The organism is Mesorhizobium sp. M1088 (genome assembly GCF_040318575.1).
Taxonomy (GTDB): Bacteria; Pseudomonadota; Alphaproteobacteria; order Rhizobiales; family Rhizobiaceae; genus Mesorhizobium.
The window spans coordinates 1-182,943 of record NZ_JAMYMO010000011.1; the positions used below are offsets into that span (position 1 = coordinate 1).

179 protein-coding genes, 1 tRNA gene, 2 other RNA genes and 3 pseudogenes are annotated in these 182,943 nt (G+C 63.0%); 126 read left to right on the forward strand and 59 right to left on the reverse strand.

Annotated elements, in window-relative coordinates; all coding sequences use genetic code 11:
• Nucleotides 1–119 (reverse strand): annotated as a pseudogene (locus tag NKH49_RS15810) (IS110 family transposase); the annotation flags it as partial.
• 396 nt (nucleotides 120–515) lie between these two features.
• Here NKH49_RS15810 and NKH49_RS15815 point away from each other — a divergent pair.
• The 4 genes from NKH49_RS15815 to NKH49_RS15830 all read left to right on the forward strand — a co-directional run bounded on the left by NKH49_RS15815 (nucleotide 516) and on the right by NKH49_RS15830 (nucleotide 4,130).
• The gene (locus NKH49_RS15815; protein ID WP_352926592.1) at nucleotides 516–1,394 is read left to right on the forward strand and encodes an ABC transporter permease; all 879 of its coding nucleotides are present in this window, start codon (nucleotides 516–518) and stop codon (nucleotides 1,392–1,394) included.
• Nucleotides 1,391–2,527 (forward strand): ABC transporter permease, encoded by a 1,137-nt coding sequence (locus NKH49_RS15820; protein ID WP_352926595.1) that lies wholly within the window; start codon nucleotides 1,391–1,393, stop codon nucleotides 2,525–2,527. The genes NKH49_RS15815 and NKH49_RS15820 overlap by 4 nt, the downstream gene beginning before the upstream one ends.
• A 40-nt stretch (nucleotides 2,528–2,567) precedes the next feature.
• Nucleotides 2,568–3,539: an ABC transporter substrate-binding protein gene (locus tag NKH49_RS15825; protein WP_352501092.1), complete on the forward strand. Its 972-nt coding sequence runs from the start codon at nucleotides 2,568–2,570 to the stop codon at nucleotides 3,537–3,539.
• Nucleotides 3,540–3,686: 147 nt separating this feature from the next.
• Nucleotides 3,687–4,130, forward strand: coding sequence for a CHRD domain-containing protein (locus NKH49_RS15830; protein ID WP_352926598.1), 444 nt, complete (start codon nucleotides 3,687–3,689; stop codon nucleotides 4,128–4,130).
• Between the two features lie 40 nt (nucleotides 4,131–4,170).
• Here the strand turns inward: NKH49_RS15830 and NKH49_RS15835 are convergent, their stop codons facing one another.
• The 3 genes from NKH49_RS15835 to NKH49_RS15845 all read right to left on the reverse strand — a co-directional run bounded on the left by NKH49_RS15835 (nucleotide 4,171) and on the right by NKH49_RS15845 (nucleotide 8,006).
• Nucleotides 4,171–5,820: a thiamine pyrophosphate-binding protein gene (locus tag NKH49_RS15835; RefSeq protein ID WP_352926601.1), complete on the reverse strand. Its 1,650-nt coding sequence runs from the start codon at nucleotides 5,818–5,820 to the stop codon at nucleotides 4,171–4,173.
• The gene (locus tag NKH49_RS15840) at nucleotides 5,817–6,992 is read right to left on the reverse strand and encodes a CaiB/BaiF CoA transferase family protein (RefSeq protein WP_352571797.1); all 1,176 of its coding nucleotides are present in this window, start codon (nucleotides 6,990–6,992) and stop codon (nucleotides 5,817–5,819) included. Before NKH49_RS15840 ends, NKH49_RS15835 begins: the two co-directional genes overlap by 4 nt.
• Nucleotides 6,993–7,070: 78 nt before the next feature.
• Complete coding sequence (locus tag NKH49_RS15845) at nucleotides 7,071–8,006, reverse strand: alpha/beta fold hydrolase (protein WP_352926604.1); 936 nt, start codon at nucleotides 8,004–8,006, stop codon at nucleotides 7,071–7,073.
• 279 nt (nucleotides 8,007–8,285) lie between these two features.
• Between NKH49_RS15845 and NKH49_RS15850 the strand changes: the two genes are divergently transcribed.
• The 4 genes from NKH49_RS15850 to NKH49_RS15865 all read left to right on the forward strand — a co-directional run bounded on the left by NKH49_RS15850 (nucleotide 8,286) and on the right by NKH49_RS15865 (nucleotide 11,339).
• Nucleotides 8,286–9,071: an alpha/beta fold hydrolase gene (locus tag NKH49_RS15850; RefSeq protein WP_352926607.1), complete on the forward strand. Its 786-nt coding sequence runs from the start codon at nucleotides 8,286–8,288 to the stop codon at nucleotides 9,069–9,071.
• A complete protein-coding gene (locus NKH49_RS15855; RefSeq protein ID WP_352471518.1) occupies nucleotides 9,068–9,517 on the forward strand; it encodes a MarR family winged helix-turn-helix transcriptional regulator in 450 nt (149 codons plus the stop codon). The genes NKH49_RS15850 and NKH49_RS15855 overlap by 4 nt, the downstream gene beginning before the upstream one ends.
• Nucleotides 9,518–9,637: 120 nt before the next feature.
• Nucleotides 9,638–10,651: a ribonuclease T2 family protein gene (locus NKH49_RS15860; protein WP_352539494.1), complete on the forward strand. Its 1,014-nt coding sequence runs from the start codon at nucleotides 9,638–9,640 to the stop codon at nucleotides 10,649–10,651.
• Nucleotides 10,652–10,724: 73 nt separating this feature from the next.
• Nucleotides 10,725–11,339 carry a hypothetical protein gene (locus tag NKH49_RS15865; protein ID WP_352820350.1) on the forward strand — a complete coding sequence of 205 codons (615 nt, stop codon included), beginning with the start codon at nucleotides 10,725–10,727 and terminating at the stop codon, nucleotides 11,337–11,339.
• Nucleotides 11,340–11,366: 27 nt separating this feature from the next.
• Here NKH49_RS15865 and NKH49_RS15870 read toward each other — a convergent pair whose 3' ends face one another.
• The gene (locus NKH49_RS15870) at nucleotides 11,367–12,662 is read right to left on the reverse strand and encodes a GGDEF domain-containing protein (protein WP_352747548.1); all 1,296 of its coding nucleotides are present in this window, start codon (nucleotides 12,660–12,662) and stop codon (nucleotides 11,367–11,369) included.
• Nucleotides 12,663–13,007: 345 nt separating this feature from the next.
• Between NKH49_RS15870 and ettA the strand changes: the two genes are divergently transcribed.
• The 6 genes from ettA (at nucleotide 13,008) to NKH49_RS15900 (ending at nucleotide 17,700) form a co-directional block, all read left to right on the forward strand.
• Nucleotides 13,008–14,657, forward strand: a complete 1,650-nt coding sequence (ettA, locus tag NKH49_RS15875; protein WP_352501084.1) for an energy-dependent translational throttle protein EttA — start codon at nucleotides 13,008–13,010, stop codon at nucleotides 14,655–14,657.
• Nucleotides 14,658–14,718: 61 nt separating this feature from the next.
• Nucleotides 14,719–14,952, forward strand: coding sequence for a type II toxin-antitoxin system RelB family antitoxin (gene relB, locus NKH49_RS15880; RefSeq protein ID WP_352471524.1), 234 nt, complete (start codon nucleotides 14,719–14,721; stop codon nucleotides 14,950–14,952).
• Between the two features lie 2 nt (nucleotides 14,953–14,954).
• Entirely contained in the window at nucleotides 14,955–15,218 is a 264-nt protein-coding gene (locus NKH49_RS15885) for a type II toxin-antitoxin system RelE family toxin (protein WP_352926786.1), read from the forward strand.
• Nucleotides 15,215–16,006, forward strand: coding sequence for a trans-aconitate 2-methyltransferase (gene tam, locus NKH49_RS15890; RefSeq protein ID WP_352926612.1), 792 nt, complete (start codon nucleotides 15,215–15,217; stop codon nucleotides 16,004–16,006). Before NKH49_RS15885 ends, tam begins: the two co-directional genes overlap by 4 nt.
• Before the next feature lie 115 nt (nucleotides 16,007–16,121).
• Nucleotides 16,122–16,457 carry a hypothetical protein gene (locus NKH49_RS15895; protein WP_352926615.1) on the forward strand — a complete coding sequence of 112 codons (336 nt, stop codon included), beginning with the start codon at nucleotides 16,122–16,124 and terminating at the stop codon, nucleotides 16,455–16,457.
• Between the two features lie 121 nt (nucleotides 16,458–16,578).
• Nucleotides 16,579–17,700 carry a beta-ketoacyl-ACP synthase III gene (locus NKH49_RS15900; RefSeq protein ID WP_352492730.1) on the forward strand — a complete coding sequence of 374 codons (1,122 nt, stop codon included), beginning with the start codon at nucleotides 16,579–16,581 and terminating at the stop codon, nucleotides 17,698–17,700.
• A gap of 84 nt (nucleotides 17,701–17,784) precedes the next feature.
• Here the strand turns inward: NKH49_RS15900 and NKH49_RS15905 are convergent, their stop codons facing one another.
• Nucleotides 17,785–18,351: a methyltransferase family protein gene (locus NKH49_RS15905; RefSeq protein ID WP_352471529.1), complete on the reverse strand. Its 567-nt coding sequence runs from the start codon at nucleotides 18,349–18,351 to the stop codon at nucleotides 17,785–17,787.
• A 207-nt stretch (nucleotides 18,352–18,558) separates the two neighbouring features.
• Between NKH49_RS15905 and NKH49_RS15910 the strand changes: the two genes are divergently transcribed.
• Nucleotides 18,559–19,176: an MOSC domain-containing protein gene (locus NKH49_RS15910; RefSeq protein ID WP_352926618.1), complete on the forward strand. Its 618-nt coding sequence runs from the start codon at nucleotides 18,559–18,561 to the stop codon at nucleotides 19,174–19,176.
• Nucleotides 19,177–19,469: 293 nt separating this feature from the next.
• On the opposite strand, the gene NKH49_RS15915 is transcribed toward NKH49_RS15910, so the two are convergent.
• The gene (locus NKH49_RS15915; RefSeq protein ID WP_352456194.1) at nucleotides 19,470–19,781 is read right to left on the reverse strand and encodes a DUF2293 domain-containing protein; all 312 of its coding nucleotides are present in this window, start codon (nucleotides 19,779–19,781) and stop codon (nucleotides 19,470–19,472) included.
• Nucleotides 19,781–20,299, reverse strand: a complete 519-nt coding sequence (tsaA, locus tag NKH49_RS15920) for a tRNA (N6-threonylcarbamoyladenosine(37)-N6)-methyltransferase TrmO (RefSeq protein WP_352501079.1) — start codon at nucleotides 20,297–20,299, stop codon at nucleotides 19,781–19,783. Before tsaA ends, NKH49_RS15915 begins: the two co-directional genes overlap by 1 nt.
• Before the next feature lie 142 nt (nucleotides 20,300–20,441).
• Here tsaA and NKH49_RS15925 point away from each other — a divergent pair, with 142 nt between their 5' ends.
• From NKH49_RS15925 to NKH49_RS15940, 4 genes are all read left to right on the forward strand, one after another.
• Nucleotides 20,442–21,464 (forward strand): ArsR/SmtB family transcription factor, encoded by a 1,023-nt coding sequence (locus tag NKH49_RS15925; protein WP_023676796.1) that lies wholly within the window; start codon nucleotides 20,442–20,444, stop codon nucleotides 21,462–21,464.
• Nucleotides 21,464–22,381: a methylenetetrahydrofolate reductase [NAD(P)H] gene (gene metF, locus NKH49_RS15930; protein ID WP_023676795.1), complete on the forward strand. Its 918-nt coding sequence runs from the start codon at nucleotides 21,464–21,466 to the stop codon at nucleotides 22,379–22,381. Before NKH49_RS15925 ends, metF begins: the two co-directional genes overlap by 1 nt.
• A 607-nt stretch (nucleotides 22,382–22,988) precedes the next feature.
• Nucleotides 22,989–23,426 (forward strand): antitoxin Xre/MbcA/ParS toxin-binding domain-containing protein, encoded by a 438-nt coding sequence (locus tag NKH49_RS15935; RefSeq protein ID WP_352501077.1) that lies wholly within the window; start codon nucleotides 22,989–22,991, stop codon nucleotides 23,424–23,426.
• Nucleotides 23,427–24,116 carry an RES family NAD+ phosphorylase gene (locus tag NKH49_RS15940; RefSeq protein WP_352570502.1) on the forward strand — a complete coding sequence of 230 codons (690 nt, stop codon included), beginning with the start codon at nucleotides 23,427–23,429 and terminating at the stop codon, nucleotides 24,114–24,116.
• 111 nt (nucleotides 24,117–24,227) lie between these two features.
• Here the strand turns inward: NKH49_RS15940 and NKH49_RS15945 are convergent, their stop codons facing one another.
• A complete protein-coding gene (locus tag NKH49_RS15945) occupies nucleotides 24,228–25,145 on the reverse strand; it encodes a DMT family transporter (protein ID WP_352501075.1) in 918 nt (305 codons plus the stop codon).
• Nucleotides 25,146–25,370: 225 nt separating this feature from the next.
• Here NKH49_RS15945 and NKH49_RS15950 point away from each other — a divergent pair, with 225 nt between their 5' ends.
• Complete coding sequence (locus tag NKH49_RS15950) at nucleotides 25,371–26,591, forward strand: alanine racemase (RefSeq protein WP_352820359.1); 1,221 nt, start codon at nucleotides 25,371–25,373, stop codon at nucleotides 26,589–26,591.
• A gap of 129 nt (nucleotides 26,592–26,720) precedes the next feature.
• Here NKH49_RS15950 and NKH49_RS15955 read toward each other — a convergent pair whose 3' ends face one another.
• On the reverse strand, nucleotides 26,721–27,893 hold the full coding sequence (locus NKH49_RS15955; protein ID WP_352501074.1) for a lytic murein transglycosylase: 1,173 nt from the start codon (nucleotides 27,891–27,893) through the stop codon (nucleotides 26,721–26,723).
• Nucleotides 27,894–27,973: 80 nt separating this feature from the next.
• Nucleotides 27,974–28,771 (reverse strand): glycoside hydrolase family 25 protein, encoded by a 798-nt coding sequence (locus tag NKH49_RS15960; protein WP_502893719.1) that lies wholly within the window; start codon nucleotides 28,769–28,771, stop codon nucleotides 27,974–27,976.
• A gap of 406 nt (nucleotides 28,772–29,177) precedes the next feature.
• Here NKH49_RS15960 and NKH49_RS15965 point away from each other — a divergent pair, with 406 nt between their 5' ends.
• On the forward strand, nucleotides 29,178–30,557 hold the full coding sequence (locus NKH49_RS15965; RefSeq protein ID WP_352501073.1) for a serine hydrolase domain-containing protein: 1,380 nt from the start codon (nucleotides 29,178–29,180) through the stop codon (nucleotides 30,555–30,557).
• A gap of 24 nt (nucleotides 30,558–30,581) precedes the next feature.
• On the opposite strand, the gene NKH49_RS15970 is transcribed toward NKH49_RS15965, so the two are convergent.
• From NKH49_RS15970 to NKH49_RS15990, 5 genes are all read right to left on the reverse strand, one after another.
• Nucleotides 30,582–30,890: a HigA family addiction module antitoxin gene (locus tag NKH49_RS15970; protein ID WP_352453138.1), complete on the reverse strand. Its 309-nt coding sequence runs from the start codon at nucleotides 30,888–30,890 to the stop codon at nucleotides 30,582–30,584.
• 12 nt (nucleotides 30,891–30,902) lie between these two features.
• Nucleotides 30,903–31,199, reverse strand: a complete 297-nt coding sequence (locus NKH49_RS15975; protein ID WP_352456184.1) for a type II toxin-antitoxin system RelE/ParE family toxin — start codon at nucleotides 31,197–31,199, stop codon at nucleotides 30,903–30,905.
• A gap of 136 nt (nucleotides 31,200–31,335) precedes the next feature.
• A complete protein-coding gene (locus NKH49_RS15980; protein ID WP_352926625.1) occupies nucleotides 31,336–32,001 on the reverse strand; it encodes a class I SAM-dependent methyltransferase in 666 nt (221 codons plus the stop codon).
• The gene (locus NKH49_RS15985; RefSeq protein ID WP_352926628.1) at nucleotides 31,998–33,245 is read right to left on the reverse strand and encodes a BtaA family protein; all 1,248 of its coding nucleotides are present in this window, start codon (nucleotides 33,243–33,245) and stop codon (nucleotides 31,998–32,000) included. Before NKH49_RS15985 ends, NKH49_RS15980 begins: the two co-directional genes overlap by 4 nt.
• Nucleotides 33,246–33,327: 82 nt before the next feature.
• Nucleotides 33,328–37,242, reverse strand: coding sequence for a hydantoinase B/oxoprolinase family protein (locus NKH49_RS15990; RefSeq protein WP_352926631.1), 3,915 nt, complete (start codon nucleotides 37,240–37,242; stop codon nucleotides 33,328–33,330).
• Between the two features lie 182 nt (nucleotides 37,243–37,424).
• Here NKH49_RS15990 and NKH49_RS15995 point away from each other — a divergent pair, with 182 nt between their 5' ends.
• From NKH49_RS15995 to NKH49_RS16025, 7 genes are all read left to right on the forward strand, one after another.
• The gene (locus tag NKH49_RS15995; RefSeq protein WP_352778751.1) at nucleotides 37,425–37,631 is read left to right on the forward strand and encodes a hypothetical protein; all 207 of its coding nucleotides are present in this window, start codon (nucleotides 37,425–37,427) and stop codon (nucleotides 37,629–37,631) included.
• 197 nt (nucleotides 37,632–37,828) lie between these two features.
• Complete coding sequence (locus NKH49_RS16000) at nucleotides 37,829–38,548, forward strand: TerB family tellurite resistance protein (protein WP_352926634.1); 720 nt, start codon at nucleotides 37,829–37,831, stop codon at nucleotides 38,546–38,548.
• Nucleotides 38,545–39,312: an N-acetylmuramoyl-L-alanine amidase gene (locus tag NKH49_RS16005; protein ID WP_352471548.1), complete on the forward strand. Its 768-nt coding sequence runs from the start codon at nucleotides 38,545–38,547 to the stop codon at nucleotides 39,310–39,312. The genes NKH49_RS16000 and NKH49_RS16005 overlap by 4 nt, the downstream gene beginning before the upstream one ends.
• 184 nt (nucleotides 39,313–39,496) lie before the next feature.
• Entirely contained in the window at nucleotides 39,497–40,246 is a 750-nt protein-coding gene (locus NKH49_RS16010; protein WP_352926637.1) for a lytic transglycosylase domain-containing protein, read from the forward strand.
• A 59-nt stretch (nucleotides 40,247–40,305) separates the two neighbouring features.
• An RNA gene (rnpB, locus tag NKH49_RS16015) (RNase P RNA component class A) lies at nucleotides 40,306–40,704 on the forward strand.
• 153 nt (nucleotides 40,705–40,857) lie between these two features.
• A complete protein-coding gene (locus NKH49_RS16020) occupies nucleotides 40,858–41,142 on the forward strand; it encodes a type II toxin-antitoxin system ParD family antitoxin (RefSeq protein ID WP_352501068.1) in 285 nt (94 codons plus the stop codon).
• Nucleotides 41,143–41,259: 117 nt separating this feature from the next.
• Nucleotides 41,260–41,433: a type II toxin-antitoxin system RelE/ParE family toxin gene (locus NKH49_RS16025; RefSeq protein ID WP_352926640.1), complete on the forward strand. Its 174-nt coding sequence runs from the start codon at nucleotides 41,260–41,262 to the stop codon at nucleotides 41,431–41,433.
• A gap of 8 nt (nucleotides 41,434–41,441) precedes the next feature.
• On the opposite strand, the gene NKH49_RS16030 is transcribed toward NKH49_RS16025, so the two are convergent.
• The gene (locus NKH49_RS16030; protein ID WP_352680270.1) at nucleotides 41,442–42,557 is read right to left on the reverse strand and encodes a cystathionine gamma-lyase; all 1,116 of its coding nucleotides are present in this window, start codon (nucleotides 42,555–42,557) and stop codon (nucleotides 41,442–41,444) included.
• 406 nt (nucleotides 42,558–42,963) lie between these two features.
• Between NKH49_RS16030 and mraZ the strand changes: the two genes are divergently transcribed.
• The 24 genes from mraZ (at nucleotide 42,964) to NKH49_RS16150 (ending at nucleotide 71,368) form a co-directional block, all read left to right on the forward strand.
• Nucleotides 42,964–43,422 (forward strand): division/cell wall cluster transcriptional repressor MraZ, encoded by a 459-nt coding sequence (mraZ, locus tag NKH49_RS16035; protein WP_352926644.1) that lies wholly within the window; start codon nucleotides 42,964–42,966, stop codon nucleotides 43,420–43,422.
• Entirely contained in the window at nucleotides 43,419–44,450 is a 1,032-nt protein-coding gene (gene rsmH / locus NKH49_RS16040; protein WP_352589451.1) for a 16S rRNA (cytosine(1402)-N(4))-methyltransferase RsmH, read from the forward strand. The genes mraZ and rsmH overlap by 4 nt, the downstream gene beginning before the upstream one ends.
• Before the next feature lie 4 nt (nucleotides 44,451–44,454).
• Complete coding sequence (gene ftsL / locus NKH49_RS16045; protein ID WP_023676771.1) at nucleotides 44,455–44,832, forward strand: cell division protein FtsL; 378 nt, start codon at nucleotides 44,455–44,457, stop codon at nucleotides 44,830–44,832.
• Between the two features lie 14 nt (nucleotides 44,833–44,846).
• Complete coding sequence (locus NKH49_RS16050; RefSeq protein ID WP_352926647.1) at nucleotides 44,847–46,574, forward strand: peptidoglycan D,D-transpeptidase FtsI family protein; 1,728 nt, start codon at nucleotides 44,847–44,849, stop codon at nucleotides 46,572–46,574.
• 54 nt (nucleotides 46,575–46,628) lie between these two features.
• On the forward strand, nucleotides 46,629–48,083 hold the full coding sequence (locus tag NKH49_RS16055) for a UDP-N-acetylmuramoyl-L-alanyl-D-glutamate--2,6-diaminopimelate ligase (RefSeq protein ID WP_352767742.1): 1,455 nt from the start codon (nucleotides 46,629–46,631) through the stop codon (nucleotides 48,081–48,083).
• Nucleotides 48,080–49,513 carry a UDP-N-acetylmuramoylalanyl-D-glutamyl-2,6-diaminopimelate--D-alanyl-D-alanine ligase gene (locus NKH49_RS16060; RefSeq protein WP_352926651.1) on the forward strand — a complete coding sequence of 478 codons (1,434 nt, stop codon included), beginning with the start codon at nucleotides 48,080–48,082 and terminating at the stop codon, nucleotides 49,511–49,513. Before NKH49_RS16055 ends, NKH49_RS16060 begins: the two co-directional genes overlap by 4 nt.
• A 24-nt stretch (nucleotides 49,514–49,537) precedes the next feature.
• Nucleotides 49,538–50,620, forward strand: coding sequence for a phospho-N-acetylmuramoyl-pentapeptide-transferase (gene mraY, locus NKH49_RS16065; RefSeq protein WP_023676767.1), 1,083 nt, complete (start codon nucleotides 49,538–49,540; stop codon nucleotides 50,618–50,620).
• Between the two features lie 8 nt (nucleotides 50,621–50,628).
• On the forward strand, nucleotides 50,629–52,029 hold the full coding sequence (gene murD / locus NKH49_RS16070) for a UDP-N-acetylmuramoyl-L-alanine--D-glutamate ligase (protein ID WP_352589460.1): 1,401 nt from the start codon (nucleotides 50,629–50,631) through the stop codon (nucleotides 52,027–52,029).
• Nucleotides 52,029–53,180, forward strand: a complete 1,152-nt coding sequence (ftsW, locus tag NKH49_RS16075) for a putative lipid II flippase FtsW (RefSeq protein ID WP_352456168.1) — start codon at nucleotides 52,029–52,031, stop codon at nucleotides 53,178–53,180. Before murD ends, ftsW begins: the two co-directional genes overlap by 1 nt.
• Before the next feature lies 1 nt (nucleotide 53,181).
• Nucleotides 53,182–54,309 (forward strand): undecaprenyldiphospho-muramoylpentapeptide beta-N-acetylglucosaminyltransferase, encoded by a 1,128-nt coding sequence (murG, locus tag NKH49_RS16080; RefSeq protein ID WP_352926654.1) that lies wholly within the window; start codon nucleotides 53,182–53,184, stop codon nucleotides 54,307–54,309.
• Entirely contained in the window at nucleotides 54,306–55,712 is a 1,407-nt protein-coding gene (murC, locus tag NKH49_RS16085) for a UDP-N-acetylmuramate--L-alanine ligase (RefSeq protein WP_352926657.1), read from the forward strand. Before murG ends, murC begins: the two co-directional genes overlap by 4 nt.
• Complete coding sequence (gene murB, locus NKH49_RS16090; RefSeq protein WP_031211769.1) at nucleotides 55,709–56,674, forward strand: UDP-N-acetylmuramate dehydrogenase; 966 nt, start codon at nucleotides 55,709–55,711, stop codon at nucleotides 56,672–56,674. Before murC ends, murB begins: the two co-directional genes overlap by 4 nt.
• 314 nt (nucleotides 56,675–56,988) lie before the next feature.
• Nucleotides 56,989–57,915, forward strand: coding sequence for a D-alanine--D-alanine ligase (locus tag NKH49_RS16095; protein WP_352471563.1), 927 nt, complete (start codon nucleotides 56,989–56,991; stop codon nucleotides 57,913–57,915).
• Nucleotides 57,903–58,844: a cell division protein FtsQ/DivIB gene (locus NKH49_RS16100; RefSeq protein WP_352471564.1), complete on the forward strand. Its 942-nt coding sequence runs from the start codon at nucleotides 57,903–57,905 to the stop codon at nucleotides 58,842–58,844. The genes NKH49_RS16095 and NKH49_RS16100 overlap by 13 nt, the downstream gene beginning before the upstream one ends.
• Nucleotides 58,841–60,148, forward strand: coding sequence for a cell division protein FtsA (ftsA, locus tag NKH49_RS16105; protein WP_352820376.1), 1,308 nt, complete (start codon nucleotides 58,841–58,843; stop codon nucleotides 60,146–60,148). The genes NKH49_RS16100 and ftsA overlap by 4 nt, the downstream gene beginning before the upstream one ends.
• Before the next feature lie 68 nt (nucleotides 60,149–60,216).
• Nucleotides 60,217–61,887, forward strand: coding sequence for a cell division protein FtsZ (ftsZ, locus tag NKH49_RS16110; protein ID WP_254818983.1), 1,671 nt, complete (start codon nucleotides 60,217–60,219; stop codon nucleotides 61,885–61,887).
• Between the two features lie 279 nt (nucleotides 61,888–62,166).
• Complete coding sequence (gene lpxC / locus NKH49_RS16115) at nucleotides 62,167–63,114, forward strand: UDP-3-O-acyl-N-acetylglucosamine deacetylase (protein WP_352501058.1); 948 nt, start codon at nucleotides 62,167–62,169, stop codon at nucleotides 63,112–63,114.
• Nucleotides 63,115–63,318: 204 nt separating this feature from the next.
• Nucleotides 63,319–64,188, forward strand: coding sequence for an outer membrane protein assembly factor BamD (locus NKH49_RS16120; RefSeq protein ID WP_352501057.1), 870 nt, complete (start codon nucleotides 63,319–63,321; stop codon nucleotides 64,186–64,188).
• 13 nt (nucleotides 64,189–64,201) lie between these two features.
• The gene (recN, locus tag NKH49_RS16125) at nucleotides 64,202–65,875 is read left to right on the forward strand and encodes a DNA repair protein RecN (RefSeq protein WP_352769030.1); all 1,674 of its coding nucleotides are present in this window, start codon (nucleotides 64,202–64,204) and stop codon (nucleotides 65,873–65,875) included.
• A 242-nt stretch (nucleotides 65,876–66,117) separates the two neighbouring features.
• Nucleotides 66,118–68,325: an NAD-dependent DNA ligase LigA gene (gene ligA / locus NKH49_RS16130; protein ID WP_352926662.1), complete on the forward strand. Its 2,208-nt coding sequence runs from the start codon at nucleotides 66,118–66,120 to the stop codon at nucleotides 68,323–68,325.
• On the forward strand, nucleotides 68,325–69,017 hold the full coding sequence (locus tag NKH49_RS16135; RefSeq protein ID WP_352815445.1) for a DUF2461 domain-containing protein: 693 nt from the start codon (nucleotides 68,325–68,327) through the stop codon (nucleotides 69,015–69,017). Before ligA ends, NKH49_RS16135 begins: the two co-directional genes overlap by 1 nt.
• 122 nt (nucleotides 69,018–69,139) lie before the next feature.
• Nucleotides 69,140–69,868 (forward strand): AzlC family ABC transporter permease, encoded by a 729-nt coding sequence (locus NKH49_RS16140; protein ID WP_352769021.1) that lies wholly within the window; start codon nucleotides 69,140–69,142, stop codon nucleotides 69,866–69,868.
• Nucleotides 69,865–70,161: an AzlD family protein gene (locus NKH49_RS16145; protein ID WP_352767756.1), complete on the forward strand. Its 297-nt coding sequence runs from the start codon at nucleotides 69,865–69,867 to the stop codon at nucleotides 70,159–70,161. The genes NKH49_RS16140 and NKH49_RS16145 overlap by 4 nt, the downstream gene beginning before the upstream one ends.
• A gap of 316 nt (nucleotides 70,162–70,477) precedes the next feature.
• Nucleotides 70,478–71,368 carry a LysR family transcriptional regulator gene (locus NKH49_RS16150; protein ID WP_352539528.1) on the forward strand — a complete coding sequence of 297 codons (891 nt, stop codon included), beginning with the start codon at nucleotides 70,478–70,480 and terminating at the stop codon, nucleotides 71,366–71,368.
• On the opposite strand, the gene NKH49_RS16155 is transcribed toward NKH49_RS16150, so the two are convergent.
• Complete coding sequence (locus tag NKH49_RS16155) at nucleotides 71,358–73,202, reverse strand: aminopeptidase P family protein (RefSeq protein WP_352926667.1); 1,845 nt, start codon at nucleotides 73,200–73,202, stop codon at nucleotides 71,358–71,360. The genes NKH49_RS16150 and NKH49_RS16155 overlap by 11 nt on opposite strands.
• Nucleotides 73,203–73,402: 200 nt before the next feature.
• On the opposite strand from NKH49_RS16155, the gene NKH49_RS16160 reads away from it, so the two are divergent.
• Complete coding sequence (locus tag NKH49_RS16160) at nucleotides 73,403–73,582, forward strand: hypothetical protein (protein WP_352450114.1); 180 nt, start codon at nucleotides 73,403–73,405, stop codon at nucleotides 73,580–73,582.
• 39 nt (nucleotides 73,583–73,621) lie between these two features.
• Here NKH49_RS16160 and NKH49_RS16165 read toward each other — a convergent pair whose 3' ends face one another.
• Together NKH49_RS16165 and NKH49_RS16170 are read right to left on the reverse strand one after the other, a co-directional pair.
• Nucleotides 73,622–74,494, reverse strand: coding sequence for a 50S ribosomal protein L11 methyltransferase (locus tag NKH49_RS16165; protein WP_352926670.1), 873 nt, complete (start codon nucleotides 74,492–74,494; stop codon nucleotides 73,622–73,624).
• Nucleotides 74,495–74,505: 11 nt separating this feature from the next.
• Nucleotides 74,506–75,084 carry an SCO family protein gene (locus NKH49_RS16170; protein ID WP_352815438.1) on the reverse strand — a complete coding sequence of 193 codons (579 nt, stop codon included), beginning with the start codon at nucleotides 75,082–75,084 and terminating at the stop codon, nucleotides 74,506–74,508.
• A 205-nt stretch (nucleotides 75,085–75,289) separates the two neighbouring features.
• Here NKH49_RS16170 and NKH49_RS16175 point away from each other — a divergent pair, with 205 nt between their 5' ends.
• From NKH49_RS16175 to NKH49_RS16185, 3 genes are all read left to right on the forward strand, one after another.
• Entirely contained in the window at nucleotides 75,290–75,778 is a 489-nt protein-coding gene (locus tag NKH49_RS16175; RefSeq protein ID WP_502898861.1) for a CreA family protein, read from the forward strand.
• Nucleotides 75,779–75,874: 96 nt separating this feature from the next.
• Nucleotides 75,875–76,516 carry a DapH/DapD/GlmU-related protein gene (locus NKH49_RS16180; RefSeq protein ID WP_352815436.1) on the forward strand — a complete coding sequence of 214 codons (642 nt, stop codon included), beginning with the start codon at nucleotides 75,875–75,877 and terminating at the stop codon, nucleotides 76,514–76,516.
• Nucleotides 76,517–76,684: 168 nt separating this feature from the next.
• The gene (locus tag NKH49_RS16185; protein WP_031211766.1) at nucleotides 76,685–77,116 is read left to right on the forward strand and encodes a low affinity iron permease family protein; all 432 of its coding nucleotides are present in this window, start codon (nucleotides 76,685–76,687) and stop codon (nucleotides 77,114–77,116) included.
• 69 nt (nucleotides 77,117–77,185) lie between these two features.
• On the opposite strand, the gene NKH49_RS16190 is transcribed toward NKH49_RS16185, so the two are convergent.
• The gene (locus tag NKH49_RS16190) at nucleotides 77,186–78,058 is read right to left on the reverse strand and encodes an SDR family NAD(P)-dependent oxidoreductase (RefSeq protein ID WP_352815434.1); all 873 of its coding nucleotides are present in this window, start codon (nucleotides 78,056–78,058) and stop codon (nucleotides 77,186–77,188) included.
• A gap of 129 nt (nucleotides 78,059–78,187) precedes the next feature.
• On the opposite strand from NKH49_RS16190, the gene NKH49_RS16195 reads away from it, so the two are divergent.
• The gene (locus NKH49_RS16195; protein ID WP_029351415.1) at nucleotides 78,188–78,469 is read left to right on the forward strand and encodes a hypothetical protein; all 282 of its coding nucleotides are present in this window, start codon (nucleotides 78,188–78,190) and stop codon (nucleotides 78,467–78,469) included.
• Nucleotides 78,470–78,476: 7 nt separating this feature from the next.
• On the opposite strand, the gene NKH49_RS16200 is transcribed toward NKH49_RS16195, so the two are convergent.
• On the reverse strand, nucleotides 78,477–79,052 hold the full coding sequence (locus NKH49_RS16200; RefSeq protein WP_023676740.1) for a TMEM175 family protein: 576 nt from the start codon (nucleotides 79,050–79,052) through the stop codon (nucleotides 78,477–78,479).
• Between the two features lie 156 nt (nucleotides 79,053–79,208).
• On the opposite strand from NKH49_RS16200, the gene NKH49_RS16205 reads away from it, so the two are divergent.
• On the forward strand, nucleotides 79,209–80,417 hold the full coding sequence (locus tag NKH49_RS16205) for an MFS transporter (protein ID WP_352926675.1): 1,209 nt from the start codon (nucleotides 79,209–79,211) through the stop codon (nucleotides 80,415–80,417).
• 9 nt (nucleotides 80,418–80,426) lie between these two features.
• On the opposite strand, the gene NKH49_RS16210 is transcribed toward NKH49_RS16205, so the two are convergent.
• Nucleotides 80,427–81,899, reverse strand: a complete 1,473-nt coding sequence (locus tag NKH49_RS16210; protein WP_352767769.1) for an MATE family efflux transporter — start codon at nucleotides 81,897–81,899, stop codon at nucleotides 80,427–80,429.
• A gap of 191 nt (nucleotides 81,900–82,090) precedes the next feature.
• Here NKH49_RS16210 and NKH49_RS16215 point away from each other — a divergent pair, with 191 nt between their 5' ends.
• Nucleotides 82,091–82,876: a L,D-transpeptidase gene (locus NKH49_RS16215; protein WP_352471581.1), complete on the forward strand. Its 786-nt coding sequence runs from the start codon at nucleotides 82,091–82,093 to the stop codon at nucleotides 82,874–82,876.
• 146 nt (nucleotides 82,877–83,022) lie between these two features.
• On the opposite strand, the gene NKH49_RS16220 is transcribed toward NKH49_RS16215, so the two are convergent.
• Nucleotides 83,023–84,501, reverse strand: a complete 1,479-nt coding sequence (locus NKH49_RS16220) for an esterase-like activity of phytase family protein (protein WP_352926678.1) — start codon at nucleotides 84,499–84,501, stop codon at nucleotides 83,023–83,025.
• Nucleotides 84,502–84,749: 248 nt separating this feature from the next.
• Between NKH49_RS16220 and NKH49_RS16225 the strand changes: the two genes are divergently transcribed.
• Genes NKH49_RS16225 through NKH49_RS16250 form a run of 6 tightly spaced genes read left to right on the forward strand, consistent with a single transcriptional unit; the run spans nucleotide 84,750 to nucleotide 91,237 of the window.
• Entirely contained in the window at nucleotides 84,750–85,739 is a 990-nt protein-coding gene (locus NKH49_RS16225; RefSeq protein WP_352926681.1) for a TIM barrel protein, read from the forward strand.
• Between the two features lie 41 nt (nucleotides 85,740–85,780).
• Nucleotides 85,781–86,839, forward strand: a complete 1,059-nt coding sequence (locus tag NKH49_RS16230) for a sugar ABC transporter substrate-binding protein (protein WP_352926684.1) — start codon at nucleotides 85,781–85,783, stop codon at nucleotides 86,837–86,839.
• 56 nt (nucleotides 86,840–86,895) lie between these two features.
• Nucleotides 86,896–88,422, forward strand: coding sequence for a sugar ABC transporter ATP-binding protein (locus NKH49_RS16235; protein ID WP_352926687.1), 1,527 nt, complete (start codon nucleotides 86,896–86,898; stop codon nucleotides 88,420–88,422).
• Nucleotides 88,423–88,438: 16 nt separating this feature from the next.
• Nucleotides 88,439–89,416, forward strand: coding sequence for an ABC transporter permease (locus NKH49_RS16240; RefSeq protein ID WP_352456543.1), 978 nt, complete (start codon nucleotides 88,439–88,441; stop codon nucleotides 89,414–89,416).
• A complete protein-coding gene (locus NKH49_RS16245; protein ID WP_352926690.1) occupies nucleotides 89,413–90,288 on the forward strand; it encodes a MurR/RpiR family transcriptional regulator in 876 nt (291 codons plus the stop codon). Before NKH49_RS16240 ends, NKH49_RS16245 begins: the two co-directional genes overlap by 4 nt.
• A gap of 31 nt (nucleotides 90,289–90,319) precedes the next feature.
• On the forward strand, nucleotides 90,320–91,237 hold the full coding sequence (locus NKH49_RS16250) for a ribokinase (RefSeq protein WP_352926693.1): 918 nt from the start codon (nucleotides 90,320–90,322) through the stop codon (nucleotides 91,235–91,237).
• Between the two features lie 10 nt (nucleotides 91,238–91,247).
• Here NKH49_RS16250 and NKH49_RS16255 read toward each other — a convergent pair whose 3' ends face one another.
• A complete protein-coding gene (locus NKH49_RS16255; RefSeq protein ID WP_352501039.1) occupies nucleotides 91,248–92,273 on the reverse strand; it encodes a LacI family DNA-binding transcriptional regulator in 1,026 nt (341 codons plus the stop codon).
• A gap of 196 nt (nucleotides 92,274–92,469) precedes the next feature.
• Here NKH49_RS16255 and NKH49_RS16260 point away from each other — a divergent pair, with 196 nt between their 5' ends.
• The 5 genes from NKH49_RS16260 to NKH49_RS16280 all read left to right on the forward strand — a co-directional run bounded on the left by NKH49_RS16260 (nucleotide 92,470) and on the right by NKH49_RS16280 (nucleotide 97,518).
• Entirely contained in the window at nucleotides 92,470–93,504 is a 1,035-nt protein-coding gene (locus NKH49_RS16260; protein ID WP_352926697.1) for a Gfo/Idh/MocA family protein, read from the forward strand.
• Nucleotides 93,504–94,409 carry a sugar phosphate isomerase/epimerase family protein gene (locus tag NKH49_RS16265; protein ID WP_502907894.1) on the forward strand — a complete coding sequence of 302 codons (906 nt, stop codon included), beginning with the start codon at nucleotides 93,504–93,506 and terminating at the stop codon, nucleotides 94,407–94,409. The genes NKH49_RS16260 and NKH49_RS16265 overlap by 1 nt, the downstream gene beginning before the upstream one ends.
• A gap of 165 nt (nucleotides 94,410–94,574) precedes the next feature.
• On the forward strand, nucleotides 94,575–95,588 hold the full coding sequence (locus NKH49_RS16270) for a substrate-binding domain-containing protein (protein ID WP_023676725.1): 1,014 nt from the start codon (nucleotides 94,575–94,577) through the stop codon (nucleotides 95,586–95,588).
• A gap of 86 nt (nucleotides 95,589–95,674) precedes the next feature.
• Nucleotides 95,675–96,472, forward strand: a complete 798-nt coding sequence (locus tag NKH49_RS16275) for an ATP-binding cassette domain-containing protein (RefSeq protein ID WP_352768980.1) — start codon at nucleotides 95,675–95,677, stop codon at nucleotides 96,470–96,472.
• Nucleotides 96,469–97,518, forward strand: a complete 1,050-nt coding sequence (locus NKH49_RS16280) for an ABC transporter permease (protein WP_352450091.1) — start codon at nucleotides 96,469–96,471, stop codon at nucleotides 97,516–97,518. The genes NKH49_RS16275 and NKH49_RS16280 overlap by 4 nt, the downstream gene beginning before the upstream one ends.
• A 12-nt stretch (nucleotides 97,519–97,530) precedes the next feature.
• Here the strand turns inward: NKH49_RS16280 and NKH49_RS16285 are convergent, their stop codons facing one another.
• Nucleotides 97,531–100,254 carry an ATP-dependent helicase gene (locus NKH49_RS16285; RefSeq protein WP_352501036.1) on the reverse strand — a complete coding sequence of 908 codons (2,724 nt, stop codon included), beginning with the start codon at nucleotides 100,252–100,254 and terminating at the stop codon, nucleotides 97,531–97,533.
• A 252-nt stretch (nucleotides 100,255–100,506) separates the two neighbouring features.
• Between NKH49_RS16285 and NKH49_RS16290 the strand changes: the two genes are divergently transcribed.
• Nucleotides 100,507–102,819: a glucose/quinate/shikimate family membrane-bound PQQ-dependent dehydrogenase gene (locus NKH49_RS16290; RefSeq protein WP_352926702.1), complete on the forward strand. Its 2,313-nt coding sequence runs from the start codon at nucleotides 100,507–100,509 to the stop codon at nucleotides 102,817–102,819.
• Nucleotides 102,820–102,829: 10 nt separating this feature from the next.
• Here the strand turns inward: NKH49_RS16290 and NKH49_RS16295 are convergent, their stop codons facing one another.
• The gene (locus NKH49_RS16295; protein WP_023676720.1) at nucleotides 102,830–103,261 is read right to left on the reverse strand and encodes a hypothetical protein; all 432 of its coding nucleotides are present in this window, start codon (nucleotides 103,259–103,261) and stop codon (nucleotides 102,830–102,832) included.
• A gap of 431 nt (nucleotides 103,262–103,692) precedes the next feature.
• Here NKH49_RS16295 and NKH49_RS16300 point away from each other — a divergent pair, with 431 nt between their 5' ends.
• On the forward strand, nucleotides 103,693–104,592 hold the full coding sequence (locus NKH49_RS16300; RefSeq protein ID WP_352926705.1) for a dienelactone hydrolase family protein: 900 nt from the start codon (nucleotides 103,693–103,695) through the stop codon (nucleotides 104,590–104,592).
• On the opposite strand, the gene NKH49_RS16305 is transcribed toward NKH49_RS16300, so the two are convergent.
• Complete coding sequence (locus tag NKH49_RS16305; protein WP_352926708.1) at nucleotides 104,593–105,501, reverse strand: EamA family transporter; 909 nt, start codon at nucleotides 105,499–105,501, stop codon at nucleotides 104,593–104,595.
• A 90-nt stretch (nucleotides 105,502–105,591) separates the two neighbouring features.
• Here NKH49_RS16305 and NKH49_RS16310 point away from each other — a divergent pair, with 90 nt between their 5' ends.
• Nucleotides 105,592–106,071 (forward strand): Lrp/AsnC family transcriptional regulator, encoded by a 480-nt coding sequence (locus NKH49_RS16310; RefSeq protein ID WP_352926790.1) that lies wholly within the window; start codon nucleotides 105,592–105,594, stop codon nucleotides 106,069–106,071.
• Between the two features lie 72 nt (nucleotides 106,072–106,143).
• Here the strand turns inward: NKH49_RS16310 and NKH49_RS16315 are convergent, their stop codons facing one another.
• Complete coding sequence (locus tag NKH49_RS16315) at nucleotides 106,144–106,341, reverse strand: hypothetical protein (protein ID WP_023676715.1); 198 nt, start codon at nucleotides 106,339–106,341, stop codon at nucleotides 106,144–106,146.
• 147 nt (nucleotides 106,342–106,488) lie between these two features.
• The gene (locus NKH49_RS16320) at nucleotides 106,489–106,974 is read right to left on the reverse strand and encodes a thioesterase family protein (RefSeq protein ID WP_352471602.1); all 486 of its coding nucleotides are present in this window, start codon (nucleotides 106,972–106,974) and stop codon (nucleotides 106,489–106,491) included.
• Nucleotides 106,975–107,093: 119 nt separating this feature from the next.
• Here NKH49_RS16320 and NKH49_RS16325 point away from each other — a divergent pair, with 119 nt between their 5' ends.
• The 4 genes and pseudogenes from NKH49_RS16325 (at nucleotide 107,094) to NKH49_RS16340 (ending at nucleotide 113,957) form a co-directional block, all read left to right on the forward strand.
• A complete protein-coding gene (locus tag NKH49_RS16325; protein WP_352926710.1) occupies nucleotides 107,094–108,512 on the forward strand; it encodes an FAD-binding oxidoreductase in 1,419 nt (472 codons plus the stop codon).
• 5 nt (nucleotides 108,513–108,517) lie between these two features.
• Complete coding sequence (locus NKH49_RS16330) at nucleotides 108,518–109,075, forward strand: hypothetical protein (RefSeq protein WP_352926713.1); 558 nt, start codon at nucleotides 108,518–108,520, stop codon at nucleotides 109,073–109,075.
• Nucleotides 109,076–109,178: 103 nt separating this feature from the next.
• A pseudogene (locus NKH49_RS16335) lies at nucleotides 109,179–109,697 on the forward strand (hypothetical protein).
• Between the two features lie 114 nt (nucleotides 109,698–109,811).
• Nucleotides 109,812–113,957, forward strand: coding sequence for an AsmA family protein (locus NKH49_RS16340; protein ID WP_352926716.1), 4,146 nt, complete (start codon nucleotides 109,812–109,814; stop codon nucleotides 113,955–113,957).
• Between the two features lie 11 nt (nucleotides 113,958–113,968).
• Here the strand turns inward: NKH49_RS16340 and NKH49_RS16345 are convergent.
• A pseudogene (locus tag NKH49_RS16345) lies at nucleotides 113,969–114,274 on the reverse strand (MarR family winged helix-turn-helix transcriptional regulator); the annotation flags it as partial.
• A gap of 86 nt (nucleotides 114,275–114,360) precedes the next feature.
• Between NKH49_RS16345 and NKH49_RS34925 the strand changes: the two are divergent.
• Nucleotides 114,361–114,684 (forward strand): hypothetical protein, encoded by a 324-nt coding sequence (locus NKH49_RS34925; protein WP_502895654.1) that lies wholly within the window; start codon nucleotides 114,361–114,363, stop codon nucleotides 114,682–114,684.
• On the opposite strand, the gene NKH49_RS16355 is transcribed toward NKH49_RS34925, so the two are convergent.
• The 4 genes from NKH49_RS16355 to NKH49_RS16370 form a co-directional block, all read right to left on the reverse strand.
• Nucleotides 114,648–114,869: a ribbon-helix-helix domain-containing protein gene (locus NKH49_RS16355; RefSeq protein WP_352450079.1), complete on the reverse strand. Its 222-nt coding sequence runs from the start codon at nucleotides 114,867–114,869 to the stop codon at nucleotides 114,648–114,650. The two genes, NKH49_RS34925 and NKH49_RS16355, sit on opposite strands and share 37 nt — an antisense overlap.
• Nucleotides 114,870–114,889: 20 nt before the next feature.
• Nucleotides 114,890–115,093 (reverse strand): DUF4169 family protein, encoded by a 204-nt coding sequence (locus tag NKH49_RS16360; RefSeq protein ID WP_023676708.1) that lies wholly within the window; start codon nucleotides 115,091–115,093, stop codon nucleotides 114,890–114,892.
• 18 nt (nucleotides 115,094–115,111) lie between these two features.
• Entirely contained in the window at nucleotides 115,112–115,648 is a 537-nt protein-coding gene (locus NKH49_RS16365; protein WP_352539556.1) for an SspB family protein, read from the reverse strand.
• Nucleotides 115,649–115,782: 134 nt separating this feature from the next.
• Nucleotides 115,783–116,472, reverse strand: coding sequence for a TetR/AcrR family transcriptional regulator (locus tag NKH49_RS16370; protein ID WP_352456524.1), 690 nt, complete (start codon nucleotides 116,470–116,472; stop codon nucleotides 115,783–115,785).
• Nucleotides 116,473–116,641: 169 nt separating this feature from the next.
• Between NKH49_RS16370 and NKH49_RS16375 the strand changes: the two genes are divergently transcribed.
• A complete protein-coding gene (locus NKH49_RS16375; protein ID WP_023676705.1) occupies nucleotides 116,642–117,847 on the forward strand; it encodes a multidrug effflux MFS transporter in 1,206 nt (401 codons plus the stop codon).
• Between the two features lie 101 nt (nucleotides 117,848–117,948).
• Nucleotides 117,949–118,884 carry a LysR family transcriptional regulator gene (locus NKH49_RS16380; protein WP_352471607.1) on the forward strand — a complete coding sequence of 312 codons (936 nt, stop codon included), beginning with the start codon at nucleotides 117,949–117,951 and terminating at the stop codon, nucleotides 118,882–118,884.
• On the opposite strand, the gene NKH49_RS16385 is transcribed toward NKH49_RS16380, so the two are convergent.
• The gene (locus NKH49_RS16385) at nucleotides 118,838–119,578 is read right to left on the reverse strand and encodes an SDR family oxidoreductase (protein ID WP_352471608.1); all 741 of its coding nucleotides are present in this window, start codon (nucleotides 119,576–119,578) and stop codon (nucleotides 118,838–118,840) included. The two genes, NKH49_RS16380 and NKH49_RS16385, sit on opposite strands and share 47 nt — an antisense overlap.
• A gap of 405 nt (nucleotides 119,579–119,983) precedes the next feature.
• On the opposite strand from NKH49_RS16385, the gene NKH49_RS16390 reads away from it, so the two are divergent.
• On the forward strand, nucleotides 119,984–121,774 hold the full coding sequence (locus tag NKH49_RS16390; protein WP_352926720.1) for an acetolactate synthase 3 large subunit: 1,791 nt from the start codon (nucleotides 119,984–119,986) through the stop codon (nucleotides 121,772–121,774).
• 98 nt (nucleotides 121,775–121,872) lie between these two features.
• On the opposite strand, the gene ssrA is transcribed toward NKH49_RS16390, so the two are convergent.
• Nucleotides 121,873–122,228, reverse strand: a transfer-messenger RNA (tmRNA) gene (gene ssrA / locus NKH49_RS16395).
• A 161-nt stretch (nucleotides 122,229–122,389) separates the two neighbouring features.
• On the opposite strand from ssrA, the gene NKH49_RS16400 reads away from it, so the two are divergent.
• The 6 genes from NKH49_RS16400 to NKH49_RS16425 all read left to right on the forward strand — a co-directional run bounded on the left by NKH49_RS16400 (nucleotide 122,390) and on the right by NKH49_RS16425 (nucleotide 126,939).
• Complete coding sequence (locus NKH49_RS16400) at nucleotides 122,390–122,701, forward strand: DUF2853 family protein (RefSeq protein ID WP_023676702.1); 312 nt, start codon at nucleotides 122,390–122,392, stop codon at nucleotides 122,699–122,701.
• Between the two features lie 113 nt (nucleotides 122,702–122,814).
• Nucleotides 122,815–123,609: a thymidylate synthase gene (locus tag NKH49_RS16405; protein ID WP_023676701.1), complete on the forward strand. Its 795-nt coding sequence runs from the start codon at nucleotides 122,815–122,817 to the stop codon at nucleotides 123,607–123,609.
• Between the two features lie 286 nt (nucleotides 123,610–123,895).
• Complete coding sequence (gene modA / locus NKH49_RS16410; protein ID WP_352926723.1) at nucleotides 123,896–124,687, forward strand: molybdate ABC transporter substrate-binding protein; 792 nt, start codon at nucleotides 123,896–123,898, stop codon at nucleotides 124,685–124,687.
• Nucleotides 124,688–124,702: 15 nt separating this feature from the next.
• Nucleotides 124,703–125,407, forward strand: a complete 705-nt coding sequence (gene modB, locus NKH49_RS16415) for a molybdate ABC transporter permease subunit (protein ID WP_352539561.1) — start codon at nucleotides 124,703–124,705, stop codon at nucleotides 125,405–125,407.
• Nucleotides 125,404–126,516 (forward strand): molybdenum ABC transporter ATP-binding protein, encoded by a 1,113-nt coding sequence (gene modC / locus NKH49_RS16420; RefSeq protein ID WP_352926726.1) that lies wholly within the window; start codon nucleotides 125,404–125,406, stop codon nucleotides 126,514–126,516. Before modB ends, modC begins: the two co-directional genes overlap by 4 nt.
• 81 nt (nucleotides 126,517–126,597) lie before the next feature.
• Nucleotides 126,598–126,939 carry a winged helix-turn-helix domain-containing protein gene (locus NKH49_RS16425; RefSeq protein ID WP_023676697.1) on the forward strand — a complete coding sequence of 114 codons (342 nt, stop codon included), beginning with the start codon at nucleotides 126,598–126,600 and terminating at the stop codon, nucleotides 126,937–126,939.
• Nucleotides 126,940–126,971: 32 nt separating this feature from the next.
• On the opposite strand, the gene cobF is transcribed toward NKH49_RS16425, so the two are convergent.
• A complete protein-coding gene (gene cobF, locus NKH49_RS16430; RefSeq protein ID WP_352926729.1) occupies nucleotides 126,972–127,745 on the reverse strand; it encodes a precorrin-6A synthase (deacetylating) in 774 nt (257 codons plus the stop codon).
• Nucleotides 127,746–127,886: 141 nt separating this feature from the next.
• Between cobF and NKH49_RS16435 the strand changes: the two genes are divergently transcribed.
• The 5 genes from NKH49_RS16435 (at nucleotide 127,887) to NKH49_RS16455 (ending at nucleotide 133,306) form a co-directional block, all read left to right on the forward strand.
• Nucleotides 127,887–128,897 carry a DUF4424 domain-containing protein gene (locus NKH49_RS16435; RefSeq protein ID WP_352539564.1) on the forward strand — a complete coding sequence of 337 codons (1,011 nt, stop codon included), beginning with the start codon at nucleotides 127,887–127,889 and terminating at the stop codon, nucleotides 128,895–128,897.
• A complete protein-coding gene (locus NKH49_RS16440) occupies nucleotides 128,897–129,415 on the forward strand; it encodes a dihydrofolate reductase (protein WP_352471618.1) in 519 nt (172 codons plus the stop codon). Before NKH49_RS16435 ends, NKH49_RS16440 begins: the two co-directional genes overlap by 1 nt.
• A 161-nt stretch (nucleotides 129,416–129,576) precedes the next feature.
• On the forward strand, nucleotides 129,577–130,671 hold the full coding sequence (hflK, locus tag NKH49_RS16445) for an FtsH protease activity modulator HflK (protein WP_352471619.1): 1,095 nt from the start codon (nucleotides 129,577–129,579) through the stop codon (nucleotides 130,669–130,671).
• On the forward strand, nucleotides 130,671–131,642 hold the full coding sequence (gene hflC, locus NKH49_RS16450) for a protease modulator HflC (RefSeq protein ID WP_352926732.1): 972 nt from the start codon (nucleotides 130,671–130,673) through the stop codon (nucleotides 131,640–131,642). Before hflK ends, hflC begins: the two co-directional genes overlap by 1 nt.
• Nucleotides 131,643–131,788: 146 nt before the next feature.
• Nucleotides 131,789–133,306: a DegQ family serine endoprotease gene (locus NKH49_RS16455; protein ID WP_352926735.1), complete on the forward strand. Its 1,518-nt coding sequence runs from the start codon at nucleotides 131,789–131,791 to the stop codon at nucleotides 133,304–133,306.
• A gap of 46 nt (nucleotides 133,307–133,352) precedes the next feature.
• Here the strand turns inward: NKH49_RS16455 and NKH49_RS16460 are convergent, their stop codons facing one another.
• Nucleotides 133,353–133,925 carry a GNAT family N-acetyltransferase gene (locus NKH49_RS16460; RefSeq protein ID WP_352831160.1) on the reverse strand — a complete coding sequence of 191 codons (573 nt, stop codon included), beginning with the start codon at nucleotides 133,923–133,925 and terminating at the stop codon, nucleotides 133,353–133,355.
• The gene (gene serB, locus NKH49_RS16465) at nucleotides 133,922–134,809 is read right to left on the reverse strand and encodes a phosphoserine phosphatase SerB (RefSeq protein ID WP_352926738.1); all 888 of its coding nucleotides are present in this window, start codon (nucleotides 134,807–134,809) and stop codon (nucleotides 133,922–133,924) included. Before serB ends, NKH49_RS16460 begins: the two co-directional genes overlap by 4 nt.
• On the opposite strand from serB, the gene miaA reads away from it, so the two are divergent.
• From miaA to NKH49_RS16480, 3 genes are all read left to right on the forward strand, one after another.
• Nucleotides 134,799–135,767 carry a tRNA (adenosine(37)-N6)-dimethylallyltransferase MiaA gene (gene miaA, locus NKH49_RS16470; RefSeq protein ID WP_352820466.1) on the forward strand — a complete coding sequence of 323 codons (969 nt, stop codon included), beginning with the start codon at nucleotides 134,799–134,801 and terminating at the stop codon, nucleotides 135,765–135,767. The two genes, serB and miaA, sit on opposite strands and share 11 nt — an antisense overlap.
• A gap of 104 nt (nucleotides 135,768–135,871) precedes the next feature.
• The gene (locus NKH49_RS16475) at nucleotides 135,872–136,666 is read left to right on the forward strand and encodes a GGDEF domain-containing protein (RefSeq protein WP_352501016.1); all 795 of its coding nucleotides are present in this window, start codon (nucleotides 135,872–135,874) and stop codon (nucleotides 136,664–136,666) included.
• A gap of 131 nt (nucleotides 136,667–136,797) precedes the next feature.
• Nucleotides 136,798–137,184, forward strand: coding sequence for an ester cyclase (locus tag NKH49_RS16480; RefSeq protein ID WP_352926740.1), 387 nt, complete (start codon nucleotides 136,798–136,800; stop codon nucleotides 137,182–137,184).
• A 36-nt stretch (nucleotides 137,185–137,220) separates the two neighbouring features.
• Here the strand turns inward: NKH49_RS16480 and NKH49_RS16485 are convergent, their stop codons facing one another.
• A complete protein-coding gene (locus NKH49_RS16485) occupies nucleotides 137,221–139,047 on the reverse strand; it encodes an ATP-binding protein (protein ID WP_352926743.1) in 1,827 nt (608 codons plus the stop codon).
• A 151-nt stretch (nucleotides 139,048–139,198) separates the two neighbouring features.
• Here NKH49_RS16485 and NKH49_RS16490 point away from each other — a divergent pair, with 151 nt between their 5' ends.
• The 8 genes from NKH49_RS16490 to NKH49_RS16525 all read left to right on the forward strand — a co-directional run bounded on the left by NKH49_RS16490 (nucleotide 139,199) and on the right by NKH49_RS16525 (nucleotide 145,442).
• Nucleotides 139,199–139,765, forward strand: coding sequence for a helix-turn-helix domain-containing protein (locus NKH49_RS16490; protein WP_352539571.1), 567 nt, complete (start codon nucleotides 139,199–139,201; stop codon nucleotides 139,763–139,765).
• A 1-nt stretch (nucleotide 139,766) separates the two neighbouring features.
• Nucleotides 139,767–140,078, forward strand: coding sequence for a hypothetical protein (locus NKH49_RS16495; RefSeq protein WP_352767809.1), 312 nt, complete (start codon nucleotides 139,767–139,769; stop codon nucleotides 140,076–140,078).
• 22 nt (nucleotides 140,079–140,100) lie between these two features.
• A complete protein-coding gene (locus tag NKH49_RS16500) occupies nucleotides 140,101–140,628 on the forward strand; it encodes a GNAT family N-acetyltransferase (RefSeq protein ID WP_352926746.1) in 528 nt (175 codons plus the stop codon).
• 219 nt (nucleotides 140,629–140,847) lie between these two features.
• On the forward strand, nucleotides 140,848–142,008 hold the full coding sequence (locus NKH49_RS16505) for a PcfJ domain-containing protein (protein ID WP_352539572.1): 1,161 nt from the start codon (nucleotides 140,848–140,850) through the stop codon (nucleotides 142,006–142,008).
• A 352-nt stretch (nucleotides 142,009–142,360) separates the two neighbouring features.
• Nucleotides 142,361–144,112: an acetolactate synthase 3 large subunit gene (locus tag NKH49_RS16510; RefSeq protein ID WP_352471629.1), complete on the forward strand. Its 1,752-nt coding sequence runs from the start codon at nucleotides 142,361–142,363 to the stop codon at nucleotides 144,110–144,112.
• A gap of 66 nt (nucleotides 144,113–144,178) precedes the next feature.
• On the forward strand, nucleotides 144,179–144,751 hold the full coding sequence (gene ilvN / locus NKH49_RS16515; protein ID WP_023676680.1) for an acetolactate synthase small subunit: 573 nt from the start codon (nucleotides 144,179–144,181) through the stop codon (nucleotides 144,749–144,751).
• 2 nt (nucleotides 144,752–144,753) lie between these two features.
• Nucleotides 144,754–145,260, forward strand: coding sequence for a hypothetical protein (locus tag NKH49_RS16520; RefSeq protein WP_352926749.1), 507 nt, complete (start codon nucleotides 144,754–144,756; stop codon nucleotides 145,258–145,260).
• Nucleotides 145,261–145,292: 32 nt separating this feature from the next.
• The gene (locus tag NKH49_RS16525; RefSeq protein ID WP_352539573.1) at nucleotides 145,293–145,442 is read left to right on the forward strand and encodes a hypothetical protein; all 150 of its coding nucleotides are present in this window, start codon (nucleotides 145,293–145,295) and stop codon (nucleotides 145,440–145,442) included.
• Here the strand turns inward: NKH49_RS16525 and NKH49_RS16530 are convergent.
• Complete coding sequence (locus tag NKH49_RS16530; protein WP_352539574.1) at nucleotides 145,439–145,843, reverse strand: metalloregulator ArsR/SmtB family transcription factor; 405 nt, start codon at nucleotides 145,841–145,843, stop codon at nucleotides 145,439–145,441. The two genes, NKH49_RS16525 and NKH49_RS16530, sit on opposite strands and share 4 nt — an antisense overlap.
• A gap of 186 nt (nucleotides 145,844–146,029) precedes the next feature.
• Between NKH49_RS16530 and NKH49_RS16535 the strand changes: the two genes are divergently transcribed.
• From NKH49_RS16535 to NKH49_RS16570, 8 genes are all read left to right on the forward strand, one after another.
• Nucleotides 146,030–146,986: an acyl-CoA desaturase gene (locus NKH49_RS16535; protein ID WP_352767816.1), complete on the forward strand. Its 957-nt coding sequence runs from the start codon at nucleotides 146,030–146,032 to the stop codon at nucleotides 146,984–146,986.
• 131 nt (nucleotides 146,987–147,117) lie between these two features.
• Nucleotides 147,118–147,714 carry a LysE family translocator gene (locus NKH49_RS16540; RefSeq protein ID WP_352589601.1) on the forward strand — a complete coding sequence of 199 codons (597 nt, stop codon included), beginning with the start codon at nucleotides 147,118–147,120 and terminating at the stop codon, nucleotides 147,712–147,714.
• A 168-nt stretch (nucleotides 147,715–147,882) separates the two neighbouring features.
• Entirely contained in the window at nucleotides 147,883–149,130 is a 1,248-nt protein-coding gene (locus tag NKH49_RS16545) for an efflux RND transporter periplasmic adaptor subunit (RefSeq protein ID WP_352926752.1), read from the forward strand.
• On the forward strand, nucleotides 149,127–152,282 hold the full coding sequence (locus tag NKH49_RS16550; protein WP_352926755.1) for an efflux RND transporter permease subunit: 3,156 nt from the start codon (nucleotides 149,127–149,129) through the stop codon (nucleotides 152,280–152,282). The genes NKH49_RS16545 and NKH49_RS16550 overlap by 4 nt, the downstream gene beginning before the upstream one ends.
• Before the next feature lie 56 nt (nucleotides 152,283–152,338).
• A complete protein-coding gene (gene nthA / locus NKH49_RS16555; protein WP_352768924.1) occupies nucleotides 152,339–152,944 on the forward strand; it encodes a nitrile hydratase subunit alpha in 606 nt (201 codons plus the stop codon).
• A complete protein-coding gene (gene nthB / locus NKH49_RS16560) occupies nucleotides 152,941–153,600 on the forward strand; it encodes a nitrile hydratase subunit beta (protein WP_352767821.1) in 660 nt (219 codons plus the stop codon). The genes nthA and nthB overlap by 4 nt, the downstream gene beginning before the upstream one ends.
• Nucleotides 153,601–153,619: 19 nt before the next feature.
• Nucleotides 153,620–153,952 carry a nitrile hydratase accessory protein gene (locus tag NKH49_RS16565; protein WP_352926792.1) on the forward strand — a complete coding sequence of 111 codons (333 nt, stop codon included), beginning with the start codon at nucleotides 153,620–153,622 and terminating at the stop codon, nucleotides 153,950–153,952.
• 148 nt (nucleotides 153,953–154,100) lie between these two features.
• Nucleotides 154,101–155,228 carry an ATP-dependent DNA helicase gene (locus tag NKH49_RS16570; RefSeq protein ID WP_023720791.1) on the forward strand — a complete coding sequence of 376 codons (1,128 nt, stop codon included), beginning with the start codon at nucleotides 154,101–154,103 and terminating at the stop codon, nucleotides 155,226–155,228.
• A gap of 19 nt (nucleotides 155,229–155,247) precedes the next feature.
• On the opposite strand, the gene NKH49_RS16575 is transcribed toward NKH49_RS16570, so the two are convergent.
• Nucleotides 155,248–155,652: a SpoIIAA family protein gene (locus NKH49_RS16575; protein ID WP_352926758.1), complete on the reverse strand. Its 405-nt coding sequence runs from the start codon at nucleotides 155,650–155,652 to the stop codon at nucleotides 155,248–155,250.
• A gap of 115 nt (nucleotides 155,653–155,767) precedes the next feature.
• On the opposite strand from NKH49_RS16575, the gene NKH49_RS16580 reads away from it, so the two are divergent.
• The 3 genes from NKH49_RS16580 to NKH49_RS16590 all read left to right on the forward strand — a co-directional run bounded on the left by NKH49_RS16580 (nucleotide 155,768) and on the right by NKH49_RS16590 (nucleotide 160,596).
• Complete coding sequence (locus NKH49_RS16580; RefSeq protein WP_352471639.1) at nucleotides 155,768–156,508, forward strand: pyridoxine 5'-phosphate synthase; 741 nt, start codon at nucleotides 155,768–155,770, stop codon at nucleotides 156,506–156,508.
• 96 nt (nucleotides 156,509–156,604) lie between these two features.
• A complete protein-coding gene (locus NKH49_RS16585) occupies nucleotides 156,605–158,518 on the forward strand; it encodes a potassium transporter Kup (protein ID WP_352539580.1) in 1,914 nt (637 codons plus the stop codon).
• Between the two features lie 158 nt (nucleotides 158,519–158,676).
• Nucleotides 158,677–160,596: a potassium transporter Kup gene (locus NKH49_RS16590; protein WP_352539581.1), complete on the forward strand. Its 1,920-nt coding sequence runs from the start codon at nucleotides 158,677–158,679 to the stop codon at nucleotides 160,594–160,596.
• A 43-nt stretch (nucleotides 160,597–160,639) separates the two neighbouring features.
• On the opposite strand, the gene NKH49_RS16595 is transcribed toward NKH49_RS16590, so the two are convergent.
• Complete coding sequence (locus tag NKH49_RS16595; protein ID WP_352926761.1) at nucleotides 160,640–161,530, reverse strand: SDR family oxidoreductase; 891 nt, start codon at nucleotides 161,528–161,530, stop codon at nucleotides 160,640–160,642.
• Between the two features lie 136 nt (nucleotides 161,531–161,666).
• Between NKH49_RS16595 and NKH49_RS16600 the strand changes: the two genes are divergently transcribed.
• Both NKH49_RS16600 and NKH49_RS16605 read left to right on the forward strand, forming a co-directional pair.
• Nucleotides 161,667–162,077 carry a winged helix-turn-helix transcriptional regulator gene (locus NKH49_RS16600; protein ID WP_352466906.1) on the forward strand — a complete coding sequence of 137 codons (411 nt, stop codon included), beginning with the start codon at nucleotides 161,667–161,669 and terminating at the stop codon, nucleotides 162,075–162,077.
• Nucleotides 162,078–162,151: 74 nt separating this feature from the next.
• Nucleotides 162,152–163,390 carry an FAD-dependent oxidoreductase gene (locus NKH49_RS16605; protein ID WP_352926764.1) on the forward strand — a complete coding sequence of 413 codons (1,239 nt, stop codon included), beginning with the start codon at nucleotides 162,152–162,154 and terminating at the stop codon, nucleotides 163,388–163,390.
• On the opposite strand, the gene NKH49_RS16610 is transcribed toward NKH49_RS16605, so the two are convergent.
• Together NKH49_RS16610 and NKH49_RS16615 are read right to left on the reverse strand one after the other, a co-directional pair.
• Entirely contained in the window at nucleotides 163,338–164,063 is a 726-nt protein-coding gene (locus tag NKH49_RS16610) for a glutathione S-transferase family protein (RefSeq protein WP_352539583.1), read from the reverse strand. The two genes, NKH49_RS16605 and NKH49_RS16610, sit on opposite strands and share 53 nt — an antisense overlap.
• A gap of 1 nt (nucleotide 164,064) precedes the next feature.
• Complete coding sequence (locus tag NKH49_RS16615) at nucleotides 164,065–164,370, reverse strand: Rieske (2Fe-2S) protein (protein ID WP_352470198.1); 306 nt, start codon at nucleotides 164,368–164,370, stop codon at nucleotides 164,065–164,067.
• 100 nt (nucleotides 164,371–164,470) lie between these two features.
• Here NKH49_RS16615 and NKH49_RS16620 point away from each other — a divergent pair, with 100 nt between their 5' ends.
• Nucleotides 164,471–164,923, forward strand: coding sequence for a MarR family winged helix-turn-helix transcriptional regulator (locus NKH49_RS16620; RefSeq protein WP_352539585.1), 453 nt, complete (start codon nucleotides 164,471–164,473; stop codon nucleotides 164,921–164,923).
• A gap of 38 nt (nucleotides 164,924–164,961) precedes the next feature.
• Here the strand turns inward: NKH49_RS16620 and NKH49_RS16625 are convergent, their stop codons facing one another.
• Complete coding sequence (locus NKH49_RS16625; protein WP_352539586.1) at nucleotides 164,962–165,390, reverse strand: anthrone oxygenase family protein; 429 nt, start codon at nucleotides 165,388–165,390, stop codon at nucleotides 164,962–164,964.
• Nucleotides 165,391–165,544: 154 nt separating this feature from the next.
• Between NKH49_RS16625 and NKH49_RS16630 the strand changes: the two genes are divergently transcribed.
• The 5 genes from NKH49_RS16630 (at nucleotide 165,545) to NKH49_RS16650 (ending at nucleotide 170,108) form a co-directional block, all read left to right on the forward strand.
• On the forward strand, nucleotides 165,545–166,198 hold the full coding sequence (locus NKH49_RS16630; RefSeq protein WP_352539587.1) for a TetR/AcrR family transcriptional regulator: 654 nt from the start codon (nucleotides 165,545–165,547) through the stop codon (nucleotides 166,196–166,198).
• Between the two features lie 23 nt (nucleotides 166,199–166,221).
• Complete coding sequence (ilvC, locus tag NKH49_RS16635; RefSeq protein WP_023676662.1) at nucleotides 166,222–167,241, forward strand: ketol-acid reductoisomerase; 1,020 nt, start codon at nucleotides 166,222–166,224, stop codon at nucleotides 167,239–167,241.
• Nucleotides 167,242–167,498: 257 nt separating this feature from the next.
• Nucleotides 167,499–168,476, forward strand: a complete 978-nt coding sequence (locus tag NKH49_RS16640; protein WP_352539588.1) for a DUF3592 domain-containing protein — start codon at nucleotides 167,499–167,501, stop codon at nucleotides 168,474–168,476.
• A 494-nt stretch (nucleotides 168,477–168,970) separates the two neighbouring features.
• Nucleotides 168,971–169,492 carry a hypothetical protein gene (locus NKH49_RS16645; protein WP_352539589.1) on the forward strand — a complete coding sequence of 174 codons (522 nt, stop codon included), beginning with the start codon at nucleotides 168,971–168,973 and terminating at the stop codon, nucleotides 169,490–169,492.
• Nucleotides 169,485–170,108, forward strand: a complete 624-nt coding sequence (locus NKH49_RS16650) for a hypothetical protein (RefSeq protein WP_352539590.1) — start codon at nucleotides 169,485–169,487, stop codon at nucleotides 170,106–170,108. The genes NKH49_RS16645 and NKH49_RS16650 overlap by 8 nt, the downstream gene beginning before the upstream one ends.
• Nucleotides 170,109–170,118: 10 nt before the next feature.
• Here the strand turns inward: NKH49_RS16650 and NKH49_RS16655 are convergent, their stop codons facing one another.
• The 3 genes from NKH49_RS16655 to NKH49_RS16665 form a co-directional block, all read right to left on the reverse strand.
• Entirely contained in the window at nucleotides 170,119–170,403 is a 285-nt protein-coding gene (locus NKH49_RS16655) for a PilZ domain-containing protein (protein ID WP_352470452.1), read from the reverse strand.
• 175 nt (nucleotides 170,404–170,578) lie between these two features.
• On the reverse strand, nucleotides 170,579–171,163 hold the full coding sequence (locus NKH49_RS16660; protein ID WP_352539591.1) for a BA14K family protein: 585 nt from the start codon (nucleotides 171,161–171,163) through the stop codon (nucleotides 170,579–170,581).
• Between the two features lie 49 nt (nucleotides 171,164–171,212).
• On the reverse strand, nucleotides 171,213–171,350 hold the full coding sequence (locus NKH49_RS16665; RefSeq protein WP_352470206.1) for a hypothetical protein: 138 nt from the start codon (nucleotides 171,348–171,350) through the stop codon (nucleotides 171,213–171,215).
• Between NKH49_RS16665 and NKH49_RS16670 the strand changes: the two genes are divergently transcribed.
• Nucleotides 171,349–172,461: an endonuclease/exonuclease/phosphatase family protein gene (locus tag NKH49_RS16670; protein WP_352539592.1), complete on the forward strand. Its 1,113-nt coding sequence runs from the start codon at nucleotides 171,349–171,351 to the stop codon at nucleotides 172,459–172,461. The two genes, NKH49_RS16665 and NKH49_RS16670, sit on opposite strands and share 2 nt — an antisense overlap.
• A 7-nt stretch (nucleotides 172,462–172,468) precedes the next feature.
• Nucleotides 172,469–173,197 (forward strand): hypothetical protein, encoded by a 729-nt coding sequence (locus NKH49_RS16675; protein ID WP_352539593.1) that lies wholly within the window; start codon nucleotides 172,469–172,471, stop codon nucleotides 173,195–173,197.
• Here the strand turns inward: NKH49_RS16675 and NKH49_RS16680 are convergent.
• From NKH49_RS16680 to NKH49_RS16695, 4 genes are all read right to left on the reverse strand, one after another.
• Nucleotides 173,194–173,436, reverse strand: a complete 243-nt coding sequence (locus NKH49_RS16680) for a hypothetical protein (RefSeq protein WP_023720771.1) — start codon at nucleotides 173,434–173,436, stop codon at nucleotides 173,194–173,196. The two genes, NKH49_RS16675 and NKH49_RS16680, sit on opposite strands and share 4 nt — an antisense overlap.
• 114 nt (nucleotides 173,437–173,550) lie before the next feature.
• Nucleotides 173,551–174,768, reverse strand: coding sequence for an ABC transporter permease (locus NKH49_RS16685; RefSeq protein WP_352926769.1), 1,218 nt, complete (start codon nucleotides 174,766–174,768; stop codon nucleotides 173,551–173,553).
• Between the two features lie 2 nt (nucleotides 174,769–174,770).
• A complete protein-coding gene (locus NKH49_RS16690; protein ID WP_352539595.1) occupies nucleotides 174,771–175,481 on the reverse strand; it encodes an ABC transporter ATP-binding protein in 711 nt (236 codons plus the stop codon).
• Between the two features lie 2 nt (nucleotides 175,482–175,483).
• A complete protein-coding gene (locus tag NKH49_RS16695) occupies nucleotides 175,484–176,776 on the reverse strand; it encodes an efflux RND transporter periplasmic adaptor subunit (protein ID WP_352539596.1) in 1,293 nt (430 codons plus the stop codon).
• Nucleotides 176,777–176,887: 111 nt separating this feature from the next.
• Between NKH49_RS16695 and NKH49_RS16700 the strand changes: the two genes are divergently transcribed.
• Together NKH49_RS16700 and NKH49_RS16705 are read left to right on the forward strand one after the other, a co-directional pair.
• Entirely contained in the window at nucleotides 176,888–177,793 is a 906-nt protein-coding gene (locus NKH49_RS16700; RefSeq protein WP_352681705.1) for a PhzF family phenazine biosynthesis protein, read from the forward strand.
• A 105-nt stretch (nucleotides 177,794–177,898) separates the two neighbouring features.
• Nucleotides 177,899–177,974 (forward strand) — tRNA-Lys (locus tag NKH49_RS16705).
• Nucleotides 177,975–178,152: 178 nt separating this feature from the next.
• On the opposite strand, the gene NKH49_RS16710 is transcribed toward NKH49_RS16705, so the two are convergent.
• The 5 genes from NKH49_RS16710 to cobA are packed head-to-tail and all read right to left on the reverse strand — an operon-like array spanning nucleotide 178,153 to nucleotide 182,807.
• Nucleotides 178,153–178,794: a hypothetical protein gene (locus NKH49_RS16710; RefSeq protein ID WP_352926772.1), complete on the reverse strand. Its 642-nt coding sequence runs from the start codon at nucleotides 178,792–178,794 to the stop codon at nucleotides 178,153–178,155.
• A gap of 26 nt (nucleotides 178,795–178,820) precedes the next feature.
• The gene (cobT, locus tag NKH49_RS16715) at nucleotides 178,821–179,831 is read right to left on the reverse strand and encodes a nicotinate-nucleotide--dimethylbenzimidazole phosphoribosyltransferase (protein ID WP_352926775.1); all 1,011 of its coding nucleotides are present in this window, start codon (nucleotides 179,829–179,831) and stop codon (nucleotides 178,821–178,823) included.
• Between the two features lie 24 nt (nucleotides 179,832–179,855).
• Entirely contained in the window at nucleotides 179,856–180,629 is a 774-nt protein-coding gene (locus tag NKH49_RS16720) for an adenosylcobinamide-GDP ribazoletransferase (protein ID WP_352926778.1), read from the reverse strand.
• Nucleotides 180,630–180,633: 4 nt separating this feature from the next.
• On the reverse strand, nucleotides 180,634–182,004 hold the full coding sequence (locus NKH49_RS16725; protein ID WP_352926780.1) for a cobyrinic acid a,c-diamide synthase CobB: 1,371 nt from the start codon (nucleotides 182,002–182,004) through the stop codon (nucleotides 180,634–180,636).
• Complete coding sequence (cobA, locus tag NKH49_RS16730) at nucleotides 182,001–182,807, reverse strand: uroporphyrinogen-III C-methyltransferase (protein ID WP_352926783.1); 807 nt, start codon at nucleotides 182,805–182,807, stop codon at nucleotides 182,001–182,003. The genes NKH49_RS16725 and cobA overlap by 4 nt, the downstream gene beginning before the upstream one ends.
• Nucleotides 182,808–182,943 lie beyond the last annotated feature (136 nt).

Consider the following 182,943-nt stretch of genomic DNA (forward strand, 5'->3'; position numbering starts at 1 on the left):
GGGACTACCGCCCGCCGTTGCAATTTACGCACCAGCACCGAACGCTCCGCAGCGTCGACACCATGCAGCTGAAAAACACTCTTGGACGTATCCATGCCAATACGGATAAGGTGTTCCACGGACGGCTCCCTTGTTTGAGATCTCAACGAACTCATTCTGGCACATCCGATGCCGTCGGGCGCCGTCCACCCCATCATGCCGTGACATTAGCCGAAAGGCGCAAGCGGTTCAGAATATTCGCCGGGCAGAGCGGTGTGGAGGGAGCCATTTTCAGCACCGTTGCGGAGCGGGGAGATAATGGCATGGATCCTAGGGTCTGCGCCGCGTCGCTTCGCTCCTTGCTTCGCCCTAGGATGACGAAAGCGTGGTGGGGCGCTCCCGATACGCACGCCGCTTCGCGGCGGTTCCGCCCTAGGATGACAAAAGCGCGGTCACCCTCACCCGGCCTCCGCTTCGCTCCAGTCACCCTCTCCCCGTTGGGAAGAGGAGGGCGCTTACCCGGCGAGGCCTGCTAGATGGACTCGTTTCGCGACAAGATCGTTCCGGTGACCTCGATCCTCCTGGGCGTGGTCGTCGTCTGGTACGTCATGGCCGTTGTCCTCAACGCACCGTTCCAGCGCGATCTCGACCGCCGCGCCAATCAGACACCGGGTATTGTGGAATTCATCGGCAAGACGCTGGCGCAGCCGAAGCCGACGCTGCCGGCGCCGCATCAGGTGGCGGTGAATTTTTTCGAAAACACCTTTCTGCGCAGCATCACCTCGAACCGCAGCCTTGTCTACAATGCCTGGGTGACGCTGTCGTCGACGCTGCTCGGCTTTGCTTTCGGCACGGCGCTCGGCATCGTCATCGCCGTCGGCATCGTGCATGTGGCGACGCTCGACCGCAGTCTGATGCCGTGGATCATCGCCTCGCAGACCATTCCGATCCTGGCGGTGGCGCCGATGATCATAGTCGTGCTGGCGGCGATCGGCATCACCGGGCTTATCCCGAAGGCGCTGATCTCGACCTATCTGTCGTTCTTTCCGGTGGCAGTCGGCATGGTGAAGGGACTGCGCTCGCCCGAGCTTACCCATCTCGACCTGATGCACACCTATAATGCCAGTGCCTCGCAGACCTTCTGGAAATTGCGGGTGCCGGCTTCGGTGCCGTTCCTGTTTACCTCGATGAAGGTGGCGGTGGCCGCCAGCCTGGTCGGCGCCATCGTCGGCGAGTTGCCGACCGGCGCCGTCGCCGGCATCGGCGCCAAATTGCTCGCCGGCGCCTACTACAGCCAGACCATCGACATCTGGTCGGCTCTGGTTGCCGGGTCGGTGGTCGCGGCGCTGCTGGTGATGGTCGTCGGCATCGCCGGGCGCCTTGTCGACCGCGCCATGGGCGGGAGGCCGGCATGAGCTCCATCCTGAGCCTTTCCTCAATCACGCCTCGATCCTGGCAGGGGTATGCAGCGCTTGTCCTGCTTGCCGGCGCGCTGCTTCTTTGGCCGCTCGTCAGCGCTACGCCCGGTTACGGCATGGCAACTGCGGTTTTGATTTTCATTTTGCTGCTCGTGGCAATCGAGGCCGACAACTTTCCACCGATGATCGGGGTGTTGTTGCTGTTCCTTGGCGCGCATGGCGCAGCGTGGATGCTGCTCGCCGGCATAACCGGCAATGAGGGCAGCGCTCGCGCATCCTTCTATCTGCTGCTCGTCGCGGCGTGGTTTTTGGCCTGGCGCTGCGTAACGGTCTTGTCGTCGTTTCGCCCGACGTCGCGCTGGGCGTCAACCGCCCTGCGCCTGATCATTCCGGCCATCTTCGGCGCCTGGATCCTGATCATCTGGGAGGCGGTGACGCGTGGTGCCGGCATTCCCTTCATCCTGTTGCCGCCGCCAAGCGCCATCGGTGCACGCATCGTCGGCTCGCTGCCGGTGCTGGGGGCCGATGTCAGGCAGACCATCTTCAAGGCTGTTATCTTCGGCTATGTGGTGGGGAGCAGCGCCGGCTTCCTCGTTGCCATCGCCGCCGACCGCGTGCCGTTTCTGCGGCGCGGGCTTTTGCCGATCGGCAATATGGTGTCGGCGCTGCCGATCATCGGCGTCGCGCCGATCATGGTCATGTGGTTCGGCTTCGACTGGCAGTCGAAGGCAGCGGTGGTCATCATCATGACCTTCTTCCCGATGCTGGTGAACACCGTCGCCGGGCTTGCCGCCTCCGGCCATATGGAGCGCGACCTGATGCGCACCTATGCCTCGAGCTACTGGCAGACGCTGTTCAAGCTGCGGCTGCCGGCGGCGGCACCCTTCATCTTCAATGCGTTGAAGATCAATTCGACGCTGGCGCTGATCGGCGCCATCGTCGCCGAGTTCTTCGGCACGCCGGTGGTCGGCATGGGATTCCGCATTTCGACGGAAGTCGGGCGGATGAACATCGACATGGTGTGGGCGGAAATCGCAGTTGCAGCACTTGCGGGTTCGGTCTTTTATGGCGTGGTCGCTCTTTTCGAGAGAGCAGTCACGTTTTGGCATCCCTCTGTCCGTGGTGGATAGGGGCGGTGGGTTTAGGGCGCTAACTTCAGAGGGTAAAAACATGAAAAGACTTGTTGTTTCGATGCTGGCCGGCGCGATGTCGCTTGCCGCGTTCCAGGCGATGGCCGCGGACAAGGTGACGCTGCAGCTGAAATGGGTCACCCAGGCACAGTTCGCCGGCTATTATGTCGCCAAGGCCAAGGGCTTCTATGACGCCGAGGGCCTCGACGTCGACATCAAGCCCGGCGGACCGGACATTGCACCGGAGCAGGTTATTGCCGGCGGCGGCGCCGACGTCATCGTCGACTGGATGGGCGGCGCGCTGGCTGCGCGCGAGAAGGGCGTGCCGCTGGTCAATATCGCCCAGCCGTTCAAGAAGGCCGGCATGGAGCTGGTCTGCCCGAAGGACGGGCCGGTCAAGACAGAAGCCGACTTCAAGGGCCACACGCTCGGCGTCTGGTTCTTCGGCAACGAGTATCCGTTCTATGCCTGGATGAACAAGCTTGGCCTCAAGACCGATGGCGGGCCGGACGGCGTCACCGTGCTCAAGCAGAGCTTCGATGTGCAGCCGCTGATCCAGAAGCAGGCGGATTGCATTTCGGTCATGACCTATAACGAGTACTGGCAGCTCATCGACGCCGGCTACAAGCCGGAAGAGCTGACCGTCTTCAACTATTCCGCCATGGGCAACGATCTGCTCGAAGACGGGCTCTATGCCCTGGAGGACAAGCTCAAGGATCCGGCCTTCGAGGACAAGATGGTGCGTTTCGTGCGCGCTTCGATGAAGGGTTGGAAATACGCCGTCGACCATTCCGACGAAGCGGCCGGCATCGTCATGGACAATGGCGGCCAGGACGAGAATCACCAGAAGCGCATGATGGGCGAAGTCGCCAAGCTGATCGACAATGCCGATGGCAAGCTCGATCCGGCGACCTACGAGCGCACCGCCAAGGCGCTGCTCGACCAGAAGATCATCAGCAAGGAGCCTACCGGCGCCTACACGACGGCGATCACCGACAAGGCCATCAAATAGGGCTGTCAAACTGGCTTGTAGCGGAAAAGGGGCGGGCGACCGCCCCTTTTTAGTGGGAGGTAAAATAAACGTTACCGGCGGAAACATCCGCTCGCAAAATCGTTGTGCCGGTGCATCCGCCTCAAGGGTGTCACAACGGAGGTTTCCATGCGCATCCAGTCCTTCACGCCGATGCTTTCGGCGCTGGCCATTTCTGCAGCCATCTTCTCTGCTTCACCGGCCTTGGCCGAAACCATAAAGATGACGGCGACGCTCGATGGTGCTCAGCAGAACCCGCCCGTCACCACGAAGGGCAAGGGCACCGCCACGCTCAGGTTCAACACCGCCACCAAGAAACTCGGCTGGACCGTGAGATATTCCGGCCTCAGCGGGCCGGCGAAGGCCGCACACATTCACGGCCCGGCGGCAAAGGGTCAAAACGCCGATCCGGTGGTGCCGTTCGAAGGCAAGCTGAAGACCCCGATCAAGGGTTCGGCGACATTGACTGATGCCCAGGCCACCGATCTTGAGGCAGGCAAATATTACGTCAACATCCACACCGCGGCCCACGCGGACGGCGAGATCCGCGGCCAGATCGAGAAGGCCAAATAGGCAGATCACGACGACAAAACAGGGCAATCATCCTGTTTTGTCAGGCCTTGTCGCGAATCTGGGTCATTGTGCGGGTCGGCGTGATGGCTTCAGGGTCGAGCCTGATCTCTACGATCGACGGCTTGTCGCTGGCCCGCGCTCGCTCGAAGGCCGCGGCGAAGTCGGCGGTCTTTTCCACCGTCTCGCCATGGCCGCCATAGGCACGGGCCAAAGCAGCAAAGTCTGGATTCTTCAAGTCCGTGGCGACGACACGGCCGGGATATTCGCGCTCCTGATGCATGCGGATGGTGCCGTAGATGCCATTGTTGACGACGATGACGATGATCGGCAGCCCGTATTGCACGGCGGTGGCGAATTCCTGGCCGTTCATCAGGAAACAGCCGTCGCCGGCGAAAGCAATCACGTCGCGGTCGGGGAAAAGCTGCTTGGCGGCGACCGCCGCCGGCGTGCCGTAGCCCATCGAGCCGGATGTGGGTGCTGCCTGCGTGCCGAAACGCCGGAAGCGATGGTAGCGATGCACCCAGGTGGCGTAGTTGCCGGCGCCGTTGGTGAGGATGGCGTCGTCCGGCAGCATCGTTTCGAGATAATTCATGATCGGCCCCATCTGGACGGCGCCGGGGCCGCTCTCCGGAGGCGTCGACCAGTCGAGATAGGCGGCGTGCAGCTTCGCTGCCTCAGCCGCCCAGACCGGCGTTGCGGCCGGCTTGCGTCCGGCAAAGGCTTCGACGAAAGCGGCAGGCGAGGCATTGATCGCCAGCGCCGGCCGGTAGACGCGGCCGAGTTCGCCGGCGTCGGCATGGATATGGACCAGCGTCTGGTCGGGGTAGGGACTCTTCAGCAGCGTGTAGTCGGATGACGGCATCTCGCCCATACGGCCGCCGATCAGCAGCACGAGGTCGGCCTGCTTGATGGCGGTTGCTACCTTGGGATTGATGCCGATGCCGACATCGCCGGCATAGTTCGGGTGGAGATGGTCGAACAGCATCTGGCGGCGGAAGGAGCAGCCGACCGGCAGCGACCAGGCTTCGGCTATCGTCCGCATCCGTGCAACGGCCTGCGCGTCCCAGCGCGTACCGCCGAGGATGACGAAGGGCCGCTTTGCCTGGTTGAGCAACAGTTCCAGTGCGTCGAGCTCGACTTCGCCAGGCCGCGTCTCGACAGGGGTATAATGCCGGGCGTCCGGTGCCTCCGCGAGGCTGGTCAGCATGTCTTCGGGCAGCGAGATGACGACCGGGCCCGGGCGACCGGACGTCGCCACCGCAAAGGCGCGTGTGACGAATTCGGGTATGCGTGCGGCGTCGTCAATCTCGACCACCCATTTGGCAATATCGCCGAAGAACCTGACGTAGTCGACCTCCTGGAAGGCCTCGCGCCCTTTGGCGTGGCTGGCGACCTGGCCGATGAACAGGATGAGAGGGATTGAATCCTGCATCGCGATGTGGATGCCGGCAGAGGCATTGGTGGCGCCTGGGCCGCGGGTGACAAAGCAGATGCCGGGCCTGCCGGTCAGGCGGCCGTGGCAGTCGGCCATCATTGCGGCACCGCCCTCCTGGCGGCAGACGATTGTGCGGATCGGTGAATCATGCAGCGCGTCGAGCACCGCCAGATAGGATTCGCCAGGTACGCAATAGATACGGTCCGTTCCGTTGGCTTCGAGCGCATCGACGATGAGTTGTCCGCCGGTCTTCATTTTCCTGACCTCTCCAGTTCGGCAAGGATTTCTTCGGTGTGTTCGCCGAGACGCGGTGACGGACGTTCATAGACCAGCGGCGTGCCGGACATGACCATCGGCGCCCGCACCGAGGGCAACAGATTGCCATGGCCGTCATCGAGGTCGAGCCGCATGCCGCGCGCGATGGTCTGCGGGTCGGCAAACATCTGGCCGATGTTGTTGATCGGGCTGGCCGGCACTCCGGCAGTCTCAAGTCTGGCCAGCAACGGGTCGCGATCGAAGGCTTTCAGCGCCTCGATCATATGCTCGCGCAGCTTTGCCCGGTTGGCGACGCGGGCGGGATTGGTGGCGAAGTCAGGGTTCGACGCCAGCTCGTCGAGGCCGACGGCAGCGCAGAACTTTGCGAACTGGCCGTCATTGCCGACCGCCAGGATGATGTGGCCATTCTTCACCGGCACCACTTCGTAGGGCGCGATGTTCATATGCGCATTGCCCATCTGCACCGGCGACTGTCCGGAGACGAGATAGTTGAGGTTCTGGTTGCCGAGCGTCGAGATCTGGGTGTCGTAGAGCGCCATGTCGATATGCTGGCCTTCGCCGGTCTTCTCGGCATGGCGAAGCGCCGCCTGAATGGCGATGACCGAATAAAGCCCGGTGAAAACATCTGAAATGGCGACGCCCGCCTTTTGCGGTTCGCGGCCGGCTTCGCCGGTAATCGACATCATGCCGGCCATGCCCTGGATAATGAAATCATAGCCGGCACGCGGCGCATACGGTCCCGACTGGCCAAAACCGGTGATCGAGCAATAGATCAGCCGCGAGTTGATTTTCCTCAGGCTGTCATAGTCGAGGCCGTATTTCTTCAGTCCGCCGACTTTGAAGTTTTCGATCAGCACATCCGATGTCGCGACCAGCCGGCGCACCGTCTCGGCACCCTCGGGCGTCGAGAAGTCGATGGCAATGGAGCGCTTGCCGCGGTTGCAGGAATGGTAATAAGCGGCCGAAAGGTTCTCGCCGTCATGGCCGATGACGAAGGGCGGTCCCCATTTGCGGGTGTCGTCGCCGCCGTCCGGGCTCTCGACCTTGATCACGTCGGCGCCGAGGTCGGCAAGCAGCTGTCCGGCCCATGGCCCGGCGAGGATGCGTGCGAGTTCGATGACGCGGATGCCTTTGAGCGGAGGCTCAGTCATGGATCACCGTGGTTGATCGAAAGCGCAGCCTCTATCAATCCCGCGCGCCGCTGTCACGGCCCTTGCAATGGGCCAGTATCACTGTGCCCTCAGCACGCGGTCGGCCCAGGCGGCAAAATCCTCCATGATGATGTCTCGGTTGACCTCGTTCAGGCTTTCGTGGCGGGTTTTGGCGTAAACCTTTGAAACGAGATTCGAAAAACCCATCATGTGCATCCGGCCGGCAAGATGGCTGACCGCCTTGCCGCCGTCCGAGGCCGGATCTTGCTCGCCTCCGACCAGATTGACGAACAGGTCGCGCCGCACGCCGGAAAAATTGCGGTCGCTGCCGCAATGCAGCGTCATCATGACGATGTCCTGCCACATCGACACCGATGCGTCCCAGCCGCAAAGCGGGTCGGCGATGTATTTCTCGACTTCAACGGCATCGCACGACAGCCAGTCGAACGGCGTCCGGTGATTGGGCACCGCCTTGCCCCAGGCCCGGAACGTCAGCCGGGACAGCAGGCGCGACGGCACGTCTGAGCCAAGCCGGAACTTTTCCCAACCAAGCATGGCCAGCGCGATTTGGCTGAGCAGTCCGGCCGAGAAATTGCCGTTCCAGATCGCGGCGGCATGGATGCGCGCCGAGTGGCGGAGGACAAAATTCAGCGCGACCGACGCGCCCAAGGAGTGACCGAAGACGATGACCGGCAGGCCCGGCTGTTCCCTGGCGATGAGATCATGGACGGCGGCGACATCGGCGATGATCTTGGCACCGCCATCCGCATCGGCGAACCTGCCAGGTGGCGCGTCGGGCGCCTTGGTGGCGCCGTGGCCACGGTGGTCGTGCGCGTAGACCTGGTAGCCGCGCTCGCCAAGGAAATCGGCGAAACGGGCATAGCGCGCCGCGTGCTCGGCCAACCCGTGATTGACCTGGACAATGGCGCGCGGTTGGCCGATGGCGTGTTTCACATAAAGGTTGAGCTCGGCGCCGGTCGGCGATGCCAGCATCCTCTGCTTGTCAAATGGCATGTCTCGCTCCCGTCGGCGACTGTTGGGCGACGCAGCGATCGACGTCAAGGGACAGGGTACCCATTCGACGGTAGTTGACAGCATGCTGTCAATGTGATTACATGACAGCATGCTGTCAAATGGTCGGCGGCAGATTGGGGGTATGACATTGGGGGTATGACTATGAAAACCACCGGGGCCATTTCGCGGCGTGCAATCTTGCTGGCGGGCTTCGCCTTCACGACGGCCACCCTGTTGTCAGGGATTGCTGCGTTCAGTCAGGAAACCAGGGAGATGACCATGATGACGTCCACTGTTCCAGGCCCGCAAGGCCAGCTTGCCACTTATAGGATCAACGCCGGCAATGGCCTGCCGATCATGTTCCTGCATGGAGATTGCAGCCGCGCTTCCCACTGGGACCGGGTGATGCAGCTCTCCGTCGAAGGCCGCGAGGCGGTAGCCTTCGATTTTCGCGGTCATGGCGCCTCCGCGCCGGCGCAGGACGGTGACTATGGTTATGACGGTCGTGCAATGGATGTCGGTGCCGTGGCCGACGCGTTTGGCCTGAAGCGGTTTCTCATTGTCGCGCACAGCGGCGGCGGTGGCGTGGCGCTCGCTTATGCCGCCAACCATGCCGACCGGGTCGCCGGTGTCTTGCTCGTCGACCCGGCGACCGATCCTCGTGCGCTGCCGCAGGCGATTCGTGACGGCTTTGTCCGCGATCTGGCCGGTCCGCAAGGCCGTGATGTCCTGAACGCCTATTACACGTCGATTGCCGGCCCTAACGCGGCTGTTCGCCAGCGTGTTCTGGCCGATGCGGCAGTGGTCGATCCGGCGGCGAGGGCAGGTGTCGGCAAGGCACTGGCCGAATGGAACCCGGAGCCGGCACTCGATGCGTATCGCGGACCTATGTTCGTATTGGCTACCGAGGCCAGTGACACTCCAGCCGCGCTCTACCGGCTGCGCACGGACATTCCGCGCCAGATCGTGGCGGGCAGCGGCCATTGGGTGATGCTTGACAAGCCCGAGGTCGTAGCCGAAGCCGTTAATAATTTCGTCGCGACCATCGAGGCCGGCCAGAAATGACGACCAGGACCGAAGCGGCAAATGTGCTCACCGAACTGGTGCTTGCCGTGTTCAGGATGAACGGCAGTTTTCTGGATGCGGCCGACCGGCTGGCCGCTCCAATCGGGCTGACGGCAGCGCGCTGGCAGGTTTTGGGTGCAGTTTTGAAGGAGCCGAAATCTGTGGCCGACATCGCCCGCGACATGGGTCTCGCCCGTCAGAGTGTACAGCGGCTGGCCGACATACTGGCTGCGGAGGGGCTTGCCGCCTACGCCGACAACCCGGCGCATCGCCGCGCCAAGCTGTTGTCGATAACCGATGCCGGCCGGGCAGCGGTCAAGAATATCGGCACACGCCAGCATGTTTGGGCGAACCGCGTTTCGGAGGGTATGGACGCCGACGTGCTGAAAGCCTCGCTTGATCTGCTGCGCACCCTGACGGAACGGGTGGAGGCGGGCGGATCCTGATCGACCACGCGCGAGCCGTCTCAATGCGCTGGCGATTGTTTTTACGGCCGGCGAAAGAAATCGTAATTCTGACATGTCGCAAGTTTCTAGCTTGCGGCGTGAATCACGAGGAGTGCCGGAATGCGGATTTGGGCGATATGGGGGGCAGTGTTTGTTGCGTTTGCTGGCGCAAGCGCGGCGCGGGCCGATGTGAAGATGACCGGCTCTTTCGTCGCCGATGCCGCCTGTCCGGCAACGCAGGCGATCAAGAGCGGCAAGAATCCCGGCAATGTCTCGACCGCGGCTGGTCAGAGTTATGATCTGCTGGCCGGCAACAAGGACGCGCCCACGCACTACCTCATTCGCGTGCCGGGCGCCGATCCGGAGCGCCGCTGGGTCAAGATCAGCTGCGGTCACGTTTCGGGCGGCAGCGCGTCGACGATGCCGGCTGCACCGGCGCCTGCCGAGCCGAACAAGCCATCGGCGTCCGGAAAGCCGGAATATGTCTTCGCGCTGAGCTGGCAGCCGGCTTTTTGTGAGACCAAATCCGGCAAAACCGAATGCCGTGCGCAGACCGCCGCCGGGTTCGAAGCGACCCACTTCACCTTGCATGGGTTGTGGCCGCAGCCGAACGGAAATTTCTATTGCCAGGTCGCGGCAAGCGACAAGGCGAACGACGATCCGGCACACTGGCGGGATTTGCCGCCGGTCACCCTTGACCCGAAAACGCGAGCGGAACTCGACCAGGTGATGCCGGGCACCGCGTCCGCCCTCGAAAGGCATGAGTGGATCAAGCACGGCACCTGCTACGGCAAGAGCCAGCAGGAGTATTTCGCCGACGCCTTGAACCTGATGCGCGCGATGAATGCGTCGCCGGTGCGCGATCTCTTCATCAAGAACATCGGCAAGCAACTGACATCCGATCAGATCCGCAGCACCTTCGACAGTGCCTTCGGCAAAGGCGCGGGCGACCGGGTCCGCGTGTCCTGCGTGGTCGATCCTTCGAACGGCAGGCGGCTGATCGGCGAACTGACGCTCGGCCTGACCGGCCCGATCGCTTCGAACGCTTCGCTCGGTGCCCTGCTGCTTGCCTCGGCGCCGACAGCCAAGGCCGGCTGCCCGAAGGGCGCGGTCGATGCCGTCGGGTTCCAGTAAACAGGCCGTACGCGACTGTCGCTTTGCACCGGGGATGGTATGATCCCGGGCGCATCATTCATAGGGGGTGGCGATGAGTGGTATGACGAGCGGCGCGCTGGCGCGGCTGGCGTTCTGGGCCAAGGGCATGACGGCGATCCGCGACGGCCATATGGAGTGGCCGGGCTTTTCCTACACCGAAGTGGAGTGGGCTCGCATGACCACGCTCGCCAAACCCGTCGGCGGCGGCACCTACCAATTGTTTACGCTGGTCAACGCGGCGATCTTCATCGCCATCGCCGCGCTCGGGATGTTCTGTGTCTTCCTGCCGCTGGCGGCGCTGCTGTTCCCGGTACCGGCCGAAACCAGTGCGCTCAAGTTTTCGCTGCTCTTGGCGGCATGCGCCTTCCTGATCATCGGCATCGGCCTGCCGATTTCGCTGCGTCTTTCGACCACGCTCGTGGCGCCGAAGGCAATGCGGGCCGCGCTTGTCGCCGTGCCCGGCGACCAGGCGCTTGCGGCAAAAGTGTCATGGCAGATCAATCGGATCACGCTCGTGCTCTGCGGCCTGCTGGTACCGGGCATTCTTCTGTTCATTGCCTACGATATCGAAGCCGGCCCGATTATTACCGCGTTGAAATGGCTGGCGATCGCGCTGATGGCGGTTTCGGTTGCGATCGGCGGATGGCAGCGGCGCAAACAATCCTGATTGAGCCAATCGCAGGCCTGGGCAGCGTTACGCGCCGGCGCTGCGCTCCGGCCTGGTCCATGTGTTGCGGGCGTCTGCTTCGTTGCCGCCCGGTTCGCCGACAACGCGATCGCGTCCCGTGGATTTGGCCTTGTAGAGACGCTGGTCGGCCAGCGCAAAGAGATCGGCAAGGCAACGGGTCGTCTCGCTGACCGTCGAGATGCCGGCGCTGACGGTAATGTCGAACCGGCTGGTGCTCGCGGACGTCTTGACCGCTTGCCTGACGGTTTCGCCCAGCAGCCTGGCGAGCGGCTGCGGACGCCAGCCGAGGATGGCGAATTCCTCACCGCCGATCCTGAACAATTGATCTTCGGTCCCGACAAGTTCGCCAAGCAAAATCGCCAGGGCTTTCAGCACCTTGTCTCCCTCGGCGTGGCCGAAGCGGTCGTTGATCGATTTGAAGTGGTCGACATCGATGATCAGCAGGCTGAGCGGCCTGGCGGTCCGCAGGCTGGCGGCGACGGCGGCCTCGCCATCGCTGTCGAAGCGCCCCCTGTGCAGGAGGCCGGTGAGGCCGTCGCGACCAACATGCTCGACCAGCGCCTCATAGCGCTCGCGATAGGTCAGCGTGTCGAAAATGTCGGAAAGCCCGCGCGGCGCCGGCACCTGCCGCGCCTCGAACCACCTGATATAGGCGACCAGCATGGTGCTGTAGACCAGGGCCGCTGCCATCTTGGCGAACCAGCCGCCGAAGAACACCGCGACCGGCGCACCGGTGACGAAATGCAGCGCCGTGAAAAAGCCTGCCTGGTCGAAGGTGAGCACGCAGGCGACGGAGACCAGGATGCGGGTGAAAAGCGCCTTGCGCAGATATTTGCCGAGCTTTTCATAGAGCAGAATGATCAGGATGGCGTCGACGAACAGCAGCGTCGTGCCCCACACCATCAGCCAGCCCATCTCGTCGATGAAGCCGATGTCGGGAAGCTTGCCGTCGGGCAGCGGTGCGATGTCGTGCAGGCGCAGGATCAGCACGAGCCCGACCATCAGGGCATTGCCGAGCAGCAGGCCGTAAATCGGCTGCCGGACAGTTGCCGCGTCCTCCTTGATGTAGAGCAGGAGAAGCATCACCAGCTTGCCGGAAAACAGCACGGCCGAACCCGGCGATACCATGCCGAACGGCAGCGCGACGTAGAAGACGCTGGCGAGATAGGTTTCCAAGAAATGCATGACGCCAAGGGCGCAAACAAAGACGCCGAGGCCGATGCGGCCCCTGAACCGGAAAAGCGTGACCATGATGCCGAAATAGAGAACCGCTTCGGCAAAAAGCAGGAAACTGTTCAACACGGCCCGATCTCTCTCCCCGAAATCGCGGCTGCCAGCGATTTCCCATCCAACATTGTTTGACGCGGAATGATTAACCGGAGCTTTCGCCTGGGCGCCGGCACGAAATGAAGCGGCTAAGCGTTTGCGGCTGCGACCAAATCCGCCTGGAGCGGGTCATCGTTTCACGGAACCGCTGAACCGCTCCATCTTTTTTGTTTTGACGCAATTCCGGACGGAAAACCGTTTCACGGTTTTTCCTGGAATTGCTTTAGGGCCAAAACTGTTTGCCGTTCGCGGCCGCATCGCTTACATAGCCCCCAACTTCCATCCAATCCGACATCAGTCGACTTTTCAGGGAAAGCGCGCGTGGCACGCCAGTTCATCTATCACATGGCCGGCCTCAACAAGGCCTACGGCACCAAGAAGGTGCTCGAGAACATCCATCTGTCCTTCTACCCGGACGCCAAGATCGGCATCCTCGGCCCCAACGGCGCCGGCAAGTCGACGATCCTCAAGATCATGGCCGGCATCGACAAGGAGTGGAGCGGCGAGGCCTGGCTGGCCGAGGGTGCTACCGTCGGTTACCTGGCGCAGGAGCCGGCGCTCGATCCGAACAAGAACGTGTTCGAAAACGTCATGGAAGGCGTCACCGCCAAGACCGCCATCATCGAGCGCTACAACGAATTGATGATGAACTATTCCGACGAGACGGCGGACGAGTCGGCCAAGCTGCAGGACGAGATGGACCGGCTCAACCTGTGGGATCTCGAACAGCAGGTCGAGATGGCGATGGAGGCACTCGGCTGCCCGCCCAAGGAGGCCGATGTCACCAAGCTGTCGGGCGGCGAACGCCGTCGCGTCGCGCTTTGCCAGCTCTTGCTGCGCCAGCCCGACCTTCTGCTGCTTGACGAGCCGACCAACCATCTCGACGCCGAGACGACGGCGTGGCTGGAAAAGCATCTGCGGGCCTATCCGGGCGCGGTGATGATCATCACCCACGATCGCTACTTCCTCGACAATGTCACCGGCTGGATCCTCGAGCTCGATCGCGGCCGCGGTATCCCCTACGAAGGCAACTACACCAAATATCTCGAAGCCAAGGCCAAGCGGCTCAAGCAGGAAGGCCGCGAGGACGATGCGCGCCAGCGGGCGATCGGCCGCGAGCGCGAGTGGATCCAGTCCAGCCCGAAAGCCCGGCAGACCAAGTCGAAAGCCCGTATCCAGGCCTTCCAGGATCTGCTGGATGCAGCCGACAAGCGGCGTCCGAGCGACACCCAGATCGTCATTCCGCATGGCGAGCGGCTCGGCAATGTGGTGATCGAGGTCGAGGGCCTGTCGAAGGGCTTTGGCGACACGCTTTTGATCGACGATCTCGAATTCAAGCTGCCGCCGGGCGGCATCGTCGGCGTCATCGGCCCGAACGGCGCCGGCAAGACGACGCTGTTCCGCATGATCACCGGCCAGGAAAAGCCCGATGCCGGCACCATTCGCGTCGGCGAGACGGTCAAGCTCGGTTATGTCGACCAGAGCCGCGACGCGCTCGACCCGACCAAGACGGTCTGGGAAGAGATCTCGGGCGGCGCCGAAGTGGTCAAGCTCGGCAAGTTCGAAGCCAACACCCGCGCCTATTGCGCGTCGTTCAATTTCCGCGGCGGCGACCAGCAGCAGAAGGTCGGCAACCTGTCCGGCGGCCAGCGCAACCGCGTGCATCTGGCCAAGATGCTGAAGACCGGCGGCAATGTGCTGCTGCTCGACGAACCGACCAACGATCTCGATACCGAAACGCTGGCCGCACTCGAAGACGCGCTCGAGAGCTTCGCCGGCTGCGCCGTCATCATCTCGCACGATCGCATGTTCCTCGATCGTCTGGCGACGCACATCCTCGCCTTCGAGGGCGACAGCCACGTCGAATGGTTCGAAGGCAATTTCGAGGATTACGAGCAGGACAAGATCCGCCGGCTTGGGCCTGAGGCGGTCAATCCGCACAGGATGACGTATAAGCGGCTGACTCGGTAACAACGGATTGGTTGCAAGCGCCCCAGGCTGCTCGTAGAATTACTACCGGAAGGAGATAAACATGCTTAATGTCGAGCTTCCTACCGCGCTGGAAAAACGCCTCGAGATCGTCGCAAGGAAAACTGGCCGGACAAAACATGACGTAGTCGTTGAGGCCATTGTCGAGCAAATTCAGGATCTGGAAGACGGACTAATCGCCCTCGAGCGCCTTAACGATGGTGAAGGTGAATGGCTTTCTCTGGCCGAAGCTAAGGAACGACTGGGATTGGACGCAAGCGACCGCAGTGACGGTTGATCGTGTGGACAATTCGTGTCGAGAAGCGTGCACTGAAGGATATCTCCAGATTGCAAAGGTCCGATCTGCGTCGGATTGTGGACTTCCTGGAAAACAGGCTCGCCTCGCGCGATAATCCACGCGAACTTGGCGAAGCGCTAACAGGACCACTGGCAGGTCTCTGGAAATATCGTGTGGGCTCATTCCGAATTCTGCCAAGGATCGATGATAGCGCTGTCGCGATTTGGGTGGTTCAAGCAGGCGACCGTCGCGAGGTCTATCGATGAATACAGTCGCGAAGGTGAGACCCGACTGGTCCGCCGCCCTCTACCTGAAGTTCGAGGACGAGCGCACCCGGCCGGCGCGCGATCTCGTCGCGCAGGTGCCGGTGCCGGAACCGCGCCGGGTGGTCGACATCGGCTGCGGGCCGGGCAATTCGACCGAATTGCTGGTCGAGCGCTGGCCGCGGGCGCAGATCAGCGGCTTCGATACCTCGCCCGACATGATCGAGAAGGCGAAGGCGCGCCTGCCCGGTGTCAGCTTTGCCTTGGCGGATGCGGCGGCGTGGCAGCCGAACGAACCGGTCGACGTGATCTTTGCCAATGCGGTGTTTCAATGGCTGCCGGAGCATCCGGCGGTCTTCCAGCGGTTGATGGGATTTTTGGCGCCCGGCGGCGCGCTTGCCGTGCAGATGCCGGACAATATGGCCGAACCTTCGCACCGGCTGATGCGGGAGACCGCGGCCGAGATGCCGTTTGCCGAAAAGCTCGAGCGCGCGGCCCGCGCGCCGCTGCCGCCGGTCGCGTTCTATTACGGCCTTTTGTCGCCATTCTCGGATCGGCTCGATATCTGGCACACGATCTACAACCATCCGCTGGCCGATGCCGAGGCGATCGTCGAGTGGGTGAAGTCGACGGGGCTGAAGCCGTTCCTCGATCCTCTCGACGAAAACGAGCGGCAGCTTTTTCTGAAGCGCTACACGGCCCGGATCAGCGAAGCCTATCCGAAAACGGCAAGCGGCAAGGTATTGCTGCGCTTTCCCCGTCTCTTCATCGTGGCGCGGCGTTCCGCTTAGAAACTCTTAGCTACACCCAAAAACAGTGCATGGCGGATGCTTGACCGGCTTTCGCCGTCATGCGCATCTCGCCGGGGCAGGGATAACGTCCCTTCATGGGCCATGGGGATGGATGATGACACTGAAAAAGCTCGTTTTCGGCGGCAGCATTTGTGCGGCCGCTGTGCTTGCCTTGTCTCTATCGGCGGAGGCCAAGCGAGCGCGCTGCTTCACCAGCGACGACGGCTATTTCTCGTGCAGCTATCGGGCGCTGGACGATGCGGGCAGCTTTCGCATCTCGGCGCCGGGTTATCCGACCTACGTCCTGGAAATCGACGGACCGGGTTTTGCCTATGGCTATGTCAATCTCGGCCGCCGCAACGTGCCGCTGCCCGGGCAATTCGTGCGCAGCCGCGATGACGGTGCCTGCTGGAACAACCCGCAGACCAATACCAAGCTCTGCGCCTGGTAAAGACCCGTCCCAGGGACTTGATTTAAGCCGGCATAAACTGGCTAGGTGCAAAAGAGGTTGCGCCGAGCTTTTTGCGGTGTCGACATGAAGCCGCAACGCCTGCGCACGGGACGAACTGGAAATGCATCGCGTCATCATCAGCGGCATCGGCGTTGAAATCCCCGAAGCTTCGATCACCAACGAGGAGCTCGTCGCCAGCTTCAACGCCTGGGTGGACATGGAGAACGTCCGCCGCGAGGTGTCGGGCGAGCCGCTGGTACAGAAATCGGACAGTGCCTTCATCGTCCATGCCTCGGGCGTCCAGACCCGCCATGTCATCGAACGGGAAGGCATCCTCGATCCGACCCGCATGGCGCCGCGTTTCGCGGCGCGGCCCGACGATGCGCTGTCGCTGGAAGCCGAGTTCGGCATCGCTTCGGCCCGCAAGGCGCTCGATCATGCCGGGCTGAAGCCTGGCGACATCGACCTGGTGATCTGCTCGGCCTCGCACCATCAGCGGCCCTATCCGGCGATCGCCATCGAAATGCAGCAGGCGCTGGGCACGAAAGGCGCCGGCTTCGATATGGGGCTTGGCTGCTCTTCGGCAGCGGCGGCGTTGCACATCGCCGTCAATCTGGTGCGGGCAGGGGCGCATAAACGCGTGCTGGTGACGACGCCGGAGATCATCACCGGGCATCTCAATTTTCGCGACCGGCAGACGCATTTCATCTTCGGCGACGCTTCCGTGTCGATGATCGTCGAAGGGCTCGCCCAGGGCGAGAAGCGGCCGGGCCGCTTCGAGGTGCTGGATACGCGCGCCTGGACGCAGATGTCGAACAGCATCCGCACCAATCTCGGTTACTATACCCGCGCCACCCAGGACGATCCGTACATGATCGATCTGGAAGGCAATCTGATCAAGCAGATCGGCAACAAGGTGTTCAAGGAAGTCACCGTTGCCGGCCACAAATTCATCGTCGAGTTCCTGGCCGAGCACGGGCTGACGCCGCAAGCGATCCGGCGCTTCTGGCTGCATCAGGCCAATGCGCGGATGAACGCCATGATCCTGAAACTGTCGTTCGGCCATGACGTCGACCACGACCGCGCGCCGATGGTGCTGGAGCGCCTCGGCAACACCGCCGCCGCCGGCGCCATCATCGCCCTGTCGGAGAACCATGCCGACATGAAGGCCGGCGACTACGGCCTGCTCTGCGCCTTCGGCGCCGGCTACTCGATCGGCGGCGCGCTATTGCGCATGCTTTAGATTTTTTGTTTTACGCATGTCGTGTCCCAAAACCACTGCACACCCTCGGTTCAAGCCCGAGGGCATGCTTTTGGGCGACATGCATTAGCCCGGCGCGAACGGCACCAGCATCGGAACGCGCCTGGCATAGTCGTCGTAAGCGCTACCCAGTTCACCGCGCAGAAAACGCTCCTCCAGCCTTGCCTTCATGACGATGCCGACGGTGATGAGGATGGCGCCGGCAACGCCCCAGACAGTGCCTTTCGCCGCCATGGTGGCGAGGATCGCCAGAAGCAGGCCGGTATAGATCGGGTGGCGCACCAGCCGGTAAGGGCCGGTGTCGACGACGCGATGCGCGGCCTTGGCGGTGACCGTGGCCGACCACAGGCGGCCAAGATGCAGCCGCGCCCACCAGGCAAATGCCAGACCGGCGGCAATCAGCGCCACGCAGATCCACGCTTCGGCAAGGTTCGGCGTCCAAAGCCTCAGCGGGCCGGCATAACCGTGCGCCGGGATGAAGAGCAGGATCGTACCGAGCACCATGACGGCGCGGGATGGAAGCTCCACCCCGAAGCCGGCGCGTTTTTCGGCCCGGTCGGCCCAGAAGGCGGCCGCGGCCCATGAAACCACCCAGAGCAGCCAGAGCTGTGCGATTGCCGATGCGGGATGCATGATAAACCTCAGCGGGCTTGACCTGACCGATATTATCAACCGATGCAGCGCGGCAGCAATGCGGCACGCTTTTGCATGAGGCTGGTTCAACCATGACGCTGGTGGTGCCGACCCGTATCAGCCGTCTTGATTGGAGCATCAACGCTTTCGACTGGACCCTATGAATCGACTTCGGCTAACTGCATCCGGCAGCTAGGAATGAAACCAATGCCGGATATGTTTCCCGAAGCCGAAACTCCGGTCGAGATCGTCCCGTCGCGAAAACTCGCCGCCAGGGTGGCGGCGCTCTATCTCGCATCATTCGATCGTTTTGAGACACGAGCGGTGGATACGCTGCAACTCGGTTTCGACGGCATCGACGGCGATTTCCACGCCGGCACGACGCGGCGCTCCGGCGGGCGGGAACCCTGGTATCCGCGCGGCACTGAGATGCGCAACGAACGGCAATTGTCGATCGTGGCTGCGGACGAACTGGCAATCGTCGCCGAACGGATGGGCATCGCCGAGATCAAGCCGGAATGGATCGGCGCCAATCTCCTGATCGACGGCCTGCCGTGCCTCTCCATGCTGCCGTCCGGCACGCTGCTGTTCTTCAAAGGCGGCGCGACCGTCAAGATCGACGCGCAGAACGGGCCTTGCCGGATCGCCGGGCGATCGGTCGCCGAAAATGCCGGGATGGCCGACCATGAGGCCGGCGCGCTGCTGTTCCCGAAGGCGGCGAAGCGGTTGCGCGGGCTCGTCGCCTGGGTCGAGAAGCCCGGCACGATCGCGGCCGGCGAGGAGATTTCGGTGCGCGTGCCCGAGCAGTGGATTTACCGGGCCTAGTCCAGGCAAGGCGACCTCTAGTCACGGCGTATTTTGTTCTTGCTTTGTGCCGGCAGCTATGCTACTAATTTGGGTATGGTGCCAATTGGGCTCCAACGACCCGCCCGCGAGGCGGGTTTTTTATTTCAGGCTTTGAAAGTTCCGATGCTGCCGACCTGAGGTCGGCGGGACAGCGCCCCCCTCTGTCCTGCCGGACATCTCCCCCACGAGGGGGGAGATTGGCCGTCACCTCTCGATTTCGCTAATCACAACAGTGAAGAGCGCAGAACTCGACGCGTGTGCCTGCCGTCGCTCTACGCCTCATCCTCATCGTCGAGCAGACGGGTGGCGCGCCAGCGGGTGAGCACATTGTTGGTCTGTTCGATGACGAAGAAGCGCGCGGAATCGCGGTCATAGCCTTCGGCCAGCAGCTTTTCGTAGTCGGTGTGGGCGTGGCGAATATGCGCTATCGTCGCCAGCCACACGGCAATGCTCGGCGGCAAGGTCTTCATGTGCACGGCGCCGGCATCGGCCCGGATCTTTTCCATGTCGGCATAGGGCGCCAGCGGCAGCAGCGCTGTCAGTGCCTTGGCGATGGCGCGGCGGCGGCCGGTCGGCGCGCTCATCACTCCACCGGCCCTGGCTCGTCCCGCCCGGCGATGGTCGCATCGGCAAAGGCATCGGTCGAGGCGAAATAGGGCTTGATGTCGATGACCGGCGTGCCGTCGAGCACGTCGATGGCGTCGAGATCGATGCGGCCGGTGTCGATGTCGAGGGCAACCAGCTTGGCGACATGCAGTCCGACAGGATTCGGCCGGGCAGGGGAGCGCAGTGAAAAGACGCCTTTCGGCCCTGTGGCATGGCGGGGTTTCTGGACAATCAGTTGCCGCGGCGCATGGTGCAGCCAGGACAGGACGATCACGTGGCTGGCGCGTTCCAGCCCAAGCAGGCCATCCCGATAAAGCGGGTCGATGACCAAGTGCGCCGGCTGTTCCGTCTCCCGCGCCGCCTTCATGTTTTTGGGGCAAGTCTCCCGCGTGATCCAAGGCGAAGCGATGCGGCCGATGAAGACGACATGGCCATCCGGCGGCATCGTTGCCGGGTCGGTTTCCAGGAGCTTTTCGCCGCTGCGCGTTTCGAACATGGTTCTCGCCCCGATCATGCGTCCGTTTTTGCGCGATCCGCCACGCATGCGTCATTTTCTTGTCCGGAAGCGACATAGCGCTTGCAAGCCTATCCAAACCGACATAAACATATGTTTATATCTTTTCAAAGAGAATGCTCGCATGCATGTCGCTCTCGACACGATGGTAGATACATTGAAGGCGGCGGCGGAATCCAGCCGGCTGCGCATATTGGCGCTGCTGTCGCGCGGCGATCTGACCGTGTCCGATCTCACCGAAATCCTCGGCCAGTCGCAGCCGCGCGTCTCGCGCCATTTGAAATTGCTGCTGGAGGCCGGGCTGATCGGCCGCTACCAGGAGGGCTCGTGGGCGTTCTTCCGGCTATCGGATTCCGATGCGTCGCGCGATTTCGTGCTCAGGCTGGTCTCCGGCATCCGCGGCGCCGATCCGCAGGTCGAGCGTGATCTCGAACGGCTGGCCGCAGTCAAGCGCAAGCGGCAGGACCGGGCTGCCGAATATTTCTCGGTAAACGCCGCAAGCTGGGACCATATCCGCTCGCTGCATGTGCCGGATCGCGCCGTCGAAGCAGCTCTCATCAAGCTCGTCGGCAAACGGCCGTTCCAGTCGATGCTCGATCTCGGCACCGGCACCGGACGGCTGCTCGAGATCTTTTCGCCGCTCTATCGGCGCGGTGTCGGCATCGACATGTCGCGCGAGATGCTGACGGTGGCGCGCGCCAATCTCGACAAGGCCGGCGTTTCGAATGCGCAGGTGCGCCAGGGCGACATTTTCGCGCCGCCGGTCGAACGCGACGCCTTCGATCTCGTTACCATCCATCAGGTGCTGCACTATCTCGACGATCCCGCCCGCGCCATCCGCGAGGCGGCGCGTCTGCTGCGCCCGGCCGGCCGGCTGGTGATCGTCGATTTCGCGCCGCACGCGCTGGAGTTCTTGCGCGAGGAGCACGCGCATATGCGTCTCGGCTTTTCCGACCGGCAGATTGGCGACTGGTTTTCCGAGGCCGGCCTCGACCTCGAGGACAGCCAGGAATTCGAGCCGCGCGGCGGCAACGAGGCCAAGCTCACCGTCAAACTCTGGCTCGGCCGCGATCGGCGCATGCTGATTGCCGAGCCTTCCAACGACAGACAACCGGCCAATGCGTATCCGATAGGGGAAACCGCCTGATGAACCAGTTCCGCTTCTCCCGCCGCCCCGACATCGGCGACAAGGTCAGGGTTTCGTTCGAGTTCTTTCCGCCGAAAAACGATGAGATGGAAGCAAGGCTGTGGGACACGGTCACCCGGCTTGAGCCGCTTAAGCCGAAATTCGTCTCGGTCACCTATGGCGCCGGTGGTTCGACCCGCGAGCGGACGGCCCGCACCGTCAAGCGCATCCTCAATGAAACGACGCTGACGCCGGCGGCGCACATGACTTGCGTCGATGCGGCGCGTCACGAGGTCGATGCGGTGATCCGGGAGTTCGCCGATATGGGCGTCAAGCGTTTCGTCGCCCTGCGCGGCGATCCGGCCGAGGGCGTCGGCGCGGCCTACCGGCCGCATCCGGAAGGCTATGCCAATGGCGCCGAACTGGTTGATGCGCTGAAGGGCGCCGGCGATTTCGACATATCGGTCTCGGCATATCCGGAAAAGCATCCGGAAAGCCCGGATTTCGCCACCGACTTCGACATGCTGAAGCGCAAGGCCGACAACGGAGCGACGCGGGCGATCACCCAGTTCTTCTTCGACAACGATCTCTATGAGCGCTATGTCGAGCGGGCACGGCGGGCCGGCATCTACATACCGATCGTGCCGGGCATATTGCCGGTGCACAATTTCACCCAGGTCGCCAACTTCTCGGCGCGGTGCGGCGCCTTGGTGCCAGCATGGCTGGCCGAGCGTTTCGATGGGCTGCAGAACGATCCGCAAACGCATGCGCTGGTGGCATCTGCCGTGGCCGCCGAGCAGGTGCTGGACCTTGTCGAGCGCGGCGTCGGCGATTTCCACTTCTACACGATGAACCGAGCCGATCTGGTCTTCGCCATCTGCCACATGATCGGCATCAGGTCGCACGAAGTCGAGGCGGCGGGATCAGCCGCGGCGTAAGGCGGCAAGCTCCTTTTTGAAATGTCAAAGATCGGGGGAATGCAAAAGGCCGGGCAAAATGCCCGGCCTTTTCAAATGGTTTGGAGTATTCGGTGCTGGTCTTCCCCCGCTCAGCGGCCTTATGGAAGGACGCCCATAATGAGGGCGCCGATGAATGCAAACGCAGCACAAATCATCAATGCGTTGATCGGCCTCGTCAGTCCCATGTCATAGCCTCCTCTTAAAGAGCTATGGCGAGAGTCTAGGGTCATTTGTGCCACAGGCAAGCAGAAACTTTGCTGCAATGCGACGAGATTGTGGAATTTGCGACCTGCCGTTTGCCGTTAGGCATTGAAACTCTTTGTCAAAAGCCGGCCCGGGACCTGTGAATAATTTGTGGCAAAGCCGTGGCAGCAGCGAGAATGGCAGCGCTACCGCGGCGGAAAATCGGAATCGATTTTCGGACCGACTGAAGATTCGACGCATCCTTTGCGCATCCAACCGGGATGCTGCACGCTATACGCACGCTATACGAATGCGGTGGGCAACCGGCAGCGTTGTGAGATAGCCAGGACTTGAATTTTCTGCCAATTGGCAGTATATTGTCTGCCAAGTGATGGAGGCCGGAATGAGTGTCGGTTATGCGGTTCGCGATCCTGCAAATCAGGCTTTGCCGGCAAATCTGGCGGATGCCTCGGCACGGGCGCGGCTCACGCCAGCGGCTGTTGCCGGCATCGTCAGGCTCGCAGACATCTGGCATCTGACCAGCACCGAGATCTGTACCTTGATCGGCGACGTGTCGGAGAGAACCTGGTTCCGCATGAAGAAAGGCGAGTGGGAGGGCGTTCTCTCCCAGGATTCGCTGACACGCATCAGCGCCCTGATCGGCATCTTCAAGGGACTGCGGCTTCTGTTCTCCGAAGCGCTTGCCGATGAATGGGTGCGGTTGCCGAACAAAGGGCCGCTTTATGGTGGCCGGCGCCCCCTGGACGTGATGATCGAGGGCGGCATTCCGAAGCTGCTGCAGGTTCGCCAACACATCGACGCTTTGCGCGGTGGACTTTGAATGCAGATCCCGCCGCGCGCTGACATTTCCCAGCGCGACACGATCCGGCTCATTTCGACAGGCAGGCTCAAGGAACCGGTCCTGATGCCGTTGGCCAGGAATCATGGAGATTTGGAGGACCTTGCGGAGCTCGAAGGGGCCACCAGCGGCCGTCTTCAGGCGCAGCAAGGGGGATTGCCCGACCTCGATCCGCGCGAACTGGTTTTCGGGAGGCCGGGCTACACCTTCATCAATGCGGCTTTCGCTTACACCCGTCCGGGCGGCAATCGTTTCAACGATGATGCCAGGGGCGTCTGGTACTGTGGGTTCGATGCGGAAACCGCGCTCGGCGAGGTCTCTTTTCATCTGACGCGCGAGCTTGCCGCAATCGAACGGTTTGAAAACGTCACCGACTACGCGGAGCTCGTTGCCGACTTCATAGGCTCGTTTCACGATCTGCGCGGTGCTGAGTTCAGCAAGGATCCGGTGCTCGATCCGGATACCGCCTTAGCCTATCCCGCCGGTCAGGCGCTGGCGAAGCAACTCCGCAAACAAGACGCCGCGACCGGTTTTGTGTATCCTTCCGTGAGACATGTCGGCGGGACCTGTCTTGCCGCCTTCCTTCCCGATCTCGTTCAGAATCTCCGGCAAGGCGGTATCTGGCGTCTGGAATGGCAGGGTTCATCTGTTCCCGCGATCACGCCCATATAGCGCCATCTCTAAAGCGCGTCGCGTTCGACCGGCCTCGTGCGACGCGCTTTAGGTTCTTTTTCTATGCATGTCGTTATCGCAAAACCGCTGCACACCTTTGCGCGACATGCATTAGCGCCGCCCGAACAGGCGACCGTCGATGGTGACGAGGCCGAGGGCGATCAGCGCCATGCCGCCGAGTTCGAACAGTTCGAGCCGCTCGCCCAGGAACAGGAAACCGAGCAGGATGGCACTGGCCGGCACGATCAGCGTGACCAGCGAGGCGTTGGTGGCGCCGGCCGAGGCGACGAGATTGAAATAGAGGATGTAGGCGAAGGCCGTCGACAGCAGCGCCAGTGCCAGCACCGCCGCCCAGACCGGCGGCGAGGCCGAAAACAGATTGGCGGCATCATAGGTGAACAGAACGACCGGGATCATAATGATGGTCGAGCAGGTCAATTGGCCGGTGGCAATGACCGGTGACGGCACACCCTTGAAGCGGCGGGCGATCATCAGCGCAACCGCATAGGATAGCGATGCTCCGATGAGCGCGAATTTCGCCCAGACCGGACCGCCGAGCCCGGCGACGAGGCCGGGGCCTATCATCACCGCCGTTCCCGCGATACCGAGGGCGATGCCGGCAAGCTTGTTCCACGACAGCTTCTCATCGCTGGTCAGGGCGTTGGCGAGGATCAGCGTCCAGAACGGCGTCGTCGAATTGAGCACCGAGGCGACACCGGCGCCAAGCTCGGTCTGGCCGGCAAAGATCAGCGAGAAAGGGATGACGTTGTTGGCGAGCGCCAGCAGGAAGAACAGGCCGGCATGCGGCAAGGCGAGGCGAAACGACGGGCCACGGACCGCAAGATAGAGCTGCAACGCGATCGCAGCTATGGTGACGCGGAACAGCACCAGCACCAGCGGCGGAAGTTCCGCTACCGCAATACGGGCAAAGAAGAACGAGCCGCCCCAGATGGCGCCGAGCAGCAGAAGCTGCGCCCAGTCCTTGAGCACCATCGGACCGCGCATCGTGGTGGTGGCAGCTATCGCCATTGGTCGTCCTCCCAGACGAGATGCCTTGCTCTTCAGGCGTCTGTTCACGCCATACCCGATCCGGCCGCAAGGGCCACCCGAAACCTGAGCGATGGCCTAGCTCGCTCATAACCGGCGTGCAGCACCGGCGTAGCGCCGCGAAGCCAGGGCGGCGAGACATAGAATTGTTTTCATTAGCCGCTAGCTTGGATTAATTGTGCGCAGCCTCAGTCAAGGGATTCGTCCATGCAGCGATTCGAAAATGCCCGCGAGGCAGCGCTGGCGCTTCGCCCGGACGATCCGATCTATTGCTTCCGCCCGCAGGTGCTGAAGGCGGACGCCAAACAGTTCATGGGCATGTTTCCCGGCAAGACCGCCTATGCGGTCAAGACCAATGGCGAGCAGATCGTGCTCAACGCCCTGGTCGAGGCCGGCGTCGGTGCCTTCGATGTGGCCTCGCCCGGCGAATTCGCCGCCGTGCGCGCCGTCTCGCCCGACGCCGAGATGCTCTACATGCACCCGGTCAAGGCGCAGTCGGACATCAGGCTGGCGCTGGAAAAATACGCCATCCGCGTCATTTCGCTCGACCATGAGGACGAGATCACCAAGCTGACCAGGGTGGTGCGCGCGCTCGACATCGATCCGGGCGCCATCACCGTGTTCGTGCGCATCCAGACGAAAGGCTCGGCGGCCTACGAACTGTCGAAGAAGTTCGGCGCCGGACCGGCCAATGCGGTCGAACTGGCCGAACGGCTGAACCGGACGGGCTACAAGGTCGGGCTGTGCTTTCACGTCGGCAGCCAGATCGAGGATCCCGACACCTATGAGCGGGCGCTGGCCTCCGCCGACTGGGTGCGCAACCGCGTCGGCTTCGACGTTGCCGGGCTCGATGTCGGCGGCGGGTTTCCCGCCGAATACGGTCATGATCCGAACAGCCGCAAGCCGGAAATGCCGTCGCTCGGCCAGATCATGTCGCGGCTGTCGGGCGACCTCCAGGAGTACCAGTTCGACCAGATGCCGCTGGTGGCCGAGCCGGGCCGGGTGATCGTGGCGCGCTGCCTGTCGCTGATCGTGCGCGTGCTGCTGCGCAAGGGCAAAAGGCTCTACATCAATGACGGCATCTGGGCATCGCTGTCGGATTCATGGACCGGCAAGATCACGCTGCCGGCGCGCTTCATCCCCGATCCGGCGATCCGCTCGCGCAATGGCGAGGACAAGACCATCGTGCCGTTCAAGGTCTGTGGCGCGACCTGCGATTCCGTCGACATATTGTCGCGGCCGTTCTGGCTGCCCGAAACAGTCGATACCGGCGACTGGATCGAGATCGGCCATATCGGGGCCTATTCGCTGTCGCTCAGAACACGGTTCAACGGCTTCTATCCCGACACCTTCGTCGAGGTGGCGACGCCGTTCGACGAAGGCGATGCACCGCAGGGGTTCGCCAGCCTGGAGACCATGGCGGATTAGTGGATGGTGGAATAGTGAATAGTGAATAGTGAATAGTGAATAGTGAATAAATGAATAGTGGTAATTCTGGTGCTCAATGCGGCTCCGGTGCTATTCTTTTCACCATTCACCATTCACCATTCACCACCATCACAGCCTGGCCAGCAACTCCGGAGTCGGCCAGCCGTCGACCGGCAGGCCCAGACGCATCTGCTCCTTACGGATGGCTTCGCGGGTGTTGGTGCCCAGGATGCCGTCGACGGTGCCCACGTCATAGCCTTTCGCCTCGAGCTTGGTCTGTAGCGCCTTCATCTGGTCGGCGTCGAGGCCGGGTTCGGGGTTGCGCGGATCGAATCGCGGCGCGCCCCCCAGTCGGGCGGCAAGATTTGCCGCGGTCAGGGCATAGGTGAAGGACTGGTTCCACTCGAGATAGACGTCGAAATTGTCGTAGGTCAGGAAGGCTGGCCCCTTGCGACCCATGGGCAGCGCCAGGCCGGCCTTCAGGCCGTTGTCGAGAAGCGGCGTACCGTCGGGCCTGGTAACGCCCCACTGGCTCCATTGCGTCAACGGCAGCTTGTTGGTGCGTCCCGTCTGCTCCCACGGCAAATCGTCAGGCACACGGACTTCCTCGATCCAGGGCTGGTCGCGCTTCCAGCCGCGCGACTGGATCTTGCTGGCCGTGCTCATGATCACGTCCGGCGCGCTGCCGCGCAGGTCGACCAGGCCGTCGCCGTCGCCGTCGACGCCGTGGCCGAGATAGTCGGAAGGCAACATCTGCGTCTGGCCGATCTCGCCGGCCCAGGCACCGGTGACGTCGGCCGGCACCACGCCGCGATCGATCAACATCAGCAGCGGCACGATCTGCGGCCGGAACAGCTGCGGACGGCGGCAGTCATGCGAGAGGCTCACCAGCGCGTTCAGCGTATGAAAATCGCCCTGCACGGCGCCAAAATCGGTCTCCAGGGCCCAGAAGGCGGCGATGACCGGCGCCTGCACGCCGTATTCGCGATCGGCGCGGACAAAGACCTCGGCATATTTTTGCAGATTGGCCGCACCTTGCTTCAGCCGATGGGACGAGATCATGCGGTTCGAGAATTCGATGAAGGTCTGGGTGAAGACGCCCTGGGCGCGGTCGCGTGCCAACGCCTTCTCATCGAGGGTGGCGTTTTCCAGCGCATCAAGGCCGGCAGCGCCGACGCCGGCCGCCCTGGCCTCCGCCGCCACGCCGTGCTTCCATGACTCGAAATCCCCGCCGCATTGCTGTGCCGCTGCCGGCACGGCGGTCAGGAGCAGCGCCGCGAGAAGTCCAAAGCGCAATCGCATCGCTATCCTTCCAAGAAGATTACCGGCGGTTGCAGGCATTCGTCGTTGGCTGTGTCGAAAAGCAGGCGGCAGGCCTGGTGTCAACGGGTGTTCTGCCGCAACCACTTCTTCCACGCGGCTTCGGAGCCGTTGAAGACGCTGATGTCGGCGTTTCCGGCCATGCCCGGCACGACACCCGTTCCGGTATACTGCCAGAAGGTGAAGGGATGGCTGCCGTATTTCTGGCGCGGGTGCCCGGCGACGGAGCGCAGCCAGTAGGGGTAATTGCGGAAGCCCGATAAACCGTTATCTTCGAAGAAATCGACAGACGTGTAGATGATTGGCTTCTTGCCGTAGTATTTTTCGACGATTTCGAGGAACGTGCTCATCTCGCTGCGTACCGTGGCGGGATCGGGCCGCAGCTTGCAGGTCGGCGATTTCGGGTTCCATTCCATGTCGAGAACCGGCGGCATCGCCGAGCTGTCTTTGGGCACGTTCTGGATGAACCAGCGCGCCTGGGTAGCGGCCGGCGTACAAAAGTAGAAAAAATGATAGGCGGCACGGGGGATGCCCGACGCCCTGGTGCGGCTCCAATGCTCGTTGAAAGCTTCATCGAAACGGTCTCCGCCTTCGGTTGCCTTGATAAAGGCGAAGGAGATGCCGCTGGCCCTGGCCGCCGGCCAGTCGATCGATGTCTGGTATTTGGAGACGTCGGTGCCGTGGACGGCATAGCTCCACGGTGCGCCGCTGTCCCATTCATGCGGGTCGGAATCGGCAAAACGCGGCGCGCGTACCGCAACCATCGAGGCGCTGGACGACGATAGCGATGGCGTCAGATCCTCGACCGTCGAGCAGGCACCAAGCAGCATCAGCGTGATGAGAACCGCGAAACGGCGCATCGCTACTTCCCGAGCCGGTTTCAGCCGGCCGCTGATGGGTCTTTCCGCGGGTGGCCCCTCGACCGGGCGCAGCGTGTCTGAAACCGACTTACGCGGCGCACCTGGATCTTCGTTTCATGCATTCCCAAACCGTTACGCAGTTTTGGGACGCATGCATTCAAGCCCCGCCGGACGGTCACCCCACAGGATCGCCCGGTCTGTCCCAAGCGCGTCGCTTCGACGCGCTTGGCTCTTTTGTCTATGCATGTCGTTGTCCCAAAACCGCTGCGCACTTCTGGGCGACATGCACCTGTGATCGCCGATCATGGTTGATATTCGGTTGACGGCGCTCGACAAGAGCCGCGATTTTGCCGAAACAATGGCGGCAAATCGATGACATAGATCGCGCTCAGGGGAATTCGAAAAAATGCAGATCCTCCTGAAGTTCGTCAAATGGCTGCTCGGCCTGGCTGTGCTGGCCGCCGCGATACTCGCCGGCTGGCTGTATTTCGCGCCGCCGGAACTGATCCGCGTCGGTTCCGGCTATGCTGCCAAGATCGTCTGCTCGAACGTCTTCATCGCCGGGCGAGACGCCAACGACGTGCTCGCCGTCGATGTGCAGGCGCCGGGTCATCCGCTGCTGAAGCTGATGAGAGTGTCGGTGGACAAGGAGAAGGGAACGGTTTCGGCGGGCCTGTTCGGCGCGCTCGGCAAAAGTGTCGCGGTTGCGCGCGACGGGCTCGGCTGCGCCTCGGTTCCCGACGGCGATATTGCCGCCGCCAAGGCTGTCGCCGGAGCTCCACCGACGCCGGCGCCGCTGCCCGATCTGATCTGGCCGGAGGGCGACAAGGCCGATGCCTCGCAGGATCCCGAGGTCGCGAAAGTCCTCGACGATCCAGCCATGACCGGCGCCGGCATGCGGGCGGTCGTGGTCGTTAAGAACGGCCGCATCGTCGCTGAGCGTTATGGCGACGGCTTTTCCGAAAAGACGCCGCTATTGGGCTGGTCAATGACCAAGACGGTGAATGCGGCGATCGTCGGCACGCTGGTGAAGGAGGGCAAGCTGGCGATGACCAACCAGGGTCTGTTCGGCCCCTGGAAGGGAGATGGCCGCGCCGTGATCAGCCTCGCCGATATGATGGCGATGTCGAGCGGGCTGGAATTCAACGAAGATTATGGCGACGTCGCCGACGTAACGCGCATGCTCTATCTCGAACCGGACATGGCGGGCTTTGCCGGATCCAAGCCGCTGACCGGCGAGGTCGGCAAGGTGTTTTCCTATTCGAGCGGCACGGCGGTGATGCTGTCCCGATTGTGGCAGGACGCGATCGGCGACAAGGACAAGGCACTGGCGTGGCCTAGGACCGCGCTGTTCTATCCGCTCGGCATGCAGAGTGCAGTGCTGGAGGCCGACGAGCACGGCACCTTCGTCGGCTCGTCCTACCTCTACGCCACGGCACGCGACTGGGCGCGCTTCGGCCAGTTCCTGCTGCAGGGCGGCGTCTGGAACGGCAAGGAGATGCTGCCCGCCGGCTTCGTCGACTGGATGCGGGAACCGGCAACTGCCTCGAAAGTCTACGGCAAGGGGCAATTATGGATAGAAGGACCGGGCGACGAAGAAAACCCCGGCGCCGGCACTACCGCCGGCCTGCCCAAGGACACCTATTGGATGGAGGGGCATGATGGGCAAACGGTTGCCATCATCCCCTCGGAGCAGCTGGTTGTGGTGCGGCTCGGGCTGACGCCGGCCAGGCTCGGCTACCGGCCGCAGGCGATGGTAGCGGGGCTGGTCAAGGCGCTGCACTGAGGAATGCGGCGGTCGCAGTCTTGTCTATGCGGCTGTCGCCAAAGGCTTGGCGCGATCAACACGCGCCCGCTCGTCGGGTGAATTCATAACCGTCCAAAGATCGTTACGGCGCTGGACGTTCAACCAGAAATCCGGGCTGTTGCCAAACACCCGCGCCAGAATGAGCGCGGTAGCCGCCGTCACGTTGCGGCGGCCGTTGCACAATTCGTTCACATGCTTGCGCTGGACGCTCATAGCTTCGGCCAAAGCCGCCTGTGTCAGGCCGAGTGGTTGCATGAATTCTTCCGTAAGAATTTCGCCAACCGTTGCTGGCTTGCGTGCGGTCATCAACATGTCTCACCTCACTTATATATAGCTGTGGTCGTCGAGATAGATGTCCGACGCCTCGCCCCGGCCCCCGTCCCAGCGGAAGACCAGCCGCCATTGTTTGTTGACACGGATCGAATGGAAGCCTTCGAGATTGCCGCGCAACTTCTCGAAATGGTTGCTGGGCGGCACACGCAAATCCTGATCGATCGCCGCGTCGTCAATCATCTGGAGCTTGCGGAACAAGCGGCTTTCGAGATCGGACGGAATATTGCGGGAATGGGTGTCGTCCACGAAGAAAGCCCGCAGCCATCCATCTCTAAATCCGATGATCATCCCATGCTTCCGGCGAGGAGATAATGTACCACTCCTTGGGTCACATGGCAATGTGTGATTTAGCCAATTAAACTGATTTCAGCCACGGCCCCCATTTAGGATTGGAGCCCCAAAACCTTCCACGCCAAAATTGATATTAGATGGCGATCTTGATCACGGCGAGCCAGCTGTAGCCGCGATAAAGTGTTCTGAATCGAAGGCTTGCACCAACTCTCGCAGATTCCGATTCCAGGACGTCGCGCAGGACTTCACGCGGCTGGACATGGAATTTTTTCAGCCAGCCGCGCAACAGCTTGCGGAACCAGCTGGGCAAGGCTTCCTGCTGGCCAAAATCGACGACATGCAGCGAGCCGCCCGGTGACAGAGCAGCAAGAGCCGCGAACACTGTCTTCTCCCAGCCGGGAATCATCGACAGCGAATACGAGACAAAAATGCGGTCGAAACTTTTGACGCCGAACAGTGCTTTCGCGTCGAAATCCGTGGCGTCGCCGCGCGCCAGGGTGACGCGGCCGGAGAGGCCTTCGCGCGCGAGGGCGGCAGTGGCCGTCTCCAGCATCTCGGCCGAAATATCGAGGCCGAAGAAGCGCGCGGCGGGATAGCGGCGGGCTGCGAGGATGATGTTGCGGCCGGTGCCGCAGCCGAGCTCGAGCACGGTGCCGCCGGCCGGCACATCCAGTCCGGCGATAAGCCGGTCGCGGCCGAGCAGATAGTATTTGCGGGTCAGGTCGTAGATATGACGCTGCCAGCGGTAGACGCCGTCCATCAGCTCGGCATGGCTGGCCGGCAAGTCGGTCGTGCTCATACGGACCGCTTCACATAGAGATGGAAGCCGCCATAGATGGCCGAGCGGTCGCGCGCCGAAAACTCGCGCGAGGCGTCGTTCTCGTAGCGCCATTGGTCGAGCAGCGAATTCGAGACGCGGCCGGGCAGCAGGCTGGGTTCAGCGGCGGTGCGGAAGATAACGCGGGCGCCGGTGGAGGCGGTTCGGGTGATCTCGGCCCACAACCCGTTGAGCTGGTGGTCGGTCATCCAGTCCTGTGCATCGAGCAGCACGAAGCGATCCACCGAGCCGGCATCCTTGCGGGCGAGGAACTCGATCAGATTGGCGTGGTGGATGGCAACGCGATCGAGATTGTTGCGGATCGTCTTGTAGTTGCGCTTTTCGAGATAGGCGGGCAGGGCGGCCTCGCCCGGATTAGGGTAGCGGCGGGCGAAAGCCTGCCAGGCGAAATAATTGGTCTTCAGCGGAAAATCGCAGGCGAGCTTTTCCAGTCGTGCCTTCAGCACGCTGGCCATGGTGCCGTCACCCGAGGTGATCAGCGAATCGTACTGGGCCGGCGGAATGCCGAGGCCGAACAGCGAGGCTTTTCGTGAGGTCGCCCATTTCAGCAGCGGTTTTTCGAAGACCGGCGCCAGCTCTTCGTCGAAGAAGCGGCGCTGATCGGCGATGCTCTTGGCGTCCATGATGCCGGCCGGGTCGACGCCGAAGAATTTTGCGGTGCGGTGGCCTATGGCGATGAACAGGCCAAGCAGGCCGGTCTGGTAGAAATTGCGGTCGAAGACAGCGATGCGGCGACGGCCGCGCCAGTTGCGGCGCTCCCAATAATGGCGGCTGACCGGGTCGAGATGCGGTGCGATGAAGCGATCGTAGGCCTGTGAATTGTGCCCGGTCTCAGCCGCGCCGAAGAAACGGAACAGGTCGCCCTGCGACGGCAGGTGACGGACGGCTTCGAGCTTCATGCGGTTCAGCGCGATATGGGCAGCGTTGAGGTCGACGGCATCGATCCTTTCCGGCGAGCGGGTGAGATAGGCAAGGATGTTACAGCCGCCTGAGGCAATGGTGACGATGCGGTGGCCCGTCCCGAGCTGCATCGCGTCCATGTCGATTTCGGGGTCTTCCCAGATCTGCGGATAGACGAGGCCGGAGAACAGGAAGGCGAACAGGCGCTCGGAGATGCCGGCTTTCGACAGCGGGCGGTTCTGGTAGACGGCCTTGCCGACTTCCTTGCCGCGGCGAAAAACCAGGTCCCCAGAAATGTCCGTCATGGCAAGGCGATTCCCCGTTTGCGTTGCCGCAAGCCGGTAGCGCAGGGTGATGACAGGCCGGTGACAGCCTGTTGACGCGAGTTCAGGCCTTGCCAAATCCACCTGGGGTCGGCGTCGTCACGATGACCGCCTCGCCAGCGTCGAGGATGGTCTGATCGCAGGCTTTCAGCGTCTCGATCGCGCCGGTCTTGCGGCGGACCTTGGTCGAACCGGCCTCGCCATCGCCGCCTCCGTCCAGTCCCCGCGGCGGGCGGTTGCGATGCGAGGACAGGATCGCGCATTCCATTTTTTCGAGGAAGCGGATGGTGCGCCGGGTGCCGTCGCCGGCATTCCATTTGCCTTCGCCGCCGGAGCCTTCGCGGATATGAAAATCCTCGAGCAATACCGGGAAACGCAGTTCCAGCACTTCTGGATCGGTCAGGCGCGAATTGGTCATATGGGTGTGGACGCCGGAGGTGCCGGCAAAACCGCGGCCGTCGTTCATCCGGCCAGCCGGCGAGCCCGAGCAGATCGTCTCGTAATACTGGTACTGCTTGTTGCCGAAGGTGAGATTGTTCATCGTGCCTTGCGCATTGGCCATCGCGCCCATGGCGCCGAATAGCGCGTTGGTGACGTGTTGCGAGGTCTCGACATTACCGGCGACGACTGCCGCGGGATAGGCGGGTTTCAGCATCGAGCCGTCGGGAATGATGATGTTGATCGGCCGCAGACATCCGGCATTCATCGGGATGTTGTCTTCGACCATGACGCGAAAGGCATAAAGCACCGCGGCACGGGCGACTGGCTCTGGCGCATTGAAATTGTTCTTCATCACCGGCGACGTTCCGGTGAAGTCGACGGTGGCTTCGCGCTTCCGCCGGTCGACCGATATCTTCACCTTGATCATTTGGCCGGTGTCGGTCGGATATTCGTATTCGGAACTGTCGGGCAGCCGCTCCAGAACGCGGCGCACGCTTTCGGCGGCATTGTCCTGGACATGGCCCATATAGGCTTCGACCACATCGAGGCCGAAATGCGCGACCATCTTGCGCAGCTCGGCGACGCCCTTTTCGTTCGCGGCGATCTGCGCCTTGAGGTCGGCGATGTTCTGGTGCGGATTGCGCGCCGGGTAGGGGTGGTCGGTGAGCAGCGTCTCCAGGTCCTTCTCGCGGAACCGGCCGCGATCGACGATGCGGAAATTGTCAAACAGCACGCCTTCCTCGTCGACGGTTGTGGCAAGCGGCGTCATCGAGCCGGGCGCGGTGCCGCCGATGTCGGCATGATGGCCACGCGAGGCGACGTAGAAGAGGATCTTCGGCGATTGGCCGATCTCCCCCCCTGTGGGGGAGGTGGCGGCGAAGCCGCCGGAGGGGGTCGTTGCGGCAGTGCTCGACGCACTTGTGGTGCCTTCTGCGAGGACCCCACCCGGCCGCTTCGCGGCCACCCTCCCCTCAAGGGGGAGGGAAAACACCGGCGTCACCACTGTGATATCAGGCAGATGGGTGCCGCCATTGTAAGGCGCGTTCAGCGCAAAGACGTCGCCGGGACGGATGTCGCCGGAGTTGAGCCGGATGATGGTTTCCACCGAGCGGTCCATCGAGCCGAGATGCACCGGCATATGCGGTGCATTGGCGACCAGCGCGCCATCCCGGTCGAAAACTGCGCAGGAGAAATCGAGCCGCTCCTTGATATTGACCGAATAGGCGGTGTTCTGCAGCGTCACGCCCATCTGCTCGGCGATCGACATGAACAGGTTGTTGAAAACCTCCAGCATCACCGGATCGGCTTCGGTGCCGAGTGCGGCGTGTCGGCGCTTCTTCTCGACGCGCCGCATCAATACGTGGTTCTTGGCGGTGATCTCGGCCTGCCAGCCCGGCTCGACGACGATGGTCTGGTTAGGCTCGATGATCAAAGCGGGGCCGGCGATCTTGTTACCAGGCTTCAGCGTTTCGCGAGGGAAAATGCCGGCGTCGCGCCAGACGCCGTCGACAAAGATTTTCCGGTTCCCGGAAGGATTTGCGGCCATGTCTTCAACAACTGAATCGCTTTCGTCGCGGCCGGTGCCGCCGGTATCGGTACCTTCGACGCCGATCGACTCAACGATCATCGGCTTGTCGTCATAGACAAAGCCGAACTGCGCCTTGTGCGCCGATTCGAAGTCCGCCTTGGCCTGCGCAATCGAGCCGTGCCCGAAGTTCACAGGCAGCGCGGTATCGGTGCCGTCGTAGCGGATCTGCAGCACCGGTCTCGAGACGACCGCGTCTTCGCTGATGCCTTGCGCGGCGAGTTCGTCGATGACGGCTTTGCGCAGCGTTGCGATGAGTTCATCGATCGCTGGCCCGGAATTGTCCGCCAGCGGCTTCAGCAGCGCCTGCTGGCGTGACGCAAATACAGAGGATAGGCCGATGCCGTATGCCGATAGCAGGCCGGAGAAGGGATGGATCAGCACCGCCTCCATGCCCAGCGCATCGGCGACCAGGCAAGCGTGCTGGCCGCCGGCGCCGCCGAAGCAGTTCAGGAGGTATTCGGTGACATCGTAGCCGCGCTGCACCGAAATCTTCTTGATGGCGTTGGCCATGTTTTCGACGGCGATGGTGATGAACCCTTCGGCGACGGTTTCCGGGGAGCGGCCGTCGCCGATCTCGGCGGCAAGGGCCGCGAATTTTTCGCGAACCGTCTGGACGTCGAGCGGTTCGTCCTGGCCCGGTCCAAAAATAGCCGGGAAGAACTCGGGCTGCAGCTTGCCCAGCATGACATTGGCGTCAGTGACGGCCAACGGGCCGCCGCGCCTATAGGCGGCCGGGCCGGGATTGGCGCCGGCCGAATCCGGCCCGGCGCGAAAGCGGCCGGCTTCGTAATGCAGGATCGAGCCGCCGCCTGCAGCGACGGTGTGGATGCGCATCATCGGCGCTCGGATGCGCACGCCGGCGACCTCGGTGTCGAAGGCGCGCTCGTAGTCGCCATCGTAATGGGCGACATCGGTGGAGGTGCCGCCCATGTCGAAGCCGATGACCTTGCCGAAACCGGCGAGTTTTGCCGTCTCGACCATGCCGACGACACCGCCGGCCGGGCCGGACAACAGCGCGTCCTTGCCCTGGAACATGTCGGCGGCGGTGAGGCCGCCCGACGACATCATGAACATGAGGCGAGGAGATTGGTCGATCTCCCCCCCTGTGGGGGAGATGCCCGGCAGGGCAGAGGGGGGCGCCGTAGGGTGCTTTGTGTCATGATTGGCGTCACTAAGATGCTGAGATGCTGGCGGGACAGCGCCCCCCTCTGTCGGCTTCGCCGACATCTCCCCCACGAGGGGGGAGATTGGAGCCACGCCCAGCTCACCGGCAACCCTTTGCACATACCTTGCCAGGATCGGCGACAGGTAGGCGTCGACCACCGTGGTGTCGCCACGGCCGACCAGCTTGATCAGAGGCGAGACCTCGTGGCTGACTGAGACCTGCGAGAATCCGAGCTTTCGACAGACTTTGGCGACCGCCTTTTCGTGCTCCGGATGTTTCCAGGCATGCATGAAGACGATCGCGACCGCATCGATGCCATCCGCCTTGGCTTGCTCAATAGCCGGGCGTACCGAAGCAATGTCGAGCAGGCGCTCGACACTGCCGTCGGCGCGAACCCTTTCGTCGATCTCGACGACACGCTCATAGAGCTGTTCGGGAAGGATGATCTGCTTGGCAAAGATATCGGGCCTGGCCTGATAGGCAATCCTCAGCGCATCGCGGAAGCCTTTGGTGATGAGCAGCAGCACACGGTCGCCCTTGCGCTCGAGAAGCGCATTGGTGGCAACCGTGGTGCCCATCTTGACATCGCCGATCAGAGCGGAGGGGATTGGAGCGCCGGGTTGGACGCCGAGCAGCTCGCGAATGCCATGGATGGCAGCATCGGCATAGGCTTCGGGATTCTCGGACAGCAGCTTGCGCGGGTGCAGCGCGCCTTCCGGGTCACGGCCGATTACGTCGGTGAAGGTGCCGCCACGGTCGATCCAGAAATCCCATTTTGCAGTCACTGCGGCGGCTCCTGGGATTTTTCCCTGTTCGATCTGTTAGCTTGCGAGGCCCTGACCGGCAATCGTCAAATGATTGGAATATGTTACAGGCAGAAATGCAACGTTACGAAACTCATGCGCAGCTTACGCATTGTGTCCTCGACCGCCGCCGGTAACGGAGGCGTGATTAGAGGAGAGATACCATGAACAAACTCATTCTTGCGTCGGTGTCGGCGCTTGCGTTGCTTGGCCTTGCCGCCTGCAGCAACAGCGGCACCGACAACACCACGACGCAGAGCACCAACCCGCCGGCATCCGACCAGACGATGAAGCCGGCTGCTCCTGACGCCAACAAGCCGGCCGAGCCGGCTCCGGCTCCGGCACCTGCGCCGGCTGCTCCGGCTCAGTAGTCAATGTGACAACCAAGGAAAGGCTGGCCTCACAGGCCGGCCTTTCTGCTGCTTACGATACCAGCGCCTGGCGGCCGAGTGCGACGACGTGAGCGCTGGCGCCAGCCGCCTCAGGCATTGCGCCAAATCGATTGGGCCAGCCCCTGCGGCACTGTCTTGGCTTGATAGCGATGGGTGGTTGGTCCTATGAAGCCCCCATGTCGATTTGGGACCGCCTTGGCGACTTCGTCACACGCGTTTCATCTTCAGCGTCGTCAGGCGTCGCCGAAGTGGTCGAGGCCGTGCGCACGGTTTTCTCCGGCGATGCCGATCTGCGCCGGCGCGTCGCCTTCTCGGTGGCGATGATCGCCCTGTCGGCCAAGATGGCCAAGGCAGACGGCATCGTCACGCAAGACGAGGTGCGCGCCTTCCAGGAAATATTCGAGGTGCCGAAGGAACAGAGGCGCAATGTGGCGCGGCTCTACGATTTGGCCAAACGCGACATTGCCGGTTTCGAGACCTATGCCGAGCGGATGGCGCAGCTTTGCGGTTCGGGCCATTCGAACTGCCTGATGCTCGAGGGTATACTCGACGGGCTGTTCCACATCGCCAAGGCCGACGGGCTGGTGCATGAGCGCGAGGGCGAATTCCTGCATCGCATCGCCGAGATATTCCGCATCGATGAGGCGCATTACCAGAGCATCCTGGCCCGGCATGTCGATCTGGGTGCCGCCGATCCCTATGTTGTGCTCGGCATCGAGCGCGGGAAGCCGTTCGAGGAGGTCCGCAGGCGCTACCGCAAGCTGGTCTCCGACAATCATCCGGACCGGCTGATCGCACGCGGCCTGCCGCAGGAATTCATCAAGATCGCGACGACCAGGCTGGCGGCGATCAACGCGGCCTATGAAATGATCGAGCGAGGCCTGCGGCACGCATGAGCGGCTTTCCGCCCGATGAGCCGAGCGCCGAGGTCAGGGTATCGCCGAATTTCGGACCACGGCGCGGGACGCTCGGACCCGATATGATCGTGCTGCACTACACCGGCATGGCTACCGGCGCCGGTGCCGAGGCATGGTTGTGCGATCCGGCAAGCGAGGTCTCGTCGCACTACCTGGTCCATGAGGACGGCCGAATTGTTCAGATGGTAAGGGAAAGCGACCGCGCCTGGCATGCCGGCAAGAGCTCGTGGTTCGGACAGAGCGACATCAACTCCTGTTCGATCGGCATCGAGATCGTCAATCCGGGGCATACGCTCGGCTATCGCAACTTTGCAAAACCGCAGATCGGTGCGGTGATCGGCCTGTGCGCCGGCATCATCGAGCGCCATTCCATTCCGGCGCAGCGGGTGCTTGCCCATTCCGACGTGGCACCGGGGCGCAAGGTCGATCCAGGCGAGAAATTTCCATGGAAGGCCTTGTTTGCCGTCGGTATCGGCCATGTTGTGCCGGCAGCACCGATCCGGCGCGGCGCCGTGCTGAAGCCAGGCGATACCGGCGCCGAGGTAGAGGCGCTGCAGTCGATGCTGGCGCTCTATGGTTATGGCGTCGAGATCACCGGCGCCTTCGATCGGCAGACCGAAATCGTGGTAGAGGCATTTCAGCGGCATTTCCGGCAGCGCCTGGTCGATGGCATGGCTGATGGATCGACGATCCGCACGCTGGAAAGGCTGCTCGCTTCCGTAAGGATAGCCTCTCTCAAATAATCTTTTGCCAGCTTAAAAATTACAATCTGTTACTCAAAGTGACTTGCGTCGCCTTCTTTGGCGCCAATTCCGTCGTCAAAGGCGATCCGTACAGATTGTCGGACGTCTATCCCCCAAATGTTCCGATGTTGATTGAGGGTATCTGCGCGAAGTTCTTTGTGCAGATCAAACAGAACAGGATCACATGCAGAAATTGACCGTTTTAACGGCAGCCATTGCTGCCGGCGTAATGACTTTTGCCTTCAGTGCGGCAAACAGCGCACCGCTGAGCCAGCGGGCCGATCAGGGCTTCAGTGCCGCAGCCGGCAAAACCGCCGTGCCGAAAGCCACCCGTGGTGCAAAAGTAGAGAAGACCGCCACCGCAAAAGTGGAACAAGCAACCGCGGTAAGGACGAAAAAGCCGGCCCCTGCAAAAAAGCCAACCGCTGCAAGAAAGACAATCTCAAAATACTATGTGAAGCGTAACCGCAAAAGCATCGACCACATGGCAACGGCGTCAGTCGCTCCGAAGAGCAGGCCAGCGCCTCAGGCGGTGGTAGTCGGCGCCAGCGGACAGTATTCGGCGATCATTGCGCGTTATGCCGCCAGCTATGGCGTCCCGGTGTCGCTCGCCAACGCCGTCATCAAGATCGAAAGCAACTACCAACCGAACCAGGTCGGCAGCGCCGGCGAGATCGGCCTGATGCAGATCAAGCCGGCGACGGCGCGGATGATGGGCTATAGCGGTTCGGTTCAGGGCCTCTATGATCCAGATACCAACATCAAATACGGCATGAAGTACCTCGCCATGGCGCGGGATCTCGGCGGCGGCACGACCTGCGGCACGATCCTGAAATACAATGCCGGCCATGCCGCCACACGGATGAACCCGGTGTCCGCAGCCTATTGCGGCAAGGTCAAGGTCCAGCTGGCTGCACTTGGAGCGCCCGCCTGACAAGCGACAACTTGCTTTTTCGTTTGCGTTTTCGGGCCTGAACCCCTTTATACGCCTTGCCAGCTGGCCGGGCGGCCGCACCCGCGAAGCCGAAAGGCTGCGGGTGAGGAAAGTCCGGGCTCCATGGAGACACGGTGCCGGTTAATGGCCGGCGGGGGCGACCCCAGGGAAAGTGCCACAGAAAGCAAACCGCCACGATCCAATCGTGGCAAGGGTGAAAGGGTGGGGTAAGAGCCCACCGCGCGACTGGCAACAGGAGCGGCACGGTAAACCCCACCGGGAGCAAGACCGAATAGGGGCGGTGCGAGGGGAAACCCTCGAGGGCTGTTTCCGGCTCACCGTCCGGGTAGGTTGCGTGAGGCGTATGGCAACATGCGCCCAAGATGAATGGCCGCCACGTTCTCGCCGTGTAAGCGGCGAGGGCCATACAGAACCCGGCTTACAGGCCAGCTGGCAGTTTTCCCCGATAAAAGGAAATCTCCTGATATCAGCAGGTTGCGTCTTCGGGCGCAGCCGTTGGTTCAGTTTTCGGCCCGCAATTAAGCGCGGCATTCCTTGAAAATGGTGCGATTAAATCGTACCATTTGGATGACGGTATTCAGGAGCGCGTCATGGGACAGGTCGATAAACGCAGCATCACGCTGTCGCCGGAATTGGCGGCGGTGGTCGACGACGTGGTCGCCGCCGGCGAATATGCCTCGGCGAGCGAGGTGATCCGCGACGCGCTGCGGCAATGGAAGGACCGGCGCGACCTGCTCGGCTACACGGTCGAGGAATTGCGCAAGCTGGTGCAGGAAGGGATCGACAGCGGGCCGGGGCTGGACGGGCCGCCAATCATGGAACGGCTGCGCGCCAAATATCTGAAAATGGCCGGAACCAAAGGCCTTGAGGAGTGAAATACCGCCTGCTTCCTCAGGCATTGATCGACCTCGAAGCCATCGGCGACTACATTGCCGAACAGAATCCAAATGCGGCGGTTCGGCTCGTGGATCTCTTGCAAAGGCCGGTGGGATTTGCTGACCCTGCACCCCTTCTCAGGTGCGCCGCGCGAAGACATCGCAACCGGAATCCGTCACCTGATCGTCGGCGAATACCTCACCTTATATCGTGTCCGCGAAGAGGCGATCGAAATCGTTCGCGTGCTGCACGGCCGGCGCAAGATTGATGCCTACGATCTGAATTCGTGATTGCCGATTCAGCCACCGATTGCGTCTAGCGACGCCTCGATCGCCTGCCAAAGCTCTTCCACCGGCTCGCAGCCGATCGACAGGCGAACGAACCCGGGCGGAACGGCATCTCCCCTTTTTGATCGCCGTTCGGCCGAAGTGTGCACGCCGCCGAACGACGTCGCTGCCTGCATCAAGGCGCAATTGTTGATGAAATCCTCGGCCTTGTCCTCCGAGGCGAGCACGAACGAGATGAGAAAGCCGAAGCGCTCCATCTGGGCGCGGGCAAGATTGTGCGATGGATCGCTCTCCAGTCCCGGAAAGCGCAAGCCGCTGATCGCGCGATGGTTTTTCAGCCGTCGCGCTATCATTTCGGCGGAAGCGCACATACGGTCGAAGCGCACGTCCAGCGTTTCGAGGCCGCGATGCACCAGCCATGCCTCGAACGGCCCGGGGATAGCGCCCGACGTCTCGCGCCAGTCGGTCACCCTCGAGATAATGTCCGCGTCGCGGCTGGCGACATGGCCGAACAGCACATCGGAATGGCCGTTTGGTGCCTTGGTGTCGGCGGCAATGACGATATCTGCGCCGAGATCAAGCGGGCGCTGGCCGAAAGGCGTCATTGTCGTGTTGTCGACCACAAGCACCGCACCTGCTCTATGCACGGCCTCGGCGACGGCTGCGATGTCGCATATGTCCAGTCCTGGGTTGGCGGGCGTTTCGACGAACGCAAGCCGATACCTATCGAAGCCGCCGTCGAGGAAGCTCGACGTCGGCCGGACATCGTAGGCAACGCCGAAGGATTTCAGGAAACGGTCTGCCAGCGCTCGCGTCGTATGATAACCGTCGGACGGCAGCAGGACACGGTCGCCGGCTTTGAGCAGGCCGAAAAATACCGCCGAGATGGCAGCCATCCCCGAGGGAAAGGCGACGCATGGGGCGTCTTCCAGATGCGCCAGCATGTGCTCGACCGCATCCCAGGTCGGATTGCTGAAGCGGCCATATTGATCGAAGCCGGTGGCGTCGCCGGGCGCATGAAAGATGGCGGCCATCGTCAGGGGCAAGGGGATCGGGTCGCCCTTGGCCAGCCCGCCGCGGCGCAGATGGGGAAGTGCCGCGGCGCGTGACTTGGCTGTTTCGGACATGATTTCAAACCTCGTTACTGACCGGAAAAGGAGATGCCGAGGCTATGCGCGGCAGCGATCCGCAGCAAGTCGGCTCCGGTTGGGCCACACGGCTCTAAACGCTTCGTTAGGCTTAATAGAGGATAAAGACGGGAGTGCCGTCAAAGCTGCTCTCCCCAGTCGTGGCCGGCGCGTTTTGAAGACTGTTCCCGTTGACGCCCATAACACCCCATGATATCCCATTCCGATACTCAAGCCTTCGTTCCGTGTCAGGGTGAAGCGTACGCCAATCGGGCAGCCGCGGCGGCTGCGCGTTTGCCTGCATTCGCCCGTCACAACGAAGCGGGTTTTGGACGTCGACCGGGCCGGGGCGGCGCGGACAGGAAGATGCAGAGGGGTGCGGCGGCGCAAGCGGCCGTAACGCGTAATGGACCGGTTTCTGTCGAACGCGGTGAACAGGATCGATGCGAAGGGACGGGTGTCCGTGCCGGCGCATTTCCGTGCCGTTGTGCAGAAACGCGGCTATTCGGAACTTTATGCGCTACGCTGCCTGGATCGCCCGGCGATGGATGTCGGTGGGCTCGACCTGCTCGATCGCTACGAGCAGCGCATGGCCCAGGAAGACCCGTTCCTGCAGACGGCGGACGACATGTCGTTCTTCTGCCATGGCGATGGAACGTTTCTGAAGCTCGACCAGGACGGCCGTATCACGATGAGCGATTTCATTCGCGAGCATACCGGCATTTCAGCGGAAGTGGCCTTCGTTGGCCGCGGCAATTTCTTTCAGATCTGGGAGCCGGGACGGCTCAGCGCCTATGGGACGGAAGCACGCGCCCGGCTTTTGCAGCTTCGGCAGGGGACGAAGCCCGGGGAGCGGCCGGAATGATGGCGGGCGACGGCGATGAAGTTCATGCCGCTGGCGGACCAGCCCGTCACATTCCGGTCCTCCTTGCCGAAGTTCTGGAGGCGCTGGCGCCGACAAAAGGCGAGGTGATCGTCGACGGCACGTTCGGTGCCGGCGGCTACACGAAGGCCATTCTGGCAAGCGGAGCCTCGGTCGTCGCCATCGACCGCGATCCGGATGCGATCGCGGCGGGGCGGGCCCTTGAACAGCAGTCCGGCGGCAAGCTCAGGCTTGTCCAGGCACCGTTCTCGACGCTCGACGAGCAGGTTGAAAGTGCCGATGGCGTCGTGCTCGACATCGGCATCTCCTCCATGCAGATCGACCAGCCGGAGCGCGGCTTTTCATTCCGGGCCGATGGACCGCTCGACATGCGCATGGCGCAGGCGGGCCTGAGCGCCGCCGATGTCGTCAACACCTTCAAGGTGGGCGATCTTGCCCGCATCTTCGGTTTTCTCGGCGAGGAACGCCATGCCGGGCGCATCGCCCGCATGATCGAGAGCCGTCGCGAAAAACGCCCCTTCGAGCGCACGCTCGACCTTGCCGATGCCATCGAGACGCATATCGGTCGCGCGCCGAAAGACAAGATCCATCCGGCCACCCGCGTTTTCCAGGCGCTGCGCATCTTCGTCAATGACGAACTCGGCGAACTGGCCAAGGCACTGTTTGCCGCCGAGCGCGCGCTGAAACCGGGCGGGCGGCTTGTCGTGGTGACCTTCCATTCCCTCGAGGACCGCATCGTCAAGCGCTTCATCGCCGACAGAGCCGATTCAGCGACCGGATCGCGGCACCTGCCCGAGGCGCAGGCGCGCACCGCCACCTTCACCAAGAAGGGCGGCGGCGTGACGCCTGGCGATGCCGAGATATCGGCAAATCCGCGGGCGCGCTCGGCAAGGCTGCGCACTGCAATCCGTACAGAGGCGCCGGCGCGTGCCGGCGATTTTTCGATTTTCGGCTTGCCAAAACTGCCTGGCCCAAAGCTTCCCGGCGCCGATCGACCGGGAGAGAGGTGAGCACGTGTTTCGTACCAGCGACATAGTCCTGATCGCCGTCATGGTTTCGGCGGCTGCCCTGACCTACAAGACCAAGCGCGAGGCCGAGGAGCAACTGGCGGCAGTGCACAAGATCCAGGCGCAGATCCGTTATGAGGAGGACACGATCGACCTGCTCAAGGCGGACTGGAGCCTGCTTACCCAGCCGTCGCGCCTGCAGAAGCTCACCGAAATCTACAAATCGCAACTCGGACTCGAGCCGGTCAATGCGCGGCAGATCGTCGGGCTGGACGATCTGCCGGCGAAACCCGTCAACATCGAGGACCTTTCATCGCAGCGGCTGGGCGGCATGGCCGATATCGGCGGCAAAGATCCCGTGGTGACCGGAGGCATCGTCCAATGATCACCGGATTTCCAATGGCTGCCAGATTTCCAAAGATTGGCAGGCTGCTGAAGAGCGGTTCACAGGCCGGTGCAGGCGGATCGATCGTGGTCGAAGGTGCCCGCAAGGCGACCGGTGGCAAGGGCAGGACCCGCATCGTCATGACCATGGCGGTGTTCTTCGGCATCTATTCGACCATTGCCGGGCGGCTGGTCTATCTGGGTTTCCAGAATCCCGACCTGTCGGGCGGCCCGCAGAGCCGGGTGACGGCATCGCGACCCGACATCGTCGACCGTAACGGCGAAGTGCTGGCGACCGACATCAAGACCGCGTCGCTGTTTGCCGAACCGCGCCGCATCGTCGATGCCGACGAGGCGATCGAAAAGCTGTCGACGGTGCTTCCCGAGATCGACTACGAGCAGACATATAACAAGCTGAAGAGCGGCGCCGGGTTCGTCTGGCTGCAGCGGCAACTGACGCCGAAGCAGCAGGCCGACATCATGCAACTCGGCATCCCCGGATTCGGCTTTCGCACCGAAAAGCGCCGGTTCTATCCGGCCGGCGAAACCTCGTCCTACATTGTCGGCCTCACCAACATCGACAATCAGGGCATCTCCGGCATGGAGAAATACATCGACGAACAGGGCTTGAGCGATCTTCAGGCGTCGGGCCTCGCGGTGGCCAAGGATTTGAAGCCGGTGCAGCTCTCGATCGACCTGCGCGTCCAGCATATCGTGCGCGACGAGGTCGCCACCGGCATGGAAAAGTACCACGCCATCGCGGCGGGCGCCGTCGTGCTCAACGTCAAGACCGGCGAGGTGCTGGCGATGGCGTCGGTTCCGGATTTCGATCCGAACAACCCCTATAACGCGCAGGACAAGGACCGGCTCAACCGTATGTCGGCCGGCCTCTATGAAATGGGGTCGACCTTCAAGAGCTTCACCACTGCCATGGCGCTCGATTCCGGCAAGATAACGCTGCAAAGCCGTTTCGACGCGTCGCGCCCGATCAGGATCGGCCATCAAACCATCCATGATTTCCATGGCAAGGGCCGGGTACTGTCGGTGCCGGAAGTGTTCATCTACTCCTCCAATATCGGCTCTGCCAAGGAAGCCGAAGCGGTTGGCATCGACGGACACCGCGAATTCCTGCATCGCCTGGGAATCCTCGAGAAGATGCAGACCGAACTGCCGGAAGTCGCTCGGCCGACCGAGCCCAAGGTCTGGAAGCAGGTCAATTCGATCACCATCGCCTTCGGCCACGGTGTGTCGACGACGCCGCTGCAGACAGCGGTCGGCTGCGCCGCGCTGATGAATGGCGGCTATCTGATGGACCCGACCTTCCTGCCGCGCACGCAGGAGCAGGCGATGGCGGTGGCCAAGAAAGTGGTCAGCGACAAGACGGTCGAGGGCATGCGCTATCTCTATGCACTCAATGCCGAAAAGGGATCCGGCCGCAATGCACGGGTGCCAGGATACCGGGTGGGCGGCAAGACGGGAACGGCGGAGAAGGTTGTCAACGGCCGTTACTCGAAGGAAAAGAATTTCAACGCCTTCGTTGCGGCTTTTCCGATGGACGATCCGCAATACATAGTGCTTACGATCGCCGACGAACCGAAGCCGGAAAAGCCCGGCATGGGTGGTACGGCCGCCTCGAACGCGGGCATCATGGCTGCAAACATCATCCGACGTGCGGCTTCCATGCTTGGCGTGAAGCCAGATTTCAGCCATGAAAATGGTGCAACGCTGGTTTCCTATCAGTGATTCTTGGGGCGCGCCGGCAACTGCGCGCTATTTTGTTGCGATGAACGGGGTTCGATGAAGCTGAAAAATCTAGCCGGTATCCTGCCTGTCGAGGGGACAGCTTCCTTCGACATGGAGGTTACAGGGATTTCGTCGGATTCCCGCCAGGTAACACGGGGCGTCGTCTTTTTCGCGCTCACCGGCTCCAAGGCGGATGGCGCAGCCTACGCAGCCGATGCCGCAAGCCGCGGCGCTGCAGCGATCGTGGTCGGCAAAGGCAGTGCGGTCGCCGGGCTGCCAGTCCCGGTTCTTGTCGTAGACGATCCGCGCCTTGCACTGGCGCTGAGTGCTGCACGTTTTTTCGGCATGCAACCGCAAACCATGGTCGCGGTGACCGGAACCAGCGGCAAGACCTCGGTCGCCGCATTCACCCGGCAGATATGGGAGCAGGCGGGTTTTGCCGCCGCCTCGATCGGCACGACCGGCGTGGTGGCGCCGGGCCGCAACGAATATGGCTCGCTGACCACGCCGGATCCGGTGGCACTGCACAGGCTGCTCAAGGAGCTGGCGGAGGCCGGCGTCACCCACGCCTCGATGGAAGCGTCCAGCCATGGCCTCGACCAGCGCCGGCTCGACGGCGTCAAGCTCGCGGCCGGCGGCTTCACCAATCTCGGCCGCGACCATATGGACTATCATCCGACGGTCGAGGACTATCATCGCGCCAAATTGCGTCTGTTCGACGCGCTGCTGCCGAAGGGCGCGCCGGCGGTCATCTTTGCCGACGACCCGTGGTCGGAGCCGACGATCAAGGCGGCGCGGGCAGCGGGACTGAACGTGCTGACGGTCGGCCGCCACGGCGATTTCCTGCGGCTGAAGCGGGTCGAGCACGAGCGCCACCGCCAGCGCGCCGAGGTCGAAGCGGACGGCGTTCTCCACGAAGTCGACTTGCCGCTGGCCGGCGACTTCCAGATTGCAAATGCGCTGGTGTCGGCCGGCCTCGCCATTTCGACTGGAACATCTGTTGCCAAGGCGTTGATGGCGCTGGAGAAATTGAAGGGCGCGCCGGGACGGCTCGACCTTGTCGGGACGGCCGCCAACGGCGCGCCGGTCTATGTCGACTACGCGCACAAGCCGGATGCGCTGGAAAACGTGCTGGCTTCGGTGCGCCCCTTTACCACCGGCCGCGTCATCGTCGTATTCGGTTGCGGCGGCGACCGGGACCGAGGCAAGCGGCCGATCATGGGCGAGATCGCCACAAGACTGGCCGACGTGGTCATCGTCACCGACGACAATCCCCGCTCGGAAGTACCCGAGACGATCCGCGCCGCGATCCTGGAAGCCGCACCTGGCGCCATCGAGATCGGCGACCGGCGCAAGGCCATCCACGAGGCGGTCGGGATGCTTCACGCTGGCGACACGCTGATCGTGGCCGGCAAGGGCCATGAGGAAGGCCAGACCATCGGCACCGAGACGCTGCATTTTTCCGATCATGAGGAAGTTCGCTCGGCGCTGCGGGAGCAAGCGGCGTGAGCTATCTGTGGACCTCCGAGGCGCTGGTTGCCGCCATGGATGGCCGGCCGCTCGGTCCGATGCCTGAAGCCATCGCCGGCATTTCCATCGACAGCCGCAGCCTGCAGCCGGGAGACGCTTTCTTCGCCATCAAGGGCGAGGCCATGGACGGCCATGATTTCGTCACCGCCGCCATCAAGGCGGGCGCCGGCGTGCTGGTCGTCGCCGAGGGCAAGCTGCCGTCGCTGGGGCGGCTGACGGCACCGATGATCGTCGTGGAGGACGTGCTTGTCGCTCTGGAAAAGCTCGGCGTTGCCGCGCGCGCACGCTCAAAGGCCAGGGTGATTGCCGTGACCGGGTCGGCGGGCAAGACCACCACCAAGGAAGCGCTACGCCACGCTCTCTCCGCGGTCGGTACGGTGCATGCGTCGGCCCAGTCGTTCAACAATCACTGGGGCGTGCCGCTGACGCTGGCGCGCATGCCGCAGGATTGCGACTATGCTGTCTTCGAGATCGGCATGAACCATCCCGACGAGATCCGGCCTCTGGTCAAGATGGTCCGGCCGCATGTCGCCATCGTCACGTTGATCGCGGCGGCTCACCTCGGCTTCTTCCGCAACCTGGACGAGATCGCCAAGGCCAAGGCAGAGGTTTTCGAGGGACTGGAGCCCGGTGGCGCCGCCCTTCTCAACCGCGACGATGCGCGCTGGAAGCTGCTGGAGAAGATGGCCAAAGAGGCCGGCGTCGAGCATGTCTACGGGTTCGGCGAGAATGCCCGGGCGACCTTCAAACTGATCAAATGCGAGCTCAATGCTGATCACTCGGTCATCACCGCCAAGATTGGCGGGCACGAGATTGTCGCCAGGATCGGCGCGCCGGGCCGCCATATGGTGCAGAACGTGCTCGCGGTGCTTGGTGCCGCGCATCTGGTCGGCGCCGACGTCACCAGGGTTGCGCAGGCGCTGGCCGATCTTTCGCCCGAACGCGGACGCGGCAAGCGCTATGTGTTGCGTCACCCCAACGGGCCGATCACGCTGATCGACGAGAGCTACAACGCCAATCCGGCGTCGATGAGCGCTGCAATGGCACTGCTCAACACGACGCCGGTGTCGGGCGAGGGCAGGCGCATTGCCGTGCTCGGCGACATGCTCGAGCTCGGCAGCCATTCGGCGAAATTGCATGCCGCGCTTGCCGGTCTGATCGTCGGCACCGACACGCGCACGGTCTTTCTCGGCGGCCCGGAGATGCGGGCGCTGGCCGACGTTTTGCCCGGCGAGATCAGGACGGAGTACCGCGCCGGTGCGGAAGATCTGAAACCGGTTCTTCTATCGGAATTGAAGCCCGGCGACGTGGTCATGATCAAATCGTCGAAGGGCATAGGCTTTTCAAAGCTGGTCGAGGCGTTGCTCGGCAAGTTTCCGGCGGAAGCCACAACCAGCAGACAGACCTAGGATCGGTCCGGGGGACGCAAGCGCATGCTAACACTGCTCGTCGAATTTGCGGACAAGATCTCGGTCTTCAACGTCTTCCGCTACATAACATTCCGCACCGGCGGAGCGCTGATCACAGCGGCGCTGATCGTGTTCATCTTCGGACCGACCATCATCAATTCGCTGCGGCTGCGGCAAGGCAAGGGCCAGCCGATCCGTGCCGACGGGCCGCAGACGCATTTCAAGAAGGCGGGAACGCCGACAATGGGCGGACTGATGATCCTGTCCGGCATCGTCGGTTCGTCGCTGCTGTGGGCGAACCTGTCGAGCATCTACGTCTGGGTGGTCCTGCTGGTGACGCTGGGATTCGGCTCGATCGGCTTTTACGACGATTATCTCAAAGTAACCAAGCAATCGCATCTCGGCTTTTCCGGCAAGGCGCGGCTGGGGCTCGAATTCGTCATCGCCGGCATCGCCGCCTGGGTGATCATGCATAACGGCCAGGCGCCGTTCTCGTCATCGTTGACATTCCCTTTCGCCAAGGAGTTTCTCGTCAATCTCGGCTGGTTCTTCATCCCGTTCTCGTGCTTCGTCATCGTCGGCGCCGGCAATGCGGTGAATCTGACCGACGGTCTCGACGGGCTGGCGATCGTGCCGATCATGATCGCAGCCGCATCCTTCGGCGTCATCGCCTATCTCTCCGGCAACGCGGTGTTCGCCGAATATCTGCAGATCCATTTCGTGCCCGGCACCGGTGAACTTGCGGTGGTCCTTGGAGCGGTGATCGGCGCCGGTCTCGGTTTCCTCTGGTTCAATGCGCCGCCGGCGGCGATCTTCATGGGCGACACCGGCTCGCTGGCGCTGGGTGGGCTGATCGGCACGGTCGCGGTGGCGACCAAGCACGAGATCGTGCTGGTCATCGTCGGCGGCCTGTTCGTCGTCGAGATATTCTCGGTCATCATCCAGGTCGGCTACTTCAAGATGACCGGCAAGCGCGTCTTCCTGATGGCGCCGATCCACCATCATTTCGAAAAGCTCGGCTGGACCGAAAGCCAGGTGGTGATCCGCTTCTGGATCATCGCCGTCATCCTGGCGCTGGTCGGCCTGTCGACCCTGAAGCTCAGATAGGAGGCCGCTTGATCCCCGCCGCATCCTTTTCAGGCAAGCGCGTTTCGCTCTTCGGGCTCGGTGGCTCGGGGATTGCCACGGCGCGCGCGCTGATCGAGGGCGGCGCGGATGTGCTGGCCTGGGACGACAATCCCGATAGCGTCGCCAAGGCCGGCGCGGTCGGCATCACGACAGCGGACCTGCGCGGTGCGGACTGGGCGAGGTTTTCCGCCTTCGTGCTGTCGCCCGGCGTGCCGCTGACGCATCCCAAGCCGCACTGGACCGTCGAGCTGGCGCGGGGCTCAGGCGTGGAGATCATCGGCGACATCGAGCTTTTCTGCCGCGAGCGGATGCTGCTGGCACCGGCAGCACCTTTCATTGCCATTACCGGCACCAACGGCAAGTCGACGACCACGGCACTGACGGCGCACATCCTAAAATCGGCTGGGCGCGACACGCAGATGGGCGGCAATATCGGCCGCGCGGTGATGACGCTCGATCCGCCGCAGCCTGAACGGCACTATGTGGTTGAGTGCTCTTCCTACCAGATCGATCTTGCCCCTTCGATCAATCCGACGGCCGGTGTGCTGCTCAACCTGACGCCGGACCATCTCGACCGCCATGGCACGATGCAACACTACGCCTCGATCAAGGAGCGGCTGGTGGCCGGCAGCGAGACGGCAATCATCGGTGTCGACGATTCCTGGTGCGCCCAGATCGCCGATCGGCTGGAGCGGGCCGGCCGGCAGGTCATCCGCGTCTCCAAGCGCCTGCCGCTGACCGACGGTTATTTCGCTGACGGCACCAACTTAATGGAAGCCGTGCACGGCCGCTACAGCCGTGTCGCCTTCCTCGAAGACATCGGCTCGTTGCGCGGCCAGCACAATGCGCAGAACGCGCTGGCCGCCGCCGCCGCCTGCCTCAAGGTCGGGCTCGAGCTCGGCGAGATCCAATCCGGACTGGAGAGTTTCCCTGGGCTGGCGCACCGCATGGAGCAAGTCGGCCGCAAAGGGCATGTGCTGTTCGTCAACGATTCCAAGGCGACCAATGCCGATGCCGCTGCACCGGCGCTGTCGAGCTTTGCGCGTATCTACTGGATTGCCGGCGGCCTGCCGAAAGAGGGCGGCATCGAGCCGTTACGCGGCTTCTTCCCGCGCATCGCCAAGGCCTATCTGATCGGCGAAGCCGCACCGGCCTTTTCGGCGACGCTGGGCGAAGCGGTGCGCTACGAGATATCAGGCACGTTGGCGGCGGCAGTCGAACACGCCGCCCGCGATGCGGCCAGGGATAGTAGCGGCGAGGCAGTGGTGCTGCTGTCGCCGGCCTGCGCCAGTTTCGATCAGTTCAAGAATTTCGAAGTCCGCGGCGAGGCGTTCAGGCAAGCCGCAACCGCCATTGATGGCGTGAAGCCCATCGGAGGGACACGATAATGCAAAGCCGTCTCGACAAAAGCCCTGTGGCGACCTGGTGGTGGACGATCGATCGCTGGTTCCTGGCGGCGTTCCTGTCGCTGATGGGGCTCGGCATCGTTTTGTCCTTCGCCGCAAGCCCGGCGGTGGCCGAGCGCATCGGGCTCGACAGTTTCCACTTCGCGACACGCCAGATTATCTTCACCATTCCGGCGCTTGGGGTAATGCTGGCCGTCTCGTTCCTTGAATCCAGGCAGATCCGGCGCATGGCGCTGGTCATGTTGTGCATCATGCTGTTTTTGATGGTGGCGGTGCTCTATATCGGCGTCGAGGTGAAGGGCGCGCGGCGTTGGGTGTCGCTAGCCGGCCTCTCGATCCAGCCGTCCGAGTTCCTGAAACCGGCCTTCGTCATCATCTGCGCCTGGCTGTTCGCCGAGCACAAGCGCCAGCCCGACATTCCGGGCAATTTGTTCGCCATGTTGCTGCTTGCGCTGGTCATCTCGCTGCTGGTGGCGCAGCCTGACCTTGGGCAGACCATGCTGGTGCTCGGCACCTGGGGGGTGATGTTCTTCATGGCCGGGTTGCCGTGGCTGTGGATCGTCGCGCTGGGTGCTGCCGGCGTCGGCGGCGTGTTCGCTGCCTATGCGGTGTTCCCGCACGTTGCCGGCCGCATCGACCGCTTCATGACCGGCGAGGGCGACACGTTCCAGGTCGACATGGGCCGCGAGGCGCTGATCAATGGCGGCTGGTTCGGCGTCGGGCCGGGCGAGGGTACCGTCAAGCGGGTCATCCCCGACAGCCACGCCGACTTCGTCTTCTCCGTCGCCGGCGAGGAATTCGGGCTGATCATGTGTTTCTTCATCATGTCCATCTTCGGCTTCATCGTGCTGCGCGGTCTCAACACGGCGCTCAGGGAGCAGGACGATTTCACCCGCTACGCGGTGGGCGGCCTGGTCACGGTCTTCGGCCTGCAGTCGGTCATCAACATGGCCGTCAATCTGCAGCTGATGCCGGCCAAGGGCATGACGCTGCCGTTCATTTCCTACGGCGGTTCCTCGCAGATCGCGATCGCCATCTCGATGGGCATGGTGCTGGCGCTGACGCGCAAGCGCCCGGAAAAGCGCAAGCAGCTGGGCTTCATGCCGTCGCCGCGTGCGATGCCGGCGGAGTGAGATGGCGAAGGGGGTCATCCTGCTGGCGGCAGGCGGCACGGGCGGACATCTGTTCCCGGCCGAGGCATTGGCGCACGAACTGACCAGGCGCGGCTGGACGATGCATCTGGCGACGGACGAGCGCGCCGAGCGTTTTGCCGGGCAGTTCCCGGCAGCCGCCATTCATTCGATCCAGTCGGCGACGATGGGGTCGAAAAATCCTTTTGCCGTGCTCGCCGCGTTTTGGAAAATCTGGCGCGGGGTGCGGCAGGCATCCACCGTCATCGCCAGCATCAAGCCTGCCATCGTGGTCGGCTTCGGCGGCTATCCGACGCTGCCGCCGCTTTACGCGGCGACCCGGCGCAAGGTGCCGACGCTGATCCACGAGCAGAACGCGGTGATGGGCCGCGCCAACCGGGCGCTCGCCGGCCGCGTCGACGCCATTGCCGGTGGGTTCCTGCCGGAAGACAGCAGTGCCGCCGGCGCCAAGACGGTGACCACCGGCAATCCGGTCAGGCCGCAAGTGCTGGAGGCGGCGGAGACGCCTTATGCCGCATCGGCCGGTGAAGAGCCGTTCCGATTTCTGGTGTTTGGCGGCAGCCAAGGCGCGCAGTTCTTTTCCGACGCGGTGCCGGCGGCAATCGCCCGGCTTTCCGACGCACAGCGCAGGCGGCTGGCGATCACACAGCAGGCGCGCGCCGACGATGTGACGCGGGTGAAAGCGGCCTATGCCACGCTTGGCATCGAGGCCGAGGTGTCGCCCTTCTTCACCGACATGGCGGCGCGGCTGGCGGCGGCGCATCTGGTGATGTCGCGCTCCGGCGCATCGACCGTATCGGAAATCGCGGTGATCGGCCGGCCGGCGCTGCTGGTGCCTTATCCGCACGCGCTCGACCACGACCAGGCGGCGAATGCGGCGGCCCTTGCGGCGGCGGGTGGCGCCGAGGTGCATCCGCAATCCACGCTTTCGGCGGAGCGGATCGCCGTGCTTGTCGGCGGGCTGATGGATGATCCAGGCAAGGCGGCGACAATGGCCGCGGCGGCGAAATCGTCCGGAAAACCGGATGCCGCGCGGTTGCTCGCCGATCTGACAGAGGCTATTGCGTCCAGGAAATCCGTTTCGGAATTCAGGAAGGAGACGCACGCATGAAGATGCCACAGACGATCGGCCTCGTGCATTTCATCGGCATTGGCGGCATCGGCATGAGCGGCATCGCCGAGGTGCTGCACAATCTCGGCTACAAGGTGCAGGGATCGGATCAGGCCGACAGCGCCAATGTGCAGCGGCTGCGCGACAAGGGCATCGAATGCTTCGTCGGCCATCAGGCCGAAAACCTCGGCGAGGCCGAAGTGGTCGTCGTCTCCACCGCAATCAAGAAATCCAACCCGGAGCTGAAGGCGGCGAGAGAGAAGTTGCTGCCGATCGTGCGGCGCGCCGAAATGCTGGCCGAGCTGATGCGGTTCCGGCAAGCGGTCGCGATCGGCGGCACGCATGGCAAGACGACGACGACTTCGATGGTGGCGACGCTACTCGAAGCCGGCGGGCTCGACCCGACGGTAATCAATGGCGGCATCATCAATGCCTATGGCACCAATGCCCGCATGGGAGACGGCGAATGGATGGTGGTCGAGGCCGACGAGAGCGACGGCACCTTCCTCAAGCTGCCGGCCGAGATTGCCGTCGTCACCAATATCGACCCCGAGCACCTCGACCATTACGGCTCCTTCGACAAAGTGCGCGAAGCGTTTCGTCAGTTCGTCGAGAATGTGCCGTTCTACGGCTTTGGTGTGATGTGCACCGACCATCCCGAGGTGCAGGCGCTGGTCGCCCGCATCGAGGACCGGCGCGTCATCACCTATGGCGAAAATGCGCAGGCCGACGTGCGCTTCACCAATCACCGCATGGACGGCCCGACCTCGGAATTCGACGTGGTGATCCGCGACCGCAAGACGCACGGCCAGATAACGATATCAGGCCTGCGGCTGCCCATGCCCGGGCGCCACAATGTCTCCAATGCGACGGCGGCGATTGCCGTCGCGCATGAGCTCGGCCTTTCGGCTGAGGCAATCAAGAAGGGCCTGTCGTCTTTCGCCGGCGTCAAGCGGCGCTTCACCCATACCGGTTCGTGGAACGGTGTCGATGTGTTCGACGATTACGGTCATCATCCGGTCGAGATCACGGCGGTACTGAAGGCTGCGCGCAGCGCTACCAAGGGTCGCATCATCGCCGTTACCCAACCGCATCGCTTCACCCGGCTGCGCGATCTGTTCGACGAGTTTTCCGTCTGCTTCAACGACGCCGATACGGTAATGGTGGGGCCCGTCTATGCAGCCGGCGAGGAACCGATCGACGGCGTCACGTCCGACGCACTGGTGTCGCGCATCCGCTCCGGCGGCCATCGCGACGCACGCTACATCGAAGGTCCGGCGGCGATTGCGCCGATCGTGCGCGAGGTGGCGAAGCCGGGCGATTTCGTCGTCTTCCTCGGCGCCGGCAACATCACCCAATGGGCCTATGCGCTGCCCAAGGAACTCGGCGGGACCATCTCATGATGCGCGGCCAGGCGTTGATCGAGAAGCTTGGCGACCGGCTTGCCGGACTGCGCGGCCGCATCACGCCCAATGCCGAGATGGACAAGATCACCTGGTTTCGAGCCGGCGGGCTGGCGGACGCATTGTTCCAGCCGGCCGACGAGGACGATCTTGCCACGTTCCTGAAGGCGGTGCCGGAGGAAATTCCGCTGACCATCGTCGGCGTCGGCTCGAACTTGCTTGTCCGTGACGGCGGCATTGCGGGCTTTGTCATCCGGCTTTCGGCCAAAGGCTTTGGCGAGACCGAAGTGATTGCGCCGACCACGATCAAGGCGGGTGCCGCGACACCCGACAAGCGCCTTGCGGCCGTTGCCTACGAGGCCGGCATCGGTGGCTTTCATTTCTACCACGGCATTCCCGGCGCCATTGGCGGAGCGCTGAGGATGAACGCCGGCGCCAATGGCGTCGAGACGCGCGAGCGCGTGGTCGAGGTGCGGGCACTCGACCGCAAGGGCAATGTTCATACGCTGAGCAATGCCGATATGGGCTATGCCTATCGCCATTCAGCGGCGCCGTCCGGGCTGATCTTCACGTCGGCGCTGCTCGAAGGCATTCCTGAGGACAAGGCGGCGATCAAGGCCGCGATGGATGCTGTCCAGAACCATCGCGAGACCGTGCAGCCGATCCGCGAAAAGACCGGTGGCTCTACCTTCAAGAATCCTGAGGGCACCTCCGCCTGGAAGGAGATCGACAAGGCCGGCTGCCGCGGCCTGATGGTCGGCGGGGCGCAGATGTCGCCGATGCATTGCAACTTCATGATCAACACCGGAACGGCCACGGGCTACGAGCTTGAATATCTCGGTGAGACGGTGCGTGCGCGCGTGCTCGAAAGATCAGGCATCCGGCTGCAGTGGGAGATCAAGCGCATCGGTAATTTTCGGCCGGGCCATGCCGTCCAGGAATTTCTCGGGCAGTTGCTTTAGGCAAGCTGACCGCCGTTGCCTTTCGGACTCATGAATTCACATTTTGCTGCCGTTTTTGCGGAAAGTGAATCCATCGGAATCGTAAGCACTTGCCAGCGAATCAACTCTCTGATTCTCTGCCCTGAAGCGTTTCCTGATTTGAGTCGTTTCGACGCGTTACTCGCGTTTCCGTCTGGGGGGCAACCTGCCGGGAGACTCGGACTCAATGTTGCGGAAACACGGGAGCGAAGTTGCTCGGGCGCATTTGAGTGCGCGCGATGCTTTTCGGGGCATGCACGATGGTGCAGGCCTGCTGTGAGAGGAAATGACGGGGAATGACAAGCAAGCATGTGGCCGTTCTTCTGGGGGGATTCTCGTCCGAGCGGCCCGTGTCCCTGTCGTCGGGTAAGGCCTGCGCCGATGCGCTCGAGGGAGAGGGCTACCAAGTCACCCGCGTCGACGTCTCGCGCGACATCGGCTCGGTGCTCAGCGCGCTCAAGCCTGACGTCGTCTTCAATGCGCTGCACGGCCCTTTCGGCGAGGACGGCACCATCCAGGGCATCCTCGAGTACCTCGCCATTCCGTACACCCATTCCGGCGTGCTTGCCTCGGCGCTCGCGATGAACAAGGAACAGGCCAAGAAGGTCGCCAAGGCGGGAGGCATTCCGGTGGCGGAATCGAAGGTGGCCAATCGCTTCGCCATTCAGAACAAGCACCCGATGAAGCCGCCCTATGTCGTCAAGCCGGTCAACGAAGGGTCGAGCTTCGGTGTCGTCATCGTCCATGAAGGCCAGTCGCATCCGCCGCAGATCATCGGCTCGTCCGAGTGGAGATATGGCGATACGGTGATGGTCGAGCGTTATGTGCACGGGCGGGAATTGACGTGCGCGGTGATGGGCGATGTGGCGCTCGGTGTCTGCGAGATCATCCCGACCGGCCATTCCTTCTACGACTATGATTCAAAATACGTCGCGGGAGGATCAAAACACGAATGCCCGGCAAAACTTTCACCGAATATTTACCAAAAAATACAGACACTGACGCTCAAGGCTCACCAAGCTATCGGCTGTCGGGGCGTTTCCCGGTCGGACTTCCGTTATGACGATCGTCACTCCGAAAACGGCGAAATTGTCTGGCTCGAGGTCAACACCCAGCCGGGCATGACGCCGACGTCTTTGGTGCCGGAAATCGCCGCGCAAGCGGGACACTCGTTCGGCGATTTGTTGAGTTGGATGGTGGAGGACGCTTCGTGTCTGCGTTGAAGTGGGGACAGGGCAAGGGGAAGGGCGCGGCCGGGCCGGCGCTGTTCGGCATGCCGTTGTCGTTCGACCATTTCGTGCTGCCGCGCCTGCTCCGCCGGCCGGTGCGCGTGCTGGCGCGCCTCGGCGAAGGCGACTTCGAAGCGCCGCCCTATTGCGCTGCCATGCTGTCGGCGGCACTGCTTGTTTCGAGCAGTGCCTATGGCGCCTATCTCGGCGGATATTCCGACGCCATCGTCCAGAGTGTCACCGCCCGCACCGGCTTTGCCGTCGACCAGGTCAAGGTCGTCGGCAACCGCGAAACGTCCGAGATCGATATTCTCGACAGGCTGGAACTCGACGGCTGGACCTCGCTGATCGGCTTCGATGCCGAAGCGGCGCGCGAACGCATCACCACGCTACCCTGGGTCGAAGCCGCGGCAGTGCGCAAGGTCTACCCGCATACGCTGGAAGTGCGCGTCGAGGAGCGCGAGCCGTTCGCGTTGTGGCAGCAAGGCAGCGCGCTTTCGGTCATCGAGAAATCCGGCACCGTCATTGCGCCGTTCTCCGGCGGCAAGCAGATATTGCTCCCGCTGATCATCGGCACCGGCGCGCCGGCCACAGCGCCGGATTTCCTGGCCAAGATCAAGAATTATCCGGAGCTCGCCGCGCGGATCAAGGGCTATATCCGCATCGGCGAACGGCGCTGGGATCTCAAGCTTGAAAACGGCATCACGATCAAGCTTCCCGAAGACGGTGAGGACCAGGCGATTGCCGACCTGGTCAGGATGGATCACGAGAACGGGCTTTTGACGCGCGACATCGCCGCCGTCGACATGCGCCTTTCCGATCGTCTGGTCGTCCAGTTGACGCCGGAAGCGGCGACACAGCGCCAAGCCGCGCTCGACGAAAAGCCCAAGATGCTGAAGCGCAAGCCGGAGACGAAGATATGAGCTGGCTTGGCGGCAATAGCGATGCCTCGTCGCGCCGGTCCGGCATCCTGACGGTGCTGGATGTCGGCTCCAGCAAGGTCTGCTGCGTGGTGGCCAAACTCAAGCCGCGCGAGGATGGCAAGCTGCTGCGCGGACGCTCGCATCGCGTCCAGGTGATCGGCATCGGCCACCAGAAATCGCAAGGCGTGAAATCCGGCGTCGTCATCGATCTCGACCGTGCCGAGCACGCCATCCGTCTTGCCGTCGACGCCGCCGAACGCATGGCGGGACTGACGGTCGATTCGCTGATCGTCAACATGACTGCCGGCCGGCTGAAGAGCGAGGCTTTTTCGGCCACCATCAATCTCGGCGGCCATGAGGCCGACGAGGCCGACATCAAGCGCGTGCTTGCCGCCGGCGCCAAGCAGGCGTTGCGGGCCGAGCGCGAGGTGATCCATTCGCTTCCCGTAGCCTTTTCGCTGGATGCCGAGCGCGGTGTGCGCGATCCGCGCGGCATGGTTGGCGACCAGCTTGGCGTCGACATGCACGTGCTGACAGGCGACGCAGCGCCCTTGCGCAATCTGGAGCTCTGCATCAACCGCTCGCATCTGTCGGTTGAACGCATGGTGGCGACGCCCTATGCCAGTGGGCTTGCTGCGCTCGTCGACGACGAGCTCGAAATGGGCGCGGCCTGCATCGACATGGGCGGCGGCACGACGACGATCTCGGTGTTTTCGGAAGGCAAGTTCGTCCATGGCGATGCCATCGCGATCGGCGGCAACCACGTCACGCTGGATATGGCCAAGGGCCTGTCGACCTCGCTCGATGCCGCCGAAAGGCTGAAAGTGATGCATGGCTCGGCGCTGCCTGGCAGTGCCGACGACCGCGACCTGATTTCCATCCATCCGATCGGCGAGGACGGCGAGGTGCCGTTGCAGATCCCGCGCTCGGTGATGACGCGCATCATCCGCGCCCGCATCGACGAGACGCTGGAATTGTTGCGCGACCGGCTGAACAAATCCGGCTACGGCAACGCCGTCGGCAAGCGCGTGGTGCTGACCGGCGGTGCCAGCCAGCTTGCCGGCCTGCCAGAAGCTGCACGCCGCATTCTCGGCCGCAATGTGCGCATCGGACGCCCGCTTGGCGTGGCAGGCTTGCCCGAGGCGGCCAAGGGGCCGGCTTTCTCGACCCCGGTCGGACTTCTGATCTATCCACAGATGGCGAGCTTCGAGAGCCGGCCGGCGAAGGGAATTTCCGGTCTTCGGATGACCGGAACAGGCGGAAAACTGCATCGAATGAGTCAGTGGTTGAGAGACAGTTTTTAATTTTGACGGGGACAGCCCCATAGGCGGCCGCGGCGGCGAAGCGGCGGGAAAGGCAAAGGACGAAGACAATGACCATCAATCTGCAGAAGCCGGACATCACCGAGCTCAAGCCGCGCATCACCGTGTTCGGTGTCGGCGGCGGCGGCGGCAATGCCGTCAACAACATGATCACCGCCGGCTTGCGCGGCGTCGAGTTCGTGGTGGCCAACACCGACGCGCAGGCACTGACGATGTCGAAGGCCGAGCGGCTGATCCAGCTCGGCGCGCATGTCACCGAAGGTCTCGGCGCCGGATCGCAGCCTGAAGTCGGGCGCGCGGCGGCGGAGGAATGCATCGACGAGATCATCGATCATCTCTCCAACACGCATATGTGCTTCGTCACTGCCGGCATGGGCGGCGGCACCGGCACCGGGGCGGCTCCCGTCGTTGCCCGCGCTGCCCGCGAAAAGGGTATCCTCACCGTCGGCGTCGTCACCAAGCCGTTCCACTTCGAAGGCCAGCGCCGCATGAAGACGGCCGACATGGGTATCGAGGAACTGCAGAAATGCGTCGATACCCTGATCGTCATTCCCAACCAGAACCTGTTCCGGCTGGCCAATGACAAGACCACCTTCGCCGATGCCTTCGCGATGGCCGACCAGGTGCTCTATTCGGGCGTTGCCTGCATTACCGACCTGATGGTCAAGGAAGGCCTGATCAATCTCGACTTCGCCGACGTCCGCTCGGTCATGCGCGAAATGGGCAAGGCGATGATGGGAACCGGCGAGGCTTCGGGCGAGGGCCGCGCAATGGCCGCGGCGGAAGCCGCCATCGCCAACCCGCTGCTCGACGAGACCTCGATGAAGGGCGCCAAGGGCCTGCTGATCTCGATCACCGGCGGCCGTGACCTGACCCTGTTCGAAGTCGATGAGGCTGCAACCCGCATTCGCGAAGAGGTCGACCAGGACGCCAACATCATTCTGGGCGCCACCTTCGACGAGGAACTCGAAGGCGTCATCCGCGTGTCGGTGGTCGCCACCGGCATCGACAAATCGGCGGCCGAAATCGCTGCCGCGCCGATCGCCATCCGCGCGGCTCCGCCGAAGCCGGTCAGCCGCCCGGCGGCCCAGGTCACGGAAATGCGCCCGGCGCCTGTCCAGCAACCGATCTATGAACCACGTGCTGCCGATCCTGTCGCCGAGGCCATTCAGCTCGCCGAGGCGAATGCGGCAGCGATGGCGCAGGCCCGCCCGGCACCGGTCGCGCATGCGGAAGACTTCCGTCCGCAGAGCAAGATTTTCCAGGCGCCTCCCGCTCAGCCGCAGCCAATGATGCAGCCAGCGGTTCAGCAAGCGATGCAGCCCGCTCCGCATCGTGAAATGCCGCAGCCGGTTGCCGCGGCACCCCAGCGCATGCCGCGGGTCGAGGATTTCCCGCCGCAGGTGAAGGCCGAAGTGGAAGCCAAGGCCCGCCCCGCCGACCACGAGAACAGCGGCCCGATGGGCTTGCTCAAGCGCCTGACCAACGGCTTGACCCGCCGCGAAGAGGAGCCTGCAAGACTGCAGCCGGCGCAGCCTCGCGAACCGAAACTGCGCCAGGCGCCGGCGGAAGTGCGCCGCCTAGCCAGCCAGGATCCGCAGCTTTACGCACCGCGCCGCGGCCAGCTGGACGAGCAGGGCCGCCTGACGCCGCAGAGCCGGGCTGTCCAGGAAGACGATCAGTTGGAGATTCCCGCCTTCCTGCGCCGACAGGCCAATTGATCTGTTAACGGTTCGTAACAGTTGTTAACAGGCGAGCAGGAAACTGTTCGCCTGTTAAAATTAAAAGCAATTTCAAAACAAGGACTTATGCGGCAATCCCGCGCTGGAGCGCGGTTACAACGAGTAAGAAACCGTGATTTGGAGTCTCCCTGCGGGACCATTATCTTCGCCGCCGACCAAAGTCGGTTTGCTGGGAGTCTCGGGGAAGTGGCCCTGCCTGCCGATCAATCAAGAGCCGTGCCCTCAGGGCAGATGAAGCGGACCTAGGCAGCATGGGCTATGGGGATTGTTTTGCACGACTATCAGACGACACTTAAATCGCGTGCGACGCTGACCGGCATCGGCGTTCACAGTGGCAATCCGGTCACCGTCCATTTCCTGCCGGCGGACGCCGATACGGGTGTCGTCTTCCAGCTTTCGAATGCAAGCGGAAGCCACGAATTTCGCGCGCTCGTTTCCGAGGTCGGTGCCACCGACCTCTGCACCATGCTCGGCGATCCGCAGGGCGAGCACATTGCCACGGTCGAGCATCTGATGGCGACGCTTTTCGGGCTTGGGATCGACAATCTCGTCATCGAAATCGACGGCCATGAGGTGCCTATCCTCGACGGTAGCGCAGTGATGTTCATCGAGGCCATTGACCAGGCAGGCGTCGAAACGCTGCCGGTCAAGCGTCGCTACATCAGGGTGGTCAAGCCGGTTCGCATCGAGAACGGCGCCTGCTGGGCGGAGTTCCGGCCCTATGACGGCACGCGCTTCGAGATCGAGATCGATTTCGAAAGCCCGGCGATCGGGCGCCAGCTTTTTGCATCCGACATGAACGCCGAAATTTTCCGGCGTGACGTCGCGCGGGCCCGCACTTTCGGTTTCATGAAGGACGTCGAGCGGCTGTGGGCGGCCGGCTATGCGCTCGGCTCCTCGTTGGAAAACTCCCTGGTGATCGGCGACGACAACCGCGTGATCAATATGGGAGGCCTGCGCTATCCCAACGAGTTCGCGCGCCACAAGACGATGGATGCGATGGGCGACCTGGCGCTCGCCGGTGCCCGGTTCATCGGCTGCTTCCGCTCCTATCGTGGCGGCCACAGGCTGAACGCAGCTGCGCTGCGCCGTCTCTTGTCCGACCGTTCGGCTTTCGAGATCGTTGAGACGACGCGCCGCGAGCGCGGGCGTACCGCGGAGATGAGCGCCGTCAACGCACCCCTCTATGCGCCCTGGATGATCTGATTCTTAAGGTCTTGCGGCTCCCGTTGCGGTCAAGCTGTGTTGCATGGATGCATCACCGGCCTACCAAATTACACAGCTTTCCAGGTAGCGCCAAAGCGCCACAAAAATGTGCGATTGGCCGGGGATAGCGTTGCCGGGCAAGGCAATTATGGTTTATGGCTGCTGCCGTCGACTGAAATGACGCCGAAAGGGCGGAATCCAAACATGTTTTTCAAGCGAGTTGGTCAATCGAAGGCGCCGCGGCGGGCTGTTTTCCTGGCGCTTTCGGTGGTCGTTCCATCGCTGTTTCTGTCGGCCTGCATGTCGTCCGAGAAGGACGTCGATCTGTCGACCTATGTCGATCAGACCGAGCCGGCCGACGTGCTCTACAATCAGGGTCTCGCCAATCTGAATGCCGGGCGACTGCAGGAGGCAAGCCGCAAGTTCGATGCCGTCGACCGCCAGCATCCATATTCCGAATTCGCCCGCAAATCGATGGTGATGGGTGCCTTTGCCGACTACCGTCAGGGCAATTACGATGAGGCGATCGGTTCGGCCAAGCGCTACCTGACCCTCTACCCGTCGACCGACGATGCAGCCTATGCCCAGTATATTATCGGGCTGAGCTACTACCGCCAGATCAAGGACGTCACTCAGGACCAGAAGGAAGCGCGTCTTACCGCGCAGACGATGCAGGATCTGGTAACGCGCTGGCCGACTTCCGAATATGTTGATGATGCCAAGGAGAAGATCCGCTTCGCCAACGATCAGCTCGCCGGCAAGGAGATGCAGATCGGCCGCTACTATCTCGAGCGCCGCGAATACATCGCGGCCGTCAAACGGTTCCGCAACGTCGTGGAGAACTATTCCAACACACGTCATGTCGAGGAGGCGCTGGCGCGTCTGACCGAGAGCTACTATGCGATGGGGCTGACGTCGGAAGCGCAGACCGCTGCGGCCGTGCTCGGCACCAACTATCCCGACAGCCAGTGGTACAAGGACTCCTACAAGCTCCTGCAGAGTGGTGGGCTCGAGCCGCGCGAGAATGCCGGATCGTGGATCTCCAAGGCCGGGAAGCTGATCACCGGCGCCTGAGCGGCGCGTCACCATGCTCTCCAGACTGTCGATCCGCGATATCGTTCTGATCGAGAAGCTGGACATCGACTTCTCGTCCGGCCTTTCGGTCCTTACAGGCGAAACCGGCGCCGGAAAATCCATCCTGCTCGACGCCTTGTCGCTGGCGCTTGGCGCCCGCGGCGACGCTTCGCTGGTGCGGCATGGCGCGGCACAAGGCCAGATCATCGCCGTGTTCGACGTGCCGCGCAACCACGCGGCTCGCATGTTGCTTGCCGAGAATGCCATCGAGGACGACGGCGAAATCATCCTGCGCCGCGTCCAGACGGCTGACGGCCGCACGCGCGTGTTCGTCAACGACCAGCCGTCCAGCGTGACGCTGATGCGCGACATCGGCCGTGCGCTGGTCGAGATCCACGGCCAGCATGACGAGCGCGCTTTGGTCGATCCCGGCGCCCATCGCGAGTTGCTCGACAGTTTCGGCGGCCATCTCGGCGCTGCTCGGGCAACCGGCGAGGCGTGGCGGCATTGGCGTACCTGCGAGCAGGAATTTTCACGGCACCGGGCCAAAGTCGAGGCAGCTGCCCGTGAGGCCGATTATCTGCGTGCAGCGGTCGCCGAATTGACCAGGCTCGATCCGCAACCTGGCGAAGAGACCGAGCTGGCCGAATTGCGCGCCTTGATGATGCGTGCCGAAAAGATCGCCTCGGAAATCCACGATGCGCAGGATGTGCTCTCGGGTCCGTCCTCGCCCTTGCCGCAACTGGCCAGCCTGCTCAGGCGGCTGCAGCGCAAGGTCACCGAAGCGCCCGGGCTGCTCGAGGATGTCGTCAAGTCGCTCGACGAGGCGATGCTGTCGCTCGACGCGGCGCAGTCGGGCGTCGAAGCAGCACTTCGCGCCACCGAATATGATCCGCAGCGGCTGGAGAAGGCTGAGGAGCGGCTGTTTTCGCTGCGTGCCGCCTCGCGCAAGCACAGCGTCGCCGTCGATGACCTGGCGCAATTGCGTGACACCATGGCTGCCGACCTTGCCGATCTCGACGCCGGCGAGGAGCGCCTGCAGGCGCTGGAGAAACAGGCTGCGGCGGCGCGCCAGGCCTATGACACTACGGCGGCCCAGCTGTCGTCGCTTCGCCATGCGGCGGCTGTCGGGCTGAGCAAGGCGGTGATGGCCGAACTGCCGGCGCTGAAGCTCGAACGCGCCGAGTTCATCGTCGAGATCGCAAGCGATGCCGAGAGCCGCATGGAAGAAGGCATCGACCAGGTCGAGTTCTGGGTGCGGACCAATCCCGGCACCAGGCCAGGACCAATGATGAAGGTCGCTTCCGGCGGCGAGCTTTCGCGCTTCCTGCTGGCGTTGAAGGTCGCGCTGGCTGATCGCGGGTCGGCGCCGACCTTGGTCTTTGATGAAATCGACACCGGCGTCGGCGGCGCGGTTGCCGACGCCATCGGCCAGCGGCTGGCGCGGCTGGCAAAACGCGTGCAGGTGCTTTCGGTCACGCATGCACCGCAAGTGGCGGCGCGCGCGGCGACGCATTTCCTGATCTCCAAATCGGGCGGCGCCGACCGGGTCTCGACCGGCATCGCCGAGATGGACCGGGCAGCGCGGCAGGAAGAGATCGCACGCATGCTCGCCGGTGCCACCATCACCGACGAGGCGCGCGCGGCGGCCGAGCGGCTGCTGCGGGAGAACACCGCGGCAGCGTAGAGCTGTTCATCGTTTCACCGAAACGCCGAACCGCTCTACCTCTTTGTTTCTGCGCAGTTCCGGACGGAAAACCGTTTCACACTTTTCCTGGAATTGCTCCAGGCGAGTTCGTTTCCGGCGCTCGTGACCTGAGTCAGGGTATGGCGCCATCCTGCTGTTCAGGAATGATTTTCTGTGTCTGGTCTCTCCCTCATGAGAAAATCCTGTTCTATTGTGTCGCGCCACCGTGGAGGGAGCAGTGCATGGACGAAAAACCAGTCGATTCGCTCAGCGAAAGCGAGGCGGCAAGCGAGTTGAAGCGGTTGGCGCAGGAGATCGCCGAGCACGACCGGCGCTACCACGGCGAGGACGCGCCGATAATCACGGATGCGGAATATGACGCGCTGACCCGGCGCAACCTCGCCATCGAGCAGCAGTTCCCGCATCTTGTGCGCGAGGATTCGCCCTCACGCAGGGTCGGCGCGCCGCCGGCGGAAGGTTTTGCAAAGGTGCGCCACGCGGTGCCGATGCTTAGCCTCGCCAAGGCCTACACCGACCAGGACGTCGCGGACTTCATAGAACGCGGCCGGCGATTCTTTGATCGCGACAAGGAGCTGAACATCGCCTTCACGGCTGAGCCGAAGATCGACGGGCTATCGGCTTCCCTGCGGTATGAAGGCGGTGTGTTCGTGCAGGGGGCAACGCGCGGCGACGGCGTCGTCGGCGAGGACATCACCGCCAATCTCAAGACCATCGCCGATATTCCCAAGACCTTGAAGGGATCGGACTGGCCCGAGGTCATCGAAATACGCGGTGAGGTCTATATGACCTACGCGGAATTCGAGGCGCTGAAGCAGCGTTCGGCGGCGATAGGCGGCCAGGATTACGTCAATCCGCGTAACACGGCGGCCGGATCGCTGCGCCAGAAGGACCCGTCCGTTACCGCCAGCCGCAACCTCAAATTCTTTGCCTACGCCTGGGGCTATACTTCAAAGGATCCAGCTCCGACCCAATACGATTCCGTGCAAAAATTCGCGGAGTGGGGGTTCAAGGTCAGTCCGCTGATGGTCCGGGCAAAGTCGGTCGACGAACTGATCGCGCATTATCACCTTATCGAGGCCCAGCGCTCATCGCTCGGCTACGACATCGACGGCGTCGTCTACAAGGTCGACCAATTGGAGTTGCAGCGCAGATGGGGCTTCGTCACCGGCGAACCACGCTGGGCGATCGCTCATAAATTTCCGGCCGAACAGGCGATGACGACCGTGCTCAGGATCGACATTCAGGTCGGCCGTACCGGTACGCTGGCGCCCGTTGCCCGGCTTGCGCCCGTCACGGTCGGCGGCGTCGTGGTCGAAAATGTCACGCTTCACAACGAAGACTACATCAAGGGTCTGGACAGCAACGGCCAGCCGATCCGCGACGGCAACGACATCCGTATCGGCGACACGGTGGTCATCCAGCGGGCAGGGGACGTCATTCCGCAGATCGTCAGCGTCGTCGTCGACAAGCGTCCGCCAGATGCCGTGCCCTACGAATTCCCGCACAAATGTCCGATCTGCGGCTCACCCGCAACGCGCGAGATCAACGAGAAGACCGGCAAGGAGGATTCCCGCCGACGGTGCACCGGCGAGCTGATCTGCCCCGCGCAGGCCGTGGAAGGATTACGCCACTTTGTGTCGCGCGGCGCCATGGATATCGAAGGCCTGGGCGCTGAAAACATAGACCTGTTCTTCAATGCCGGGTTGGTCAAGACTGCCGCCGATATCTTCACCCTCCGGGACCGCCGTCCCGCCGTCACCAAGGCGCTGGCGGAGCGACGGGAGGAGCAGGCCAGGCAGCGTGAGGCCGCATCGGGCAAAACGCGCAAGAATGTACGCAGCGTCGAGGAACGCAACTATGACGGCCTCGACAAGCTCTTCGCTGCCATCGACGCCCGCCGCGAACCCGAACTCGATCGCTTCATCTTTGCGCTGGGCATCCGCCATATCGGCGAAACGACGGCCGCTGTGCTCGCCCGAACCTTCTCGACGATCGAGGAGTTGATCCGCATTGGCAAGGAGACAGCAGCAGCAGCCGATCCACACACCGTTTTTCCTTCAATCAACGGCATCGGCGACACCGTGATAGGCGCGCTTCGCGATTTCTTCGGCAATGAACGCAACGACGCCGTGCTTGAAGCGCTGCTCACACAGATCCACCCGAAGCCGTACATTGTGAACGTCTCAGCCGATAGTGCGGTCGCCGGCAAGACAATCGTGTTTACAGGCACGCTGGAAAAGATGACGCGCCCGGAGGCCAAGGCGATGGCCGAACGTCTCGGCGCGAAGGTCGCCGGCTCGGTTTCCGCGAAGACCGATCTCCTGGTGGCAGGCCCGGGCGCCGGTTCCAAGCTGAAGGACGCGACCAAATTCGGCATCGAGGTGATCGACGAGGACACCTGGTTGCAGCGGATCGGCAAGGGCGCGTGATGGCTGCTGCGTTCAATGGTTTTGGGCAAAAGGCCATTCCCTTCCTCAAGGCGCTGGATTTTCATCAGAGCCGGGAGTGGTTTTTGGAAAACCGCGATCTTTTCGAGCGCGACCTGCGCGATCCCTTCGGCGATCTGGTCGAGACGCTCTCCGAGCGCTTCACAGCATTGGGGTTCGGCCTGCGCGGCGACCGCAAGAAATCGCTGTTCCGGATTAATCGCGACGTGCGTTTTGCCAAAGACAAACGGCCTTACAACCAGCATCTGTCGGCGATCCTTTCGCCCGACGGCACCAAGATGGAACAGGGCGTGTTTTACGTCCATATCGGGCTCGAGCGATGCTTTGCCGCCATTGCCTGGTGGCAGCCCGGACCGGAGCTATTGCTGGCGCTGCGCAACGCGATCGCGAAGCGGCCCGCTGAATTCCGCAGCCTCGTCGCGGCGCTGAAGAAGAATGGTCTCGAGCTCGACCCGGACGGCTGCATGAAGCGCACGCCGCGCGGCTTCGAGCATATCGCCGAGCCCGATCTCGCTGCCGCGATCCGCAACCGGCATTTTGCCGTCCGGCACGCAATCGAGCCGGCGGATATCTACGGAGCTGGATTGGTCGACGACCTTGTCGACTTCGCCATGCGGGCAAAACCGCTGCTCGACTGGGGCAGGGCGATCGAAGGCAAGGCTTCGCCGCGCTAGGCTCGGAAGCGAGCTTGCCGCGACGCTTCAGCCATCATTTCCGCTGATCGTTTGCCTCAAGCAAATTGGTGTGACAAGCCGGGCCGCTCTCTCTACATACGGCCGTTCCCAAGGAGCGATCGATGTCGGCGGAAGCAATCTCCGAAAACGGAGCGAAAAGCGATTTCTGGGACGGCGTGCGGCTCAGCATGCCCGTCGTGGTGGCGTCGGCGCCGTTTGCGTTGCTGTTCGGAGCGCTCGCAGTCGACAACGGGTTTTCCGTGCTCGAAGCGTTCCTGATGAGCGCAACGGTGTTCGGCGGCGCCAGCCAGATGGTCGGCATCGAGCTGTTCGGCCAGCATGTCGCGCCGTGGCTGATCGTGCTGTCGATCTTCGCCGTGAATTTTCGCCATGTGCTCTATTCGGCTGGCATCGGCCGGCGCATTGCGCATTGGCCGCTGGTGCAGCAGGCGATAGGCTATTTTGTGCTGACCGATCCGCAGTTCGCGGTGGCCGAGCGCAAGGCGGAGGCCGGCGAGACCGTCGGGTTCACCTGGTATATGGGGCTTGGGCTGCCGGTCTATGTGTTCTGGATCATCGAAAGCGCGCTCGGCGCGATGTTCGGCAAGCTTATTCCCGACACCCATGCGTTGGGCATCGATTTCCTGCTGCCGATATATTTTCTCGGCCTGGTCATGAGCTTCCGCAAGCGGCCGCTGTGGCTGCCGGTGGTCGTCGCCAGCGCTGCCGCCTCCATCATTGCATACAAAACGGTCGGCTCGCCCTGGCATGTCTCCATAGGTGCGCTGGCCGGCGTGCTGCTCGCCGTCATCCTGCCGCCCCGCCACAGCGGCGTGGAGGCACGGCCATGAGCACGACCTTGTGGATCATCGTCGCCGGTTCCATCGCGACCTATCTGACCCGCATCGGCGGTCATCTGGTGATCTCGCGTTTCGATCAAATCCACCCGCGCGTCGAAGCCGGGCTCAGCGCCGTGCCGGCGGCGGTGCTGACCACGCTGGTGGCGCCGGCGGCGCTCAGCGCCGGGCCGGCGGAATGGGCAGCCTTGATCGTCGCCGGCCTTGTCTCACTGCGCGGCGGCCTTATGGCGATGTTCCTGGCGGGTGCTGCCGTGCTGATCCTCGCGCGGCAGCTCGTCGGCTGACCGACTTTTGCCTTGGCGGCGAGAGCACACATGCGCTTTACCGCAGCGACTATTGCCGCGCCGACCCGCGACAGGCTCAGCCGGATCGCCTCCGCTCTCTCCTGGTGGGCGCCACGCACGGCGTCGCTATAGAGCGCTTCGCGCTGCTTCGGGGTCAATGCGCTTAGATCGATCGGCTGGATGCCGAAGGGCTCACGCGACATTTCCATCTCCCCTGGTTTGCCGTGTTGATCGGCAGCTACACCGGCGATTTACGGGAAAGGCATAATCAGTTAAAATGAATAATTAAGATCGTTATGTTCTCCAGGAGAGATGTATGGATTTGGCCGATCTGCGCATCTTCCGCACGGTGGTGCGCGAGGGCGGAATCACCAGGGCGGCGGAAAAACTGTTTCGCGTGCAGTCGAACGTGACCACACGCATCCGGCAGCTCGAGGAGGATCTCGGCGTGCAGCTGTTTATCCGGGAGGGCAAGCGCCTGCACGTATCGCCGGCCGGTCACAGATTGGTCGGCTATGCGGATCGGCTGCTGGCGCTTGCGGAGGAGGCGCGAACGGCGATGCTCGATCCACGCCCGCGCGGCACTCTTCGCCTAGGTGCCATGGAGAGCACCGCCGCGGCACGGCTTCCAAGTCTGCTCGCCGAATACCATGCACGGCATCCCGAAGTGGAAATCCAGTTGCGCACCGGCAATCCGCAGGTTCTCGCGACCGCCATGCTTGCCGGCGAACTCGATGCAGCCTTCGCCGCCGAGCCGATCGCTGACGTTCCGTTCGAAAAGCTGCCGGCATTCCACGAGCAGCTGGTCATTGTCTCGGCGGCATCGCGCGTTTCGGTCGAAGACCACCTGGACATGCCCAAAACCATGATAGCCTTCGAGCACGGCTGCCCGCACCGCAAGCGGCTGGAACAATGGTACGCGCGTAGAGGGTTCATGGCCGAGAAAACCATCGAGCTTGGTTCATACCATGCCATCCTTGGTTGCGTGGTGGCTGGCATGGGCATAGCGCTGATGCCGAAAAGCGTGCTTTCGGGTTTTCCGGAAAGCCGCTGGCTAAAGCTGCACGAGCTGCCCGCTGACGAAGACAATGCCGTCACGGTGTTGTTCTGGCGCAAGGGAGCCGGTTCTCCCAACGTCACCGCTTTGCAGGGACTGCTTGCGGAGCAAAGCCTGTCAACCGGCGTTGTCGCCGCGGCTATTGCTTGAAGTCGTGCGGCAGCGGCGCGGTTGCCTTTTCCAGCCAGGCCAGCGTTTCGCCGTCGAGCATCGGTCCGATCTCGGCCAGTACGCGCGCATGGTATTCGTCAAGCCAATGCAACTCGTCGCGGGTTAAAAGGTCCGATCGGACCAGCCGCTTGTCGATCGGCGCCAGCGTCAGTGTCTCGAAGCCGTGCATGGCGATGTCGCCGCCCTCGATTGCCTCGGCCGGTGTCACCAGAATCAAGTTCTCGATGCGGATGCCGTAGGAACCTTCCTTGTAATAGCCGGGCTCGTTGGAGACGATCATGCCGGCCAGCAGCTTCTCGGTACCGGTCTTGGCGATACGCTGCGGGCCCTCATGCACGGCAAGATAGGAGCCGACACCGTGCCCGGTGCCATGGGCGAAATCGCAGCCGTGTCTCCATAGCGCCAGGCGCGCCACTGCATCGATTTCGGAGCCGCGCGTGCCCTGGGGGAAGCGCAGCATGGAGATGCCGATCATGCCTTTCAGCACCAGCGTGAAGCGCTCGCGCATCTCCTCGGTTGGCGCGCCAATCGGAACCGTGCGGGTAATGTCGGTGGTGCCGTCCTGGTACTGCCCGCCGGAATCGAGCAGGAACAGCTCGCCATCCCCCAGCTTGCGATTGGTGGCGCGGGAGACGCGGTAGTGCATGATAGCGCCGTTAGGACCAGCGCCGGAGATGGTATCGAACGATACGTCGCGCAGCGGCATCTGCGTTTCTTCGCCGGTCTGACGGCGCGTCTCCTCAAGCCTGGTGACAACGGCGATTTCGTCGAGCGTGCCGGGCTTCTGGCGGTCGAGCCAGCACAGCAGCTTGGCGACCGCGGCGCCGTCGCGGCGATGTGCGGCGCGTGCGCCGGCGATCTCAGCTTTGTTCTTTGTTGCGCGTGGAATGCGGGCCGGATCGGCCGTGGCAATGACGGTGCCGCCATTATCCTCGACCAGCATTCTGAGCTTGTCCGCCGCGAGAACCGGGTCCAGCGCGATTTTTGCGCCGCCCTTGGCCCGGGTGACGATTGCCGATTCGAATTCACCTGGTTCGTGCAATTCGGCGAGCTGCGTCAGGTAGGCCGCGACGGTGCGCGAAAACTTGCGCTGGTCCATGAAAAGCAGATGCGAGCCGTCGGCGGCGAGCACGGCAAAGCCGAGCGCCAGCGGTGTGTGCGGTACGTCGCCGCCACGGATGTCGAACGCCCAGGCAATGGAGGAGGGGTCGGTCAGCACGGCATGGGTGGCGCCGTCCTTCTCGATGGCCGCCGCCAGCCGCACCAGCTTGTCCTTGGCCAGTTCGCCGGCAAAGCCGATCGGGTGGATCTCGACCGGCGCCAGTGGCGGCCCGGGCTGGTCCTGCCAGATGGCGTCGATTGGATTTTGTTCGAGCGGCACCAAAGTCGCGCCGGACTTCTCGGCCGAGGCCTTCAGCGCCTTGACGTCACTGATCGTATGGAGCCACGGATCGAAGCCCAACCGCACGCCCTTGCCGAGATTATCCTTGATCCAGTTGGCCGGCGGGTTGTCGACAAGGCTCTCGATCGAAAAGATGTCGAGGTCGACCTCCTGGCGCACCTGCAGCGTGTAGCGCCCGTCGACAAACATGACGGCGCGCTCGCCAAGCACAATGGCAACGCCGGCCGAGCCGCTGAAGCCGGTCAGCCATTTCAGCCGTGCCGAGCGGTCGGCGACATATTCGCCCTGGTGCTCGTCGGCACGGGGCACGATGAAGCCATCCAGCCCGTTCGCCGCCAACCATTGGCACAGCATTGCCACGCGCGGCTTGCCAACGGCCGGATCGCCGGCGGAATCGAAGGTCTGGAACATGTCGGCTCTCCTCGAATGCTGGTGCGACCGTAGCGCATGACTTCGAAAATCGGAATCGATTTTCGGACCGATCGTTCCCGGTTGCTGCGTGTCTCTTTGCGCATGGACGCCATGCAGAATCGACGATTTCAAAAAGCGTCAGCGGAGCTTACCTTCTTAATGTGGAGGAAAAGTCCTGTTGCCCTGCAAAGGAGACCGTCATGTCCACGATTTCACCTAGACGCGGATTTTTCAAAAACGCTGTGAAAGCGCTGATCGAAGCTCGCCAGCGCGAAGCGAGCCGGTATGTAAGCGGCGTTCTGCTTGGCTTTGACGACGAAACGCTGAAAGCTCACGGCTACGATCGCGAACAGCTGAAGAAAGCGGCGAACTCGCGCTAAGTCCGAGCGGATTCCGGCTTGCGTTGAAGGCGTCGCGCCTCAGCGCTTGAGGTGAATCGTCACCCAGCCCTCGCGGTGCAAGGTGCGGATGTGCCGGAATTTCTGGCCGACATAGGCCGCGATTACCGCATCGCGCTGGCGCTCCAGGATGCCCGACAAAACAATCGAGCCACCGAGCGCGATATACTCCGCCATTTGCGGCGCCAGGCGCATCAGAGGCCGCGCCAATATGTTGGCGACGATCAAGTCGAAGGGCGCGCGCGCGGCAAAGATCGGGTGGTGGAATCCGGGCGCCGTCACTGTTTCGACGAGCCCCTTGACGTGGTTCAGCCGCGCATTGGCGGCGGCCACCTTGACGGCGACCGGGTCGATGTCGGTCGCCAGCACCGGTATATGCGCGAGCTTGGCCACCGCGATGGCGAGCACCGCGCTGCCGGTGCCAAGGTCGAGCGCGTTGCGCGGATGCTCGCGCCGTATGACCTGCTCCAGCATTTCGAGGCAGCCGGCGGTGGTGCCGTGATGGCCGGTACCGAAGGCAAGGCCGGCCTCGATCTCGATGGCGAGTTCGCCGCTGTGTCGCTTCCTGCGGTCATGCGCGCCATGGACGAAGAAGCGCCCGGCCCGCACCGGCTTCAATCCCTCCAGCGAGCGCGCCACCCAGTCGATGTCGGGCAGCGTTTCGCGCGCTATAGGCTTCGACAGCGACAGTCCGGCAAGTACATCCCTGAGCCGCGCCTCGACCGCATCGACGTCGTCGCCGGCATAGAGCGATACTTCGTGGATGTCGCGGTCCTCGTCGACCTCGAGCACTGCAATCGGCAGGCCCTCATCGTCGAACGCCGCACCAAGCGCCGCGAAAATGTGATCAGCCTCGATCTTGCCCGCGGTGAAATACAAACGCGTCTGCGTCATTACCGGATGTGTCAACCTTCCGCCGCCAGCCGTTTGAGCTTGGCGATGGCGGCGTCCGGGCTTTCGCCATAGGTAATAGTGCCGGCGAATTCGCCCTTGGCATTGAGCAGCAGCACCGAAGCGGTGTGGTCCATCGTGTAGTCGCCGTCGTTCGTGTCGACTTTCTTCCAGTAGATGCCGAAGGACTTGGCCATGGCGTGGACCTTATCCGGATCGCCTGATATGCCGAGGATGCGATCGGAGAAATTGCTGACATAGGTGTTCATGATTTCGGGCGTATCGCGCTCCGGGTCGACCGTAACGAAATAGGCACGCAGGTTCTTGCCGTCGTCGCTCATCGTCTTCAGCCAGCCAGCCAACTCGAAAAGCGTGGTCGGGCAGACTTCCGGACAATGCGTGAAGCCGAAGAAGACGACGCTGGGGTGGCCGCGAAACGCGGCTTCGGTGACCGGCGCGCCCTTCTGGTCGACCAGCGTGAACGGTGCTCCGAACGGCTCGCCGCCATAATGTCCGCGGTACCAGTCGAAGGTGAGCCAGCCGATGCCAGCGGCCATCAGGACGAGAATACCGACCAGAATTGAACGCATCATCAGTGAAGTCCGTCGTTATTTCCATCGGGCGCCGGGTTGGCGCCGTGAAGGCCCTGGCTTGGCGAACACTCTTAGCGGTTCGGTCGCGCCGACGCAAAGATGTCGCGTTGCCGCAACCGGCAATCCTGTGGGAGGCGATCTGCTTGCAAAGCGCTGCCGTTCGTCCCACCTGAGGTCGGCAAAATTCGAACCGCAGGAGGCCTCTTTGCGAAAACTGATTGGCGGCGTGTTAGCCGCATGCCTGGTCATTGGCGCCGGCGCGGCCGCCGCCGAGGAAGTCGGCAAGGTCGGCGTCGATTGGCTCGGCAACGATATCATCGTCGAGGCGATCAAGGATCCGAAGGTCGAGGGCGTGACCTGCCACGTCTCGTATTTCGACCGTGGCATGATCGACCGCCTGCAGAAAGGCAACTGGTTCGAGGACCCGTCCGATTCCTCGATCTCCTGCCGCCAGACCGGGCCGATCACCATTGGCGACATCGACATGAGCGAGGCCGGCGAGGAGGTGTTCAAGCAAGGCATCAGCCTGATCTGGAAAAAGCAGGTGGTGAACCGCATCTACGACAAGGCCAACGAGACGCTGATCTACCTGTCGCATTCGCGCCAGGTGCAGGATGGCTCGGCAAAAATGTCGGTCACCACCGTGCCGCTCTACGGCCAGAACGTAGTGTGGACCAGCGGCAAGCCGAAATAGAGACTGAAGGTGCTACGGGGGCCTTGGCGCGTCCAAGCGGATGCGCGGCGCTGCACTCGGCTTGCGAGACTTTGCGCGCGGGCGTAAAGCGCCCGCATGGACCGTCCCGAACATCTTGTCCTGAAAGATCCCGAGCCGCGCATCCACCCGACGGCGGAGCTGAAGGCGTGCAAGCTTGGACGCTATGCGTCGATCGGCGAGCGCGTCATCTTACGTGAAGTCATGGTTGGCGACTTCTCCTATGTCGAGCGCCACGCCGAGGCGATCTATACGACGATCGGCAAATTCTGCTCGATCGCCGCCAACAGCCGCATCAATGCGCTGGAGCATCCGGTCGAGCGGCTGACGCAGCACAAAATCAGCTATCGGCCCAACGAGTACTTCCGCTGGCTGGGTGTCGATCAGGCATTCCGCGACCGGCGGCGGGCGAGAGCCGTCAGCATCGGCCACGATGTCTGGATCGGCCATGGCGCCGTGATCATGCCGGGCGTGGCGATCGGCAATGGCGCGATCGTCGGTGCCAACTCGGTGGTGACGCGCGACGTGCAGGCCTATGCAATCATCGCCGGCGTTCCGGCCACGCCATTGCGGCAGCGCTTCAGCGCGGGAACTGCGGCCCGGATCGAACGTCTTGCCTGGTGGGACTGGCCGGTCGAGAAACTGGCCAGGGCAGTCCCCGACATGCAGGCCTTGCCCATCGAGGCTTTCCTCGACCGCTGGGAAAACGGCGCCCCCTGACTTCGGGGCGTATCTGCAAGCGGTCCGACGGCCTGCGGTCTGCTCCTCCAACAATGTACCCGCGATCTTCCGCCACGAGGGAACCAGGAGCGGCTGCCAACTGTTTCTGCAGACACAATGAACTCGGCTTCCGTCCGGGTTCGTCGCCCGGCTGTTGAGGGAGTTTGAATGATTGAGAAGCTTTTCACCAGGATCGCCAACAACGTCGCCCATTTTGCCGGCCTGCCGCCGACGTTTGCCGTCTGTTTCCTGATCATCGTCGTCTGGGCGGCAAGCGGGCCGATGTTCGGCTTTTCGGACACCTGGCAGCTCGTCATCAACACCGGCACGACGGTCGTCACCTTCCTGATGGTGTTTCTCATCCAGAACACCCAGAACCGCGATGGCGCCGCGATCCAGGCGAAGCTCGACGAATTGATCCGGGTCAGCACAGCCCAGAACACCTTCATCGGTATCGAACACCTGACTGAGACCGAGGTCGAAGAGATCCGCAAGAAATGCGAACAGGCAGCGAAGCGGCATGATCAGAAGCTTGCCGAGTTGGCAGCCGAGAAAGCCATGGCGAAGAAGCGGAACACGAAGAAGCACGCAGCGGCGTGATATAAAGGTCCGGCGCATACCTGCGAAGATCGGATCCGATTCTTTGCTCTGGTGATCTTCGGTTCGGGATCATGCGCTGCGTGTCATGAATGCCGCGAAAGCATCCTTGTAGTCCGGATGCCAGCGCGACAGAGCAGGACGGTTCTCAATGATATCGCCAATTGCCCAGGCCATGCGCTTTTCGTCCATGGGCCGGGTCGCCTCGTTATCGGGACACAGGATGTAGAAATCGCCACGCAGCAGCGAGGCCAGCATGAAGTCGATGACCTGCTCGCCGGTCCAGGCGCCGGCCGGCTTTTCGGTCGCACCTTCGGTCAGGCCGGTAAAAGTGAACCCGGGAATGAGCAAATGCGCCGCGACATTGGCGCCGGGCTCGTTGCGCAGCGCGTGTGCAAGGCCCTCGGTATAGGTCTTCACGCCAGCCTTGGAGACGTTGTAGGCGAGGTTGCCGGGCGGCGTGGTGATACCTTGCTTGGAGCCGGTGTTGACGATCAGGCCGGGCTTTCCCGCCGCCAGCATGCGTGGCGCGAACGCCTCTACGCCATGGACGACACCCCAGAAATTGATGTCCAGCAGCCGCTTCCAGGCGTCACGGTTCTCCCAGGGCTTGCCGGGGTTATTGCCGACGCCGGCATTGTTCATCAGCAGCGACACGTCGCCGAAAGTGCCGGATGTCCGTTCGGCCAGCCGGTCGAGGTCTTCGGCCTTCGAGACATCGGTGGCGACGGCAAGTACGGCGCTCTGCCCGCCGATAGCAGCGACGGCGCGGGCAGCCTCATCAAGGCGTTCGCCGCCGATATCGGCCAGCACGATCTTCATGCCCATCGCCGCCAGCCGTTTGGCGGCGGCAAGGCCGATGCCGCTGGCCGCGCCGGTAATGACGGCGACATTGCCGGAGGCAAGTGCAGGCAGGGCGGTCTGGATCTCGGCGTCGGTGGTCATGATTTTCTCCTGTTCTGGCCGCGGCGAACTTAGCGCGGAAAAAGGCTCGCGCAAGCCGGTCCCGGCATCTTCGGGTTGACCGCATCGGCGGGCGCTGCGCATGCTGATATCGAAAAAGGAGACTGACGATTGACCGACTGGATCGAGATCCTGAAAGAACAGACCGCCACCGGCGACCAGATGAGCCGCGAAGTGCCGCAAATGCTTGCCAATCCCGACATCAGCGAAGCGCAAGTGAAAACGCTGTTTTCGGCGCTCGAAAAACAGGCCGAATTCGTCGAAAAGCTGCGCATGGCGCTGGAAAAATTCGGCCATGATTTTTCAGTGATCAAGGCGGCCGAGCGGCTGGAGGAGCGCTACGCCGACCTTGCCGCTTCGGTAGCGGAAAAGCTGAAAGCAATGCGAGGCTAGACGGGGCCTATTTCTCGATCAGCCGCTCGAAGCGTCTGTCCGGCACGAACCAGATCATCGCCACCAGGACATAGATCGAGACACCGATCCAGTGATTGACGAAGGTCAGCGCGATGGCGGAAAGATAGAGGACCAGCGAGATCTTTCCCTTGAGGTCATTGCCCAACGCCCTGGCGAAGAGAGTCTCGTTGCCGTGCAGTCGATGCAGGGCCATTGTGAGGATGTTGAAGCCGATGGCGCAGAGCGCCAGGTCGACGCCATAGACGGCAACCGGCACCGGCGCGAAATGGTTCTCACCCATGAAGGCTGTCGTCGCCGGCATCAGCGATAGCCAGAACAGCAGGTTGAGGTTCGCCCACAGCACGCGGCCGTCGACCCGCTGCACGGTATGGAACATGTTGTGCAAATTGTTCCAGTAGATGCCGACATTGATGAAGGACAGCACATAGCTGAGGAAGATCGGCCAGAGTGGTGCCAGCGCGGAAAAATCCTCGCCATGCGGCACCTTCAATTCCAGCACCATGATGGTGATGATGATGGCGACCACGCCATCGGTGAATGCCTCGACTCGTCCCTTGCCCATGAATCTCCCCTGACAATCCGCTGAAGTTAAAAGAGGATCTCGCTCAGCGCCATCGGCAAAGCTGCCAAACTTGTCAGGAGCAAGCCGGGGAGGGGGAACGGCTGACGCGAAAAAGGCGTTAGGATGTCAGATCCCGAACAGCAAAAGGTCGAAAAAATGACCGCTCACGCTCAAGTCATGACGCGCGATTACGAACTCGGCGGCCGCGTTGCAGCGGCCACCGTGGCCGCTATGATCGCGGCTCTTTTCGCCGGCAGCACGGCGCTGACGCCGCTTTACATCATCTACAAGCAGGTCTTCGGCTTCTCACAGATCACTTTGACGCTGGTCTACGCCGTCTATGTCATCGGCAATCTGGCGGCGCTGCTGATGTTGGGGCGTGTGTCCGATGTCATCGGGCGCCGTCCAATGGCATTGGCCGGGATGGCGGTGGCCGTGGTCAGCGCGGTGGTTTTCCTGTTCGCCGAAAATGTCGCATGGCTCGACATCGCCCGAATTCTGAGCGGACTGGGAATCGGCGTCGGCGCGGGCACCGGCACCGCCTGGCTCGCCGAATTGCTCCCGACCGACGACAAGTCACAGGCGGCGACGATTGCCACCAGCACCAATTTTCTCGGCCTCGGCCTCGGTGCGCTGGGAGCCGGGTTGCTCGCCGAATACGCGCCTTGGCCGCTCAGGCTGACATTCGTCGTCTACCTGGCGATGCTCGCGACTGTAACCCTGCTGGTCTGGCGCACGCGGGAAACCGTTTCGCGGCCGGGGAAACTGGCTGACGTTTCGATGCGGCCGCGGCTTTCCGTACCCGATGACATCCGCGCAAGTTTCGTTGCGCCGGCGGTGACCGGCTTTGGCGCAATGGCGCTGGTCGGCTTTTATGCAGCACTCGCACCGAGCATTTTGGCGCAGCAACTGCAGGTAACCAACCATGCCGAAGCCGGCGCTCTGTTCTTTGAATTGGCGATCGTGACGGCCGCCACCATTGTAGCGACGGCACGTCTTTCGAGCCGAGCCGCGATGTTCGCGGCGCTTGCGCTGATGATCCCAACCGTCGCGATGATTGTTGCGGCGCAGGTCTTCGCCTCGATGACCATAATGATTGCCGGCACCGCCTTGTGCGGCGTGGCGGCAGCGCTCGGCTATCGCGGCGGCTTGCAAGTGGTGAACGAGATCGCGCCGGCGGACCGGCGCGCCGAAGTCGTCTCGGCCTTCTTCATCTGCTGTTTTTGCGGCAACGCGCTGCCGGTCATCGGCATCGGCGTTCTGTCGACGGTGGCAGGTGCGACCGCGGCAAGCGTGGCCTTTGCCGGCATGATTGTCGTCTTTTCCCTGGTCGCTCTCGGGTTTGGCGCGAAATACGCGCGCTGAGCCGACCTTTCAGCCGTTCGGTGTCTCGGGCGAAAGGTGCGCGCGCTGGCGCGGTACGCCGAGGCCGGTATCCGGCGGTTCGCCGGCAGCCGGCCGGCTCTCGATCATGTGCAGGCTGCGCCAGCGGCCGAAGCGATAATAGGCCGCGGCCAGCACGAGCGAGGTTACAGAGCCAGCCGGAAAGCTCCACCACAGAGCTTCCTCGCCGATCACGCTTCGGAAGAAATAGGCGAAGCTGGTGCGCACCAGCAGCACCGAGATCACCAGGATGATCAGCGGCGGCATCACCGCGCCGGTGGCACGCACGGTGGCGAAGAGCACGATGGTGATGCCGAACAGGATGAAGGACCACGACGCGATCTTGTTAATGTGAGTGGCGATGTCGATTGCTGCACTGTCGCTGCCAAGGAAGAGGCTGAGCACCGCGCGATCGAATACGAACAGCAGCGCGACGAGCATCCCGGTGAGCACAAGGTTGAAGCCGACGCCGGAGGTGGCGATGCGTCCAATCCGGTCCCAGCGCCTGGCGCCGACATTTTGCGCCGCCATGGACGACACCGCGGCGCCGATGGCGAGCGCCGGCATCTGGATATAGGTCCAGAGCTGTGCGGCTATGCCGTAGGCAGCCGCGACCTGCGAGCCGTACGAGTTGACCATGCCCATCACCGTCAGCGCCGCGGCCGAAACGACGATCATCTGCAGGCCCATCGGCACGCCCTTGAAGACGACGATGCGCAGCAGCGCCGGGTCCGGCCGCAGCAGAGCGAGATTAGCGCCGGCCAGCCGCAGCGGGTGCTTGCGCGCATAAAGCACGATCAGGATGGCAACCACGCTTACCGTCTGGCCGATCAGCGTCGAGGTGGCCGAGCCGGCGATGCCGAGTTCGGGGAACGGGCCGATGCCGAGGATGAGCAACGGGTTCAAAACGACGTCGAGCATGACGGCCAGCGCCATAAAAAGGAAAGGCGTGCGCGAATCGCCGGCGCCGCGCAGCACCGTCATGACGAAGGACAGCAGGTTCATCATCGGCACGGCGAGGAAGATGATGCGCAGATAGGAGCGCGCCAGCGGCAACGCGTCGGCCGGCGTGCCGAGCGCATCGAGGATCGCATCGACCCAGATCCAGCCGCAGACCGCGAACACCACCGAGACGAGGAAGAAGAAGGTGGCGCTGGTTCCGACGATGCGCCGGGCTTCGGGCAGGTCACGAGCGCCGACGGATTGTGCGACCAGGATGGTCGCCGCCATGCCGATGCCGAAGACGGTGCCGAGGATGAGAAACAGCACGAGGTTGGCATTGGACGTGGCGGTCAGCGCCGCTTCACCGAGGAAACGGCCGACCCACACGGCATTTATCGAGCCGTTGAGCGACTGCAGCACATTGGAGCCGAGCACCGGCAGGGCAAACAGCAACAGGGTGCGCGGGATAGGCCCACTGGTGAGGTCGCCGGTCTGCCGGCGCGGGGGCATGTTGTCGTCCATGGCAGGCAACTCGGCGAAGGCTTGTCTGAGTCCGCAATGATTGCCGATTTAACGGGAGAGGTCGATGCGGCGCTGTAAATTCCGCCTGGCGTGCCTTGATCTAAGCATTTCTCAACCTTCCGGAATCGTATATTGATCCCGCACGCGTGGGGCCGCATTTTCCTGGATCTCATGGGTAGGCCGGGGGGCTCATGTCCGATATTCCGTTGTTTTTTGAGCGCCTGAACCGGCGCGCCTTTCTTGGTGCATCCGCTCTGGGCGCGGCCTCCGTGGCTCTTTCGTCGTGCACTACGACGGACGTGGCGGCGCCGGTGCCCGCGGCACCAAGCGATCCGGCTTTCGGCGATGCCGCAAGCATGTATGCCGCGCGCATCGACGAGGGCTATCAACTGCCGGCAATCCCGGTAGCCAAGGTCGATCCGAAATTCGTGCGTCAAATCGTGGCTGACCCGACTGGAGAAAAACCCGGCACGATCGTCGTCGATACTTCCGAGCACTTCCTCTATCTGGTGCGCGACGGCGGCAAGGCAATTCGCTATGGCGTCAGCCTCGGCAAGGCCGGTTTCGGATGGACCGGCAGCGCCGTGGTTCAGGCGAGGAAGAAGTGGCCGGTCTGGACGCCGCCGCCGGAAATGATCCAACGCCGGCCGGAACTGGCGAAATACAAGGACGGCATGCCGCCCGGCCCGCAGAGCCCGCTTGGTGCTCGCGCGCTGTATCTCTTCCGTGACGGCAAGGACACGATGTATAGGCTGCACGGCACGCCGGAGTGGGATTCCATTGGGAAGAACGCTTCCTCCGGCTGTGTGCGCTTCATGAATCAGGACATTATCGACCTCTACAGCCGCGTCGACGGCGTCGCGCCGGTCTTCGTGCGCCCGAACCTGTCGGCCGCCGGGAAGATCGCCGCCGTGTCGAACAGGACGGCCGAGCCGATCGATGCCGGCGTGCCAAAGGACGCGGAGATGTTGAGGTAAGTGCCTTCGACTGGATCGTCAGTCGCAGGTTTTTGCAACGCACCAGGACACCGTCCTTGCGCGGGCGAGCCGCAACTGAAGGTACAACCGCTCAATCGCGCCAGCTCAGGCGGACGCGTTCGGCGCGTCCGCCTGTATGGGTGCCGCTACTTCTTGGCGAGGCCTGGGAGCGTGACCTGATAGACCAGGAACATGGTGTCGACATCGGCGCCATCCTCGGCCTTGTAGGCCGCGCCGACCTGGAAGCCGTCCTGCGTGAGGAAATCATTGTCATTGGCGACGAACAGGAAATAGTCGTCGGGCAGCTTTGGATCGAGGACGCTCACCACCGACATCGCCTCCCATTTCTCCGAAAGGTTGTTGCGGTCGTTGGGCGCGCCATTGTGCAGCCCGAAGCGGCCGAGCTCGGTCTTGTCGTTGATGTCGATGAGCGGCGTCAGCTTGGCCGGCGTCACCGATGGATCGAGCTCACCCTTGGGCGCCAGCGGCTTGTCCTTGTCGAATTCTGTGCCGGCGACATCGGTTGCCGCAGACACATCGACGACGCTGATCTCGCGGTGGAGCGAGGTGTCGCCCTTCAGCCCCTGGCCATTGCCGCTGTCGCGCGCCAGCATCAGGAAGGTCTTGTCCGACAGCGCCACGATTTCGCTCTGCGCGGCGATCTTGGTTTTGCCCTTGGCATCGGTGAACACCGGCAGCGGCACGACATATTCATGCGCGAGCTTGAGCTGGCCGGGATCCGAGGCATCGTAGACCAGCGCGCGCGTGTTCTGACGCGTCCAGGCGGAATCGCCGCCATCCTGCCTTGGGGCCGACTGCAGCACGGCAATCAGGAACTTCCCGTCCGGCGTCAGCGCCATGCCTTCGAGGCCCTGGTTGTTCTGACGGCCGGTTTCGGGATCCTTCGGATCTGGGTCTGCCGCACCAGGTCCCGGATTGTTGGAAGCAAAGTTTGGCGTCCCGCGACGCATCGGGACAAGCGCCGCCGGCGGCTGCGTTGCCGACATCAGACGCCCATCGGCGGAGAAGCGGTAGATGTTCGGACCGTATTCGTCCGAGATGAACATCGTGCCGTCGGGCAGCCGTGCGATCGCTTCGTCATCGAGCGCGAGCTTGCCGTTGGCTTCGGGCAGGATCGGCATGTCGTCGGTCGCGGCACGCACGCCGTTGAGCGGATCGAGGCCGGTTGCGTCGGCGCCCTTGTCGTCGGTCAAAAGCACGGTGTCGGCAAGCGTCGCCTTGAGGCCCGATTGTTCCTGGCCGGTGGCCGGCACTGCACCCGGCGCGATCGGGGCGAACTCGAGGGCGATCGTGTTGAGGCGCGGGCGGTAATCGGTGGTGCCGACGACATTGTAGCCGCGGTCCGGCAACAGCCATAACGAGCCCTTATAGCCATCGGCGCCATGCGTCCAGCCGGCAGCGTCGATCGACATGCCCGAGCCGGAGCCAAACGTCTCGCCGAACTTGTCCTTCTGGCTGGCCGGGATGCTGCCGACACCGACCAGGCCCTTGTTGACGAAGCCGACGCCGCCGACGGTCGCGGCGTTTTCAGCCAAGGCCGGGGTCAAGGCGGTGAACATCGCCAGCGCGACGGCGAGGGACGCGGTTCGGAGCAGGTTTTTCATGGATATCCTCTTTTGAGACAAAGCTGCCGGGATCTGAAAAAGCGCCGCGTCGCATCAAGGATGCCGCGAAAGCCTTCGGAGAAGCGATCTAGGACGCGAACATGATACTTGCGTGACAGTGCCGCGCTTGCTTGTCCCCCGTGGTCGCAACTGGCCTAGGTATGGCGAATTCGTCGTCGCCGAGCGAGCAATTAACAACTTTACAAATAATCGTTCTAATGTAAAGTTATGACAATGAAAGGTCCCCGATGACTGCCTATCGTTTCGCCACCCGCCTCAATTCCTTTGCCTCGCGGCCACAGTCCGAGTGGCCCGATCTTGTCGGCAAACCGTCCATGCTGCAAATGGCGGCACGTGCGGCGAAGGTTGCGGAGTTGACCGATCTCGACCTCAACTTCCCCGACCATGTCGATGAAAAGCCTGCGGAAATAGCGCGCAAACTCGGCGATATCGGGCTTTCCATCAATGGTTTCGCCATGCGCTACTATTCCAATCCGGCTTTCAAGCTCGGCGCCTTCACCAACCCGGATCCCGCTATTCGCCGCGAAGCCATCGACCTGACCAAGGCCGGCATCGACGCCACCCGCGAGGCGGGCGCCGGCCTGATGACCTTGTGGCTCGGGCAGGATGGCTTCGATTATGCTTTCCAGGCCGACTACTCGGCGCTCTGGCAACACGAAATCGACGGAATTCGTGAAGTTGCGGCGCATGACCCCGATTGCCAGATCAGCCTGGAATACAAGCCCAACGAGCCGCGCTCCTACAGCCTGATGCCGGATGCGGCGACGACATTGCTGGCGATCCGCGAGATCGGCCTGCCCAATCTCGGCGTGACGCTCGATTTCGCCCATGTGCTCTATGCCGACGAGCAGCCGGCCTTTGCCGCAGCACTCGTGGCGCGCCATAGCAAGCTGCTCGGCGTGCATCTCAACGACGGCTACGCCAAGCGCGACGACGGCCTGATGGTCGGCGCCGTGCACACGCTGCAAACGATCGAGCTGCTCAGGCAGATCCGTCGAGACGGCTACGCCGGCGCCATCTACTTCGACACGTTTCCCGATATGACCGGGCTCGACCCGGTCCACGAATGCGAAGTCAACATCGCGACCGTCAAGCGCATGCTGCGCGTCGTCGATCGGCTGGACGGGGACAACCGCCTGTCAGCCGCCGTCGACCGTCAGGACGCGATCGCCTCGCAGGCCATCATCCAGGAAGCCATGCTCGGGCCGGACAGCTGAGGCCGGCGGCATAGACCGTTTTTCAACAAGGGAGGAAGACCATGAAATTTCTACTTGCCACCGCTGCCGCTGCCCTGATGGCACTGTCCACCGGCTCGGCTTTTTCCGCGGACCTCGCGCCGCTCAATTCCGACACCGAGAAGGATCGCATCGACTGGTCGCAGCTCGAGGCCAGGTTCGGGGCGTTCCCCAAGCTGCCCGAGGGTACCAAGGCCGGTGCGGTCTCCAAGACGCTGACCAATGAATACTGGCGCTCGCTGGGAGAGGGCTACAAGTCGTTCGGCGACCGCACCGGCGTGCCCGTCGTCTACCAGGCAGCGCAGAGCGAGGGCGACCAGCTCGGCCAGCTCACCATCGCCGAAGGCCTGGTCACACAGGGCTACAACGTGCTGCTCGTCTCGCCGCAGACCGACTCCAACCTGCAGCCGATTATGGAACAGGCCAAGGCGGCCAACGTGCCGGTGGTCAACGTCAACGACGCGGTCATCCCGCAGGCCGAGCATTATGTCGGTAATGTCCAGCGCGACAATGGCGTGCGCGTCGCCAAATGGTTCATCAAGAACCGGCCGGACGGCGGCAAGGTCGCCATCGTCGAGGGCCAGGCCGGCGTCTACGCCGCCGTCCAGCGTACCGACGGTTTCAAGACCACGATCACCGAGGCCGGCAAGTTCGACGTCGTCGCCAGCGTCCCCGGTAACTGGGATCGCCAGACCTCCTACGACGCGGCCACCAACATCCTGCAGCAGCACCCCGACCTGATCGGCTTCTATGCCAACAATGACGGCATGGCGCTGGGCATCGTCGAGGCGGTCAAGGCTGCCGGGCTGCAGGACAAGGTTGCGGTCTTCGGCACCGACGGCATCTCCGACGCCTATGCCTCGATCCGCGCCGGCGAGCTGACCGGCACCGTCGATTCGTTCCCGGTGCTGACCGGCGAGGTGGCGCTGGAATCGGCGCTGCGGCTGGTGGCCGGGCAGAACCTGCCGCGCGTCGTTGCCACGCCGCAGGCGCTGATCACCAAGGACAATGCCGACCGTTACTCCGGCGGCGGCGATGCCGTGCGCAAGGCGCTGCTCGAGGACGCGGCAGCGGGCCAGTAGAGCAGGGCCGGCAGGTGCCGGCCTTGGGTCGGCACCTTGCCTGGAGAACCGAAGCAATGTCAGCGCGGCTGCAATTCGAGGGCATTTCCAAAGAGTTTCCGGCTGTGCGGGCGCTGAGCGAAGTGTCGTTTTCGGTCGGCGCCGGCGAGATCCATGGCCTGCTCGGTGAAAACGGCGCCGGCAAATCGACGCTGCTGCGCATATTGTCAGGCGTCTACCGGCCGACGGCGGGAAGCGTGCTGATCGACGGCAAACCGGTGACGCTGAACAACCCGGTCGCGGCGCGCGCCGCCGGCGTGGCCATGATCCATCAGGAATTACAGCAGGTGCCACGCCTCAGCGTCGCCCAGAACATGTTCCTCGGCCATCCGTTGAGGCGCGGCGGCGTCTTCGTCGCACGGCGCGAGCAGGAGAGCCGCGCTGCGGAAGCGTTGGCCGCCATCGACCCGACCATCGATCCGGCAGCCCCGCTTGGCAGCCTGAAGGTGGCGCAGCAGCAGATCGTCGAGATCGCGCGGGCGCTGCTCGACCGCGCCAGGATCGTGGCGATGGACGAGCCGACGTCGAGCCTCACGCCGAGCGAGTTCGAACGGCTGGCGGAAGTTATTGCCGGTCTGGCACGCGACGGTGTCGCGGTCGTCTATGTCTCGCACAAGCTGGACGAGGTGTTCGGCATCTGCCAGCGCGCAACCATCATGCGCGACGGCGTTGTGGTCGAAACCGTCGATCTTGCAAAGGTGTCGGAAAGGGCCGTCGTTTCGATGATGGTCGGCCGCGAGCTTGCCCAGGAACAACACCGCTCGCATGCTTCCCCCGAGATCAGGCTGAGCGTGCGTGGCCTCGCCTCGGCAACCAAGGTCCGTGACGTTTCGTTCGACCTGCATCGCGGCGAGGTGTTGGGCATTGCCGGCCTGGTCGGGTCCGGCCGCACCGAGCTGCTGCGGCTGCTGGCCGGCGCCGACCGGACCTCATCAGGCGCAATAGAGATCGACGGCAAGGCGGTAAAGCTTTCCAGTCCGCGCGACGCGATCGCGGCCGGAATCGGCCTGGTGCCGGAGGAGCGCAAGCGCGAAGGCATCGTGCCGTTGCGGTCGATCTCCAGCAACATGGCGCTGGCCTCGATGGGCGTGTTCGCGCCGCGCGGCGTCATCGATCACAAAAGGCTGAAACGGGTCGCGGCCGAGAAGATGAAGCGGGTCAATCTCAGGCCGTTCCTGCTCGACCGGCCAATTCGGCTGTTCAGCGGCGGCAACCAGCAGAAAGCGATCATCGGCCGCTGGCTGGCGGCGGGAACGCGGATCCTTCTGTTCGACGAGCCGACGCGCGGCATCGATGTCGGCGCCAAGGCGGAGATCTACCACCTGATCGAGGAACTCGCCGCCGAAGGCCATTCGGTAATCGTCGTGTCGTCCGAACTCCCCGAGGTGATCCGGCTCGCCGACCGCGTGCTGGTCATGCGCGACGGCACGGTCGCCGCCGAACTGGGCCGCGCAAGTCTCAGCGAACAGGCGATCGCCGCGTACGCCATACCCCAAACGGAGATTGAGGCCGGCAAGGCGCAAGGCCATCGGGCCGGTGCATAACGGACAGGACCAGCTGATGACCGATATAACCCAACACACAGCAGCGCGCCCAAGGGCAGATTTCCTGCACCGGTTTTCCGTGCGCGACGCCGGCACGCTGATCGGCCTGGTGGTGATCCTTGCCGTCTTCGGGGCGCTGGTCCCCGGCTTTTTTGCCGAGCGTAACCTTATCAACATCCTGCAGCAGTCGAGCATCAATGCCTGCCTGGCGTTGGGCATGACGCTGGTCATCATCTCGGGCGGCATCGACCTGTCCGTCGGGCCGACGGCAGCCCTTTCGGCGGTCATCTCGGCCTCGATGCTGGTTGCCGGAGTGCCGTTTCCGCTGGCCATCGCCGCTGGCTTCGCCATCGGCCTCGCCTGCGGACTGCTCAACGGCGTGCTGGTTGCCTATGTCGGGCTGCAGCCCTTCATCGTCACGCTGGGAACGCTCAGCACCTACCGGGCGCTGGCGCTGATCTATACCGGCGGCAATCCGGTGCTCGGCCTGCCTGCCGGCTTCCGTGCCATCTTCAACGGCTCGCTGTTCGGATTGCCGTTGGCGGTCATCATCGTGGCCGTGGTCGCGCTGATTGCCTGGATCATCCTCAAGAAGACACCGTTTGGCGAATATCTGCTCGCCGTCGGCGGCAATGAGGAGGCGGCCTACATAGCCGGCGTGCCGATCGCCCGCACCAAGATCGCCGCCTATATGATCTCGGGCCTGCTGGCAGCGCTTGCAGCGCAGATCCTGATCGGCCGGCTGGGTGCGGCCGAACCCATTCTCGGCAATCTCTGGGAGCTCGACGCCATAGCGGCGGCGGCGATTGGCGGTGCCTCGCTGATGGGCGGCAAGGGCAGCGTCGTCGGCACCATCCTGGGTGCCGTCATTCTTGGCAGCATGCGCAACGGCCTGACGCTGATGAACGTGCAGTCCTTCTATCAGCTCCTGGCAACTGGCCTTATAATCCTCGCCGCGATGCTTATCGATCGCGTGACGAGGGGACGTGGATGACCTTGACCGGGCTGGACCTGAAAGCAGTAGGACCGCGCATTCGCATGATGATGCCGCATCTGACGCCGCTCGAGGCGAAGGTGGTTGAAACCGTATTCGGACGGCGCGGCTTCGACGAGACCATACAGCTCAAGCAGATCGCCGAGGAGGCCGGTGTGTCGGAGGCGATGGTGGTCAAGATCGCCAAGAAGCTGGGTTTTTCCGGCTATCGCGACTTTCGCACGGCGGTCTATGAATACAGTCGCCTGCCGACCGCCGAGATGCATCAGGAGCTGTCGGTGGACGACAGTTCGGCCGAGATCGTGCAGAAGGTGTTCCGCACCTCCATCCAGGCGCTGGAGGAGACGCTCGCCATCCTCGACATGGACGATTTCGACCGTGCCGCCGATCTGCTTTACCGCGCCAGGAACCGCGATTTCTACGGCGTCGGCGGTTCGGCGCAGATCGCACGCGACGTCTCGCACAAATTCCTGCGCATCGGCATCCGCACCTCTGTCTATGACGATTCGCACATGATGCTGATGTCGGCCTCGCTGCTCGGCGCCGACGACATCGCCGTCGGCTTCTCGCATTCCGGCAACACGAGCGCTGTTATCGACGCCATCCAACTTGCGCGCAAAAGCGGCGCGCGCACGCTGGCCATCACCAACTATGACAACTCGCCATTGGCAGCCGTCGCCGACATCGTGCTTTGCTCGACCGCCCAAGGCTCGCCGTTGATGGGTGAGAACGCAGCGGCGCGCATTGCCCAGCTCAACATTCTCGACGCGCTGTTCGTCGCGGTCGCGCAACGCGACTACCAGGCGGCGGAGCGCAATCTCGGCCGCACCATGTCTGCGGTGACGTCGAAACGGAAAGACAAGAACTCATGAAAGGCAAGCGGCTCATGAAGGTGTGGGGCACATGACGGCTCCTCCGCCGCTGGTGACCGTATTCGGCAGCCTGCATTACGATATCATGGTCGAAGCCCCCGATCGCCCGCGCAAGGGCGAAACGGTCACCGGCCATGCCTGGCATCCGAAATGCGGCGGCAAGGGCGGCAACCAGGCGGTGTCGGCAGCGCGGGCCGGCGTGCATGCGGCGATGATCGGAGCTGTCGGCGACGATGATTTCGGCCGCGCGCTTCTCGACAATCTTGATCGCAACGGCGTCGACCAGCGCTTCGTGGGAGTGGTTTCGGGCGCCGGCTCGGGCATGAGCGTAGCGATTTTCGACGACAGCGGCGACTATGGCGCGGTGATCGTCTCGGGCAGCAATCTCACTCTCGGCGAAAAGGACATTATTGAGGCGGCCGAGTTGATCGCGCAAACGGCGGTTCTGCTGCTGCAAAACGAGGTACCGGAAGCCGCCAACATTGCCGCGGCGCGAGCGGTGAAGGCGCATGGCGGCCGCGTCGTTCTCAATGCGGCGCCGGCGCGAAAGCTGACAGCCGAACTGATCGCGCTGACCGACATTGTCATCGTCAACGCCATCGAGGCGGAGTTCCTGGCCGGCGTTCCGGTCGTCGACACGCTCGAGGGTGCTGCGAAGGCGGCCGGCATACTCGTCGGTTCCTATCCGGCTGCAATCGTCACGGCCGGCGGCGAGGGCGTTGCCTATCGCGACCGCAACGGCCAGGCATTCGCCTTGCCGGCGATGCCGGTGGAGGTGGTCAGCACCCACGGTGCCGGTGATGAATTCGTCGGCGCCTTTGCGGCGTGGCTTGCGCGTGGAGAGCCCGTCGAGGCGGCACTTGCCGCCGCCAATGCCGCCGCTGCCTCGCTGGTCGCAACGCCGGAGCGCGAGCGCGGGGGTCTTGATCAATCTGAGCCTGCTCAGTGACCGCCGCGATTCAATCGCTGTCGCGCGCGATCAGTTCCAGTGGCCAGACTTCACGGATGATGCGTGCGCCTTCGGCGCCGGCGTAAGCCGGGATCGATGCCAGCAGCATTTCGGCCAACCGCTCGCCCATCGGCTCAAGCGCCGGGCGGAAGCCGGTCAGCGCCGGCGAAAAATAGCGGCAGAGCGGGGTGTCGACGATGACGATCACCGCAACGTCGTGGCCGGGCCTGATGCCCGCCTCGGCCAGAGCCTTGCAGCCGCCAAGCGCCATCGCATCATTGTTGAAGATGATGGCCGTCGGCGGGTCCTTGGAGCGCATGACCTTCGGCGTCACCGCGTAGCCGCCGGCCTCGTTGATGAAGCCGTCGGCGATCAACTCGGGGTCGAATTCGATGCCGTGCCGCCGCAACGCCTTGCGATAGCCGGCGAGGAACAGATAGCCGAAATTGAGGTCGAGCGACGGGCGGATGGCGGCGATGCGGCGATGACCGCGCGCGACGAGACGATCGACCGCGTCAGCCCCGGCTTTTTCGAAATCGAGGTCGAGCGAGGGATAGGCATCGCCGCCGGAGCGGCTGCGGCCGAGCGTCGCGAACGGGAAACCGGCCTGGGTCAGATAGTCGATGCGCTCGTCCTCGCGCCGCGTCCAGGCCAGCACCACCGCATCGGCCCGCCGCGTCTCGACGACACGGCGCAGGCGCTCCTGCTGATAGTCGCCCGGCGCGCCCATCACTACGATCAGGTCAAGGCCGCTTTCGGCGAGCTTGGCCTGCAACCCGGTCAGGAACGGAATGAAGAACGGCTCGCCATATTCCTGGTCGCCCGGATGCGGCTGCAGCATGAAGGCGATCGAATGGGTGGCGCCGCGCCGCAGGCTGCGGCCGGACTGGTTCGGTGAATAGTTCAGCTTCTTGGCCGCATCGAGCACGCGCTGGCGTGTGTCGGCATTGACGTCGGCGCGGCCGTTGAGCGCGCGCGACACCGTGCCGATGGAAATATTCAGGTGACGCGCAAGGTCGTGAATACTGGACGCCAAAGGACAGTTCTCCCCCTTGCTTGGCTAGCACCGGCCGCTCTTCAGGCCAAGCCGGCATCACGTTTTTCGCTATCGGCCAATTGACATTCTACGCCATCGGGTGTGTTCTCGTAAACGTTTACGGAAGAAACGTTTGCGGCCCTGCCGTGAACGCCGTGACGATCGGTCTGGAGGGTCCGAGAGGGAGGAGTGCTGGATGATCAATGTCGTCCTGGTCGGCTGCGGCGCGATGAGCAAAGCCTGGCTCGATGCGGCCAAGCAGATCGACGGGCTCGCCATTGTCGGCCTGGTTGATCTCGACGCCGAAAGGGCGCGGGCAAGGGCGCGCGAATACGAGCTTTCGAGCGCCGTCATCGGAACCGACCTCGACGCCGTGCTCGACCAGACCAGGCCCGACGCGGTATTCGACGTCGTGGTTCCCGCCGCCCGCCGCGAGGTCGCGCTTTCCGCCTTTGCCCACCATTGCCATCTCTTGACCGAAAAGCCGCTGGCCGATAGCCCGGACAATGCGCGTGCCATTGTCGAGGCGGCCCGCAGCGCCGGCCGCATCCATGCCGTCGTGCAGAACCGCCGCTATGTCGCCAACGTCAGGCGCATCCGGCGCTTTCTCGATTCCGGCGCCATTGGTGCGCCAACCAGCATCCACGCCGATTTCTTCGTTGCGCCGCATTTCGGCGGTTTTCGCGAAGAGATGCGCCATGTGCTGCTGCTCGATATGGCGATCCACACATTCGATGCAGCCCGCTACATGGTGGCCGGCGAACCGGCCGGCGTCTATTGCCAGGAGTGGGAGCCGGTCAATTCCTGGTATCGGCAAGGGTCGTCGGCAACTGCAAGCTTCGACCTCGGCGGCGGCAAGCTGTTCACCTATGCCGGCAGCTGGTGCGCGGCCGGCTTCCGTACCAGCTGGGACAGTACATGGAGGATCGTCGCCGAGCGCGGCAGCATTGTCTGGGACGGCGCGGACGGGTTGAAGGCGGAAGTCGTGCGGCCGGTCCGTGAAGGCCTGTTCGACCGCACCGAATCGATAGCCGTGCCGCCGCTCGACCCGGCAGATCGCGTCGGCGGCCATCTCGGCATCATCCAGGATTTCGTCCGCGCCGTCGAGACCGGCACCGAGCCGGAGACGCGCGGCGCCGACAACATCAAGAGCCTGGCCATGGTTTTCGCTGCGATCGAGAGCGCCGAGACCGGGCGCCGGGTCGCTATCGCTCAACAGGAGGGATCATGATGCCAAACCCGCTGCTCGACATCAGGATCGGCACAATGGTGCGGGCCAATCTCGACGACCCGGCCGCCTATGTCAGGCAGATCCTGCCGCTCGGCTTCGAGAGCATCCAGCCGTTCTTCTGGCAGACGCTGGGCGGCAAGGACATTCCACGGCTGGCAGGCGAGATCCGCGAGGCGATCGGCGATGCCGATGTCGTCGTCTCGTCAATCGGCGTGTTCGGCAACCCGCTGGAGAGCGGTGAAGTCGATCGCGGCGTGCTCGAGGCGTGGGAAACGATCATCGACAACGCGCATCTGTTCGGCACCAATGTGGTCAGCGGCTTTACCGGCCGCATCCGCGGCAAGCCGCTGCCCGACAGCCTGCCGCGCTTCCGCGAGGTCTGGGGGAAGCTGGCAAAGCGGGCCGCCGACAAGGGCGTGCGCATCGCCTTCGAGAACTGCGCCATGGACGGCAACTGGGCCAGCGGCGACTGGAACATCGCCCACAATCCGGACGCCTGGGAGCTGATGTTCAACGAATTGCCGGACGACAATCTCGGCCTGGAGTGGGAGCCCTGCCACCAGCTGGTCTATCTGATCGATCCGATCCCGCAGATCCGCAAATGGGCGCCGCGTATCTTCCACGTCCACGGCAAGGACGCGACGGTGCGCTGGGACGTGATCCGCGAACATGGCGTGTTTGGCCGCCTGCCGTTCGTGCAGATGCGCACCCCTGGCTTCGGCGATAGCGACTGGACGCGGGTGATCAGCGAGCTGCGGCTGGCCGGCTACAAGGGCGCCATCGACATCGAGGGCTGGCACGACCCCGTCTACCGCGGCGATCTTGAGATCACCGGCCAGGCGCGGGCACTGGATTATCTCCAACAATGCCGGGGAGGCGCGAGCTACCTGCCGAACCCGGTGTGAGGCTAATGCATGTCGCGCAAAAGTGCCCAGCGGTTTTGCGATAACGGCATACATAAAAACAGGACAAGCCGGCGGGAGGTGCCGGCCAGCGAAAGATTGCGGCGCAATGCCGAAGCGATCGTCAAAACCCCTCGGCTAGCGAGGGAACAAAGGGAGGATAAGTGCATGAGCATTACGATGAGAAGGACAGTTCTGCGCTCGACCGTCGCGGCGGCCGCGATGGCGCTCGCCGCCGCACTCTCGACCTTGCCGGCGCAGGCGCTCGATGCCCAGTGGTGCAAGGATGTCCATATCCGTTTCTTCGTCGGCGGCGCCGAGGGCGATGCCTTCGGCACGATCGTCTATAATGGTGCCAAGCAGGCGGCGGCCGATCTCGGGCCGAAGGTCGACTACATCTTTTCCCAGTGGGATGTCGAGAAGATGGTGCAGCAATTGCGCGAGGCTGTCGCGGTCAAGCCCCAAGGCATCGCCATGATGGGCCACCCCGGCGACGCCGCGATCATGCCGCTGGCCGAACAGGCGCACAAGGACGGCATCAAGATGATGTACCAGAACGTGCCGGTGCCGACGGTCACGGCGGCGTTCGGCGGCGGCTATGTCGGTGCCCAGCAGGAGCAGCAGGGCCGCGCGCTTGGCGCCGAGGCGGTCAAGCTGGCCGGGCTCAAGGCCGGCGACAAGGCAATCATGATCGGCCCGTTCGAGAACGAGAGCCGCGGCGCGCGAGAACGCGGCACTGTCGCTGCCCTCAAGGAAGCGGGCGTCGAGGTCATACAGCTCTCCTCGCCACCGAGCGGCGAATGGGCTTCCGACCCAAATCTGGCCCTTCCGGTGATCACCGCGGCACTGCTCAACAACCCCGACGTCAAGGCGGTTGGCTATCCCGGCGGACAGATGCTGGGCAACGTCCCGACTTACATGCAGGCGGCGGGCAGGAAGCCGGGCGATATCTTCAACTTCGGCTTCGACACCAGCCCGCAGATCGTCGAGGGCTTCAAGGGCGGCTGGGTGCAACTGACGGCCGACCAGCAGCCGTTCCTGCAGGGCTATCTGCCGATCCTCAGCCTCTGCCAGCAGGTTGTGCTGGGTCTCGCACCGATGAATGTCGATACCGGCGCCGGCTTCGTCACGCCGCAGAATTACGAGATCGTCGCCGAGCTCGCCAAGCAGGCGCTGCGCTGACCTCCCAAGCCGCCGGCCGGGATCGAGCCCGGCCGGCGGGACCGCCGGCGAAAAGGCCGGCACGCGACAATCAAGCGAGGATCGCCATGGCCGAACGCATTATCGAACTGCGCGACATCAGCAAGTCCTATGGCCAGGTCTATGCGCTTGGCGGGGTCAATCTCAGCGTCGATCGAGGCGAGGTGGTCGGCCTGATCGGCGACAATGGCGCCGGCAAGTCGACGCTGATCAAGATCCTGTCCGGCGTGGTCAAACCGACTAGCGGCGAGATTCTCGTCCGCGGCAAGCCGGTGACCGGATGGAGCCCTGCGCGCTCGCGCGACGCCGGCATCGAGACGGTGTTCCAGGACCGGGCGCTCGCTGTGCAGCAGACGATCGTGCGCAACATCTTCATGGGCCGCGAGCTCACCGGCTGGCTTGGCTGGCTGAAGGTCAACAAGGAGATCGCGGAGGCGAGCCGGCTGATGCGCGAGATCGGCTTCACCTCGAAAGTGTTCACGCCACAGTCGATCGTCGGCCAGCTCTCGGGCGGCGAACGACAGGGCGTGGCGATCGCGCGGGCCATCTATAAGAAGGCGGAGCTGATAGTCCTCGACGAACCGACGACCGCGCTATCGCTGACCGAGACCGCCAAGGTCTTCCACTTCGTGCGCCAGGTGCGGGCGAGCGGGCGCTCGATCCTGTTCATCGGCCACAACATCCACCACGTCTTCGATATCGCCGATCGCTTCGTGGTGCTGGACCGCGGCAAGGTCGCGCTCAGCGCCGACCGCAGCGAGGTCAAATCGGCCGAAGACCTGATCAATTTCATGGAAGACGTCGCCCACCCCAGCGGATTGCCGGGGTTGCACGACGCGGGCGATGCGGGGAGGGCGGCACGATGAGCAAGACCATGGAACCCGATCTGCAGAGCCCCCTCGGCGGCACGCATAATGAGGCCGCCGGGAAAGAGTGGAGACACCCGTCCGACAACTGGCTGCGCGGGTTCATCCTCGACAACCGCGCCGCGCTCGGCACGCTTGCCGTGTTCATCGTCATGATGGCGGTGTTCATGATCGCCAACCCGATTGTGTTCACCACCTGGTATCTCTACAGCTCCGTACTCACCACGCTGCCGGTGGCGCTGTTCGTGGTGGTGCCGCTGGTCTTCGTCGTCACCTGCGGCGAGATCGACCTGTCGTTTCCGGCGACGATGGGCTTTGCCTCCTGGGTGTTTGCGCTGGTCGTGCAGGCTGGCTACGACCCGTTCCTCGGCATCGCCGCCGCAATCGTCACCGGCATGCTGCTCGGCTTCCTGGTCGGCTCGCTGGTCGTCTATGGCGGGCTGTCGTCGCTGATCGCCACGCTCGGCATGAATTTCCTGCTGCGCGGCCTGATCCAGATCATCAACGAGGGCAGGTCGACGGCGCTGACCGGCCTTGCCGACAGCTGGGCCTACAAGATCTTCTCCAGCCAGCTTTACGGCATTCCGGTGCAGATCTTCTGGGCCATCGGCTTCGTCGTGCTGTCGGCGCTGCTTTACAACCGCCATCGCTTCGGCGCGCAGGTCAAGGTGGTCGGCGACAATCCCGACAGCGCCCAGCAGATGGGTATCGACGTCAAGCGCGTGCGGGTGAAAGTGTTCGTCTTCGTCGGTATCGGCGCGGCGATCGCCGGCACGTTCTCGGTGATGATCAACTTCACCTGGTGGCCGACGGCGGGCGACGGATACCTGCTGCCGGTGCTGGCATCGGTGTTCGTCGGCGGCACCCCGACCTGGGGCGGCATCGGCACTGTTGTCGGCGGCGCGATCGGCGCGGTCACCGTCTCGTTCATCCAGACCGGCGTGGTGGCGGCAGGCCTGAGCGGCTTCTATGTCCAGTTCTTCAACGGCCTGATCATCATCCTGTCGCTGCTCGGCCATAAGTGGAACCAGGCGCGGTATCGCTAGCGCCCGGCGGCCTCACACCCCGGTGACAAACCCGTCCAGCACGCGTTTCTGGCCGGCTTTGTCGAAGTCGATGGTCAGCTTGTTGCCTTCGATGGCCGAGATGTTGCCGTTGCCGAATTTCTGGTGGAAGACGCGGTCGCCGACGCTGAAGGGGGACGGCGTGTCGGCGACGGATTTGGCGACCAGCTCGCCGTCGATTGTGCGGCCCTTGACCGAGGTGCGGCCGGCGCCGTAGCCGGAGTCGGTTTCGCCATAGCCGATGCGCTCGACCTGGTGGCCGGAGCGCGTGCCCCAATTGCGGTCGGTGGCCTCGGTGCGGTTGGCTTGGGCGCGCTGCCAGCCCGGTGTCGCATAGGTGCTGGAGAAAGCGCCGGATTTTTCAGCACCGTTATTGCCGCCAATGTTGTCGAAGCGCGATGCTCCATAGGGGTTCTGCCTGCCTGCCCCTTGGCCGCCGCGACCGGAGGCGAACGAGCCGCCGCCGTAGGAATTGCCGTAACCGCCGTAGCTGTTGCCGCTCTCGGCGACCTCGACATGGGCTTCCGGCAACTCGTCGAGGAAGCGTGACGGGATGGTCGACTGCCAGAGGCCGTGGATGCGGCGGTTGGAGACGAACCAGATGTGCAGGTTCTTCTTGGCGCGGGTCAAGCCGACATAGGCAAGCCGGCGCTCCTCCTCCAGCCCGGAGCGGCCACCCTCGTCGAGCGAGCGCTGGTGCGGAAAAAGACCTTCCTCCCAACCAGGGAGAAAAACGGTCTCGAATTCGAGGCCCTTGGCCGAATGCAGCGTCATGATGTTAACGGCGTCGAGCTCGGCGTTCTGCTCGGCGTCCATGACGAGTGCGACGTGTTCGAGGAAGGAGCGCAGCGATTCGTACTCCTCCATGGAGCGGATCAGTTCTTTTAAGTTCTCGAGCCGGCCGGGCGCTTCAACCGAGCGGTCGTTCTTCCACATGTCGGTGTAGCCGCTCTCCTCGAGAATGGTCTCGGCGAGCTCGGTGTGCGGCGTGGTTTCCAGCGCCTTCTGCCAGCGCTCGAAATTGGCCGATACCTCGCGCAGTGCGGCGCGCGGCTTCGGCTTCAACTCGTCGCTTTCGGCGAGTTTTGCCGCCGCCTCCAGCATCGGGATGCGCAGGGCGCGTGCGGTGTCGTGGATCTGGCGGATGGTGGCCTCGCCAAGGCCGCGCTTCGGCACGTTGACGATGCGCTCGAAGGCGAGGTCGTCGGCGCCTTGCGCGACGACGCGGAAGAAGGCCAGCGCATCGCGGATTTCGAGACGCTCGTAGAAGCGCGGGCCGCCGATGACGCGGTAGTTGAGGCCGAGCGTGACGAAGCGGTCCTCGAATTCGCGCATCTGGAAGGAGGCGCGGACGAGGATCGCCATGTCGTTGAGATTGTGCTTCTGGCGCTGATAGGCCTCGATGGTCTCGCCGACGGCGCGGGCCTCCTCCTCGGAATCCCAGGCGGCGTGGACATGCACCTTCTCGTCGTCCTCGGCGATCTTTTCGGTGAACAGCGTCTTGCCGAAACGGCCCTCATTGTGGGCGATGAGGTGGGAGGCGGTGCCGAGGATGTGCGCGGTCGAGCGATAGTTGCGCTCCAGCCGGATGATGGTGGCGCCGGGGAAATCCTTGTCGAAGCGCAGGATGTTGTCGACCTCGGCGCCGCGCCAGCCATAGATCGACTGGTCGTCGTCGCCGACGCAGCAGATATTTACGGTGGACAGGCGCGGGCTTCCCTCCCCCTTGAGGGGAGGGTGGCCGGGCGAAGCCCGGTCGGGTGGGGTCCGTGCGGCAGTGCTTGACCTACCGGCGGCAGTGCTCGACGCTCTAGCGGTGCCTTCTGCGGCAACCCCCTCCGCCCGCTTCGCGGGCACCTCCCCCTCAAGGGGGGAGGATTGCGGCCGCTGTGCCAGCAGCCGCAGCCACATGTACTGGGCGGTGTTGGTGTCCTGATATTCGTCGACGAGGATGTAGCGGAAGCGCTTGTGGTATTCCTTCAGCACGTCCGGATTGGCGCGGAAGATGCGGATCGGATGGCACAGGAGATCGCCGAAGTCGCAAGCGTTCAGCGTTTTCAGCCGCTCCTGATAGGCCTTGTAGAGCTCGCGGCCCTTGCCGTTGGCGAAGGCACGGGCATCGCCCTCGGGGATGTCGGCGGGGCCAAGGCCCTTGTTCTTCCAGCCGTCGATCATCTGGGCGAACTGCTTGGCCGGCCAGCGCTTGTCGTCCAGCCCTTCGGCCTGGATAAGCTGCTTGATCAGGCGCACGACATCATCCGTGTCGAGAATGGTGAAGTCGGATTTGAGCCCGGCCAGCTCGGCATGTCTGCGCAGCAGCTTCACTCCAATCGAGTGGAAGGTGCCGAGCCACGGCATGCCCTCGACATTGCCTTCACCGATCAACAGGCCGATGCGCTGCTTCATCTCGCGCGCCGCCTTGTTGGTGAAGGTGACGGCGAGGATCTGCGAGGGGAAAGCCTTGCCGGTGGCAAGGATGTGGGCGATGCGGGTGGTCAGGACGCGCGTTTTGCCGGTGCCGGCGCCGGCCAGCACCAGCACCGGGCCTTCGGTGGTTTCCACCGCCAGCCGCTGCTCGGGGTTGAGGCCGTTGAGATAATCGGGCGCGTTGTTCTGGTTGCTGCGAGCAGCCATGGCGCGCGCGGCAATGCCCGACGGGGCCACGGGCCGCGCGTTCGGTTCGTCAAAAAAGGGCATGTCTTCCGAAAAGCCGGACATCTCCCCCCGAATGTAGTGATTCGGCAGCGAAAGGCCAGAAGTGTCTCCGTTTTGTTCTCTGTCCAGTCGGTAGACTCACAATCTGAATGGGTCTGCTAACCAAAACGCCGGGCTTGCGATGGGCCGGCACCGTAAAACGCCGAGCTTGCTTGACAGGGGAAGCGGGCCGGAGAAAGTTGCGTGGGGGCAGGAACGCAATGCGGGGTTGCCCATGGACGCGTCGCGGAGCGCACCAGTCGAAGGAGCACCGTCTTGGCTGTGGTCATCACCTCCCTGATCCTTTTCCTCATCGGCCTGGCGATTGGCGGCGGCGGCATCTGGCTCGTGACGCTGGGCGGCAGCTGGTACTACGTCATCGTCGGTCTAGCTTTCCTTGTCGCGGCCTGGCTGCTCTACAGGCGCAGATCCACGGCGCTGTGGCTCTACGCGGCGATCGTGCTCGGCACGCTCGCCTGGGCGGTCTGGGAGATCGGCTTCGACTGGTGGGAGCTCGGCCCGCGCGGCGGCATCATCGTGCTTGTCGCGCTGTGGCTGTTGACGCCATGGGCGCGGCGCGGGCTTACCGGTCCCGACGGACGCGCGCCGCTGATCCTCGCCGTGCTGGCCTCGCTTGCCGTCGCCGGCTATTCGATGACGACCGATCCAAAGGATATTGCGGGTGAACTCAACACCGACAAGGTGACGCCGACGGCCGATCTCGGCGGCAACGTGCCGGCTGGCGAATGGCACTATTACGGTCGCACGCAATATGGCCAGCGCTATTCGCCGCTCGACCAGATCACCGCCGAAAACGTTGCCAATCTGCAGCCGGCCTGGACCTATCGCACCGGCGACGTGAAAGGGCCCGGCGACATCGCCGAGACGACCTATCAGGTGACGCCGCTAAAAATCGCCGACACGCTCTACATCTGCACGCCGCATAATTTCGCCATCGCCATCGATGCCGCGAGCGGTAAGGAGAAATGGCGCTTCGATCCGCAGGTCAAGCTCAACAAGGACCGCCAGCACCAGACCTGCCGCGGCGTGTCCTATTATGCCGATGCCAAGGTCGCCGCTGGCCAGCCCTGCGCCACACGCATCTACTTGCCGACATCCGACGCCCGGCTGATCGCGCTCGATGCGGCGAATGGCCAGGTCTGCCCGAATTTCGCCGAAGGCGGCACGCTGAACCTGCTCGCCAACATGCCATATCCGAAGCCGGGCTATTATTATTCGACCTCGGCGCCGCTGATCGTCGCCAACAAGATCATCGTCGGCGGCGCGGTCAACGACAATTATTCGACGCAGGAGCCGTCCGGGGTCATCCGTGCCTACGATGCCGACACCGGCGCGCTGTTGTGGAATTGGGATTCCGGCAATCCGGACCAGACGACGCCGCTGCCGCCGGACCAGACCTACACCAACAACTCACCCAACATGTGGTCGACGGCGAGCGTCGACGAGAAGCTCGGGCTGCTTTATGTGCCGCTCGGCAACAAGACGCCGGACCAACTCGGTGCCGGACGCAGCGCCAATGACGAGAAATTCTCCTCTTCGATCACCGCGCTCGATCTCAACAGCGGACAATTGCGCTGGGTGCGGCAGACCGTGCACCACGATCTCTGGGACATGGACGTGCCGGCGCAGCCGACGCTGGTCGACATCACCACGGAAAGTGGCGTGGTGCCGGCGCTGGTCGGGCCGACCAAGCAGGGCGACCTCTATGTGCTCGACCGGCGCAGCGGCGAGCCGATCGTTCCGGTCAAGGAAGTGCCGGCGCCGGGCGGCGCGATCGAAGGCGACCATACCTCGCCGACGCAGCCGGTCTCGGATCTCAGCTTCAGTCCGAAACCGCTGACCGGCGCCGACATGTGGGGCATCACCATGTTCGACCAGCTGGCCTGCCGGATCGAGCTCCGGAAGTTGCGCTATGAGGGCCGCTATACGCCGCCGTCGCTGCAGGGCTCGCTGATCTACCCCGGCAATTTCGGCACCTTCAACTGGGGCGGCGTGGCAGTCGATCCGGTCCGGCAGGTGATGTTCGGCATGCCGACATACCTGGCGTTCATCTCCAAGCTGGTGCCGCGCGCCGACGTGCCGCCGCCCGGCGACACCAAGGGCAGCGAACAAGGCCTGAACCGCAATGACGGTGCGCCTTACGCAGTGATATTGAAGCCGTTCCTGTCGCCGCTCGGCATTCCCTGCCAGGCGCCGCCCTGGGGCTATGTGGCGGGTGCCGACCTTCGGACCGGCAAGATCGTCTACAAGCATCGCAACGGCACCGTCTACGACATGACGCCATTGCCGCTGCCGTTCAAGGTCGGCGTGCCCGGCATTGGCGGGCCGATGATCACTGCCGGCGGCGTCGCCTTCCTCGGTGCGGCGGTCGACGACTATGTGCGCGCTTATGACCTGACGACCGGCAAACAGCTCTGGCAGGCGCGGCTGCCGGCGGGCGGGCAGTCGACACCGATGACCTACACGGTAGCCGACGGGCGCCAGTTGGTCGTCATCGTTGCCGGCGGCCACGGCTCGGTCGGTACCAAGCCGGGCGACTATGTGATGGCCTATACGCTGCCGAAATAGAGAAGTTCCTTCAGAGCCCGAGATGCCCTTTCAGGTCGGGTACCGATGCAAGTACCTCACTGGTCAGCTGCGGGCCGGCGGCTGTCTCGGCCTGCTGGACCAGCATCGTGCCGGCCTGGCTGATCTGTGCGAGCGTAAGGCCTGATGCCTTGAGTATGGCGACCCCGTTGATCAGCGCGCCGGTCTTTTCGCCGAGAGCGCCACCGAGCGCGCCCTCCAGCGAGGACAGGAGGCCACCACCGGAAGCTGCGCCGGGAGCCATGACATCATATTGCTTGGCCAGGGCGTCGGCTCCCGGGATCTTGGCGAAGAAGCTGGACAGAGTCGTGCCTTCCGCCTCGTGTTCGAGCACCGAGAAAATCGTGCCGGCGATCTTTTCCGTCAAAGCCTGGTTGAGACCGGATTTCTGGGAGACGGTGTTGATGATGTCCTGAACGTCCATGACCTTTCCTCAGGCTTTGGTGTTTGCGGGCGGGTGCCGGTGGCGCGGATTTTGATCAACGATCGTTTGAATGCGGTGAAGGCAGTGAACCGCAGCGCCAGCAAAGCCATAGCGGCGAGGGCGAACCCACTTGCCAGAAGCGGGGAGGGAAAGGTCATGGCATATTCCTTCGTCGTCAATCAGGCATTCTTTTCCCGCCAAATGGCCATTCTCGTTCGCCAAATGGCCCGAGTGAGGCATAGCCCGGTAACTTCTTTTTACATCGTGGTGCGTGCATTTAGCATTGCCACAAAGGACCAAAATTTAACGACAGTGCGGCGCGCGGCATCACGGCCTCGTGCAGGGACTTATGGCAGCCTCACTCAGCCGTGACTGGACCAGGCAAGCTTCGGCTCTATGTTGCCGCGGGGGGCGCCGACGAGGAGCGCGCCATGACAACACCTGCCGGACCCATTGCCGCCGAGCCTGTCATTACCCAGGCGATGATCGACGCCTATGACGAATACACGCATCTGACGCTCGACCGGCGGCGCTTCATGGAGCAATTGACCAGGCTTGCCGGATCGGGTGCGGCAGCTGCCGCGATCGCGCCGCTGCTGGCGGCGAACTCGGCCCAGGCGGCAATCGTGGCGGAAGACGATCCGCGGGTGAAAGCCAAGGACATCAGCTATCCCGGCAGCGCCGGCGAGATGAAGGGCTATCTGGTCAGGCCGGCGGACCAGACCGGCAAGCTTGGCACCGTCATCGTGGTGCACGAGAACAGGGGTCTCAACCCGCATATTCGCGATGTGGCGCGGCGCGTGGCGCTGGAAGGGTTCGTGGCGCTTGCGCCGGACTTCATGACACCGCTCGGCGGCACGCCGGACGATGAAAACAGGGCACGTGACCTGTTTTCCCAGCTCGATCCAGCACAGGTCGCCGCCAATGCCGTGGCAACCGTCGCCTACCTCAAAGGCTACAAGGACGGCAACGGCAAGGTCGGCGCTGTCGGCTTCTGCTGGGGCGGCGGCACGGTGAACATGCTGGCCGTCAACGCGCCGGACCTCGCCGCCGCCGTCGCCTATTACGGCATGCAGCCACAGGCCGAGGACGTGCCGAAGATCAAGGCCGCGCTCATGCTGCATTATGCCGGGCTCGACACCCGCACCAATGCAGGCATCGATGCCTTCAAGAAGGCACTCGACGCGGATCATGTCGAATACTCGGTCTATGTCTATGAAGGCGCCAACCATGCCTTCAACAACGACACGTCGGCGGCCCGCTACGACAAGAAGGCGGCTGACCTCGCCTGGGGCCGGACGATCGCTTTCCTCAAGGAGAAGCTGGCCTGATCAGGTGGCCGCCGGCGCCGGTTTGTGAAGGGCGACGCCGGCCACCACCAGCGCGATGCCGATGCAGTCGGTGAGGCTCGGCACCTGCCGCAGCACAATGACGCCGATCAACGTCGCGGTGACCGGCAGCAAAGACAGCATCAGCGCGAAGCTGGAGCGCGGCAGCCGCGACATGGCAAGCTGGTCGCAAATATAGGGAATGACCGACGAGCATATGCCGACGCCGACCCCCGCAAGCAGCAGCGGCGGCGCCGAGAAAGCCGGCAGAGCATCGGCGAAACCGATCGGCAGAACGACGAGAAGGGCGACCGCCATGGCGGCACCCAGCCCGGCGATGCCGTCGCCGGCGCCGCCGCGCGCGACGCGGTGGCCGAGCACGATGTAGCCAACGAACAGCGTGCCGTTGAGGAAGGCCCAGAACAGGCCGACGGGATCGCTCGACCATTTGACGTCGATCAGCAGCAGGGTGCCGGCGACAGCGATTGCGAGGGCGGCGAGATTGCGCGGGCTTCTGAGGCCAACAAGCGCAACGGCGATGGTGCCGACGAATTCGATCGCCGCCACCAGCGAGATCGGCAGCCGGTCGAGCGCCAGGTAAAACGAGCAATTCATCACCCCAAGGCAGACGCCGAAAGCCACAAGCAGCAACCGCGTCGCGCGATCGGCGCGGGCGAAGACCGCCCATGGCCGGGTCAATGGGGCAAAGACGAGTGCCGCGGTGGCGATGCGCAGCCAAGCCATGCCGAGCACGCCGACATGCGGGAACAGCAGCACCGCGAAGGCCGGTCCGAGATAGTGGAACACGGCGCTGACGCCGAACCAGAGATGCGGCGGGACCGCGTTTGCCAGGGTAAAGGCGGGGCCGGCGAGTGCCGGACTTGCTGCGGGGGCTTGCGTCCGATCTTGCATGGGATCAGTATCGCAGGCGATTTTTGCCGTTGATATGGATGATGGCCGGGCATTGCGCCTATTTCCTTTCCGAAAGCAAGGAGCATTGCGCTGAAACGCCTTCGAAATGAAAATAGCGATCTGGATCCGGCGGACCTGAAAATCCTGCGCCTGCTGGAAGAGGACGCGCGCACCAGCACCGCCGAACTGGCGCGCTCGGTCGGCCTGTCGGCGCCGAGCGTGGCCGAGCGCATCAAGCGGCTGCAGGAGAGCGGCGTGATCGAGGCCTACACGGTGCGCATCAATCCGGCCGCGCTCGGCATGAAATTGTCGGCGTGGCTGCGGATCAGGCCGGTGCCGGGCCAGCTCGCTGTCGTGGCCGAAATCATCCGCGACCTACCGGAAATCGCCCAATGCGACCGGGTCGCCGGTGAAGACTGTTTCATCGCGCTGGCGCATGTCGCCTCGGTGGCCGAGCTCGAGCGGGTGATCGACCGGATCATTCCGTTCGCGATGACCAATACGGCGATCATCCAGTCGTCGCCGGTCGTGCCGCGATCGCCGCTGGGGGCGGTGAAGCGCCAGCCTTGACACTTGGGATCGTTCGTCAGCACATCATCAGAAATGCAAACCGGACGGCCGGTCTGTTTCTTCCCCCACCGTTCAGGCGTGGCCGCGTTTCATCCGCGCCTGCTTCAGGATGGCGCGCCAGCGGATCATGGCGAAGGGGATCGGCTCGTTGTTGTTGGCGATGTGGAAGATCTCGTTGTTGAGGTTCTTCAGCGAGCGCCAGAAATCATAGTCGGTGATGCGTGGATCAGCCGCCAGCCTGTCCGCCTCGACCTTGATGTCGGTTTTCATGCACGTTCCCCGAACCGCTGCTGCTCCGCCGCCCGTATCGCAATTCGATGCGGACGGTTTTCCAACGCCGCGCTGAGTCGTTCAACGTCTCAATTCGGCTTGTTCACGTTAAAACCTCGGTAAGGTTAACGGCGGTTGGGTTGCGGTTCAAGCCGGCTTACGACGAATACCGATCGAGCGGCCGGCGCGCTCCGGCATCGGCAGGGCGGCATGGGCGGCGCGCATCGCTTCCACCCTGGCCAGGACGTCGGCGGGGAAGGGCGCTACCTTCGGGCCAGCCATGTCGACGTGCAGCGACAATGTTTCTGAAGTGGCGGCGAGCCAACCGTCGACATGACGGATTTCCTGATAGGCCCTCAGCCGCTTCTCGTCATGGTCCAGCAGCTGGAACGAAACGGTGACCTTGTGGTCGAGATGCAACTCCTGGACGTAGCAGACATGGACTTCCGCCGTGTAGATGGTCAGCCGTCGTTCTTTCACGTAATCCGGCCCCATCCCCATCATCTCGAAGGCTTCGTCGGAGCAACGATCGAAAAGCACGTTGTAGTAGGCCATGTTGAGATGGCCGTTGTAGTCGATCCAGGCCTCCTCGATGTCCATGGCGCGGGAGACGAAAGGGGCGGGGATGGGCATCGGAAACTTCCTTCTCGTCATGCCGGGATGAGCGTGGACTGGACAGAGCGTGGTTGGTGAGACTACGCATCCGTAGATGCAGAACAAGGGTGGACGCTGGTCCATTCGCGGAGGAATCGATGACTCTAAGCGACCTCAATCCGGTCGAGCGCAACGAAGAAGGCATTGCCGCCGTACTCGGCATCCTCAAGCAGCGGCTCGGCGAGCGATTCCAGACCGGCCAGGCGATCCGGGCCCAGCACGCGCACACCACGACCTATATCCCGACGCAGGCGCCGGACGGCGTCGCCTTTGCCGAGACGACGGAGGAGGTGCAGGAGATCGTGCGCGCATGCGCGGCACATCGCGTGCCGGTGATCGCCTTTGGCGTCGGTTCCTCGCTGGAAGGCCACACCAATGCGCCGGGCGGTGGCATCTCGCTCGATACGTCACGCATGAACCGCATCATTGCGGTCAATCCGCAGGACCTCGACTGCACCGTCGAGCCCGGCGTGACGCGCGAGGATCTCAACCGGCACCTGCGCGACACCGGCCTGTTCTTTCCGATCGACCCGGGCGCCAACGCCTCGCTCGGCGGCATGGCGGCGACGCGTGCGTCGGGCACCAACGCGGTGCGCTACGGCACGATGCGCGAGAACGTCCTGTCGCTGACGGCGGTGATGGCCGACGGGGAAGCAGTGACGACCGGCAAGCGCGCCAAGAAAAGCTCGGCCGGCTATGATCTGACGCGGCTGCTGATCGGTTCGGAAGGCACGCTTGGCATCATCACCCAGCTGACCTTGAAGCTGCAGGGTATTCCACAGGCGATTTCAGGCGGCGTCTGCCCGTTTCCCAGCCTCGAGGCGGCGTGCAACACGGTGATCGCGACCATCCAGATGGGCATTCCGGTGGCGCGCATAGAATTGGTCAACGCGCTGCAGATGCGGGCGATGAAGACCTATTCGAAGCTCGACTATCCGGAGAGCCCGTGCCTGTTCGTCGAGTTCCACGGCAGCGATGCCAGCGTCGCCGAACAGGCCGAGACCTTCGGCATGATCGCCGAGGAAAATAGCGGCGGTCCGTTCCTGTGGACCAGCGTCGCCGAAGAGCGGACAAAATTGTGGAAAGCCCGGCACGATGCCTACTGGTCGTCGCTGACGCTGCGGCCGGGCGCCAAGGGTCTGTCGACCGATGTCTGCGTGCCGATCTCGCGCTTTGCCGAATGCGTCACCGAGACCGAGGCGGATATCGCCGAGATGGGCCTGATCGCGCCGATCGTCGGCCATGCCGGCGACGGCAATTTCCATGTGCTGGTGCTGATGGACGTGGACGACCCGAAGGAGATCGCGCTGGCCGAAAAATTCGTGGCGCGGCTCAATTTGCGCGCCATCGCCATGGACGGCACCTGCACCGGCGAGCATGGCATAGGGCAAGGCAAGATCGGCTTCCTGCGGCATGAACTCGGCCATGGCGTCGACATCATGCGCACGATCAAGCAGGCGCTCGACCCGCTGAACATCATGAACCCGGGGAAGATATTGCCGGGCGTGGGGAAGTAAGGGGTATGGCCGCCCTTGAGACACTTCTGCCAATCGAGGTGCCACCGTCGTCCGCCGGTGCACCGTTGCCTCACGTCTTTGCGGATGAAGGCAAGCTGCTCATCGCCTACCTCGCCAACAGGCCGGAGCCGTCATTCGATAGCACGAATCCGCGTTCGGTTTCGCCGGCAACGGATAACCAGCCCATCGCAATCCTGACGGCGGATCCTTATCTGGCACTGCAATTCGGCCCGCCGAATGACGAAGCCATCAACGGGCATCGGCTTTATGGGCTCGGGTTGAAGCCATATTCCGCGTTCGAAGTTTTCAACTCGTCCTGGATCGCTTCTCTGCAAAGGGCAAATCGGGTTCACCCATCCCATACCCCTGAGCTGTTTTCAGGCTGTCGCCATTTCATCCTGACGTTTCAAGATTCGACGCTGGAATTCATCGCTAAGAGTTTCTCGACTAGTGTTCGCGAGGGAGCGGTGTTGAGCGCACTGATGGAGAGCGTTGGCCATTCTGTTCCAGCGCATCGTGTCAAACCAACTGGATTTTTCACACGGCTTTTGAGACGCGGTTGATCGCCGAGACTTCCATGTGTCTTGATCGCATCGCCGTTTGGTCGCAGACTTCGGCCCAAGAGAACCGGGAAGAAGCGGTCTTCACCAACGGAGGAGCGGTGTCATGGCGATTTCGTGCAAGGAAGAGGCTCGGGCACTGAGCGCCGACGAGCACGGTCTGGTCCAGAATCGCACCATCCGGCGGTGCAGGGTCATGCCGACGCCGAGCTTGCCGGCCTGGTCAAGCTGCTGAGAGAACGGCGCGACGAGGCGCAGACCGAGGCGCATCGGCGCCGACGCGAAATACGCGGCAAAGGCTCGCCGAAGGGGACTGCCGCCTCAAAGCTGATGGCGGCTCGCAGTTGAAGCTTGCAGTGCTGGCGATGGCCATGCGACGGCTCAATGGCGAGACCGAACGCCGCCGCCAACTGTTGGCGTGTGTTTCGCTGGTCGAGAATGCACGCAAGGCGCTGTCCATGAGCAAGGCGCTGCCGCGGACGGGCCCGAGTTCAACACGCGTACCGTGCACAAAGGCATGCGCGCGGTCGCCAGCCGGCGGCCAGAGAATCTGATCCGACCGATGGAACGCGGCCGGCAGCGGCAGGCGGCAAAGGTGGCGCAAGCAAAGCGCGACGCGCGCTGAGTTTTCTCGGCTACCTTCTTTTGCTCTGGAGCCAGTCTGGCGGGAATTGCCTCTTTATCGACACGCTGATGCGGGTAGAGTGCCACTGACTTTCAATCAACTATCCAGGAGTTTATGCTCGCACGCCTGTTCGTGATCTTCGGTGGGCTTCTCGTGCTGGTGCTGTGTGCGGCGCTGGTGGTGCCGTACTTTGTCGACTGGACAGGTTACCGTGCCGATTTCGAGCGCGAGGCGAGTGCCGTTCTGGGCCGCAAGGTGACCGTGCGAGGCGATGCGACGGCAAGGCTGTTGCCGTTCCCCTCGGTGACCTTTTCCAACGTCGCCGTTGCCGGTGGCCCTAACGGCCAGCCGGCGATGACCGTCGAAACCTTTTCGATGGATGCAGAACTCGCGCCATTCCTGCGCGGCGAGGTGCTGATCTTCGACATGCGCCTGGTGAGGCCGAAGGCGACGATTGACATCGCCGCCGACGGCACGGTCGACTGGACGATACGGCCGTCCTCGCCCTTCGATCCCGGCCAGATCTCCATCGAGAAGCTGACGGTGACGGAAGGACAGATCGCGCTCAGCCACGCCGCCGGCGGGCGCAGCCATCTTATTTCCGAGATCAACTCGACGATCTCGGCCAAGTCGCTGGCCGGCCCCTGGCGGCTGGACGGCTCGCTGTTGCTGGACGGGTTGCGGACGACGATCGCCGCTTCCACCGGCAAGGCCGAACCGGACGGGCAAATGCGGCTCAGGCTCAAGGCCGATCCGGACGCCTATCCGCTGGTCATCGAGACCGACGGCAATGTGGGCCTCGTCGAGGGCGCCGCCGTCTATTCGGGCCAGTTCAAGATATCGGGCGCAGACCAGACTGCGGCGCGGCAGCTGGGCACCGGCGGCGAGGCGCTGAAAGTCAGCGCCGGCAAACCGGACCCGGGCTTCAGGCTGAACGGCAAGTTTTCGCTCGACCACCAGAAGCTCGGCGTCGACGAATTCCGCTTCGAGACCGGGCCGCGCGACAATCCCTACACTGCCGACGGCAAGGCTGCGGTCGACCTTGGGCTGAAGCCGCATTTCTCGATCGAGGCCGATGGCGCGCAGGTGCAGTTCGACGAGGCCGTGGGGGCGGCGGCCGGTGCCGGATTGACGCTGTCCGAGCGGGTGGCGGCGCTGGAGCAGGCGCTGCTCGACCTGCCGAAGCCGACCATACCGGGCACGGTCGAGGTGAAACTGCCGGCGGTGGTGGCAGGCGATACCACCGTTCGCGACGTGCACCTGTCCGCCGAGCCAGCCGAGGGCGGCTGGGCGGTAAAATCGCTGGCCGCCACGCTGCCCGGCCGCGCCAAGCTGGAAGCCAACGGCATGGTCAGCGTCGAGGACCATTTCGGTTTCACCGGATCGCTGCTTCTGGCGGTGGCGCAGCCCTCCGGCTTCGCCGCATGGCTGTCGAAGGACGTCGACGAGGCGATCCGCCGCTTGCCGGCCGCCGGCTTCAAGGCCAAGGTGGATTTGAGCGAGAAGCACCAGGCCTTCAGCGATCTCGAACTCATCCTCGGCAAGGCGAAGTTCTCCGGCCGCATCGATTCCAGCCAGCCCGACGACACAAGGCCATCGGTGCTGATGCAACTGGAAGGTGGCGAACTCGATGTCGACGGGCTCGCCGCCTTCGCCTCGATCTTCGTCAGCGACAAGGGCGCCAACCGCTTTTCCGACCGCGACCTCGATTTCCAGATCAAGGCCGGGCCGGTCAGCGCCGGCGGGTTGACCGCCGATAGCGTCGACACCGCGCTTAGATTGCGCGATGGGCTGCTTGAGATCGATCGCCTGTCGGTCGGCGGACTTGCCGGCGCCTCGATCAGCGCTACCGGTCGAATCAAGGATTTCCCGGCGAGCCCGACCGGCAAGCTCGACGCCTCGGTGATCGCCGTCGACCTCAAGCCGCTGATCGACGTCGCCGTCCAGCATTATCCCGACAATGCAGTGCTGAAGGGCCTGGCGGAGCGTGCTGCTGCCTATCCCGAGCTGTTCCAGGATGCGCGTATCGATGCGGTCACGAGTGCCGCAGACAATGGCGACGGTACGACTGGACTGGCAATGAGCGCACAGGGCAAGGCCGGTGGCTCGGCCTTTTCGGCGTCGTTGTCCGGCAAAGGGGCGCTCGACCGGCCTCTCGAAGCGCCGGTGACGCTGACCTTCAACGCAAGGAATGCCGACGCCACCGCGCTTCTGGCGCTTTACGGTCTGCCGGCACTGCCGCTCGGCATGCTCGGCGAGGCGACCACCGAAGTCTCGGCCAAAGGCACGCTCGGCGGTGGCCTGGCGACACGATTCAGCCTGGCCGGCAACGACTTCAAAGCTGGTTTCGACGGGACAATTGCCGACACGGCTCAAGGCGCGGCCGCCAAGGGCAAGGTCAGCCTTGAAACGGCCGACATCGAGCCATGGCTGATGACGACCGGCGTTGGCCTGCCCGGCATGGGCACCGGCATGTCGACGTCGCTTGCAGCCGATGCCGATTACGGCAATGGTCTCCTGGTGCTGAGCGGCCTCAGCGGCGCCGTCAACGAAGCGGCGGTCTCCGGTGACGTAAATATCGACATCAAAGAGGGGCTGCCGCATCTTGCCGGCGCGCTGTCGCTGGACGAGCTGGACCTCGATCCGATGGCGGTGATGCTGTTCGGTGACCAGGCCTTCCTTGTCAACGACAGGACCTGGCCGACAGCACCGTTCAGCCAGAAATCCAGTCTGCCATTTACCGCCGATCTCGATCTGACGGCGGCGTCGCTTGCCGCCGGTCCGCTTGCCACCGCCTATGACGCTGCGCTGTCGCTGCAGCTCGACCAGGAGGGCATCCGCGTTTCCGACCTCAAGGCAAAGTTCCTCGGCGGCGCGTTGAGTGGCCTGTTCGAGCTCAAGAACAATGACGGCACCGGGCTTTTCTCCAGTCAGATGAAACTCGCCGGCGCCGATCTGGCAGCCGTGCTGCCGGAGGCCGGCATCAGCGGAAGCGGCGAGTTCTCGACGGCGCTTTCGACCAGCGGCAAATCGGTCGACGCGATGGTTGCGGCGCTGTCCGGTTCCGGCACGGCGACGCTGAAGGGCATGACTATTGCCGGCTTCAATCCCGATGCCTTTGGCGCATTCATTGCCAAGGCCGACGCGATAGGGCGCGATATCGACGCGTCGAAGACCGCCGGCTTTGTGCCGCAGATCGCCGCGGCGGGCAGTTTTCCGGCGCAGGACACCGATATTGCCTTCACCATCGCCGGCGGCACGCTGAGGGCGCCGCCGGTCAAATTCGAAAGCCCGGGCGCGACGCTGTCCGCCGACATCACCGCCGATCTGAACACCAGCACCGTCGATGCCAAGGGCGAGATCGCCTACCGGCCCGGCGATGAGGCGCTGGTCGGCTCCGAACCGATTTTGAATTTCAGCGTCGACGGGCCGTTTGGCGCCACCAAACGGCAGTTCGACAGCGAGCCGCTGGCACAGTTCCTGACCCAGCGTGCGCTGGAAAAGGAGCAGCAGCGGGTCGAAGCCATGCAAGCCGCACTGCTCGAGAAACAAAGGCTGCGGCGTGAGGTGCGCTACTACGCTGCGCTGCAAACCGAGCGTGAAAGAGCGGCGGAGGAACTGCGCAGGCAACAGGAAGCAGCGCGGCTGAAGGCCGAGGCCGACGCCAAGGCAAAGGCCGAAGCCGAGGCTCAGGCCCAGGCCGAAGCCGAGGCGAGGGCGCAGGCTGAAGCCAAGGCGAGGGCGCAGGCTGAAGCCAAGGCGAAGGCTGAAGCGGACGCCAAGGCACAGGCGGATGCGGAGGCGAGGGCGCAGGCTGAGGCCAAAGCGAAAGCTGAAGCGGACGCCAAGGCAAAGGCCGAAGCTGAGGCGCAGGCCCAAGCCGAAGCGGAGGCCAGGGCGCAGGCTGAAGCCAAGGCAAAGGCGGATGCAGCGGCGAAAGCCGAAGCCGAGGCCAGGGCGAAAGCCGAGGCGGCTGCAAAGGCCGCAGCGGATGCCGAAGCCAAAGCCAAGGCGGCGCAACAGGCTGCCGAGGAAGCCGCGCAGGCCGAAGAACAGCAACGCCAGAGGGCGGAAGAGGCGTTGCGGATCGCCTCGGAAGAGAAGGCAAGGCTCGACGCCGAACGCAAGGCCGCGGCGGAGCGCGCGGAACGGGAGCCACCGGCCGCAAACAACGTGCCACCGCCAGTGCAGCCCCCGCCAAAGCTCAAGCTCGATCCCTCGTCGATCGACGATCTGCTGAAATCGCTGAATGGCGGGTGACGGCGCATCCCTTATGTGTCGCCTCCAGCAAGCAAGCGCTTCAGCATCGGCTCGATCCGCCCGAGTTCGTCGAGATGAGCGGCTGACAGATCGGCGAGACTGTCGTCGGCGCGCTCGGTCAGCCGCAGCAGCACGCGGCGGTGGTCCTCCTCGTCGTGGTCCCTCGCGACCAGCCCGGCTTCGCAAAGACGGTTGACCAATTCCACTGTGCTGTGATGGCGGATGCGCAGGCGCTCCGCCAGGTCGCCAATGGTCACTGGCCCTCCGCCGGGGAACCCTTTGATTGCAAGCAGGGCCTGATGCTGGCGTGGTGTCACCAACATCGCTCGTGCCCGCCATCTTCGGTGGCACGGCCGGCGACCCATCCGCAAGTCGGCACGCCGCCAGAAAGCAAGGTCTGCAAATGAAGTCCGATCACGCCAACCCCAGCCATCTGCGCGATTTTACCACCGATGCCCGGGTGCTGCTCATTGCCGGCATAGCGGTGGTGGTTGCGACGGCGGGGTTGTTTGCCGGCATTGCCCTCTTGAAGCTGATCCGGCTTGCCACGAACATCGCCTATTTTGGCCAGTTCACGCTCGCCGACCTGAAACTGCAGGATACGCCGCTTGGCAGGCCGAAGAACGCGACCGTTCGGCTTTGCTGGGCTTCCGTATCCGGCGCCGGAAACAGGATAGCGTTGCCTGAAGGCTACAACTTGCCGCGCTTGGCCCAATCCAGCACATAGAGCCGGAGCGCCGAGGAGAGATTGGCATCCCGCGGGCGGCTCTCGTCGATTTCGGCGACAAGGGCGGCGAGCGTCAGTTTTCGCACGGCCGCGATGGCGACCAGGTCGTCGTAAAAAGGCTTTTCGAGCGAATAGCTGGTGCGGTGGCCGCGAATGGTGACCGAGCGTTTTTCCACCGGGCTCACGAGACGATCCTACTCACACTTCAAGCATCGGATTTGTCCGAATCGCCCGAATTTTCGCGGCGATGGCCGGCGACGAATTTATCGGCCTTGTCGGCGATCAGGCGGTCGCGATCCCGGCTGGGTTTGGAACGGCCATGCAGCGCCCGGTTCTGTTCGGCCAGGCGCTCCTTCTCGGCTCGCGCCTTCTGCTTGCGTGCCTGACGGAGATTGACGATCTCGGCCATGTCACGCCGCCCGTCGGGTCACTTCTTGCGGAAGGCGTCAAGCGACACCACGTCGGCGCCCTTGGCGACGGCGTCGGCCGCGGCAGGCTTCTTTTCCGCCTCGGCGGTTTTCTTCTTCGACTCGGGCTTTTTCTCGGCGACGATGGCCAGCGGTTCGGGAGCAGGCTTGGCCTTTGTCTCCTGTTCCGCCGGGGTATCGGTCTTGACGTCGAATTCGAGCTCGAAGTTGACGGACGGGTCGTAAAAGCCGCGTACGGCCGAGAACGGGATTTCCAGTTTCTCCGGCACGTCGGAAAACGACAGCCCGACCTCAAAGCCGGTGTCGCTCACCTTCAGGTCCCAATACTGGAACTGGATGACGATGGTCATCTGTTCGGGATAGCGCTCGCGTAGCCGCGACGACACGCGCACGCCCGGCGCGCCGGTGAGAAAGGTGATGAAGAAATGATGGTTGCCCGGGAGACCGGTGCGCGCGACTTCGGCCAGGACCTTGCGCATGACGCCGCGCAACGCCTCCTGGGCCAGAATGTCGTAGCGGATGTGGTCGTCGGCCATGTGGCTGTCGGGTTCCGTTGAATCGTCCTGATAGCTGTAATCAAGCTTGAGCGCGGCGTAAACCGGATATAGATCGCCGGCGTGCGGAAGCGAAGCCCATTGGCGACGATTTGATCGTCAAACGGCTTTGATCGTCAAGCGCTGGCGAGCGCGCCCTGTTTGCTCGCCCGGGCCATAGGCTGCCGCTTGCCGAAGGCGCGCAGGAAGGTGCGCACGCCATTTGTCGCCGACTGAACCACCTCGTCCTCGGTCGGTGTACCGCCGAGCATGAATGTCGTCTGCAACTCGGCATTGGCAAGCGCCATGAACTGGCGCGCTGCGACATCGGGATCGTCGATATCAAGGAAGCCCGCATGAGCGAGGCGGGCGAAGCGGGCGGCGATCGCCGGCCATGTCCTGCCCGGTCCCTCTTCGCGCCATTCGGCGAACAACTCGGGATAGCGCCCGCCCTCGGTCTGGATCAGCTTGCGCAGGAATTTGCCGTCGCGGTTGCAGATGCAGTTGTGGTTCATCCGCACAGCAAAGGCGATGAGGTCGGCCTCGAGATCCTTCGGCTGATCGGGAAAAGTGGAGATGGTGGCAAAGATGCCGGCATTGCAACGTTCGGTGAGGTCGCGGACGATGGCAACGAAGAGTTTTTCCTTGTCGCCGTGATGATTGTAGATGGTCTGGCGGGAGACGCCGGCCTCGGCGGCAATCATGTCGATATTGGCACCGGCAAAGCTTTCGCGGCAGAAGACCGAGGCGGCGGCATCGACAATCGACATGCGCTTGGCCTCGTGGCCTCGCGGCGGGAAAATGTCAGGAGAGACGTTGGCCTTCATGCAAAACTATATAGAGGTGGTTGACGAATTAGACAAGCCTGTCTAAATTTGTGGACTTGCACGAAGGGGGTTTCGTTCCGCAGAAGAGTCGGAACTCCACGGGATGGAACGTCCTAGGGTTACACGCCGGTCCTCGGCGGCAACCCAGAATTCGAAAGAGCCTGCTATCATGAACGCCAAATTCCTCCGCATTGCGGTCGTGCTCGGCCTATTGTCCGCGATCGGCCCGTTTGCCATCGACATGTATCTTCCGGCCCTGCCTTCAATCGGAGAGGATCTGCATGCCGGCACTGCTGCGGTGCAGATGAGCCTGCTGATCTTCTTTCTTTCCATGGGCTTCGGCCAGATCGTCGTCGGACCGATCTCCGACATGGTCGGCCGCAAGCTGCCACTCTACGGCGGCCTGGCGCTGTTCATGGTCGGCGGCGTCGGCTCGGCGCTGGCTCCCTCGATCGAATGGCTGATCGCCTTCCGCTTCCTGCAAGGGCTCGGCGCCAGCGCCGGCATGGCCGTGCCGCGCGCGATCGTGCGCGATCTGCATACCGGCACCGAGGCCGCCAAGCTGATGTCGCTGCTGATGCTTGTGTTTTCGGTGTCGCCGATCCTGGCACCGCTGACCGGTAGCCAGATCATCGAGAATTTCGGCTGGCGCGCCGTGTTCTGGACGGTGACGGGCGCGGCCGTGCTCGCCACCATCCTGCTGGCGACCTCGCTCAAGGAGACACGGCCGGTCGAGGAGCGCGCCGGGTCGTCCTTCGGGACGGCACTTTCCGGCTACCGCTTCCTGATGGGCGACCGCAACTTCCTTGGCCTGACGGCCATCGCCGGCTTCGGCATTGCGAGCTTCTTCGTCTATCTGTCGAGCTCGTCCTTCATCCTGATCGACCATTATGGCCTGTCGCCTTCGGTTTACAGCGTGTTCTTCTCGATCAATGCGGTTGCCTTCATCGGCATGTCGCAGCTGACCGGGTTGCTATCGGAGCGGTTCGGGCTGCAGCGCGTGGTGCGCGTCGCGGTGACCGGCTATGCGACGACGATGGTGGTGCTGTTCGCGGTGATGGCATCGGGTGTCGACCGGCTCGACGTGATGGCGGCGCTGCTGTTCATCGGCTACGGCTTTCTCGGCCTGGTCATCCCGACGACGTCGGTGCTGGCCATGGAAGAGCATGGCGAGATCGCCGGTACCGCGTCGGCGCTGATGGGCACGCTGCACTTCGCCATCGGCGCGGTCGCCATGGGCGTCGCCGGCGTGTTTTTCGACGGCACGCCGCTGCCGATGGTGGCGGGCATCACGCTCTGCGCGGCGATCTCCTTCACACTGGCCAAAATAACGCTCGGCCGCAGCCGGGACGTCGCGGAAGCGCCGGCGGAGTAAACTTCGCCTATCGAGACAAAAAGGCCGGGCGATGTTCCCGGCCTTTTCACGTTTGCGGTCCCGGTTCAAAGCAGCCTATGCCTATATGACGGGTTCAGGACATGCAGCTTCGACATCTCAAAACCTTCGTGGCGGTCGCCACCACCTTGAACATCACACGCGCCTCCGAGCGGGTTCATCTTGCCCAATCGAGCGTGACCGAACAGATCCAGGCGCTGGAAAGCGATCTAGGCACGTCGCTGTTCGACAGATCGCGGCGTGGCTTGAAGCTGACGGCGGCGGGACAACGCCTGCTGGACTATGCAAACGATCTCCTCGACCTCGCGGACGAAGCCCGTTCCGCTGTCGCCGACGCGAGCGGCACGGTTGCCGGTCGCCTGACTGTCGGCGGCCTGGAGACGCTTTGCTCGACACGCTTGCCAGCTGTGCTGGCGGAATTCCATCGGCGCCATCCCGATGTGGAACTGAACCTCAGGGCGGACGATAGCAGTGGGTTGCGGGCCGGCGTGACAAGCGGGGCGCTGGACGTATCTTTCCATTTCGGAGCCGTCCCGGCGGCGGCGCCGGAGCTGCGAAGCGAGCAAGTGGCATTAGAAGAGCTCGTCACCATAATGCCGGCAAATCACCGGTTGGCCGGATATTCTGCCATAACGCCCGACGATCTGGCCGACGAGGCCTTCCTCGTCACCCAGCCCGGTTGCGTCTATAGGCGGATGTTCGACGAAACGTTTGCCGCAACATTGCCTGACCGTCCAAAACTCGTCGGCGAGTTCGCCAGCATGGGCGCGATACGGAGCCTTGTTGAAGGCGGTCTTGGATGCGCGCTGGTCCCGCGTCTGGTGGCTTCCGCGGCTGACGCCAATATCGTCGTGCTGCCCTGGGTCGGAAGCAGCCCGGTGACGCCGGTCACCATGGTATGGCGCCACCGGCGCATTCAAGCGCCGGTGCTGCGGCTGTTCCTTGCAATGGTCCGCGAAATTTTGGCCATCGCTAGACCAGTCGCTGGCCACCATCGACATGAAGCACGGTTCCGGTGATGAAGCCGTTGTGCATGAGGGACGTGATGGCTTGGGCAATGTCGGCTGCCTGGCCGATCCGGCCGACGAGCAGACGCTTTGCCATGGCGTCCAGCGCGGCTGTCTTTCCGCTGCCGACGACGGCATCCCAAATCGGCGTGTCGACCCAGCCGGGCGAAACGACGTTGACGCGGATCGGCGCCAGTTCGACGGCAAGCGCGTAGGTGAGTGAGCCAAGTGCCCCATTAACGGCTGCCACCACCGAGCCTTTCGCCGCCGGACGATAGGCGGCGATGCCCGAGGTCAGCGTGATCGATCCCCCGGGCGTCAGACGAGGCGCGCCATGTTTGGCAAGAAGAAGCGGTCCGACGACTTTGGAATCCATCACTTTCCGCGCCACCGAGATATCCATCTCGGGAAGCAACACATAGACGCCGGTAACGTCGGCGGCGGTCGAGACGATGTGGTCGAGCGTGCCGACATCCTGGAACAGGCGCTGGACCTCGTCCTCGCTTGTGACGTCGGCTGCGATCGTCCTCAGCCTTTCCGGGTGAGGCAAGCGCTGCCGTGCGGCCGACAACCGGTCCTCGGAGCGGCCGACGATCGTAACCTCGGCGCCGGCGGCAAGCTGCTGTTCGGCAAGCGACAGCCCCATACCGGAACTGCCGCCAACGATCAGGATGCGTTCGTGTTTTGGTGTGGTTTCCTGGTTCATCTTGTCTCTCCATGAGGCAGCTCGCCGGGCATGACCACACGCGGCGAGAAACTGAGGCCTTGTCCCGCAAAGGCGTGGAAGAAGGGAAACGGGAAGAAACGAATACTGCCATCGGAGGTTCCGATGATGGGAGGGCCTTGGGCTTTCGCCTCAGCCTGAGACGCCTCAGCCTGAGACGTTGACGATGCGCGATTTTCTGTGTAGCAGCGATCATCATGAAGATCGCAATGGTTCTTGCAGTGGTAGGAAAGCGCACGGGCAGGATGGTGTAACCATCCGGCGACAGCCACCCGTGCGCGACAAACAGGCTCCCGACGGGGCCTTTTTTTATGCCCGAAATTCTTCTTACGCCCGATTTCGGCGATGCCCCGTCAGCCCATCCTCATCACGCTACGGGACAGAACCATGACAAGCGATAATTCCATTCAGCATACGAGCAACCGCATGACAGGAGCGGAGATCGTTCTCCGCGCACTCAAAGACAATGGTGTGGAGCATATTTTCGGCTATCCCGGCGCGGCCATATTGCCGATCTACGACAAGATATTCCAGCAGGACGACATCAAGCATATCCTCGTGCGCCACGAACAGGGCGCCGGCCATGCCGCGGAGGGTTATGCCCGGTCCACGGGCAAGGTCGGCGTGATGCTGGTCACATCAGGCCCAGGCACGACGAATGCCGTGACGCCCCTGCAGGACGCGTTGATGGATTCAGTACCGATCGTCTGTCTGTCCGGACAAGTGCCGACAACATTGATCGGCTCCGATGCCTTTCAGGAATGTGACACGATTGGCATCACGCGATCCTGCACCAAGCACAACTCTTTGGTCAAAGACGTCAATGACCTGGCGTCAGCAATCCATACGGCGTTCCACATCGCCCGGTCGGGGCGACCGGGGCCTGTTCTCGTCGACATGCCAAAGGACGTTCTGTTTGCGTCCGGCGTGTACACCCCGCCATCGGGTGTCGCTGCGCTGAAAAATTATCGACCGAAGCTGCAGGGTGATATCGGCAAGATCGGCCAGGCGATAGCACTGATGGCCAATGCCAGCCGTCCCGTTATTTATGCCGGCGGCGGCATCGTCAATTCCGGCCCGGAAGCATCGAGATTGCTGCGGGAGCTGGTTCAACTGACCGACTTTCCGATCACCTCGACGCTTATGGGCCTTGGGGCTTACCCCGCCTCCGGCAAGAACTGGCTCAAGATGGTCGGCCTGCATGGTTCCTATGAGGCGAACATGGCGATGCACGATTGCGACGTCATGATCTGTATCGGCGCGCGCTTCGATGACCGCGTGACCTCGCGTGTGGACGCTTTTTCGCCGAACTCCAGCAAGATCCATATCGATATAGATCCGTCCTCGATCAACAAGAACGTCCACGTCGATATCGGCATACAAGGCGATGTCGGCAATGTTCTGGATGACATGGTTCGTCTATGGCGCGCATTGCCTCAGAAACCGGATGGAGGCCGCCTCCAGGACTGGTGGAGAAGGATCGCCGGCTGGCGCGCACGCAATTCATTCTCATATGAGATGAACAAGGATGTGATCATGCCGCAATACGCGGTGGAGCGTCTCTACGCGCTGACGAAGGATCGCGACACATACATCACCACTGAAGTGGGCCAGCATCAGATGTGGGCGGCCCAATTCTACGGCTTGGAAAAGCCGAACCGCTGGATGAGTTCGGGCGGCCTCGGGACGATGGGCTACGGCCTGCCGGCGGCGCTGGGCGTGCAGATCGCACATCCGGACAGCCTCGTCATCGATATCGCCGGCGACGCATCGGTTCAGATGACCATGAAAGAGATGTCGACGGCAGTCCAGTACGACGCGCCGATCAAGGTCTTCATCCTGAACAACGGATATATGGGCATGGTTCGCCAGTGGCAGCAAATTCTCCACGGCAACCGCCTCGCGCATTCCTATTCCGAGGCTTTGCCCGATTTTGTCAAATTGGCCGAGGCGTTCGGAGCGGTCGGCCTGCGCTGCGACAAACCAGCCGACCTTGATGATGCGATCCAGGAAATGATCGATGTGGACCGGCCGGTGCTCCTTGACTGCCGTGTTGCCAAGCTCGCCAATTGTTTTCCGATGATCAGGACGGGCAGGGCGCACAATGAGATGTCACATGAGGCTGCCGACGAGACCTTTGGCAGCGCGATCGAAACGATCAGCCAGGGACTGGTATGAACGCAGCGGCGCCAGGGCGTATCAGGGCGTAAAAAGCCCAGGCCCGCAGCTGCACATATCGGGCGAGCCTGCGGCTGCGCATATCAAAAAGGGGGAGAAATGGAGGTTTCTGTTGCCAGGTACCTCCGAACCCCGCCTAGAAGTGCGAACCACTAGGGCTTGAATTGAAGCTATCGCACCGCTTACGCGGCGAGACGTGCTTCCGCATAGTTGTCGTTGGCAACTATAAGTTTAGCCCGATAACGGTGGTACAATGCCGGGCAAAAGTACGATCTTTACACCTTCGTCGATCCTATTTCGCCCCCAGCAAAAGCCGCTCCTGAGCAGCGGTTTTTGGTGGAGGCGCCGGGTACCGCCCCCGGGTCCGAACGGCTTATTTCATCGCCTGTTTATCGCCATAGTCGGTCGAGCCGACGAAGCGAATATAGGGACTGGCGGTGGAAAATGAAAGGCCGGAATGCCACTTTCGTCCGTGCCAAAGTGGATCATGAAGGGTTGACTTGCAGCCGGTCTCAACCGAAGCTTTGTGGCGGTGAGGAGACCTAGCGCATACTTGCGGCAGCGCGCCACAATCCTCATCGACCGGATCCCGTGGCGCCGACGAGGGGAAATTCGATGGCCGATTATCTCGCAGACGTAAAGAAGTATGATGCGGCGGCGGATGCCGACGCGGTCGCCAAGATCGTCAAGCATCTGGGCATCGCGCTCAGGAACCGCGATTCCTCGCTGGTGTCCTGCACCGACCCGGAGGAACTGAAGCGCGTCAGGAACAGCTGGGTCGCCGGCAAGCTCGGCGTCACCGACGGTGCCAAGGCGGATGCGGCTATCGAAAAGACCTGCAAGGCTATGGCGGCCGACAACAGCAAGAGCCGGGTGACATTCTATTACCTCGTCGCCAAGGATCTGGGCATGCTCGGCTCGCTCTGAGCAACCTCGCCGCCGGTGCTGGTGAGGCTTCTGCTGGAATCGTCTCGCTTTGCTGTGTTCGGCCGACGGTCATTCGGCTATGATGGCTGACAACCCGAATCGGACCGGAGCCGATGCGCCAGTATCTCGACCTTCTGAAGCATGTGCTGGAAAACGGCGCCGATCGCGGCGACCGCACGGGCACCGGAACGCGCTCGGTATTCGGCTACCAGATGCGCTTCGACCTGGCCCGCGGCTTTCCGGTCACCACCACCAAGAAGCTGCACCTGAAGTCGATCATCCACGAACTTTTGTGGTTCCTGGCCGGCGACACCAACATCAAATATCTCAACGATCACGGCGTCTCGATCTGGGATGAGTGGGCCGACGAGAACGGCGATCTCGGCCCGGTCTATGGCAAACAATGGCGGTCGTGGCCGGACGGCCATGGCGGCGCCATCGACCAGATTGCGAATCTTCTGAAGGAGATACGCAAAAATCCTAATTCGCGGCGGCTGATCGTTTCGGCGTGGAACCCGGCCGAGGTGGAGGCCATGGCCTTGCCGCCCTGCCACTGCCTGTTCCAGTTCTATGTATCGGAAGGCAAGCTTTCCTGCCAGCTCTACCAGCGTTCGGGCGATATCTTTCTCGGTGTGCCGTTCAACATCGCTTCCTATGCGTTGCTGACGCTTATGGTGGCGCAGGTGACCGGATTGAAACCCGGCGATTTCATCCACACGCTCGGCGACGCGCATCTTTACTCGAACCATTTCGAGCAGGCGCGCGAACAATTGCGGCGCACGCCCAAGGCGTTGCCGACGCTGTGGATCAATCCCGAGGTGAAGGATCTCTTTGCCTTCCGCTTCGAGGATTTCCGGCTCGAGAACTATTTCGCCGACGCGACGATCAAGGCACCGATCGCAGTCTAGCACCATAGCCGACCGTGCATATCGACATTGCCTATTGCGGCTGCGCCCTCGGGCGTTGTCAGCATCCATCTCGATCGGCCGACGTCGACTTGACGCGCAATCCCTGGTCGCTGATTTTCATATGAATATTTCCTTCGGCCTCGGTGCCGCTGTATCCAACGAAGATTATCGCAGGCCGGGAAAACCTCAGCTCAGAATGCCGTAGGCGGTAAAGAGCCTTTCCTTGTTATGTTCACATGGATATATCGATGGACGGCTTCGGGCGTTCCGAGACGAGGAGAGTTTCATGCTGGCGCGCAAAGGTTCGACGACGATTGCCATCGCGGGTCTCGCCGCCATCCTGATGGCCGCGGTGCCGGCGGCCCATGCCGATGACAAGGTGGTCGTGTTTGCCGCGGCGAGCCTGAAGGATGGGCTCGATGCCGTCAACAAGGCCTGCGAGGCCGATGTCGGCGAGCCGGCGACCATTTCCTACGCGGCGAGCTCGGCGCTGGCCAGGCAGATTGAAAGCGGCGCGCCAGCAGACCTGTTCATCTCGGCCGATCTCGACTGGATGAAATATCTTGCCGACAGGAAGCTGACCAAGCCCGAAACCGAAGTGAAACTGCTCGGTAACCAGATCGTGCTGGTTGCGCCACGGGATTCCAAGGTTGAAACCAGGATCGAAAAGGGTTTCGATCTTGCCAAGCTCGTCGGTGACGGCAAACTTGCCATGGGCGATGTCAAAGCTGTGCCGGCAGGCAAATACGGCAAGGCAGCCCTCGAATCGCTCGGTGCCTGGTCTTCGGTCGAAGGCAAGGTGGCGCAGGCCGAGAATGTCCGCGCCGCTCTAAAACTGGTATCGACCGGCGAGGCAGCACTCGGCATCGTCTACGCCACGGATGCGCATGCGGAGCCTGGCGTAAAGGTGGTCGGCACTTTCCCCGCGGGTACCCATCCGCCGATCATCTATCCAGTCGCGCAGCTTGCGGATTCGAAGAGCAGGGAAACCCCGGCATTCCTGAAATGCCTGCAATCCGCCAAGGCTGGCGAACTCTTCAAGGCGCAAGGTTTTACAATCCTCGCGCCGAGCAACTGACGCACGGCACCGCACATGAACTGGCTGCTGGATCTCGCTCCCGACGAATGGAATGCGGTCCGGCTGTCGATCAAGGTGGCGACCGTGGCGATGATTGCCAGCCTGCCGCCGGGCATCCTGATCGCTCTTGTGCTTGCCCGCGGCCAGTTCTGGGGCAAGACGCTGCTCAATGGTCTGGTGCATCTGCCGCTGATCGTGCCGCCGGTGGTGACCGGCTATTTGCTGCTGTTGACTTTCGGCAAGCGTGGTCCGGCCGGCGCTTTCCTGGCCGAACATTTCGGGATCGTTTTTTCCTTCCGCTGGACTGGCGCCGCGCTCGCCTGCGGCGTGATGGGCTTTCCGCTGATGGTGCGGGCCATCCGGCTGTCGATCGAGGCCGTCGACCGCAAAATCGAGGCGGCCGCCGGCACGCTCGGCGCCAATCCGCTATGGGTATTCGGCACGATCACGCTGCCGCTGATCCTGCCCGGGCTGATCGCCGGTGCGATCCTCTCCTTCGCCAAGGCGATGGGCGAATTCGGCGCGACGATCACCTTTGTCTCCAACATTCCGAACGAGACGCAGACGCTACCGTCGGCGATCTACACTTTCACGCAGGTTCCCGGCGGCGACGCCGGCGCGCTCAGGCTGACGCTGATCTCGATCGTCATCTCGATGGCGGCACTTGTTGCCTCGGAAGTGCTGGCGCGGCGTGTCGGCCGGCGGATGGACATCGAATGACGGTTCAGGTCGACATCAGCCACCGGCTTGGCGATTTCACCGTCAATGCCCGCTTCGAAAGCGCCGGGCGGCTGACTGCGCTGTTCGGGCCTTCCGGCTCCGGAAAGACGACGCTGATCAATTTGATTGCCGGGCTGATCCGCCCCGACAAAGGTCGCATCGCGGCCGAGGGCCGCGTGCTGGTTGATAGCGATGCCGGTCTGTTCGTGCCGAAGCACAAACGGCGGATCGGCATGGTGTTCCAGGATGCGCGGCTGTTTCCGCATATGAGCGTGGCGAGCAATCTGCGCTATGGCCGCTGGTTCACGCCGGCTGCCGAGCGTTACGCCGATATCAATGGTGTGGTCGAACTGCTCGGGATCGGCCATTTGCTCGACCGGCGGCCGGCAAAACTCTCCGGTGGCGAGAAGCAGCGCGTGGCAATCGGCAGGGCGCTGCTTGCCAGTCCGAAATTGCTGCTGATGGACGAGCCGCTGGCGTCGCTCGACGAGGCGCGCAAGGCCGAGATCTTGCCTTATATCGAGCGGCTGCGCGACGAGACGAAAATTCCGATCGTCTATGTCAGCCACTCGATCGCCGAAGTGGCGCGGCTGGCGAGCGACGTCGTGGTGCTGATGCAAGGAAAGGTCGCCGCTTCCGGTCCGACCGGAGCGATCATGCAGCGGCTGGATCTGTTGCCGGCCGAAGAGCGCGGCGAGGGCGGTGCCGTGCTGGATACTGCGGTTCTGCGCCACGACGAAGCCTTCGGCATGACGGTGCTAGGCTCATTGGCGGGCGAGATCCGGGTGCCGCTTCTGGCAACGCCAGTCGGTGCGCCGGTGCGCGTCCGCATCCGTGCCCGCGACGTGATGATCGCCACCGAGCAGCCGGTTGGCCTCAGCGCGCTCAACATATTGCCGGGCATGATCGTGGCGATAAAGCCGGGCGAAGGGCCTACGGTCGAGATCGGCATCGACTGCAATGGCGCAACCGTGCTTGCCCGCATCACCGAACAGTCGCGGCAGACACTGGGGCTTCGGCTTGGTCGACAGGTGTTCGCCGTGGTCAAGACGGTGAGCTTCGACCGGGCGAATACCGGCGCCGGCCTGCCCGCCGAGGCGGATGAGTGAACGGCCGATGATTCGCTATATCGTTTTGGAATAGCGGTATCGCTGCAGAACCTGTAGAATAGCGTGACCGCGGAGGAGCAAATGCCGTCGCTAAGTTTGCGGATAAATCTCGATCCAGATGGCCGCATCGGACCGGGCAAGATCGAGCTTCTGGAACAGATCGCCGCCTTCGGCTCGATTTCGGCCGCGGCACGCGGCATGGAGATGTCCTACAAGCACGCCTGGGATCTGGTCGAAGACATGAACCGCGTGTTCGGCAAGCCGCTGGTTGCGGCACAGACGGGCGGCAAAAAAGGCGGTGGCGCCCAGTTGACGTCGGTCGGGCTTGCTGTGGTCAGCCGCTTCCGCGCGATCGAGCGGGCTGCGTCTTCAGCAGCGGCGGCGCATATGGAGGCGCTGCAAGCCGAGATCGACGCAGCGTGACGCCGGCGGAATTCTGCCGCGTGTGATCCCTGTTACTTCTTAGGCTCGCCCGGCTTGCGCAGCAGATAGGTGTCCATGATCCAGCCTTTTTTCCGGCGGGCCTGCTCACGGGTGCTCACGATCTTGTCGCCGACGTCGCCAATCCGGCCCGAGATGACGATCTCGTCGGGCGTCCCGAGATAGGCGCCCCAGTGAACGGTGACGTCGTTGTCGTCCAGCGTGTTGAAGGCGCATTTGCCGTCCAGCATGACGATGGTGCTGCCGGCGTTTTCGGGCAGACCTTCCTCGGCGAGCCGGCGGCCGGTGGTGATCAAAATGGCGTCGCCGATCCGGTTCAATGCCATTTTGTGGCTGGCTGCGAGTGCCTGGATGGCGGTGATGCCAGGGATGACCTCCAGCTCGAACGCTACATTGCCTCTGAGGCGCACGCGCTCGAGGATGCGCAGCGCACTGTCATAGAGCGACGGATCGCCCCAGATCAGGAGGGCGCCGCAGCCATCTTCAGGGAGTTCGTCGCGGATCAGGCCTTCGTAGATCGCGGCGATCGCCTCGTGCCAGTCGTCGACGGTCGAGCGGTAGGAAGGCGCCGGCTCGGCGCGCACCGGTACATCGAATTCGACCCGGCGCGAGTTCGGATTGATGACGAAGCGGTCGCAGATCTGGCGGCGCAATTCGGCGAGATCGTTCTTCTTCGCGCCCTTGTCGGGAATGAACAGCACGTCGGCCCGGTTGAGGCCATTAATGGCCTGGACCGTAATGTGCTCCGGATTGCCGGCGCCGATGCCGATGACGAGAAGCTTGCGCATGGGCGAACTCCTGCCCGATCGGGACCGGCGTGTCTAGACCGACACGACATGCCGGCAGGCGCCGGCGCATTTGCCGAAAGGCTTTGAAACGCCACATTGAACAGCTAGAGTCATGCTGGCATTCTCGCCGGGGGAGTTTCCATGTTCCGTTACGTCCTGACCGCAGCCTTGGCGCTCTCGGCTACGCCTGCGCTCGCCAATGATTCGGTCGCAGAACTCGGCACCGGTGGGCTGATCCTTTCGCGCAGCGACGCGGTGGCGATGGAAAGCGAGGATCTCTACATCTCGCCGGAAAAAGTGATGGTCGATTACGTCTTCCGCAACAACACCGACAAGGATGTCGATGCAATCGTCGCCTTTCCGATGCCCGACATCGAAGGCGACCCCGAAGAAATACCGGCGATTCCGGAGGCGCAGAGCGACAATTTCCTCGGCTTCGAAGTGACGATCGACGGGGTGCCGGCAAAGCCGCAGCTAGAGCAGAAGGTGTTCGCGCTCGGCATCGACATCGGCGCTGACCTGAAGGCGCAGGGCGTGCCGTTCTATCCGTTCGGCGATGCGGCCAAGGCAGCGCTGGCAAAGCTGCCGCAAGCGGTCGCCGACGACTGGGTCAACCGCGGCATCATCATCGAGGACACTGCTGACGACGGTTCGGGCATGAAGACCGTCTATACGCCGTTCTGGCAATTGCGCTCGACCTATTGGTGGCGCTCGACGTTTCCGGCCAACAAGGCGGTCCATGTCTCGCATCGCTACAAGCCGAGCGTCGGCGGCACCTCCTCGGTCAGCTTCTTCTATGACGGCCAGTTCCAGGGTCAGTATGCCGCCTACAAGACACGCTACTGCATGGACGATGCCTTCGAGAATGCCGTGCGCAAGGCAGCCAAGGACGATCCCGACGGCTACCCCAAATATTTCGAGAACCGCATCGCCTATATCCTGACCACGGGCGGCAACTGGGCGTCGGGAAACATCGGCAGTTTCAAGCTGACCGTCGACAAGGGCGATGCGAAGAACCTGGTCTCGTTTTGCGGCGAAAACGTCAGGAAGATCGGACCGACGACGTTCGAGATGAAGGCGCAGAACTTCTACCCCGAGCATGACATCGACATATTGCTGCTGGAGCCGTCGGATGGCGGAAACGGCGGCTGATGGACCTCGCGCTTTATGTCGCCATCGCCGAGAACGGCGTGATCGGGCGCGAGGGTGGGTTGCCGTGGCGGCTGTCCACCGATCTCAAGCGGTTCAAAGCCGATACGATGGGCAAGCCCATCATCATGGGCCGCAAGACGTATGAAGGCATCGGCCGCCCATTGCCGGGCAGGCTCAACATCGTGGTGACACGAGACAAGGCATGGCGCGCCGAGGGCGTCGAAGTCGCGCACTCGATCGAGGACGCAATCGCGCTGGCGACGGTGCGCGGGCGCTGCATGGCCGGCGCCGACGAGATCTGCGTCATCGGCGGCGGCGAAATCTACGCTCAGGCGCTGCCGTTGGCCGATCGGCTGCACGTGACCCATGTTCTGGCCGCGGTCGACGGCGATGCCCATTTCCCGCCGATCGATCCGGCGCTGTGGCGGATCGTCCGCTCGCAGGAGGTGGAGGCTGGCGAAAAGGACAGCCATGCGACACGCTATTCGGTTTACGAGCGGCGCCGCGACGTGCATTGAAGGCGACAAAGGGGTCGCGACAGGTCTAGATGGACCCAAAGGCGGACAGTGGCGGCAGCCGATCGCGTTGAAAGCGTGCCGTCGCATCCCTATAGAAGAATAATATTGGATTTTGCGCCGGTGAGCCGGCGCTTGAGGGAATTCCAAGCGAAAGGACATTCATGCCCTGGAACGACAAGAGCGGCGGCGGCGGCCCGTGGGGCGGCGGCAACAATCAGGGGCCTTGGGGTCAGGGACCAAAAGGACCCAGCGGCCCGCAGGGCTCGCCTCCCGATCTCGAGGATATCATCCGGCGCGGGCAGGACCGGTTGCGGCGCGCGCTGCCGGGCGGCGGTGGCGCGAGCCCTGCCGTGTTCGGGCTGATTGCCGCGGCGCTGGTGGTGCTATGGGCGTTCAAGGCAGTGTACACCGTCCAGCCAGATGAAGTTGCGGTGGAGCTCAGGTTCGGCAAGCCGAAGGCGGAGCTGTCGCAGCCGGGCCTGCATTTCCATTGGTGGCCCATCGAAACGGTCGAGACCGCTAACATCGCCGAGCAGCTTGTCAGCATCGGCGGCGGCAGCACCAGCGGCGATGGCCTGATGCTTTCCGGCGACCAGAACATCGTCAACGTGCAATTCTCGGTGGCCTATCAGGTTTCCGACCCGAAGGCCTATCTGTTCGACGTGTCCGACCCGGGCGGCATGCTGCAGCAGGTCGCCGAAAGCGCGATGCGCGAAGCGGTCGGCCGGCGCCCGGCGCAGGACATTTTCCGCGACGACCGGCAAGGCATTGCGGCGTCGGTGCGTGAGATCATCCAGACGACGCTGGACGGCTACAAGGCCGGCCTCAACGTCAACGCAATTTCCATCGAGGACGCCGCGCCGCCGCGCGAGGTGGCAGACGCGTTCGACGAGGTGCAGCGGGCCGAACAGGACGAGGACAAGTTCGTCGAGCAGGCCAATCAGTATTCCAATCAGAAGCTCGGCCAGGCGCGCGGTGCGGCCGCACAGATCCGCGAAGACGCGGCCGCCTACAAGAACCGGGTCGTGCAGGAGGCCGAAGGCGAGGCGCAGCGCTTCATCTCGGTCTATGACGAATATGCAAAGGCGCCGGAAGTGACGCGCAAGCGGCTCTACCTGGAGACGATGGAGAGGGTGCTGAAGGATTCGAGCAAGGTCATCGTCGAGCAAGGCAACGGGCAAGGGGTGGTTCCCTACCTGCCGCTGCCGGCATTGCAGCAGAAGGCGCCGGCACCGGCCACCGGAGGAAACCAGTGATGGCCAACCGTCTTCCCGTCATTGCGGTCATCGCCGCGGTCATCCTGTTCCTGCTCTATTCGTCGGTCTTCGTCGTCAATGCGCGCCAGCAGGCGCTGGTGCTCAGGTTCGGCGAAATCGTCGACGTCAAGAACCAGCCGGGCATCTATTTCAAGGCGCCATTCTCCTTCTTCGATGCCGACACCGTCCAGCTGATCGAAAACAGGGTCCTGCGCTTCGACCTCGACAACATCCGTGTCCAGGTTTCGGGCGGCAAATTCTATGAGGTCGATGCCTTTATCGCCTATCGTATCTCGGACCCGCGTGTGTTCCGCGCCGCGGTTTCCGGCCAGATCGAACTGGCCGAGGCCCGGCTGAGGACGCGTCTCGACGCTGCCTTGCGCCGCGTCTACGGCCTGCGCGACTTCGAGGCGGCACTCTCGGAAGAGCGCGCCGTGATGATGCGCGAGGTGCGCGATCAGCTGAGGCCTGATGCCACCTCGCTTGGCCTGCAGATCGAGGATGTCCGCATCCGCCGCACCGATCTCACGGCCGAAGTCTCGCAGCAGACCTTCGACCGCATGAAGGCCGAACGTCTCGCCGAAGCCGAGCGGCTGAGGGCGCGCGGCAACGAGGCAGCGCAGCGGATCAGGGCTCGCGCCGACCGCGAAGTGGTCGAAATCGTCGCCGAAGCGCAGAAAGAGTCTGAAATCCTGCGCGGTGAAGGTGAAGCCCAGCGCAGCGCGACGTTTGCCGGGGCCTATCAGCGCGATCCGGCCTTCTTCGATTTCTACCGGTCGATGAATGCCTATGGCACGGCGCTGAACAGCGCAGGAACGACGATGGTGCTGTCGCCGAATTCCGAGTTCTTCCGCTTCTTCCGCGACCCGGACAGCAAGGAAACGCCTGCGGCACCGGCGGCACCTGCGGCACCAGCGCCAGCACCTGCCGCTCCCGCGCCACCGGCGGCTCAGCCAAGCACCGGCCAGTAGGGCCGGTGCTGGGATAGCCGGCGTAACAGAGGATTTATTCTCTGGCGGTAGCCATAGCCGCAAACGTGCCTTATTTCTTGCCAACATGACGCGACGCGGCGTTTTTTTGCCGAAGCGCTTTTTTCAGAACACCCGGAGGCCTTTCGATGACATCCACCACCCTTCTGCGTGCAGCGAGGCGGACGTTCATCGCCGGGGCCGCTGCGCTTCTGGTCGGCGCCGTTGCCGTTCCGTCGTTCGTGGCGCCGACGATGGCAGCCGACGGGCCGCCCTCGGTTGCCGATCTCGCCGCCGGCCTGCTTGGCGCCGTGGTCAACATCTCGACGTCGCAGACTGTTAAAGGCACTGAGGGGCCGGGCGCAGTGCCGATGCCGCAGCTGCCGGAGGGCTCGCCCTTCCAGGACTTCTTCGACGATTTCTTCAAGAACCGTGGCGGCGACAAGGGCGGCGGCGGGCAAAAGGTGCAGTCGCTGGGCTCCGGCTTCGTGGTCGACGCCGAGCAGGGCATCGTGGTGACCAACAACCACGTCATTGCCGATGCCGACGACATCGAGGTGAATTTCTCCGATGGGGTGACGCTCAAGGCGACGCTGGTCGGCACCGACACCAAGACCGATGTCGCGGTGCTGAAGGTCGATCCGAAAGGGCACAAGCTGACGGCGGTGAAGTTCGGCGATTCCAACACGATGCGTGTCGGCGACTGGGTGATGGCGATCGGCAATCCGTTCGGTCTCGGCGGCACGGTGACGGTCGGCATCGTCTCGGCACGCAATCGCGACATCAATTCCGGCCCGTATGACGACTTCATCCAGACCGATGCCGCGATCAACCGCGGCAATTCCGGCGGACCGCTGTTCAACAGCAGCGGCGAGGTCATCGGCATCAACACGGCAATCATCTCGCCATCGGGCGGCTCGATCGGCATCGGCTTCTCGATCCCGTCGCAGCTTGCCTCGGGCGTCGTCGACCAGCTTCGCCAGTTCGGCGAGACGCGGCGCGGCTGGCTCGGCGTGCGCATCCAGCCGGTGACCGACGACATTGCCGAAAGCCTGGGCATGGCGACCGCCAAGGGCGCGTTGGTCGCCGGCGTTATCAAGGGCGGGCCGGTCGACAACGGCACCATCCAGGCCGGCGACGTCATCATCAAGTTCGACGGCAAGGACATCCATGAAATGCGCGACCTGCCACGCGTCGTGGCGGAGAGCCCGGTCGGCAAGGCGGTCGACGTGATCATCGTGCGCAAAGGGGTCGAGCAGACCGTCAAGGTGACGCTCGGCCGGCTCGAGGACGGCGAAAAGCTTGCCAGCGGCGGTGAAAACGGCAACGCCGACCAGGACGATGCCGACAAGGCGCCTGCGGTTTCGACGGCTGCCGTGCTCGGCATGACGATCGGCGAGCTCAATGAGGAGACGCGCACGAAATTCGGCATCGCCGCCGACGTCTCCGGAGTCGTCGTGACCGACGTCTCCAAGGATTCGGCGGCTGCCGAACGCGGCATCCAGCCGGGCGAGGTGATCACCGAGATCGCGCAGGAATCGGTCGCCACGCCCAAGGATGTCATGGACCGGATCGGCGCGCTGAAGGAGCAGGGGCGCAAGAACGCGCTTTTGATGCTGGCGTCGAAGACCGGCGAGCTGCGGTTCGTTACGATCCGGATGGATTGAGTCCGGAAGAGCCTGCAACGCTCTGATGTTAAAAGGAAAAGGGCGGCTAGCGGGCCGCTTTTTTTCTTGCCTGCCAGTCTGTGCGTGACAGCCTGTAGAAGACATGTCGCCTGAGTGCGGTGTGGCTGTCCGGAACACCGGGATGGTCGAAATCGGAGGCGGGGTCGGCGATCATGCCCAGGCGCTCCATGACGCCAGTGGACCGGCTGTTATCCTTGACTGCGAAGGACACGATTTCGTCGAGGCCAAGTCTTTCAAAGCCATAGGTGAGCCAGGCTTCGGCTGCTTCGGTGACATAGCCGCGGCCCCAGAATTCGGGTGCCAGCCGCCAGCCGATCTCGATCGTGCCGCGCGGCAGGAATGGCAAATGATCGGTTCCGGTTATGCCGACGAAGCCGATGCATTCACCTGTGGCTGCGATCTCAGCGGCCGCGAAGCCGAAGCCGTCGCGATCGATAGCCGCGCGCAACTCCTCCATCTTGGCGTCAGCCTGGGCGCGGTCGCGGCGAAACGGAAAGAATTCCATGACCAACTCGTCGGAATTGATGCGATGGAAGAGCTCGCGGTCACGATCTCCCCAGTTGCGCAGGATCAGGCGCTCGGTGCGGATCGGCGTCATTCGACAAATTCCTTCCGGCGATAACCCTGCAGATAAAGCAAGGCGGTGAGGTCGCCGTGGTCGATACGGATCTTTGCCTCGGCTGCCACGGCCGGCTTGGCATGCAAGGCGACGCCGATCCCGGCAAGACGGATCATGTCGAGATCGTTGGCGCCGTCACCGACGGCAATAACATCGGCAGGCGTCAGGCCGAGGCCGGCGGAAATCTCGATAAGGGCTTCGGCCTTGGCGGCGCGGCCGAGGATCGGTTCGGCGACCAGGCCGGTGAAGCGGCGATCCTGCTCGATCAGGCGGTTGGCGCGATTTTCGTGAAAGCCGAGCAATGCTGCGATGCGGGTGGTGAAGATGTCGAAACCACCGGAGATCAGGGCCGTCCAGGCGCCATTGGCCGCCATTGTCTGGACGAGCGTGCGGCCGCCGGAGGCTAGCGTCAGGCGATTGTCGATGATGCGGTCGATGATTGCGGCATCGAGACCCTTGAGCAGCGCCACGCGCTCGCGCAAGGCCGGCTCGAATGCGATCTCGCCGTTCATCGATCGCGCCGTGATGGCGGCGACGCGATCCTTGACGCCGATCTCGTCGGCAAGCTCGTCGATGCATTCCTGGTCGATCATCGTCGAATCCATGTCGGCGATCAGGATCTTCTTGCGCCTGTTCTCGGCCGGCTGGACGGCCACGTCGATCGGTTCGGAAGCCAGCGCGGCACGCAGGCGCGCCGTTATTTCGGAAGCGTCGGCGGTCTCCGGCAAGTCGAGCTCGCAGGCGATGCCTTCGGCCAGCCAGCGAACAGCGCTTGCGCCGACCGACCGCGAGGCCATATTCGCTAGCGTCGGCGTCAATGCGCGGCCGGCGGGATGGGATAGAAGCGTGGCGATCAGCGGCATCGAAAATTCCAGCGGACGGGCGGGCGGCGGCCGCCTGAAGAACGCGATCCTGATAGCCGGGCCGACCGCCAGCGGCAAGTCGGCGCTCGCACTCGACCTCGCCGAGCGCAATGGCGGTGTCATCGTCAACACCGATTCCATGCAAGGCTATTCGGTGCTCGACGTGCTGACGGCGCGGCCTGGTCCTGCCGAACTCGCCCGCGTCCCCCACTTTCTTTATGGACACGTCGATCCGTCCACCGCCTATTCAACCGGCGCCTGGTTGCGTGATGTCATAAAGCTGATCGACGACGGCACGCTTTCGGAGCGGCCAGTGATTTTCGTCGGCGGAACCGGGCTTTATTTCCGGGCGCTCACGGAAGGTATCTCGGAGATGCCCGACATTCCGAAGTCGATCCGCGACCGCTGGCGCTACGAGCTCCAGGAACAGGGCGCAGTGAGATTGCACCGCATCCTGTTGCGCGAGGATTCTGCGGCCGGCATGATGCTGAAGCCGACGGATGGCCAGCGCATCGTGCGGGCGCTGGAGGTGCTCGACGCGTCGGGCCGTTCCATCCTGGACTGGCAGGCCGCGCGTGGCCGGCCGTTGATCGACGGGAGCAGCGCGCGTTTTTTCGTCATCGAGCCGGAGCGAGCGGCTCTGGTGGAGCGGATCGATGCCCGCTTCGACCGCATGCTGGATGAGGGGGCACTGGACGAGGTGAAACAGCTTTCAGCGCTCGGCCTCGATCCCGACCTGCCGGCGATGAAAGCAATCGGTGTTCGCGAGCTTCAGGCCGCGCTGGCCGGCGCCTTCAGTTTTCCCGAGGCCATCGAGCGCGCGAAAATCGCGACGCGGCAATATGCCAAACGGCAGGCGACCTGGTTCAGGCACCAATTGGGCCCGGAATGGCAGAGATTGCGTCCTGATGGGGGGATCGACTCGATGCTCTCACTCCCTCCTTCGAGCGCAACCTGAAAAGTCGACACCGAGGGGACATTTCGCGTTGAAGTTGTCCAGGTTAACTGTCCGTAAGTTCCCGCATGCCATAAGATCGCTACGAACTTTCCAACGGGGAGCAGATGCGTTTCCACAAGGCGGAATCAGCCTTTTTCGTCTTTATTTTTGTGATCCTGGCCGCCGGCCTGGTGACGCTTTACGCCTATGGGCTCCTGCAAACCCTGGCCGCCGACATTAGCAATACGCCTTCAAAACTCGATGAAATCGTCTATCTCAACAAGCTGCTGTTTGCGACGGGCGTGCTGTTGGCGACTGCGCTGTTCTTCGGCATTTTCTTCATCTACCCGCTGATCCGAAAGCAGGCGACGGAAGAAGGCAAGCTGCGCGCCATGACCGTTTCGCTCAGCGCGCGTTCGGAGACGCTGGAGCATGCGGCGCTCACCGACAGCCTCACCGGCATGCAGAACCGGCGTTATTTCGACGATGCGCTGAAGGAATATCTCGAAGAGTTCCGCCGCATCGAGAAACCAGTAGGGCTGATGATCCTCGACCTCGACCATTTCAAGCAGGTCAACGACAGCCACGGCCACGATGTCGGCGACGAGGTGTTGCGGGCGGTCGCCAACTGTCTCAAGGACATGACACGCTATCACGACGTGGTGGCGCGCCTGGGCGGCGAGGAGTTCGCGGTGGTCACGCCCAATATGGACGCCGAGCTGCTATCCAAATTCGCCGAGCGCATCCGCAAGGCGATCGCCAACATGTCGGTGCTGACGGGCAATGTCCGACTGAAAATCACCACCAGCGTCGGGCTTGCCGTCTGGGATCGCAAGGAAACCGCCGAGGAGTTCTATCGCCGCGCCGATCGCCAGCTCTATGAGGCGAAGAGGCAAGGGCGCAACCGCGTCTGTGCCTGAATTCCGTCATTGAATTCGTGATTCCGGCCGTCTGGTATCGTTTTCTTCGTTTCCGGTGCACGCAGACCGACATCACCCCGTCAAGCTGAGATGCTGCCTTTGCGGGGCTTGCCGGAAATAGAGGTGTTGCCGTGACTAAATCCGATCTCTCCGGTCTTTACCGAGGCTATATTGCATGCCTGAGCAAGCAGGATTGGCCAAATCTGGGGAGGTTTGTTCATGATGAAGTGACCCACAACGGTCGCAAGCTCGGATTGTCCGGCTATCTCGAAATGTTGGTGAGAGACTTCGACGAAATTCCGGACCTTTATTTCAACATTCAGCTATTGGTTGCCGATCCGCCTTATGTAGCGAGCCGGCTAAGCTTCGACTGCGCGCCAAGGGGAACGTTCCTTGGGCTCGATGTAAGCGGGAAGAGAATTTCGTTTGCCGAGAACGTATTTTATGAGCTTCAGAGAGGGAAAATTCGCCAGGTGTGGTCAGTTATAGACAAGACAGCCATCGAAACTCAGCTTTGATATCTGCGAGCGCTGCCTAAAAGTCGCTCGGCTCAATCATTCTGGGGGACGCAGGCCGAAGGTCGCCGGCTTGAGGCCGTAGCGCAAGTCGAAATCGTCGTTTCGCTGGGTGCGTGCGGCCGACGGCTTGCGATAGTCCGAATCGCCGGCCTGCCGGCCCGGATCGACGACTTCCGCGAAAGGCATTGCCTGTTGTGATTTCGGCACGTTGCGCAGCCGTTCGACGATCGCCACGAGGTCGACCTCGTCGCCGGTTTCGGACGGCAAGGCATTCTCGCGTTTGGCGGTGCCGGGGATCAAATCCTCGGAGAGCTTTTCGAACTTCATCCGCATCGTCGTCGCCACGCCTTCCCCGAAGGCGATAGCCTCGCGCTGGCCCATGGAAGACAGGAACGCGAGCGTCGAAGCCGAGGAATCGGCGATCGCCGAGCGGATGATCGCCTGGTCCTGCTCGTTGGCGAGCCGCATGGCAAAGAACGTCGAGCACTGCGACAGGATGGTCGGGTCGAGTTCGCCCGGGCGCTGGGTGACGACGCCGAGATAACAGCCATATTTGCGGCCTTCCTTGGCGATGCGCGACAGCGCGTGCCGCGTCGGCGCGAAACCGAGGCGCGGATCGGCCGGCATATAGCGATGCGCTTCCTCGCACAGGAAGAGCAGCCGCAGGCGGCCTTCGCTCCACAACGCCAGGTCGAAGGCCAGCCGCGCCAGGACCGAGCAAACGGAATTGACCACCTCGGACGGCATGCCGGCCATTTCGAAGCAGGTCACTGGGCGGCCGTGATGCGGCACGCGGAAGATGTTGCCGATCGTCTCGTGGATGGTGTCCTCGATCAGGCGCGAGTTGAACATGAAACGGTAGCGCGGATCGGATGCCGCCGATTCGATACGTGTCTTCAGTGACCTGAGGGTCGGGCGATCGTTCTTGCTTTCCAGCAGCCCCATGCGCTCGTCGACCAGCTTGATGAGGTCGGCAATGCGATAGGGCACCGGCGCGTCTGCGGTCAGCGCATCGGTGCTGCGCCGTAGATAGTTGCCGGAGTTCGGATTGCGGTAGAGGTTCTTGGCCGCGGGGATGAGATCGCGCAAGGCGTCGACCTCTTCCGGGACCGTCTCGCGGCCGCGAAACAGCACCTCGGCAAATTCCTCTAGCTTGAACATCCAGAAGGGCAGGTCGAGCGTCGTCGAATCGACCCTGACGCAATATTCGGGCAACGACGCGGCGAACTCGTTGTGTGGATCGAGGATGAGCACGCGCAGGTCGGGCCGGGCGGCGATCGACTTGCGCAAGAGCAGCGACACGGCGGTCGATTTGCCGACCCCGGTGGTGCCGACAATGGCGAAATGCCGCGCCAGCGTATCGTCGATGGCGATATTGGCGTCGATCGCCTCGTCCTGCGACAGCGTGCCGATGGTGATCGAATGACGACCTGCGAGATCGTAGACGGCCTGCAGGTCGCGGCTGCGGATACGATGGGCAATGGCGCCGATATGCGGGTAGGTTGTGATGCCACGGTCGAAGATCGGCTTCGCGCCGGGTTCGGCCCCGTCGCGCACCTCGCCGATCAATTCGATGCTGACCTCGATCGGATTCTGGCCCTCGCTGCTCCACGCACGATCCGACTTGCCGATTTCATAGACCAGGCCGACGGTTCGTAATGTACCGAGATTGATCGAGATCATCTTGCCGACGCTCCACAGGCCGGTGACCGTGCCTTCGATATCGTCGGCATAGGCGCTGATGGTGGCGCGCGCGCCGTCGCATTGCACGACATTGCCCAGAATGCGCTTGTCGTTCTGCTCCGCCCTGCGGCGCTCCAGCAAAGTCGGTTCCCCAATGGAGGCTTCGCGTTCAACGAGCATGGATACGCCGGTCCCCTTTTCCCAAGCGATGAGCCTAGGCGAACGGGGTTAAGGTGGGATGAGGCCGGATGGTTTAGCGGACATTAAGGTGTTTGCGAAAACTGGATGAAACGGCCGTTGCTCTGTAGAAGAATTTCGATATATTGGATTAATGGATGATATAGCGAACGACATCTCCTCGACCATCGGCAGAAGAATACATACCGAAAGAGTGGCTCGAGGCTGGTCCCTGGCAGAGCTGGCGGAGCGGTCCAATGTTTCGAAAGCCATGCTGAGCACGGTAGAACGCGGCATGACCAGCCCGACGGCGGCACTCCTTGTGCGTATTGCGGCCGCCTTCGGCATGACGCTGTCCACATTGATCGCAAGGGCGGAATTGCAGGGCGGTGGCCTGCTTCGCGAACGTGACCAGCCGCTCTGGCGCGATCCGGCTACGGGTTATGTGCGGCGGCATCTTTCGCCGGTCTCCGACATACCCCTCGAACTGATCCGGATCCAGTTGCCGGCCGGCGCCAAGGTAAGTTTCCCGGCGGCGTCTTATGCCTTCATCAGGCAACAGATATGGCTGATCTCCGGGCGGCTGGAATTCACCGAGGGGGACATCGTTCACCGGCTCGAACCGGGCGACTGCCTGGCGCTCGGCGCGCCATCCGATTGCGTCTTTCACGCTCCGGGGCCGGACGCCGCCGACTATCTGGTTGCGTTGGCCAGGAGCTGAGGTGAAGGCGCGCCGTCCAAAACGCTGCGACAATGGCGGTCCGCCGCTCGACGACTATGACGGTCCGCCCTGGGGCAAGGGCGACCCCTATGTCTTTCTTGCCTGGCGGACCGCCCATGCCCAGGCATGGAAAGTGCCGAGCCGCGAGATCATGCTGATGCGGCTGCACAAGGCCGAGCGGCTGGGCCTGACCTATGAGGAATACACGCTCGAACTGCTGGAACGCGGGCGACATCTGCAAGAGGAAGACGCCGATCGCATCGCGGAAATCCGGCGGGCCAGGAAGCGCAAGCGGACCAGTCGTTTCGACTGACGGACGGCGACAGGGGAACGACATGAGTTCGATCGAAATCAGGCCACTCAGCAATGCTGACGGAACGCAAAAAATGCTGACGGAACTGCTGATCGGGACAGTCGCTGCGGGCGGCTCGGTCAGCTTCATGCATCCGTTGGCGCCGGAGATGGCCGCGGCCTTCTGGAACAGGTCGCTTCAGGCGGCCGCCAGAGGCGAAAGGGCGGTGCTTGGGGCCTGGAACGGCGAGGCTCTGGTCGGCACCGTCACCTTGCTGCTCGACTGCCCGCCCAACCAGCCGCACCGGGCCGAGATCGCCAAGCTGATGACCCGCCTCGATTATCGCGGCAAGGGCATCGCAACCCGCCTGATGGAGGCGGCGGAAGCCGTTGCCGTGGAGAAAGGCCGCACGCTGTTGGTCCTCGACACGGCAAAAGAGGAGGGGGCTTCCGGCCTCTATGAAAAGCTCGGCTTCACGCTGGCCGGCGAAATACCGGATTATGCGCTGAAGCCGCATGGCGGGCTCACAGGCACCCTCATCTACTGGAAACGCGTCGGCCGGACACGCTGATGGCGACAACGATGCACCTTTGCAACACCCGTCAGACCATCGCGGGCATGGAAAGAATAGCTCTTGCGTCAAATTGGCGGCGAGCTTAGAGAAGCCGCCCATTCTGATCCGTCGTCCTGAAAGGAGACCTGTCAATGACCCGGCGATCCAGATCGACACATTCCGTGCCGACGCTGGAATTGCGTGCGGCTGACAGGGTTCCAATCAGGAAGAACGGCCATGGCAAAGTCCATGATCCAGCGCAGGCAGGATGCCGAGCGCGAACGCATTGAAGCATATGCCGTAACGCTGCGGCGGGTTTTTCCCGTCCCGCGTCCCGCTCCGGATTTCGAGCGGGCGCTCGACGAGGCACGTCGGGGCTTTGCCGGCATGGCGATCCGCGACGGCGCGCTGTGGCGTCCAAAGCTGAAGACGCGCGACCCCGCGCGGCTGCGGCTGGCCGCGGCGCGCCATCTCTATGCGCGCTACCCGGTTACAGCCGCGCTCGAGGGGATTTGGCTGGACAGCTCGGGGTTGAATGCCGGCGAGATTGCGCTTCGCAAGGCTTGGTATACCGCAGTGGCGCGTGGTGACTCGCTTTACAAGGCGGGCGCCTGTGCGTGGCTGTCTCGCAAGGAGGTGCATTGCTTCTTGAACTTGCCCGGCGATTTCACGTTCGACGAGGCATTTTGGGTGGTGATCGCCCGGTCCTACACGGATGATTCCGGGTTGGCGGCCCGACTTGCCAAGTCGAAAATCGCGCGCACGCCACGTAACGATCTGGCCTTCTGGCGCGAGGTGACACGGTTCTTCTGCGGGCAACCCGCGTCGAAGGAGGAGATCGACGATCTTTGCGACTATATCGGCGCCGTGCACCAGCGCGATGCGGCGTACAGCCTGAAGGGTCGCACGCTTGCCTCGCTGCGTCGGCAGATGCTGGAATGGCATCGAGACATTGCCGCGATCGAACGCATCGAGGCAATGCGCCGCCGCGCTGCCGGGCGGACCACGCGTACTGCCGGGACGCAGTCGCAGGGTCGCGCCTGGGACGGCTCGTGCCTGGACGACTGGGACTGGCAGCCGTCGACCAAGGAGGCAAAGGCGCATGGCGAGCGTTTCTTCGTCCGTCAGTTGAAGACAGCTGAGGATCTGGTCGCCGAGAGCCGGGCGATGCATCATTGCGTCTCGATATACGCGGCCAAATGCATCGCCGGCAATGCCTCGATCTGGGTGCTGCGGCGCTCGGCGCTGGGCAAGATCGAGCGGTTGCTGACGATCGAACTCGACCCGCAAAACCGTGCGGTGCAGGTGCGCGGTTTCGGCAATCGTCTCGCCTCGCTCGAGGAGCGCAAGATCATCGAGCGCTGGGCCAAGGCGAGGGGTGTGGTGCTCTGCGCCTGAAACGGAAGACCCGCGCGGCGGAAAGGCGGCGCGGGTGCATAATGGGCGGATGTGCCGACGTCGGGCCAAGTGCACATTCGCCGTTGACAGCGGCGTCAAACCAATTCTATTGTCCGCCACCATGAAAAAGGCACTCATTCTCGTAGGAAAGCGCGTGGGCAAGGCGGTGTAACCGCCGGGCGGTGACCTCCCATGCGCAAGACACAGGCTCCCTCGGGGGCCTTTTTTATTGCCCGAAACACGACTAAACGACGAGCAATCGCCAGATGGCGAACAGTACGGGACCAGAACGATGAGCAGTGGACAGAATGAGCGGCGCGAAATGCCAAGAACTGAAATGCCAAGGAGCGAAATGACGGGTGCCGAAATGGTGGTGCAGGCGCTGAAGGACAATGGCGTCAAGCATGTTTTCGGCTATCCGGGCGGCGCGGTTCTGCCAATCTACGATGAAATCTTCCAGCAGGACGAGGTCGAGCACATCCTCGTCCGCCACGAGCAGGGCGCGGGCCACGCGGCGGAAGGCTATGCGCGCTCGACTGGCAAGGCCGGCGTCATGCTGGTGACCTCAGGGCCGGGCGCCACCAATGCGGTGACGCCATTGCAGGACGCGCTGATGGACTCGATCCCGCTGGTCTGCCTGACCGGCCAGGTGCCGACTTCGCTGATCGGCTCGGATGCGTTCCAGGAGTGCGACACGGTCGGCATCACGCGGCCCTGCACCAAGCACAACTGGCTGGTCAAGGACGTCAACGAGCTCGCGGCAACGATCCACGAGGCCTTCCATGTGGCAACGACAGGGCGCCCCGGTCCGGTCGTCGTCGACATCCCGAAGGACGTGCAGTTCGCCAGGGGTATCTATGTCCCGCCGCAGACGGCGCCGCGCACCAGCTACCAACCGAAGGTCCAGGGCGATCTGGAAAAGATCAAGGCGGCGGTCGAGCTGATGGGGGCTGCCCGAAAGCCGATCATCTATTCGGGCGGCGGCGTCATCAATTCCGGCCCGGAGGCGAGCCATCTGCTGCGCGAGCTGGTCGACCTCACCGGCTTTCCCATCACCTCGACGCTGATGGGCCTCGGCGCCTATCCGGCGTCGGGCAAGAACTGGATGGGCATGCTCGGCATGCACGGCACGTATGAAGCGAACATGGCGATGCACGATTGCGACGTCATGCTCTGCATCGGTGCGCGCTTCGACGACCGCATCACCGGGCGGCTGACGGCGTTTTCGCCGAATTCGAAGAAGATCCACATCGACATCGACCCGTCGTCGATCAACAAGAACGTCCATACCGACGTGCCGATCATCGGCGATGTCGGGCGCGTGCTGGAGGATCTGGTGCGGCTGTGGCGGGCGACCGCCAAGGCCGACAAGAAAGCGCTTCACCCGTGGTGGGAGCAGATTGCCAAATGGCGCGCCCGCGATTCGCTCGCCTACAAGATGAACCACGAGGTGATCATGCCGCAATATGCCGTCCAGCGGCTCTATGCGCTGACCAAGGACCTCGACACCTACATCACCACCGAGGTCGGCCAGCATCAGATGTGGGCGGCGCAGCACTATCATTTCGAGAAGCCGAACCGCTGGATGACCTCTGGCGGACTGGGCACGATGGGCTACGGCCTGCCGGCGGCACTCGGCGTGCAGATCGCGCACCCGGATGCGCTGGTCATCGATATCGCCGGCGACGCCTCGGTGCAGATGACGATGCAGGAAATGAGCGCGGCGGTGCAGCACGAGGCGCCGATCAAGATCTTCATCCTCAACAACCAGTATATGGGCATGGTGCGGCAGTGGCAGCAGCTGCTACACGGCAACCGGCTGTCGCACTCCTACACCGAGGCGATGCCGGATTTCGTCAAGCTCGCCGAAGCCTATGGCGGCCACGGCATTCGCTGCGACAAGCCGGACGAACTCGATGATGCCATCAAGGAGATGATCGCGGTCAAGAAGCCCGTCCTGTTCGACTGCCGCGTGGCGACGCTCGCCAACTGCTTCCCGATGATCCCGTCCGGCAAGGCGCATAACGAGATGCTGTTGCCGGACGAGGCGACAGACGAAGCTGTCGCCAACGCGATCGACGCCAAGGGTAGGGAACTGGTGTAGTCTGGTTCAAGGAAGCTGTGCGAAAACAGCAGATTAGCGCAAAAGTTTGAAATCGAGATTCATGTCATGAACGCACAGTTGCAACCGACCGGCTCCGCCTATTTCATCGCCAAGGAGACGGAAAAACCAGAGAACCACACGCTTTCGGTCCTGGTCGACAACGAGCCGGGCGTGCTTGCGCGGGTCATCGGCCTGTTTTCCGGACGTGGCTACAACATCGAGAGCCTGACGGTCTCGGAAACCGAGCACGAAAAGCACCTGTCGCGCATCACCATCGTGACGCGCGGCACGCCGCACGTGCTGGAGCAGATCAAGCACCAGCTCGAGCGCATCGTGCCGGTGCACCGCGTCGTCGATCTCACCGTGCGGTCGCAGGAATTCGGACAGGAGCGGCCATTGGAGCGGGAACTCGCGCTGGTCAAGGTCGCCGGCACCGGCGAAGCCCGCGTCGAGGCGCTCCGGCTCGCCGATGCATTCCGCGCCAGCGTCATCGATGCCAACACCGAGCATTTCATCTTCGAGATCACCGGCAAGGGCTCCAAGCTCGATCAGTTCATCGCCATCATGAAACCGCTCGGGCTGGTCGAGATCTGCCGTACCGGGGTGGCGGCGATGAACCGCGGCCCGCAAGGGATGTGATCATGATGCTCGCGGCGGCAATTCTAGCAGGCGCCGGCGCAATCGTTCTTGCGGTCACGACGGCGGCGGCCAGCCAGGAGCCGGTATTCGACAAGTCAGTGCTGCCGAAATTGTTTGAAGAAATCGACCGCAGGGGCACACCGAGCTATTATTTCCAACAATGCCCGGCCGATATTTGGCGCAGGGCGTCGGGCGTCGATGACGCGCTCTTTTCCACGGCGGGAATAGATTACCAAGGTTGTGAGAAAGACGTCTTGGCCTGTGCCAGGCGGTGTTTCGACGGACGCAGGGGCGAAGCCTGTTTCGAGACGGCCAGGGTCATCCAGGAGCACTCGCCAGAAGACAAGCAATGGACCGAGGAGATGTTCGCCCAGGCCTGCGCAACTGGCAGTATCGGCGGCTGCACAAATCGCGGCGCGGGAATTCTCTTGGGTCGGCTTGGGCTAAACAAACTGCTTGCCGCCGGTAGTGCCAATGAATCTTGCCCTTATCGCGCACATTCAAACTGAGCTGCAATGAGGGCGATGCCTGGGGTTGCACCATGTATGGCAGCGCCCTTCAGCATGGTGAAGGCGTCTCTGCGGACGAAGCCGAGGCGATGGCCGCTTACAAAAAGTCTTGCGAGATCGCTGTGGAATTTGACGCCTGCCGATACGCCAAGGCGCTCATGAAAACGATGCAAAGCCGCTAGGGCTTTTCAGATTTGCGCAACTGCGATCTTTGCGCTGCCTCGCCTCGACCAAGTTCTTTGCTTTCTCTCTTGATAGGGCGCGATACCGGGCAGACATCCTGAACAAATCCATTCAGCGTGTTCACAAGATTGTTCTGGACCAGAGAATAGTGGATGAACTGTCCGTGCCGCTCCTTGGCGATGAGCCCGGCCGTCTCCAGAATGCTCAAATGCTGCGAGATCGACGGCTTCGACATCTCGAAGCGCGCCGCGATCTCGCCCGCCGTTAGGGAAGAGTGCGCAAGATAGGCGAGGATCTTGCGCCGGGGCGCTGAAGATAGCGCTTCAAACACGCGCTGTATCGCGCCATTTGCGTGAGCAGCCGTTTCGGCATCCGCTGCGTGCTCTGCATCTTCGATCACTGTCTGCCACCTTGTGATGCCGAGGCGTTGGCTGCGCCTCGGTCCGCCTTTCTTATTTTCATTTAGACTATTGCCTAAATACCTAATTCACAGTAGTAGACGATTAGCTTACTGCCTAAGTAACGGACGACGCGCCAGAAGGCAAGGCTGTGGTCCGGAAATGTTCATGCAGGAGGAGGGGTACCGATGAAAACCATATCCACGGGCAGAATGATTTCCCAACAGGACAGTGACGCCGAAGACGGCAAAGTCGTGTGGGTGCCGGCAAAGTCGATCTGGGTCGGGGCGATGACGATCGCCGCCATTGTGTTGGGACCGATGACATTTAGCTGGAGTGCCTTCGCCTTATTCGTTGCGACAACGGCGGCGACAATCTGCGCCGGACACTCGGTGGGGATGCACCGTCTGCTCATCCACCGGTCGTTCAAGGTTCATATCTGGGTCGAGCATGCGCTGGTCTACCTTGGCGTGCTCGTCGGCATGGCCGGTCCTTTTGGGATGATCTATGCTCACGATATTCGTGACTGGGCTCAGCGCCAGACCGCATGTCACGATCTCCATGCCCATCGTCGGCCATTTTTCACCGATGCCTTCTGGCAGATGCATTGCGCGGTCGCTTTGCGCAATCCACCCACCTTCATCATCGAACCCTCGATTAGGAATGACCCGTTCTACAAGTTCGTCGAACGCACCTGGATGCTGCAACAACTGCCCTGGGCGATCCTCTTTTTCGCGTTTGGCGGCTGGGATTGGGTGGTATGGGGAATCGCGGTGCGCGTTTCAGTGTCGCTTACCGGGCATTGGTTGGTTGGGCATTTTGCGCACCGAGATGGGGAGCAAGGATGGCGCGTCGACGACGTTGCCGTGCAAGGATACAATTTGCCGCGTTTCGGGCTGGTAACGTTCGGCGAGAGTTTCCACGGCAACCATCACGCGTTTCCCGAGTCTGCACGGCTTGGTTTGGAACACGGACAGATCGATCTCGGCTGGCTATTCATTCAGGTTCTGGCGATCCTGGGTCTGGCGCACAGCGTCAAGATTCCGGAGAATACGCCGAGACGCAAAGGGCTGCGACGCGTGCGCCGTCAGCGCGAAACTGCCCCGGATTCAGATCTATGGTCGGTGCAGCCCTACCGCAGATAGATGTTCTCAGCGGATATTGGCCTAAGATATGAAAGAACGCTGGGCGCGCGTGGACCAACGAATTGCATTTGCACTCAGCACCTCATCGATTTAAGTCAGTATTTCAATATTATTGATCTTTGCGATCCTCCATGACCTTCGATGCATTCCTTGCTCTGCTGGTTTATGCCTTCGTGACCTCGATCACGCCGGGTCCGAACAATTTCATGCTTTTGGCCTCGGGCGTGAATTTCGGCTTGGTCAAAACCGTGCCACACATGCTCGGCATCGGCTTCGGCTTCCTCGTGCTGTTGCTTGCCGTAGGCTTCGGGCTTGGCGCCGTGTTGACGGCCTTTCCGGTGCTGCATACCGGGTTGAAGATCGCTGGCGGCCTCTACCTGCTTTATCTCGCCTGGAAGATCGCCATGTCGCGCTCGCTCGGCGGCGAAGGCGAGGCGAAGGGCCAGCCAATGCGCTTCATCGAGGCTGCGGCATTCCAGTGGGTTAATCCCAAGGCCTGGGTGATGGCGATTACAGCCATGGCCGTCTATACCAATCCGGAACGCCCGTTTGTGTCGGTGGTGCTGATCGCAGCCGCTTTCGCCGTCGTCATGCTGCCGAGCATTTCGACCTGGGCCGGTTTCGGCATGGCGCTGCGCGGCTTTCTGGCGGATGCGGTGCGGCTCAAATGGTTCAACATCGCCATGGGTGTGATGCTTGCGGCGACGCTGTGGCCGATGCTGCGTTAGCTGCCGTTCTATTGTGCACTGCACATTAAATCTTCGTAATGACGGGTTTTGGCCCTTTTTCGCCTTCGGCATCCTCTATTATCTGGCAAAAGCGCGGCAAGAGGCTGCGAGTTGAGCTAGACTACGGCCACCGGATAGCGGCGTGTCGGATCGAGAGGTCTTTTGTCGATGCGCGGAAAGATCGTATTAGCGGTGATCGCTGCAGCCTGCGTTGCCGCGGCGTGGCTCTATCTTTCGCCCAGCGCAATGAGCGGTCTTCAGCAGATGCTGTCGGCGAAGCAGACGGCGACGGCGGACAAGCCCGCTGCAGCGGCAAATGCCGCGCGTACGACTTCGGTGGTTGCCGCCACCGCTGCGACGGCCGATTTCCCGGTCCGGCGCTATGCCATCGGCTTTGTGTCCTCTCCTGCCGTGGTCAGCATCAACGCGCGGGTCTCGAGCCAGATCGTCGCAATCGCGGTCAAGGACGGACAGATGGTGAAGGCCGGCGACCTTCTTTTCTCGCTGGACGATCGCTCGTTGAAGGCGCAACTGGCACGCGATCAGGCGACGCTCGCAAAAGACCAGGCGCTGCTTGCCAGCGCCACGGCCGATCTTCAGCGCGCCAAAAATCTCGTCGCCAGGCAGGCCGGAACACAGCAGACCTACGATCAGGCCGTCGCGGCGCAGAAATCCGCCGCGGCCACCGTCGACGCCGACAAGGCAACGATCGATGCAGACCAAATCCAGCTTGGCTTCGCCACGATCAGGGCGCCGATCTCCGGCAGGCTTGGCGCAGTCAACGTCGCCGTCGGCGATCTCGTCACCACCAGCAACGGCAGCAGCACGTCGACTCCACTGGTGACGATCACGCAGGTCGACCCGCTGCAGGTGAACTTCAATCTCCCCGAAAGCGATCTTGCCTTGCTGCACAAGGCGCTGGCAGCGCCGCAGCAAGGTGCGGTGACGCTGACCAAGGACGGCGACCCGAAGCCGATCGGCAAGGGAACGCTGGATTTCGTCGATTCCAGCGTAGACACGGCGTCCGGCACGATCGCAACGCGGGCCAGTGTGCCCAACGCCGATCTTTCGCTATGGCCGGGCCAATACGTCAACGTCGTGCTCGATGCCGGGATCATGCCACAAATGACGTCCGTTCCGACGGTCGCCGTCCAGCCCAGCCAGAAGGGCCCGTTCGTCTATGTAATCAAGCCGGACAACACCGTTGAAATGCGGCCCGTGCAGGTCGCGCTGACAGAAGGCACCAACACCGCAATCAGCCAAGGATTGAAAAGCGGCGAGCGTGTCGTCGTCGAGGGTCAGACCAAACTGAAGAACGGCGCGGCGGTGCGCGAAGGCAAGGCTTCGACCGGCACCGGCGATCAGGCGGCTCCGAAGGTTGCCGAGGCTGACCGGACGGGCGGAACACAGCCATGATTTCCGAATTCTGCATCCGCAGGCCCGTCGCCACGCTGCTCATGTCGTTCGCCCTGGTTCTGGGCGGACTATTTGCTTACAAATTCCTGCCGGTCGCGGCGCTGCCAAGCGCCGAATTTCCGGTTGTCAACGTCTCGGCCTCGCTGCCCGGGGCTTCGCCGGAAACCATGGCGACCTCGGTGGCAACGCCTCTGATCAAGCAGTTTGCCACTATCGCAGGCATCGATTCGATCTCGACGACCAACTCGCTCGGCTCGACCTCGATCGCCATTCAGTTCGTGCTCAACCGCGACATCGATGCAGCCGCCGCCGACGTGCAGGCAGCGATCGCACGCACGCAACGACAATTGCCGCCGGAGATGACCAGCCCGCCGAGCTACCGCAAGGTCAATCCAGCCGACGCGCCGATCCTGCTGATGTCGCTGGTCAGCGACACAATTCCGCTGACCGATCTCGACGCGTTTGCCGAGAATGTGATTTCGCCGTCGCTGTCGACGATCGACGGCGTTGCGCAGGTTTCGATCTACGGCCAGCAGAAATATGCCGTACGCGTCCAGATCGATCCTACGGCGCTCGCCGCACGCGGCATCTCGATCGACCAGCTGCAGACGGCCATTGCCTCGGCCAACAGCAACACGCCGCTCGGCGTGCTCAAGAACAACAAACAGCAGCTGACGATCACCGCGAACACGCAGCTGACCGATGCGGCGGGATTCTCCAACATCATCATCGCCACCAAGAACGGCCATCCGGTGCGGCTCGGCGAGGTGACCCGCGTCATCGATTCGGTCGAGACCACGACGACGGCAAGCTGGTATGACGGCACCCGCGCCATCATTATGGCGGTGCAGCGCCAGCCGGATGCCAATACCGTCGACGTCGTCGACCGCGTCAAGGCGATGCTGCCTTCCTTCGACGATCAGATGCCGGCGGCGGCGAGCATCCAGTTGCTCAACGACCGCTCGACGTCGATCCGCGAGGCGGTCGACGACGTGCAGTTCACGCTGCTGCTCACCATCGCGCTGGTGGTGATGGTGATCTTCCTGTTCCTGCGCCGGGTAACGGCGACGGTGATCCCGGCCGTGGCGGTGCCGATTTCGCTCATCGCCACGCTGGGCGTGATGTACCTGTTCGGCTTTTCCATCGACAACGTCTCATTGATGGGGCTGACGCTGGCGGTCGGTCTTGTCGTCGACGATGCAATCGTCATGCTCGAAAACATTTTCCGCCACATGGAGGAGGACGGGCTCTCTGCCCTCGAGGCGTCGCTCAAGGGCGCCCGCGAAATCGGCTTCACCATCATCTCGATCTCGATCTCGCTGGTCGCCGTGTTCATTCCGGTGCTTTTGATGGGCGGCGTGATCGGGCGCATCTTCAACGAATTCGCGGTGGTGGTGACGGTCGCCATCCTGGCGTCGATGTTCGTCTCGCTGACGCTGACGCCGATGCTGTGCTCGCGGCTGTTGTCATTATCGAAAGCCGAGCAGAAAGCAGCGCACGAAGGCCATAGACAAAACGTCTTCATGCGGGGCTATGACAGGCTGCTGACATTCTGCCTGCGCCACAATTTCCTTGTCTTCCTTGTCTTCCTCGTGACCGCCGGGCTGTCGGTGTGGCTGATCCAGATTTCGCCGAAGGGCTTCTTCCCGCAGGAGGATATCGGCCAGGTCTCGGTGACGACCATCGCGCGCCAGGACATCTCGTTTGACGCGATGGTGAAGCTGCAGGGGCAAGTGGCGGATGTCTTCACCCATTCGCCCTACGTCGCGCATGTCGGTTGGTCGGCGGGCAGTGGAAACAATGCGCTCAACCAGGGCCAGCTGTTTGTGCAGCTGAAAGACAAGGACCACCGACCGAACATCGACAAGGTGCTTACGGACCTGCGGCGCCAGCTGGCCAATGTGCCCGGCATCGAAACCTACATGCAGCCGGTGCAGAACCTGCGGCTCGGCGCGCGTTCTTCGGCGAGTGCCTACCAGCTTGCCGTTCAGGGCCTCGATACCGGCCTGACGAACGTCTGGGCGCAGAAGCTGACGGACGCGATGGCTGCCGATCATGCCGCCTTCACCGACGTCACCAATGACCTGCAGAACAACGCGCTACAGGCGACGCTGGTGATCGACCGCGACAAGGCGGCGAACCTCGGCGTCGATACCGACACGCTGCGCTCCAGTCTCTATGGCGGTTTCGGCACCCAGCAGGTGTCGACCATCTTCGGCTCGGCCGACAGCTACGACGTGATCATGGAACTCGATCCGAAGATCGAGTGGTCGCCCGAGCGGATGCTGGCCATCAAGGTAAGAACGGCGAGCGGCAGCCTGGTGCCGCTCGGTGCGTTCGCCCGCGTCGATCGGACCGCCGGTGCTTTGACCGTCAACCAGCTCGGCCAACTTCCGGCAGTGACCATCTCCTACAATCTGCCGCAAGGCGTGGCCCTCGGTGACAGCGTGAGCCACATCAACGCGCTGAAGGACAAGATCGGCATGCCGCCGACGGTCTCGACCGCCTTCTCGGGCACGGCCAAGACGTTCCAGGATTCGCTTTCCAACCAGGGGCTGCTGATCGGCGGCGCGATTCTGACCATCTATATCGTTCTCGGCATGCTCTATGAGAGCTTCATCCACCCGCTCACCATCCTGACCGGGCTTCCATCGGCGGTGCTCGGCGCGCTGGTGGCACTGCGGCTGGCGGGGATGGATCTGTCGGTGATCGCGGTGATCGGCATCCTGATGCTGATCGGCATCGTCAAGAAGAACGGCATCATGATGATCGACGTGGCGCTGGAACTCAGGCGCGAGGGGATGTCGCCCGTCGAATCCATCCACAAGGCCTGCCTGATGCGCTTTCGGCCGATCATGATGACCACGCTTGCCGCGCTGATGGGTACCATCCCGATCGCGCTCGGCACCGGCGCCAGCGCGGAATTGCGCCAGCCTCTCGGCGTGGCGGTGGTCGGCGGTCTTGTCGCCTCGCAGGCACTGACGCTGTTCGTCACACCCGTCATTTACGTCTACATGGAGCATTTTTCCGGCTGGCTGGTCAGGCTGTGGGCGCGGCGCCGGGGCGAGCCGAGCCCGGTCGAAGCGGTCGACCAGCCGTCACTGTTCGACGAGGAGGAAGAACCGGTGCCGCAAAAGGCGGCAGCCGAATAGCGCTGGCCCAAGCCGTGGTGCTTGCGGCCGGGGGTCCGCGATCGTAATTTGACGCCATGCCGCACAATCACGACCACGACAACGAGCTTGATCCCTTTGCGGCGCGGGTGCGCGCGCTGGAGACGATTCTCACCCGCAAAGGCCTGATCGATCCGGCGGCGATCGATGTTATCGTCGACACCTATGAGACTAAGATCGGGCCGCGCAACGGCGCAAAGGTGGTGGCGAAGGCCTGGGTTGATCCCGGGTTTGCCGCATGGCTGAAGCGTGATGCGACGGCGGCAATCGAATCGCTCGGCTACACCGGCCGGCAAGGCGAGCACATGCAGGCGGTGTTCAACACGGCCGACACGCACAACCTCGTCGTCTGCACGCTATGCTCCTGCTATCCGTGGTCGGTGCTCGGCCTGCCGCCGGTCTGGTACAAGGCGCCGCCCTACCGTTCGCGCGCAGTGATCGATCCGCGCGGCGTGCTCGAGGAATTCGGTCTGACCTTGCCGGCGAGGACGACAATCCGGGTGTGGGATTCGACCGCCGAGCTGCGCTATCTGGTGGTGCCGATGCGCCCCTGGGGTACGGAGGGCTGGGATGAGGCAAGGCTCGCCGATCTGGTGACGCGCGATGCCATGATCGGCACGGCGTTGGTGCGGGAACCGGCATGAACGGGCCGCAGGATCTCGGCGGCCAGATGGGTTTCGGGCCGGTCGCGCCCGAACCTGACGAACCCTATTTCCATGCCGATTGGGAAAGGCGGGCGCTGGGCGTGACGTTGTGCGCTGGCGCCATGGGCGCCTGGACCATCGACGAGAGCCGGCACGCGCGGGAATCGCTGCATCCAGCGGATTATTATGCCTCCAGCTACTACCAGATATGGATCAAGGCGCTGGAGGTGCTGCTCAAACGCCATGGTTTCGTCAGCGACCGGGACCTGACTACGGGCGACGCAGTCGACCCGGCAGCGACACCCAAACGGGTGCTGAAGGCTAAGGACGTTCCGGCGGTGCTGGCCAAGGGCGGGCACTGCGACCGGCCTGTCGCCGCGCCTGCGCGGTTCAAGGCGGGCGACCCCGTGCGAACCAAGAACTTTCATCCGACCGGCCACACCAGACTGCCGCGCTATGCACGCGGCAAGCGAGGCGTCGTCGAGGCTGTGCGCGACGGCTTTGTCTTTCCCGACACCAATGCGCACGGCCAGGGCGAAAACCCGCAATGGGTCTATACGGTGGCCTTCACCGGCGGCGAAATCTGGGGCGAGGGCGCCGATCCGACACTTGTCGTGTCGATCGACGCCTGGGAGAGCTACCTTGAGCCGGCGTGAGACGGGCTCAGTTGCCGCCATGCTGCCCGCCGGTGTCGAGTCGCCTGTGTTTGCCGAGCCGTGGCAAGCAGAGGCCTTTGCCATGACGGTAGCACTGCACGACAACGGGCTGTTTTCGTGGAGCGAATGGGCGGATGCTTTGTCGGCAGAGGTGAAGCGGCCGGGCGCCGCGCGCGACGGTCACGATTACTACGAGCACTGGCTGGCAGCGCTGGAAAAGCTGCTTTTGGCCAAGGGCGTTGCCGGAAAGCGCGACGTCGATGCGCTCGCCGCTGCCTGGGAACGCGCCGCGCACGCAACTCCGCATGGCAAGCCGATCCAGCTGGAGAACGATCCACAGCAGGCCGGGTAAGCTGCGGCCGCCCGGCCTTGTTCTCTTTACGTTCCTGTTCGTCACTGATAGCCTGACCCTGTCGCAGCGGCGTGATTGCCGGCGATGAAAATTTGCCGGTGACGGCAGTCACCTTGTCTTTCCCTCGCGAATCCGGTCTGTCGCGCTGATGGAATTCTCTCCTCAACAAGACGAGGCGCTGAAGGCGGTGGCCGGCTGGCTGAAAGCCGGCAAGCCGCAGCTGTTCCGGCTGTTCGGCTATGCCGGCACCGGTAAGACGACGCTGGCGCGCTATTTCGCCGAGCATGTCGACGGCCAGGTGCAGTTCGCCGCGTTTACCGGTAAGGCGGCGCAGGTGCTGCGTTCCAAGGGCGCGGTCAATGCCCGCACCATCCATTCGCTGATCTACCGGCCGAAGGGCGAGGAATCGGTAGCGGACGAGGTGACCGGCAAGACATCGATGTCGCCGACATTTTCGCTCAACCGGCAGAGCCCGATCTCGCGGGCCAAGCTCGTCGTCATCGACGAATGCTCAATGGTCGACGAGCAACTCGGCCGTGACCTGATGAGCTTCGGCACGCCGATCCTGGTGCTCGGCGATCCCGGCCAGTTGCCGCCAATCTCCGGCGGCGGCTTCTTCACCGACCACGAGCCGGACATTCTGCTCACCGAAATCCACCGCCAGGCGCGCGACAACCCGATCATCAGGCTGGCGCTCGACGTGCGCGAGGGCCGCGAGTTCATGCGCGGCGACTATGGCGCGGCGCAGGTGATCGGCAAGGAAGACGTCACCCAGGAATTGGTGCTGAAAGCGGACCAGGTGCTGGTCGGCACCAACCGCACGCGCCGCCGTTACAACCAGCGGCTGCGCGAGCTGAAGGGGTTCAACGCCGATTATCCGCAAGCCGGCGACAAGCTGGTCTGTCTGCGCAACGATCCGGCCAAGGGACTGCTCAACGGCTCGTTGTGGAAGGTGATGACCTCGTCGCGCGAGACGGTCAAGCCTGGCATCAATCTGCTGGTTTCGCCGGAGGAAGACGACCCGGATCGCGGCGTCGCCAAGATCAAGCTGCTCAAGGCGGCATTCGAAGATCCGGACGCCGACATTCCCTGGCAGCAGAAGAAACGTTTCGACGATTTCGACTATGGCTATGCACTGACCGTGCACAAGGCGCAAGGGTCGCAATGGAACGAGATCGTGCTTTTCGACGAAAGCTGGGCATTCAAGGAAACTCGCCAGCGTTGGCTCTATACCGCTATCACGCGCGCGGCCGAACGGTTGACGATCGTCCGATAGGGCTGTCAGGTCCGTCGTATCAGCGCTGGGCGATCGGTCTGGCGTCAAGCCATTCCCAGGCGGCGGCTTCGTCCTTGGCCTCGAAATGCCGGAGTTCGATAGGCAAAGAGGCAGGCAAAAAGGCTCTTGCCTCCGATATCCAGTTCGGCTCACCGATCGCCGCGCAGCGGCCGATATGCTCCACGGCATGAGCTATGCCCTGTTCGATCGTCTCGTCCGATACGTCGGCCCAGTCGACACCCTCATGGTCGATCAGGCGCACCAGCACGTCGATCTTCGGATGCAGCGCATAGGCCGCCTCCAGCAATCCGAACAGGTTTTCGGCGTCAGCCGCTGCGACATGGCCGACGACATCGATGGCGAAGAGGTCTTCGCGATCGGTGTCGATGCGGCGAACCGCCGGCACGGCCTCGAGAAAATTCAACAGGGAACTCCTTGCGCTCGATTTCCTTCGCAAACCTTGGAACACCTGAAACCCTCTGTCTGTTCCCATTAAAGGCGGTATAGATGCGCGCCAAGATCAGCCTGGAGCCGTGCAAATGCCTGCAAAGCTTTCCGTCAATCTCAATGCGATCGCCATGCTGCGCAACCGGCGCGACCTGCCGTGGCCAAGCGTGACGGGGCTCGGACGCATCGCCCTTGCCGCCGGCGCGCATGGGCTCACGGTGCACCCGCGACCCGACGAGCGGCACACCAGGCATTCCGATCTGCCTGAGATCAGGGCGCTGATCGACGACGAGTTCCCGAATGCGGAATTCAACATCGAGGGCTATCCGACCGAGGAGTTCCTGGCGCTTGTGGAAAAGCATCAGCCCGAGCAGGTGACGCTGGTGCCCGACGACCCGGCGCAGGCGACTTCCGACCATGGCTGGAACTTCGCCGCCGAGGCTGCGTTCCTGACACCGGTCGTCAAGCGCCTGAAGAAGGGAGGCTTTCGCGTGTCGCTGTTTTCGGATCCGGATCCCGCTGGCGTGAACGCCGCTCGCGATACCGGCGCCGATCGGATCGAACTCTATACGGGTCCATACGGCAGCTATCATTCCGATTCGGCAAAAGCGGCGAAGGAATTGGAGAAATTGGGAAAGACGGCGGATGCCGCATTGGCGGCAGGGCTCCAGGTCAACGCCGGACACGACCTTGTGGTGAGCAATTTGCCGGCGCTGGCCAGGCGCATCCCGGCATTGGCCGAAGTGTCGATCGGACATGGGTTGACAGCCGATGCGTTGGAGTATGGCATGGCCGCAACGGTCAGGCGGTTTCTGAAGGCTTGTGGCTGGTAGAGAAAGGCGAGCCGATAGGCCATGCGTTCCGGGCACGGCAGCGCGTCCTTTCCATCCCGCAGCGTCGAGCGCCGCACGTCAATGGGAGTGTCGTCCATGGCTCTTGCCCACGCCGGTAGCGAGGCAGAACCCATCGAACAATCCAGCCACTCCAAGGCCGAGCAGCACAGCACCAGAGTTTTGATGCTGGGCGCGTTGGGCGTGGTTTACGGCGATATCGGCACGAGCCCAATCTACGCGTTTCGGGAAGCGCTGCACGCATCGTCGGGACCGGTAGCGCGCAACGACGTCCTTGGCGTGCTGTCGCTTATCGTCTGGGCGCTGACGATCATCGTCACGATAAAGTACGTCGCTTTCGTGCTCAGAGCCGACAACAAGGGTGAGGGCGGCACGCTGTCGCTGATGGCGCTTGCGCGCAACGCTTATCCAAAGGGAGCCCGGTTCATTCTGGGGATCGGACTTTGCGGCGCGGCGCTGTTTTTCGGCGACGCCATCATAACGCCGGCCATCTCCGTGCTTTCGGCGGTCGAGGGCCTGGAAGTGGTGACCCCGACGCTGGAAACTTATGTTGTTCCGATCACGCTGATCATCCTGGCAATGCTTTTTGCCGTGCAACGCTTTGGCACCGGCAGGGTGGCGGCCGTGTTCGGACCGGTGACGGCCGCGTGGTTCCTGGCGATCGGTGCCGCCGGGGTCTACCATCTGCTGGACGACCCGTCGGTCCTGCTGGCGATCAATCCCTATTACGCGGTCGCTTATCTGGCCAATACGCCCACCGGTGCGTTCGTCACGGTCGGGGCTGTGTTCCTGGCGGTCACCGGGGCCGAAGCCCTTTATGTCGATCTCGGCCATTTCGGCCGCAGGCCGATCGTGCTGGCGTGGTTCTCCGTGGTGTTCCCTTGTCTGCTCCTCAACTATTTCGGACAAGGCGCGTTCGTTCTGGCCAACGGCGGCAAACCCACCAATCCATTCTTCCAGATGCTGCCGGATTGGGCGCTAATGCCCATGGTTGGGCTGGCCACGGCAGCGACGGTGATCGCCAGCCAGGCGGTGATCTCCGGCGCTTTCTCGCTGACGCGGCAGGCGGTGCAGCTCAATCTGCTGCCACGTATCGAGGTGCAGCATACTTCCGAGATGCAATCCGGCCAGATCTACATGCCGCGGGTCAATCTGGTGGTCGCGCTCGGCGTGATGCTGCTGGTGGTCGGCTTTGGCAGTTCGAGTTCGCTGGCTTCCGCCTATGGCATTTCGGTGACTGGCGAAATGCTGATGACAACCATCCTGTTGTTTGTGGTGATGCGGTTCCGGTGGAAATGGCAGCTTGCACTGGCAGCCGCGCTCACACTGCTGTTCGGCACGATCGATACTGGATTTTTCCTCGCAAACGTCGTCAAGATCCTCGAAGGCGGGTGGGTGTCGATCACGGTCGCCTGCGGCATGGGGCTGATCATGTCCACATGGATACGCGGCACCCGCTATTTGTTCGACAAGACGCGCCGGAACGAGATCCCGCTGGATTTCCTCGCCGGCAATCTGCTGAAGAAGAAGCCGCATCTGGTGTCGGGCACCGCGGTGTTCCTGACCAGCGATCCGCTGAGCGCGCCGACCGCGCTGATGCACAGCCTGAAGCACTACAAGGTGCTGCACGAGCAGAACGTCATCCTTTCGGTGGTGACGGCACCGCAGCCGGTTGTGCCCGACAGCGAGCGCGTCAAGATGGAAATGGTCAACGAGCTGTTCATGCGGGTGACGCTGACCTTCGGCTATATGGAGCAGCCCAACATCCCGCGTGCGCTGGCGATCTGCCGCAAACAGGGCTGGAAGTTCGACATCATGACGACGTCCTTCTTCCTGTCGCGGCGCTCTCTCAAGGCCTCGCCCAATTCCGGCATGCCGGTCTGGCAGGACAAGCTGTTCATCGGGCTGGCGCGCTCGGCGGCCGATGCAACGGAATATTTCCAGATCCCGACCGGACGCGTCGTCGAGATCGGGACGCAGGTGGCTATTTAAAAACGTGTCCGTTGCGACATTCCAGGTGGTCTGCCGATCGGACTGAGTCTGCCAAGTCGTGGAGGGCTCGCAATATCGGGACGGAGCCATTACGTGACGGCACTTGATATTGCAGCGCAGCAAGCGTAGAGCACCGCCCGCTTACCGGAGTGTCGTCCATGGCCCTTACCAATGCTGGTAACGAGGCAGAACCTGTCGAACAATCCAGCCATTCTGAGGTCGAGCAGCACAGCACCAAGGTGCTGATGCTGGGCGCGCTCGGCGTGGTTTACGGCGATATCGGTACCAGCCCGATCTATGCATTTCGCGAGGCGTTGCACGCATCGGCCGGTGGCAACGTCGCCAACCGTGGCGACATCCTTGGCGTGTTGTCGCTGATCATCTGGTCGCTGACGATCACCGTCACCATCAAATACATCATGTTCGTGCTCCGCGCCGACAATCGAGGCGAGGGCGGGGTGCTGTCGCTGATGGCGCTGGCGCGCAACAGTTTCCCGACCCGCTCGGCGGTGATCCTCGGCATCGGCATCGTCGGCGCGGCGCTTTTTTTCGGCGACGCAGTCATTACGCCGGCGATCTCGGTGCTATCGGCGGTCGAAGGTATGAACGTCGTCACGCCGACATTCCAGCCCTATGTGGTGCCACTGACACTGGCCATCTTGGCGATCCTGTTTGCGGTACAGCGATTCGGCACCGGCGGCGTAGGTTTGGTGTTCGGGCCAGTCACCGCGCTGTGGTTCCTGGCCATCGGCCTTTCCGGCATTAACCACATCATCGCCGATCCGGAAATCCTGCTGGCGATCAGCCCGCATTACATCGTGTCGTTCCTGGTCAACTCGCCCGATGTCGCCTTCGTCACGGTTGGTGCGGTCTTCCTCGCCGTCACCGGCGCCGAGGCGCTCTATGCCGACCTCGGCCATTTCGGCCGCAAGCCGATCGTACTCGCCTGGCTGGCAATCGTGTTTCCTTGTCTGTTGCTCAACTATGTCGGGCAAGGCGCCTTCGTGCTGGCAAATGGCGGCGTTGTCGGTCATCCATTCTTCGAGATGAACCAGGGCTGGACGCTTATTCCGATGGTCGTGCTGGCGACGGCGGCGACCGTCATCGCCAGCCAGGCGGTGATCTCCGGCGCTTTTTCGCTGACCAGACAGGCGGTGCAGCTCAATATGCTGCCGCGTTTCGTTATCCAGCATACGTCGGAAAAACAGTCGGGCCAGATCTATCTGCCGCGCATCAACCTGATGCTGGCGCTGGTGGTGATGTTGCTGGTGGTCGGCTTCGGCGAATCCAGCCGCCTGGCCTCGGCCTACGGCATTTCGGTGACCGGCAACATGCTGGTGACGAATGTGCTGCTTTTTGTTGTGATGACGCGCATCTGGAAATGGCCGCTCGGCGTCGCGATCGCCTTGATGGCCGTGTTCGCCTTCGTCGATACCGGCTTCTTTGCCGCCAACATAGTCAAGGTGTTTGAAGGTGGCTGGGCATCGCTTGCCATCGCCGCAGTTATCGTGATGACTATGTGGACCTGGATCCGCGGCAGCCGCTATTTGTTCGACAAGACGCGCCGGAACGAGATCCCGCTGGATTTCCTCGCCGGCAATCTGCTGAAGAAGAAGCCGCATCTGGTGTCGGGCACCGCGGTGTTCCTGACCAGCGATCCGCTGAGCGCGCCGACCGCGCTGATGCACAGCCTGAAGCACTACAAGGTGCTGCACGAGCAGAACGTCATCCTTTCGGTGGTGACGGCACCGCAGCCGGTTGTGCCCGACAGCGAGCGCGTCAAGATGGAAATGGTCAACGAGCTGTTCATGCGGGTGACGCTGACCTTCGGCTATATGGAGCAGCCCAACATCCCGCGTGCGCTGGCGATCTGCCGCAAACAGGGCTGGAAGTTCGACATCATGACGACGTCCTTCTTCCTGTCGCGGCGCTCTCTCAAGGCCTCGCCCAATTCCGGCATGCCGGTCTGGCAGGACAAGCTGTTCATCGGGCTGGCGCGCTCGGCGGCCGATGCAACGGAATATTTCCAGATCCCGACCGGACGCGTCGTCGAGATCGGAACGCAGGTGGCTATCTGAGCAAACGGCCGTGCCCTTCGAAGGGCACGGCCGTTTGTCAGGCTCAGCTCACCAGAGCCGCCTTGTTTGCTTCAAGAAATTGCTTCAGCGGCCGCGGCTTCCTGCCGGACAGCGTCTCGATCGCGTCCGTCACCATGCTGATGCGGCCGGAGCGTGTGTTGGTGTCGAAGGAAACGATGACAGGCGCGAAACCTTCGGGGACGCCGGCTGCCTTCAATCCCCCGGTCAGCGCTTCGTCCGAAAGCTGGACGACCTCGATCGGCTTGCCGGTAACTTCGGTGACGAGGGCTGCAATCTCGGCCATCGTGTGGGCCTTGGGGCCGGTCAGCGTGTATGTCGTGCTTTCGGTTCCGCTCGAAGCAAGGCTGGCGGCGATCGCCGCGGCCATGTCGTCGCGCGCGCCATGGGCAATGCGGCCGTCTCCGGCGGATGTGTACCACTGCCCCGACGCGATGGCGTGCGGCAGCGCCATGAACAGGTTCTCCTGATACCAGCCGTTGCGGAAGATGGTGTAGGGGATACCGCTCGCCTTGATCGCCTGCTCGGTGCCGTGGTGATCAGGCGCAAACAGTACCGGCGATCCTGGCTCCGGACTGGGCATCGACGTGTAGAGCAGATGCGAAACGCCGGCGCTTTTTGCTGCGGCGACCGCAGCCTCATGTTGCTTCAGGCGCTTGCCCGGAACGGCGAGCTCGTTTGTCGAAATGATCAGAACCCTGCCCGCACCGGTAAATGCACTGGCCAACGACGTGGCGTCGTCGAAGTCGACTGCCCGGATGGTGACGCCTCGGGCTGCCAGATCGGCCAGATTTTCCGGGTTGCGGGTGGCGGCGATCATGCGCTGAGGGGAGACCTTGAGCGTGTCAAGCAGATGATTAATGACGCCGCGGCCAAGCTGGCCGGAGGCGCCGGTGACGAGAAGGGTGTCGGTCATGAGATGTCCTGACGTTGCGCCGGAGCGGCGGGTGCATATGTTAGTCTCAAAAAGAGACCAGCACTAAAATAGGAATTGACCCATCCTCGTAAAGAAGGCAGTTTTGCGGGAGGTAGGCACACCCAGGGAACCAGCCATGGACGGCAAGATCGTCAATCTGAGATCGAAGCTCGAGATATACAAAGCAGGCAGCGGTGGCGGAAACCTTGCGGATTGCCCGGTTCGCGACGTGATCCAGGGCATAAGCAATAAATGGAGTTCACTGTTGATGGAGGCCTTGGCCGAGAAGCCGTACCGCTTCGGCGAATTGCGGCGGCTGGTGCCCGATATTTCACAGCGCATGCTCACCCAGACGCTGCACGATCTGCAGCGCGACGGCTATGTGCATCGCCAGGTGTTCCCGACCAAACCGCCGAGCGTCGAATACAGCCTCACCGATCTCGGGCGCTCGATGTTTGGACCCTTGCATCAGCTGATCCAATGGGCCGAGCTCAATCACGGCGCTGTACGCGAGGCACGGAAGGTTTTCGATGCTGCCGAAGGCTGAGCCCCCAGGCCGAGACGGCGGCTTGATTTAGCGGCGGTGCTGAAGGATTGTCCGGCCTGGGTTGGGGCGGGCAGATGGGCAATTCTCTGGACATCGCGATTGCCGGCGCCGGGCCGGCTGGACTTGCCGCCGCGCTCTATCTCACGCGCGCCGGACATAGGGTCATCATCTTCGAGCGCTTCGACCAGCCACAACCGGTCGGGTCCGGGCTGATCCTGCAGCCGACCGGGCTGACGGTGCTTGCCGATCTCGGCCTGCTCGATGACATTCTGGCGCTGGGCAGCCGCATAGACCGCCTGCATGGTGCAGATGCCAAGACCGGCCGCACAGTGCTCGACGTCCGCTACGATGCCCGGAGTGGCGGCCGCTTCGGGCTGGCGGTGCACCGCGCGGCTCTGTTCGGCGTGCTTTTCCGCGCCGCCCGGCGCCAGGCGCTCACCATTGAGACAGGTATCGAGCTCGAGACGCTGGAAACCGGCGAGCGGGCAACATTGATCTGCGGCAACGGACAACGGATAGGGTCGTTCGACCTGGTAGTGGATGCCAGCGGTTCGCGCTCCAAACTGCGGCGGTGCGTGAACAATCCGGGCGAACCGCGATCGCTCGCCTATGGCGCGTTCTGGGCATCGCTTGGCTGGCGCGGCGAGGGTTTCGACGAGCACGCGCTGCTGCAGCGCTACGACAGCGCGAGCGTGATGATCGGCGTGCTGCCAATCGGCCGGCCCGAGCCGGATGCCCAGAAGATGGCGGCATTCTTCTGGAGCCTCAAGCCGGCGGATGCCGAGCGCGTCTGGGCGGCAGGTCTCGAGGCATGGAAGGCGAGATTGGTCGGGCTGTGGCCTGAATGCGCGGCCTTCATCGACCAGATCGACAGTTTCGAGCAGCTCTCGCTGGCGCGCTATGGCCATCACGCGATGAAGACGCCAGCCGGACGGCGATTGGCCGTTATCGGCGACGCGGCCCATTCAACGAGCCCGCAGCTCGGCCAGGGCGCGAACATGGCGCTGCTCGATGCAGCCGCGCTCAACTACGCACTAATAGGAACGGACCGTATCGATACTGCACTGGAGGCCTATGTCCGGACACGGCGATGGCATGTGCGGGTCTTCCAGGCGCTGTCGCTGGTGCTGACGCCGTTTTATCAATCGGACTCGATTGTGATGCCGTTCGTCCGCGACAGGCTGGTGGCGACGCTGGCAAAAGTCCCGCCGGCGCCGCAGTTTCTTGCTTCCATGGTTACAGGAACGGTGCTCAATCCATTCAAGCCGATAGGGCTTGCGGAAGCGCTGTGGCCGGATCGTTTTGGCGGATGATTTCCGAAAGGTGCGAACCCTTAGCCTGCAAGAATGCATGGAGGCGTTGCGGATGATCGGGAGCGACCGCGCCCTTCACGGATGGGCGTTTGCGCAACGCCTCGCGCCACACCTGGACATGCGGCTTTCCGTCCAGGATGCCGAAATCGCCGATCCGGTCGAAGGCGTCGAAATAGCGAAAAATCGGGCCGTAGACCGCGTCGACCAGTGAAAAGCGCTCGCCGTCGAAGCATGGCCCAGCCGCGCCGTTCGCCAGTTCCACTTCCAGGCGATCGAACATTGCTGCCAGAGCCCCGCGTTCGGCGATGAAGGCGGCTTCGGTGAGAGCTGAATAGAAGCGGCCGATGGCATTGAGGATTGCCGAGCCGAACTCGATCCAGGCGCGATGCCGGGCACGGGCGTAGGGGTCGGTGGGATGCAGCGGATTGGGCTGGGTTTCCTCGAGGAATTCGAGGATGACGAGCGATTCGAAGATCACCGTTTCCTGGCCGTCATGCTCAACGCGGAGCAGCGGCACCTTGCCGAGCGGCGATATCGCCTTGAACCAGGCAGGCTTGTTGGCGAGATCGACCGTGATGCGTTCGAACGGCACGCCCTTTTCGCGAAGCGAAATCGCCGCGCGCTGCACATAGGGGCAAAGATGATGGCTGACGAGAGTGAGCTTGTCGGTCATCTCACTCCCCCCAGACATAGTTCAAAGCACCGTCCTCGACGCGGGTGGAGAGGAACATCAGGCGGGAGCCCTTCGGCGCCGGGCCTTCGAGGCGATCACCGTTCGCCATGTCGAACGAGGCGCCGTGCCACTGGCAGACGAGCTTGCCGTCCTTGCAGTCGAGCGGGCCACCGAAATGCAGGCAGACGTTGGCGGCGGCGCGGATACGCTCGCCGCTGCGGTAGACATGGACCTCGCGGCCGAAAAACGGAGCGATGAGGCTGCCTGTTTCCGGAATGTCGGCGATCTTGCAGATTTCATGCTTCATCGGAATTGCCTCTCGTGATTGATGCGATTGCATCTATATAGATGCACTTGCATCGATCGTCAAGCTTGATGCAATTGCATCTATCGCCTACGATGCAATCATGACCGGGATTCCTTCACCTCCAGCCATCAAGGCCTGGGCTCGCCTGATGCGGGTTTCGCGCCAGTTGTTGGAAAGAGCCGAGGACGCGCTGAAGGACAGTGGCCTGCCGCCGCTTGCCTGGTACGACATCCTGCACGAGCTTGCCGAGGCGGGCGAGGGCGGATTGCGGCCGTTCCAACTCACCGAGCGCACCCTGTTTGCGCAGTACAACATCTCCCGGCTGCTGGCGCGGCTCGAAGCCGACGGGCAGGTCGAGAAGCTTCCAGTTGCCGATGACGGCCGCGGGCAAACAGTCCGCGTCACAGACAAGGGACGCGAGACGCGCCGCCGCATGTGGGCTGTCTACGGCCGGTCGATCGCGGAGTTGGTCGGCTCCCGGCTTTCCAATGTTGAACTGGACGCGCTGTCAGCTCTGCTTGGGCGCCTGCGAGATCCGCCCGCCCTGGAGTGACACGCCTTCATGACGAAGATGGCGACCGATTGGCGAGGTCAGGCACTGCCCAAGAGGAATGCCAACGTCGCCAGAACGCCAAGCCCGACGCGGACCAGATGCAGATTGCCCCATTTGGCGATCAATGTCCGAGCTTCAGGATTGACGGAGTTCGCGTCCATCGCCTCCAGCAACCTGTTTGCCGGCATCATCACCAGCAGCGTCCATGGCCAAGGCAGGATGATCAGCACGGCGCCGGCCAGATAAGCGAGATTGCCAGTCAGCCACCACGCGACGAGGCCAAGAAAACAGGCGATGACGGCAATCGAGGCCTGCATGGCGGCGCCGCGCTTGTAGGAAGGCTGCCATTCCTGCAGCAATGCTTTGTCCTCGAGGCGAAGCCGCGCCGGCTGTTCGGCGACGCTGACGTAGATAGCCGCACCCGCGAACACTGCGGTAACGGTCAACGCAAGCAATCCGGCGAGCATGATCAGTGTCTCCCGTGATGCCCCGCATGGAGCAAGCTACAGAAATAAAGGCTTGCGTCGGGTCGGGCAATACGCCATAAAGCCGAACCGTAACGTACGGTACGCATCGAGCTCGTATCTGAACTGCGGTGAGTTTGCCTCCTGAGGAAAAACTGTGTTGCACGCTGTGACCGACATCGAAACCAGCGAGGCGCTGACGGAGCGGCAGAAGGACGTGCTCGACGCCGCCCTTCGCCTGCTGGTCGAAGAGGGCGATCAGTTGACCATGACCGCCGTGGCGCGGCGGGCGAGCTGCTCGAAGGAGACGCTCTACAAATGGTTCGGCGATCGCGACGGGCTGTTGACGGCAACGGTACAATGGCAGGCGTCCAAGGTGCGGGTAGTGCCGGTCGACCGCAAGGGGCTCGACCTCCCTTCGCTGACGGCGAGCCTCGAACGCTTCGCTTCGGACTGGCTCAAGGTAATTTCGAGCGACACCTCGATCGCGCTGAACAGGGTGGCGGTCGGCCATGCTAGTTCGGGGAAGGACGATCTCGGCGCCATCGTGCTGGAGAACGGCCGCTTCGCACTGGCCCGGCGCCTTAAACCGGTGCTGGAGGCAGGCAAGGAAGCTGGTTTCCTCGAGTTTTCCGACGCGGAGACGGCGTTCCGCACCTTTTTCGGGCTGGTCGCCCGCGACGTGCAGATCCGCCTGCTGCTTGGCGACCGGCTGGAATTGACTGATGCGGCGATCGGCGGCGATGCCGTCCGGGCGACGCAGCAGTTTCTCGCTCTTTACGGGGCAAAAACCGGGCCGCAAGGCCTCTGAATTCAAAACGGGAAGGAACAAAAATGCGTGTCTATTACGATCGCGATGCCGATCTCAACCTGATCAAGGGCAAGAAGGTCGCCATCATCGGCTATGGCAGCCAGGGCAGGGCGCATGCGCTCAACCTTAAGGATTCCGGCGTCAAGGACATCGCCATCGGCCTCAAGGCCGGCTCGGCGACCGCCAAGAAGGTCGAGGCCGACGGGCTCAAGGTGATGAGCGTAGCCGATGCCGCCAAGTGGGCCGACCTGATGATGATGGCCACGCCGGACGAGCTGCAGGCCGACATCTACAAATCCGAGATCGCGCCGAACATCCGCGATGGCGCAGCGATCGCCTTTGCCCACGGCCTCAACGTGCATTTTGGCCTGATCGAGCCCAAAGCTTCGGTTGACGTCGTGATGATCGCGCCGAAGGGGCCTGGCCATACGGTGCGCGGCGAATACCAGAAGGGCGGTGGTGTGCCGTGCCTGGTCGCGGTCAACCAGGACGCTTCGGGCAATGCGCTCGACCTGGCGCTCTCCTATGCCTGCGGCGTTGGCGGCGGCCGCTCGGGTATTATCGAGACCAATTTCCGCGAGGAGTGCGAGACCGACCTGTTCGGCGAGCAGGTGGTGCTGTGCGGCGGCCTAGTCGAATTGATCCGCGCCGGCTTCGAGACACTGGTGGAAGCCGGCTACGCGCCGGAAATGGCCTATTTCGAGTGCCTGCACGAGGTCAAATTGATCGTCGACCTGATCTATGAAGGCGGCATTGCCAACATGAACTACTCGATCTCGAACACCGCCGAATGGGGCGAATATGTCTCGGGCCCGCGCATCATCACCGCCGAGACCAAGGCCGAGATGAAGCGCGTGCTGAAGGATATCCAGACCGGCAAGTTCACCTCGGAATGGATGCAGGAATACCGCGCCGGCATGTCGCGCTTCAAGGGCATCCGCCGCAACAACGACAGCCACCAGATCGAGGAAGTCGGCGCCAAGCTGCGCGCGATGATGCCGTGGATTTCGAAGAACAAGCTGGTTGACAAGGCCAAGAACTGAAGGACATCCACGTTCGTTTCGTTACCCGTCCTCGGGCTTCGCCCTGCGGGCGCGTGGGAATTTCCATGAACAAGCTGGTCGACAAGGCCAAGAACTGATCGCAATTTCATTGCCGATCAAGAAAGGCCGGCGGAGCGATCCGCCGGCCTTTTCGCATCAAGATCGTGTGGTTTCCAGGCTTCTGGACAGGCGCACTATCCTCATCACCGTGATATGCCTGTGCGGGGCATGGCACAAAAGTGCCAAGGGGGTGAGAGTTGGAACTCAAATTTCTGTTGATCGGGTTTGCCTGCGCGGTTGCCGGCATGCTCTCCCTCGTCACCTTGCTGAAATGGTGGGAGGTTAGGGCGGTCAGCCGCTGGTCTCCGACGCCGGGAAAAATCATCTCGTCGCGGGTCGAGGCCCGCGAGGTGACCAGTTCGGGATCCGGTTCGGACAGCAGAGGGTCGACCGAAATCCGCAACTTCCCGGCAATCACCTTCGAATACAAGGTGAACGGCAAGACATTTCGCAGTTCGCACTACAGCGTGCAGGAGAACCTTGGAAACTTTGCAGTGGCGGAAACCCTTGCGAAATTTCCAAACGGGGCCGGCGTAACCGTCTTCTACAATCCGGCCGATCCAGCCAAGGCGGTGATCGAACGCACCATGCCCGACGGCTCCTTCAAGTTCATGGTCCAGCTTTCGGCCGGGCTGGTGGTCGGCGCGCTTGTATTGGTCTTCTCCGTCGGCGGCGTCCTCGAAGCGATCCGGCCGTTTTTGCCCAGGCCGCAGAACCTCGGCGCCGCTGCCCTGCTGCTTTTCATGGGATTGTTTGTCCTGCGCATGGGCTTTGCCCAGAAGTCACTTGCGGAACAGGCGGCCAAATGGCCGATCACGGCAGGACGCATCGATGCTTCGGGCCTGCGGAAATTCGAGACCCGCGACAGGTCCGGAGGCGGCTATCGGCCCTGGCGGACAGTCTTCAAATCCCGCGTCGTCTACAGCTATAGCGTCGCCGGCCAGCGCTACGCCGCCGATCGCATCGCGTTCGGCGCAAACGTGACGGCTTCGCTGCCGAGCCTCGTCAGCGGTCGATCGCAGCGCTACCTCCAGGGCGACAAGGTCGAGGTCCACTACGATCCCGACAACCCGGTTGCAGCGGTTCTCGAATGCAGGGTGAGCGGGCTTTGGCTCCTGTGGGTCTGCGCAGTTGGCCTCCTCGGTGGAGCCGCGCTGCTGGTAGGCGTCATCTGAAGCTGCTGTCCTAGGCTGCATATCCAGCGGAAAAAGACGCCTGTCTTCAGCATCTGACAAGAACTCCGCTGTCGAAGCCAGGCCATGTCAATCTCACCGTCGCCCCGTCGACCACAATATGGATGACACGGGAGAACGGCTCTTCGGCCGATGGGTCGGATCCGTAGCATTGGCTGGCCCGAGCCACCCAGCCCGTAGGCGTCTTGAGAAACGATGCGTGTTCGCAGCCGAGAGCAGGGACCGACAGCGCGTCGCGGTACAATGTGTAGACAGTCTGGCGTTGAACATCCGCAACGGCGGTACAGTTCGATCTGTCCCCGGACCATGTGCCCACATAGGGTTCCGTGGCAAAGGCGCTGCCGCACGTAAATGTTAAGATCGAAATGAGCATCAAGAGATTTCGCATCATCGATTCTTTCTTTTCGACGCGGCCTTGGGCCATGCTAAAGCATCGATGCTCAAACTTCACAATGATGCTGCTCCAAGGGACTTAAATGATCATCCGCAAAGCAGCAGCTATTTTTCTGAGCATGCTGAGCCTGTTGCAAGCAGCGAACGCAACAGAATGTTCGCTCAGCCATGCGACCTATCGCGAGCCGCGTTCGGGAGCGACGATACAGTTCCGGCCAACCAACAACGAGCCGGCCGCGCTGACGACCGAGGTCTTTTCGTTGATCGTGCCCAACACCGACATTCGTCTGCCGTCGGACATTACCTGGACCAATGGCAAGTACTCCTTTCCTGTGGGCACGATCCGGCACACCTGCACCGACGACGATCGTGAGGCTGGTCTCGAGGACGGCACCGGGCTGTGCAGAGTGTGGGATGGGCAGGTCTATGCGTTCAATGCAGGCGGTGCCGAGCAGTTGAATTCCCGCGAAGCCTCGCCGGCACCGGCAGGGTTGCTGTTGCCTGACTTCGGCGCGATTTTTACCGAATGGCCCGATTTCGCCAATGCCAATCCCGATGGTTCAGCCTGGGATGCCTTTACCTTGTCGGGTTGCAGCGATGAATAGCAAGAGACTGCCGGCCTGCATCTGCGCCCTGCCGGTCCTTGTTGCCATGGCAACCGGCGCTCGCGCCGACCAAGGCAAGCCGTCGCGTCCGCCTGTCGACAAATGCACCTGGGAACGGCTGGCGGACAGGGATGTCGGGCTGGCTGCCTGGGTGCAGCGTTGCGATTTCGGTCTTCGCCGGATTCATTTCGAGCTTGGCGGCAATGCTCTTGCCATCAAATACAGCGACGGCGGGCCGGCCGATCCTGTCGTCGAAGTCTTCGATATGCTGCCTGGCGAGGCCGCCGATGCTGCGTTGCAGCGCATTTTTACGGAGAAGACCGAGAAAGCCATCAGCACACGTTGCGTGCTCATGCCTTACACCGAAGGGGCGACGCCCGCGCGCATCCTCCGGTATGTTTTCAGTCCCAATGCCGCCTATCGTGAGGAATTGAAGACCGTCGCCAACCCTGACGAGGTCGGCGTACCGCCTTGCGGCGAATGGGGCGAAGCCCCGGACGGCATTCAGTATTTCGAGGTGCAATCACCCGAACTGCGAAAGCTTCTATTCGTTCGCGTCGGCCAGGATGAGCCGCTGTTTGACGAGCAGACACTGCGAGTCCTGCCACCCGGATAGCGCCGGGATCTCAGCCGTAGTGCCAACTGGGCTTTGGTTCGGTACCGGTGAACATCACGCCGATACGATCCTCGCGGCGCCAGCGGACCACGGCCTTGTAGGCAATGCCGTCGGTCGGAACATAGAGCAGGAACTCATCGGGCACGCGCGCGTCGATCGAGACCTTCAATTCGGCGCCGCCGGCGTGCATGTTGCGCAGCGTGCATGTGACCTCGGAATTGCTCACGCCGGTCAGGATCGTCGCGCCCTTCAAGACGCGCTGCCGGTGTTTGTCCCTCTGTTCGTCCTCGGCCATCGCACGCAATCCAGCCATTTTTCGCGTCTCGGGCGTTCTGATCGGGAGGATTATTAGACCTGCCTGATAAAAATAGCGTTATCAGCAGTCGGGACTGGGCGATGTTCGCGGTTCCTGGCTGGAAGAAAAAGGCGCCGCGAAGCACGGCGCCGAATGATGCTTGTTGTCGGCCTGCTTACCTATAGGGCGAGTAGCATTGCTGGCGCGGCCCGTAATAGGGCTGGAAGGTGTTGTCCCAGGCGCGGTACGACCGGTAGCGATTGTAACACCATTGAACATGTGCACTGGAAAGCCGCCCTGCGCGATAATAGCGGCGCGGTGGCGGCGCGTCGTAGTAGTTGTAGCTGTTGTACAGGCTGCCAAGGCCGAGGCCCAGGCCCAAGCCAAGAATCGCGGCACCCGCACCATCATCATAGTAGCCGCCGCGGTAATGGCGGCGATGGTGGCGCCAGCGCCAGCTGTCGTCCCAGCCGCCATTGTCCCAGTGTCTCGAAAAATGACGGCCGCGGAAATTGTGGGACCGCCATCTCCAATCGTCGCCGCCGTGCCATTGCCGAAAGCCGCGATTGCGCCAACGCCAGATCTGCCTGTCATTGCCGCCTGCCCAATCTTCACGAATTTGCACGATGTCGGCAGCGTTGCCCGCCACCGGCAGCAGGGGTTTGGGCATCGGCCCGGCAAGCGACGGGGCCGAGAGGCTGGCGATCAGACCGAGGGCCATCAGCCCGGATCTGACGGAAGATAAAAAGAGCGGTTTCATCGCACTCTCCGAAATTCAGGCCCCACGCCCAGAAACCTCGGGGAAGGGCCTATTGATGGAACTTTCCATCTGAACGGAAGATGAACAAAAAGGTTCCGTCAACCATGGCGAGCGCGCGATCAATCAGAGCCGCCTGGTTTCTGCGCCCTTGTTTTCGGGCGCGCTTGCGGGCAAAGCTCAAAGCCATGTCGCTGCGCCTTGCCACCTTCAACGTCGAAAACCTAATGAACAGGTTTGATTATTCCGGATACCGCAATCAGCTCAACGAAGATCGCACACTGGCGCTTTTCGACATCCAGAGCGAGGCCGAATACAAGATGCTCGAGCAGGCGCGGGCGATCGCGCAGTCCGACGACACGCGCCAGTTGACGGCGCTGGCGATCGCGGCCACCCGCGCCGACATCATCTGCATGCAGGAAGTCGACAATATCGAGGCGCTGAGGGCCTTCGAATATGGCTATCTGTTCAAGATGGTGGGGCAAGGCTACCGGCAGAAATACACCACCGCCGGCAATGATTCGCGCGGCATCGACGTCGCCGTGATGATGCGCAACGAGACCGCGCAGGGCCAGCCAATCGAATTCGTGCGCATGACTAGCTACGCCTATGTCACGTTCGAGCAATTCGGCCTGCACACGGCGGAATTGGCAGCGCTTGGTCACCAGGCCAATGAACGCATCTTCCGACGCGACTGCCTGGAAATCGATCTGACAGTCGCTGGCGCGCCGTTGACGCTGTATCTCGTGCATTTCAAGTCGATGGGCTCGCCCCGTAACGGCCTCGACGGCCGCGAGGCGACAATGCCGCTGCGCATCGCCGAGGCGCAAGCGGTGCGCCGGATCATCGAGGAGCGCTTCGGTAAGGATAATGCCGCCGACAAGCGCTGGGCAATCTGCGGCGACATGAACGACTACCGGCAGCGCGTGAAGATCACTGGCGATGTTTTCGACGGCCATCGCTTCGAGGTGATCGACGAGACCCGGTCCTGCATCGACGTGCTCACTGCCGGCGGTTTTTGCGAAAACACGGTCGAGCGGCGGCCGGAAATGGACCGCTGGACTTTCTATCACACGCGCGGACCGGAAGAGCGGCATCTCTGCCAGCTCGACTACATCCTTTTGTCGAGGGCGCTAGCCAGGCAGAACGCCACCGCCGTTCCCGATATCATCCGTAGCGGGCAGCCTTGGCGCACCATATTTCCGGCGGGCCAGGAGGTCGAGCGCTTCCCACGCGCCGGGTGGGACCGGCCGAAGGCATCCGACCATTGCCCAGTAGCAATTGCCCTCGACATGGTGTGAGACAGGCGTGAGTTTCGATTTGCCGCGCAACGTCATCCTGCCGGTCGATGCCATCGACGTCAGGCTCGATTCCGGCCCGCATCCGTTCGAGCGCGATCATGCCGACGCGATCGCGGCAAACTGGCGGCGTGAGACCGCGGCCAAGCCGGCGCTTTTCGACGGCACCGTGGTGCTGCTTTCCGCTCTCAGCTATCGCGACAATCGCCTAGTCGGCCGTTGCCATGCGGTGCGTTATTCGACCTTCATGCTTTGGCGCAGCAATCGACAGGTGCCTGGCGCCGAACATGCCTACGCGCACGCCATGCTGGTCGCCGGCGACAACGCGTTGGTGGCGATCCGTATGGCACCGCATACGGTCAATGCCGGGCGCGTCTACTTCGCCGCCGGTTCGTTCGAGCCAACCGATTTCCGCGACGGCATTGTTGACGTCGACTTCAACATGATCCGCGAGGTACTGGAGGAAACCGGGCTCGATCTATCAGGTGCGACACGCGGCAGGCGCCATTACGCCCTGTCGACGGCAACCGGCACGGTGATCTTTCGCCGCTACCGCGAGACGGCCTCCGCCGACGACCTCGCACAGCGGATCAGTGCATTCGTCGCCGCCGAATCAGAGCCTGAAATCGAAGGCCCTGTAATCATCCGCAATGCCGCCGATCTGCCGGACGGGCTGATGCCGCATATGAGACCGCTGATCGAATGGCACTTTGCGAGCGAGCAAGGTTTCCAACTCTAACGCCGTAGCCTACCTTCAATAGCCTTGCGGTCGTTGCGGGCGGCAACAAAATACAACAGCACGCCGAGACCCAGGAGCGCCCCCATCGCTGTTCCCATCGTCTGCCCAATTACCTGCTGGAAGTCAGCGGTGACGCGATCGGGATTCTCCATCCCATAAAGGATCAAATTCCACCAAAGCCCTGCCAAGGCGGCTTCGACGATCACAATCGCCAGAGCCAGTCGCGCTTTCTTGCTCATCCATTGTTCCCCCCTTAGTCCCCAACAGCATTGTTATCATTGCAGAATGTGCTGCGACAAGGGCAGGTTGCATAAAAAATTGGCAGCGTCTGGAGGCGACACTTGCTGCAATGCCTATTCATGCCTCAGCGCGTCGATCGGGTTAAGCCGCGCGCCGCGCAGCGCCGGGAAGAAGCCGAACACCATGCCGATCAGCGCGGAAAAGCCGACAGCAAGCAGGATGACCGCCGGGCTTGGCGCAAACGGGATCGTCAGCGTCAGCGAGGCGAGGCCGGCAAGGGCCAGGCCGATCAGGATGCCGATGATGCCGCCAAGCAGCGACAGCACGGTTGCCTCGACCAGGAACTGGATGAGGATGTGCTTTTCGTGGGCGCCGATGGCGAGCCTGATGCCGATCTCGCGCGTGCGCTCGGTTACCGACACCAGCATGATGTTCATAATGCCGATGCCGCCGACGAGCAGGCTGACGCCGGCGACGGCACCGAGCATGCCAGTCATGGTGGTGGTCGCGCTGGCCATGGCATCGGCGATCTGGGTCATGTCGCGGATCGAGAAATCATCGTCGCGGTCGGGCGTGATGCGGCGTGTGTCGCGCAAGATGTCCTCGACGCGCTGCTGCAGCACCGTGGTTGGCGTACGGTCGTCGGCGGCGACATAGATCGAATCGATGTCGCGATTGCCGGCAATGCGACGCTGATAGGCGGCGAGCGGCATCAGCACGACATTGTCCTGGTCCTGGCCGAAACCGGTATAGCCCTTCGGTTCGAGCAAGCCGATGATCTTGCAGGAAGTGCGGTTGACGCGGATGATCTCGCCTTCAGGGTCGCCGGCGCCGAAGAACTGCTGGCGCACCGTCTCACCGATGAGGCAGACGCCGGTGCCCGAGCGGGTTTCCGAATCGCTGAACGGGCGGCCCAAAACCAGCTTCCAGTCGCGGGCATCGAGATAGGCGCTGTCGGTTCCGGTGACGCCCGAGGTCAGGCTTTCGGTGCCGAAAATGACGCGCACCTGCTTTTGCGACGTCGGCGAGATGGCACGCGCGCCGTCCAGATGCGCGACAAGCGCTGCGAGATCTTTGTCGCCCAGCGGTCGGACGACCTGATCGAGCCCTCCAGGTCCGCCAGGCCCGGCCGGACGGCCGGAACGGATGACGAGCAGATTGCTGCCGAGCTTGGAAATGTCGGATTTGACCTTCTCGGTGGTGCCCGAGCCGATGGTCAGCATGGCGATGACGGCGGCGACGCCGATGACGATGCCGAGCAGCGTCAGGAACGAGCGCAGCACGTTGCGGCGGATGGAGCGGAGCGAGAGGCGAACGGTTTCCCAGATCATGGCTAGGCCATCTCGAGATTGGCTGTGTCCAAGGCGACATGGCCATCGAGGAAACGGATCGTGCGCTGCGCATAGCCGGCAACATCGGCTTCGTGCGTGACCATGGCGATAGTCAGCCCGAGCTCGCTGTTCAGCTGCGTCAGGAGTTCCATGATCTCGTGCGTGCGTGCGGTGTCGAGATTGCCGGTCGGCTCGTCGGCAACGAGCAGCGTCGGCCTGGTGACGATGGCGCGGGCGATCGCCACGCGCTGCTGCTGGCCGCCGGACAGCTCGGCTGGCGTATGATGCTCGCGGCCGACAAGGCCGACCTCGGCAAGCGCCTGCATGGCAAGGCCGCGACGCTCGCGGGCACCAACGCCGCGGTAGATCAGCGGCAGTTCGACATTCTCCGCCGCCGTGGTGCGCGGCAAGAGGTTGTAGCCTTGGAAGACGAAGCCGACATAGAGGTTGCGCAGTACGGCGCGGCGATTGCGATCGAGACGGCCGGCGTCGATGCCTTCGAAGCTGTAGGTCCCAGCGGTCGGCGTGTCGAGGCAGCCAATGATGTTCATGGCCGTCGATTTGCCCGAACCGGACGGGCCCATAATGGCGATGAATTCGCCGCGCCTGATGGCGAGGTCGACGCCGGCCAGCGCATGCACCCGGGCTTCGCCCCGGCCATAGCTTTTCCAGACCTTGTCGAAGCCTATGAGGGTGGTCGCGCCCGATGCCACGATCAGCTCCGCTGCTGCGAGGCGGTAATGACTTGCGCGCCTTCCTCCAGGCCGGAGACGATCTCGGTCAGTTCTCCGTCTGTCGAGCCGACCCTGACGTTGACCGGATGCGGCCGCCCATTCTCCAGCACGTAGAGCGTGCGCGAGCCGTCGGTGGGCTTCGCCGCCGCCTGGTGCTGGCGGTTGCCGCCGGGGCGTCCCATGCGGCCGGTGAACAGGTCGGTGAGGCTCCAGCCGCGCTCCGCCGTCTGCGCCGGCCGGTAGCGGAAGGCGATCGATGGCACGGTGAGCACGTTCTTGGCCTGCTTGGTGACGACCGAGACGGTGGCTGTCATGCCGGGCCGCAACAGAAGCTCGCTATTGTCGACGTCGAGCCTTGCATCATAGGTAACGACACCGTCGGTGGTGACCGAGGCATAGGAAATGTCGCGGATTTCGGCGTCGAATGGCCGTTCGGGGAACGCGTCGACGGTGAAGCGCGCATGCTGGCCGGGTTTGACGGCGCCGATATCGGCCTCGTCGACCGCAGCCTTCAATTCCATGTTCTTCAAATCCGCGGCGATGACGAACAGCACCGGCGCCTGCAGCGAGGAGGCGACCGTCTGGCCGGGGTCGACCGAGCGCGTCAGTATGATGCCGTCGATCGGAGCGTAGATGGTACTCTTGGCAAGATCCGTCTGTTGCGCCTTGAGATCGGCATTGGCCATGGCGAGGTTGGCTTTGGCGATATCAAGCGCCGCCTTCGAGCGGTCGCGGGTGGCGGTTGCCGCTTCGAGCGACTGGTCCGTCGCCATGCCGCGCTTGGTCAGTTGCGCCGCGCGCACCAGCGCCTTTTCGTTTTCGGCCAGGGTCACGGTGGCGTCCTCGACGCTCGCCGCCGCTGCCTTGGCGGAGGCCTGGGCGCGCTCGATCTGCACCTCCAGCTTTGCGGTGTCGAGCGCGGCCAGCACATCGCCCTTCTTCACCAGCTGGTTCTCGTTGACCGAAACCGAGCGGACGACGCCGGAGAGTTCGCTGGAAATATCGACCTGGGTGAGAGGCTGCAGCGCGCCGGTAGCCGAAACGGCGACGGTAAGGTCGGCCATGGCGGCCAGTGTCGTGGTATACTCGATCTTGGCGGGCGAGCCCGCATACCACTGGTAGCCGACGACACTCGCGGCGACGGCAAGCAGTGCGAACACTGCGTAACCCCAACCGCGACGGCGTTTTGTCTTCAGGCCCTGGTGGTCGAGCCCGAGCGCCGTCTCGATGGCGGAAGCGGATTCCGTCTTTGGCAGATTGACAATCTGGTCCACGCCGGACCCCTATGTTCAGTGATATCCCATCGGTGCACAAATCAGGCCTTATGGTTCAAAATTCAAATTAAATTTCGCTCATGTTTGGAATGAGGCAGAGGACTTACTGAGATGCAGCCGCGGAATTACTTGCTTTACGACGTATTCACCACCAACCGGCTGGCCGGCAATCCGCTGGCCGTGGTGCTCGACTGTGATGGGCTGGACGTTGCGACCATGCAGGCGGTGGCGCGCGAGTTCAACCTGTCCGAAACCGTCTTCGTGCTGCCGCCGGACAACCCGAAGCACCGGGCCCGCATCCGTATCTTTACGCCCGATTATGAAATGCCGTTCGCCGGCCACCCAACCGTCGGCTCGGCGATAGCGCTCGCCGAAATTGCGGGAGAGGCCGCCGGCATCTTCGTGCTCGAGGAGAATATTGGCCCGGTGCGCTGCGCTGTCAGCAAGCACGACGGTTCGACCTTTGCCGAGTTCGACCTGGCGAAACTGCCGGCGCAGCTGGCATTGTCGGCCGATCCCGAGGCGATCGGCGCGGCCCTTGGCCTTGGGCCGCACGAGATCGGCTTCGAGAACCACCGCGTTTCGTTCTGGTCGGCGGGCGTGCCCTACGTGACCATCCCCGTCGCCAATCTGGAGGCGGCCGCCCGGATCAGGCTGGACAACCAGGCCTGGTCGGAGCTCGCACCACGCAAGAGCGAATGGGCCTTCGCCAGCCCCTATGTCTATTGCCGCGAGACGGTGCATCACGACAGCGCCTTCCATGTCCGCATGATGGTGCCCGGCAATCCGTCCTACGAAGACCCGGCGACCGGCTCAGCGGCGGCCGCCTTCGCCGGCGCGATCATGCATTTCGACGGCCCGACGGACGGCGTTTCACAACTGTGGATCGAGCAGGGACTGGAGATGGGCCGGCCTTCGCGCATTCGCCTCGAACTGAATGTCGAAGGCGGCAAACTGGCGGCCGCCCGCATCGGCGGCCATGCGGTGAAGGTGGCTGAAGGCAGGCTTTTTGTTTGACGGGCGCGGCACTTCGGCGATTTGTCGGGAAATGAATCCCACGGGGCTGGACATGGCGGATATCGGCGGCTATATGCCCGCCAACGCCGGTTTTGCCGGCCGAGTGGGTGCGTAGCTCAGTTGGTAGAGCAGCTGACTCTTAATCAGCGGGTCCACAGTTCAATCCTGTGCGCACCCACCAAATTTTTCAGAAAATTGGTGGAAAGACCTAGAAAGCGGGATGTTTCGCCGCTATCGGGTGGCCGCATTTATGCAGCCGCTATTGGATAGTCGGCCGCAGACAGCTGAGGATCGCCCGCACTATGGCCAAGACGCCGTCGACGGCATCGAAGTTTGTCCTGCTTTTACCGACGGTCCATTTAAGGTCGGGTGCTTCGGGCAAACGGAGGTTCCTGACAGACAAAACAGCCTGAAAGCATAAAGAGGTCTAGATGTCTCGGATCGCCTTCAGAATAGTAAGGAAATTGGAAGAACAACCTTATGGGACCACCATATGCCAGCTTGAAGGTCATCGAGAATCTAATTTCGTGACCAAATCTATCTTCGATAATTCCGCTAAAACTAAGGTCTCGGGCATCGTAGTGATGCCATTGCGTCGATAATCCCAAAGAATCCCAAGCCCTGGGGGTATGCGCTTTCAGTTCTTTGCGATTGGGGAATTTTGCCTCTTCAGGATCGAAGGGAAGGGGTGGATCGATGTAGTCTGTCTCGGTTCGCCAATCTTCCGCGGCGCTGCGAAGATCTTCAAAAATCTGAACGATGCTCGGGTCTGTCTGCTCGCCAGAAAAGATTGAGATTCGCCATTGAGAAATCATCTCGCATAGCTCTTCGACCGTATGGCCCGATCGCTCTGCCCAATCCTCGGTGGCGAGTATCCACGGCGAATTGTATTTCAGCCCGGCAAAAGCGCCGCTCTTGCTGTCGAAATCTCTGATGATCCGAGCAAGAATATCGCGAAGCCCCTGTTTGGGGTCTCCGAAGATCTGTGAGTGTTTGTTCATCAAAGCGATCCGCGCTTGGCTCCACCTTACTTCTCCGAGACCCCAGCCTCTTCAAAGCTTGCCATGCGCGTATGGCATTCTAGGGCTGAACGAACAATGTTGACTGCGAGGCAGGCGCCGGAGCCTTCGCCGAGCCGCATGCCGAGGTCGAGCAAGGGCGGCAGGCCGAGTGCCTCCAGCAGCCGGCGATGGCCGGATTCAGCAGAGACGTGAGCGGCCAGTGTGTGAGCGAGGCCGGCAGAGTGCAATCTCGCCAAGGGTGCGGCGGCGGCGGTGCAGACGAAGCCGTCGAGCAGCACCGGGACGCCTAGGTGGCGCGCAGCCAGCGTCGCACCAAGGATCGCCGCGAGCTCGCGGCCGCCGAGGGCTGCCGCTACTTTCAGGGGGTCGGCTAGCGCCGGGGCGTGGCGCTTCAGGCCGGCCTCGATGGCGACGATCTTGCGCACGAGGCCGGCGTCGTCGACGCCGGTGCCACGCCCTGTCCATCGCTCCGCGCCGCCGCCGAACAGCGCGGTCGAGATGGCCGCCGCCGGCGTGGTGTTGCCGATGCCCATTTCGCCGAAGCAGACGAGGTCGAGTTCCTTGCTGATCGCGTCGTAGCCCGCGGAGACGGCGGCGAGGAAGGCCTCGTCGTCCATCGCCGGCTCTTGCGTGAAGTCGCCGGTCGGGCGGTCGAGGTCGAGCGGGATGACGTCGAGTTCGGCGCCGGCAATGCGGGCAAGCTGGTTGATGGCAGCACCCCCACCGGCGAAATTCGCCACCATCTGCACGGTGACCTCCGACGGGAAGGCCGACACGCCTTGCGCGGTGACGCCGTGATTGCCGGCGAAGACCAAGACCTTGACACGGTCGAGCTTTGGCATGTCGCGGCCCTGCCAGCGCGCCAGCCAGGCGACTATTGTCTCCAGCCGGCCAAGGCTGCCTTGCGGCTTGGTCAGCGTGTCCTGGCGGCGGGCGACGGCATTGGCCGCGGCGTCGCTGCCAATGGGCAGGTCGAGGCAGGCGGCGCGCAGTTCATCGAGCGATTTGAAAGGCATGGGGGCAAAATCTCCGAAACAGAGTCAGGAAAGGGAAATGGAAGCGACGAGCAGGATTGCGATCTCGCCCAGCTGCTGCAGGGCACCGACGGTGTCGCCGGTCTGGCCGCCGATCTGGTTCAGGCAAAGCGCCCGGAACGCGGCAAACAGAAACGCAAGCAGGACGAGCGCCAAGATGGCAGCGCCGACCCCAAGCGTTAGAAGCGCGATCGCACCGAGCGCGGCACCGACACCCGCGGTTTCGGCGGTGACTAAGCCTGCATCAGCCGAGAGGCCGTCGGCGCGGGCCGGCGGCAGCAGGTGCATGAAGGCGCCGAGCAGGCCGCGCGAGCCCGCATGCGCGGCAATGAGGGCCCAGAAGACATGGGCCGGGCCGGCGAATCCAGAGAGCACGCTCCAGCGGATCAGCAGCGAGATGCCGAGCGCGCAGGCGCCGTAGGCACCGATGCGGCTGTCGCGCATGATCTCGAGTTTCCTGTCGCGCGTCTTGCCGCCGCCAAAGCCGTCGGCGACGTCCGAAAGCCCGTCTTCATGCAGGCAGCCGGTAGCGAGCAAGATCGCGGCAAGGGTCAATGCGGCAGCGGGAGCCGTGGCAAGGCCGAGCCTTGTGCCCACGGCGTAGACCAGCCCACCGACAACAGCAACGGCGAGGCCGGCAACGGGTGCAGCCCAGATCGCAGCGGCAAGGCTGCGGTCACGGAAGTCGGCTCGCGGCAGCGGCAGCCGGGTAAAGAAGACGAGGCAAAGCGCGATATCATAGAGAATTTGCTGTTGCGAGGGGATCTGGAGGTTGAGCATGATTCTATTCCGAAAACCGGCTACCACTTTTCGCTAACGCGGTCCTTCGGTTCGGGATCATGCTCTCGCCCCTCGCAATGGCATGGAAGAACGTGCCGCTGACATTGCCGCGCCGGTAGCCCGAGGCGCCGAGCGGATTTCCTTGACCGTCGGCGAGGTCGGCCAGCGGCTCGTCATTGCCGGTCGCAATCATCTGCGCGTAGTGGAATTCATGGCCGCGGATCAGCGTGCCTTGGCTGCCGAGCGGACAGCCGGACCGCAGCCGCGCCTCGCGGTAGCCGAGATTCATCTTGCGCTTGGCGAAGCTGGTCGAATGGCCGAGGAGGCCAAGCATCCGATGCGTCTCGCCCGACGCGTCCTCGAGCGCTTCGCCCAACACCATGAAGCCGCCGCACTCGCCGTGCACCGACCGCGTGGTGGCGAACCGAGCCATGCCGGCCCTGAAATTCGCCGCGGCCGCGAGGCGGCCGGCATGAAGCTCGGGATAGCCGCCGGGCAGCCAGCAGACATCGCAATCGTCGCCTGGCGCCTCATCGGTGAGCGGCGAGAAGGGAACGATCTCGGCGCCGGCCTTGCGCCAATGCGTGGCAACGTGCGGATAGAGGAAGGTGAAGGCGGCGTCCTCTGCCAGTGCGATGCGCTGGCCGGGCGGCGGCAGCGCGTCGTCGAAATTGCCTGGCGCGGGCGTGAATGGCGCCGCCAGCGCCATAATGGCGTCAAGGTCGAGCGAGCGCTCGACCATGTCGGCCAGCCGGTCGAGATGCGCCATCAGATTCTCATATTCGCCGGCCTGGACGAGGCCGAGATGGCGCTCGGGCAGGTTGAGCGAGGGATCGCGCAGGATGGCGCCGACGACAGGCAGGCCAAGTGCCTCGATGGCATCGCCGCATAGCCGGCGGTGGCGCTCGCTGCCCAGCCGGTTGAGCACGACCCCGGCCATGCGCACATCGGGGTCATAAATAGCAAAGCCCTTGGCGACGGCCGCCGCCGTGGTCGACTGTCCGGAGACGTCGAGCACCAGCAGCACCGGCAGGCCATAGAGCCGGGCGAGATCGGCGGCCGAGCCGGAACGGCCCGGAGCAGCAGGGATCCCGTCGAACAGGCCCATGGCGCTTTCGAGGAAGATGAAGTCGGCGTCCTCGGTCGCTTCGCCGGCCAGTGCGTTGAGCAGGGCGGGCGGCATTGCCCAACTGTCGAGATTGATGCCGGACAACCCGGTGGCGGCGGTGTGGAAGCCGGGATCGATATAGTCCGGGCCGGATTTGGCGCCGCGCACTTTCAGGCCGCGCCGGGCGAGGGCGCGTAGAATGCCGATGGTGACGCTGGTCTTGCCCGAGCCCGAGCGCGGCGCGCCGATGATGATGGCGCGGGTCATGGCTCACCCGCCAGTGCCGCGCGCATCGCGACAATACCGCCGACGACGATCAACGCCGGCGAGGTCAGACCGGCGGCCGCTGCCTCTTCCGCAATTGTGGCGAGCATAGCGACGACGATGCGTTCCTGCGGGGTCGTCGCAGCGACGACCACCGCGGCGGGCGTCGAAGGCGCCAGCCCACCCTCGAGCAGCGAGGCGGCGATCAGCGGCAGATTGGCCATGCCCATATAGATGACCACCGGCTGGCCGGTGCGGGCGATGGCCGCCCAGTCGAGATCATCATCGGTGCCGGCGGCATGGCCGGTCGCCAGGATCAGCGCCTTGTTGATGCCGCGCATGGTGCCGGGAATGCCGGTCGCGGCCAGCGCGCTGAGGCCGGACGTCAGGCCAGGCAGGATGCGGAACGGGATAGTTTCCCCGGCCAGCGCCAGCGCCTCTTCGCCGCCACGCCCGAAAATATAGGGGTCGCCGCCCTTGAGCCTGACGACGCGCCGGCCCGCGCGCGCCAGCCGGACCAGCAGAGCGGTTATGTCGTCCTGCTTCATCGACTGCTTGCCGCCGCGTTTGCCGGCATAGAACAGTTCCGCGCCCTCGGCGACAGCGACGACTTCTGGCGAGACCAGCGCGTCATAAACCAGCGCGTCGCACTGTCCGAGGGCGGCCAGCACTTCCAGCGTCAGGCAGCCGGGATCGCCAGGGCCGGCACCGGCCAGCCAGACATGACCGGGCTCCAGCTGGCGCGGCTTGAAGTTGAGCCGGGTGAGCGCCTGCTCGACCGTAGTGTTTCTGTTGCTGCCGCTCACAATCCGTCCCGTCCGCGAAAGCGCCGCTGGTAATGCGCGTCATACAGTGAACTTTCGCCAAAGCCGTGGGGCGGACCGCCCGGCCCTCAGAAACTGATGTATGTACTTTGTGAGTTGATGGCGTGGTCGTTGTGAT

Coding starts and splice junctions, on each gene's coding strand:
- NKH49_RS15815 (WP_352926592.1), top strand. CDS start 516: ATGGACTCGTTTCGCGACAAGATCGTTCCGGTGACCTCGATCCTCCTG.
- NKH49_RS15820 (WP_352926595.1), top strand. CDS start 1,391: ATGAGCTCCATCCTGAGCCTTTCCTCAATCACGCCTCGATCCTGGCAG.
- NKH49_RS15825 (WP_352501092.1), top strand. CDS start 2,568: ATGAAAAGACTTGTTGTTTCGATGCTGGCCGGCGCGATGTCGCTTGCC.
- NKH49_RS15830 (WP_352926598.1), top strand. CDS start 3,687: ATGCGCATCCAGTCCTTCACGCCGATGCTTTCGGCGCTGGCCATTTCT.
- NKH49_RS15835 (WP_352926601.1), bottom strand. CDS start 5,820: ATGAAGACCGGCGGACAACTCATCGTCGATGCGCTCGAAGCCAACGGA.
- NKH49_RS15840 (WP_352571797.1), bottom strand. CDS start 6,992: ATGACTGAGCCTCCGCTCAAAGGCATCCGCGTCATCGAACTCGCACGC.
- NKH49_RS15845 (WP_352926604.1), bottom strand. CDS start 8,006: ATGCCATTTGACAAGCAGAGGATGCTGGCATCGCCGACCGGCGCCGAG.
- NKH49_RS15850 (WP_352926607.1), top strand. CDS start 8,286: ATGATGACGTCCACTGTTCCAGGCCCGCAAGGCCAGCTTGCCACTTAT.
- NKH49_RS15855 (WP_352471518.1), top strand. CDS start 9,068: ATGACGACCAGGACCGAAGCGGCAAATGTGCTCACCGAACTGGTGCTT.
- NKH49_RS15860 (WP_352539494.1), top strand. CDS start 9,638: ATGCGGATTTGGGCGATATGGGGGGCAGTGTTTGTTGCGTTTGCTGGC.
- NKH49_RS15865 (WP_352820350.1), top strand. CDS start 10,725: ATGAGTGGTATGACGAGCGGCGCGCTGGCGCGGCTGGCGTTCTGGGCC.
- relB (WP_352471524.1), top strand. CDS start 14,719: ATGCTTAATGTCGAGCTTCCTACCGCGCTGGAAAAACGCCTCGAGATC.
- tam (WP_352926612.1), top strand. CDS start 15,215: ATGAATACAGTCGCGAAGGTGAGACCCGACTGGTCCGCCGCCCTCTAC.
- NKH49_RS15895 (WP_352926615.1), top strand. CDS start 16,122: ATGACACTGAAAAAGCTCGTTTTCGGCGGCAGCATTTGTGCGGCCGCT.
- NKH49_RS15900 (WP_352492730.1), top strand. CDS start 16,579: ATGCATCGCGTCATCATCAGCGGCATCGGCGTTGAAATCCCCGAAGCT.
- NKH49_RS15905 (WP_352471529.1), bottom strand. CDS start 18,351: ATGCATCCCGCATCGGCAATCGCACAGCTCTGGCTGCTCTGGGTGGTT.
- NKH49_RS15910 (WP_352926618.1), top strand. CDS start 18,559: ATGCCGGATATGTTTCCCGAAGCCGAAACTCCGGTCGAGATCGTCCCG.
- NKH49_RS15915 (WP_352456194.1), bottom strand. CDS start 19,781: ATGAGCGCGCCGACCGGCCGCCGCCGCGCCATCGCCAAGGCACTGACA.
- tsaA (WP_352501079.1), bottom strand. CDS start 20,299: ATGTTCGAAACGCGCAGCGGCGAAAAGCTCCTGGAAACCGACCCGGCA.
- NKH49_RS15925 (WP_023676796.1), top strand. CDS start 20,442: ATGCATGTCGCTCTCGACACGATGGTAGATACATTGAAGGCGGCGGCG.
- metF (WP_023676795.1), top strand. CDS start 21,464: ATGAACCAGTTCCGCTTCTCCCGCCGCCCCGACATCGGCGACAAGGTC.
- NKH49_RS15935 (WP_352501077.1), top strand. CDS start 22,989: ATGAGTGTCGGTTATGCGGTTCGCGATCCTGCAAATCAGGCTTTGCCG.
- NKH49_RS15940 (WP_352570502.1), top strand. CDS start 23,427: ATGCAGATCCCGCCGCGCGCTGACATTTCCCAGCGCGACACGATCCGG.
- NKH49_RS15945 (WP_352501075.1), bottom strand. CDS start 25,145: ATGGCGATAGCTGCCACCACCACGATGCGCGGTCCGATGGTGCTCAAG.
- NKH49_RS15950 (WP_352820359.1), top strand. CDS start 25,371: ATGCAGCGATTCGAAAATGCCCGCGAGGCAGCGCTGGCGCTTCGCCCG.
- NKH49_RS15955 (WP_352501074.1), bottom strand. CDS start 27,893: ATGCGATTGCGCTTTGGACTTCTCGCGGCGCTGCTCCTGACCGCCGTG.
- NKH49_RS15960 (WP_502893719.1), bottom strand. CDS start 28,771: ATGCGCCGTTTCGCGGTTCTCATCACGCTGATGCTGCTTGGTGCCTGC.
- NKH49_RS15965 (WP_352501073.1), top strand. CDS start 29,178: ATGCAGATCCTCCTGAAGTTCGTCAAATGGCTGCTCGGCCTGGCTGTG.
- NKH49_RS15970 (WP_352453138.1), bottom strand. CDS start 30,890: ATGTTGATGACCGCACGCAAGCCAGCAACGGTTGGCGAAATTCTTACG.
- NKH49_RS15975 (WP_352456184.1), bottom strand. CDS start 31,199: ATGATCATCGGATTTAGAGATGGATGGCTGCGGGCTTTCTTCGTGGAC.
- NKH49_RS15980 (WP_352926625.1), bottom strand. CDS start 32,001: ATGAGCACGACCGACTTGCCGGCCAGCCATGCCGAGCTGATGGACGGC.
- NKH49_RS15985 (WP_352926628.1), bottom strand. CDS start 33,245: ATGACGGACATTTCTGGGGACCTGGTTTTTCGCCGCGGCAAGGAAGTC.
- NKH49_RS15995 (WP_352778751.1), top strand. CDS start 37,425: ATGAACAAACTCATTCTTGCGTCGGTGTCGGCGCTTGCGTTGCTTGGC.
- NKH49_RS16000 (WP_352926634.1), top strand. CDS start 37,829: ATGTCGATTTGGGACCGCCTTGGCGACTTCGTCACACGCGTTTCATCT.
- NKH49_RS16005 (WP_352471548.1), top strand. CDS start 38,545: ATGAGCGGCTTTCCGCCCGATGAGCCGAGCGCCGAGGTCAGGGTATCG.
- NKH49_RS16010 (WP_352926637.1), top strand. CDS start 39,497: ATGCAGAAATTGACCGTTTTAACGGCAGCCATTGCTGCCGGCGTAATG.
- NKH49_RS16020 (WP_352501068.1), top strand. CDS start 40,858: ATGGGACAGGTCGATAAACGCAGCATCACGCTGTCGCCGGAATTGGCG.
- NKH49_RS16030 (WP_352680270.1), bottom strand. CDS start 42,557: ATGTCCGAAACAGCCAAGTCACGCGCCGCGGCACTTCCCCATCTGCGC.
- mraZ (WP_352926644.1), top strand. CDS start 42,964: ATGGACCGGTTTCTGTCGAACGCGGTGAACAGGATCGATGCGAAGGGA.
- rsmH (WP_352589451.1), top strand. CDS start 43,419: ATGATGGCGGGCGACGGCGATGAAGTTCATGCCGCTGGCGGACCAGCC.
- NKH49_RS16050 (WP_352926647.1), top strand. CDS start 44,847: ATGGCTGCCAGATTTCCAAAGATTGGCAGGCTGCTGAAGAGCGGTTCA.
- NKH49_RS16055 (WP_352767742.1), top strand. CDS start 46,629: ATGAAGCTGAAAAATCTAGCCGGTATCCTGCCTGTCGAGGGGACAGCT.
- mraY (WP_023676767.1), top strand. CDS start 49,538: ATGCTAACACTGCTCGTCGAATTTGCGGACAAGATCTCGGTCTTCAAC.
- ftsW (WP_352456168.1), top strand. CDS start 52,029: ATGCAAAGCCGTCTCGACAAAAGCCCTGTGGCGACCTGGTGGTGGACG.
- murG (WP_352926654.1), top strand. CDS start 53,182: ATGGCGAAGGGGGTCATCCTGCTGGCGGCAGGCGGCACGGGCGGACAT.
- murC (WP_352926657.1), top strand. CDS start 54,306: ATGAAGATGCCACAGACGATCGGCCTCGTGCATTTCATCGGCATTGGC.
- murB (WP_031211769.1), top strand. CDS start 55,709: ATGATGCGCGGCCAGGCGTTGATCGAGAAGCTTGGCGACCGGCTTGCC.
- NKH49_RS16095 (WP_352471563.1), top strand. CDS start 56,989: ATGACAAGCAAGCATGTGGCCGTTCTTCTGGGGGGATTCTCGTCCGAG.
- ftsA (WP_352820376.1), top strand. CDS start 58,841: ATGAGCTGGCTTGGCGGCAATAGCGATGCCTCGTCGCGCCGGTCCGGC.
- ftsZ (WP_254818983.1), top strand. CDS start 60,217: ATGACCATCAATCTGCAGAAGCCGGACATCACCGAGCTCAAGCCGCGC.
- lpxC (WP_352501058.1), top strand. CDS start 62,167: ATGGGGATTGTTTTGCACGACTATCAGACGACACTTAAATCGCGTGCG.
- NKH49_RS16120 (WP_352501057.1), top strand. CDS start 63,319: ATGTTTTTCAAGCGAGTTGGTCAATCGAAGGCGCCGCGGCGGGCTGTT.
- recN (WP_352769030.1), top strand. CDS start 64,202: ATGCTCTCCAGACTGTCGATCCGCGATATCGTTCTGATCGAGAAGCTG.
- ligA (WP_352926662.1), top strand. CDS start 66,118: ATGGACGAAAAACCAGTCGATTCGCTCAGCGAAAGCGAGGCGGCAAGC.
- NKH49_RS16135 (WP_352815445.1), top strand. CDS start 68,325: ATGGCTGCTGCGTTCAATGGTTTTGGGCAAAAGGCCATTCCCTTCCTC.
- NKH49_RS16140 (WP_352769021.1), top strand. CDS start 69,140: ATGTCGGCGGAAGCAATCTCCGAAAACGGAGCGAAAAGCGATTTCTGG.
- NKH49_RS16145 (WP_352767756.1), top strand. CDS start 69,865: ATGAGCACGACCTTGTGGATCATCGTCGCCGGTTCCATCGCGACCTAT.
- NKH49_RS16150 (WP_352539528.1), top strand. CDS start 70,478: ATGGATTTGGCCGATCTGCGCATCTTCCGCACGGTGGTGCGCGAGGGC.
- NKH49_RS16155 (WP_352926667.1), bottom strand. CDS start 73,202: ATGTTCCAGACCTTCGATTCCGCCGGCGATCCGGCCGTTGGCAAGCCG.
- NKH49_RS16160 (WP_352450114.1), top strand. CDS start 73,403: ATGTCCACGATTTCACCTAGACGCGGATTTTTCAAAAACGCTGTGAAA.
- NKH49_RS16165 (WP_352926670.1), bottom strand. CDS start 74,494: ATGACGCAGACGCGTTTGTATTTCACCGCGGGCAAGATCGAGGCTGAT.
- NKH49_RS16170 (WP_352815438.1), bottom strand. CDS start 75,084: ATGATGCGTTCAATTCTGGTCGGTATTCTCGTCCTGATGGCCGCTGGC.
- NKH49_RS16180 (WP_352815436.1), top strand. CDS start 75,875: ATGGACCGTCCCGAACATCTTGTCCTGAAAGATCCCGAGCCGCGCATC.
- NKH49_RS16185 (WP_031211766.1), top strand. CDS start 76,685: ATGATTGAGAAGCTTTTCACCAGGATCGCCAACAACGTCGCCCATTTT.
- NKH49_RS16190 (WP_352815434.1), bottom strand. CDS start 78,058: ATGACCACCGACGCCGAGATCCAGACCGCCCTGCCTGCACTTGCCTCC.
- NKH49_RS16200 (WP_023676740.1), bottom strand. CDS start 79,052: ATGGGCAAGGGACGAGTCGAGGCATTCACCGATGGCGTGGTCGCCATC.
- NKH49_RS16205 (WP_352926675.1), top strand. CDS start 79,209: ATGACCGCTCACGCTCAAGTCATGACGCGCGATTACGAACTCGGCGGC.
- NKH49_RS16210 (WP_352767769.1), bottom strand. CDS start 81,899: ATGGACGACAACATGCCCCCGCGCCGGCAGACCGGCGACCTCACCAGT.
- NKH49_RS16215 (WP_352471581.1), top strand. CDS start 82,091: ATGTCCGATATTCCGTTGTTTTTTGAGCGCCTGAACCGGCGCGCCTTT.
- NKH49_RS16220 (WP_352926678.1), bottom strand. CDS start 84,501: ATGAAAAACCTGCTCCGAACCGCGTCCCTCGCCGTCGCGCTGGCGATG.
- NKH49_RS16225 (WP_352926681.1), top strand. CDS start 84,750: ATGACTGCCTATCGTTTCGCCACCCGCCTCAATTCCTTTGCCTCGCGG.
- NKH49_RS16230 (WP_352926684.1), top strand. CDS start 85,781: ATGAAATTTCTACTTGCCACCGCTGCCGCTGCCCTGATGGCACTGTCC.
- NKH49_RS16235 (WP_352926687.1), top strand. CDS start 86,896: ATGTCAGCGCGGCTGCAATTCGAGGGCATTTCCAAAGAGTTTCCGGCT.
- NKH49_RS16240 (WP_352456543.1), top strand. CDS start 88,439: ATGACCGATATAACCCAACACACAGCAGCGCGCCCAAGGGCAGATTTC.
- NKH49_RS16245 (WP_352926690.1), top strand. CDS start 89,413: ATGACCTTGACCGGGCTGGACCTGAAAGCAGTAGGACCGCGCATTCGC.
- NKH49_RS16250 (WP_352926693.1), top strand. CDS start 90,320: ATGACGGCTCCTCCGCCGCTGGTGACCGTATTCGGCAGCCTGCATTAC.
- NKH49_RS16260 (WP_352926697.1), top strand. CDS start 92,470: ATGATCAATGTCGTCCTGGTCGGCTGCGGCGCGATGAGCAAAGCCTGG.
- NKH49_RS16265 (WP_502907894.1), top strand. CDS start 93,504: ATGCCAAACCCGCTGCTCGACATCAGGATCGGCACAATGGTGCGGGCC.
- NKH49_RS16270 (WP_023676725.1), top strand. CDS start 94,575: ATGAGCATTACGATGAGAAGGACAGTTCTGCGCTCGACCGTCGCGGCG.
- NKH49_RS16275 (WP_352768980.1), top strand. CDS start 95,675: ATGGCCGAACGCATTATCGAACTGCGCGACATCAGCAAGTCCTATGGC.
- NKH49_RS16280 (WP_352450091.1), top strand. CDS start 96,469: ATGAGCAAGACCATGGAACCCGATCTGCAGAGCCCCCTCGGCGGCACG.
- NKH49_RS16285 (WP_352501036.1), bottom strand. CDS start 100,254: ATGTCCGGCTTTTCGGAAGACATGCCCTTTTTTGACGAACCGAACGCG.
- NKH49_RS16295 (WP_023676720.1), bottom strand. CDS start 103,261: ATGGACGTTCAGGACATCATCAACACCGTCTCCCAGAAATCCGGTCTC.
- NKH49_RS16300 (WP_352926705.1), top strand. CDS start 103,693: ATGACAACACCTGCCGGACCCATTGCCGCCGAGCCTGTCATTACCCAG.
- NKH49_RS16305 (WP_352926708.1), bottom strand. CDS start 105,501: ATGCAAGATCGGACGCAAGCCCCCGCAGCAAGTCCGGCACTCGCCGGC.
- NKH49_RS16315 (WP_023676715.1), bottom strand. CDS start 106,341: ATGAAAACCGACATCAAGGTCGAGGCGGACAGGCTGGCGGCTGATCCA.
- NKH49_RS16320 (WP_352471602.1), bottom strand. CDS start 106,974: ATGCCCATCCCCGCCCCTTTCGTCTCCCGCGCCATGGACATCGAGGAG.
- NKH49_RS16325 (WP_352926710.1), top strand. CDS start 107,094: ATGACTCTAAGCGACCTCAATCCGGTCGAGCGCAACGAAGAAGGCATT.
- NKH49_RS16330 (WP_352926713.1), top strand. CDS start 108,518: ATGGCCGCCCTTGAGACACTTCTGCCAATCGAGGTGCCACCGTCGTCC.
- NKH49_RS16340 (WP_352926716.1), top strand. CDS start 109,812: ATGCTCGCACGCCTGTTCGTGATCTTCGGTGGGCTTCTCGTGCTGGTG.
- NKH49_RS34925 (WP_502895654.1), top strand. CDS start 114,361: ATGAAGTCCGATCACGCCAACCCCAGCCATCTGCGCGATTTTACCACC.
- NKH49_RS16360 (WP_023676708.1), bottom strand. CDS start 115,093: ATGGCCGAGATCGTCAATCTCCGTCAGGCACGCAAGCAGAAGGCGCGA.
- NKH49_RS16365 (WP_352539556.1), bottom strand. CDS start 115,648: ATGGCCGACGACCACATCCGCTACGACATTCTGGCCCAGGAGGCGTTG.
- NKH49_RS16370 (WP_352456524.1), bottom strand. CDS start 116,472: ATGAAGGCCAACGTCTCTCCTGACATTTTCCCGCCGCGAGGCCACGAG.
- NKH49_RS16375 (WP_023676705.1), top strand. CDS start 116,642: ATGAACGCCAAATTCCTCCGCATTGCGGTCGTGCTCGGCCTATTGTCC.
- NKH49_RS16380 (WP_352471607.1), top strand. CDS start 117,949: ATGCAGCTTCGACATCTCAAAACCTTCGTGGCGGTCGCCACCACCTTG.
- NKH49_RS16385 (WP_352471608.1), bottom strand. CDS start 119,578: ATGAACCAGGAAACCACACCAAAACACGAACGCATCCTGATCGTTGGC.
- NKH49_RS16390 (WP_352926720.1), top strand. CDS start 119,984: ATGACAAGCGATAATTCCATTCAGCATACGAGCAACCGCATGACAGGA.
- NKH49_RS16400 (WP_023676702.1), top strand. CDS start 122,390: ATGGCCGATTATCTCGCAGACGTAAAGAAGTATGATGCGGCGGCGGAT.
- NKH49_RS16405 (WP_023676701.1), top strand. CDS start 122,815: ATGCGCCAGTATCTCGACCTTCTGAAGCATGTGCTGGAAAACGGCGCC.
- modA (WP_352926723.1), top strand. CDS start 123,896: ATGCTGGCGCGCAAAGGTTCGACGACGATTGCCATCGCGGGTCTCGCC.
- modB (WP_352539561.1), top strand. CDS start 124,703: ATGAACTGGCTGCTGGATCTCGCTCCCGACGAATGGAATGCGGTCCGG.
- modC (WP_352926726.1), top strand. CDS start 125,404: ATGACGGTTCAGGTCGACATCAGCCACCGGCTTGGCGATTTCACCGTC.
- NKH49_RS16425 (WP_023676697.1), top strand. CDS start 126,598: ATGCCGTCGCTAAGTTTGCGGATAAATCTCGATCCAGATGGCCGCATC.
- cobF (WP_352926729.1), bottom strand. CDS start 127,745: ATGCGCAAGCTTCTCGTCATCGGCATCGGCGCCGGCAATCCGGAGCAC.
- NKH49_RS16435 (WP_352539564.1), top strand. CDS start 127,887: ATGTTCCGTTACGTCCTGACCGCAGCCTTGGCGCTCTCGGCTACGCCT.
- NKH49_RS16440 (WP_352471618.1), top strand. CDS start 128,897: ATGGACCTCGCGCTTTATGTCGCCATCGCCGAGAACGGCGTGATCGGG.
- hflK (WP_352471619.1), top strand. CDS start 129,577: ATGCCCTGGAACGACAAGAGCGGCGGCGGCGGCCCGTGGGGCGGCGGC.
- hflC (WP_352926732.1), top strand. CDS start 130,671: ATGGCCAACCGTCTTCCCGTCATTGCGGTCATCGCCGCGGTCATCCTG.
- NKH49_RS16455 (WP_352926735.1), top strand. CDS start 131,789: ATGACATCCACCACCCTTCTGCGTGCAGCGAGGCGGACGTTCATCGCC.
- NKH49_RS16460 (WP_352831160.1), bottom strand. CDS start 133,925: ATGACGCCGATCCGCACCGAGCGCCTGATCCTGCGCAACTGGGGAGAT.
- serB (WP_352926738.1), bottom strand. CDS start 134,809: ATGCCGCTGATCGCCACGCTTCTATCCCATCCCGCCGGCCGCGCATTG.
- NKH49_RS16475 (WP_352501016.1), top strand. CDS start 135,872: ATGCGTTTCCACAAGGCGGAATCAGCCTTTTTCGTCTTTATTTTTGTG.
- NKH49_RS16485 (WP_352926743.1), bottom strand. CDS start 139,047: ATGCTCGTTGAACGCGAAGCCTCCATTGGGGAACCGACTTTGCTGGAG.
- NKH49_RS16490 (WP_352539571.1), top strand. CDS start 139,199: ATGGATGATATAGCGAACGACATCTCCTCGACCATCGGCAGAAGAATA.
- NKH49_RS16500 (WP_352926746.1), top strand. CDS start 140,101: ATGAGTTCGATCGAAATCAGGCCACTCAGCAATGCTGACGGAACGCAA.
- NKH49_RS16505 (WP_352539572.1), top strand. CDS start 140,848: ATGGCAAAGTCCATGATCCAGCGCAGGCAGGATGCCGAGCGCGAACGC.
- NKH49_RS16510 (WP_352471629.1), top strand. CDS start 142,361: ATGACGGGTGCCGAAATGGTGGTGCAGGCGCTGAAGGACAATGGCGTC.
- ilvN (WP_023676680.1), top strand. CDS start 144,179: ATGAACGCACAGTTGCAACCGACCGGCTCCGCCTATTTCATCGCCAAG.
- NKH49_RS16520 (WP_352926749.1), top strand. CDS start 144,754: ATGATGCTCGCGGCGGCAATTCTAGCAGGCGCCGGCGCAATCGTTCTT.
- NKH49_RS16525 (WP_352539573.1), top strand. CDS start 145,293: ATGTATGGCAGCGCCCTTCAGCATGGTGAAGGCGTCTCTGCGGACGAA.
- NKH49_RS16535 (WP_352767816.1), top strand. CDS start 146,030: ATGAAAACCATATCCACGGGCAGAATGATTTCCCAACAGGACAGTGAC.
- NKH49_RS16540 (WP_352589601.1), top strand. CDS start 147,118: ATGACCTTCGATGCATTCCTTGCTCTGCTGGTTTATGCCTTCGTGACC.
- NKH49_RS16545 (WP_352926752.1), top strand. CDS start 147,883: ATGCGCGGAAAGATCGTATTAGCGGTGATCGCTGCAGCCTGCGTTGCC.
- NKH49_RS16550 (WP_352926755.1), top strand. CDS start 149,127: ATGATTTCCGAATTCTGCATCCGCAGGCCCGTCGCCACGCTGCTCATG.
- nthA (WP_352768924.1), top strand. CDS start 152,339: ATGCCGCACAATCACGACCACGACAACGAGCTTGATCCCTTTGCGGCG.
- nthB (WP_352767821.1), top strand. CDS start 152,941: ATGAACGGGCCGCAGGATCTCGGCGGCCAGATGGGTTTCGGGCCGGTC.
- NKH49_RS16565 (WP_352926792.1), top strand. CDS start 153,620: ATGCTGCCCGCCGGTGTCGAGTCGCCTGTGTTTGCCGAGCCGTGGCAA.
- NKH49_RS16570 (WP_023720791.1), top strand. CDS start 154,101: ATGGAATTCTCTCCTCAACAAGACGAGGCGCTGAAGGCGGTGGCCGGC.
- NKH49_RS16580 (WP_352471639.1), top strand. CDS start 155,768: ATGCCTGCAAAGCTTTCCGTCAATCTCAATGCGATCGCCATGCTGCGC.
- NKH49_RS16585 (WP_352539580.1), top strand. CDS start 156,605: ATGGCTCTTGCCCACGCCGGTAGCGAGGCAGAACCCATCGAACAATCC.
- NKH49_RS16590 (WP_352539581.1), top strand. CDS start 158,677: ATGGCCCTTACCAATGCTGGTAACGAGGCAGAACCTGTCGAACAATCC.
- NKH49_RS16595 (WP_352926761.1), bottom strand. CDS start 161,530: ATGACCGACACCCTTCTCGTCACCGGCGCCTCCGGCCAGCTTGGCCGC.
- NKH49_RS16600 (WP_352466906.1), top strand. CDS start 161,667: ATGGACGGCAAGATCGTCAATCTGAGATCGAAGCTCGAGATATACAAA.
- NKH49_RS16605 (WP_352926764.1), top strand. CDS start 162,152: ATGGGCAATTCTCTGGACATCGCGATTGCCGGCGCCGGGCCGGCTGGA.
- NKH49_RS16610 (WP_352539583.1), bottom strand. CDS start 164,063: ATGACCGACAAGCTCACTCTCGTCAGCCATCATCTTTGCCCCTATGTG.
- NKH49_RS16615 (WP_352470198.1), bottom strand. CDS start 164,370: ATGAAGCATGAAATCTGCAAGATCGCCGACATTCCGGAAACAGGCAGC.
- NKH49_RS16620 (WP_352539585.1), top strand. CDS start 164,471: ATGACCGGGATTCCTTCACCTCCAGCCATCAAGGCCTGGGCTCGCCTG.
- NKH49_RS16625 (WP_352539586.1), bottom strand. CDS start 165,390: ATGCTCGCCGGATTGCTTGCGTTGACCGTTACCGCAGTGTTCGCGGGT.
- ilvC (WP_023676662.1), top strand. CDS start 166,222: ATGCGTGTCTATTACGATCGCGATGCCGATCTCAACCTGATCAAGGGC.
- NKH49_RS16645 (WP_352539589.1), top strand. CDS start 168,971: ATGATCATCCGCAAAGCAGCAGCTATTTTTCTGAGCATGCTGAGCCTG.
- NKH49_RS16650 (WP_352539590.1), top strand. CDS start 169,485: ATGAATAGCAAGAGACTGCCGGCCTGCATCTGCGCCCTGCCGGTCCTT.
- NKH49_RS16655 (WP_352470452.1), bottom strand. CDS start 170,403: ATGGCCGAGGACGAACAGAGGGACAAACACCGGCAGCGCGTCTTGAAG.
- NKH49_RS16660 (WP_352539591.1), bottom strand. CDS start 171,163: ATGAAACCGCTCTTTTTATCTTCCGTCAGATCCGGGCTGATGGCCCTC.
- NKH49_RS16670 (WP_352539592.1), top strand. CDS start 171,349: ATGTCGCTGCGCCTTGCCACCTTCAACGTCGAAAACCTAATGAACAGG.
- NKH49_RS16665 (WP_352470206.1), bottom strand. CDS start 171,350: ATGGCTTTGAGCTTTGCCCGCAAGCGCGCCCGAAAACAAGGGCGCAGA.
- NKH49_RS16680 (WP_023720771.1), bottom strand. CDS start 173,436: ATGAGCAAGAAAGCGCGACTGGCTCTGGCGATTGTGATCGTCGAAGCC.
- NKH49_RS16685 (WP_352926769.1), bottom strand. CDS start 174,768: ATGATCTGGGAAACCGTTCGCCTCTCGCTCCGCTCCATCCGCCGCAAC.
- NKH49_RS16700 (WP_352681705.1), top strand. CDS start 176,888: ATGCAGCCGCGGAATTACTTGCTTTACGACGTATTCACCACCAACCGG.
- NKH49_RS16710 (WP_352926772.1), bottom strand. CDS start 178,794: ATGAACAAACACTCACAGATCTTCGGAGACCCCAAACAGGGGCTTCGC.
- cobT (WP_352926775.1), bottom strand. CDS start 179,831: ATGCCTTTCAAATCGCTCGATGAACTGCGCGCCGCCTGCCTCGACCTG.
- NKH49_RS16720 (WP_352926778.1), bottom strand. CDS start 180,629: ATGCTCAACCTCCAGATCCCCTCGCAACAGCAAATTCTCTATGATATC.
- NKH49_RS16725 (WP_352926780.1), bottom strand. CDS start 182,004: ATGACCCGCGCCATCATCATCGGCGCGCCGCGCTCGGGCTCGGGCAAG.